Origin of the sequence: Corynebacterium pseudokroppenstedtii (assembly GCF_019754945.1) — a bacterium.
GTDB classification, from domain to species: Bacteria; Actinomycetota; Actinomycetes; order Mycobacteriales; family Mycobacteriaceae; genus Corynebacterium; species Corynebacterium pseudokroppenstedtii.
This window is the reverse complement of record NZ_JAEUWU010000001.1, coordinates 115,344-346,029: the sequence shown is the minus strand read 5'-3', so window position 1 is coordinate 346,029 and position 230,686 is coordinate 115,344. Positions and strand designations below refer to the sequence as shown.

The window sequence follows — 230,686 nt, the reverse complement described above, 5'->3', positions numbered from 1 at the left end:
CGGCGGCCTCGATAGTGCCATCTGGAGTGAAGTCGCGCCCCACCGTGACATCAACGCTGTGATGGCCATCGGCTCCGGCTCCGGTAATCCACCGCGTACCCGCTACCACGCGTGGATCAACAAGGACCTTCACATCGTGCTCCGCCATTCCCACTGGACCGACGTAGCCCATGGGAAGGAAATCATGCTCGTCGAAATCTTCCTTCTCAGCCAGGACAACTTCCTTGGGCTCCAGCGAAGCCTCGAGGCGTTTCATATCCACCTCGCGGTCGCCGGGGATCGCAATAATGGCGTACGAGAAATCTTCTTCCCCCGGTTCCCGCGTCTTCACCACGACGCATTTCAGAGTGTCTTGAGCAGTAATTTCACGACCGAACCGCTGGGACACAGTCTCATTCGAATTGGCCCAGTCCACCAGCGCGGCAATCGTCGTACAGTTCGGCGATTCCAATGTGATCGCCGGCTCAATCGAATCGATCGCGTTTTCGTCGACAGTCGGCGCAGGAGTAACGACAGCCTCGACATTGGCCGCATAATCGGAGTTCGTCGACGTCACAAACGTGTCTTCGCCGACGGGCGAGACAGCGAGGAATTCCTCGGACGCGGACCCACCCATGGCGCCGGATGTCGCAGCGCAGATGGCGTAATCGAGCCCTAAGCGGTTAAACATGCGCTGATAGGCGGCCCGGTGCTTCTGGTACGACTCCTCCAGCCCCTCGTCTTTCATATCAAAGGAGTAGGAATCGCACATGACGAATTCCCGTCCGCGCAGAATTCCTGCGCGAGGACGTTCTTCATCCCTGTACTTGGTTTGAATTTGATACAGGGTGACGGGGAAATCTTTATACGAGGAGTACTCGCCTTTCACCGTCTCGGTAAAAATTTCCTCATGAGTAGGGCCTAAGAGATAATCGCCTTTTTTACGGTCTTTTAACCGGAAAAGGGCGTCGCCGTACTCTGTCCATCGGCCTGTCACTTCATAGGCATCGCGAGGAAGTAAGGCAGGTAATTCAATTTCTTGAGCACCTATGCCGTCCATCTCTTCCCGCACAATCCGCTCAATGTTTCGCAGAACCTTGAGCCCGAGCGGCAGCCACGAATACACACCGGGTGCGATGCGTCGGATAAAACCGGCCCGAACAAGGAGCTTGTGGCTAGGAACTTCTGCATCTGCAGGGTCTTCACGCAAGGTTCGCACAAAGAGAGAGGACATACGGGTAATCATGGCTCGATACATTACCCCACAGTTTCAGTAAGGTCGCGCTCCGGTGGATGGCAATCGCTGTGGTGGCGATGCGCGTTCACATATCAAAGCGGTGTTATCAACAAACTCACCGTCAAAGCCTTCATTAGAGCCTCCGTCGGACCTGACTCACCATAGCCGTAACTACACCTATATCGGGGTAAATTCCAACACGTAATAAAAACTATCCATCCTTTTTTATTGTCATTTTGAGCCTGGATACACCCTCTTAATCGATCAACTACAACGATTAACAAACCAGCTGACCTGACTAAATACACGCATTTTCGACATTAAAGTGTCCGCTGTGCCTGCACACCCGTGCCGAACATCAGTAAATAACGGAAGGAGACTCGATGTCTGAACGAAAGCCCATTCGCGTGGCGATTGCTGGAGTCGGAAACTGCGCCTCATCACTCGTTCAAGGGGTGGAGTATTACAAAGACGCTGATCCGGAAGAAACAGTTCCCGGACTCATGCACGTGAAATTCGGCGACTATCACGTCGGCGATATTGAATTTGTCGCCGCATTTGACGTCGATGCAAAGAAAGTTGGCACCGATCTTTCCGACGCCATTAATGCGTCAGAAAACTGCACGATCAAGATTTGCGACGTTCCCTCGAGTGGAGTCACTGTTCAGCGTGGCCCTACGTATGACGGTTTAGGTCATTACTACAAAGAGACAATTGATGAGTCGACCGAAGAACCTGTTGATGTCACTCAGATGCTCCGCGATACCGAGGCGGATGTCCTTGTGTCATATCTGCCCGTAGGGTCCGATCAAGCCGACAAGCATTATGCACAGTGTGCGATCGACGCCGGTGTGGCGTTCGTTAATGCACTCCCCGTGTTCATTGCATCCGACCCGGAATGGGCCAAGAAATTCGAAGATGCCGGCGTGCCGATTGTGGGCGACGACATTAAGTCACAAGTCGGGGCAACAATTAGCCACCGCGTGATGGCGAAGCTCTTTGAAGATCGCGGAGTTCGGCTGGACCGCACGATGCAGTTAAATGTCGGCGGAAATATGGACTTCAAAAATATGTTGGAGCGCCGTCGGCTTGAATCAAAGAAGATCTCAAAAACTCGGGCGGTGACGTCGAATCTTGAGCACGATATGGGTGAAGGCAATGTCCATATCGGGCCTTCGGATTATGTTAGTTGGCTTGACGACCGAAAATGGGCGTATGTGCGGTTGGAGGGAACGACTTTCGGCGATGTCCCGCTCAACCTTGAATACAAATTAGAAGTGTGGGACTCTCCTAACTCGGCCGGAATAATTATCGATGCTCTGCGCGCGGCAAAAATTGCGAAAGATCGAGGGGTATCTGGTCCTGTGTATTCGGCCGCCTCTTACCTCATGAAGTCGCCGCCGAAACAGCTGCGCGATGAGGTTGCTCGGCAGCAGCTCGAAGAATTTATCAGTGGCGAATAATTCCTACTACTAGAGAATAATTCCTGCCGACGCCCCTCAGCGTGGTACCGGGATGATCGCCCGATAGGCTTTCCCCATGCTGATAATCCTTCCGCCGTCAGAGTCACAATCTCACCCAGCCGATACTGGGGATCGTGGCTCCTCCCCCGGTGATAGCCCAACTTTGGATTGGGACACGTTGCACTTTTCCTCCCTCAATCCGACGCGCCAGGAAATCGCTCATGAGCTCATCACCTTGTGCAGCGTCGAGACGGAAGCGGGGCGGGCGCACGCTCGGGAAGTATTAGGGTTGTCTGAGCGCCTTGATTCCGAGCGTGCATCAAACGCTCAGCTTTTAACCAGCTCAGCTGCCCCCGCTTTAACGATCTACACGGGTGTTCTGTACGACGCACTTGCCCCGGCGGGACGACAGGACCCCATCACGAAAGCCGGTCATGTCTGCCCTGCTGTGGGGCCTTTGTCCTCCTCAGCTACTCGTCGTCTAGCTGTAGGTTCGGCACTATTCGGAGTTATTTCTGCCGACGACTCCATCCCTCATCACCGGCTATCCGGCACCGTGACCTTAGGCGATTCCACAATGCGGGCGCGGTGGAAGCCAACTTTGACTCAGGCTCTGGTTGAATGGCGCGACAGCACGGACGCGCAATCCAATGCGATATTCGATTTTCGCTCCGGGACGTACCGGACTTTGGGTCCAGTGCCCGGCTCGACAGAACTTCGCGTCGAAACGATTGACTCGTCCGGAAAGCGGAAAGTGGTCTCTCACTTCAACAAGTTTTATAAAGGCCTGGTCGCTCGACACTTGGCCGAAGCTTCTGAATGTAGGCAGGAAGACGCTGCCGAGCTTTTATCCAGCGTGATCGACAAGGAGTTGGGGTTCGCAACGGAAATTCGGGCGGGTGCGGTGAAAGGGACGAAAGGGGACCTCGTCACCATGCTCGTTCCGCAGTAGAGCTCACGCGACGTGAGAGCCGAGTTCGCGTGAGGGGCTTATTCCGCGTGGGGACGCGGTACCGCGACGTCGCCGATGACGATCACCGCCGGCGGATTAACGTTTTCCAGCACCTGCCCTAACGAGGCCAACGTCGTCGCAATCGATTGTTCGTTGGACGTCGTTCCTTCTTGGGTGACAAAAGCTGGGGTCTCAGGATCACGACCTGCATCCATCAGCGCTTGGGCGATGGCGCCACCATTTTTCACGCCCATGATGATGCAAATTGTGCCCCTCATGTGGCCTAATGCGTCCCAGTTCACGAGTGACTTGGGGTGCCCGGGTGGCACGTGGCCCGACACTACGGTGAAATCATGAGTCACACCGCGTTGAGTCACGGACACGCCCGCGGTTTCGGGAACTGCAATGGGGCTTGTAATCCCGGGTACAACTGTGACCGATACATGCTGGTCTTCGCAGTACTCTTGCTCTTCGAGTCCCCGGCCGAAAATGAACGGGTCCCCACCCTTCAGCCGAACGACAAATTGACCGGCTTCCGCATGCTCAACGAGCGTCGAGTTAATTTTTTCCTGGGCTACCGACTTGCGGTATGGCAGCTTTGCCACATCAATAACGTCGCAATCAGCGGGAATAATTGACGACAGATCAGGCGCTAAGTGGTCGATCAAAATAACGTCCGCGGCCCCCACATATTGATATCCACGGTACGAGATCAAGCCTGGATCGCCTGGGCCACCACCAACTAAGGCAACTGTTCCACGAAGCTGTCCTCGGATATCGCTGATAGTCTCCGACGGCAGCGGTCGGACGGTCACTGGTGGCAAATCGGTCATAGCCTTCAGCTTAGTCTCGGTCTCGTTGGGGGCTGACGCTGGTGGATGGGTTGGCTGTGTTCGCAGGTTGTCGCCATTACCGATGAAGTGACGGCTGATCGTGAAACTCGCGGCACGCGTCGACAAAACTGACGATAGCGCTGGGCATAGCGGCAGGATGAGTATGCAAATACGACGCGTGAATATTATTGCGCACCCACCCCTCGTAGACATCACGGCCGTCCCATCCCGTCCATGTCCACGCGGACTGATGTTCTGATGGATCACTCGAACCACCCGTAGCAGCGTCGTCAATGACGAGGGATGTGTGGTGGAATTCGTGACCAATGAGATGGTCCCCTTGATGCCATAACGCTGAGGACTGTGTCGCGGAAGCCTCGCGGTAGCCAAGAGTCACCCGCTTATTCATGTGCGCCGATGCCGGGAATACCCCACACATGGGATAGCCCTCCAGACTTTCAAGGAGCCACAACAGCCCAGCGCACTCGGCATGAATAGGGCGATGGCAATCCGCTGATTCACGGATGAGGCCAGCCAAGCGTCGCCTGGAGGACAACTCCTTGACATGCTCCTCCGGGAACCCGCCCGGGATGATAATTCCGTCGGACCGCCGGATAGCATCGCACGCGGTGTCTTCATCCCCCAGCGGATCCACATCGATGACATCAGCGCCCGCTGCGTCGAGCAGTTCCCGATGCTCTGCGTACGAGAAGCTAAATGCTGGCCCACCGACCATGGCAATCAATGGTCGCTGGGATCGACGAAGACTAGCACCAGTGTGACACTGCCCGATCTCCTCAGCGGGACTCCACACCGGGCCCGGCGTGGGCGGCGTGGCCAGGTCGCGCACAGCGTCCAGGTCAACGGAGTCTTCCACCATGTCCGCCATATGGCTGACGGCTTCCTGCGCTTCGACACTCCACTCAGATGTCGTGATCAGACCCAAATGCCGGCTGGGCACCTCGACATCGACGGCGCGCGGAACTGCACCAATAACCGGAACGCCCTGCTCTTCGACCGCTTTTGTTGCAACAGCCGTGTGTCTGGTAGAGCCCACTCGGTTCAAGATCACACCAGCAATGGTCACGTCGGGGTCCAGGGTCGAAAAACCTTTTACGACGGCTCCGACCGACTGGCTCATTCCACGGACATCGATAACGAGGACAACGGGAAGGCCAACGAGGCGGGCTACTTCAGCCGTGGAGCCGCTGGCCACTGCACCACTGACAGCTGCGCCACTTTTCTCGTTGCCGACGTGCGAGGACAAGGCCGGAATTCGACCGTCGAAAAGACCCATCACGCCTTCCACCACGGCGATGTCCGCACCCAAAGAGCCGTGACGATACAGCGGGGCTATACGGTCGGTTCCGCACATGACTGAATCGAGGTTACGTCCCGGACGGCCCGTGGCTACACCGTGATAACCAGGGTCAATGTAGTCGGGCCCCACTTTAAACGGCGCAACAATGTGTCGCCGGCTCAATGCCGCCATCAGACCGGTAGCAAGCGTCGTCTTTCCCGTCCCAGAGGCTGAACCAGCAATGACAAGTCCCGGCGCGCCCGTACGTTGGGTGTCTACCACTCGATACCTTTCTGGCCTTTTCGTCCTTGATCCATGGGGTGCTTGATTTTCTCCATCTTGGTCACAAGGTCGGCAACGTCAATGATCTCTTGTGGCGCGCGCCGGCCGGTAATGACGACGTGTTGGGTGCCGGGGCGGTTCCGGAGCGTCTCGGCTACTTCCTCAACAGGGACCCATCCCCAAGCCATGGGGTAGGTAAATTCGTCGAGAACATAGAAATCGTGAGTTTCCTCTTGGAGCCGTCGGGCCACCTCGTGCCATCCATCAAGGGCGTTGCGCGCGTGATCGTCTTCGGTTCCCTTGGTCCGGGACCATGACCATCCTTCGCCCATTTTGTGCCATTCGACGGGTCCGCCGACGCCGGTCTCGTCGTGAAGCTCCCCCAGTTTCCGGAAGACGGCTTCCTCGCCGACTCGCCATTTTGCGGATTTGACGAACTGGAAGACGCCGATGCTCATCCCTTGGTTCCATGCGCGCAGGGCCATGCCGAAAGCAGCTGTGGATTTTCCTTTGCCGTCGCCAGTGTTGACTGCGGTGACTGGGAGCATTCGTCGCTGTCGTGTTGTTAATCCGTCGTTGGGAATGTTCGCGGGATCAACTTTTCCTTTGGGCATTGTCGTCTCTCTCCTCAGTGACTGTCTGTGCCTGCGCGCGTGCGTCTATGCAATTATCGCTGTGCTTATTCAGAGCTAAGCGGAGTCGTGACTCTGGCTCAATGTTCTACCTCAACGTCCGACCTCGACGTTTTAGCTCAACGTCTTGATGACTCCACCTAGATTATCGGCCGACAGCTCATCTAACCGAACACACGGGGCATGAAGGTAAGCCGCTAACCGCGATGCCAAACCTAAACGCACCCGACCTTGGCGTTCACAATCGATGACAACGCTCCCCGCGAGCCCACGACGGGCGATACGACGAGCTGCTGCCTCAGCGGCGGCCAAACCGCCTTTGCCATTAGCACGTCCATCCGACAGACACATGAGGATAGCTCTGCGGCCAGGCTCCCGATAATGCTCGCGAGTAATCACCTCATAGGCTTTATCGAGCCCAGCGGCCAACGGTGTACGCCCACCTGTTTTGACGTCGGCTAGACGACGGGCAGCGATCGTGATCGACCGCGTCGGCGGAAGAACGACTGTTGCTTCCGACCCGTGGATAGTGATTACGGCCACCTTATCGCGGCGCTGGTAAGCGTCGGTCAGCATCGACATAATCGCCCCCGTCACAGCTGAGAGGCGGTCGCGTGCTGCCATCGACCCCGAGGCATCGACGAGGAACACGACGAGGTTTGCTTCCGATCCACGACGGACGCTTCCGCGCACGTCATTCGATTTCAGAGGAACCCGGTGCGTGTAATTGTCGATCCGTGCCCCACGGTCGGCCGCGGCGAGGACCGTGCCCACGACGTTGAAACCGTGGCCGTCTCGTACGGCTCGAATAGTTGAACCGTGCGCTGATATAGCATGTGATCGCCTCCCCAGCGCGTTGGATTCGACCTGGCCTAACTTCTGAAGCTGAACAAGCCTAGCGGCGAAAGGGCGCGCCCTGGGCGGCGCGGCCTCCTTCCTGCGGTGCCGGACCGCGGTTGTCATCGTTGTCTACATCGGACTTGTTCTGCTGCGGTGTGGGCTGCCCAGCGCTCGGGTCCGGTGTCTCATCAGAGTCGACATCATCGCTGGTGTCGTCGGCACCGTTGGTATCGAGGTCACCAACAGTGTCCTCGGTGTTGTCCGGCGCGGAGTCGTCATCCGGTTCGTCGGGAACCTCGTCACGTGCGCGGTCCAACGCTTCGTCAAGCTCATCGTCGCTGATATCGGGCGAATCGAAGGGGTCCCGACGGCGGTGCGGGAGCGCCAATTCGGCCGCGACTTTGATGTCCGAATCCTTGATCGTTGTCCGGCCTTCCCAGGCGGCGTGGGCAGCAGCGCCGCGGGCAATGACAAGGTCTGCGCGCATGCCATCAACATCAAAAGATGCACAGATGGATGCGATTCGCCCCAAGATTACGTCGGTGAGTTCTACTTCTGTCACACGTTCTTTAGCAGCAACAATGCGCGTCGCGATGTCCCTCTCGGCATCGGCCCACTGCTCGAGGAATTCCTCGGGGTTCTCATCGAAGGCCAACCGCCGGCGCATTACTTCCGTCCGCGACTTCGTGTCACGCGGCGCGGAAACGTCGACAGCCAGACCAAACCGGTCCAAGAGTTGCGGACGTAACTCTCCTTCTTCCGGGTTCATCGTGCCGACGAGGACAAAGTCGGTGTCCTCCGTGTGAGAGACCGCGTCGCGCTCGATGCTGATGTGCCCGGTTGCTGCAGCGTCGAGGATGATGTCGACTAAGTGGTCCGCCAGCAGGTTAATTTCATCGACGTACAGTACTCCCCCGTTTGCCTCGCTGAGCAAGCCGGGCTGGTATTCAGCATGGCCGGTGGTGAGGACGCGCTCGACATCAATTGAGCCCACCACACGGTCTTCCGTGGCACCCAACGGGAGGTTAACAACCTTCGCCTTCGGGTCCGGAAGCATCCGCGAGAAAGCACGGACTGTCGTCGTCTTCGCCGTGCCCTTTTCGCCTCGAACGACAACACCGCCGATGCGAGGAGAAATAGCGGTCAAAATCAGCGCTAATTTCAGCTGATCTTGCCCAACCACGGCACTGAAAGGGAAAAGCGAAACGCTGTGTGACGAAGGCAACATACTTCCTACTCTAGAGGCTTCCTACCGTGAACGGTTTACCGCCACCGATAATAAACACCAGCATGCGACAAGTGAAAGACACGAGAAAACGGCACGGAACCGAATCTTCACCGATTCCAGGCCGTGCTCAATAGCCGTCTAGGATTCCAGCTGCAATGCCTTCTGCGAACGATCCCACTGCTCATGGAACAGATCAGTGTGACGCGACATCAACTTGCCGTACGACGGCACCATTTCCTTGATCTTCGGCGCCCACTCGATCATCTTGCTGCCGAAGCACCGTTCCAGCAGTTCGATCATTGCCGACGGAGCGATCGAGGCTCCCGGCGATGCACCCATCAGACCGGCGATGGAACCGTCGTTGCTCGAGATCACCGCGGTTCCGAACTCCAAGGACCCAAACTTCGGCGCACCGATCGGCTTGATGACCTGAACACGCTGACCCGCGGTAACCAACTCCCAGTCCTCTGCCCGAGCCGACGGCATGTACTCACGGAGCGATTCCACACGAGCAGTCTGGTTCTTCAACACCTCTTCCACGAGGTAACGGGTGAGGCCGAATTCCTGAAGGCCGACGCCGACCAGCGACGCGATATTCCCTGGGCGCAGCGACTTCGGCAGGTCCAAGAAGCTGCCCTTCTTGAGGAACTTCGGCGTCCAACCAGCGTAGGGGCCGAACAAAAGACCACGTTTCCCGTCGATAATGCGGGTATCCAAGTGCGGTACCGACATCGGCGGAGCACCCACGGATGCCTTGCCATACACTTTCGCAGCGTGCTGCTTGATCAAGTCCTCGTTGGTGCAGCGCAACCATTCACCGGAGACAGGGAAACCGCCATAACCCTTAATTTCCGGAATGCCTGCTTTCTGCAATAGCGGCAGGGCCATACCGCCCGCACCAACAAAGACAAAATTTGTCGTGATAACGGAGGTATCCCCGGTGTGAAGGTTCTTCGAAGTCACCTTCCAGTGACTACCCTCTCGTGAGATGTTTTGGACTTCATTGCCATACCGGATTTCGACGCCATTCTGGGTGACGTAGTCAATATATTGGCGCGTCAAAGCACCGAAGTTAATATCCGTGCCCTCATTGGTCCACGAAATCGCCACTGGTTCCGTGTAGTCACGGCCGCGCGCCATCAGAGGCAGTTTCTCAGCGAACTTTTCGTTGTCATCTGTGAAATGCATCCCCGGGAACAAGGGGTGCTTGCTGAGAACATCAAAACGCTTACGGAGGAAACGGACCTGCTCACCGCTGTGTCCAAACGACATGTGGGGGCACTTGTTAATGAACTCACGCGGATTGCCTAGCTTATTTTCCTCAATGAGGTAGCTCCAGAATTGGCGAGAGATCTGGAACTTCTCGTTCACACTCACCGCTTTTGTAATGTCAATGTCGCCATTGACTTCCTGCGTGTAGTTCAACTCACACAGCGCCGAGTGGCCAGTGCCCGCATTATTCCATGGTGACGACGACTCCCCCGCCGGAATATCAAGACGCTCCAGGATCACCTGATCCCAATCCGGTTGAAGCTCTTTGAGCAAAGTACTTAGCGTAGAGCTGATAATTCCGGCACCGATGAGCACGACATCGGTGTCGGTTCCTTTTCCTACGCGATCAGTGGATTCTGACACGATTTTCATCATCCTTCGAAGCGCCGCGAACCAACGCGACGCCGGTAAGAGAAGCGAGTTGTTATTCGTTCTGGTCTGTCATATTGCGCAAAACGGCCCGCGGCCAATTGCTATGGTGACCCGTCAGGTCAAGAACCATGAATCGTGGGCTGATCCCAACGCGGAACCATCCCACCGTTTGAGAGTACCCGGCGCGGAGGGCAGACACGCCACAACTGTCGTGGAAAGTCCAACATAATGACCATTTACATATCATCAGCACCCTTAAACGGGGGAAGCATACAGCTACCGTTAATGAGGCCGCGTGGGAACAGAACTCACCGCTGCGGTGTTAGGCGAAATGTAGACTCGCGTGCGCATGATAAAGCGACGGCATCATTCGCATGTCATCGATATAGAAAGGACGTTCAATGGCTGCAACCTCGACGGCTGAACGCAATAATCCGGTCATTCCTCAACCCGTTCACAATGGGCCCGAAGCGCCGACCCGACACTATGACCTCATGATTATCGGGACGGGATCAGGAAATATGATCCCGGGGCCTGAATTCGGTGATAAGCGGATCGCCATCGTCGAAAAGGGAACGTTTGGGGGGACGTGCCTGAATGTCGGCTGTATTCCCACCAAGATGTATGTGTATGCGGCCGATATTGCGGAGGCTGCGCGGGAAGCGGAACGGTACGGCGTGCATGCCCACGTTGACGGGGTAGATTGGCCCGCCATCGTGCGTCGAGTTTTTGAGCGTCGTATCGACCCTATTGCCCGCGGTGGCGAAGAATATCGCCGTGGTGATGAAAACCCGACAGTGGATGTCTACGACCAGTTCGCCCGCTTTATCGGACCACGGACTCTAGCAACCGGGCAGGGTGATCAGCCCGTCACGATCACAGCGGATCGCATTATCGTGGCGGCAGGTTCGCGGCCATTCATTCCGTCCGTGGTTACGGATTCAGATGTGCCCTATCACACGAATGAAGATATCCTCCGGATTCCTGATCTCCCCTCATCGATGATCATTCTTGGTGGTGGAGTTATCGCCGCCGAGTTTGCTCACGTCTTCAGCGCGCTCGGGGTGGACGTGACCGTCATTAACCGGTCACGTCATTTGCTCAAGCGGTTCGAGGCAGACATTTCGGAGCGTTTCACTGAGATCGCGTCCGAGCGCTGGACAACATATCTTGGCCGCACCGTCACCAAGGCGGAAAGAAAAACAGAAAACACCGAGGGAGTCACCCTAACTCTCGACGACGGAACCACTGTCAGCGCCGAGGCGCTTCTCGTCGCCATGGGGCGAACCCCCAACGGCGACCTCCTCAACGTCACTGAGGCCGGCATGGACCTTGATAATGGCGGGCGAATCGTCGTCAATGAGTACGGCGAAACGACCGCTCCCGGTGTGTGGGCGCTGGGCGATGTGTCGTCGCCGTACCAACTGAAACACGTGGCCAATCACGAGGCGAAGGTCGTCAAACACAATGTTTTGCTTGATATGGGGCTCTTGGAGAGCCCTGAAGACACGCGAGCCGGCATGGGAGAGATAGCCACAAGCGGCCCCGATGCTGGTAAACAGGCCTTCCACCACGCGTTTGTTCCTGCAGGAGTGTTTACCCACCCGCAGATCGCGACCGTCGGTATGACGGAGGAGGAAGCGCGGAACTGGGCGGACAAAAACAACACGACCGTGGCCGTGAAGATGCAGAACTATGGCGATGTGGCCTATGGCTGGGCGATGGAAGATACCACTGGGTTTGTGAAACTCATTGCTGATACGACGAGTAATCAGCTGCTGGGTGCCCACATCATCGGGCCTCAAGCCACGACGTTGATCCACCAATTCATCACCATGATGGAGCAGAAACTGACCGTCCCCAAGGTGGCCGAGGGACAGTACTGGATCCACCCGGCACTGTCGGAGGTCAATGAAAATGCCCTCCTCGGCCTCGGGTTGTAGACCCACACGCGTAGTCCCACATGCATAGTCCCGCAGTGGGGCGAGTGGCCCTACTCGCCCATCGTCGTATATAAACAGGTGGTCAATTAGCGAAAGAAGAAGTGTAGAGGTAACTGCTCAATCTATGGCTGGAAATAGGTTTGCTCTCAAGGGGTCGACGTCCGACGCCCAGGAAGGCCTACTCTCATCGCAATATCGTGCTCTCACGATTGGGTTGATAACGCTCATTACCATTGCTGCGTTTGACCAGACGGCAGTCATGTCCGTCATGCCCACCATCACCGCAAGTCTGGGAGCACCAGGGGGCACTGCATATACACTGACGTTCACTGCGGCGACGGCAGCTTCCATTTTCGCCATGGTCGCTGGTGGAATGCTCGCCGACTCCCGGGGAGCAATGAGAACACTGCGGGGGTCTGGCCTGGTATTTGTGGCTGGACTGGTACTCGCTGTTGTCACCCCGACGATGCCGATCTTCCTCGTTGCGCGCGTGCTTCAGGGGCTCGGCGGGGGTGCCATTGTGGTGGCGATCTATGCGATTATCGCCGTCATCTACCCCTCTCACCTGCAGACGAAAATGTTCGCAGCCTTGGCCGGTGCGTGGGTGATCCCCACACTCATTGGACCTGGGGTTGCGGGGATTATTACCGAGAGTCTCAGCTGGCATTGGCTTTTCGGCATCTCAGCTGTGGCATCGATCATTGTGTTCCCTCTCCTCCCCCGCGCGACGACGCCATTAACGCGTGAGACCGATCATCGCAACGCAACGAAGATGCTCATCGCGGCGCTCGTTATCGCGATAGCGTCCTATCCGCTCTCAATTTCCGGTGATTTCGCGGCGTGGGGTGTTCTGATCTTCCTCCTCGCCACAGGCGTGACCGCCGTCGCGATTCGCCCGCTAGTACCCGTCGGCACGTTCCGCGCCGCGGGTGATGTTCCGTCGATGGTTCTTCTGAGATTCCTTTTCGACGCTTTCTTCGGGCTCGAGGCGCTCATCCCTCTGCTTTTGGCACGTCGTGATGGATTACCACCGACGCTGACTGGGCTCGCGCTGACGGGAACGGGTATTACCTGGTTTATCGGATCGCAAGTGCAGTCGAGCGCCAAACCGCGGTCACTCCCCGTGACGTTGTGGATTTCCGCCGCGGTCATGGGGGTCGGCGCTGCCGGTGTCGGTATTAGCAGCGCATCCGGGGCGCATTGGGCGTGGATAACAGCGTTTTGGACGTTGACCGGGTTTGGTGTGGGATACAGCTATCCGCGCATCAACTCGGCAGCGTTGAGTTTGTCGCCACCCGATAGAGCCGGCTTCATGGGGTCTGCGCTGCAGGTATCAGGCATGACCGGGATGACGATGGCTGTCGCCGCGGCAACTCTTGTTCACACCCTCGTCCCTCTGTCGACAGGCGGATCCTTCGGCGTCGTGTACGTGGTCGCCGTTCTATCACCTGTATTCATCGCGCTCATCGGACGCAGGTGTGGACATATTGACGACGCAGCACGAAATAGCGTCAGTAACCCCGGCTAGCTTGTCGCGATTCCCAATCGTTCGGCCCAATCTGCGCCCAGTGCTGCGTCCACTGCGTCAGCCAACCGGTCGACCTGTTCAGCGCGAGCGTCATGAAAACTGACGTGTCCGGGGACGAATCCGGATAAGCCGCATGTCTGGGCAACATCGCGGAGGAATTGACGTCGGAAAGAATCGACCTCGAGCTGCCCGTGCCGGTGTGTGCCCCACACGGCTTTCTCATGTGCCCCCTCGTAGCGTGCTGCACCGCCGGCATGGTTACCTGAAACTACGTGTTCGCCTGAGCCCACCTGATCACCAGAACTCTCGCCATCCGGGAGCGGCCCGATCCACCCTGGGCAGTTTTGACGGACAACTCGACCGTGGTGGATCTCAAACGCTGTACCGTGATTGGCCAGTGTTTTTTCGGGGAAAAACTCGATATCGATGTCCAAGAAGTCCAAGCCGGCGACGGGTTCGGAGTGGCCGGACTCGACGGGATCCGTAATGGCGTGGCAGAGCATCTGGAATCCGCCACAAATTCCCAAAATCGGCCGGCCGGCGCGGTAGCGTTCCTGAAGTTGCGGGCCAGCTGTTTTCGTCAACCACTCTAAGTCGTGGATCGTGGACTTCGACCCCGGAATGACCACTAAATCCGCCGATGCGATAGCCGCGGGAGAGGTGGTCCATTCCACATCAACGCCAGGCTCGCACGATAGAGCCTCAATATCGGTGCTGTTAGAGACCCGCGGTAGGCGAACAGCGGCTACCCGTATGGTGTCAGTCCCGATAGGCGGATTCCCCGGGCCCACTCGCCCACTGGCACCCGAAAGCGAATCTTCAGCATCTATCCATAGACCGTCAACGAATGGGATGACACCGAGGGTCGGAACACCGGTTCGACGCGTGACTTCGCCCAATCCAGGCTGGAGGATGCCGACGTCACCGCGGAACTTGTTGACAATGAAACCTTGAAATCGGTCGCGGTCACTGGGGTCGAGAATGAAGTACGTGCCAAAAAAGTGCGCGAGCACACCGCCACGGTCGATATCGCCGACAAGGACGACGGGTAAATCCGCAGCTTCCGCCAACCCCATGTTCGCGATGTCGGTGTGCCGGAGGTTAATTTCTGCTGGAGAACCCGCCCCTTCACAGATGACCACATCGTATTCGCGGCGAAGCGACTCCAAGGCTTGAACGCTGACCTCACGCAAGTGCGTGCGGTGTTCAATGTAATCTCGCGCGCCGACGGTACCGGTCGCTACTCCGCGGAGGACTAATTGGCTTCGACGGTCTGCCTCCGGTTTCAGCAGAACTGGGTTCATGTCGACGCTGGGGGTAGCCCCGGCAGCGAAAGCCTGCAATGCCTGAGCCCGGCCGATTTCCCCAGCGACGAGACGTCGGCCAGCCTCGTGGTGAGAAGCTGAATGCGCCGCCCCTTCCCCACTGTCCGAGTTGCCCGCACCTGCTGAATAATCAGTCGCCAACACGACGGCCGAATTATTCGACATGTTCTGCGCTTTAAAAGGCGCGACCCGGTAACCACGACGCGCCAATGACCGGCACATACCGGCAACGACGACCGATTTGCCAGCGTCTGACGTGCATCCGGTCACCAACAGTGCCGGAGCTAAAGAAGGCGAAGACTCAGCCTTGTCGTACCCGGCCTTTTCATAGTCAGCATTCATGGGTATCTAACTCGAACCACGCACGTTCGATTCTCACGCTTCGTCAATGGAGAAATCTGGCTGCGTTAAAATCTCAACGCCGTCCTCGGTCACGACGAGGGTGTGCTCAAACTGTGCAGTCCAGTTTCCTGGTTGCGTCAGCTGGACGGTCCAATCGTCATCCCACACGCGGTAATCGAGGTTCTCCGTTTGCGTAATCATGGGTTCGATGGTGAAGGTCATGCCCGGTTCCATGATGTCATCCGGCCATGAAGCGTCGTAATGCAAAATGACAAGTCCATTGTGGAATGTAGTTCCAATGCCGTGACCCGTGAAATCACGCACTACCCCGTACCCGAAACGGCGAGCATAGGACTCAATCACACGGCCAATCATGTTCACAGGCCGGCCCGGCTTACACGCTTTGATGGCCCGGTACATGCTTTCTTCTGTGACTTTGACCAGCTTTTTATGTTCCTCGGAAACATTTCCAGCCAGGAACGTTGCATTGGTGTCACCATGGACCCCATTTTTGAACGCCGTGACATCAATATTCACAATGTCACCGTCCTGCACGACGGTGGTGTCCGGAATCCCATGGCACACGATCTCATTGAGGCTGATGCAACTAGCTTTGGGGTAGCCGCGGTAATGCAAGCAGGACGGGTAAGCATCGTGCTCAATGAAGTAATCGTGAACGATCCGATCCAACTCGTCCGTCGTCACTCCCGGTTGAACTGCTTCCCCCGCCTTCTGTAGGGCATTTGCTGCGATGACGCTCACTTCGCGCATCCGCTCAATGTTTTCGGGAGTCTGAACGAGGGGTTCCCCAATCCCCTCTTGAGGCTCTTTGCCACTGTTAACGTATTCAGGACGCGGGATATGGGCCGGGACATGGCGGATAGGAGTGGCATGTCCGGGCTTGAGTGGCGCACGGTCACCGCCGTGACGCTGTGACTCCGATGTGTGAGATTTCTTTGCTGAACCGTTAATCATGACCACATGGTAGCGCGATCCATTAACGATGCCGACTGGGTGTGTACGTCGTCGACAGTTTAAGTGCGAGCCGGCCAGCCTGTTATTCGTCGCCACCCAAGTTCTGGAAAAAGGACTGGGTGATGGCAACCGAGTGCTCTGACCCGCCACCCATCGGGATAAGGGTGGCGAAGGCGAGGTCTCCCCGATAACCAGCGAACCACGCGTGTGACCCATCAGAGACTTCAGCTTCACCGGTCTTACCGAAAACATCGCCCTCACCTGCGATAGCACGAGCCGTACCCGACGTCACAACAGCTCGCATCATCCCGCGCAGTTTGTCGATGGTGGGGGGATCAATCGTCGGCACATTGGTGTTCTTGACGGTCGTCTTGTGGGATTCGATCAAGGTAGGAGTCGGAGTTTTCCCCGCTGCAGCGGTGGCAGCAACAAGAGCCATACCGAACGGGCTAGCCAAGTCTTTACCCTGACCGAAACCGCCTTCCACACGATCAACCAGCTCATCAGCCTGCGGTACCTGACCTGTCAGCGTGTCCAACCCGTCAATCTTGTAATCCTGCCCGATGCCGAACTGCTGGGCAGTAGATTTCAGCTCCCCCGGCTTCAGCTTGCTAGACACGTCCGCAAAGGTGGTGTTGCACGATTGCGCAAACGCCTTGGTCAAGGGAACATTGCCCAAACTGAAATCGTTGTAATTGTGCACAACACGGCTACCAATTTCCATGGTGCCCGGGCACGGCACGGTGGAATCGGGCGTCACCAATCCGTGCTGCATCCCCGCCGTTGCCGTCACCATCTTGAACGTCGATCCGGGAGGGAACAAACCAGTCAGCGCCAGATCACCTTTTTTATCGGCATTACCCGTCTGAGCAACGGCCAGGACCTCACCCGTCGACGGGCGAATAACGACCATCATCGCTTCGGTATCCGCACGGGTGTCCACTGCTTTTTGGGCAGCGTCCTGCACCTTCTTACTCAAACTGATCTTGACCGACTGAGCAGGAGTTGGTTGCTGCTCTTCCAAGCTCTTAATGACAGCCCCGTTGGGATTCACAGAGGCCACCTGCCACCCATTTTTCCCATCGAGTTCGTCATTCACTATCGACGACACCCTGCTCAGAATGTCAGGCGCGAAGTTCGGGTCGGGACGGACCAGAGCCGGTTCCTCGTTAAGCGTGACTCCATCGACCCCTTTGAGTGCATCAACGACGTCGTGCGCACGTGACGGCACCATCGCGACGGAGTAATCGCCGTTGACGTTTTTCACGGACTGGTGGACAGCGGAGGGATCAATCGTCGGAACCCCTGCGTCCCCCGCGTGGCCGTCGTTGAGGATAGACGCGACATGATTGATAGTCGCCGAATCATGCTTATTAAGAAGCACGCGGAATTGGGTTCCCGGTTCGAGCAGGACCTGGCCATCCGACCCAATAACGGGTGCACGATCCGCCTGAAGCGCCCGAAGCTCTAAATGCTGGTCAGAGCCCAGATCGGGATGAATGACCGCTGGCTTCCACCGCACTTTCCACGCCTGATTCGTCTTAGCGAACGTGGCCTTAGCGTCGTATGACAGCGAACGATCCTTCGGCAAGGTCCAGTCGTAGTGATACGTAGCTACAGACACATCGCCGGATGAGGAAAAATCTTTCAGGCTGACTTTAAGGTCCTGCGCCTGCAGTCCCTTCCAGGAGTCAGTGATACTTGCCTCTGCTGCTGACTTATTGTCTGTTGCATCGGCCGCTTTATCGGCGTGGTCAATCGGCTCATCGTCATCGCCGTCTTTATCTTGCGACGAGGTCATCGCACTGAGCTGCTTGGCGAAGTCAGTTGCCGCTTCGCGTGCTCCAGCTGGTTTTGGTGTACACGCGCTCAACGTCGCCAAAACGGTGACCGAAGCCACTGCCAGGATCTTCTTTCCGCCATGACCATACCGACGAAGCCTCACGCGCTGCATGGTACGAAACCTAGCAGCGTTCAGCGTTCTCTAGGCTCCGACCCGCCGACGTTCCTCCGCCGGGTCTTAGCCGAAGAGTCTGATGGGGTTCACAACGTCCGCCACAATGACCAACGCACCAAAACCGAATAAGAGGACAAAGACGGCAACGGTCAGCGGCATTAACTTGGTGTAATCGGCGGGACCAAGTGGCGATAAGCCACGGAGCCGTCGCACCATGTCACGGAGCTTCTCCCAGATCGTGACGGCCACGTGCCCACCATCGAGCGGCGGCAAGGGAACGAGGTTAAACAAGGCAAGGAAAAAGTTCAGGCTAGCCAGGAGGAGGAAGAAGGACGACCACTCATCGTGTTTAACCAAGTCGCCACCGGCCACCGAAGCTCCGACAACGCTCATCGGCGAGCTCTCACTGCGCTCACCACCGCCGATCGACCGGATAACTCCCGGAACAGATGTCGGCAGCTTGGCCAAGCCAACAACCGATTGGCCGATCATGTAACCGGAATAGTGCAAGGAGCCTGGGATAGCTGAAAGTGCGTTGTAGTGCGAATACATGTTGGTGGGGCGCTCCCAGGTCATCCCGATAGCGCCAACAGTCACCGTCTTGCCCTGGGTGGTCTCCCGCTGGACACGCTGGATCGTGACATCAACCGTTCGTGTTTCACCGTTTCGCTCGACAACGACGGGGACTGTGGGGTCGTGGTTGTCACCCGCATGATCACGTCCGATCTTTTGGACGACATCGCCCATCGTCGTGAAGTCCGGGGTGTCGTGACCGTCGACCTTGACGATCGTATCGCCCTGGCGGATTCCGGCCTTCCCGGCGGGCCCGGGACCGCTACAGTCAGGCGTCGACGTATCCTGGGACGAACTATTGGCGGATGCTGATTGCGGAACACACTGCGTAGAACCAACTTTTGCTGACAAATCGACGTTCGGATTGGGAAGCCCCCACGCGACGGCCACGAAATACATCACGATGACGCCGATCAACAGGTTCATCATGATGCCCCCCAGCAACACGATGAGACGCTGCCACACCGGCCGTTTGACCATGGAGAATGGCTCGTCTTCTGGGGCGACCTCATCGATCGCTGTCATACCGGCGATATCGCAAAATCCACCAAAGGGAACAGCTTTAAGGCCATATTCCGTCATGAGGGGACGCCCAGCCGCTGCCGACGTTTTCTTCTCTCTCCGTCGGAAAGAAAAGAGCGTCGGGCCAAAACCAATAAAGTAACGACGGACGCGCATCCCGCAGGCGCGTGCAGAAACCATGTGGCCACATTCATGCAGCGCGATGGTCAGAACGATCCCCAAGGCAAATAAAACAAGCCCCACGATGAAACTCATGAGGGCCAACCCTACCGTGTTCCTCGAGAGAACGCTGCTACGCGCAGACCACACTCGCTTTTCACAGAATCACCACCAACAGGGTGTATTGGGCATGGTCGACGCGCTACCTCACTATGGCTGAGAATTCATTTGGGGTAATGTAAACGACAGCAGTGTGACTGAAACGTCGACAATAAATACCCCACTGGTCCCGCGGAATGGCGCCGGACAGATACATCAGACGTGGATCGTCACTGTTCCGGCAGAGATAGAGGAGAGGTTCTCGTGTCTGAGACGAATGAGAAAGTGTACGACGGCGTATCAACCAAGGACGAGCCATCCGCATACTGGGGTTGGCATGATTTAGGCCGGCGTCCGGTCATTATCTCCGGCATCGTTGGTGGCCTTTTCCTCTTGTTCATGCTTATCGGTAACCACAAGGGGCACGTCGAAGATATTTTCCTCATCGCATGCGCTGCCCTGTGCTTCATCGGAGCATTGTTGATCGCTCTGCGTCCTAAGCTGAACCAGGTTCGGACTGTCACCGCTCGCAATAAGCCGGCGGATTACGTTGAGCGCGACTGGGCTGCTGACCAGCTCAACCTTCGCGGAGCATACTCTGATCTGTCTGACTCGCAGTTGCGTTCCTTCAACATTGATCCGGCGACGGTGAAGGTGAAGGGTCAGCGCGCTGTCCAGGGGAACTAACTGATACGAGATTAGTTGCTGGGTCTTTTGTCCCCTGGCCGCTGTCCCCCGGCCTCTGGCCCAGCTTTACGCAGTCTTTTCTTCCGCAGCCAGCTGACCGCAGGCTGCGGCAATTTCCTGTCCGCGGGTATCACGAACGGTGCACTCGACACCTTGTGCTTTCACCCGGCGGACAAATTCTTCTTGCTGCTGCTTCGTCGACGCATCCCAAATAGACCCCGGCGTAGGGTTCAACGGAATCACATTCACATGGACCTTAGAGTGAAGCGCCTTTTTCAGCTTCTTACCTAAAAGGTCCGCACGCCACCCTTGGTCATTGACGTCACGGATGAGCGCGTACTCGATAGAAACACGACGCCCAGACCGATCCGCATAATACGCAGCAGCATCCAAGACCTCCTCCACGGACCACCTATTGTTCACAGGGACGAGGCTATCTCGGAGCTCATCATCAGGCGTGTGCAGCGATACCGCTAGCGTGACCGAAAGGCCTTCGTCGGCAAACCGTCGTATTGCAGGCGCAAGCCCTACCGACGACACCGTCACGTTGCGCTGAGACAAACCGAATCCCCGTGGCGCCGGATCAGTAATCTGCCGAACAGCGCTGACGACGCGCTTATAGTTCGCCAGCGGCTCGCCCATTCCCATAAAGACGACATTGGACAGGCGACCTTTGCCACCAGCAACGTCACCCCTGCTCATAGCAGCTGCGGCGGCACGAACTTGGTCCACGATCTCCCCCGTCGACAAGTTGCGATGCAGCCCACCTTGGCCGGTTGCGCAGAACGGGCAGGCCATGCCGCATCCTGCTTGGGAAGAAATACACAAGGTGGCTCGGCCCGGGTAGCGCATCAAAACTGACTCGAGCAAGGTGCCATCGTGCAGTTTCCACAATGTCTTCCTGGTCATGCCTTGATCGCACGAAATATTGCGGACCTCGGTCATGAGCTCGGGGAAAAGAGCTTTCTGAACCGGCTCACGCGCGGCAGCCGGCAAGTCCGTCATGGTCTCAGGGGATGCCTCAAATCGGCCGTAATAGTGACGGGCCAATTGGTTCGCGCGAAATGCCGGCAGCCCCAAGTCCTTCACGGCCTGCTTCTGCTCATCCACCGTCAGATCCGCAAAATGTGTTGGCGGTTTTCCGCGACGCGGAGCGGCGAACTTCAGCTGGGCTTTGTTATCAGCTCGATTGAGGGATTCGACGGGCTTAAGACCCAAGTCGTTGTGTGTTTCTGTATGTGTTTCCGTCATTACTTATATTCTGCCTACGATGCGAGAGGATAATCCAATCACAGTCCAACGGTGACCGCGACGGAATGTCTGCGAGCCGACGTGCTGGTGGATGTTGAGGTATTGTTACGGAGCAATGAGTACATCACCAAAATCTAAGGACAACAAATCGACTCGGGCCGATAATGCGGTGGGTCGCCCACGCATGGACGGAAAAAGCGACACCGAGGCACGCACACCGAGCGTCGTTAGACCAACCCCTGAAGGTGAGCGGAAGAAGGCCGAGCGCCAACAGAATGAAGAAGCTGCACAGAACCAGGATGCGCAGCACGCTGAGCGGGCCACGGGTAGCTCCTCCCCTGCTAGTTCCTCCGATGATGAGCCGCGTACCGAGCGTCGTCGTGTGAATCGGGAGGGAACCGACACCAATGCTGGTCCGATGAAGAATAAGACTGACGTTCAGGGCTCCGTTGCCGGAAGCACGTGGGTGGCGCTGAGTGTCGGAATTGCTCTGTTAGTGCTTCTTCTTATTTTCATTATCCAGAACATGGAATCTGTCACGTTGACAGTCTTTTTCTGGACAGTCTCGTTCCCCGCGGGCGTTGGGTTCCTCCTCGCCGCGATTATTGGAGCTGTCATTATGCTCTCTGTTGGATCGGTTCGGATGTTTCAGTTACGGCGACAGATCCACCAACAGAGAAAATAAGACAACACGACCGGGACTGGTCACATTTGGAGAACAGTCGCGATGATCCATGTCATCGCCGCTGCCGGGAGCAGACTATCCAACCGGTCCATGAGCCCACCATGCTCGGGAAGAAGCGTGCCCATATCTTTAATTCCCAGATCTCGTTTGAATTGGGACTCAACGAGATCCCCGAGCGTGGCGGCACAGGCAAGAAATAGGCCGACCACGATGCCTTCCCAGGGGGCTCGGTGAAGCAACAGCCAGGTGGTTATGACCCCAACAATGGCCGCAAATACGAGGGAGCCTACGAATCCTTCCCACGATTTCTTAGGGCTGACGGCCGGTGCAAGCGGGTGCTTACCGAAGAACACACCGGCTGTAAAACCACCCACATCGTTGGCAACAACGCACAAGATGAACGTCGCAATGACGGCCCATCCCCGAAGACTTCCCTCGTTAAACAAGGTGAGATGTGCAGCGGCCGTTCCGCACAGCGAAATCCACGTGAGAACAAAGACCGCCACTGACATGTCGCGAAGGTAATTCGTCGGTGCGTGGTGGGTTCCACGGTGAAATAGCCGGGTGATCATGATCGCGCCAACAGACACGATATAGCCCATCAGCATGCCCCTAGCCCCCCACGGCAACGACAACCACAGTATCAGCTGCCCACCAGCCAGCATGGTCAGGACCGGGACGTCGTACTCATGCTCCTTGAGGCGACGGGACACCTCAAGGGTTGCTAGCGGAATGATGACAGCTAACAGCGGGTACCACGCGTGCGGAATAATGAGGCATCCGATGATTAAGGACCCAAGTAGAACACCAACAATGATGGCGACGGGGACGTTACGCCCCGCCTTGTTGCGTGGGCGCGGCAGAGAACTGCCGTCGGAACCGCGCTCACTTACCTTCATCAGCTATCCCTGAGCTTTCTGTTGTAAGCCACCCTAGACTTCCATTAATTCTTTTTCTTTAGCCTCGATGAGCTTGTCCACCTGGGACACGTACTCGTGGGTGGTCTTGTCCAGTTCCTTCTCCGCGGCCTGGACCTCATCTTCACCGGCTTCGCCGTCTTTTTGGATGCGCTTGAGCTCGTCCATTCCCTTCCGGCGAATGTTACGGATCGCGATGCGCGCGTCCTCCCCCTTGCTCTTAGCGAGCCGGACCATCTCTTTACGACGCTCCTCGGTCAGCTGCGGCACGGTGACGCGCAGAACTTGACCGTCGTTGGTCGGGTTGACGCCCAAGTCCGAATTGCGGATAGCGTTTTCGATGGCGTTCATGATGCTGGGCTCGTATGGCTTGATCAGCAGCATTCGTGGTTCTGGGACGCTGATTGTGGCCATCTGCGTAATCGGCGTCATCACTCCGTAATACTCGGCTTGAACTCCGTTAAACATCGACGGGTTCGCGCGGCCGGTGCGAATCGTCGTGAGGTCTTCACGAGCGTATTCCACCGACTGGGTCATACGTTCTTCGCTCTCTAGCAGCGTGTCATCAATCATGGTGTGTACCTCGCAGTGTGTTGTAATAAGCGCGACGCATGGGCACGCGGGCCTCATGCCCTCGCCTCATTGGCCATGTCGTCTAGCAAACGATGGCTGTATTAATCATTATCAGACGAACGGACCAGCGTGCCGATGTTTTCGCCATTGACCGCCCTCGCGATATTTCCTTCAACGAGCAGATTGAAGACGAGGATCGGCATGTTGTTGTCCATGCATAGGCTGAAGGCCGTGGCGTCGGCCACCTTCAGTTTCTTGTCAAGGCATTCACGCGGAGTGACTTCCGTGTACATGGTGGCGTCAGGGTTTTTACGGGGGTCGTCGTCGTACACTCCGTCGACGGCCTTCGCCATCAACAGGACTTCACAACCGATCTCCAGCGCTCTCTGGGCCGCGGTGGTATCCGTTGAGAAGTAAGGCATTCCCATGCCCGCACCGAAAATGACGACGCGACCTTTCTCGAGGTGCCGGGTCGCACGGAGTGGAAGATAGGGTTCCGCGACTTGCGCCATGTTGATCGCTGTCTGAACGCGGGTCTCGACGCCCTGCTTTTCGAGGAAGTCCTGGAGGGCGAGGCAATTCATCACGGTGCCGAGCATGCCCATGTAGTCGGAACGCGATCGATCCATTCCCCGCTGGGACAGCTGCGCTCCGCGGAAGAAGTTGCCACCCCCGATGACCACACAAATTTCAACTCCGTTGCGGGCGACTTCGGCGATCTGACGAGCAACATTGTCGACGACGTCGGGGTCAACTCCGACTTTGCCGCCGCCGAACATTTCACCGCCCAGCTTCAGCATGACCCTCTTATATGGTGATCGATGAGGACCGTGAGCAGGTGAATTGGGGGCGTCATTCTGCGCCATTCTGGATGTCTCCTCATGAAGTTGAGTGTGCGACCCTACCTGAACCGACCAACGTGAACGCTGCCGTAGACAGCGAAGGGGCCAGTGGGTAACCTGTTCGGTTTTCCTCGTGACATCCTACCTGGCTCTCTGGACAAGAACACAACTTGACACCTGGAGGTAGTGGGAGGAGATGAGGATCCCGCCGCTCGCCCACTATTTGGGCATCATTTCTGCCGGCAGAAAGCAAAAACCTCGATCCCTCTCCCCCTTGCAAGGAAAAGAAACCGAGGTAGTTTCGCTCACTAGGTGAGGCTCAGCAGATTACTGCTGGCCAACTTCGTAGCGGCGGAAGCCGGTCAAGGTGACGCCAGCCTCATCCATCAACTGCTTAACAGTCTTCTTGTGATCAGCGACGGAAGGCTGCTCCAGAAGTACAACGTCCTTGAAGAAGCCGTTGAGACGGCCTTCGACGATCTTCGGAAGGGCTTTTTCGGGCTTGCCTTCCTCACGAGAGGTTGCCTCTGCAATGGAACGCTCTTTCTCGACGATGTCGGACGGGACGTCCTCGCGCTTCAGGTACTTTGCCTTCAACGCGGCAACCTGCATGGCAGCGTTGTGAGCTGCTTCTTTCGCTGCGTCGCCTTCACCTTCGTAGGCGACCATCACGCCGACTGCCGGCGGGAGGTCTGCGGAACGGTGGTGCAGGTAAACAGCAACGTTGTCGCCGTCGATGGTGGTAGCGCGACGAAGAGCCAGCTTCTCACCGATCTTGGCTGAGAAAGCCTGCAAGGCTTCTTCTGCCGGGGTGCCGTCGACGTTGACAGCAGCCAGGTCCTCGGGCGAGTTAGCCTTGGCCTCATCCGCGGCCTTCGCAACCTTGTCCGCGAATTCTTTGAACTCGGCGTTCTTAGCAACGAAGTCGGTCTCGGAGTTGACCTCGATCATGGTGTTGCCGGACACGGCGATGAGCCCTTCGGCAGCGGTGCGCTCTGCACGCTTACCGACGTCTTTCGCACCCTTGATGCGGAGGAATTCTACGGCCTTGTCGAAGTCGCCGTCAGCCTCCTCTAAAGCTTTCTTACAGGACATCATGCCGGCACCGGTGATCTCACGGAGCTTCTTGACATCAGCTGCAGTGTAATTCGCCATCAGCGATTCTCCTTCAGTATGTGAAAACGGGTCTTACTTTGACTCAGCTTCAGAGGATTCGGCTGCGGACTCATCACTGGAGGTCGCCGTCGTCTCAGATGCCGTGGAAGCAGCGTCGGATGCCGCTTCTGCGCTCTCACCTTCGGAAGAAACAGTCGCATCGTTGTCGCCGGCAGCAGCCTTAGCCTCAGCCTGGGCGCGCTCGGCGCGAGCCTTTTTGCCGTCCTCAACAGCGGAGGCGATGACGCCAGTCAGCAGCGCAGCCGAACGGATAGCGTCGTCGTTACCCGGAATCGGGTAGTCAACGACGTCGGGATCGCAGTTCGTGTCCAGAATGGCCACGACCGGGATGTTCAGCTTTTGAGCCTCGGAGACGGCGATGTGTTCCTTGTTGGTGTCGACGATCCAGATCGCAGACGGAACCTTGTTCATGTCGGAGATACCGCCAAGAACGCGCTCGAGCTTCTGACGCTCGCGGGTCAGCATCAAGACTTCCTTCTTGGTGCGACCTTCGTAGCCGTTCTCCGCTGCGTCCATGGCCTGAAGTTCCTTCAGACGACCCAGGCGCTTGTGGACGGTTTGGAAGTTGGTGAGCATGCCGCCCAACCAGCGGTGGTTGACGTACGGCATACCAACGCGCTCGGCCTCGGTTGCAACTGCTTCCTGGGCCTGCTTCTTGGTACCGACGAAGAGGATGTTGCCGCCATGAGCAACAGTCTCTTTAACGAACTCGTAGGCAGAATCGATGTAGGTCAGTGTCTGCTGAAGATCAATGATGTAGATGCCGTTGCGTTCCGTGATGATGTAGCGCTTCATCTTCGGATTCCAACGACGGGTCTGGTGGCCAAAGTGGACACCGGCGTCAAGGAGCTGACGCATGGTTACAACAGCCATATATTTATTGGGAAGCACATTGGGGGCGCTTAGGTGCTCGTTGTGCCAGGTGGTTTGTACCGATTCCCGGCGCGGAACACAGCGGTCCGGCTTCCCTCCTCGCTTTCTGCTCGGACGTAGTGGTTATTTCTTACATGTCAGCTTGACCAGCTGACGTGGTTGTGTGGGTTTCCTCCACACCCTGGTGCCATCGGGTTCGAATACTCGCGAATCACAACAACGCCAGAAAGCAGGAAAACTGCTTCCCTACCGGCGATACTGCGATTCCCGAGACCACATTCTCTCCCTCACCCCTCATTTTTAACGCGGAACAAGTCCTTGGCTTTCGCCGACGTAGCTGCTGCCACGTAGACAAAAATAAGGCTTTAACGGCTTTAACGCGTTAAAGAAGTGGGCGTGATGGTCACGCGAAGTCAATGGTCATACGGCGAAACCACGTCGAGGCGTCAACGGTGTCATGCGGCTGTGAGACTCTAAGCTCACCGCCACGGTGTCCGTTATTAGCTCTACGCGGCCCACGTAGGCACATTGCAACGGCTAATTGTACTGCTTAGAACGCTTTTCCCCAAGTCCTAAAAACCGACGCACTCTGGCGCGACTCGAATGAGAATCGAACGGGAACAGTTAAGTCGTCGCTCCTCGATTCTGGGTTATCCACAGGCCTCCAGTTATCCACAGAATGAGTGGTGACCGGCGGTCGATCACACCCCGATTTGTGTGAATAAGTGGACTCTTATGTCATGGCTTTGTCAACACCATTTGTTTCCAAGATTCGTACACGCAGTTCGCTGACCGTGTCGTTCACGGTGGTAACCATTCTGTGGGTCACGGCGTTCAGTCTTTGTCCTGCTCATAGCCCTGTTTTGATGGCATCAGCAAGCACGCGCCACACGACTGTAGCTCATGCGGAGGGTACTACCGACGAGACATCGCTCGACCGCGCCCCACTCACAGCGCACCACCATATCCACCGACATCGACTACCCGTGGCATCAAAGGTGATTCTTCCCTTCAAAGCTCCACCAGAGCCCTGGTTGTCGGGCCATCGCGGTGTTGATCTTGAAGCCGCTCCTGGCACACCTATTCGAGCGTCTATGTCGGGGACCATTGCATTCGCTGGGCAGGTTGGTGGCCGGCCGGTGGTATCGATCCAGCACGCAGACGGTATCCGGACCACGTATGACCCCGTAATTTCTCGACGCTCCCGTGGCGACATTGTCCGCAGGGGTGACATTATTGGTGTTCTTGCCAACGAGAATGAAGCGACTCACGGCCCAGGGCTTGGTTGGGGAGCAAAAATCGGCGAGAGTTACGTCGACCCTCTAACTCTCCTTGGCCGATCAGAAGTGAGGTTGAAGCCTCAATGAGCGAGGCCAACACCAGAATCAGTCTCGACGCGACCTGTGCGGTGCAAACGACGTTCCGACAGGCAATGTACGGCCACGCGACGGCCGGCCTGACAACGTCCGGTCACGCCCGCGGGTGGGCTTGGTTAAACACCGCTTTCAAGCGCTCTGAATCAACATGGGTGTAAATCTGCGTCGTTGCTAGCGAGGCATGTCCCAGCATTTCTTGGACAACCCGGAGATCCGCTCCACCCTCAAGAACGTCCGTTGCCGCGCTGTGCCTGAGAGTGTGTGGAGAAACATCCCCGCCCGATACGGTCGAGGTCGCTTGATGAACAACCGTTCTGACTTGCCGCGGGTCGATGCGACCGCCCCGTTTCCCTAGGAAAACAGCCTGATCGGCGTCGTTATGATGCCCGTGCGCAGCGATCGTGGGGCGTCCAGTATCCATCCACCGCTTCAGTGCTCGCGCAGCAGACGCACCGAAGGGAACAACACGTTGTTTATTGCCTTTCCCCAGAATGGTAACCGTCTGTCTCGCGAAATCTAGGTCGCCAATGTTGAGCCGACACAGTTCGGATACTCGCACCCCAGTGCCGTACATGAACTCGACCATGGCGAGGTCGCGAAGAGCAATGGGGTCCTCTTCTTCCGCACCGACTTCCAAGTTGTGAAGTATCTCTGCGGTTTGATCAGCAGCTAAGACACGCGGAAGCGTTTTATCCGGACGTGGCGACGACAAACGGGATGCTGGATCGCTCCGAACAATTCCTCGGTGCTCAAGCCATCGGCCAAAATTCCTCACTGCAGAGGCGCGACGCGAAAGGCTCGACCGCGCATGCCCGGCGCGCAAAGCATCCGCCTGCCAGCGTCGAATGTGGTGCAAGGTGAGTTGATCGACCGTCGTAAGCCCGTCGACAAGCGAGTGAAGATCGTTGCGATAAGCCTTGACCGTGTTCTCACTGCGACCCTTGGTAAACGTGAGGAAGTCCAGATAGTCCTCGATAATGCCGTCCCACTGCGCCGATACGGCGGGTTTTCTGTTCGACGCGGCATCATTCCGGTCTTCACTGGAACCAGTATCGGTTGAATTCGGTGTTCCGGCCATGTGCATCGAGTATAGGTGCCGAGACGCGACTCCACCCGGGACATGTGATCACACCGAGTAGGCGATTACACCGAGGTTGCGGCCGTATCGCGTTTCCAGAGATTTCCGGTCCGGCTAATTAGTCCCTTGTCTCTGAGTTCACACAAGATCGTCATGGTCTGAACCAAGGGCAGACCGGACGACGCGGCGATGGCGGCTGCGTCAGATCTCTTACCACTTACTGCGTCAAAAACGCGTAATGACGGTCGATCAAGCCGCTGGACGTCCGTCGCGGGATAATCCATTTCCAGCTGGGCATCGCTATCCACTGTTCCCAAGGGGCTCAGCGATTCGATAAGGTCTGCCCCGCTTTCAATCAACTCGGCACGGCCTTCACGGATGAGTCGGTGACAGCCGTGAGATGATCGCGACGTCACTGCTCCGGGTACTGCGAAAACCTGCTTGCTCATCGTTTCGGCCCAGCTCACGGTATTGAGCGCACCAGAGCGATAACCTGCCTCGATAACCACAACCCCTTGCCCCAAGGCCGCTGATAGGCGGTTCCTGGTCAGGAATCGATGCCGAGCCGGACGCGTGCCCGGGGGATACTCCGTGATCACCGCTCCTTCGCGAGCGATGTCGTTGAACTCAGTTCTATGGGCTGCGGGATAGGTGACGTCAATGCCGTGAGCCACGATGGCAACAGTGGAATGACCGACACGGAGGGCTGCACGGTGCGCGCTAATGTCGATACCGAAGGCGCCTCCCGAGACCACTGTCCACCCGTGAGTGGCGCATTCAGCGCCGATATCTGCAGCGACCGCATTCCCGTACCGTGTGGCAGCACGTGTGCCGACAACGGTGATCGCTTTCTCCGTCAAGGCCCGAGCATTCCCACCTTTCACCCATAACCCATGTGGCGGGATCGCATCATCGTGATGAGATTTCGCCCCATCTGCAATGCGGGAAACATGAAAAGATTCGGCAAGTATTGGACCCGGCCACGCGTCGTCATCGGGTGTAACGAAACGCGCTCCGACAGAGGCTGCCGAATGAAGGTCTGCCAGCGGTTGGAACCATTCATATCGCGACTCGGTGGCACTTAACACCTTGGGCGGAAGACTCGGATCACGATGAATGATCCGTACAGCGGCGGAAACCGGATCCGATTCGCCGCTTTCCCAAATCAGAGCCAAAAGATGCGCATTCGGCCCCTCTACCACGCGATTGAGATAAGCCCACGCTTGATGCCGCGCCGTGAAATCTGGCGTGCCCTTAAAAATGGCCGAATGAACCAAAGAAGGCGCTCCGTTACTCGGTCCTCTCCCCTCAATCGCTCGTCCGCTCCCATAGTCATCTGCCTGACCTGCGTAACAGGTACCGTTATCGCCCAATGTTGTCAACCCCCTCATGTAGAGACTGTGCTTCATCAAAATGGTCGAGGGTCACGTGAGAAAGCCCGACCACCGTGTCTATCCCCGATGAACCCTCGTCACCGGTGCCAGACGCCCCTGCCTCAAGATCCGCAATGGTGAACGCCACCCGACACAGCCGGTCAACCCCTCGCTGAGTCACCGCATCCGTACGGAGTAAATAGTCGACATAGCTGGCCACCATCGGGACGGTGCTTAACCACTCGCGGATCCATTTTCCTGGGACGCGAGAGTTCGTGATCGGCCCTAAACCGGCGGACTCCCATCGTCGCCGAGCATGCATGTGGGCCTGACATACTCGCCGTCGTATCGATTCTGACGATTCACCACGACATATCGACGACACCATGAATCCCTTCGGTGCCGTCGTCACAGCAAGATCAATTCTGTCCAAGAGTGGGCCCGATAATCCGGACAAATATGTCGAGCGAACGCGACCTGTACACCGACATTCCTGAGGCGTTGCTGCACCACAGGGACATGGATTCGCGGCCATAATCAGCTGAAAACTCGATGGATACACGACGGAAAAACGATTGCGCGAAATCCGCACATAGCCCTGCTCAAGTGGCGTGCGCAAAGCGTCGAGGACGCGAGCTTTCATCTCCCCTACCTCGTCGAGAAACAACACACCGTGATGCGCCCGACTGATCGCGCCTGGCCGCGGACGCCCCGAACCCCCACCAATAAGGCCAGCGACCGAGATCGAATAATGCGGATCCACAAACGGAGGCCGAGTGACCACGTCGGTCATCATTTCTGACGACAACGAATGAATCGCCGTCACTTCAAGGCATTCTTGTTCACTTAAAGGCGGAAGGATTGTGGGCACACGCGCGGCCAACATTGATTTCCCCGACCCAGGTGGGCCGATGAGAAGCATGTGGTGGCCACCGGCGGCCGCGATTTCGATACCGCGCCGGGCTAGTTCTTGGCCGAAGACTTCCGACATGTCCAGCGTCTCGTCGTCTCGATCGGTCGCAGATGATACGCGGTGATGCTCACAGCGAATACACGCGTGCTGCACAGCTTCTGAAATCAAGGCCGATTGATCACTCGTCATCGGTTGTCCCGTGCATACCCACGCCCATGCCGCGCGCAATGAGGTCACGGCCCACACCGAAATACCCACAACCAAGGAGGCTTCCTTTGCGTTCGCGCCGGGAACAACGGCGGCCGTCATTCCCTGGTCACGCGCTGCGATAACAGCAGGAAGGACGCCGGCAACAGAACGGACATCACCGTTCAGTCCCAGTTCTCCGATAAAAACCGTCGAATCAAGCCGGGCTTTTATATCTCGGTCACGTGTCTTCGAGCCACCCAATCCATTCGCAGACCTGTTGGCATTCGAGGCTAAAACCGCGATCACCAGAGCAAGGTCATAGCCGGATCCGTTTTTCGGTAGCGACGCAGGCGAGAGACTGACCACGATCTTCGTTTTTGGCCACTCGAGACCGGAGTTTCTCGCCGCTGATCGGATGCGGTCGCGCGCCTCCGATACCGCTGTATCCCCCAAACCGACGACGTTCATTCCGGGTAAGCCCGGACCAGAATCCGCTTCAATAGAGATAGGAATTCCGGATACTCCTTGAAGGGCCACAGAGTAGGTCCGGCCGACGGTCATCATGCCACCTCTTCAAAGTGCTCGAGCGAACAACGCCACGGCATACCGTCGCTAGGGGAATGAACCGCAATGTCGATCAAATCGATACGAATGAACTGCGGATGGATGTCGGGACGGGCGGTAAGCCACTGGCTCATTCCCCGCCGAAGAGTCTGCTGCTTCTTCCGCGTTATGGCCTCAACTCCTCCACCGAAAAACTGGGTTCGACGCGTTTTGACCTCGACGACGGCGCATACCGTCGGTGAGTTGCCCACGCTGCTGTTCATCGTGGCGACGATGTCCAACTCGCCACCGCGAAAGCGCCAGTTCCTGTCGACGATGGCGAAACCTTGTCGGACAAGCCATTCCGCTGCGCAATCTTCGCCCCACCGGCCTAAAAGCTGAGTGGAACAACTCCCCACAAACGCCGGCACGTAATCGTCGTCAAGACAAAGTTGTGTCTGTGTACTATCGTCAGTCCCCACCGCGACCCCCTACTACTGATGTCAGTCATATCCGTGTGGGCGATAGCTTCTCATAAAAAATCCCCAACGACGTCGGCATTCGGCGTGAACACCATGCGTCGCTGGGGATAACTTCCGGCCTGGGGATAACTAGGTGACAAGCACACTATGTAGAGCACACAACATGCTACTGCCCCTATGTGTGCTCTGAGCACGTGGGCACAAGAGCACTAAAAAACTCCAAAAAGGGCTCGGACGAAAGCACTCTGAAGGCACCCTCTCAATTCTCGCTAGCGCGAATCGACCTAATCCGGAAGCTGAATATCAGGCTTATCTAGCTCCTCGATATTGACATCTTTAAAGGTGATAACTCGCACGTACTTAACAAAACGAGCAGGCCGGTACATGTCCCACACCCAGGCATCCGACATCCGAACTTCGAAATAGACTTCACCGTTCGAATTATTAGGTATGAGCTCCACCGCATTAGCTAAATAAAACCGACGTTCCGTTTCTACGACATACGAAAACTGGCTTACCACGTCGCGGTATTCGCGATACATGGATAATTCAACGTCGGCCTCGAAATTTTCAAGATCCTCAGCACTCACTGAAACTCAATCCTCCACAGCAGATCCGGATATACGACATAATGTACGTCAATTCATTAAAGGTCAGACGATCAGATCGAATGATGAGCACGGTACGCACCTACCGCCTCGGCCACGTTCCGATAAGTGTAACGATGCTCGGGCGTCCCGCCGTGGAGGCGCACCGCATCAATATGTTGAGCAGTCCCATAGCCCTTGTGCTTGTCAAGCCCGTACCCGGGATATCGTTCTGCGAGATCGCACATGTAGCGGTCACGGGTAACTTTCGCCAACACGCTTGCGGCCGCAATGCATCGGGCGGCCGAATCCCCTCCAATGATGGGAAGGTGCGGTTGCGTCAGCCCATCGACTCGCATGGCGTCGGTAAGAACATAGTGAGGGTGGTGGTCTAATGCCCCCACGGCGCGCCGCATCCCAGCGATATTCATGGCTTGGATCCCATATTTATCGATATCTGCAGCTGGGATAAGAATGACTGACCATGATTCAGCACAATCCTTAATAATCGGGAACAGTCTTTCTCTCATCGTGGGAGAAAGCTTCTTGGAATCAGTCAGCCTATCCAGGGGATGAATGGGCTTGGCCGGTAATATGCACGCAGCTATGGCCATCGGGCCGCAGCATGCTCCCCTACCCGCTTCGTCCACACCGGCGACGGGGCCTAGACCCGCTTTGACCAGTGCATGCTCATATGTCCGGGCTTGTGGCATACGGCGAATTCGCGTGGAGTGAATGGTTAACCGTGCACCAGCATGTCTAGTGCCAGAATTATCCCCCGCGTCTACACATGCTTTCACCTGGTTAAAGCTACGCGAATGCCCATCAACCAACCGAGCACGCCCCGACGTTGTCAGCACAACCGATCCCCTACGACTGAATCTGAGGATGCTTCACAGTACCTATCCGATTGAACGGCAAAATGCGAGCATCAACGCGACCAATCACATTATCCACCGGAACAGTTCCTTGGTATTGATCCCCCATATGGAACCGCGAATCTCTCGAATTGGTGCGGTTATCACCCATGACCCAGAGATGATCCTCGGGAACTTTCACGGGCCCGAAGTATTCGCCCCCACAAGCAATCGATCCACCTTTAGTATCGACGCTCCGGGAAGGCGGGTTCATGATATACGAATTATCAATGTCCTTCCCGTTAACTTTGACACCTTTATCGCCAGGTAAGCATTCCACTGTCTGGCCACCGGTTGCTATCACACGCTTAACAAGATCATTTTCGTCTGGTGCCACGAGTCCGATATACGACCCTAAGTTTTGAAAACCGCGGACAACCCGATTACTCGATCGACTCGTTGTGTACGCATTATCCCAAGACTCTGGACCTTTAAAAACAACCACATCGCCGGGCTTCGGGTCTTTAAAGTCAAACACCATTTTATTGACGAAAATTCGGTCATTATTGCAGTCCGTACATCCATGAAGCGTGGGCTCCATAGACTCAGAAGGAATGACATAAACCCGCCCCACCACTGCTTGAAAAGCGATGGTCGCTATCAGCGCAATGGCAATAATAATGGGGACATCGATATACCACGGACGCTCAGAACGAGGTGACTGTTTCTTCGAGCGCTCGCTTTTCGACGGAGCAGCGGGACGTGTGGCACGACGTTCTGCCGGACGGTGTGAAGGCCTATTGCCGCCGCTGCCACCGCGAGAATTCTGCCGTTCACGCAGCGCTCTGCTGTCATGTCTGACCGAGGTCCGTGACGGCTGACGCCGAACCCGTCGCCCATCAGGTGACGGGCGATCGATGTTCTTCCCCCTCGAGGCACGTAAACGCTCAGGGCTCGTACGGGGGCGCCAGCCCGATGGGTTAGTTTCGGTCACAGGCCGTCATAGTACCAGCAGAATTCAGCAAAACATGATGTCTCCACCGCGATGGCAGATCGCAGTGGGATAACACCTCCGCCGGGCACACCGCCTACGACGTCGCGAACAAGACCGCCGGAACACACGGAACGGCGACATCCCGGCCCAACGCGTTCTTCGCGTAGGCAATCACACGCGGATTCGTCGTATATGAGAGGTGATCGCCGTAGTCCTTATTGCATCCGTCTTGCGTCACAATGTTGCTGACATCAACGTCTTTGCCCGATTCGGCAGCCGTCGTGAACTGCGCATGACTCGTCGGCGTGACCACTAAATCGGCATGAGACGAAATGGACACATACTTGACTCCAGGAACCTCGATGTCGCTCATTTCGTGGGTCATGAAATCTGAACCAGTCAACAGGTCATTCGATGCCGGTCCACCTAACCTACCGACGACGGTGCTGATCGGTAATTGAGCGGCGTCAAGCTCTTGATACAGGTGGTTAACGCCGACCAACGTCGTGCCTTTAAGAACACCGCCGAGAGTGATGACCTTGCCGACGCCTTTTCCTTCTTTGCGCTTGGTGTAGGCAGCTGCCATCGATCCGCCTTCGGAGTAACCGATGATGTCGACATCGCTACCCCCGAGGTTTTCGCGAATTGCATCGATCTTGGCGGTGACTTCATCCACGCTATCCGCCATCGGGTTAAGGCCATTCAGGCCAGGGATTAACCCGGGTGCCGTCGCGGTTTCGGCCGTCATCGGCCGCGGGTCTCCGTAATTGAAGCCATAGACACAGAAACCTGCAGCTGCCAGTTCCGGAGCCATCCGTGCATACGTCGAATAGAAATTCGAGTTCAAACCGTGAAGCAAAACAATAGGATTCTCGCCGGGGCGCGGAGTACATTCCACATTTGCGCCCTGCGGGGCAAGAGCCGGATTGGCCATCCCCAGCAATGTCGCCTGAACAAAACTGTCCTCTTTTGGTCCATGGCCGACGGTTTCAGCCCACGGGACGTCCTTCGCCGCGGGGAGATCAACCTGCGTCGTGATGGGCTTGGCTGAAGCCTGTGGTTCGGTGCCGACCGCACCTGTCATTCCGGCGATAGCGGTAGCGGAAGCAAGGACACACGCGGCCACTTTCTTCGTCGACGAGTGAAGCGATGAGAGCATTCTGAGCCTTTCACACAATCTTGCACTCGACTCGACGTGACCAACGTTCATTCACTGCGACTGAGTGCAACCTGTATTCGATCCAGTAAAAAGAAGGTTTCAACAGATCTCGATGACAACACTGCAGTGTTGCTCGCAGTCATACGAGAGGGGAAACTGAAGAACCAACATTGAAACTACCTACGGAACCGTAGAAAAAGGGCTACGCCACGAAAATTACCCCCGTTTAAGGTGGGAAAACCCTCGCTATGTCGATGTTTTCTACGTAGACGGCGTGATTGGCGCCCACATATTCGTGAGAGGCCTTGTGTCGCGTATGCGGATTAATGGGTCAGTTCTCGGGGTTTTACGACAAAATGTGTCCGCGTGCGGGAAAACTGTGGGGGTATATCGGGGTCTCTTGTGAAAACTGCCGGGAAATATGGACGAAAAATGGCCGAAAATGGACCATATACCCCCACACTTTTATTTTGGGCGCATATTCCCCCGCAGTTTTGGGCTCTAGGTGTAGTTTCCCCACAGTTTTCCGTCTACCGGCTCCTCCATCCGCGCGTCGGTGCTTCGCACCCCAGGAACTGGGTTCTTCCTGGGTCTATACGACAAAAGTTGGCATAGAAAAAGACCAATGCGATGTGCCTGAGCACTCACATTGGTCTTCCTTGTCGAACCACCGAAGTGGTTAATGACGGATAGTCGATTAACGACGCTCCTTGATCTTGGCTGCCTTACCGCGCAGGTTACGCAGGTAGTACAGCTTGGCGCGGCGAACGTCACCGCGGGTCAGAACCTCGATGTGGTCGATGTTCGGTGTGTGAACCGGGAAGGTACGCTCCACACCGATGCCGAACGACACCTTGCGGACGGTGAAGGTCTCACGGACACCGGAGCCCTGGCGGCGGATAACAACGCCACGGAACACCTGGATACGGGACTTCTGTCCCTCGATGACCTTCACGTGGACGTCAACGGTATCGCCGGAGCGGAACTCCGGAATATCGTCGCGCAGTGATGCAGCATCAACCTTGTCAAGAATGTTCATAAATACGATCCTTCATGGTCGGAGCAGAGGAACCTAGCGGCACTTCCCTGGAGGGCGCTCGGCCGGTTCGTACCCAGTACATTTTCACTGTCGAGTCACGCAGAATGCTCCGGGGATAGCGTTGCAGCATCCCAGCGTCAACGTCGATTGTTACAACGATGGCTTTCGCTTGCACTCGGCGAAACAGACAACCTCGAAATTATTGCACTACAGCTGTCATTTTTCCAACTCAGCCGACGTAATCGGTGTGTCCGCGGAAAGTCATGCCACCGGATCGCAACCTCGACTCCCGGTTAGTCACCCGTTACTTCCCAAACCCGGCGCGACGAAGAGCGTCGGCCATAGAACCACCCTGCTCACGTCGATTACCCGATCCCCGACGACCTCCCTGGTGAGTTTTGCGGCCACCTTGATTGGGCTTGCGTGAGCCCTGGCCACGCTGATGAGAGGCATGATCGCGGCCATCTCGACGATTCTCGCGATGATCTCCTTGCCGACGTTGACCCTTGTCCCCCGGCTCGTCGTTCAACCGCAGGGACAACCCAATACGCTGCCGATCGGTATCCACGTCCATGACTTTGACGCGAACGACCTGGCCGGACTTCACAACATCGTGCGGATCCGACACAAAGCGGTCACTCATTGCCGACACATGGACAAGTCCGTCCTGGTGGACCCCGATATCCACGAAGGCACCGAAGGCAGCGACGTTCGTGACCGTGCCCTCAAGCACCATGCCGGGAGTTAAATCAGAAACTTTTTCTATGCCCTCTTTGAATGTTGCGGTCCGGAACTCCGGGCGAGGATCACGGCCCGGTTTATCGAGCTCAGCGAGGATATCGGTCACCGTCGGAATGCCCACAGCCCCCTGGGCAAACTGAGCCGGATCGAGCCCACTAAGTACACGGGAATTACCCATCAGGTGGTCCACGTCCAGGCCAGTCGCGTCCGCAATAGTCGACACAACACCGTACGACTCCGGGTGTACTGCCGACGCGTCAAGCGGCTGCGAACCTCCACGGATACGCAAGAAACCTGCACACTGCTCGAATGCCTTCGGTCCCAGGCGTGGGACCTCCGTCAAGGTTTTGCGCGAATCGAAAGCACCGTTGTCTTCGCGATACGCCACAATGTTCTCGGCGATGGTCGGCGTCACGCCGGCCACACGGGTCAGCAGCGGAGCTGACGCGGTGTTCAAATCAACCCCCACGGCGTTAACTGCATCTTCCACCACAGCGTTCAGAGCATCGGTCAAGGACGATTGGTTGACGTCATGCTGGTACTGCCCAACACCAATCGACTTCGGGTCAACCTTGACTAACTCGGCCAACGGATCCTGCAAACGGCGGGCAATCGACACCGCCCCACGCAAGGAAACATCCAGATCAGGGCACTCTTTACTCGCCAGTTCCGACGCCGAATAGACGGAGGCTCCCGACTCCGACACCACCACGGGGGTCGGCGCATCGCCGCCCAGCTCCTTCACCTTGGCCGCCACCTCGCGGGAGAGTTTCTCTGTCTCGCGGCTGGCTGTTCCGTTGCCGATAGCCATCAGGGCAACATGGTGGCGGACGCACATCGTCGCTAATTCGTCGATAGCTGCCGACCACCTGTTCTGTGGCTGATGGGGGTACACAATGGTCGTATCCAACACTTTCCCCGTATCATCAACCACCGCAACTTTCACGCCATTGCGGTATCCGGGGTCCAGGCCGATCGTTACCTTTTGACCAGCCGGAGCAGCAAGCAAAACGTCGTGGAGATTCTTCGCAAAAACCTCTACCGCCGTCGCTTCGGCCTTCTCCTTCGCCCTCATGCGGGCATCCAAGCTCGCAGAGACGCTCAATTTCGTCCGCCAGCCCCACTGAATCGCCTTCTCAATCCAGTCCGCGGCGGGACCATCATGGTTAATAGAATTCCCCAAGTCCGCATCGTCGGCAATGAGGCCAACATAGGGATCGTCGTCGCCGGGATCGATCGAGAGGGAAATGATCCCCTCACGCTCACCACGCAACAAAGCCAGCACCCGGTGCGAGGGCACATCCGAGAGCTGCTCCGCGAAGTCGAAATAATCCCGATACGTTGCCCCCTCCTGCTCCTTGCCCTCCACAACGTGAGCTTCGAGGGCGCCAGAATCCCACACCCGATCGCGAATATGGCCGACGAGATCCGCGTTCGTCGCTAAGCGGTCGACGAAAATAGCGCGGGCGCCCTCCAACGCCGCCTTTGCTTCCTCAAACCCCTCGGTTGTGTAGGACTGCGCGGCCACTTCCGGGTCTAGCGTGGCGTCGGCAAGTAGTGAATCAAGCAGCGGCTCAAGTCCAGCTTCCCGCGCCTTATCTGCCTTCGTCTTGCGACGCTTTTTATAGGGCAGATACAGATCCTCTAAACGGGCCTTCGTGTCACACTGCTGGATGAGCTCCCGCAACTCGTCGGTTAGCTTGCCCTGGCTATCAATTGCTTCGAGAATCGTCTGCTTGCGATCCTCGAGCTCCCGCAGATAGGTCACGCGCTCCGACAGGGTGCGGAGCTGGGCGTCATCGAGACCGCCCGTCATTTCCTTGCGATAGCGGGCAATGAACGGAACCGTATTACCTTGGTCCAGCAAGTCGACCGTCGTGCGGACTTGTTGTTCAGTAACACCTAATTCATGTGCGAGGGTCTGAATAATCACCCGACCGATGGTAGCCGTTACGCTCCAGCCACTCATCGTCAGCATGGCTCAGAAGCCCCGCAGCCCGGCAGCGCTCAATCAAATCTGGCCGACGTTGGGCCGTGATGTCCAAGGCACGCTCGCGATTCCACTGATCGACCTTCGCGTGATCGCCCGACAGCAAAATATCGGGGACGTCCCGGCCGCGCCACGACCGTGGCTTCGTGTACCGCGGCCCCTCCAACAACCCCTCAGAGAACGAATCTTCCTCATGGCTGCGACGGTTCCCAAGGACACCCGGGATCAGCCGAACAATCGCTTCGGCCATGACCAGCACAGCAACCTCACCGCCGACCAAAATATAATCGCCGATCGACACTTCCTGAACACGATAATGACCGCGGGCGTCGTCGAAAACTCGCTGGTCAATGCCCTCATAACGACCGCAGGCGAAAACGAGGTGATCTTCCTGAGCTAGCTCGTGGGCTAACTCCTGGGTAAACGGAGTACCTGTCGGGGTTGGTACGACGAGTACCGGCGTCGACGAGGTGCGGCCAGACTGACCAGACTGATCAGAATGACCAGTTTCAACGACCCGACCCGACGAACCACTGGCGTCATCAGATGAATCGAGCAGGTCATCATGCCTCGGTTGGCGACGGTGAGGCTCAGCCGTGACAAGGTCCGCGGACTCGGTGACGGGGCCAGTGCCCTGGGCGACGTCGTCAAGCGCGCTCCCCCACACGTCGGGCTTCATCACCATGCCGGGGCCGCCCCCATAGGGTGAATCGTCGACGGACTTGTGGACCCCCGACGCCCACTGCCGCAGATCGTGAACACCGACGCTGATAATCCCCTGCTCGATTGCTTTGCCGAGCAAGGCGTGCCGCAGCGGTTCCATGTAGGCGGGAAAGATGGTAATGACATCAAGCCGCAGGTGGTGAGGCACGCTCCGTTCCTTATCCATGCTGTCCTCCTACGGTAGGTCCAACAATCCCTCGGGCGGGGTCACAACGATGGCCTCATTGTCGATATCGACGATGGGCACAATGGCCTGGACAAATGGAATGAGAACCGTTCGCGGCGCACCATCGGACGCTGTATCAGCGGACCCTGCATCGTCGGACTCTGCTTCGTCGGAGGCTATCTCCACTTCCAGCAAGCGCTGGGCAGGTCCTCGGAGCACATTCTTGACAATTCCGATGTCCTCGGGCTCTGGTTGAGCCCCCTCGTAGGCCCGCGCGTGCGCTTCCTCCGCACTCACTGGACCCACGGTGAGGACGTGAAGTCCTTCCAACTCGAAGTCATAGAACTCTTCACCAGAGTGGTCGATAACAGGCTCCGCAACGAAACGAACTCCCCGCAAAGACTCGGCGGCATTCCGATCCGGAATTTCCTCAGCCTTCATGATGATTCTGCCTTGGTGCCCCCGGACCGACGCCACGGTCAAAGTAAAAGGCTCCTGAGATCCGCGATTCCGACGCTGGTGCCCACCTACGGGCATGGCCTTGACGACGCTTCCCACCGCGAAGCGTCCCTCGGGGTCATCCGTGGTTGGCTCGACGACGAATTCTCCCCGGACCCCATGCGGCTTGACGACGCGACCGATCTGTACGTAATTGGGATCGTCCGCGGAATTATCATGCTTGGTCACGACGTCATTATCACAAAATCATGGCCGCGGAGCGAATACGTTAACGAATCTCTATCCGAGTATCGCGGTCGAGGCTGCACAGAATCGTGCGAAGTGCCTCGGCGTGGCGTCCTTTGCGTCCGATCACCATGGCGCGATCGTCGGGGTGGACGTAGACGATGAGCACGTGCTGCCGCCCCCGGTAAGTCGTCCGTACGGTCACGTCGTCAGGGTGAGGAACAATACCCCGGACAAGGTGGAGAACAATTTTTTCTTCCGACGACGTCACCTCTGATGTGGTGCGGCGGAGATCGGAGGGAGATGCATTCGTCATAGCTGCCACTATAGTTCCTACGACCTCGAGGAACCCGAGCAAAACAAAAACCGGTGCGCAGAGTCACTCTGCACACCGGATAAGCACAAGCTGGACGTTATGAGGCTCAAGCCCCACAGAACGTGAAACTACTCAGCTGATCCTTCCTCAACCTTGTCTTCAGCAGCTTCCTCAGCTTCGGCTTCTTTAGCCGCTGCTTCTTCAGCAGCCTTCTTTGCAGCCTTGCGCTTTTCAGTGATGGCCTCCAGGGTCGGGCCATTGTTCGCCTCAGCAAGAGCCTCATTGAAGAGGTCCAGCTTGGACTTCTTCTCCGGCTGAGCCTTCAACGTGCCCTCGGCACCGGGGAGACCCTTGAACTTCTGCCAGTCACCCGTCACCTTCAGCAGAGCGAGGACGGGTTCGGTCGGCTGAGCGCCAACGCCCAACCAGTACTGGACGCGGTCCGAATCGATGCGGATCACTGACGGATCTGCCTTGGGCTCGTAGATGCCCAGGTTTTCGATAGCGCGACCCGAACGGCGGGTGCGGGAATCGGCAACGATGACACGGTAGTGCGGGGTACGGATCTTACCGAGCCGCTGCAACTTAATTTTGACAGCCATATTCTTCTTTCTGTGGTCACCGGGCAGTGCAGACACTCCCTACCAGGAGGGAGCCGGTTCAGCCCTTGGATTTAACCTGCGCGTGACCACCGGTCAGCCGTGGCCGAGGACGGTGTTACGCAGGAACGCTACGCGCTGTCCCATCGGCACTACTCGCGGGCGAGTACACCGAAACAGACAACTTTCCGAATGCTAGCAGATCACACCGGAATTACCGAAACACCGCGCAGCACTACTTCTTCCGTCGGCCCTGAGAGCCTTGACCGAAGTCGAGGTTATTCAGGTCGATATTTTCCATTCCCTTAGGCAGGTTCTGCTGCCCCATCCCGGGCATGCCGGGCATTCCACCACCCATGCCCATCTGCTGCTGAAGCTGCTGCAACTGATCCATGTTCGGCATTCCACCACCACGCTGTGCCGCGGCACGATTCTTATTCTTGTTCTTGCCCTTCTTCCCCTTCTTGCCTCTACGGCCTTTCTTCTGCTTCTTTGTTGCGCTACCCCCGCCCATGCCGAAACGGCTGGTCATCTTGCTCATCATCTTCTTTGCCTCAAAGAAGCGCTCAACCAGCTGGTTAACATCCTGAACGGTCACACCCGAACCGGCAGCAATACGGCGGCGTCGCGACGCATTCAGTATCTTCGGATCATTGCGCTCAGCGGGAGTCATCCCGCGAATAATGGCCTGGATGCGGTCGAGCTGCTTTTCGTCGACCATGTCGGCCATTTTGGACATCTCGGAGCCACCCGGAAGCATCTTCAAAATGGCACCCATCGGCCCCATGCGACGCACCATCAGCATCTGCTCAAGGAAGTCATCCAGGGTGAGTTCCCCGGAAAACATTTTCGACGCCGACCGCTCAGCTTCTTGCTGATTGATCTTCTGCTCAGCCTGCTCGATAAGCGTCAGGACATCGCCCATGCCCAGGATCCGGTTGGCCATCCGATCCGGGTGGAAGACGTCGAAGTCGTCAAGCTTTTCACCAGTGGAAACGTAGAGAATCGGCTTCCCTGTCACCTCACGGATGGAAAGGGCTGCACCGCCTCGAGCGTCGCCATCGAGCTTGGTGAGGACGACGCCGGTGAAGTCAACGCCTTCCCGGAACGCGTCGGCAGTATGAACCGCGTCCTGACCGATCATCGAGTCGATCACGAACAGGACTTCGTCGGGGTTAGTAGCGTCACGAATATCTCGCGCCTGCTGCATAAGGACTTCATCAATACCGAGCCGACCGGCGGTATCGATGATGACAACGTCGTGTTTCGTGCGCTGCGCTTCTTCAATACCAGCGGTCGCGACGCTAACAGGGTCGCCGTGTGATTGACCCATTTCATGTTCGACGGTGTCCGTCCGAGTCCCCGGATCCGGTGCGAAAGTTGGCACATCCGCACGTTGGCCGACGATTTCTAGCTGCTGAACAGCCCCCGGGCGCTGGAGGTCACAGGCCACCAACATGGGCGTGTGCCCCTGCTTCTTCAAGTGGTGAGCTAATTTCCCGGCCAGCGTGGTTTTACCAGCACCCTGCAGGCCGGCGAGCATGATCACCGTCGGAGGATTTTTCGCTAACTGCAGGCGCCGGGTCTCACCGCCCAAAATGCCGATGAGCTCTTCATTAACGATCTTGACAACCTGTTGAGCAGGGTTAAGCGCCTCTGAGACCTCGGCACCCGTAGCGCGTGCCTTGATGTTCTTAATGAAGGCGCGAACAACGGGAAGCGACACATCTGCTTCCAGTAAAGCTAAGCGGATCTCGCGCGCCGTGGCGTTAATATCTGATTCAGTCAGCCGGCCTTTACCGCGCAAACCTTTGAGCGCTCCGGTCAATCGGTCAGACAGTGACTCAAACACAGATTCTCCCCTGTTGGGTTGTCGGCATGAACTCCCCTAGCATACAAGCTCACGGCTTGCAGTACGGAGCCCACTCGTATCGGATGGGTACTACCTACGCACTCGGCCCTATGAACTAGGCCCTATTTCTTGTTGTGAGCAAGCGTGGAAAATGCCTGTTTAATGCAATCCACAAAAATAGGCATTGCCCCATAATCCGGGTGAATTCCATCAGATTGCAGATCGCCCGTGTGCTTGGCTGCCACATCGGACCAGTCCGCGACAGTCACGTTCGGATATTTCGCCGCTATCTTTTGGTACTCATCCGTCACCTGCGGTTCCCAGCCAGCACCATACGTGTTGACCAGAACCACGGTCCGCCCACGCTGAATCTCGTCGATTTCCTGCTCGACAGCCTGAGGATCGCGAACACCCCAGTTGGTCCCCAGCGCAATAACGACGGCGCGTCGGATCTTCCCCTGGCGCTCCATGTCCTGCATGATCGGAATAGCTTGCTCCCACGCACGCTCCGACTGCGCAACAATATCCACACCCGGATAGTCCTTGACAATCTCAGGGGCCGTCGTGACCAGCATCGAATCACCGAACATCGTCGTGTCCTTGCCCTCCGGCGGGGTGTAGTCCACCGTGTCCGAGCGGTCTGTCCCCTGTCCGCCCGTCGCACCAACGCCATCTCCCGCAGAGGAACCGTCGCCAGTGTTGACGAGGTGTTCGTTTTCGGTGATTTTCTGTTCGACGAGTGTTTTGTCCGGCGCAGTCGAGGCCACAGATACTGTGCACGCCGCGAGTGCAACGGGAACAATCAGGGTTGCCACAGCGGCCGGTGTTAAGCGAACACGCCGTGATGTATGGGGGTTCCGACGTGCCGACATCCGACGATCGTCGTTGTGCGTATCCGGACGTTTAACGAAGAGCCCGCAAAATGCTGCCCACGCACCACGGAATCCTAAACGCCTGATGGGAGTTTCCAAGTACCGGAGAGAAATCTCACACACGATGAACGTGACGACGACGGCACCCAACCGCACTGCCCACGATGCCGCGCTGTTATCGGGCGTCGGGATGACAATTTGCGCGAGGATGATCAGCGGCCAGTGCCAGAGATAGACCGCGTAGGAGCGATCGCCGAGCCACGACGCGGGGCCGGATGACATCAGCTGGACTAAGCCACCGCGTTTGACCAGGAAGCTGGCGATCATGATCGCGGTCAGGACGTTGGCAACGGCGATGCCACCGTGGAACGCCTCGGCTGAGCCGTCGCCAATGATGATCATGAGGACGATCAATCCAGCGCAGGAGAGCCAGCCGAGGATCGGCCCCACCGCGGACCAGAACCGGGTTGTGATGAAACCGCCGTCGGCACGCGATGCCTCAAAAGCTAAAGCGGCACCGATCATGAGTCCGAAGAGGTGAGTGTCCGTTCCGTAATACACGCGCGTCGACGAATCCGGGCTGAAGAGAACTGCCATGCCGACGGCGGACGCGGCCGCGACGATAAGCAGGGAGAACGACACCCGACGTCGAGCGAACTGGTGTCGAGCTATCCAGACGAAGACCCAGGGCCACAACAGGTAGAACTGCTCTTCCACCGCCAGTGACCAGAAGTTCATGAATAGCTGTGGAACGTTGCGGGTGAAGTAGGACGACCCGGCGGCGATCTCAACCCAGTTGTACGAGAAGGTCAAAACCCCGACTATCTGTGGAGCAATGCGTACCAACAGGTCCTGGGCTTGTTCGGCCCAGCGCGTGCACAGCCAGGTCAGCGGGACGACGATGATGATGAGGCTGACCAGCGCCGGGATGAGCCTGCGTGCACGTCGGATCCAGAAATTCGCCAAATTCGAGTGACCCGTTTTGTTGCGTTCGCGGATCAGCAGCGTCGTGATCAAGAACCCTGATACGACGAAGAAGACGTCGACGCCCATGAAACCGCCTGGCAGCAGATCGGGGTCGAGGTGGAAGAGGAGGACCGAGAGAATCGCGATAGCGCGGAGACCATCCAGCCCCAAGATCCGCCCACCGGGAAGTGTGGGCGAAACCCGGGTGGGCTGAGCTTTCGTGCGACGGCGGGTGCCCTGGCGTGAGCGGGAGGCGCGCGTGGGCTGCGGTGCCTGTGAGGGCCGCTGAGCATGTGACGCTGGCCGCGCACGATGACCGGCAGAGGTGGACGCCCTGTCTACTCGGTTGTGGTGAGTTTCCCGGGTGGCACTGGCACCGCGATCCGACGATGGCTCACGGGTGAGGAAATCTGCTTCGGGACGACGCCCGCGAGCCTCTGCTAAAGCCTCAGCCCGTATGGAATAAAAGTTGTCGCTGGGTAGGCGGCGCCCGTTACGGTCTAAGCGCCCCCGTGTGTAACGCTGGGGGTACTCGGCCCCCCGGTTCTGACGGGGATATGGCTGACGGGACTGTGTCCTGCTGGACCGTGCGTTGTGGGAAGGTCGTGCTTGTTGCTCACGATAGTGACGATTGTGGGTCGCCGAAGCGTTCTCCGAGTCCTGGTTGGGACGGCGATCATAACGGCCATCGGCGGGCGACCATGTGACACGGGCCTCGCGCCCAGGCTGTCGGCTATCACGACGGTGGTGTGCCACAAAAACCACCTTTCTGGAAAATCTCCACACAAAGCATAGCGGAAATAAAACTTTACTGGAGAAATGCTGAAAAAGCGTGACACCTATCGCGTGTCCATCACTAAAACTAATTATTTTAGATAAATAAGGTACCTGACTAGCACCAGCAATGACACTGAAATCGGAACAATTCCGTGACCGGCCAGAAAGACAGCCGCGGCTGCACGGTTCTTACTGATAACGGTGCTCCACCGGGCAACCACCCCCGCCCTCGGGTCCCGACGTATTAATCACCGAGGGCGTGCCTGATCCGCATCACCGCAGCATCCTTCTCCTTACGAGTCAGCCCCGGCTTCACACCAAACTGATCCACAACCGTATCGGCAAACGTCGAGACCGTTGCCCAACGAAGCTCCGGGAGAGCACCAATTACGGCAGCCAAAACCCCTAGACGATCCCGGGCGCGAACCTCGAGAATGTCGCCATTCCACATCAGTTCAGCATCGTCTTTGGTGAAAGGAAGACGCGTTTCTCGAGACTTCTGTTGCGCATAAAGCGACTGAAGAACGGAGTTATCGGGCTTGCCCTCATGCACCGGGTGCAGGGCAAACATCGCGACGGTCTGAGTCAACCCCTTGTCGGTGGGTTCATCGCACATGATGCGGGCCTGCAAGATGTGCCATTTGCGGTCCAGCATCAGGTTGATCACCCGCTGGAGCGCTGAGGGGTCGTCGTCGTCAAGGATTAAGCGCCAAAAGTGCTTGTCATCCTGCATTTCTACCGGCGCGGACGTCTCCTTGAGATCGATGACGTCGGCCGCAAAATCAGGGTGTTGCACGGGTGCAATGCGCATCTGCGACCGAGCCACGCGTGCGAGGCGTCGGACAGAAGCGGCAGCTCGCGGGGTCCACACATTCGGACCAGTCCCCTGCGCATCGCACGCGGTCAGCACCTCGAGAAGATCCAGAACCAATGGGATGCTATCGACGCAATCGACCAGCTCACGCGCGGTGTCCGGATCATTGGGATCCCGGTTCAGAGCGAGCCGCATGAGATCCGTGTGGTGGGCAACCAACACTTCCAGCACGCGAGCATCAGCGGGATTCAAGCCCATACGTCGGGCAGCATCTTTGACCATCCGAGCGCCGACGACGCTGTGGTCCTCGGGCTGATCCTCGTCCCCTGTCTGCTTGCCCAAGTCATGATAAAGCGCAGCGAGCAGGAGCAGATCGGGGCGAGGCACATGGATCGTGTTCTCCGCCGCTTGCTTCACCACCGCGAGCGCATGCTTATCCAAAGTCAACACGTGGGTCCGTTCCCGCGGCATGACTCCACGAATACGGCGCCAACCTGGCACAATGGGCTCCCAGAGATCGTGCCGATCCATGGCTTCGACGACGTCGTTCGTCCGATCACCACCGGCCAAGACCGCGCAAAAATCAGAGAGTGCCGACGACGGCCAGGGCTCGGGCAGCCGGGGGCAGGACTCCAGGCGCGTCCATACCGCTTCACCGACGGGAAGGCCTGTTCTCACGGCGGTCGCTGCGACGCGTAGAGGGAGGCCGGGATCATCCATCTTCGCCGAGCGAGCTAAAGCGATCTGCCCATTGTGATCCACTACGCCCTCGTCGAGAGGACGGCGAATGGGACGGCGAAGAGCCGTCCGTGACGGTAGCGCCGCGCGCGCCGTCGAAAAGCCAATAGTCAATGCGGCGTCGATATTTCGTGCCGCGGAGGCAACCTCTTCGGACAAGGCATATCGGTCACCGCGCCCCATGGCGACGGCGATATCCGCAGCGAACTCGGGGTCCAGGATGTCGCGGGCACGACGGACGGAATCATGCAACAGCGTGCGCACGTCTAATAACAGCTGGTAGTCCGTATCGGACACAGTGGCATTGGCCACCTGCGCAAGGGCGAGCGCGCGCAACAGCTGCGCGTCACGAAGCCCACCACGGCCGTGCTTGAGATCAGGCCGGGTCATCGCGACAACCGACCCGGAGCGGTGCCACCGCGATGCTGCGGAGGCAACCAAAGAGTCAAAGCGTTGAGGGATGGAGGACCGCCAATCAGCCATGATTTTCGCCCTGGCGGAGCTGGCTAGGTCTTCGTCCCCGGTGACGAAGCGAAGGTCCACCAACGATAGCGCGGCGGTCATGTCCGCCGATGCCGTCGAGATCATTCCCGACACTGTCCGCACGGAATGGTCGAGTGGAATGTTGCGATCCCACAGCGGGTACCACACCGATTCCGCGACCGAGGCCACCACATCCGGTTTGATGCCGTCCGCGTGCAGCAGCGTCACATCGAGATCGGAGTAATGAGTCATTTCGCGACGGGCAAAAGACCCCGTTCCACACAGCACGAAACCATCCGGCAAGTCGCACTGACTGAGCAACTCTTCATAGGAGGCTGTGACTGCCTCGCGTACCGACGCCGGCGACGACGGAAGGCCGTCTGACTTATTCGCGGCTGAGTTATTCCCACCCAGCTGCCCCGAAGGCGCACTTGGTTCGTGCCGCACCCCGGCCAATCGCTGTCCTCTACTTGTTACGCCCACTTGTTATACAGCGTCCTCACCGCGTTCCGCCGTCCGGACTCGCGCAACATCGTCGACCGGTGTTACCCAAATCTTCCCGTCGCCGATCTTTCCGGTACGAGATGCGGAAATAATTGCTTCAATGACGTCGGAATACAAATCATCCGACACAACAACTTCGATCTTTATTTTTGAGACGAAGTCGACGGCATACTCAGCCCCGCGATAAACCTCGGTATGCCCTTTTTGCTGCCCAAATCCTTGGACTTCGGTAACCGTCATGCCGCGCACGCCGATATTTTCCAAGGACTCCTTAATATCGGTGAGCGTAAAGGGCTTCACAATAGCGGTGACAAGCTTCACGATCATCTCCTCCTTATTCTTGCTCGGTCCGTCTGTAGCTCTGGGTTAAATCTGTTTCTTGTGCCCATACACCGTACGCCATTCGCCGGATAAACAGCGCCTTACCGAATATCCATTCCGACGAAGTCATAAGCGGTCTCGCTGTGCATGGCGAAGTCAATTCCGCCTCGTTCAGCGGAATCGTCGATACGCCAGCCCATCACAGCGGAGAGAATCGTTCCGATGATTGTGGTGATGATCGCCGTGAACACCATCGCGACAACTGCGATGACCACCTGAATGATGAATAACCTGAAGCCATCTGCACCGCCACCGGTCAAGAGCCCGGCGTGGTCTTTCGCTAGCAGACCGACGCCGATCGTTCCCCAAATACCCGACAGGAGGTGAACACCAACGACGTCTAGGGAGTCGTCGAACTTCAGCTTGTACTTGAGGCCAACTCCGTAGGCCGACACCACTCCGGCGACAGCACCGAGAATGATCGACGTCACCGGGGTTAAGTTTCCGCAGGCCGGGGTGATAGCAACCAGACCAGCAACGACGCCGGAAGCCGCACCCAAGGAGGTGGCGTGCCCGTCTCGTATGCGCTCGACCGCAAGCCAGGCCATCATTGCAGCGCAGGCTGCGACCGTCGTATTAATCCAAGCCAGAGCAGCATTGCCGTCGGCGGCGAAGGCGGATCCGGCGTTAAAGCCGAACCAGCCGAACCACAGGAACGTCGTGCCGATCATGGTGAGGGGAAGGTTGTGGGGGCGCTGAGGGGCTTTCAAGAAGTCACGCGATTTGCCCACGATAAGGGCCAAGACGAGGCCTGCAACACCGGCGTTGATGTGGACCACTGTTCCGCCCGCGAAGTCGATGGGGGCGATTTTCGCGACTTTCTCGCCGTCGTCCATCGTCGTCCCGAATAACCAGGCAGCAATGCTGTGTTCAGAATCGGACAGCAAGCCGCCACCCCACACCATATGGGTCAAGGGGAAGAACGCGAAAGTGACCCACAGCACGGAAAACACGAGCCAGGTGGAGAATTTCACACGGTTGGCAAGCGAACCAGAGATAAGCGCTACCGTGATCACCGCGAATGTCAGCTGGAACGCGACGTCGATAATTTCGGGGTACCCATTGCTACCCGTGGGGAATGTTCCGTCGTCGGATGGGAGAATTCCTCGCAGCCCGAAGTTGGTGAACGGGTTGGCGAAGATGCCGCCGATGTCGCCGCTGGAATACGACATCGAGTATCCCCACAGCACATAAATAACTCCGATTGCCCCGAGAGCACCGAATGACATCATCATCATATTGAGGGTGGACTTTTGACGTGACATTCCGCCATAGAAAAAGGCGACGGCTGGCGTCATTAACAACACTAGGGACGCGCTAATGAGCATCCACGCGGAATTGCCAGCCGTCACACCACTCTCCGTTGCCGAAGCGGCAAGAACTACTTGGTCGACGAGCACACGAGACTCCTCTCGCAGGACTCCACGCGGGGGCTAGCAGCGCACATGGGACGATTCGCGTGCGTCGGCGCCTCAAGCGGGAAGCCTGATTGTGGGCAGATAAGTATTCGCGACATTCACGCTCGGCACGTCGACAGTGATTCTTTGAGTTTTCACTCCACGGGCATGGAGGTGATGCCTACAGGAAAAGCATGGCTATCTCGTGTTTCCGACGTCGCAGTATGACGTTTCATTCGTGTGAAATAAAACCAATATTGTTTCGCTTTTGTTACGAGGGAAACGTTCGCTGGCGTATGCGAAAACCCCAGGTGATGAACACCCAGGGTTATCTGTAGTGCGACAGCTTGTTAGGGCTATAGCTTATAGCCAGCTTAGAGCCTGGCCGTAATCTGCTGCGCCATATTGTCTACACCTTGGTAGGTCATGTGCATGGACATTGCAGCGTTGTTGCCGTTGGTCTCAATCAGACCTGAAACCCAGTTTTCCCGACCGGGGGCACACGTACTGTGCCCCACAGTCGATTCGGCCATGTCGAGATAGGTGCCGCCGTTACGCTCTGCAGCCGACGATTGCTGGCGCTTAATGATGTTGAACGCGTTCTGGAAACCGAAGCCCGGAGTGTTGAACGGACGAGCATCGCCAGCCTGAATCCAGCACATCATATTCGGATCGTCAGGCGCAGTGAGCTGGGGGTAGGACAAGAAGATCAGCTTGGCGTTCGGAGCAGCTTCACGGATGCGATGAGCAGCCTTGTCCAGCTCGGCACCAGCTTCAGCCTCGTGAGCAGGATCCTCGGGAGTGAAGCTCCACGCGTACCCGGTCTTGTAGAAGTCATTGATACCGATCAGAATCGGAACAGCCTGGGTATTCGGGTTCAATGCTCCGCTGTCGATCGCCTTGGTCACCAAGGTATCCAGGCGATTGGGGTTCAAGTTAGTTTGAGTCGGTGCAGCGGCCAACGTCGCGCCTGAACATGCGTAGTTCTCAACTTTTCGGCCCGAAATAGACTGCAGAACAGAGCCGACATCATGCTGGTCGATGGGGCAGCCGGAAGCAGCTGAACCCGTGACAGGAGCAAACCGGGGAGCGACAGGAATGGCTGCTTGAATGTGGTCATTGAGGAGAGCCAGCTGGTTTGGGGTGGCCATGTACGAGTCACCCAACAGCACAATATTGGAATCTCCCTCAGCTTCGGCTGGGTGAGCAGCTACGGCTGCACCGGCACCAACAGCAAGAACACCGACGAGAGCAGAGAGCTTTTTAGCTAAGGACATTTCACTTCTCTTCTTTTTACGGGCGGGGGGAGTTTCCATGTGCCAACGCAGTTCGCTACACGGCAGTGGAACTGGTCTAACACACAGAAAGGTGCCCTGGTTCAGGTGCCGCACTAGTCCGCACGGCCCACTACACAACGGCCTACAAAGTGTTTCGTTGGAACACGATATATTATTTCATCTGAAAAGCATAGGTTGCAGTGTGAGCTTTTCATGTTGACAAATTCGGGTGCTGACGCGACAGGTTGACGCACAATTGTCACCGGCCACGGCCATATTTCTACCCGAGCAGTGCGTCGACAAAACCCTCAACCTCGAAGGGGGCTAAATCGTCGACGCCCTCCCCAAGGCCGACCATCTTCACGGGAACACCGAGTTCTTCCTGCACCTGGAAGACAATTCCGCCTTTGGCCGTGCCATCCAGCTTCGTCAGGACTACGCCAGTGATGTCCACTGTTTCCGCAAAGATGCGGGCTTGGACCAGCCCATTCTGGCCGACGGTCGCGTCGAGAACCAGAAGGACTTCATCCACAACAGCCTTCTTTTCGACGACGCGCTTTACTTTGCCCAGCTGATCCATCAAGTTGTTCTTCGTGTGGAGCCGGCCTGCGGTATCCAAAACAACAACATCCGCGTGATCGGCAACGCCGGCAGCCACCGCGTCGAATGCCACCGATGCTGGATCGGCGCCCTCAGGGCCACGCACAGTGCGGGCATTGACGCGACTCCCCCACGCTTCAAGCTGATCGGCCGCCGCTGCACGGAAGGTATCCGCAGCGCCCAACAGCACGCTGTGTCCCATGGCGGTCAACACTCGTGCCAGCTTTCCCGCCGTCGTCGTCTTACCCGTGCCGTTCACACCGACAACAAGGACCACAGCAGGCTTGCCCTCATAGGGCATCGCTCGGATCGATCGGTCCATCTCCGGGTGGCACGACTCGATCAAAGCCTGGCGGAGCAAAGCTCGGGCTTCCTCCTCTGATGAAACACCCTGGGAAGCGATTTTCTCCCGCAGGGAGTCAACCACTTTCATCGTGGCCGCAGTGCCCAAGTCCGCCATGACGAGCGTATCTTCGACGTCTTCCCACGCATCCTCGTCGAGATCGCCGCCGCCGAGAATTCCTAGAACGCCTTTACCGATGGCATTCTGGGAACGCGACAGCCGCCCACGCAGCCGGTGGATACGACCATCGACAGGCTCGGGAGTTTCTGCGGGCTCTTCCGGCTCCGCCTCAGCTACAGCCGCGGTGCTTTCGTCAGTCTGATCACTGGATGACGGGCGCTCCTCAGCCGCGCTACTCTTGCGCGCGAGTTCAGCGGCGGCTTCCACACCGACGGCAACCGACTGCGCTGCAGCCGCCGCCTCTTCAGCTTCAGTTTTCTCTTGCTCTGTAAGGTCACTCTCCGAGAGCTCACCGCTATCCGACGCCGGGTCCCGTTGTGCCGTCGAGCCCTCAGCTTCGGCGTCGTCGGTTTGCGCGGACGATGCCGCAACGACTGGTTCCGCGGGAGATTCTGTCTCCACGGGCTTCGAGGACGATTCAGTCTCTACCGGCTGTGCTGACGGCTCTTTCTTGTCGGCGTCATCGGCCTTATCAGCCTTGCCAGCCGAATCGTCGACTGCTTCGTCGGCAGGAGGAACAACCGGCTCATCCTGTTCGCGATCAACGGTATCCGGAGATTCCGTCACGCCGGCAACGTGATCATCGGGACTCTTCGGTGCCTCGTCGGCACGACTATCGTCGGCAGGCTCAGTCGGTTGAGGGACGGGTTTTTCTGCGTGAGCACTAGTTTCTGGCTCAGCAGCCTGTTTGCTCGTCGAGGAGCTACTCCCCGCCGGTGCCGGTTCCGGTTCTTTTTTAGCCTGTTTCGTTTGCCCAAATTCACCGGCGACGATGTCGGCCTGTGACGGCTTGTGCCCCGTCGCAGGGCCGGCGGCGAAATTGAAACCGCCTTTTGCCTGGTAATTGCCCGAATCGGGGCGCTTCTTCTCCTCAGTGTCACTGGCCTTACTTTCGAATGACACTGTGTTCTTTTTACGCCTATGAAGCCCAAAAATAATGAGGAGCGCAAGGAGCACCAGGACAACAACAACGCCGACAATGGTCCACAACACAACAGGAGACATAGTGGCCATTATGTCAGCAACCGTCGCACTATGAAGAAGGAGCCACAGGATGTCGTACTATTTGCTGCCTATTTACTTCCTTTTGTGGCCGACAACACCCAGAACCATGGCATCGGCAGAGACAATGTCCCCGGCGACGAGATCCGGCAGCATCTCAGCGACACGAGCCCATCCCGCTATGGCTTGTGGGGACAAAGCACCCATTTTGCCTGCACCGTGGGCTTCCAAACGCGCGGCCAAGGCAAAAACGAGAGACACAATCGGTGCCAACGCCCACCGGTTGTCGACGGATTCCGTGTCCACTCCCTCCAGACGATCGAACCGAACACGCGCCGCAGCGTACAACTGGCGATTGCTGTGTCGAATCCTCTTCAACAGTTTCGCCGCCGTGACCATCAGGTCTTCTTCACCCAGGAGCTGAGTTAATTCCTCACGGTGGGAGAAAGTCTCCAACACAGCCAACAAGCGGGAGTTATCCTCGCTAATCGGCCCCGGCATGATCCCGGCACTATCCAAGAACTGCTGCAGAATAACTTTCTGCTGAGCCTCGGGCATGCGAGCAATATGAACGGTCGTGGGGTCCAAGCACGCATTGTCCAAACTCTGGTCACGCCCTGTGGTAAACGCCTCCACAGCCCGGTCCCCGACTAGGGAACGGAGTTTCTCCAACGCATTGTTCCGCCCTTGAGCAGGACTGACGTCAGGATCCGGAGCCAGGTCGCTCGCCGCATCCTTGCCGTCGCCATTGTCGCCGGCGTCACCATCGTCGCCATCGGCTGACTCAGATGATTCGGACGATTGTTCGGCGGCTTCCTCCGCAGCTACCATCGCCGCATCCCAACGCTCAACCTCAGCTAAGGCCCCCAAAGCGCCAATCCACGGAGCCGCCGATCCCTGAGAGGTCAACGACTCTGAATCAATCGCGGTGGGATCGAACGCCGACCGCACAAGCCCGCTCGAGATCAACACACTCGGGCGTTTCGATGCGTCGACAAGCGATTGAGCCAAGCCGACCAACGCAACACTCGGCTTAGACAGGAAGGCGTCACGGACCACTTCAGCACCGCGAGGCAATGAGGTAAATGCCCGCGAATCCGACATCCATCCGGCTTGGAGGTCCCACAGCAAACTGAAGGTTTCGGCACCGCCTTCGATTTCTTTCGATTCGCCGGCCAAGAAGGCGCTCAGAGAATCGAGCCCGTGGCCCGTCGCATATCCTGGCTGATCCACCATGACAGCTTGAGGGCCTGGACGTGCCGGGGCGCGCAAGTTTTCACTGACATCCGCGCAATACACCTGAACAACCAAGGGCCCGACATTACGAAGCTCCTCGGGCAACGTCGCTTCACCTTCGACGACACGAACGCTCAAGGCGCGGCGCCACGGAGCCGTCGTCGGCCACATCCACAAACCCAGCGGACGGCCATCAGGCGAGCCCTTCACCACCGCGACCGACGTCTCATCCCCCGGAGCCTTATCCGCGGACACCACCACGGTGTCGTCTTTTAGCTCGATTTGCCATTCCGGCGTGGGGGCCAACGTCACAAGGCGAACCGATGTGCTCTTCCGCGTCTCTTCATCGACCCAGCTCAGCTCGATGCTTCCGCCAGACTGCGATGCCAGCGCGGGGGCAAAGTCCTTCAACGGGATGCGCCAGGTCATGCCGTCCCAGGTGATCATTTTCTTCGTGCGCACCGGGGAGCCGTGGTGATTCCTCGCGGTAATGACCGGTTTGTGAAGCTCACTGCCCGTACGGACACGCAAGAACATGTCACCGTTCAACTCGGAACCCGCGCACACCAGCGGCGTTGACCGCCAGCGAGCTTCCTCACCCTTAAGAGGAACTTGGAAGCGCAGCCGAGGAGGCGTCACCACAATGGGAAGCAGATCGCCGTCATCGGTGCTCACCGTCGCCGAGCCACGCGCCGAATCCGCGCCGACCTCAACCGGATTCGGTTCAATCGACGCCGGTTTCTCCGTCGCCAATTCGACTGACATTGGTGAGAGCCCACCGGCAACCGGGATACGGAAACCGTGGTTGTCCTCAAGCGACGTCACCAGGCCTTGGACGATCGCGTACCGGTGGCGGAAGGACTCATTCCGCGGACCACGCAAGCGGACGATATATTCACCCGTCCAGGGCGATTCATACAAATCGGGGTCGAACACGTAGACGGCTCCACCATCGGCGGGCACCTCGACAGGTTCCGCAGGGGTGACTTCAACACCGGCCTGACCAGGGCCAGCGTAGGACGAAATCGATAAATACCAGACCTCATCGGCACCGGACAGCGTCGCCGGGAATTCCGCCAACAGGCTTTCAGAATGAACAGGTAGCCCAGAGACCGACCGAACGTGTGAGCACAACTCACCCTCGGTGAAAATCACCCTCTGCCGAGGATCAACACTGCGCAATGCCGTGCCGGCAGGCTCCCCCGGGCGACGCACCTGGAAGGACGCAGCATCATTAACATCGACAGTCCGGGCAATCCAGCCATTCCAGCCCCGAAGCTCCACGCCATCGTCGGCAGGCAAGGGGGTTTCACGGACAGGGTCAACGATTTCCGCGTCATCGGGCGACACCACAATGAGGTCCGTATGGTGCAGTGATACCTTGCTCGTCACGTTGTGGCCACGCATTGTGAACGCCAGGAACGGTTCCGAGAGCACAGGGATCGTCCACGAGACCCGACGAACAATTTCCTTGACGACGATTTCCCGGGCGGCTTTGCGCACGGGGACGTCGAGGATCTCCGAGAATCCTTCCGTGTCATTGTCATAGCCCGTGCGGTACTCGACGACCTCACCGTCAATAGAAACGCGCCACCGCAGCTCAACGACGGTTTCGTCCAAGGGCATTTGCGGCAAACGCAGTACCACGCGCTCTCTGTTGACGTCGTAGACCAGACGGGGCGACGTCTCCCACGACGCGGTCCCCACCGTCGATAAGCGATCTACTGTGCCTGCGGGGCGTTCGCGTAATTCGTCGACAAGATCTTCAAGAATCAGTAGCGGGACGCGATAGGAGCCGTCTTTGCCCACTCCCCATTCGGCCCACTGGTCGACCTCGTACGGGTGCTGGGCAGCCCACCGATAGAACTCGATGATGTCGTCAAACAGGCGAGTGGCGCGCTCAGGTGCCACCGTGCAGAGGGGACCCAGCTGCCGTGTCGGTGATGTCTCGACAAAGTGCTCAGTCAGTGACGCGCCGGTGACGTTGTCGGGGTCCTCGTCGATGAGCGCGATGAGGCTCGGGATCCACCCCGCGGGAATTGTTGCGTGTACTAAAAGCCGGCCCAACTCGCCATCGGAGCCCGACGCAGCAATGTCCATCGGATCGAGACCAGCACGAGAAAGAATCTCGGCCACATGACCGTCAAAACACCCGTAAAACTGCTCGGCCAGATCGCGGGGTACGCCCAGGCCAGCCCAATACTCAGAATCAAAATTGCTTAAATCGGCAATACGGCCAGCGCGGCCCACCAATGTCGTCGCCACAATGGCCGGGCAGGCCTCGAGAACCGCGGAAAGTTCTGCCCCGGCAGAAATTTGTCGAGTGACAAAACGACCCCAGAAACGGTCCAGGCGCTCTAACTCGTCGCCACTGAGGTTGACCTCGACGGCGAAATCAAGGTCTGACAGCTGCCGAGACAGTTCAAGCTCCGTCGTCGATGCCCAACCCAACAAGGGGTCAGCGGAATCTGCAATAAAACTCGTGGGGGCGTCAACGCCTGACAACTGAGTAATCCTTTCCAAAACGCAATTGTGGCTACACGATTATTCGACGTACACCGATCATCTGAGCTCACGACACTTCCGATGAACCGGTGGCCGATCCGGCGGCTGAGCCAGCGGCCGATCCGGCAGGTGAACCGGTCACAGCAGGGTCGCTCACTGGCTGGGAGTGAGGGCTCATTCGTTGAGAGATTACACGTGTCATCCCGTCGCCGCGCATTGTCACGCCATACAGCACATTGGCAATGTCCATCGTCGGTTTCTGGTGTGTAATCACGATCAACTGTGAGTCTTCCCGGAGCTCTTCAAAGAGCGCGATCAACCGTCGGAGGTTGACATCATCCAGGGCTGCTTCTACCTCATCCATGACGTAGAACGGGGATGGCCGAGCGCGGAAGATCGCTACCAATAAGGCTAGTGCTGTTAGGGACTTTTCACCCCCAGAAAGCAGCGATAGCCTCGTCACCCTCTTGCCTGGCGGACGTGCGTGGACCTCAATACCGGTTGTCAGCATGTCATCGGGATCGGTCAGAGATAACCGGCCTTCGCCGCCGGGGAACAGTGTTTCAAACACCCGGGGGAATTCGGCTTGGACGTCCTCCCAGGCATCGGTAAAGAGCTGCAAAATTGTGGCGTCAACATCTTTAATCACACCGCGGAGGTCCTCGCGGGCCTGCTCAACATCCATGAGCTGGGTGGAAAGAAATGAATAGCGCTCTTCCAGAGCCTTATATTCCTCGAGAGCCAAAGGATTGACTTTGCCGAGTTGTTTCAACGCACGCTCCGCAGACGCCAAGCGCTTCTTTTCCGACGCAGGATCGAAGTCGGTCAGATCCTGGCTTGCCACAACATCCTCGGGATTGAGGCCAATCTGCTCGACGATGTGCTTCTCAGCCTGTTCCACACGTACCAGCGCTGCTTCACGTTTAACATCCGCATCGTGCGTCGTTTTGAGCGCATGTTCGCGCTGCGTCGTGATGGCACTCAACGCGTCCCGCGCACGGCCCCGCTGCGCGGTTGCTTCGGACATGCGCGCGTGGAGTGTGTCGCGCTCCTCGGCCGCCTTGTGGACTGCGGTCTCTACTCGTTCGGCCAGGCTTTCGCACCACTGCGCGATGTGAGCTGCTCGTTGCCGCGCTCGACGACGGGCCCGCTGTGCTTCTTCGTGCCGACGTCGGTGGGCCCGCTCGTGCTCGGCTTGGCGGCGGAGCCTCTCCGCCTGGCCTTTAATCGCAGAGGCGCGTTCCTCGGCGCTACGCAGCGCCAACCGAGCCTCGGTTTCCATCGCCCGCACTTGGGTCAGTTCCTCGTGGGCCTGGTCCCGGGCGATTGCTGACGACTCCTCGGAGGAATCATCCGCGTCACTGATCTCCGCGTCGATACGGGAGCGTCGGTCAGCCAAGTCGGCCAGTTCGGCGTGGATATTGTCAATGCGCCCTTCGGCGTGGGCGCGGTTTTCCTGGACCTCGTGGAGTTCCTTCTTCAGACGTTCGACGGCAGCTTCCGCGGTGCTCACGCGCTCTTTGAGGTTCGAGGCCACGGCGGTGAACTCAGTGTGCGCAGCACGGGCGGCACCCAAGGCGTCTCGTCGTTCCTGCACTGTTGTCTCTGCGCCGGCAATCGTGCCCGCGAGTTCCCGCGCCTTGGCCGTGTAGTCCGCCAATTCTTCTTGCGCCTGGTCAACGGAGGACTTGATGTCAAGGGTCGTGGCTTCACCCGAACCACCGCTCATCCAACCAGGGCCGATGACGATACCGCTCTGCGTCACAGCGCGCAGCCTGGCGTCATCGCGAACCAGCGCAACCCCGGCTGCCACCGACGGGACCGCAACGACGTCGACAAGAAGACCAGTCACTGCATGGGTGAATTCACTATCCACCGACACTTTGTCTAAGAACCACTCGCAACCGGCGGGAAGATCCGCATCCAGCCGCCACGTAGGTTCCTGCGATTGGCCCATGATCCACGCCCGGCCCGCATCAGCAGCGACGAGCGATTCGAGGGCTTCACCCACACTTTCCCACGTATCCCCAGGCGCGGTAATGGCCTCAGCAGCCTCCCCCAGCGTCGAGGATAAGGCCGCTTCCCATCCCCGTTCGACGCTGACTGAGTCAACGAATGATCCCCACTCCACCGACGAATTCGTGCGGAGCCAGGAAACCCCGTTGGTGGGGCGAACCGTTGCTTCTAAGGTGTCGATGCGCGATTGAAGTGCAGAAATGGACCGTTCGTAGTTTCGATCGGTATCGCGGAGTTCGCGGAGGCGATCGTCTGCGCTTGCAACATCGCGCTCGGCCTCACTAACCCGATCCAGTATTGCCCCTGCCTGGGAATCGTGGTCCTGGAGGGCAGCGTGGGCTGAATCAACATCGCTCTTTGCCTGGGCTAGGGCCGGAACCACCGCATCAACGGCCCTCGTTGCGCGCTGGAGATCGTCATTCGCAGCCTCCAACCGCTGGCGTGCGGAATCTTCCGAGGCATCTAAACGGGCGACACCTTCCCGGCGATCCGCAATGGCCCGCAGAGCAGCGAGGTGCTCTTTCTCAACCTGCTGGGCTTTCTCTTCCTTTTCATCAACCTGCTCGCGGATGGTCTCTAACCGTTCGGCTGCTTCTTCCACCGCGGCAGTGGTCTCTTCTTCGCGCTCTGCGGCCTCGCGGGCCCGCGCTTCCAGATCCTCTGGGTCCGGGCCGCGGTAGTCCTCAGATTGATCATCCGCCGAGGCCCGGTCAGCAGCAATACGCCCGGTCGCCGTGACACGCTCCGACAAGGATGACAGCCGGAACCACAGCTGCTGGGCCTCTTCACTCCGCGGTCCTAGCTCGGCAACGCGATGTTCCAGTTCATCGACGTGTTCGCGCAATTCCTCGAGCTTCTCGACGAGGGCTTCCTCTTTCTCCCGCGCCTCATTGGCCCGGCGCGTCAGCTCGTCGGCGTCGTCCCGCGCGGTGGCCAGCGAGTGCGCGGCGAGGTTGAGTCGAGCTTCGCGTAGGTCCGACTGCACTGTCGCGGCTTTTTGGGCTGCTTCCGCCTGCCTAGCCAGCGGTTTAAGTTGTCGTTCCAGTTCTGTGGTGAGGTCGCGCAGCCGGTCCACATTGGCCTGCATGGACACGAGCTTGCGCTGGGCTTTGTCCTTTCGCCGGCGGTGCTTGAGGACTCCGGCTGCTTCTTCGATATATGCTCGCCGGTCCTCTGGTTTGGATTCCAAGATGGTGGAGAGCCGCCCCTGCCCCACGATGACGTGCATCTCTCGGCCGATCCCCGAGTCAGAGAGCAGCTCCTGAATATCCATCAAACGGGCTCTGGCACCGTTTATTTCGTACTCGCCGCCCCCGTCGCGGAACACCCGTCGGGTGATGGAGACTTCTGAATAGTCGATCGGCAAAGCACCGTCGGAATTATCGATCGTGAGAGTGACTTCAGCACGACCAAGGGGTTTGCGTGCGCCCGTCCCAGCGAAGATGACGTCGTCCATGCTTCCGCCGCGCAAAGACTTGGCGCCTTGCTCCCCCATGACCCATGCGAGGGCGTCGACAACGTTGGATTTTCCTGACCCATTGGGCCCGACGACCGCGCAGATTCCGGGTTCGAGTTTTAAGGTCGTCGACGAAGCAAAGGACTTGAATCCTTTAAGGGTCAGCGACTTCAGGTACATGCCAGTAAATCTATTCCGTTGATCAAATTAGCGGTTACCGAGTAATGGTTACCGGGTTTCGAACGTTTGGTACCCGCCCCGTGGTTCTTCCCACGACTCCACCACATTATCGACGGAACCAGGACGATTGGTCGACGTCGGCTCCTCACGCAACCGCGCTAGGAGCTCGGTGACCGGGGCCCGCTCGCCTTCGGCGCACACGAGCACTCGACCGTCGGAGTAGTTCGTCGCAGAACCCACTAATCCGAGTTCGAGTGCTTGGCTTCGTGTCCACCAGCGGAATCCGACGCCTTGAACATATCCGTGAACCCACGCGGTGAGGCGAACGAGGTCATGTGACTGACCGGATTCTGCTGGAGTCATAAGCTTTTGGTTCCTTTCCTACGAGCTTCTACTGCGCAGTATCCTACTCGCCTACACGATAATTGGGCCGAGCCTGCATTCTCAGTCAGCACGGACAGAACCGTTAGCTGCACGCTTAATAACCTGCGGTGTGGGCGTTCCCGGACGCCGTCCATAGACTTCCTGACCGTCGCCACGGATCGTTAGCGGGTCGGTGCCATCCCAGCATTCGATTTTGTCGTGTCCAGGCAAATTCGGCAGATCGTCTCTGTGGAAGACAGGCGACAATCCACGGTTACGTTGTTGCCGATAATTCTTAAGCAGCGCGATAGCAGCCCCGCCCAGCGGCAGAATGGCGGTGAGGTTGATAGCAACCATAATCCCTGCGAAGAGATCCGCTAGTGCCCAGACGATGCCGACTTTGCCCAGGGATCCGCCCAAAACACAGAGGCACACCAGGAACCGGTATGCGGTCATCACTTTTTTATTTCTGGTGAAGAACTCGATGTTGGATTCACCGTAGTAGTAATTTCCGATGACCGACGAAAACGCGAGGAAGAAGATAATCACCGTCACCAGGTGGACTCCCCAGTGGCCGACTGCGGCCGCAACAGAGTTCTGGGTTAACGATGTTGACTCAACGCCCTCTCCAAAGGAGGGGTTATTGAGCAAAATGATAAACGCCGTGATCGAGCACACGATGATGGTGTCAAAATACACGCCAAGCGTTTGAATAAGCCCCTGTTTGACCGGGTGGCTCACGGAAGCAGTCGCTGCCGCGTTAGGGATGGAGCCTTCACCGGCTTCATTTGAGAACAGGCCACGCCGAATACCGTACATAAACGCTTGTCCGAAAGTCGCCCCCGCGACCTCTCTAATACCTAATGCCGAGGTCACGATCTCAGCAAACATGTGAGGAACCTGCTCGATATTCACCAACACAACAACGAGACCGGTCACGATGTACAGCACGGCCATGATAGGAACCAACCAGTTGGTCACCGACGCGATACGCTGCACACCACCAAACACGATAAGTGCCGTCAGAATGGCCAGCGCAACCCCCAACAACGCCTTCCACCACATCGCATCAGAACCAGTCGACTCGGTAATGGCGTCGACAATGGAGTTTGACTGAACCGCGTTATAGACAAACCCGTACGTCACCGTAATGGCGACCACGAAAACTGCAGCCAACCACTTAAGATTCAGGCCTTTGGTGATGTAGTAGGCCGGACCACCCCGGTAAGAATCGGTGTCCTTAACCTTGTAAAGCTGCGCCAGTGTTGACTCAACGAATGAAGTTGCCCCACCGACGATCGCGACCAACCACATCCAGAAAACGGCGCCTGGCCCACCGATGGTGATTGCCACTGCGACACCAGCAATATTGCCTGTCCCCACACGCGATGCCGCCGAAATTGTAAACGCTTTGAACGCGGAGATTCCTTTTTTGTCTTTTGAAATATCACTGGGTTTTTCTGTCAGCGACCGAAACATTTCCGGAACCATACGGATCTGAACAACGACCGTACGGAAACAGAACCACACACCTGCCGCTAACAGCACCCACGTGATGACGGTCCATAACCCGTCACTCGAGCCAGTCACCGCGTTCTCAATAGCTGCCATAGTGAACTACCCTACGACCATCGACAGGAGATCCAGAATTTCTGATGGCCCACCTGGTGCTATCCGCCAACATTTAACATGTTTGAAATAAATGACCAGAAAATCGGTGCCGAATGTACGTTACAACCGGCCCGCGTCACACGGCGTCGACGTCACAATGCGTCATGAGCTTCGCGGGCAGCATGATGCTCCGCTTCTTTCTTGGTGTGCCCCTCCCCGTGGCCCCACACTGTGCCCTGCAAGGACACTGTCGAGGTGAAATGCGGATCGTGGGCCGGCCCGGAAATCGTCGTGTTGTATTCCGGTTCGCCTAAACCACGGCCAGCAATCTTCTCCAGCAGCTCCGTCTTCCAGTCCATATGCAGTCCGACGGTGGGCGCAGTTTCAATCCTGGACTTAAACAGACGAAGAATAACGTCTTTCGCAGTCTGGAAACCGTGCTCCAGATAAATCGCACCGAGCATGGCCTCTGTCGTATCAGCCAGAATGGAATTCTTGTCTTTCCCATTGGTCAGCTGCTCACCGCGGCCCAGCAGCACGTGATTGCCCAGGCCGATCTCTCGTGCCACATCCGCCAATGCGTACATATTGACGACGCCGGCCCGCATCTTTGAAATCTCCGACTCGGTGCGGTCGGGATAATCCCGATACAGGCGCTCCGCAACAGAGAGCCCCAAAACCGCGTCGCCCAGGAACTCGAGGCGCTCGTTATTCGGCAGCATCCCGTTTTCGTTAGCGAACGAACGGTGGGTCAGCGCCAGGCGTAAAGCGTCGGCAGGAAGAGAGACTCCGAACCCATCGAGTAGGGGCTGATGATCAACATCACCAAAAGCAGCGGCCCAGGCTTCTTCGCCCGTCAGCCGCTCGTGCTTCGAATTCTTTTGTTTAGACATCACGTAGATCTTTCAGCTTGTCCTGCAATCCTGCCCACCGCGGATCGACCGTCTCAGTCTCCCCAGACACCCCGTCGGGCTCGGGAGTTTGGGAGTCGCACTCCTCACCGAACTCTTCGCACGTGGGAGAGAAAGGCAAGGACACTCCAGCTTCGTCGATCACGGCCTGGGTGAGGTCCAACCGATTGTCCTTCACCATCGGGGTCGGATCATCGTCGTCATCATCGTCGGAGTCCTCCGAGGTGATGAAGCCTTCTGTCAGTGCCCATACCCCATTGATATGGAAGGAGAGGTGCGGAGTTAATGGTTTGAGGCACCGCACGCACTCGGCTTCACCGGAGCCCGAAATCTCAGCATCAACCACAAGCCCCTCGCCAACATTGGTGACCGTCGCGTGCACATCAAGAGGGGTGCCGACGCCAAACGCGATCATTTCTGGGCCGATGCGTACTGGTGAAGGACCTTCGGTGTCGATGGTCTCTACAGCGCCCGATTGCTGCGATACCGTTGAGACATCCAGGGACAGCGGGTTATGTGCCGTCGGTGTCACTGATTCTTTGCGGTCAGAATGTGAAATTCCCATAACACCGCCCATGGTAATGCACCGCGGACACTACGTCCTCCTATACCAACTCAACTACCACCGCGGCAGGGCAAAACTGCACGACAAAGCGGTTTTCGCTGAAACTTAGAGTCGGCCTCACACTCAGCCACAAAATGGATGTTTTTAGTTCCGACGCGAGTCTCGGCCGCGGTAATCGTCGCGAGGTTCACGAGAAGCGGACCGGGAACGCCCGCCGGAAATCCCTGCCCCGCCACGCAAAGCAGCGCGATCCTTCCCTACCGTACGCAGCACTGAGGTCAAGGACTCCTCAAACTCGGCCAACTTCTGGTCGACGTACCGGTCGCAATCGCTACGGAGCTTATCGGAATCGGCATGTGCGGAATCGCGAACGCGCGTCGCTTCCTCATTAGCCATCCGTACGACTTCTGATTCGCTAACCAGGCGGGCCTGCTCTTTCAGGCCTTCGTTCACGCTGCGGTCGTAGGATTCATTACCCGACGCAACCAGGCGCTCTGCTTCAGCAGCCGCGCGGCCTGTGACGTCGTCGTATTCACGCTGGGCGTCTTGGACAATGGAGTCTGCCTCGTCCTCGGCGTGGGCGACCATGCCATGGGCGCGATCTTCCGCGTCATTCATCATCGCGTCGCACTTTTCTTGTGCTTCGGCTACTAAACGCTGGGCTTCAGCCTCGGCATCAGCCACCATGGAGTGCGAGCGTTCAGTGGCTTCATTAATGATGCCGTCGCGCTTATCCAGAACATCCTGCGCATCGTCCATCTCAGTCGGTATGGCGTTGCGGATTTCGTCTAAAAGATCCAGGACTTCCCGGCGGGGAACCATACAGTTACTAGTCATGGGTACGCCGTAGGCCTGATCGACCATTTGGAGTAGTTCGTCGATGCCTTCGAAAGTTCTGTACATAACCACTAGCTTGGCAGAATTTTCGTAGTTTTGCAGGAAGCCACGCCAACTAGCCGACGAGACCCTTTAACATTCCTGCTCATCGCGAGGGCTTAGACCCGAATTATTCTGAAAACTTCTTTTGCATCGCCTCGATAACGTGATCAGGCATGAGTCCCGACACGTCGCCGCCGTAGCGGGCCACCTCTTTACATAGGGTCGACGAAATGTGCCCGAACTTCGGCGTCGTCAACAAGAAAAGGGTATCGATTCCAGAAAGCGACCTGTTCATCTGTGCCATCGGCAGCTCATAGGCGTAATCGAGTGAGCTGCGCAAACCCTTCACAAGGGCGCTGATCTGGTGTTCCGTGGTGTAATCCACCAGCAGTTTGTTCCACGAATCAACATCGACGTTGGGCAGGTGCTCCACTGCTTTCCGGATCAGATCACAGCGCTCCTCGACGGAGAAAAGACCATGTTTATTCGGATTAAACGTCACCAGCACCGTGACCTGGTCAAACTGAGCAGCTGCCCGCTCGATAATGTCCACGTGTCCGTTGGTGATGGGATCAAATGACCCTGGGCAGACAACATGCATCCTTGTGTTCCTCTCTCTGGCGCTCCGCGTCCGTGCGCATCATTCTGTGCACATAATATCGAGCGCAATGCGGGCTAACGCTGGTTCTACTCAGAAGCTGGATCTACTCAGAACGAGTAAAAGAGGCCATATCCATGCGCGCAGCCCCATACGTCCGCTTTTTTAACTTCTGCCCGGTCGGCTCATATCCCTCTGGCCACTGTGTCTCAGGGCTGGCAGATGAACGCTCCACCACCACAGCAGCCCCGTCCCTCAGATGGGGAGCCAACGCTACCAACATGTCGTGGACTGCTTCGTCGATGAGCGCATAAGGAGGATCGATCAGCACGATGTCGAAATAATTCTCCGGCGCGCCTGATAAGTAACTGGATACTTTGAGCTGGACGACGTCGGCATCCACATCGCCGACGCGACGAATGTTGTCCTTGATGGTCTCGATGGCAGCCGAATCCGTATCGACGAAAACGACGCTATCTGCCCCGCGCGATGCTGCTTCCAACCCCAACGCGCCGGACCCGGCGAAGAGGTCAAGAACCCGGGCACCATCAAAACCGAAGCGGACGCTGAGCGAAGAGAACACTCCCTCTTTGGCCCGATCAGATGTGGGACGTGTGCCTTCGGCGGGGGCTTTAATGGTCCGCCCGCGTGCGTATCCTGAAATAATTCGCATCTCAATTCCCCTCTTTATGCCTGGACTGCGCTGCCGTATGCGCCAACGTATTACTGCGTGTGCTAATGCGTTGTGCCGCCATCCAAGAATTTCTGACTAATCCGTTATGGCTACAATCCTGTCGCCACCGTCGACGTTGGAAAAATCGTCACGATCCAGTGAACCTACCGTACCTGCGACGGGCGATACCACGGGAGCTTCTAGCTTCACAGCTTCAACAACTGCGAGTGTTTCCCCAGGCGCCACCCGCTGGCCCGGGGTGACGTGGTAGTGAACAACTCCCGCGAAAGGCGCACAAATGTCCATGCGGTTCACTTTACCGTCCATGTTGGCCTGCGCTTTGTCCACCTCAACCGGGAAACACTCACCCTTTGCCCAAGAACTCCCGCTCAGTACTGCTATAGCCTTCACTGAGCCGTCGGGCAAGGCCCGGATCCGTCTGCACGATATGCTCAGCCTCTGTTTTCGCCGCCTCGATCAGTGGTTCGTCATGGACGACGTCGAGGAGGCGAATATGCGTGGATCTGCCGGACTGATCAGCCCCGACGAGGTCTCCCTCACTGCGAGTGGCTAGGTCTAATTCCGCAAGGGCGAAGCCGTCGGTGGTGGCTGCTACGCCCTGGAGGCGTCGGTACGAGTCACTATCTTCCGGCTGAGCCGTGTGGAAGAGACACCACGATGCATGACTCCCGCGGCCGATGCGCCCGCGGAGCTGGTGAAGCTGCGAAATGCCAAAATTCTCGGCTTCGCGAATCAACATGAGCGTTGCGTTGGGAACATCGACGCCCACCTCGATCACGGTCGTGGAAATCAACACGTCACAGTCGCCGCGAGAAAACTTCCCCATGATGCGTTCTTTGTCGGGATTGGGTAGTTGCCCGTGCAGCATCCCAACCCTCAACCCGTGGAGGGGACCAGCCGTCAATTGCTCGTACATGTCATTCACGCCGCCCTCGCCCTGGATCCGGGGACACACGATGTAGGCCTGCCGGCCAGACACTACTTCCTCCCGAATCCGCTGGTAAGCGCGGTCAAGCCACCCCTTTTTCCACTCCGGAACGACGGAACTCTGGATAGGTTTCCTGCCGCCGGGGAGCTCCGTGATCGTCGAGACGTCGAGATCCCCAAAAGTAGTCATCGCGACGGTACGCGGAATCGGTGTGGCGGTCATCACTAGCTGATGCGGGGTGAGCGGCCCGTCCTCCGTATCACGCCCCCGACCACGCAGGCGATCCCGCTGCTCAACACCGAAACGATGTTGCTCATCCACGACAACCAACCCGAGATTGAAGAATTCCACATTGTCGCTGAGCAACGCATGGGTGCCGACAACGATGTCCGTCTCCCCAGTCATGAGCGAGAGGAGGGTCTCTTGGCGGGAGGACGCCGACATCGACCCGGTGACCAGCCGAATCGTGGCGGCGACACCAGCGTTAGCCATCATCGTCATCAGCGAGTGCGCGTGCTGCGCGGCCAACACCTCAGTGGGGGCTAAGAGCGCCGCCTGACACCCCGCATCCACCGCCTGAAGCATGGCGATCAGAGCAACGATGGTTTTGCCCGACCCCACGTCGCCTTGAAGCAGCCGACACATTGGCCTGGTGGCGGCAAGATCGTCGCCAATCTCTTCCGCGACCGCGCGTTGTTGATCAGTCAGGGCGAAGGGCAAGCCGGCTAATAATTCGGCGCGGTATCCGTCCTCGCGGGGAACGCACTGCGGGGCGCGACGGTCCGCTGCAGCGTGGCGTCGTAAAGCGAGGATCAGCTGCAACCCCAAGGCTTCGTTAAAAGCGAGGCGCTTGCGGGCCATGGCTTGATCTGCCCACGAGGAAGGCATGTGCATCGCGCGGATGGCGTGATCCAGCGACGGCAGGGGTTTGCCCAGAACAGTGGGCACGCGCGGCAGGGGGTCCGGGATGGGATCGCTATGGGTGAGGACGGTAGTAATCGCGTCCAACGCAGTCCAGGAATCCACACGAACCGGGCGCTTCGAACCCCGTTTTGAGCGCTTAGTTGGACGCTTGGCTGATTGTTTCGTTGATTGCTTTCCCGTCTTTGAGCTGCCCGTATCACCATCAGTAGCCGACGAGGGCCGCGATGATTGACTCTTCAGCGGGTAGATAGGTAAAAGCGGGAGCTCGGTCACCAGCGCCGCGGTGTCACGGTCAATAATGTTTCGGGATGAACCACGTTGAGAACCGTGTGTGGAACGGTGTTTGTCCTGCTCATCGGGGGGCTGAGCGTCTAACGTCCACTCTTTCGCAAAATCAATCACCTTGTAGGCGGGATGAGCCAGTTGCAGCGCCCCTCGATACTCCGAAACGGTTCCCACAAAAATAGCCCGGGTTCCGACGACGAGATCCCGCGCCGGAGCGAACGCGTTAAAAAACGTGGCATTGATAGTTTGGGTGCCGTCGGTAATGACCACCGTGTACAGGCGCTTTCGGGTGTGCGTCGTTATCTTATTCCCCCGGAGGATTTCCCCCACGAAAGTCACGGTGGTGCCCACGTCAACAGATCCCATGTCCGACGTCGACCCGGGTTCGACATACCGACGCGGGAACCATTCCACGAGCTCGGCAACCGTCGATACTCCGACAGCAGCTAAGTGCGAGCGGGTCGAGTCGGGAAGGGAATCGGGCAGGGGAACGACGAGCGGCTCCCACCCCATCATTGGGCGCACGTGCTCCTCCTTCTGACTGCCGACGCTGGTCCGGCATGCTCCGTGTATGTGACCATTATTCGACACCGATCATGACGGCGGCACCGCACTTCGGGATAGTGAAGAACGAATACTCCGCGGTGTCCGATTGCGACAGGGACCGCATCACGTGCGAGCACTGATCGTCGCCAGAAATGACGGTGACGAGTTCGCCACCTTTCTCGAGTAACTCCGATACGGTTTTCCAAGCGCGGACGACCTCGGGCGGCGGTGGGAGTTCGGCACTAGTGGACTCTTCGTCACTACGGTGGCCCATGTCGTTAAGGTCGCCCAAGTCGTCATAGGTCAAGGTCATCGTTGTTGTCCCCCGGGCCGCGTCAACCATGGCCGCCGCATCCGCGTCGAGAGATTGTGACGGATCGTGAACCGCCATGGCAGCCAAACCCGCGCACAATGATGATGCCGGAACAACGAAAACATTCGGCATGCGCCCATCCACGTCGTTGGGATCAACGATGCCGTTCGTCAGTAGCACTACTTCATCAACATCTTCTTTCTCAATGGCCTCACACACAACCTCGTATTGGTGCTGGCCAGCAGCGTTTTCATCTGCTTCTATGACAACGGTATCCGCCCCGGCGCGACCAAAGAAAACGGCAGCATCCTCACTCGGCACCACGGCTAAGACGGACCGTAGCCGCGGCCGAGCAGTCTGCAAGGCGGACGGACGATCCGCAGAAACCTGGTGCAGAGTCTCAACCGTGAGTTCGGACACGTCACCGCGCTCATATGCCCCCGAAATAACGTCGCCAGCCCGATTAGTGTGAATGTGGATGCGCGCGGAATGGTCCGTCAGCGCGCCCACAATCAGGCTATCGCCCAGGGGAACTAAGAACGTCCGCAGATCCTCGAGGTCCGTGTTCTCGATAAAAAACATGACTTCAAGCTGCGCAGCCGACGGATTCGGCGTTGTATTTTCGCCACCGGAACTTCCGCCGCCGGTTTCACCGTTTCCCGTGCCCGGCGCGGGAGTTCGCGAGGCGTTCACCCCGTCACTGGCCGACGAATCCGGACGCGATTGCCCGCTCCCCCACAACAAATCATCATCGCTGGCCCACGCTGTTTTTCCGTCACTGCGCGCGGAGTCGACGTCGTGAAAATCGACGTCGTTACTGTCGCCATCCCGCATCTCACCGGGCCGCGACGAGAGAACCCGCTCTAGCTCCTCTAACAACACGACAAGACCGCGCCCGCCGGCATCGACAACACCAGCACGTCGTAAAACAGGAAGCTGAGACGGGGTGCGCTCAAGAGCCCGGCTGGCAGCGAGCCTGGCAGCATGTGCCACCGCACGCGCGCTGTCGGTCGAGCGAGCTACCGACGTCGCTGCAGCAGCCGCGGAGCGCAACACAGTGATAACCGTTCCCTCCACCGGATTCACAATGGCAGCCTGCACAAAACGCAAACTATTCGATAACGCGTCACACACCGAGGCGCCGTCCAAAGGGCCATCTTGCGCAGACTCGGCTAGCCCTCGAAGTAGCTGAGAGAGAACGACACCTGAGTTTCCGCGCGACCCTTTCGTCGCTCCAATAGCTAGGGCTATGGCTGCTTCTGAGGTCGTTAATTCCGTGTCGTCGTCGCGGTGCGGACGGGAACCAATCCCAGCACTGTTTCCAGCGCGCGACCTGCTCTTTTTCACCTCCCGTTCGCGAAGAGCATGATCCAATGCCGACACGGCCGATGCCATAGTAAACGCCATATTTGATCCGGTGTCGGAGTCCGGAACCGGGAAAACATTCAGGCGGTTAATCTCTTCCTTCTGCCGGGCCAGCGTCTGCGCACAGGCACGCGCCCACCTCTGAAGCGCGGCAGAATCAATTGCGTCCGGCAGCGAATTCGTCATGGGAGTGCCCATTCGACGGGCTCCGCACCTTGGCTGACCAATAGCTCATTGGCCCGGCTAAACGGGCGTGAACCGAAGAATCCCCGGCTCGCCGATAGTGGCGATGGATGCGGGGAACAGACGGTCGGGGTGTTCCCCAACCATTTCGCGGTACTCTGTGCGTCTCGTCCCCACAATATGGCGACCAGCGGGCGATCCCTCTCAGCCAGCGCTTTAATGGCGCACTCGGTTACTTCTTCCCACCCTTTGCCACGGTGCGATCCCGAATGGCCGGGCCGCACAGTGAGAACCCGGTTAAATAACGCCACACCATGTTCCGACCACGCGGTTAAGTCCCCAGTGGAGGGGGCCGGGCATCCGATATCCTCCTGCAGCTCTCGGAAAATGTTCGCCAAACTGCGGGGAATTGGTGTGACATCGGGGTGAACCGAAAAGCTCAACCCCATTGGATGGCCAGGCGTCGGATATGGATCTTGCCCCACAATCAAGACCTTGACCTGGTCGAATGGGTAGGTGAATGCCCGCAACACATCGGTCCCTGCTGGTAAGTATCCACGACCAGCTGCGTTTTCCTCTCGCAAAAAATCGCCGAGCTCGTGGATCCGGTCGGTGACGGGATCCAGTGGCTCTTTCCAGCTGTCGTGGATCGGTAACGGTGTCTGCAGGGTCATGGTTCACACTTTAGCGACGCCGGCCCGGCAGGCTCCACACTCTTCGGCATTACTCTCTACCGGACGACTCCCCGGCAAACGACTCCCCACCGAAAGGATCCCACCCTAATGTAAACGTCGGTGGCTGCCCATCGATAGTTAACGGCTCGGCACCCTGTTTGTGGACGCGGCCGAGGAAGCGGAAGCCCGAGGGAATATCCGCCCCGGTGGTGGCGAGGAGGGCGTGGTCCTCACCGCCCTGGCATATCCATTCCATGGGGTCGCGGCCCAGCAAGCGAGCTGCTTCACGCACAGCCGGATCCGGCGCGATCGCGTCCTTATCAAGGTCGATTGTGACGTGGCTGGCCCGAGCGATCGTCGAAAGATCAACAACGAGACCATCCGAGTTATCCGTCATCGCTGTAGCCCCCGTTGACCGCGCCACCGTGCCGCGCGCCCGAGCCAGAGAGGGGACACGGAAAGCGTCGACCAATGTCTGAAGGTGCTCTGAATCGGGAATGGCGTCGGGCGAACCGAAATGCTCGAGCAACGCCCAACCCGCTGCCGAGTACCCCAGCCGTCCACTAGCTATCAGCGTTTGCCCTGGATGGGCGCCTGATAATGACAAGGCCGGGGCTGGTCCTGCCAGCTCACCGATCGCAGTGATGCTAAGCGTCAACCGCTCACTGGTTACTACATCTCCCCCAACCAGTTCCGCGGGCCACCGGCCAGCTTCGTCGGCAATGCCCCTGGCAATCCCGGTGAGGACGTCACTATCCAGATTCGGCGGCGCAGCAACTCCTAAAAGCAGAGCGACCGGGCGCGCACCCATTGCTTCTATATCCGCGAAATTTTGTACTACGGCACGGCGGCCCACATCATAGGGCGTCGACCAATCACTCCGGAAATGCTGCCCCTCCACCAAAAGATCCGTGCTACACACCGTTTTCGACGCAAACGATGACGGAGAGAGGACGGCGGCGTCATCACCGTTCATGTCGGAAGGAGCGGCTGAGCGGATGGCGTCGATCACGCCCCGCTCACCAAGGCTACGTATAGGTTGTCCCATTACTCTCTCATCTCGGCGCGACTAACGACATGATGATAATTGATTCCGTAACAATCGGCCGTTGACGCACCGAGACACACCGAGCGCGCTCTGGAGCAGCTACGGAACCGCCACTGGCAACCGAGCAGCAAGCGACCACCAGTACACTGAGAAATTATGTCTGATGACCAGCCGACTACAGACGAAATCCAACGACTCACCGGCCCGGGGACGATCATTTCCCTCGTCTTGGCCATCGGGTTAGTCGTCGGTGTCATCATTGCTGCCCGAATCGCGTACGACCACGCTGAGCACCAGCCCGTCACTCTCAACACCATCGACGCGCCGGGTGCGTCGTCGGAGGAATGCAGCAGTCTTATCGACAACCTCCCCGACCACCTCGGTTCTTATGATCGGGTATCGCTGGCAGACCCCGCCCCTGATGGTGCTGCTGTCTGGATCGATGGCGACAATCGCATAACGCTGCGCTGTGGGGTTCAGCCACCAGATTCCTACACAGCATTATCGACGACGGAGGAACACGGCAAGGAAGAATCCGGCGGCAAGTCGGAGGGTATCCGCTGGTTAGGCATTGCCGACGCCCGCGGCGGCGATAAACCCGTCACGGATTCCGTGACCTGGTACACGCTGGGGCGTGCGCAAGAAGTTGCCGTCACTGGGCCCGAGGATGTGGCAGATGATTTGAGCGATCTTTCTGGGGCGCTTCACCACAACCCGGTGTCGGATGCGTCGGCGACGGCGCATCCAGCTCAGACGCCGTTGTCTACGCTCCCCGTCACAGATGAGGCGGCTCGTGGCAAGCAATGTCGTAGCGTCCTCGATGCTCTCCCCGATCACTTCGGCGCGTTACAACGTACGACAAAGGACGCGCTGGGTAACGATCTTCCCGACGGAATGGCAGCGTGGACGGCACCCCGACGCGACCCCGTCGTCGTGAGGTGCGGAGTAGAGCAGCCCGAGAGTTACCATCCTGGGGCTCAGCTCCAACAGATTAATGATGTTCCGTGGTTCAACGACGGAACGCCCGGTAACCAGCCAACGGCGGAAGCTCCCTCGTCGGGGAGCTCAGCGCAGAACGCGCCCGAAAACGCTTCCACGTCGGCGACGGATAACACCTGGTACGCCCTGGGATACAGCGATATCGTTGCTCTTTCGATGCCGGCGTCGTCGGGAAACAGCGTCATTACGACGCTGTCCAACGCGATTAGCAAAAATATGGAAAAGTCCGGGGACTAAACCAGGAGGCTAAGCCAAAAATCGTTAAGCCCCGGGGTGGGCCACCATGGCGCGTTGGATCAGGAGATCCAAGAGGTCGGGGTAGTCAATACCCATCGCACCGAACATTTGTGGATACATCGAGATCGGCGTGAACCCAGGCATGGTGTTGATCTCGTTCAACACCGGGCCACGGTCCGTCACGAAGAAATCAACGCGTGCCAGGCCTTCACAATCCAAGGCGTGGAAGGTTTCCACAGCGAGTTCGCGGATGTGGCGGATGGTGTCGTCGTCAAAGTGCGGTGGAATCTGGGCTGTAATGACGTTATCCAGGTACTTTGTGTCGAAACCGTAGAACCCTTCGTCACCCGACTCAGTGTCCTCGAGCTGCGCGGGCAAGGAGGCCTCGACGGTGCCATCTGGCCGCTGGAGAACGCCACACTCCACTTCCGTACCCACAATCATGGACTCCACAATGACCTTGGAATCATGCTGACGCGCCAGATCGAGAGCGTCGTCAAGTTCATCCCACTGGTCAACCTTGGAAATACCGATGGAGGATCCACCTCGCGCAGGCTTCACGAACACCGGCAGGCCCAGAAGATTCTTTTCCTCCTCGGTCAGGGATCGCGTCTCACGGAGGACGACGTCACGGCCGATGGGGAGCCCTTCTGCCGCAGCCAGTTTCTTGGTGAATTCTTTGTCCATCGATGCCGCCGACGCCAAGACACCTGCACCGACGTACGGAACGGACGCCATGTCAAAGAGCCCTTGGACGGTTCCGTCTTCACCGAAACGTCCGTGAAGAACAGGGAAAATGACGTCGACGTCCGCAAAGACCTGGCCAACGTCGGGACCGTCCGCATAGACAAAACGGCCGGCGTGCTGCGGATCGAGTGACAACGACAAGCTGGTGCCGGCCTTCACTTCTGGCAGCTGCCGCTCACGAATGGAAAGTTCTTTCGGATCCGAGGACCCCACTACCCAGCGCCCATCTCTCGTGATACCAATCGGAACCACCTGGTAACGGTCGGGGTCGAGGTGAGAAATCACGGCGCCCGCAGACACACACGAAATGGAATGCTCAGAACTACGCCCACCATAGACGACGGCGACGCGGATGCGACTGTGCTCGTTATGGCTGCTGCTCTCGTCGCGCTCCCCGCCAGTACCCGGACCTGATTGAGTAGAGGAAACCAGGGGCGATGCCGACTGCGATGTAGTGTCCGCCGACGAGTCAGATGAAGGTTCAGATGTAGTCACGGGGACTAAGTGTAGCGGCACTACGCGATGTCACGGTACTACTCCGCTTTGGTATCGCGCTCCATCAGGTTCATGATGCTCTCTTTCACGGTGGCACCGTCGAAGCAGACCGACACCACCGCATCCGCGATGGGAACGTCGACACTATGGGCCCGGGCCAGCGACTGAATTGCCCGGCACGCGTTGACGCCCTCCGCGACTTGCCCATGACAGGCTTCTTGCGCTTCCTCGAGGCTCATTCCCTGACTGAGGTGCTCCCCGAAGGTTCTGTTACGAGACAACGGCGAATTACAGGTTGCTACTAAGTCGCCTAGTCCGGCCAGCCCGGAAAATGTTGCGGGATTAGCGCCGAGAGCCGTCCCAAGCCGTACCGTTTCAGCAAGTCCGCGCGTGATAATCGTCGCTGCGGTGTTGAAACCCAGGTTTTGGCCAGCGGCCATCCCCGCAGCTAAAGCAATTACATTCTTTGCTACTCCCCCGATTTCACAGCCAATGACATCCGTATTGGTGTACGGCCGGAAATAGCCCGTGGTACACGCTTCCTGAACCCGTTTGGCGCTGTCATGATCGGTGCAGGCCACCACCGTTGCCGCGGGCTGCTCGTCCGCTACCTCTTTAGCCAGATTAGGGCCGGACAGCACTGCGATCTTGTCCGACGGCCGCCCGGATGCCTCCGCAATGACCTCACTCATCCTGCGGGCCGTGTCACGTTCAAGCCCCTTCGGCAGCGACACAATCAGCGCATCGTCGGGAAGGAAATCCCTCCAACGGGTCAGGCTGTCTCGAACCGCATGGGACGGAACCCCCAGCACAACAATGTCCGCATCCGCCAAGGCCACGCGGGGGTCACTCGTCGCAGTCACGGCATCGGGGATAACGACGCCCGGGAGGTATCGCTGGTTGCGCCGCGCCGATTGGATCTCATCGGCCACCTCGTCGCGCCGGGCCCACAGTCTGACCGTGTTTCCGGCGTCGGCAAACACTTTCGCCATCGTGGTTCCCCACGACCCTGCCCCCATCACCGCTACTGCAACCATCGCGGACCATCCTTCCCTTCGTCATGCGCACTATCGTGTGGGTGCCGTGCCCTTCCCCACCGTATGCGTCGGCTCGTCTTTTGGATCCAGCCTAACCGCCCCTATTCGGGCTCGCGCGGATTAACCTCTCACCATTGTTTGCGTTCCTCGCTTATCGTTGACATAGATTCACTCCACAGAATCCCCGGGAGGATACACATCACTATGTCGAAGAAACGTTCATCCCACTCACACGATGCCACTCTTGCCGACGCTCCTCTGCCCGGATCCCAGGGAAGTGGCACAAACACGAAGCACCGGTCCGACGCGGAAGGACGCGTGCAGGGTATCGCCCGCCACCCCGCACAGGAGCTGGGCAAAATTACGCTGGCCGCCGGTGCCGTCGTGTGGCGACGTCGGCAGGGAGCGGATTCTTCTACACCGGCCGCGGATGAGTCATCACATGATTCGTCGGCAAGTACTGTGACCGTGGATGACATCGAGGTCCTCCTGATTCACCGGCCGCGGTACGACGATTGGTCGCTGGCGAAGGGGAAACTGGATCCCGGCGAGACACTCCCCATGACGGCTATTCGGGAGATCAAGGAGGAGACGGGTTACGACGTCACGCTGGGGAAGCTTCTGGGCCGGGTGACGTATCCGGTGAAGAGTAGGACGAAGGTGGTGTATTACTGGACGGCCGAGTGCGTTGACGGGGCCTTCGAGGACAATGACGAGGTTGACCAGCTGGTGTGGCTGCCGTTGGAGGAAGCGAAGAAGCGCACAACGTACAAGGTGGACTCGGAGATCCTCGAGAAGGCGGCTCACGAAATTGTCCTCTCCCCCACATCCCGGATCATTCTTATCCGCCATGCTCATGCTCATCCGCGCGAGGGGTGGGGCGGTAACGATAATCTCCGGCCCCTCGACCGGAAAGGCCGTCGTCAGGCCGACATGTTGCCCCGCGAGTTGGCGGGGTTTGGAATCACCCGGTTGTATTCGGCAGATCCGATCCGCTGTCAGACCACGGCCGAGCCACTGTCGCAGAGTTTGGGGCTGCACATTACTATCGACGAGCTGTTCGGCGACAACGGCTGGGACGCGCACACGGCCGACGCGAAACGACGGATTTCGGACATCATTACGCATGGCGGAGTGTCCGCGATCGTCAGCCAGGGCAAAGCGATCCCGGAGATCATTGCCTGGTTGTCGTCGGAAGGAGACGTGTCTATCGACGACATACCGTGTAAGAAATCCAGCGCATGGGTGCTGACCTTTGTCGACGGGAAGCTATCCGGCGCGGACTATTTCGCTAGCCCTCTGCCGATTAAATAGCGGCGATGGACGCTACGAGCGCTTAAATCGTCGTCGGCATGAACGGCGACCGCGACTTTTCGTATTGCGTGATGGCGTCTTCATTGCGCAGCGTCAGCGCAATGTCGTCGAGGCCCTCCATCAAGCGCCACCGCGTGTGGTCATCGATATCAAAACCGAACACCGCCTCGCCGACCGTGACTGTGCGTTCTTCGAGGTCGACGGTCATGGTACGGCCCGGTTGTTCATCCAGAAGCTTCCAGATCAACTCGATATCTTCTTCAGTCATTTGCGCGGCAACAAGCCCGTTCTTGCCGGCGTTGCCGCGGAAAATATCCGCGAACCGTGCAGATATAACGACGCGGAACCCATAATCCATCAGGGCCCAGGCCGCGTGTTCGCGGGAGGATCCGGTACCGAAATCTGGCCCAGCAACAAGAATCGACCCGTTCTTGTACGTGTCCTGGTTGAGGACGAAATCGGGGTCTTCCCGCCATCGCGCGAATAGCCCGTCCTCGAATCCGGTTCGCGTGACCCGTTTCAGATACACGGCGGGAATTATCTGATCTGTATCGACGTTGGAGCGCCCGAGTGGAACTCCCACCCCAGTGTGGCTAATGAACTGCTCCATAACCGACCCTTTCTGTGTGGCGTTGTTCGTGATGTGTGCGGTTTTTCTTATGCGCGCGGTTTTCCTATGCGCGTGTGCGGCGTTCTTTCCGCCACACCGCTCTATGCACTCGTTGCGGTGCTCTGTGGTGATGCCGCCTCACTGGCTGCGCTACCCGCCGGACTGAGATCTGCAGGCGACGCAAAACGACCTTGAACAGCAGTAGCGGCGGCCACGTACGGGCTCACGAGGTGCGTCCGTCCGCCCCGTCCTTGACGACCTTCAAAGTTACGGTTCGACGTCGATGCACACCGCTGACCTGGCGAAAGCTGATCAGGGTTCATTCCCAAACACATCGAGCACCCGGGCAGACGCCACTCGGCACCAGCCTCAGTGAAAATAGCGTCCAGTCTCTCTTCTTCGGCTTGCTGCTTCACACGCGCAGATCCTGGCACCACCAGCATGCGCACCCCGTCGGCAACTTTCCGTCCCTTCACGACGGACGCTGCCGCGCGCATGTCTTCAATGCGGCCGTTCGTACACGATCCAACGAAAACAACGTCGATGGGAACGTCGCGCATCGAAACCCCAGGGGTGAGGTCCATGTACTTCAGGGTTTTTTCACAAGCCGACGCTTCTTCTGCGTCGGTAAAGTCTTCGGGACCTGGAACGGGTTCCCCGAGTGCAATGCCCTGCCCGGGGTTTGTTCCCCACGTAACGAACGGCGTGATGTCGCTGGCATCGAGGTTAACGACGGTGTCGAATTCCGCGTCGTCGTCGGTCCGCAATGATTTCCAATATTCGACGGCACCATCCCAATCCTCCGGTGCGTGCGGGCGACCCTTGATGTAGCTGAACGTCGTCTCGTCGGGAGCGATCATTCCGGCCCTTGCACCCGCTTCAATCGACATGTTGCACACCGTCATCCGGGCTTCCATCGACAGCTGGCGGATCGCTTCGCCGCGGTATTCAATGATGTGTCCTTGACCACCGCCGGTTCCGATCTTCGCAATGACAGCCAGGATGATGTCTTTGCCCGTCGTCCCTTCGGGGAGGGTTCCGTCGACATTAACCGCCATTGTTTTGAATGGCTTGAGAGGCAAGGTCTGCGTGGCCATCACATGTTCTACTTCGGAGGTTCCGATTCCGAATGCGATAGCTCCGAAGGCTCCGTGGGTTGCGGTGTGGGAGTCCCCGCACACCACTGTCATCCCTGGTTGCGTCAGCCCCAATTGTGGCCCGACGACGTGCACAATGCCTTGTTCGCGGTTCCCCATTGGGAAGAGTTTGACGCCGAATTCTTCGGCGTTTTTCCGTAGCGTGGAGACCTGTGTGCGCGACGTGATGTCTTTAATCTCTGCGACGTCGCCGGTCTTGACCCCAATGGTGGGGACATTGTGATCCTCGGTGGCGATGGTGAGGTCAGGCCGGCGAACCGGTCGGCCCGCCATGCGGAGGCCGTCGAACGCCTGGGGCGAGGTCACTTCGTGGACCAGGTGCAGGTCAATGTAGATGAGGTCAGGGTCCCCATTGTTCCCGCGTGAGACAATATGGTTTTCCCATACTTTCTCCGCCATCGTGCGCGGGCGATCTTTGTGGTCGTCCTCAGCAGAGTCCGAGAGCGTCGTCGATGGGGTGCGAGTGGTAGAGGCTCCGGTGGTTGCGGAGGTTATGTCTGCGGTGGAGTTCGTCATTCTCCAATCCTTCCGTCGAGTCGGCTGCCGTTCCGACGTCCGAGCGTCTCACTATGCAGAATGATAGTATCAAAATATGGGAAAATTAAGCGACTTTGACAACGAACTCGACGACAATCACGCGACCTTCAACCCCGATAGTGGGATCAAAGTTCTTGATCGATCCTTACTTATCCTGCGCACAGCCACCGCCCGCCCCATGAATCTGAGCGAAATATGCTCCTCAACCGGGCTACCGCGCGCAACGGCACACCGATTACTTACCGCGCTACATGTTCACCGGTTGCTCGAACGCGATAAAGATGGCCGCTGGAGCGCAGGCCCAGGACTGTCTGAACTATCCCCCGCTAGCTCGGACCGAATTATCCAGGCCGGAATGACGGTCATGCGCAGCCTGATGGAAAAAACCAACGAATCCGTCCAGATTTACCGCCTCACGGGTAATGTCCGCACATGCATCGCGTCCATCGAACCAGCGAGCGGGCTGCAAAATACGGTCCCCGTCGGCGCACGCATGTCGCTGCTTCGCGGCTCAGCCGCGCGAGTGTTAATGGCCTGGGCGCAGGAGGAAATGATTCAATCCATTATTCCCGACGCCGCCTTTACTGAAGATGATCTTGCGGAGACACGCGCGACGGGCGTCGCAGAATCAATCGGTGAACGTGACCCGAGTTTAGCCAGCGTGTCGACGCCGATCCGCGCGAATCAGGGCGTCGTTGCGGCCTTGTCTATTTCAGGTCCTGTGGAACGCTTACGACCGTCGCCTCAACAACTGTATGGAAACCTTATCCGCGAGGCAGCTGAAAGGATTAACCAGTCATTGCAGTGAAATTTCTCAGGCTTATCAGGCCTGTCAGGCTTGGCCGCGAAGAGTCATCACAATAAGGACGATATTCAGCCCGATAATGAGCACTGAAATAATAACGCCTATCCATTTCAGCGCTTTGTCTCGGTACTCTCCCATGACTTTCCCGCCCGTCACGATTTGCAACGGGATGAGAGCAAACGGAATACCAAAACTCAAGACGACTTGTGAAATAACAAGTGCATAGGTGGCATCAATATTCAGTGCAATGATGAGGAGCGCCGGAATGAGCGTAATTGCGCGCCGTATCCACAGCTTCACTTGGAAATGAAGCATTCCCTTCATCACTTCGGAGCCCGCATATGCACCGACCGACGTCGAGGCGAGCCCGGAAAACAACAGTCCGATGGCAAAGATCACGCCTATTGCGGGTCCTAATGCGCTGCTCAGAGCTGCATGGGCACCTTCGATGGTGTCGGTCCCGTGTCGGCCACTTAAGGCGGATGCTGCCAGCAAGAGGAGCCCGATATTCACGAGCCCCGCGATTCCGAGCGCGATAATAATGTCGATGCGGGTCGCTTTTAATAAACGACGAATGACGTGGGGATCTTCATGGCCGGCACCATGCCGATGAATAACTAATGACGAATGTAAGTAAATAACGTGAGGCATCACCGTTGCTCCCAACATGGAGGCAGCGAGGATAACGCTATTGCTTCCTTCAAACCGGGGAACTAATCCGCCCGCAATCCCCCGGAGATTGGGTGGAGCAAGAAACAAACCTGCAAGGAAACCAAAGGTAATAATGACTAGCATCACTATGATGACCCGCTCGAATACCTTTTGAGCGGTCCCCTGCGTTAACAGCAGAGCCATCGAGACTGCCCCGACAATGATCCCGCCTGTCAGCGGGGATACCCCGAACAATAGATGCAGGGCGACGGCACCACCGATGATCTCTGCGAGGTCAGTAGCTGCGGCCACAATCTCCGCTTGTAGCCAGTATGCGATTCTCCACGGTCGGGAAAGTCGCTGGCCTAGCAGTTGGGGAAGACTCTTCCCCGTGACGATTCCGAGCTTGGCCGCCTGATACTGGATGATCATGGCCATCAGGTTCGCGGCCGCGAGCACCCACACCAACAGATACCCGTAGGTCGCCCCAGAGGAGATGTTCGCCGCAACGTTGCCGGGGTCCACGTAGGCGATAGCTGCAATGAAGGCTGGGCCCAGCAGACCGATAAGCCGCTTCGATGACGGAGATGCCGATGGCTGTGACATGGGGTCGGACGAACCTGAGGCTGGTGTGCCAGATGGTCGACGTCCGCTGTGATCACCGAGTGAATTCGTCGGCACAGCCTGCTCTGAATCTGACGTAACCTACTCCTTCCGTGAGAGTTTCAGCTTATCGGTTCGGCATTGCGTCGTCGTAATGTCACACTCTCCCGCGTGGCCTCACGTGCGTGATCTCACGCGGCACATGCCAATGTGTGGGGAACAACAGAGATGGTGATCTCGTCGTACTTAGACAAGCGCATAACCTCCCCATCCAGTTGGACGTGGGAGTCTTTTTCCAAGATGAAATGCCACCGTTTTTCTCGGTCGGTGTTGTGAAGGCCCAATGTGCTTGCGCGAAACAGGTAGCCGACAAGCATGGCGAGTGTCAGACTTTTGTGCTTAACGACGTCGAATTTCCCGTTGGTTAGCGAAGTGTGGTCACTAATTTTGATTACTTTGCTCATCCTGGGGACGTTGGCAAACACCAAGTTATCGAATTTTTCTTGGTGACCTTCGTGAATAATTTTCACAGGCTTCACCGAGAAGAGGTTCCTCATGACAATCCAGCCTTGATTCCACTTGGTCAGATGCGCCGCAGTGAGTTTTTCTCCGATATGAGGGGTTAGGCCGAACCCGATATATGAATGCGCATAACGCTCAAGATTATCTCTTCCAGTACTCACCAATTTAAGGACATCGATGTCCGTGTAATCACGGGTAATAATGCGGTGCGCCAGCGTCTTACCGTTACTCAATGCGTGATAATGATCATTTGCATTACCGCTCGGCAAGATAGCAGTGCGAATGTGATCATGCGGATGACGCATAACGCCATTGACTACTTCGTTATATGTCCCGTCCCCGCTGGAACAGACGATGACATGAATGTTCTCAGATTCTTTGGTGATCTGGTCGGCTATTTTCTCGGCATGACCCTGATATTGCGTAGGGACGACAGTGACCTCAAAAAGTCCCTCCAGCTGATCAGCCAAGCGTCGTGCGCGTGTTTCGCTGTCACCTGTCGAGTGGGGATTAAAGAGGATTGTTACTGGTGTCATATCTTTTCTGTCGTCGTCGTTTGGAGATTATTTCGGTCATTCATCCTGCCGGCATGAGGCTTCACCAATAGTAGATCCTCCCAAAGAGTGGGCGAGAACAACAACCCATAGGTAGGCTTAACAGAACTGTTGCCCCATGATCGAATAGGACTTTTCATGAGACAGAGTATGGCTGTCGCCATGGCATTTGTTGGCCTCCTGGTTGGTGCCGGGTTCGCCACTGGTAAAGAAATGCTCCAGTACTTCATCGCCTTCGGGTCAATCGGCCTCGTGGGCGTGGTGATCACTGGAACACTCATGGCTATTTTCGGGTGGGTTGTTCTGCAGGTCGGAAGCTATTTCCTTGCCGACGAACACGGGCATGTTTTTAAAAACATCGCCCACCCACGAGTATCACGAATTTTGGACCTCTGTGTCTCCGCAACCATGGTGACCATGGGCATGATGATGCTGGCTGGAGCAGGCTCCAGCGTGAAGCAAACCTTCGGTTTACCCGCATGGCTGGGTTCTGCTGGGTTAGCGATCATCGTGTATTTCGTCTGTTTCCTTGATGCCGAAAAGGTATCCAACATCATCGGTATTGTGACCCCGCTGATGATCGTTGCCGTCATCATTCTTTTCATATGGTCACTCGTTCACGTTCCTGAGGACTTCTCCTTTAGCGCAGCGAGCGAACTAGGTAAAAAAGAAGCCGCACCTGTATCACCGTGGTGGTGGTCAGCCATCAACTGTGCCGGCATGACCTTGATGTGTGCGATCGGAATGTCACTGGTCATCGGCGGTACCCACACCAAGCTTCGCGACGTTGGTATCGGTGGCCTTATTGGTGGCTCGATTATCGGAATCATGATGCTGATGGAGACGGTCACACTCTTCATCAACGTTAAAGATGCCGGCGGGAAAGATATTCCGATGGCGTCGGTTACCCATGCTATTAACCCTGCCGCCGGTATTATTCTTCAGATCATTATTCTGATCATGATTTTTAATACCGCGTTAGGCGATTTTTACGCGTTTTCACGGCGTATCGACGTTGCCCTCCCCACGCATCCGAAGATAAACCTCGCCGTTATTCTGACTGTGTGCTGGGCAATTAGTTTGTTCGGTTTCGGCCCGTTGATTCAGGTTGTTTTCCCCATTCTGGGATACTTGGGAACATTCGTTGGAATCGTGTTTATCGCATGGCGTATTCGCTGGAGCCGACTGATCCGCGGTGAAAAGGAACGTCGTAACCGAATTCGCCAGCTCACCCACCTGTACATCCATCCCAATATCGCTGTGGATAGCACGATGGAACTGAATCACGAGCTCGAGGGTTCCGACGCTAATAGCGAGAAGCTCTTCGCGACGGTTGCCCAAGAGGAGCGTCGGAAATTAGATCCCGATGCAACACTGCACAAAGAGGATCGCTAAAGCCACAGCTCTTCGACCATCGCGATGGCATCTTTGTCATGGCGGTGGCGTAGTCGAGCAACAATCCTGCGGCGGGGCGCATCAGGCGAAAGCCCGAGGTACTCCGCAACCAAACTTTCACACGCTTGATCAATCGTGTTTCCGGTCTCACCGCCGAGGTCATCGATCCGTTGAGCAATCTCGTCGTGGGAAATACCCATGTAATTGGCCAGATTGACCATGGTGATGGAGCGACTCTCTGGGCCCAGCCCTACCCCACCAGCATGAAGTGGATTGGGCGTGTCTCCCAGTTCTTCGCGTTCGGCAGAGACTTCATCCTCAAGGAGGAACGATGCGCGCGGTGCCGCCGGTTCAATGCGGAAATACGTGCCGTTCCCGAAGTCCATCCAAATACGTTCTCCCTCTGTGATTCCTTGCGCCAGGAGAAGCCGTCGGATCGATCCCGTTGTGGTGCCCGTTGCGTTCCAGGTGACGGATTGATCGCCGTCGTCGCTGGGGATATGCCGAGGTTGGCCCAAGCGCAACTTGAGTAGCAAAGCGATACCGGCGGGTACTCCGCTTCCGCTACCTCGCATGTGGTCATGGTTCACCGTGACGAGGTATTGCCACCGGCCTTTGCGCCAATAGAGCCCCCGAGAATCCTCGGGCTGTCGGTGGGGTTCTATATCGTCATTTCGTCGGCTAACAATTCCATCATCCAGACGGAATTCACCAGAACTGGCATACGAACGAATCGACGACGCTGATACACCGAACTTTGTTGTTCCTTCAGAGATGAGATCATCAAGATCAGCCGACTCATCACCAACACGGGAATCAATAAAATCACGGATGGAAATAAACTCCTCCAGCCCCCACTCCCGTAAAGCGATCTTGGTTTTACTAATCCGGATAATTGAGTCTTCAGAATAAGCAGCATTTGCCAAACTACGAGCCTGGCCAATGCCCCACATATGCGCGATCTCATCAAGGGAAAGAGGATGGCCGGCAATATCGAGGGCAGCTTGAATGCGGTTTACCGCGGTTGTCGGATTCGCCACCACGTGGTCGCCAATAACAGCGGCACCACACCCCTCGAGCCACTTGGTCAGGTCGTCCTCCGGAACATGGCTGATGCGCTGAATTTCTTTAAAAGAGACGACACCGTATTTGTCAGTCATATCGTCGAGTAACTCTGTCGTCTTCTTTTGGCATTCGCCGAAGCTAGGAAAACATACCCATCCTTGTTCGACAGAAAGACGATCGTCCAAAACATCGAGTATTTTCCACAAGGGCGCTTCCCAACCGTGCAAAGTTCGTTCAAGTTCCGGGTATTTCTGGGACAGGGCCTTCACTGTGCCGACGGGATACGCGTGATACCGCATTGCGGCGAGGAGGTTGGCGACGGGACCTCGCGATATGGATTCACTGATCGTCGAATCCAGTCCCGCCAAAATTTGACGAATACGCTCCCGGGTCACGCCGACCGCGTGGCCAATGCTCTCTAGTGTTTCCTCGTGGCCGTCCCCGTAGCGTCGGTACAATATTTCCTGCTCCCGATCAGAAAACTGCACGAATATGGTTTCCAACAGCCGGGCCGCGCGTTCCGCAGGTGGGATGCCGATGGCCCACGAATCAGAAGTCGTAACGGACGAGGCCAGAGCGTTGTCAATCGCTTCGTTGATGTACGCAGGCGCATCACCATAGCGGTCAACTACGCCGCGAAGGGATCCTTCCATGGCAGAGAGATAAGAGAGAATATCCAGCGCAGTGCATGATTCATCAGGCGTTTGGTCATCCTGTCCCTGCCTGACGAATGTTTCATGGTCGGGGGAAAACAGTAAAGGCGAGGCGTCACTGGAATCATCATCGGCATAAAAAGTTTCGCCCAGACGACTAGATGCATGACCGAGCTGGTCGACGTGAGTTTCGTCGGAAAGGTTATCGTTTTCGCTCATAGGGACCTTTCTCGCGCGTGGATGCATGTCAGTGCGCACTCACTGCCGGTCGATGCATGCCCACTACCTGCCAATACCATCAGAAACACCGGTTTCCTTACAGCCTAATCCCCCGACGTCTCTCGGGCAGGATAAGAATGGGCGATTATTTCGGAAAATCGCGCTCGACAAACGTCGGCAAGAAATAGATCAACGCCCTCTTCACACGTCCTTCGACACCGCAGCTCGAACCTCGGTGAAGCGTAATGGGTCGAAAAGGTCAACGGGATGATCCGTACGACCGTCGGTAGCAAGGTCCGCAAGAACCTCGCCGATGGCGGGAACAAATTTAAAACTGTGCCCCGAAAACCCGCACGCGATAATTATGTTCGGATCATTCCACTGGGGGTGCCGGCCAATCACAAAAGGTTCGTCAGGCGTGGTGGTGTACGTGCAGGCCCGACTATTCCGATGCTCCCCGCGGCCCAGAGCCGGCACAAAAGTCAGCAGACGCACCCGCATCTCATTGATCTCAGCATCGGTGATCTCCCGATCCAAGTGGTCCGGGTCAACCGTCCGGCCATTACGGAAAAACGCCACCTTCGCCCCTGCTTCTTCCCCATCCGCGGCCGGGAAACCGTAAATCTGAAGCTCGTCGGCGCGCTCGTGGATATACACCGGGCCCCGTTCATACTCTACGGACTCCTCCCCTGGGCTAAACCAGTGCATGACCTGGCGCTCCGCGCGCTGCGGGATGCCTGTTTCTTCAAACAGTCCAGGGGCCCACGCACCTGGGCAGATCACCGCTGTGCGGGCAGTAAAGACTTCCGGATCTCCGTACGTTTGCGCGCCCGGTTCCTCTTCCTTGCCGACGGCTTCAACGACGGTCACAGCCCAACCACCGCCCCTTGGTTCAATGCCCAAAACCTTGTGGCGATGGCGTAGCACCGCACCGCGTTCTTCCGCTCGGGCCAGCTGCAAGGCGACTGTTAACTCCGGGCGGACAAAACCGGCACGCTTTTCAAACACCGCCACCTCATCGTCCTTCACCGCAAAGTGGGGAAAACGAGCGCGAATGTCGTCGGCAAGAAGTAATTCGTGGTCAAGCCCATGCTCCACCGCAGAGATTCGTGATCTCTCAACCGTGGTGCAACCGGGAGACCCGCGTACAAACCTCCTGTGTAATGGACAAGCTGCTCCCACCCTCGCTGCTGGCTATCTTCTTCCAGCTCATCCCACAGCTCAAAGGCCCGCCGTAACAGTGGCACATAATCCGGATGCTCAAAATAGCTCATCCGAATGATCCTCGATCCACCATGGTAGGAACCATTGTCGTGACCGCGATGGAATTGCTCGAAGCCTAAGACCTTCTGCCCTCGTTCACTCAGCCGATCCGCGGCAGCAGACTCCATGGACCCCGAACCCACAACAATGACATCTGCGTCAAAACCGTCATCTTTATCAAACCCGTAATTGCTCATCATGCTCTTTATTCTCAGACACGAGCCATTTCCAATGGAATCGAAATCTTAAATTTCGTCAATAGTTTTAGCAAAAAGACAAGACAGAAACTCAAAGATCACTAACCTGAAATAAATCAGTAACTAAGGCTACTTAGATTTCAATTACCGGTTGGTTCGCTTCCGCGCCGGTGCCCCGCATACCGCGCCCTCCCGCGGAGCAAGAAAGGAGCGGAAAACACATGAATGCTCCACCAATAACGACAGATTCCTCAGATTTCGTCGTAACGACAACCGGCCCCCATGACCTGAGCTCCGTAGAAGAAACCGCGCCAGAAGGAGAAAACACAATCGTCGACCTAGCAGGTGCGGAGGAACATTCCCGTACGAACATTCGTCGCTCTGTCACCTCGAGCTTCATCGGTAACTTTATCGAGTGGTTCGACTACGCCATGTACGGCTACCTCGCCGTCGTCATCGCCTCGGTTTTCTTCCCCGAATCGGACTCCAATGTAGGGCTAGTTCTCACTTTTGGCCTCTTCGCCATCAGCTTCCTCATCCGGCCCATCGGTGCGATTTTCTGGGGACACATCGGTGATCGCCTCGGGCGCAAAACAACGTTGTCGCGGTCCATCCTGCTGATGTCCGGCGCCACCATGTGCATCGCTTTCCTTCCCGGTTACGACCACATCGGTATTCTTGCCCCACTTCTTCTCCTGGCGCTTCGCCTCGTTCAGGGGTTCTCCGCCGCCGGAGAGTATGCCGGTGCAGGAACAATGCTTACCGAGATCGCACCATCCGGTCGTCGCGGGCTCTACGCCGCCATCGTTCCGGCGTCCACTGCTTCGGGATTGCTCCTCAGTTCCTTACTCGCCGCGCTACTTAATGGAACTCTCTCCGACGGCAACCTCCACTCGTAGGGCTGGCGGATCCCTTTCCTCCTCGCCGCTCCTCTCGGGATCATCGGGCTGTGGATCCGTCGTCACATGGATGAGACCAATGAATTCCAGTGCGCACAGGAATCGGAGGAAGTTGCCGTCGGCACTGATGAAGCCCAAAAATCTCCCCTGGCCATGGTGTGGAAAGAACCCAAGGCTCTCGGTATCGCTCTTGCAGCATCCTTGCTGAATGCCATTGGGTTTTATGTCATCCTGTCGTACTTACCGACGTACCTCAGCGAGGAATTGGGGCAGAATCACACGGATTCCTTCATTGCCACGTCCATCACCCTGTTTGCCTACATCTTCAGCGTTCTCTTCACCGGCTGGCTATCCGACCGAGTAGGCCGCAAGAGGATTATGCTCACCGCGTCCATTGCCTTTGTCCTCACCATTGTTCCGGCATTCATGCTCCTCGACGGGGCGGGATTGTTCCTCGTCATTGTGATCCAGTTGTGCATGGGAATGGCCCTCGCTCTCAACGACGGTGTTCTGCCGTCGTTCCTTTCCGAGCAATTCAGCACCAAGGTTCGGCTGAGCGGTTTCGCCCTGACCTTCAACGCCGCCAATGCGGTTTTCGGTGGAAGCGCAGCGATGGTTGCCACGCTGCTAATCGGCTGGACCGGATCAGATCTCGCGCCCGGCTTTTACCTCATGGCGGCCGCCGTCGTCACATTCTTTGCGGTACTCGCAGCACGCGAAACTAGTAAACACGAATTAAAGAGAGGATAGGTTTCCATGCCATCTTTGCCCACCGGGGTCGTCCCCACTATTGATTCCACGGATTTTCTTAACGAGCGTCTGCGCACTTTTTACAACGGTGAGAAGCAGCCTTTGACCTTCAGTGAGGAGGAAATGCAGCGTCGCCTTGATGCTTTGCGTGGCGTCATGGTCGAGCAAGATCTTGATGCCGTGGTGCTGACCTCCCAACACAACATCAAGTATTATTCGGATTTCCTTTACACCCATTTCGGACGTTTCTACGCCGTCGTGGTGACCGCCGACGACTGCTGCACCATCAGTGCCGGTATCGATGCAGGTATGCCCTGGCGACGTTCGACGGGCGATAACTTGATTTACACCGATTGGGGCCGCAACAACTATCCCCACGCGATCAATACCGCTATTCGCGATTGGGTAACATCACGACGAGTTGGCTTGGAGTTCGACGGCCTTTCCGTTCATCTTTATAGCGCCATTACGACGACCATTGGGCCTGAAGTTGAATTCGTCGACATTGCTCCGTCGACAATGAGATTGCGCATGATCAAGTCCGAGGAAGAAATCACCGTTATTACCGACGGTGCCAACGTGGCGGATATTGGGGGCTTCGCCATCCGCGAGGCTCTCGAGGCCGGGCCTAAGACGGAATACGAGCTGGCGCTCATTGGCACCGAGGCCATGGTGAAAGAGATCGCTCATCGCTATCCCGGCAGCGAGATCCGCGACACGTGGGTGTGGTTCCAATCCGGCATTAATACCGACGGTGCCCACAACTGGCCGACGACCCGAATGGTTCAGCCGGGCGACATTTTGAGTTTGAACTGTTTCCCGATGATCAGCGGGTACTACACAGCCCTAGAAAGAACGCTATTTTATGGGGACATTGACGACGCTACCCGGCGCTATTGGGACGTCAATATGGAGGTGTACTACCGGGGTCTGGAGCTGATCCGACCAGGTGCGGTGTGTGGGGATATCGCCAAGGAGTTGAACCTTATTTACGCCAAGCACGGGATGCTGGGGCTGCGAACCTTCGGCTACGGGCATTCGTTCGGCGTGTTATCGCACTACTACGGACGGGAAGCCGGGCTGGAGCTCCGCGAAGATATCGATACTGTCCTAGAGCCGAACATGGTGGTGTCCATGGAACCCATGATTACCGTTCCTGATGGTAAGCCGGGTGCCGGCGGATACCGTGAGCACGACATTCTCGTGATTACCGACGACGGTGCCCGTGATATCACCGGTTTCCCGGCCGGTCCTGAAAAGAACGTGATTGCTGCTAAGTAATTATTCCGCGGGTGATTGTGGTGGGTGTAGGGTCGGCTAGCCGTTGTCGCCGATAACCAAGTCCACCATTTCGTAATTATCGAGTAAAGCTTCTTCTTCGTACGTGAGATCATCGACGCGTGCAGGTTTAATCGCCGATAGCCCAGGTCAATTGTTCATACCGGCGAAGTAAACGGTCTTCGTCATATTCGATAGCCGAGGCGCCACGGAGCCTACGAAGAATGTCAACAGAACAAGGCATTTGTTTTTCCACTTTGTCTCGTTCTGCTCGCAGTTCTTCAACGGTCTGAGGCTTAAAAAGTGGTGAGGGCATTGCGATCGCCTCCCCCCCTTTTAACTAGTCTCCCCCCTGGTGAGTTTTTGTGGTGTCGAGCCTAGTCGATCAACAGGGCATACACGGTAAAATGCCCAGTAGCCTAGAGCACTACCAGGGAATCCGGTCACGAACTTCAGCTCGAATTACACACCCGACCATTGCAGGATGCAGAAAATATATTCTTCGTGGCGCTCGCAGGTTACAACGCTTTGTATTCTATGCGAGAGTTGAAAAATCCTTTTAAGTCACATCTTTCACAAAGAACGATACAACTGACTGAACTATAAAAGTTGCTATTAGTGCGATGTTCAGTATGGATATTGCCGGGTCGTAATTATGCCCACCAGAATGCGCGATGGATATGAAACAGAGTACCCATATGCAGATCAGAAGCATTGAAGATAGTGAAAAGACCAATAACTTAATGCGGTGATTTAAGCCGGAACCCAAAAACATGGAGCAAGCTACAAGCCACGCCAAAGAAGATAAGATTCTGGCTCAGTGATCAGAGTCCCGGACGTCAGCTATCGATATAACCATCGAGATCACTACCAGCAGTACTACCACTAGAAATCTCCAGCTTAGAAGAATCTTCATGGGGTTCCCTTTAGCATTCATAACACTTCCTGATAGCCGGGAATATGAAATTCGGTGTCCCTGCTGCGTCAATTGAACTGTTCACAACACTTCTTTGGTGCCCCAGCAGCCCCGACTCCGTCACATCTTCTCAAGGAGCCACACCATCACAACCTACTGAGCCCCGGTAGCATCGGGGCATCGTGGAGTGGCTGGTGCCTGGTACCGTCACCACCCTAAAAATGACTAACTGCTAGAGAGAAGAAGCCGAGTATATGATCGTGACCACCACAAATACCATCGAGGGGAAGCAGATCGGTCAGTACCTGCGCATCGTGGCAGGTGAGACCGTCGCGGGCATTAACGCGTTCAAGGACATCAGCGCAGGGTTCCGCAACCTCGTCGGCGGTCGCTCCAACAGCTACGAGGGCGAGATCCGCAAGGCACGCGAAGACGCACTCGCAGAGATGGTCGACCGCGCGGTCGAACTCGGCGCAGAGGGCGTCGTCGGAGTGGACATCGACTACGAGGCCGTCGGCCAGAACATGATCATGGTCACTGCGTCCGGCACCGCCGTGACATTTCAGTAGACGGCCCAGCTAAACAATCTGGATAGCGCACGGCGTGCCACGGAACTAGGTGTAGGCCTGCAAGAGCGCACGGTGGAGTTTTCGCAGGATCAGGGAACGCTCCTGCAGCCCCGATAATTTTGACATACAGAAAACTTTTGACAGACCCCACCAACCACACTAACTTCTCTCTCGGACGCACTGTGGTCCTCCACTTCCGAGGCTCGTGCGTACACCGCACGAGCTTTCGTGTATCCAAGGATCCCGCACATCGGTTATTCCGACGAGTTCGGCCACAGCGGGCCTACTAATCTCGCCAGAACCAACACCTCAAAGCCCGCCCATTCTCCGGGCAATTCCGACGCCTCAAAGAAACCGGGTTGAATGCGCACAATCATCAATCACCTGCTAAACCCCTGGACAGACTCGATGCCAAGATCGTCTTCTACAGCCAAGAAGAACCCCGAGGCACGAATGAACTGCTCCCCGTTAGTTGGGCTGCGAAATCAGACACCGACTAGTGGGGAGCAATTCACGCTCAAGGGCTAAGTAAGTTTTTAAAAACTTTCGGGTTGAAGAAACCTTCGGGGGCCTCCTAGAGCTCGCCGATGTTCATAAGCTGAGTAGACTCTCGATCCTTACGAGTTCGTCGTAGAGGCGTCGTTCGGGGTCGGGTAGTATCCTCATGACGGCAAGGTCTCGGAGATCTTGTTGTTTCAGCGGGGCACCTTCCCGCATGATGCCGGCATATTTAAAGCTGTTGTATATCGCTTTGCGCCGCTTGTGGAGCTCCTCAGTGGTTCTCCGGTTGATTGTGATGCTCATGGCTGTCTCCGTTTAGCTGTAGTGTGCCATATACAGTATCGGGGAATAGATACATTTTCTTGGCGGAGCATCGTTTTGTTCGATCATCAGGAAACGCCTCGGGATTATGGTACAGGCGGGGGCGTCCCGCCTCTGTGCGAGTCCGCACCGCCTTTTGCTACTTATCCCGTATAACCCCCGAAACGTCCGACTTCACATATGCAAACTCCCCCTGACCTGCGGTAACAGGTGAGGGGGAGTTGTACCCTGTACGGGATTTGAACCCGTGCCGCCGCCGTGAGAGGGCGGTGTCCTAGGCCGCTAGACGAACAGGGCGTAAGAAGCCAAAAAGCTTCCTGCTGGCCTACCAGGACTCGAACCTAGAATGGCGGTACCAGAAACCGCTGTGTTGCCAATTACACCATAGGCCAATAAGCACAAAGCACCGCCAGGCCCGGCTGCGCTGTGCAACGGGGAATAATATAACCATAGGGCCTCATGTGGGGCAAATCCTCAGGTCAACGCTATTCCCAACGCAACACAGCACCCGCTCAGAGCCAACAAGTGCCAGCAGCTGCAATACTCACTACAGCAGAAATCACTGTTGGGCTGACCATGGAGTGACGGCCCGCGCATCCTTCAGGCGCTTCATCGTCGTCTCCTTCCCCAGCAGCTCCAGGGACTCGAACAACGGCGGCGATACCGCAGCGCCCGACGTCGCCACCCGAATCGCACCAAACGCCTTCCGAGGCTTCAGACCAAGCCTGTCGATCAACGCACCATGCAGGGCAGCTTCGATGCGCTCCGTTGCAAAGGAGGATTCATCGATGGCATCCAACTCCTCCATTGCCACATCAAGAGCCTGCACAGCGTCCTCTTTGAGGTTCTTCCTGCCAGACTTCTCGTCGATCTCGAAGTCCTCATCCGACACCACAAGGAACTTCAGGAGATCCCACGCATCTCCCAACGTCTTGATGCGCGTTTGGACGAGTTCCGCAGCGACAGCGAATTTATCGTCCGGATAATCCGCGGGGAAACCCTTGTACTCTTCCAAGTACGCCCGCAAACGCTGAGCAAAATCATCTTTGTCGAGCATACGGATATGCTCAGCGTTGATAGCGATCAGCTTTTTCTCATCAAACCGCGCGGGATTGCCCAACACATCGGCAACGTCAAAGTTCTTGACTAATTCATCCCGGCCGAAAATATCCTGATCGGCGGACAAAGACCATCCCAAGAGAGACAGATAGTTCACCATTCCTTCAGGAATGATGCCCGCATCCCGATGGTTAAAGAGATTCGACTCCGGGTCCCGCTTCGACAGCTTCTTATTGCCCTGCCCCATCACGAACGGCAAGTGGGCAAACTGCGGAGTCTGCTTCGCAATCCCCAACTTCTTCAGAGCCTCGTACAAAGCCAACTGGCGAGGCGTCGATGCCAAAATATCCTCACCGCGCAGCACGTGAGTGACACCCATCATGGCGTCGTCAACCGGGTTGACCAGCGGATACAGAGGAGATCCATCAGACCGGGCAACAACATAGTCCGGCTGAGTTTCAGGCTGGAATGTCACATGGCCACGGACCAGGTCATCCCATTCCCACACCTGCTCCGGCATGCGGAAACGCCATACCGGTTTGCGGCCCTCTTTTTCATATTCCGCAATTTGTTCATCAGTTAAATTGCGATCGTAATTGTCATAACCCAATTGAGGATCACGGCCCGCCGCCTTGTGGCGCGCTCTCACTTCATCCGCCGTCGAATAAGCGGGATAAACAAAGCCGGCCTCAATGAGTTTATTTAAAACATCGGCATAAATATCTAACCGCTGAGACTGTCGGTAAGGACCATTCGGCCCGCCGACCTCACCGATTCCTTCATCCCAGTCAATGCCCAACCATCGAAGTGAATCAATAATCGCAGCATAGGATTCCTCAGAATCGCGTTTAGCATCGGTATCTTCAATACGAAAGATCATCTTTCCGCCGGTATGCCGGGCATACGCCCAGTTAAACAAAGCAGTACGCACCATTCCCACATGGGGAGTACCCGTCGGCGATGGACTAAATCGGACAACAACGTCACTCATGCCCATCAAGCGTAGTGGACACGGGATTTCTCACCACCCCCGCCCTTGTCGCACACGATCAATGCAGCGGCGCCGACCGAGCACCGCGCGATCACGACCGACCTTCATTATCGACGACGAATCCGCCGGAAAAGCTTGCCACCTCGGGCGAACGAACGTACTGTTTCAGCGTGGCTTCAGCATCCGACAATAGCTCCGCACCCCGACCCCGAAACGCCCCTGACTTCCTCCTTTCACGTGTTGACGGCTCATTGCGCACGCAAGGTTCGGATGCCACTTTCACCACTCTTAGCGACGCTCAAAGCGCCTTAGACAACGGAAAGGCCTCCTATATCGTCGGTGCGCTGCCCTTCGATCCGTCACGCCCGGTTGCGCTCACGAGCCCCCGATCGGTGTGGCGATACACTGGTCCGCTGGAGCCGCCCGCCTTCTACAGGGGCAAAGGCGCCCACGCGCACATCGTCGCTGAGAACCCCAGCCTCGACGAGCACGCGGAGATTATCAATGCCGTCACGCGAACGATCTCGCGGACCAGCGTCGATAAGGTCGTTATTGCCCGCAATGTTGATCTGTTCTTCGATGACCCCATTGACCCCCGGCTGCTGGCCACGCGGTTGATCGACCACGCTCCGAACCTGGACGGTTTTCTTGCGGACCTCTCCCCGGCCGGGTCCGAATACGCGGGCCATTGGCTTGTTGGTTCCTCGCCCGAAATGCTGATCCGGCGCCAGGGCCCTGTTGTGTCGGCGTATCCCCTGGCTGGCTCGCTACCGCGGAGCAACGACCCTCAGGAAGACGGACAGCGTGGCCAGCAGTTGCTTCACAGCACGAAGAACCTGGATGAGCACCACTATGTTGTCGATCATTACCGACGTGTGTTCAGCCAGCTCTGCCACACAGTTGATATTCCGAGTTCGCCGGAGCTCATGCAGACCGCCGAAATGTGGCACTTAGCGACGCCGATCCGCGCGACTATTAACGACGACGGGCCCAGCGCTCTCCAGCTTGCCGAGGCCCTCTACCCCACTCCCGCCCTTGCTGGCGTTCCCACCGACGCCGCCATGGAAATTATCCGCACCGCCGAAGGAGACCGCCGATTTTACGGTGGGGCTGTCGGATGGTGTCACGCCAACGGCGACGGAGAGTTCATGGTCAGCATTCGGTGCGCTGAGCTGGAGAAAGACCTCCAGCACGCGCGAGCCTGGGCCGGTGGCGGAATCGTCGAACAATCCAACTCCGCTGAGGAAGTTGAGGAAACATGCGGGAAAATGAAAACAATGCTTCTCGCAATGGGAGCCTCGGAAATCCGCCACAATTAGGGTCGCAGCCGGAAAACCTGCGACCGGAAAGATTGAGGCCCCGGGAAGGCAATGACTTTCTAAGCTACCTAAGCCTTCGCAACCGGATTCTTCAGCGAACCCAAACCAGGTATCTCAATCTCAATCTCGTCACCAGGAACCATTTGTGCCGTCCCCGCAGGAGAACCAGTAGAAATCACATCGCCGGGGAGAAGAGTGAACGCCTGGGAGACCCACTCAATAATCTCCGGAACCGACTTAATCATCTGATTCGAATTGGAATCCTGCTTCACCGTGGTGGTTCCGTCGTGAGTCAGGTGAGCACGGATAGGCAGCCCCTCCAAATCGAGAGCATCGAGATTGGTTTCAATCCACGGGCCCATCGGACAGAACGTATCAAGTCCCTTAGCTCGCGCCCACTGACCATCCGAAAACTGCAGGTCACGGGACGAAACATCGTTCACGATGGTGTAGCCGAGCACAGCGTCGCGCCAATTTTCCGCGGCAACGTTCTTCACGGGACGACCAATGACGATGGCGAGTTCACCCTCGAATTCAACGTTCGTCGCGAAGTCCGGGATCCTAATCGGCGACCCCGGCCCGGTAATCGCTGTCGGAGGCTTCAAGAAAATCGTGGGCGGCAGATGCTCGGCACCCTTTTTGAAGACTTCAGCCACGTGGTCGGCGTAGTTACGGCCTACCGCAACGACCTTCGGCGCCAAGATCGGGGCCAAAAGCCGGACGTCTGCGAGGGGCCATTCCTTCCCCGTTAATGTCGGTTCCCCGAACGGGTGGCCATCAATTTGGCGGCAGACGATGTCGTCTCCCTCACCCTCCACGGAACAAAATGTCATACCTTCAACAGTGGCGATTCGAGCTATTCGCATGCGAACCAGCCTACATAACCCCTCACAGCTGATAAGGAAAACATCCTAAAACAGCGAAGATGCTGCCGGCGCAGTGTAGGTGCACGGCAGACGTCCTGCTGCATCACCACCGCGTCGTTCCCTTCTTCCGAATGACGCTCTCCAGCTCCGAACCGAAGTGATCGGCCGACGTCTGCGCCAAATACAGTTCCGCGCACGCCAAAGCGTCTACCAGCGCATTGTGGTTGTGATAGCTCGGCAACCCACGCGAATAGCGCGCGTTCATCAACCGGACCTCGCCACGGCCCGGCCGGCGCCCAAATGACACCGCAGAGCGTCGCTCCAAATCCATCGTGTCGACGACGCGAAGAGGGCTCCACGGCACACCGACCGCACGCTCACAGGCCGTAGAAATAAAGTCGTGCTCAATGAGCGCTAAATGGGCCAACAAAGCACGCCCGGCGGCCGCGTTGACAACGTCCGTCAGAATGTCCAGCAAAGAGCGGCCATTCTCCAACTGGGAATCGGTGATCCCGTGGATCGTCGCCGACTGCCCCACTGAAACGTCGCCCTCGTGATAGCGCACGAGCCAGTGGTCCGCCGTCGCCAAAGGAATAGCACGCCCGTTAATGGCGACCATCCCCACTGACAGCAGACGATCACGGTCAGCATCCAGACCAGTGGTTTCTACATCCACAGCTAACAGCGGTAATTCTGTCAGCGGTGTGTACAGCTCAGGCGCAGGCGTCGTATAGAAATGGTGGAGCGCCTCCGCTAACGCGCATCGGGAGCGATCCCGCGGGTCGTCGCTCTCGCGTAACTGTTCGCACACCTCGCGGGAACGGTCGGCATAGTCCTCCCACGACACGCGTGGTCGTCGTCGAAAAAACCTCATAGACCTGTGCTCGATTCAGCCGACTTGAGCTCGGAGCGGACCAACCGGAACGCATCGCGGAGGGATTCCCGCTCCAAGTGGGCCAAGGAATCGGGATCAATACGAGCGTTCGTTTCCTTCCCATCCCGCCACTGCGAAGCCTGGCTAGCCAACAAAATGAGCTGGAAAATATCGAACGCATCAACGAGGTCCTCAACCCGACGGTGGCTAATGACCCCAGCCCGCGCCGCAGCCCGCAACCGATCACGCGTGCCGACCTCATCCACCCACGCCTGAATCGCGTACAACCGCGCGAGCTGAACAACAGCCGTCAGCCCTCCCCTCTTGATATCAAGAGTGTTGGCGTAATTGCCGGAGCGATCCAGGACGAATCCGCGGAAGAAACCTAGCGGAGGTTCGCGATGGCGCGCGATCTTCACCAGTGCGTTAAGGAAACGTCGATCCCGGCGCGCGGTCATGAGGGCGGCGGACCGGACATCGTCGCAGAGTTCACTATCTCCGACTACCGGGCGCATGTCGAAGAAGGTTTGTGCCTTCATTAATGCCTTCGGACCGAGGTCATCAGTCCATGTACTGAACTCTTTTTCCCAGGCACTCGCGGTCAGGCGCCACTTGCTATTGGACGCCATCATGTCGCCCGGGCACACGGGTAACCCGGCTTGGGCCACCAGGCTGCTGAACTTTTCACCCAACTGTTTGAAGTAAAACCCGTGCTTATCGGGGTCGTACTCATCAGACAAAATGATGGCGTGATCCTGGTCGCTAGAGAGCACCATTTCGGAGCGGCCCAGCGATCCCATCACAACAAGGCAGAACGGTACCGGAGCGGGCCCGATTTCCTCCTGCACTAATTCGATGACACGCTTCATCATTTCGTCGGTGCCCAGGGTCAAGAGCCTCGTGGCCTCATGTGGGGTGGCGCCGCGGTCGATGAAACGCACCGCGACGTCGATCACCGCGTCAAAGCACTCAGAGAGCTGGTCCGTTCGTGCCTCGCGGAATTGCGCGGCGGCAAAAATCGGATCGCCCTGGAGCTGCCGCATGACGGCGCCCGTCGTCAAGACTCCAACGACATCGTCATCGTCGATCACGGGAAGGTGGTTCACACGGGCTTCCGTTAACTGCAGCATGCCCTCGAACAGCGGCATGCTCGAATAAGTCACCATGGGTTTGGGCGACATGATGCGCTCCACGGGACCCGACGGATCCGCCCCCTTTGCTAGCACCTCCGACCGCAGCGTTGCATCAGTCACAATTCCGACGATCCGGCTCGGGCGTTGCCCCTCGTTGGCTGGCTTCACGACGATGGCGCTGGATAAATTCCGCTCGCTCATTTTGGTGGCGGTGTCGCGGATCGTAGTGGCGGGCGAGACGATGACCGGTTTCACGGCAACCTCGCCGACGGTTCCGCGGAGCGCATCGATATCGGCAACTCCCCCTGTGCCCGACGTCTCCCGCAATTCGTTGGCTGAACTGCGACGCCTCGTCGTCACTGTCCCGAAGAATGTGGTGACTTCGGGGTAGTTCTCGAGGCTTTCAATAACCTCGACGGGAATTTCGATCAGCAGGCTATCTTCGTGCGCCCAGTAGGAATAGTGCTGCGTCGGTTTATCCGATACCCGGCGCGGATAAATTTCGCCGGGGCCGAAGCGGTCAACCAGTTGATCCCGTTCACCGAAGCAGTTGATGGCCCCGGATCGGACGATGCGGATGCCGGTCATGGCGTCGCCAGCTGACGTGCCACCCGAGTGGCTGTGTGACGTATCAGACGTGGCATCGGCTTTTTCGCCCGCTTTGACGTAGAGCATGGTTGCGTTCCGTGCGACCCGTGCGCGGTGGTCGTCGGTAATGCTGTCAAAGGGCGGGGTGTGCGCTAAGAAATCGGTGATCTCTGAGATTTCAACCGTCATGCCCCTACCGTATCGAATTTGCTCGACGTTTTTTACATGTGTTCCACGGGTATTTCGCTTCCAGTACTTTCGCTTACTCTATTTCCACTTCCAGACTAAGCGGTCTATGTTAGGGGACTATGTCTCGCTCCCGACCTTTATCTTCTGGTTCCCTAGCCTCAGAAGAAACTCCCTCCATTGCTGCGCGGATGGACCGGCTCCCCGTCCTTCGGTCACACAAATTGATCACCATTGTGATCGGATTGGGAGTCTTCTTCGATCAATATGAGAACTTCCTGGCCCCTATCATGTCGACGGTGCTGAAAAAGCACTTCGACCTGGGCGGGACTCAGCTGTCGCTTGTTCTGGCGTCGGCATTCTTGGGCCAATTTGTGGGCGCGCTCTGGATGGGCCGGTTGGCGGACCGCATCGGGCGGCAGCACACCTTCATCATTAACTTGTTGGTCTACTCGCTTGCCTCGATTGTGTGTGGCCTGGCGCCGCATGCCTCTGTTCTGATCCTCGCGCGGTTCGTCGCGGGAATCGGCATCGGCGGGGAATACGCGCTGGCAGACTCGTACCTTGCCGATATCCTCCCGTCCAAGGTGCGCGGCCGCTACATTGTGTGGGCCTACACGGTGAGCTTCTTCGGGGTGCCTTTATCAGGGTTCCTCGCCCGGTGGCTCGTTCCCCTAGAGCCTTTGGGGTTCGACGGTTGGCGCTGGATGTTCATCATCGGCGGTGTGGGTGGATTAATTGTGTGGGCTATCCGCAGCTTCCTCCCCGAATCGCCGGTGTGGCTTGAGGCTCATGGCCGCACAGATGAAGCCGAAAAGATCGCGCGTCGTTTTGAGGATGAAGCACGAAAAGAGGGCCACACCCTCGCGGAACCGGACACCCGCGTGCGCCCTGTCCACCAGAAGAATGTGCAGTTCTCGGAAGTGTTCGCCCCCGCGGTGAGGAAGCGGACGCTCGTTGTCTCCATCATGAGTGTTCTGCAGGTGTTCGGGTACTACGGTTTTGGCACGATCGCGACCCTCGCTCTGGCGGCGAAAGGGTTCGATATTGTGGATTCCATTGCGTACACCGCGGTGACCTACATCGGTTATCCGGTCGGTTCGTTACTGATGGTACCGCTGGTTGACCGGTTTGAGCGCAAACACCTCATTGTTGCCACCGCCATCATGATGGGTGTCTTCGGTCTCGTCTTCGGCTTCTCCCCCACGCCCGCCATTGTCATGATCGCCGGCGGATTGTTTACAGCGTCAAGCAACATGTTCTCCGGTGTGTACCACACCTATCTGGCGGAAAACTTCCCGACGCGCATTAGGGGCACGGCTGCTGGTTTCGCCTACTCGCTATCGAAGATTTCGGCGGGCGTCATGCCCTTCATCTTGCTGCCCATTCTGCATAGTGCCGGCCCCGGAACAGTGTTCACTGTCGTCGCCGTCGCCATGGTGATCATGATGATCGACATCGGAGTTTTCGGAGTGCGCACAACGGGGCGCAACGCTGATAATGAAGATCATCTGTGATCGAGGACGTCTAGTTCCCCAGCTTGATTATCCCTAGTTCCGTCGCGTCTGTACCCCTAGCATCGCGGCCAATTCCGGTGTCCACCCATCGACATGCACCGAGGTAGACCCACAGTCGAACGTGTCTGGGGTGCAATACATTCGCACCTTTTCATTGTCATTGCCGAGGTTGTTATTGCCGACGTCACTCCCGCCGGCATCACTCTCTTCGGCGGCGGCGGAGGCACCATTGATGGCGTCGGGACGCGTGCCGAGGAATGTGTAACCGCACGACAGCGATACCGCTTGAGATGCAGCGTTCGTCGGCCAGCTTTCGGATACCGCGATGCCAAAACCGCAATACGTAAATGCCACGGTGAGTGCGGCTCGTCGGGCCTGAGTTCCATATCCGTGCCCTTGAAAAGGTCGCATGATATATGACCCGGTCTCGACGTAGCTATCACCGGCCTTGAGGCCAAGGTCACGAAGGAGTCCGCGCAGCTCCTCCCCGTCTGAGGAAGCAGAGCCAGGGATTCGACGCCGCCGGAGATCAATAACACCAATAAACTCGCCGCGATGCCGGATAACCAAAGCCAAGGTCCACTCGGACGAGGAGGGGTCTCCCATCCCAAGGCTTGCCATTGTGCTCAGGTGAAACGCAGCATTGGAATACTTCGGCGCACCGATCCATGGAAAAACCTCGGGACCAGTGGGATCAGCAAACACATCATCCACTCGCGACACCGCGCGAACGGCGTCGGAAATGGCCTGCTCATCCATAGGCCGGAGCTCCAGCGTGCCCGCCCTTATGCGGAGGCCGGACGGTGGCCAAATCTCAGGTGGTAACACGGCAGTCCCCTACCCCACAGCTAACTGTCGAGACTGTTTGCAATCCGAGTTCCAACTTCCTCGGTGCGAATGCTGCCATCTCTCGAGGCAACATCATTGCGCACCGCGGCCTCAATGGCGTCGGCTTCGTCGGTCTTACCCAAGTGACGGAATAGCAGCGCTCCCGACAAAATCGCAGCGGTTGGATCCGCGATGCCCTTCCCGGCAATATCAGGAGCAGAGCCGTGAACAGGCTCGAACATGGACGGATTCGTGCCGGTCGCGTCGATATTGCCCGATGCAGCCAAACCGATACCACCGGTGACCGCTCCCGCCAGGTCCGTGATGATGTCGCCAAAAAGGTTATCCGTCACAATCACGTCGAAGCGCGAGGGGTCAGTGACCATATAAATTGTCGCCGCGTCGATGTGGCAATAATTCACCTCAACGTCGGGGTATTCCTGGGCAACCTGGTCAACGGTGCGCTGCCACAGTCCACCGGCGTACACAAGGACATTGGTTTTGTGCACCAGCGTTAACTTCTTGCGCCGCTCCTGCGCACGGTCAAAAGCGTAGCGGACAACACGCTCAACTCCGTACCGTGTGTTCACACTTGTTTCGTTGGCAACTTCGTGAGGCGTATCCGCCCGGATCGAACCACCGTTCCCGGCGTACAACCCCTCGGTTCCCTCGCGGACGACAATAAAGTCGACCTTCCCCGGATCGGACAGTGGCGAAGTGACCCCCGGATACAGCACCGACGGGCGCAGATTGACATGGTGATCGAGGGCGAATCGCATCTTCAGCAGGAGCCCGCGCTCCAACACTCCTGATGGGACAGTTCGCGGATCGCCGACAGCCCCAAGCAGAATCGCATCGTGCTCACGCAAGGAGGCAAGATCGTCGTCAGTGAGAAGCTCCCCATTGCGGAGGTACCGGCGGGCGCCGAGGTCGTATTCCGTGGTCTCAATAGACTCGCCGCTCCCCGCCAACGCAGCTCGCATCACTTTGAGCGCTTCCGCTGTTACTTCTGTGCCGATCCCGTCGCCAGGGATAACCGCTAGTTTCATATCCTGAGATACCTTTCTCACATCACGGGTTTCTTGTGAGTCTAACTGATCGCCGACGCTCCAGCCATACGTTTAAGCAGCGCGCGCGATTCGTCGTCATTTAGTGTTGCTGCCTGGAGCCGGGCTAGGGCGTCGGCACCATTAAAGTTCACACCAATAAGGACAATTTCCGACGACGGAACCTCCGACGCCTGCGACCATAACGCTGCAGGTGAGATCGTTAAATTCGGGCCGGCCTGGGACCACATCTGAATGAGCTCCGGGCGGTCCGCGATCCAACAATGCCCTTTTGACCGAACCAGACCACGCATGGATTTCACCGCTGCGATGAGACGGCGCTGGTCAAATGGCCGTTGGGATCGAAACACCACTGAGGAAATCCCGTACTCTTCGGTTTCCGGAGTATGCGGATTCGCGAGTTCATCAAGGTACCCGGGAGCTGCAGCGGACTCATCGACGTCATAAAGGTGCGCATCGAGCACAGCTTCCATCGAAATCTCGCCATTGACCACACGACGTATGCGTGCGCGCGGATTCATGGCGTGAACAGCATCTTCAGTTGCTTTAGCGAGTTCATCACAAACCAGGTCGCATTTCGTCACGAAGATCATGTCGGCAAACTCGACTTGGTCGACGAGAAGCTCCGCAACCGTGCGGTCGTCGTCGGGAGTGGCCTCTAAACCCCGGTCAGAGAGTCGCCCACGTTTGTACATCTGAGGCAGGAACGTCGTTGCATCGACCAGGGTCACCATTGTGTCGATCGGAGCGATGCCACCAAGATGGACGCCGTCGGAAAACTCCCACTCGAAGGTTGCGGCGACGGGCATCGGCTCTGAGATGCCCGTTGATTCGATAACGATGTGGTCGAACTTTTGGCTCGCCGCGAGCGACGTGACTGATTCAATGAGGTCTTCCCGCAGCGTGCAGCAGATGCAGCCATTGGAGAGCTCGACCATGCGGTCACTTCCGCGCTCAAGGTGCCCCTCACCGGCGATGAGCGCAGCGTCAATATTCACTTCCGAAAAGTCGTTGACGATCACCGCGATTTTGCGGCCCGCGCGGTTAGCCAACAGGTGGTTGAGGAGCGTCGTTTTCCCCGAACCGAGGAACCCTGACAGAACCGTCACCGGCGTCGGCCGAAAATCAGCCATGTCGGCGTTTCGGACGTTTTCTTTCACCGCATCGTCCATATGGCGCTCTTCAAACACTGTGCATCCCCTTAACGTCTCTCCGCGTTAGTCGCAGCACAAAGCTGGACATAACGCACCACTTGAGATGGAGGACGGCAGTCAGCCAAAGTTAGTCAACCAGTGCCCGGCGCAGTTGGCTGACTACACATCCTCCAAAGCGTTAATGATACACAATGTCAATAGTGGCGGTTTCCACCCACCCAGGCGGATGGGCCTACCTAGTCGAAGTCGAGTGCAATGGCGTACTGCGCATCCAACGATGCCTTCATCGACTCCATCACATCGTCAGGAACCGACTTATCCACCCTAAGAACCAGCGTGGCACCAGTTCCGGCCTTATCCTGCGACAATGCCGCGGCCTCGACGTTAATTCCACGCTCACCCAACTGGGATCCGACGGCACCCAAGGCACCCGGGCGGTCCTTGTAGTGCAGGAACACGTTCCGACCTTCCGCGCGAAGATCCAACCCTCGGTCGTTGATGCGGACAATCTTTTCCACACCATCCAAGCCGGTCAGGGCACCCACGACCGACACGGTGTCGCCCGTATTAGTAACAAGCCGAACCTCAACAACAGAGCGGTGCAGCACCGACTCGGCAGCCGTCGTCACGGAAAGTTGAACACCACGGTCCTCAGCAATGGCCGGGGCATTAACAAATGTCACCTTCTCATCCACCGTGCCCGCGAACACGCCACGCAGAGCCGCAAGACCCAGGGCATCGACATTTTCGGAAGACAGCTCGCCACGCGCGATCACTTCCACCGACGTCGTCGCACCATGCTGGATTGCCGACGCCAACACAGCCAGCTTGCGCGTGAGGTTCAGCCACAGGGAGACCTCTTCGCCGATGGCACCACCAGAGACGTTCACCGCATCGGGAACAAACTCTCCCGCGAGGGCAAGCAAAACGGACTTCGCTACATCGATCCCGGCGCGATCCTGCGCCTCCACGGTCGACGCGCCTAAGTGAGGTGTCACCACAACTTCGGGCCGGTCAAACAGAGGAGAATCCGTGCAAGGCTCCGTGGCGTACACATCCACACCCGCGCCACGAATGTGGCCGGAATCGATCGCGCGAGCCAGCGCTTCTTCGTCGATAAGACCACCGCGAGCAGCATTAACGATAATCTGCCCCTTCTTCGACTTCTCAAGGAGAGCGTCATTGAACATGTCCGCTGTCTCCTTGGTCTTGGGGAGGTGGATGGTGACGAAATCAGCCACCGCCATCAGTTCCTCGAGGTCAATGAGCTCAACCCCCAACTGTGCGGCGCGCGCGGGGTTAGCGTAGGGGTCATAAGCAACAATGCGCTCCACATCAAAGGCCGCAAGCCGTTGAGCAAAGAGCTGCCCGATATGGCCAAAGCCGACGATGCCCACAGTCTTGCCATATACCTCGACACCCTTGAAGGACGACCGTTTCCACTCGCCTTGCCGCAGCGATTGATCGGCCTGGGGGATCTGCCGAGCAGCCGCGAGCAGCAAGGTGATCGCATGTTCGCAGGCTGAGTGAATATTCGACGTGGGCGCGTTGACCACCATCACACCACGCTGTGTCGCGCCTTCAATGTCAACATTGTCCAGTCCGACGCCCGCGCGGCCGATGATTTTCAATTCTTTGGCGGCGTCGAGAACTTCTTCATCCACCGTGGTGGCGGAACGTACTAGGAGCGCATCTGCTTCTGAGACGGCGGCCAGGAGCTCGGCACGGTTCGGCCCGTCTACCCACCGGACCTCAACGCCATCTCCCAGCGCCTCGATTGTTGATTGAGCAAGCTTGTCAGCGATAAGAACCACAGGTAAGCAGTTGTGATTCACGATTTGGTCCTCCTAGTAAAATAGCGCACGGTCAGGTGCACTCCGTCGTGTGGGTTGGGGGTTTGAGCACATATATGGCCCGGATGATCAGGCGCAGATATACAAAAAGCATAGCCCTCCTACCAGCACATTATGGCGAAATAAGAGGACTATGCTGAATAATATCCCTTTTTGGGGATAATTTAAGCGGTTTCGTCCAACGGGTTAGCGATCCAGCTCATCATGGAGCGCATATCTTTACCGGCCTTCTCCAACGGGTGGTTCGCGTATTCCTCGCGCAGACCCTTCAAACCAGGCTGACCAGCGTCGACATCCTTGAACATGGCGTCGACGAAGGTGCCGTCCTGAATCTCAGAGAGAACCTTCTTCATCGACTCCTTGACGTGGTCATCAATGATCTTCGGTCCCGAAACGTAGCCACCGAACTCAGCGGTTTCCGAGATCGAGTAGTTCATGTTCGACAGGCCACCCTCGAAGATGAGGTCCACGATCAGCTTCATCTCGTGGCAGACCTCGAAGAACGCCATCTCCGGTGCGTACCCAGCTTCGACGAGAACCTCGAAGCCCGTCATCATCAGCTTTTCCAAGCCACCACAGAGAACTGCCTGCTCACCGAAGAGGTCAGTTTCGGTCTCTTCACGGAAGGTGGTCTCGATAACCCCTGCACGTCCAGCGCCGATAGCGGCTGCATAGGACAGTGCCAGCGCCGTGCCCTCGCCGGTCGGGTCATTTTCCACGGCAATCAACGAGGGAACACCCTTGCCCTCCGTAAACTGGCGACGAACCAGGTGGCCGGGGCCCTTCGGTGCAACCATGCCCACCGTGACTCCCTTAGGAGCGACGATCTTCTTGAAGTGAATGTTCAAGCCGTGGGCGAAGAAAATAGCGTCCCCATCTTTCAGGTGAGGTTCAATCTCCTTTTCGAAGATCGCGATCTGCGACGTGTCGGGGGCCAAGATCATGATCAGATCTGCCCACTCAGCGGCCTCAGCGTTAGAGAGCACTTCGAAGCCAGCTTCTTTGGCCTTTTCCGCGGACTTGGAGCCCTCGCGCAGGCCGATACGAACATCGACGCCAGAGTCGCGCAAGCACTTAGCGTGTGCGTGGCCCTGTGAACCGTAGCCAATCACCGCTACTTTGCGGCCTTGGATGATGCTCAGGTCTGCGTCATCGTCGTAATAAGTTTTGATTGCCACTGTAACTCCTTTCAAGAGTTCCATTTGTCGAGAAGATCATATCATAGGGTGAGATTATCGTTTGGGCATCATGGGATTCGCACCACGACTTAAAGCAACCACCCCCGAATACACTTGTTCGCGGATACCAAAGGGCCGAAGGACATCCAACAAAGCAACCAATTTCCCCGGCTGCCCCGTCGCCTCAATGACCACCGATTCAGGTGCCACATCGACCACACGAGCACGGAACAGGTTGGCAGCGTCGACAACCTGCGCCCGGTTCTCATTATTCGCCGCAACCTTGACCATAAGCAGGGCACGAGACACCATTTGATCGTCCTTCTGCCGAATGACCTTCAGCACCGGGATCAATTTATTGAGCTGCTTCGTGATCTGTTCGATGGACACTTCATCTGTTTCCACGACGATGGTGATCCGATTGACCCCCTCCAGATCAGTCGTTCCTGTCGTCATCGAAATGATGTTGAATGATCGCCGAGCGAACATCCCGGACAGCCGAGCAACAATGCCTGGCTGATCTTCCACTAAGAGACTCAACGTATGTTGCATGCCCCTACTCCTCTCCCCCGCCGCGCTGGTCGTCGGTGGCTGCTGTGGTTCCTTCCGCTGCCACCCGAGCCTGATCCTCTTCAATAACGTCGCTCACATCAGTGACCGAATCTTCATCAATCATCTGATCGGAGTCGAACAATGGCCGCAGGTTGAGGGCGTACTGGATCTCATCATTCGAGTGTCCCGACGCAACCATCGGCCACACTTGCGCATCCTCACCAACGATGAAGTCAATCACCACAGGCCGGTCGTTAATCTCGCGCGCTTTCTTGATCGTCGGCACGATCTCGTCTTCCCGAGTAACACGGAAGCTCGCACAGCCCATCGACTCTGCCAAGGACACAAAATCCGGTAGATACTCGCCCTTCGGGTGAAGGCCCGTGTGCGAATAGTGGCTCTGGTAGAACAAATTCTGCCACTGACGAACCATGCCCAGATTGCCGTTATTAATCACCGCAACTTTGATCGGAAGATCATTGACCGCACAGGTCACCAACTCCTGGTTGGTCATCTGGAAGCAACCATCGCCATCGATAGCCCAGACTTCTTTCCCCGGCGAACCGGCCTGAGCACCCATCGCAGCAGGAACGGCATAACCCATCGTCCCCAAGCCACCCGAGTTCAACCATGTCCGCGGCTGTTCATAATCGACGAACTGCGCCGCCCACATCTGGTGCTGCCCCACCCCAGCGCAGTAAATCGCGTCGGGACCAACTTCATCGGAAATGGCCTTAATAACCGCTTGGGGAGCTAACTTGCCATCGTCGGGATTCTCCCACCCCAAGGCATAGGTCTTCTGCAAAGAATGGAGATAATCAACCCAACGGCTACACTCAGGCTGCTTCAGGTTCTTCTTCTCGTACATATCAGTCAGAGACTGAAGAACTTCTCGCGCATCCCCGACGATGGGGACCTCAACCTCGCGGATCTTTCCGATCTCCGCAGGGTCAATATCCGCGTGGATAAACTTCGCCTCAGGAGCGAAAGACTCAACATCGCCAGTGACACGATCGTCGAAACGCGTTCCGATCGCTATAACAACGTCAGCTTTCTGCAATGAAGCGACGGCCGAGACGCTGCCGTGCATCCCCGGCATCCCCATATGAAGAGGATGAGAATCGGGGAACGACCCCAGCGCCATCAACGTCGTCACCACGGGAATACCCGTCTTCTCGACGAACTCCGCAAGCTCCGCGCTGGCGTTAGCCTTGATCACCCCACCACCGACGTAGAGCACCGGGCGACGGGATTGTGCAATGAGATCCACCGCCTGCTTGATTTTCCGCGAGTGCGGCGACGTCGTCGGCCTATAACCAGGAAGCTCAAGCTCAACAGGCCACTCAAACTCAGCGACCTGATTCTGAATATCCTTCGGCACGTCGACAAGCACCGGACCAGGCCGACCGGTGGATGCCAAGTGGAATGCTTCCGCAATCAGACGCGGGATGTCCTCAACTTTGGTCACCATGAAGTTGTGCTTCGTGACGGGAAGGGTCACCCCGCAAATATCAGCTTCCTGGAACGCGTCGGTTCCCAATAAGTGCAGCCCCACCTGCCCAGTAATCGCGACGACCGGAACGGAGTCAATGTTGGCATCGGCCAGCGGCGTCACAAGGTTCGTCGCGCCGGGTCCTGATGTCGCGATGCACACGCCAACTTCGCCGGTGGCTTGGGCATAACCGGTTGCGGCGTGGCCAGCGCCCTGCTCGTGGCGCACCAGAATGTGATTGAGGATGGTCGATTCGTAAAGGGCCTCGTAGAGGGGAAGAACAGCGCCACCCGGAAGACCGAAAACAGTCCGAGTGCCCAATACCTCGAGGGTACGGACAATAAGCTCTGCGCCGGTGAACTTTTCTTTTCGGATTTTCTGAGTGGGTTTGTTGGGTGCTCCCGACTGCGTTGCCACAGTTGAAGCCGCAACCGTCGCCGGAGTGGGCGGTTGAGAGGGGGCGTTCACGGTTTTGTGCTCTCCTCACTGTGTTATCAGGGGTATCAGCCTCAGCGGAACTTTTATTACCGACGGATGAGCGTGTTGTTGCCATCGTCACGAGTTCCGATAAAGCATCGGATATGAAAAAAGCCCTTCTCGCGTGGTGCGAAAGGGCGGTGACGAGTAACCAGGAAAGCTAACGCCCTCTCGGTACTACAAGAATGATGGTGGTCATCGTTGCGCTCGTCATATTTAGAACTATAAAGGCACAGACACGTCAGACCAACTAGGGCCACGAGAAATCACCGGAATTGCCCGATAATGGCGCACTATCACCCCCAAATGGTAAGGAACGTGCCAGAAAACGGGAGGACGGCGAGCCACGGGAGCAAAACCGCCACTCCTCTACCATCCCCGTGCTGATAGTTCACTGAGAATATTCACGGAGATCTGTGAGAAGATCATCCACATCGTGGCCAACCGCACAATCTGGTGACTAAGTTTAGGTCTATGCCGTTCAAGTTCTATTTGACTTCCATGTGGGAGTGGGTGGCCAACACCGGCCTATCCCTTGCCATCTTGATCTGTATCGCCATACTCATACCGCGCATCGGCCGACTTGTGGTCCGATGGGCGACGATCAAGATGAACGAGCACGAAGAACGGCGCGGAGAAATTGCCGACACCGAAGGCTACAAAGGTCGGCTAGCCATTCTCGGCGCACTGGTCTACATCGCAGAGGCCATCGCCTTCTTCTTCGTCGCCATCCGGATCCTTAAAGACTTCGGATTCTCAACGACCGGCGCGGCCGTTCCCGCAACCGTTGTTTCTGCCGCCGTTGCGTTTGGTGCGCAGAAAATCATCGCTGACTTCCTCGCCGGATTCTTCATCATTACCGAGCGGCAGTATGGCGTCGGTGACTGGGTCATCCTTCAAAACAAGAACGCCCCGGTGGAAGGAACAGTGACGGCTATTACCCTGCGCTCAACCACAGTACGGACACTCAACGGGCAAGAGGCAGTTGTGCCGAACTCCGTACCACTTGTTGCTGTCAATGCTTCCTCCGGATGGGCGAAGGCTCAGATAGACATCCCCGTTCCCCTCACCGCAGGTGATAGCACTGAAGACCTGAACGCACTCTTCGATGGCTGCGTGAACCGCACTTTGGCTAAGCCTGAGATCGCACGACTCGTCAGCGACGACGCCGATGCCGTGAGTATCCTGCCCGCGCTGGATCTGATTCCACCGACATCGACGGGTGTTCCGTGGAGTATCAAGTACCGCGTCCTCATTCGTGTTGAACCGGGACAGCAATGGACTGTGGAGCGTGCCCTTCGTTCAGCCGTCATGGATGAAATGTGGGCATCGTATTCCCGGTCAACCATTGAGAGCTTGCCGGGACTCACTCGGTCTTCCGGGCACTCGCATCATGCGCACGGTAATGGGGGTGACAACGGGCACCACGATGGACACAGTGGTGACGGTGCACATGCATCGACAACTTCCGACAAAGATGAGGCGACCAGCGGCGACAACACCCAGGCGTTGGATACAACACGCCGGTGGGCTACGACGCTGCAACGGGAAGAAGACGAGTTTGAAGGACGGCCAACGACGGAGGATGCGCAAGGGGCTGCTTCGTCAGAGACCGCCAATGGTGGCATCGGGAATGTCGGCCCTACTGCCAGTGGGAATGGCAGCGGCACGGCCAACGACTCGGAGACCGTCGTCTTCCCCTCGGCATCAGGCTCCACATCAGGCTCCACGGCGGAAACTCGGGTGTTTTCACCCGAGGACGACACCGCAGCTGCCGAACGTGCTGCCCAGGCGTCCGATCATGGGGTTAACCCGAGCGACCGGGGTACCAGCAGCGCCGATGTTTCAGACGCAACAACGTCGAAAAAGGCAGAAGACACCCGCACGTCGCTAGAAAAAGAAGCGGAAGATGCGCAGCAAAATGGGCTGTTCAGAAGGATTTCGTACGAGCGACGGATCCAACGGCTCTTCTCGATCGGCGGACGGTGCCGCGCATCAACCAGTGCCATTGTGCTGGTTCTCATCATCTTGGTGATTCTCCAAGGGCTCACCTATGACGGCGGCGACCGCGGCTCTGGAATACTGGCCCCCTCGTCGTTCCAATCGCGTTCGGACACGAAGGAATCGGACGACAAGTCGGAGAGCTCGGCTCCCACGACGCCGGAGTCGAACACCCATTCTGAGAATCCGACCACGGAGCGGGATAGCAATAGCGAGAACGGCAGCAATACTCCAACGACAACGCCGAATCGCACACAGCCCACGACGACTGCGCCGAATACGGATAACAACCGGAACCAGCAGAATTCCACGAATGGAAACCAAAATTCCGGCAATAACGGGAATGCGGGATCTAATTCCAATGGGGACAACTCCGATAACGGAGGGGCCAACCAACAGGACACTGACAGCAGCAACCAGGGCTCAGGGTCCGGCAACTCCAACAGTGGGAATGACAACTCCGGCCAGATGAATCTGAGCCACGGTCAAGGTGACAACAACACAGCATCTACAATGGCCCCATGAGTTCGACTCCGTCCGGCGAGCACACCCCAGGCTCTCACCCACGCCCACACCACGCACGACCAGGTCACGGTGCGGGCCGGCAGGCATCTCGCCCTGCGGCATCCTCACCCCGCACGCAGAAGGAAAAGATCAGGACAACGACGACCATCCGTCCCGACAGAATGAACCTCATTGGGGCGATCGTCATGTTCCTGATCTTCCTCATTTTCGTGGGCTATAAACCCGCCTACCTCTTCTGGGTGCTGACCTTCCCTATTCTTTTCGCCGTGTGGGTTCTCCGTGCTCGTACTGAGATTTCACCGACGGGTATTACCGCACGGTATCTTTTCCGCTCCAGCCGAACACTATCCTGGGATGACTTCTCCGGTATTCAGTTCAGCCGTGGCGGACGCGCTTATGCCGTGCCGAATGGGCCGAATCAGGAGACGAATGATCACGCTGCGGAGCGCGGACGTACCAGCCGCCCCAGGCAAAAGCGCGATACCATCGCATTACCTGGAGTGACGTTTAATAACCTTCCGAAGCTTGCCAAGGCCTCCGGCGGACTCATCCCTGACCCTGTTACGCCGGGGCGAAACCGCGACGATGACGAGTTGACCACCGTCAATCGCGACGGGTACGCCGTCGTTAAGACCCGCGAGGAGGCGACGAGGGAGCACAACGCGAAACTCATCGCCGCCGAGATGGAACGACGACGCGCAGCCCAGCACTCCACATCCGACGAAACCTCGGAGACAAGCCACCGCGACCAGTCAGACACACCGGAAAAACCTGACCAGGATTAGCAGCGGCGCCCGACCATTCCAGACATCACACTGTTGAGGAGCCAACCCCCATGATCCCCCTACGATCGTCGGTCACTACCCAAGGCCGCAACGCCGCTGGAGCTCGCGCGCTCTGGCGAGCTGCCGGCTTAAAAGATGGTGACTTTAACAAGCCCATCATCGCCATCGCGAACTCCTACACGCAGTTCGTTCCCGGTCATGTGCACCTCAAGGACGTCGGGGACATCGTCGCCGGTGCCATCCGTGAAGCAGGCGGTGTTCCTCGAGAGTTCAACACCATTGCCGTCGATGATGGAATCGCCATGGGCCACGGCGGGATGCTTTACTCACTCCCCTCACGCGAAATCATCTCCGATTCCGTGGAATATATGGTCAATGCGCACGCCGCAGACGCAATTGTCTGCATTTCCAACTGTGACAAGATCACGCCGGGAATGCTCAATGCGGCCATGCGGCTCAACATTCCCGCCATCTTCGTGTCCGGCGGCCCCATGGAGGCGGGAAAAGCTGTTGTCGTCGATGGGGTTGCGCATACTCCGACCGACCTCATTACAGCGATTTCGGCGTCGGCAAACGATAGTGTCGACGACCGGGGGCTCTCTATCGTCGAGAATTCGGCGTGCCCGACTTGTGGCTCGTGTTCGGGAATGTTTACAGCGAACTCCATGAACAGCTTGACGGAGGCGCTCGGGCTGTCACTCCCTGGTAACGGCTCTACACTGGCTACCCATGCAGCCCGGCGCGCGCTCTTTGAGAACGCTGGTCGGACGATCGTCGACATGTGCCAGCGTTATTACAACCACGATGACGATAGTGTTCTCCCGCGTAACGTCGCGAATAAGCATGCTTTTGATAACGCCATGACCCTTGATATGGCCATGGGTGGATCGACGAACACGGTTCTGCACATTCTTGCCGCGGCGCAAGAGGGCGACATCGATTTTGACCTTGCTGATATCGACCGTCTGTCCAGGGAAGTTCCTTGTCTGTCCAAGGTCGCGCCGAACTCGAACTACCACATGGAAGACGTCCATCGCGCGGGCGGGATCCCTGCGATTCTCGGCGAGCTTAACCGCGCGGGGCTCCTCCACGATGATGTGCACGCGGTGCATGCGCAGTCTCTGTCGGACTGGTTAGCGACCTGGGATATTCGTACCGATAACCCGACACAGATTGCGTTGGATTTATTCCATGCTGCCCCTGGCGGCGTGCGAACGACCGTCCCCTTCTCGACGGATAACAAGTGGGACGAACTTGATACGGACTCCGAAAACGGCTGCATCCGCGACGTGGACCACGCTTACACCGCTGATGGCGGGCTGGTTATTTTGCGCGGGAACCTCGCTGAGGACGGCGCCGTCATTAAGGCCGCCGGAATTGATGAGTCGCTGTGGCACTTCTCTGGGCCTGCTCACGTGTTGGAATCCCAAGAGGATGCCGTCAACGCCATTTTGAACAAGCAGATCAAGCCGGGCGAGGTCGTCGTCATTCGGTACGAAGGTCCCGCCGGTGGCCCGGGGATGCAAGAAATGCTCCACCCGACGGCATTCTTGAAGGGCGCTGGCCTGGGAACCCAGTGCGCACTGATCACGGATGGGCGGTTCTCTGGTGGTTCATCGGGAATTTCCGTTGGGCACATTTCTCCCGAGGCAGCACATGGTGGGCTGATTGGTCTTATTCACGACGGTGACACCGTTACTATCGACGTCCACAAACGCCAGCTCACCCTTGACGTGCCCGAGGATGTGTTGGCGGAGCGTCGGGAGAAGATGAATGCCTCTGAGCGCCCGTGGCGTCCGCTGAACCGTCAACGTCGGGTGAGCAAGGCGCTCCAGGCATATGCATCTATGGCTACCAGCGCTGATACTGGTGCGGTTCGGAAAGTCAACGACCGTCGGTAGTTACAGGTTTCGGGTTCGCCCTTGTGCAGAACCTGCACGGCCCCTCCGAGCTCAACCGCCATGGTTGAACGCGTGAGGAGCCGACTTATTTGGGTTAGTTGAATGGGTTTGACTGGGCGACGACGACCCACACCGCTGCCCCCGCGAGCAAACCGATAATCGTACTGAACCAGCCGCTCCCCAGCGGGCGTCGAGCCCAACCGCGAGTGGCATCCACTCCCCACCTTCCGGGACCGCTAAACGCTACGCCTATGGATAGCGCGGTGAGCAACAACCACACCTGTACGTGCGGAGCCAAGTTGAATGGTGAGAACGCGCCCGGCTGAAGGTCAATCGAGTACATCGCCATAAAGCTTGATACCGCAACCGCCATGCACGCACCCAGCGGGGCGAGTACGCCCAACACGAGGAACGCTCCGGCGGCAGTTTCGATGATCGGCACAGCCCAGGCGAGAAGCTCATTGCCCTTCATGAAGTAGAAGTCGTTGTGCAGTCCATCGACGCCAGAGCTGCCTCCTAGCTCGAAGAGAGTTCGGATACCGTAGAAGAGCAGCATCGCGCCCAGAGCCAGGCGAATGAGGAAGAGGCCGAAATCGGTGGTTCCTCGGCGCGGGTCCTCATCCTCGTAGATCTCGTCATCGACGTCGACGTCACCAGTGTTATCAATGGGGCGGTCGTCCTCCCCCAGTGGGACAGCGCCATCCCTGTATTCACCAGCGGCACCTTCACTCGCCATCACGCCGGCAGCCGCCCTGTCATTCTGGCGATCGTCGGCATAACGGCCCATATCGACGTGGTCGCGATCATAGGCACCTGACGTGGGCATATCGACGCGTGTCTCGTTGATCTGTTCATCAGGTCGATCGACGTATGTGTCGTGTGTTTCGTACCGCGGCGCGGATTGCGAAGACGCGCTCCTGTCTGCCGGGGTACGACTTGCTGAGGCAGGTTCTTCCTCATCCATGGTGGCCATATCTAAATCTGACACCGGAGCGTTAGCGAAAACGGCATCCTCGTCCGACGTTGACCGAGCACCAGGAATGTCCTCAGGCTGATCGAACAGCGGGTCGTGGTTTTTCGGTTCCTGAGGCTGCTCACGGGGTGTAATCACCTGTGGTGCAGCTCGCCCCGTCAAGGAATAAATGTCACGACGGCCCTGTGGACGCTGCTCAACCACCGTGAGTTCGTCAGCTGCAAAATCCTCATCAGATGGCGTTTCAGATTCTGCTTCACTACTAGAGACGTCGTGAGGTGCGTCGTGGGCCGTGTCGCGCTCAGATTCAGCGGCCCCGAGATCACCTGCGTGATCACCCCTAGGTTCGTCATTGCCCGCACGATCCTCCGACGCCGCAGAGCTAGCCGCAGGCTTAACAGACGGAGCTGCAGGCTTAACGGGGCGTGATCCGGCAACCGTCGGGATGCCGTCTAAATCATCCATTGCCTGAAGATCGTCTAAATTGCGCGAGTCACTTGCGTCGGAGGACCCGCGTGACTTGTCATCCCAGGGATCCAGACCGCGGTGATCTATCGCCCCATATGACAATGACGGTGCGGACTTCTCCTGCACCTCGTGGGACTCCCCTTCTGCCGACGCAGTTTCACGTACGGCGTCGGCGCTGGATCCCTTCGATGTGGACGTATCCGATGCGGGCACATCGATCTCGTCACGGGATTCGCGATCAGAGATGGGGGTATCAGCTGTAAGGTCACTAGATTTATTGCGGGACTTTCTTCCGAACATAACCCCACTTTAAAGGTGAACAGTGACACAACGCAGATAATTCACGTGGTGTGTCGATTAGTATCCACGCGACCAGTGCAAATAGTGTTTAGAGGAGTCCCGATTCTCAGCTAATCCGACGTCGACGCTGGCACACTTCCCGACCGGCCACCGGAGCTATCGGTCGATTTCCCGTCGGAGGTATCCCCATTCGTTCCAGTCTCCGAGGAGGATGATTCGCCTTGTGCGGACGTTCCCTCATTACCCGACGTGTTCCCGTCTGAAGAAGCGTCGTGTGAGTCATCATCTGACTCCTCATCGAGCTCTTTCCTGACAGCTTCCCGCAGCTCCGCGTTTTCAATGTTTGACGCCCTGACTAGGTGACGTAATTGCCGCCGCTGCTTTGAGGTGAAGCGCTTCTTCGGATTGTCACGGCGCTCGACTAATTCGCTAATTCGATCACGACGTTCGGCCTCGTCCTCAATGCGGGAATGCCCGCGGAACCAGGCAATCAACAGCACAATAATAAGGAAAACGCCCAGGTAACCTAAGGCCGGATATACCGTCGCAATTAGGGACTTGAACCCCAGGAAGCTCAAAACAAAGCCCGCCAATGTGACGCCGATGAAGATAATGCGGAATTTCTCGGGACGCTTGGAGGATAGCCGTCGCCCCAATGAATAAAACATTCCGATGGCGGTATTAAAGATCATGCCGTAAATAACCACAGCCATGACCCAACCAAGGCCACCGTTGATGTTATTCACCAGGGAAAGCATGGGTAATGCGTCATCTTTAACCGTCGCCGTGGAGCACAATAAAGCAACCGCTGAAATGGTGAGCAAAATACCGAAGGTAAGGCCACCGAAGAAGCCTCCCCAGCCCGCCTCACGCGGGTACAGGTGCGAACCACCGATAACAATCGCCATGGATACCGAAAGAATTAATGACAGGCCCACATAGTTCAGACTCGACAATGCGAAGTTCGGGAAGCTATTAGGAATTGATGAGGCTACCTCACTGAGATGACCCCATGAATCGCTGCGATCAACGAAGGAATAGATCGATGCAGCCACAACGAAAACGATGATAAAAGGTGTAATTCCACCAATGACGGCTGAAACTTTATCAACGTCTAACATGCCGGCCGCTAAAACGAGCACCAGCATGATGACCGAACCAGCCCACACTGGCCACCCCAGCTGCTGTTTAAGGTTCTCCCCCGCACCCGCGAACATCACGAAACCAATACAAAATAGGGTGGCAATAATGGCGAGATCGAGAAATTTCGATACCCAGGTGGGCAATGAGCCGGACAATACTTCATTGTGCTCATCAGCCATGTAATAGCTGCCCAGTTGGAGCACTGTGTACCCCGTTGCCGCCATAATGACCGCGGCAAGAATCGCACCCAGAATTCCCCACGTTCCATAGGACACGAAATACTGCTGGATCTCCTGGCCCGACGCGAAACCCGCACCAACAATTAATCCAACAAAGGACAACGCAATACTTATTGTGCGTTTAACCACTGATCTAACTTTCTATCTATTCCGAATCTAACGATCGATTGCTATTCCCGATGTCACTACTTCACCGGGGTACTCGACACCGTGGAACCTGAGCCAGTATCTCCCCCAGCACTAGTACCTTCCCCAGCGCTGTCCTTCGCATCCGGCTCATCGATCTCTTCAGGTTCGGGAGCCTCATCAGTCTTGGTATAACTCGTCACGTCGTCGCGAATAAGCTTCCGAAGTTCGTCATCGTCCAGGTTCGAATCCCCGATCAGGTGCCGGAGCCGGCGAGCCTGCTTCGACGTAAACCGCACATTCGGATCGAGCTTGCGCTCGGCAAGTTCACGCGCTTCTTGGCGACGGCCGCCTTCGTCATGCATCGCAGTCCGCCCACGGAACCACGCAATGAACAGCAACGCGATGAGCACGAACCCGACGTACCCCATGATCGGGTACACGCTGGACAGCAACGTTTTGAATCCGAAGAAGCTGACGGCAAAGCCAATCACGGTGACGACCGTAAACACGATCCGGAATTTCTCCGGGTGACGTGCTGTCAGACGACGCCCCAAGGAATAGAACAGGCCCAGGCAGGTGTTAAAGATCATCCCGTAAATGATCAAGGACATGATCACGCCTAAGGCTGGGTGAATGTGGTCAACCAGCGTCAGCATGGGCAGGTCGGACCCCTGAACGGTCTTGATCTTCAGGAAGAGCGACAGGGTGCTGATGATGAGCAACACACCGAAAATGATGCCTCCCACGAGCCCACCGAGGCCGGCTTCGCGCGGGTAGAGGTGAGAGCCACCAATAACGATGGCCATGGCCACGTTAACCATGAGGACCAAGCCAGCGTAGTTCAGGGCACTGATCCACCAATTCGGAAGATTGGTATCAACGTTCTGGGTGAGCGGTTCGAGGCTCGACAGGCTTCCGTCGGTGTGGGTGTATGCCCATATCGCTGCCCCGACGAGGGCAACCACGATGAACGGCGTGATGGCTCCGATCACTGTGCTGACGCGATCGGCATCAAGCATCCCCGCAGCCAACACGAGAACCAGGAGAATCGCGGACCCCACCCACGATGGAATTCCAAACTGCTGGTTGAGGTTGGATCCACCCCCGGCCAGCATGACGAAGCCCACGGAAAACAGTGTGAACACAATGCCGATATCCAGGATCCACGAAACCGTTTTCGTGCCAATGGTCCGTAAGACTCCGGCGTGTTCATCAGCTTGGAAGTAGCTTCCCAGCTGCAACACGATCATTCCGGCAGCGGACATCAAGACCGCTACGATAACGGCCCCCCAAATCCCCATTTTTCCGAAGGCCACGAAATACTGGAGCACTTCCTGACCAGATGAAAAGCCGGCGCCGACGATAAGGCCGACAACCGACATAGCAACAGCAATTGTTCTTTTGAACATCGAATCCTCAAGAAAGGGTTGATTAGCTTTCTATTGAGGAATCATACCGGCCGAGGCACCGCAACTAATAGTTAGTGCAACACCTTAACTGCATTTCTCCACGATAAGCTGCTGAACACGAGCCGGATCAGCCTTGCCCCGCGTAGCCTTCATCACGGCACCGACGATAGCGCCCGCCGCTTTCGTCTTGCCGCCCTTGATCTTCTCGACAATGTCCGGATTTGCCGCCAGAGCCTCGTCGACAGCCTTCTCCAAGGCACCGTCGTCGCGGACCACTTCAAGCCCACGATTCTTGACAACATTGTCGACGACGTCCTCGCTCTCGGGATCGTCGACGTTCTCCTTACCTTCGCCGGCAAGGACGCCATCGATGGCAGAACGGGCCAGCTTATTCGTCAGCTTCCCATCGGCGACGAGCTTCGCCACGCGAGCAACCTGACGAGGGCTAATGGTCAGCGCATCCAGCTCGACTTCCTGCTCATTCGCCTTCTGCGCAAGATAGGACACCCACCACGAGCGAGCCTCAGTTGGCGTAGCGCCGGCTTCGACAGTGTCAGCCACGAGATCCAAGGCGCCCGCGTTCACGAGGTCGCGGAGCTCCTCGTCGGAAAGCTTCCATTCCTTCTGAATCCGGGCACGACGTACCCACGGAAGCTCCGGCAACGTCGCACGGATTTCCTCCACCCATTCAGACGGAGCAACAACGGGCGGCAAATCAGGATCGTTGAAGTAGCGGTAATCCGCCATCGTTTCCTTCGGACGGCCCTTCGAGGTCGTGCCATCGGTCTCCTGATAGTGCCGTGTCTCCTGGACAATCTCGACGCCGTGCTTCAGGCACTGAGCCTGACGCTGCATCTCGAACCGCACAGCCTGTTCCACTGAACGCAGCGAATTGATGTTCTTCGTCTCCGTGCGGGTGCCGAATTCTTCCGTACCGATCGGCCGCAGAGACAGGTTCGAGTCAACACGCATCGAACCCTGGTCCATGCGGGCATCCGAAACTTTGAGGGCTTTCATCAGATCACGCACGGCTGTGACATACGCACGAGCAACTTCCGGCGCGCGCTCGCCTGCCCCCACGATGGGCTTGGTCACGATCTCGATCAGCGGCACACCAGCGCGGTTAGCGTCGACAAGAGACTTTGTAGCACCAGCGATGCGGCCACCTTGCCCACCGATGTGGGTCAATTTACAGGTGTCTTCCTCCATGTGGGCGCGCTCAATCTCCACGCGGAACGTCGAGCCATCGTCGAGCTGAACATCCAAATAACCGTCATACGCGATAGGCTCGTCGTACTGGCTGATCTGGTAATTCTTCGGCTGATCCGGGTAGAAATAATTCTTTCGCGCAAACCGCGACCGCTCGGCGATAGAGCAATTGAGGGCCAAACCAATTTTGATTGCCCATTCGACGCCCTTCTTGTTCACCACGGGCAGAGCACCCGGCAAACCTAAGCAGCACGGGTCGGCATGGGAATTAGGGGCATCACCGAACTCAACCGAGGACGACGAAAACATCTTCGATTTCGTCGCAAGCTCAACGTGAATTTCCATCCCCATAACGGGATCAAACTGCGCGACGACGTCGTCATAGTCCATAATATCGTCGGAATAATCCTGAATCGACTGAGCGGGAGAAGTCATAACCAACAGTGTAGCGCCAGAGTGTTCAACAACTTATAAAGGGACAATCGAGCGGGAACGCCTAGACGTCGTTGCGGTCGAGGATGTCGCGCAACACATCGTCGTCAATATTCGACTCGCCGATGAGGTGCCGGAGTTGGCGCTTCTGTTTAGAGGTGAACCGCTTGGTGGGATCCAACTTCCGCTCAGCCAACTCATGTAGCTTCCGACGTCGGTCCCCCTCTTCCTGAATCTGGATTCGCGATTTCCGCCACGAATAAACCAACACAATCATGAGGACGACACCGACATATCCCAAGATTGGGTAAACATTCGACACCAGCGTTTTGAACCCGAAGAAGCTGATCACGAAGGCAACCAAGGCTGTCACAACGAGCGTCGGGCGGAAGCGTTCCTCATGGTTTGCAGTCAACCGACGAGCCAGAGCGTAGAAAACGCCCAATGCTGTATTGAAGATCATGCCGTAAATGACAATCGACATGACCCAACCGAACGGGCCATTGAAATTCGATGCGAGGGCAAGCATCGGAAGATCCGCATCTTTGACCTCATCGATCTTCACATACAGCGAAAATGCGATGACGATCAGCAGGAATCCGAAGATCAGGCCTCCGAGGCCGCCACCAATTCCGGCCTGACGCGGATAAAAATAGGAACCGCCGATCACGATGGCCATGGACACACCACAAATAAGGTTGAAGCCCACGTAGTTGAGCGCGGAAATCCACCAGTTCGGCAGATTCGTATTGATGGTCGATGCGGAAGCGTCTAAGTGGTTGAAGTCGGGATGAATTCCGATCAACGTCACTAGCCCGACGATCGTAATGCAAACAATGATGAACGGAGTAATCGCCCCGATAATGGCCGAGACTTTAGAGACATCTAGCATCCCCGATAATAGGACGAGGACCAGCAGGATCGTCGCACCTACCCACGTCGGAAAGCCAAATTGCTGCTTCAGGTTTGAGCCCGCGCCCGCGAACATCACGAACCCTAGCGAAAACAGGGTGACCAAGATGCCGATGTCCAAAAAAATGGCCAGGAGCTTCGTCGCGGAGCTGTCAATGACTCGTTTGTGCTCTTGAGCTCGGTAATAGCTCCCTAGGACAAAGACTGACGTGCCGGCAATACTCATCAAAACCGCGGCGAGGACAACGCCCCACAAGCCCCAGCGCCCAAAAGCGACGAAAAACTGCAGCCCCTCCTGCCCCGAGGCTGTTCCCGCGCCAACGATCAGCCCCACAAAAGCTAAAGCGATCGAAAGCGTATTTCTGAACATGAGGGGTTCTCCTTGGAACAAAATCACCAGAGAGCCGGGACGGCTCGACTACCACCGGCAAAGGTTACTCGACTGCACGGACAAAAACCGCCATTTAACATGATCGCTTGCATTTGTAACACACAATTAATGAAAAACAATGATGGCTGTCACAGCGGCTCCATAGGGTAAAAGAATGAATCCGCTCCCCCGCCGACAAACGTCAAAAAGCCAACGAAAATCGTCGACGACACTGGTCGCGACGCAGCCACAACAATTATCTCGCCGCAGACGACTATGGGCGTCGATGATGAGCACGCTCGTCCTGCTTATTGCCAGCGGATACGCCCCAGCATCCACGCGAACAGCGAACGCTGCGCCGCCGGCACCGAACCGGGATATTTCCGTCGCTCCCGAATCAAATACCGACTACCGCCCGGACATGACGGCGGTACAGACGGACTCATACTCCGTATCCACCGCAAATCCCGTCTCGACGGCTGCCGCCCGCGATGTGTTGGCCACTGGTGGAACCGCTGCTGATGCGTTGGTTACGGCGCAACTCGTGTTAGGGCTGGTGGAGCCTCAATCGTCGGGTATCGGCGGTGGTGGCTACATCCTGTACCACGACGCGACGAGCGACTCTGTCACCGCCATCGATGGCCGTGAAACCGCGCCCGACGACGCGCCTGACACCTACCTGTCGCAGATATCTTCCACCGACACTCACACACCCGAGCCCGACGCGCGACGTTCCGGCAGGTCAATCGGTGTACCGGGAATCATGGCCGCCTTAGGGACCCTCCACACCCAACACGGGAAAACGCAATGGGGTGACCTTGTTCAACCTGCCATCACGCTGTCTGAGAACGGGTTCGACATCAGCCCTCGGCTCGCGACAACGATTGAGGACAATGCCGCAGACCTCGCCCGCGATCCAGAAGCCGCGGCCTATTACCTCAACCCGGATGGAACCGGAAAGAAAACCGGGACGCGCCTCACCAACCCGGCCTATGCCACGACACTCACATCCCTCAAAGTCAATGGCCCACAAGCGCTATATACAGGGAAAATAGCCGACGACATCGTCGCCCGAGCACGCAGCGAGCAGGGCGGAACAACACCATCCTCCTTAACGACGGCCGATCTCGCGAAATACAACCCCACTGTTAAACAAGCACTGTGTGGCCCCTATCGCACCCATATTGTCTGTGGTGCACCGCCATCCACCTCGGGCGGCGTCACGGTAGCAGCTACGCTGGGGATTCTTTCTCACGCGGATCTCTCCGCGATGAAACCGCTCAAGGTCGACAATAATGGTGGCGTGCCCTCCCCCGAGGCGGTCCATATCATTTCTGAAGCAGAGCGCCTCGCCTACGCGGACCGCGACGCCTACCTTGCCGACACCGCTTTTGAGAACCGCCCCGACGGCGATTACACCAAACTGCTCAACCCGGAATATTTAGCGCAGCGGTATTCGCAGATCAGCCCGGAGAAATCCATGGGAACAGCGAAACCCGGCACATTCGACATGGATCACGCCCGCGGTGAGGATCAACCCGAACACGGAACCAGCCACATTTCCGTCGTCGATTCGTATGGGAACGCGGCCAGTATGACGACGAGTGTGGAATCGGCATTCGGCTCATTCCACATGGTCGATGGGTTCATGTTGAATAACCAGCTCAACGATTTCGAGGCCACACCCCGTGACGACGACGGTCAGCTCAAGGCGAACCGGGTGGAAGGCGGGAAACGGCCGAGGTCATCGATGTCTCCCACGATCGTGTACACCATGACGAAGACCGGCGAGCGGGGAGATCTCTATGCCGTCGTCGGATCGCCAGGTGGAGCGGTCATTCCGCAATTTGTCATCAAAACACTGATCGGCATCCTCGACTGGGGCTTAGATCCACAGCAAGCCGTGGCTCTGCCCAACTTCGGCGCCCGAAATAAACCGGAAACCGGCATTGGTGGTGAGCACCCAGACATCGGCCATGACGGAAAAGCCACGCCAGAGGCTCAGGAACTGGTCGACGGTCTCACACGTCGAGGGCACACCGTCAACCTCGACGAACAATCGAGTGGACTATCCGCCATTATCCGAACTCGTGATGGGCACCTCCTCGGCGGGGCGGATCCGCGGCGGGAAGGTGCCGTCATGGGCGGGTAATGCCCGCGTGGTCGGGTGATTACCGGACGATAATTATCCGAATAGAGCAGCCGCGGCCTCGTACCGCTCGATCGGAACAACCTTCAGCGTGCCAACCGCGTCCTGGAGGCTGACCAACCCAATATTCTCTCCCTGGAGGGAAGCGACGGTTCCGTACTTACCTTCGTGAGCTGCACGGCAAGCGTGAACACCGTAGCGCGTGGCGAGAACGCGGTCATAAGCCGTCGGTGTACCACCGCGCTGAATATGGCCCAACACAGTTGTACGGACATCGTGGCCCAGACGCTCATGGATAGCGTCGGCAACTTGCTGGCCAACGCCGGTGAAAACTTCGTGACCGAACTGGTCAATCCCGCCAGCCTTCAGTTCCATGGTGCCTTCTTTCGGACGGGCACCCTCGGCAACGACGACGATTCCGTACTTCTCCCCCATCTGGAAACGACGCTCCATGGCTTTACAAATCGCGTCGATATCGAACGGAACCTCGGGGATCACGGTGTAGTGAGCACCGCCGGCCATACCTGCGTGAAGCGCAATCCAGCCCACGTGACGGCCCATGACCTCCACAACCATCACACGATTGTGCGACTCTGCGGTGGTGTGCAAACGGTCAATCGCATCAGTGGCGACGGAAACCGCGGTGTCGAAACCGAAGGTGTAGTCCGTCGCGTTAACGTCGTTGTCAATGGTCTTGGGGACGCCGACCACCGGGATTCCGTTTTCATGGAGCCAGAGAGCACCTTTCAGCGTTCCCTCGCCGCCGATGGGGATCAACGCGTCGACCCCCGCGTTCTCTAGGTTTTCCTTAATCTGTTCAATTCCTTCGCGAAATTTGTCCGGGTGTAAACGGCCCGTGCCCAAGATAGTTCCGCCCCGGAGGAGAACCCGGTCAATCTCCTCATCGTCGTAGAGCTGAATTCGGCGATCCTCGAGGAGCCCCACCCAGCCATCTTCATAGCCGACCACGGTGGAGCCATATTCAGAACTCGCGGTGCGGACAATTCCACGAATCACCGCGTTCAGTCCCGGGCAATCACCACCGGAGGTAAGAGTCGCAATACGCATAGTGACTACCCTAGCCGGATCGCCGGCGTGTTGCCTATCCGGGACCACCTACTACTTTCCGCGCGTTGCAGCTGTTGTTCCTTGGAATTGCGTAACAACGACTAAACCGACCAACAACACCGTTGCCGGGAAAATCATCGTCCAGCCTAAAGACGACACTGGGTCGGTATGCTGCATGAACACGTCAAGCGTCGCTGCGACAGTAGCGGAACCGATCACCGAACCAACTTGGCGCGTGGTGTTGTACACACCAGACCCCGCACCCGTTTTCTCCATCGGGAGATCGCGCATGGTGGTCGTCGAATTCGGCGCCCACACGAACGCGTTGCCCAACCCCTGCAGAGCGATGGGCACAAACATCCACCACACCGACGTATCCGGCTTCATCACCAAGAAGTAGCAGAGCATGGACAACGTCATAAAGGTAAATCCGGTCAGCGATAGCCGACGCGGCGGCACTGTATCCGACAAACGGCCGACGAATGGGGAGAGCAAACCTGAAATCAGAGCCATCGGCACCATCATCAGGCCGGCTTTCAGGGCCGACATGTGGTGGAACTGCTGGAAGTAAATCATGATCGGAACCATCGGACCAGCGACAGCGAAGCCCATCGTCGTGATCGAAATATTGCCCACCGAGAAATTCTTGTCCTTAAAGAGCGACAGCGGGACCAGCACTTCGACGCCACGCTGGTCGCCCCACTTTTCGATCATGATGAAAATACCGAAGACGACGACGGACGCTGCAATCATGATCCAGATCCACGGTGCCCAGTTTGCGTTGCCACCCTCCTGGAGCGCGAAGACCAGCAAGAACACTGCGATGACAGAGGTCACGATGCCACCCCAGTCGTAGCCGTGGTTTCGCGTCGGCAATTGTGGCACCCACTTGTGCACCATGATGACTGAGACCACGCCGATCGGAACGTTAACGAAGAAAATCCATTCCCAGCCGATCCATGTGGTGAGTAACCCGCCGAGGACCGGGCCGGCCAAACCTGCCATTCCGGCGGTGGCACCCCACAGGCCCATGGCTGCGCCACGTCGCTCACGCGCGAAGATTCGGTTAATCACGCTCATGGTTTGAGGGGTCAGCAGAGCAGCACCTAGCCCCTGAACAGCGCGCGCGGCAATGAGCCAATGAATATCCGGTGCTAAACCACAGCCCAGGGACGAGAGAGTGAAGACGACCATGCCGGCGACATAGACGTTCTTCGGCCCGATCTGATCTCCCAATCGGCCTGTGACCAATAGCGGGACTGCGTAGGTCAGCAAGTACACCGACGTTACCCACAGCACTTGGCTGTAGTCGGCGTTTAACGCACTCTGAAAATCAGGGGTTGCCACTGCCACAATGGTCTGATCCAGAAGGATCATAAAAAAGCCAATGCAGAGCGCTACTAATGCACGCCACGCGTCTTTTTCTGGGATCATTCCTTGGGGTTGTCCCGCCTGAGACGAGTTGGCTGAGGGATTATTCGCTGCTGTGTTGGTCGTCGTCTCTTGGTGCGACGATCCGCTGAGGTTACCAGTCAAAAAGCTTCCTTACCTCTTATTTATTCACCACTATTGATCTACTCATCGTTACAAAAGAAAAGAGTGAACGCTGACGGAATTCGGGGTTTTCTCCCGTAAATGCTCGAAAAGCGAACTATTTAAGGCGAAAGTCGTGCTCGTAGTACAGACTTCACCTTGTCCATCCAGACAGGTTACGCGCACACAAAGATCATCGCGAAACCTTAATTCGGGCCCGCGATCAGACGGCAGGCAAGGAACCCAGGCGACATACGCCGAGCCAACCCTCGAGCTCTACCTCGCACAGCCCGCCTATTTACTGAGGCTACCGAGGCATCACCCAGAACGCGCCCTCGCCCGACTTATTAGCGCGCATCGTCGGCTGAGAAACATCGCCATGCTGGACGACACTCGACGTCATCGACAAAGAACTCCGGAAGGGGGCCATTAAATCCAAACTTTCAATCTCGAATTCTGGCACCCACACCAGCTCAATGGATTCATTATTCTTGTGCACCTCAAGCGGATGAGAAGCAAAAGCCGACACTGTCGTATATGTCCACTCGCGCACACTAGGGTCCATTAGCCCCACCCAACGCTTCCCCGTCAAAGAGGTGTACCAGGGTAAACGCGGCCAATCTTCAGCCGGTGCTCTCCGCACCGCATAATCCACTGGGACCCGCGTCGTCACTTGTTTTTGAACGACCGTGACATCCTGGGGATTGAGGCCGGCTTCTTCAATGGCTTCACGTAACGCGGCTTCTTCGACTGTTTCATCCGCATCACGCGCTCCGCCCGGTACACCCCAGGTGAGGGGCATTGATGTCCATTCGGCACGATATTGCATGAGGACCATGGGAAGACCATCAGGCCCCGGCGCTCGAAGCAACAATCCCGCTGCTCCTTCGACTCCCCAGAACCGCGCACCATTTGCTTGAATTGCCCAACCGTCTCCACTGTGGTCCATAGGCCCTAACCTACTCTTGTGATTCTCCCGAGCGAGCAGCCTCATATGCGGCACCGACGCGATACAGTCGATCATCCTGGTGCGCTGGGGCCATAATCTGCAGGCCAACGGGGAGATGCGTATCAGAGGCCAACCCCGACGGAACCGACATACCGCACAAGCCGGCAAGGTTCAGCGGCAGCGTGCACAGGTCGAACCGGTACATCGAAATGGGGTCATCGACCTTGGTACCCAATTTGAACGCCGTCGTCGGCGTCGTCGGAGAGACCAGCACATCGACTTTCTCGTACGCCTTGGCAAAATCGCGGGCAATCAACGCACGAACACGCTGAGCCTGCAGGTAGTAGGCGTCGTAGTACCCAACCGAGAGTGCATACGTTCCCAGGATGATGCGTCGCTTGACCTCGGAACCGAAGCCCTCTTCGCGGGACAGTTCCATCACGTCATTGGCCGAATGGTGGCCATCATCACCGACGCGCAGACCGTAGCGCATCCCGTCGAACCGGGCGAGGTTAGAGCTCACTTCACACGGGAGAATGAGGTAGTACGCGCTCAATGCGTCGTCGAAGTGAGGACAATCCACATCCACGACCTCCGCACCCAGACGAGAGAGCGTGCTCACGGCCTCGTTATACGACTCGAGGACGCCGTCCTGGTAACCGTCGCCTGCCAATTGTTTGACGACGCCGACCTTGAGGCCGGACAGATCCCCCTTCGCCCCTTCGCGGGCGGCCTGAACCACAGGCGCAACGGGACGGTTGACTGACGTGGAATCGTGCGGGTCGTATCCCGCGATGACCTCGTGCAACAGTGCGGTATCCAGCACTGTGCGGCCAGTCGGACCACCCTGATCAAGCGACGACGCGCAGGCAACGAGGCCGTAACGCGATACTGTGCCATAGGTCGGCTTCACCCCGACCGTGTTGGTCAGTGCCGCAGGCTGGCGGATAGATCCGCCCGTGTCCGTACCGATGGCCAGAGGCGCCATTCCCGACGCCAACGCTGCGGCCGAGCCACCGCCGGAGCCACCCGGTGTCCGGTCAAGGTCCCACGGATTATGCGTCGGCCCATAAGCCGAGTTTTCCGTCGACGACCCCATGGCGAACTCGTCCATATTGGTCTTTCCGACGATAGGAATACCAGCCTCGCGCAGACGCTTCGTCACCGTCGCGTCATACGGGCTCATGTACCCTTCAAGGATTTTTGACGCACACGTCGTCGGCGCGTCCGTCGTCGTAAAGACATCTTTCAAGGCTAAAGGAACACCGGCGAGGGGGGATGAGGGCTTCTCGCCACGGGCGATACTGTCATCGACCTTCTTGGCCGCCGCGAGAGCTTCGTCGGCAGAAACATGCAGGAAAGCGTGGATATCGCCGTCGATCTGTGAAATACGGTCCAGATGCGCCTGGGTCGCTTCCACCGATGACACGTCGCCGGAGTGGATTTTTTCAGCCAGATCCGCCGCGGTGTACGTCGTGAGATCGTCAGCATTGAAATTCGCAACGCGATATGTGGTCTCCATGGTTTACTCCCCCAGAATCCGCGGTACTTCGAAACGGTCACGCTGGCTAGCTGGGGCCTGGTCCAAGGCCTGCTCAGCCGTCAACGTCGGATGAACTTCATCCTCACGCATAACACCGGCAAGATCAGAGGGATGGCTCATCGGCTCAACGCCCTCGGTATCAACATTCGATACTTTCTGGACGTGCTCAATAATGCCGTCGATCTGATCAGCGAATTCATTCAGCTCGTCGTCGGTGAGAGAGAGCCGAGACAAGCGCGCAAGGTGCGCGACCTCGTCGCGGGAAATAGAAGACACAGTGGTTCCTTCACCTGGTGTGACAATGATGACTCCCCTAGTTTAGCCGGTTACGGGATTCATGTGGCCTTAGGGGGACGGCCGCCGACGCTCGGCACGGGCACCGTGGTGCGACAACCCGAAATGCACCAATCTGTCTATTTCTGTCACCGGTTCCCACGCGTGTCACAGGGAACGCCTACACTGTCTAGTTGATCACAGTGCACTGATCGCACCGCACCGTCGAATAAAGGGTTTTCTATGTCGTTCCTCCTCCGCGTCTTCCTGCCTGACGCTCCCGGCAGCTTAGGCCGTCTTGCCGCATCGATCGGCGAGGTCGGCGGAGATATCCGCAGCGTCGATATCGTCAGCCACAATTTCTCCGACGGTGCCGTTGTGGACGATATTGTCATCGATCTTCCGCCCACATCCCTCCCCGACACCCTTATTACCGCAGCTCAGCAGGTCGACGGCGTCGAAGTCGATTCCATCCGCCCGTTCTCCGGCTCGGTGAACCGTTCCGGACAGGTCGCCATGTTGGCATCGATCGCCCAAGCACCGTCCCGGAGCAAGGCTCTCCAGCTTCTTGTCGACGGACTTCCGACGACGATGTCGGCGGGCTGGGCCATTGTGCTGAGCGGGCGGACCGACGTGCATCGCGTTGCCGCCTCTATGGCCGCCCCCGAGGATGATGGGCGTATTCTTCAGTCCACCCCGGTGACGACGGCCCGGTGCCTCGACCGCGAGGACGACGATTGGCTGCCCGAAAGCTGGACAGTCATGGATTCAGCGCTGGCGGCCGCGCCGATTAGCGACAAGGACGACGTTCTCGTCATCGGCCGCCCTGGCGGGCCGGATTTCCTGGCCGGAGAGGTTGAACACCTCGGCAAGCTCGGCACCATCCTGAGCGCAATGATGGACTAGTGCGGGAACCGTGAGCCTACGGCAAACGCCCTATGACTTGAGGAAGTACGTGTAGGCCACCGAATCCGTGACCTCCTTGAACTGGTATCCCAGCTCCTGCATGTGATGGTCGAAATCATCGTCCGACCCGTCGCCCGCCGGGTTCTCCGTGTCATCGAATCCACATAGCACGCGGCCGTAATCCATCCCGTGGCTCCGGTAATGGAAAAGGCTGATATTCCAGTGCGTGCCCAGGACCTTCAAGAAGTGGAGCAAGGCACCGGGGTGCTCGGGGAACTGGATCGAGAACACTCGCTCGTTGAAATGCCTGGGTGCTCGCCCGCCGATCATGTAGCGGACATGCTCCTTCGCGGCATCGTCGCTGGATAAATCGACGACATCATAGGAGCGCTCCTGCAAGTCCGCGATAATGTCATCGCGCTCTTGATCACCCTCGTGGAGCTGCACACCTACAAAGATGCGCGCACGATCGTTGTCATCCACGCGATAATTAAACTCCGTCACGGACCGGCCGCCGAGAACCTGGCAGAACTCAAGGAACGCACCTTTACGTTCCGGAATAGTCACGCCCAAGAGCGCTTCGCCGTGTTCACCTAGCTCAGCGCGTTCAGAAATATACCGGAGGCCGTGGAAATTCAGGTTTGCACCAGACAGAACGTGGGCCAGCGTCTCGCCATGCACTCCATGGGTCGTCACGTATTTCTTCAACCCAGCAAGAGCAACAGCCCCCGATGGCTCAGCCACCGCGCGGGTGTCGTCGAAAATATCTTTGACAGCAGCGCTGATTTCGTCGGAATTGACCGTGATGACTTCGTCGAGATTATCCCGACAAACCCGGAACGTCTCGTCACCAATGCGGGCGACTGCCACGCCCTCCGCATACAAAGACACGCGATCCAATGTGACAGGCTCGCCGGCCTTCATAGCTGCGGTCAAGCAGGCCGAGCCCTCGGGCTCGACACCGATCACGCTGATGCGCGGGTTCAGCTGCTTCAACACGACGGCCACACCAGCGGCGAGACCACCGCCGCCGACGGGTACAAAAACACGATCAACTGTCGACGCTTGTTGGAAGATCTCTAACCCAATGGTCCCCTGACCAGCGATGACATGAGGGTCGTCAAAGGGGGGAACGAAAACTCGGCCCTCGGATTGGGCGATTTCAGAGGCGCGTTCCTTGGCCTCGTCGAAGTTGTCGCCGAAGAGGAGGACCTCGCCGCCGAAGTTCCGGACCGCATCGACCTTGATCTGCGGGGTCATCGTCGGCATCACGATGAGTGCCGACACATCCATGATGCTGCCGGACAAGGCGACACCCTGCGCATGGTTACCCGCCGAGGCCGTGACCACACCACGACGCTTCTCGTCGTCGGTGAGGGCAGCCATGCGAGCGTAGGCACCGCGGACCTTAAAACTGTGGACCGGCTGGGTGTCCTCGCGCTTGACATAGACGTCATTGCCCAGCCGTTGCGACATTCGCGGCATAGGCTCCAGTAGCGTCCTCTCCGCGGCGTCATACACGGGGGCTCGGACAACTAAGCTCAGATAATCAGAATTAGAGGGGTGAGGCTTCTGGGCGGGGGACATCGTGTTACTCCTGAGTGTCGTCTATCTCATGTCATCTATGTCGTCGTTAGCATCATGACCGAAAGGTCGGCTAAAAGGAAAGCCGCTGCTTAAGCAGGGTCACTCACACGGCCTGTTTCTAAAAGCTCTTTAAAACCGTCCTCGTCGAGAATACGCAACCCGAGGTCCCGCGCTTTCGTCTCCTTCGATCCAGCATTAGCCCCGACCACGACATAATCCGTCTTCTTGGACACGGACCCCGCTGCCCGGCCTCCCCTGGAGATAATCGCTTCCTTCGCCGAGTCGCGCGTGAAATCCTCCAAAGTACCTGTAACGACGACAGTCATATCCTCCAAGGTCTGGGGTTGCGCCTGCTGCTGGTCTTCCTCCATGCGGACACCGGCCGCAGCCCAGGCGTCGACAATTCTTATATGCCAATCGACGGCAAACCATGACCGCAACGACGCCGCGATGATGCTGCCTACTCCATCGATCCGGGCGAGTTCTTCCTCGGACGCGTTACGAATGGCGTCGAGAGACCCATACTTGGTGGCCAGCGCGCGGGCAGCTGTGGGGCCCACGTGACGAATGGAGAGCGCCACAATGACCCGCCACAGGTCGGTGGACTTCGCTTCCTCGAGGTTTTTTAGCAACGCTTTACCCGTCGCATTGACCTTCCCGGCCTTGGTGGTAAACACCGAGGTCATCAGAAGATGCGATTCATCGAGATCAAAGAGCTCAGATTCATTCGTCAACGCTCCCGACCTGATCAGATCCTGGATACCCGACACGCCCAGTGCATCGATGTCGAAGGCGGACCGGCCGGCCAAATACGTCATCCGGGCGAGCAACTGACCGGGGCACCCTTGTGTATTGGGGCATCTCCAATCGGCGTCATCCGCCTTGGCCTGCACCAACGGTGTGCCGCACTCAGGGCAGACAGTGGAGAACACGAATGGTTTTTCGGACCCGTCACGCGCATCCGCTACCGGGCCCAGGACTTCGGGAATGACCTCGCCAGCCTTGCGGATGGTGACCCTATCGCCGATCAGCACACCTTTGTCGTGGACTTCCGATGGGTTGTGCAACGTCGCCCGAGCAACCGTTGAGCCAGCCACCAGGACAGGATCCAGCACGGCGTACGTCGTCGCGCGACCAGTCCGACCGATGCCGATACGAATATCGCGCAGCGTCGTCACGACCTCTTCGGGCGGATATTTGTAGGCAATAGCCCACCGGGGAGCGCGCGAGGTCTCGCCCAAATCCTCCTGCTCAGCTAGGTCATCAACTTTGACGACTAATCCGTCCATTTCGTGGGTCGCATCGTGACGGTGTTCGCCCCAGTACTCCATTTGCGCAATGACCTCATCGGCCGAAGTCACACGCTTGGTGTACGGCGATACTCGGAAACCCCACGCGGCCAAGGCTGTGTACGCATCATGTTGAGTCGCAGGTTCCCAGCCTTCGCGCGCTCCGATCCCGTGGCAGATCATCGACAGGTTCCGCTTAGCGGTTTCCGCGGGGTTCTTTTGGCGCAAGGATCCCGCCGCGGCATTGCGTGGGTTGGCAAAAGGCTTCCGGCCTTGCTCCACGCGGTCCGCGTTAATGACGGCGAACTCTTCGACGCCAATGAACACTTCGCCGCGCACTTCCAGCAACGCTGGTACGGGATACTCGTCCGTCGGAGAAATTGTTTGCGGGATATCGGAGATCGTCCGGGCATTCGGAGTGATGTCCTCGCCGGTGACGCCGTCGCCTCGAGTGGCGGCAGAGACGAGTTCGCCATCACGATAGACCAGATCGATGGATAAACCGTCGATCTTTAGCTCCGTCAAGTACGTCGGCGCGGGGGTTCTATGCAGCCATTCCAGCAACTCTGACTTCGAAAAAACATTGTCCAGGCTGTACAAGCGCTCGATGTGGCGGACCGGGGCAAAGGTCACTTCGCCAGCGCTGGTCTGGGTAGGGGGCGGGACGGGCGCGCCCACCTCTTCCGTCGGTGAACCATTCTTGGCTAACTCCGGATGGTCGGCTTCCAGGTCTTGGAGGGTCTTGAAAAGGTGATCGAATTCAGCATCCGAGATCACGGGCTCACTGTTGTAGTAGAGGTCACGGTGGTGCCGAACATCAACAGCAAGTTGGTTCCAATACGCTTGAAGATCGGTGCTCACGTCAGTGGAATTCCCGGAATTATTCACACGCCCAGCATAGAGTGATTTCACCGCCGGCCCACATCACGGCTGCCACTGCCGATGCACGCCGTGGACAACGTCGCAGGTGCTACCACAGGCGCTACCACGGCCAATGCCGGCCTGGACCGAACACCTATCCCCGTGTCCGACCCGTCGTCTAATCTATGCCTATGCCGCTTCCATCGTCCGCGCCGAGTCACTTTGATCCCGCCTCTATGCTCAGCTTCGATCTGGAGACCACGGGCACCAATCCTCTACAGGCGAGAATTGTGACGTCGGCACTCGTGTCCATCCATGGTGGATCGGCCAATTCCACCGAATTGCTCGCCGACCCTGGCATTGAGATTCCCGAGTCGGCGTCAAAGATTCATGGGATTTCGACGGAGTATGCCAGGGAGCATGGCGAACCTCATGACGATGTCTTACACAAGACGATTCGTGGGATTTACGACGGATGGGAGCGCGGGCAGACGCTCATCGTTTTTAATGCCGCCTATGACCTCACGATTTTGCGGCACCTGGAGCCGTCATTTGTTTGTAGTGGATTAGTGTTCGACCCCCTGGTGATGGACCGGGCGTTGGAGCCCCGACGGACGGGCCCGCGTAAGTTGGGGACATTGGTGAAGCGTTACGGGATTCAGTTGGATAATGCCCACAATGCCAGTTCAGATGCCCTCGCGGCGGCTCGGGTGGCGTGGAAAATGGCACGGATGTGGCCTGATTTGGTCAAGAAAACGGCCGATGAGCTGATGGAATTTCAGGCGGTTTCTTATTTCGACTACCAAATACAGTTGCGTGACTATTTCGCGTCGCAAGGTCGGGAGATAACAGATTTCTCCACTGCGTGGCCCATGCGGGATGGTTCACATACGTGACCCGCGTGCAACAGTAGGGCTGCTACACAATGATGGGGGTTTTTCTTCCCCGCTACTTTCACTCACCATAATTAAAGGTTAGGATAGCCTCATGCCAAGGATTTCAGCGAAGTCAGTGATTGAACACCGGCGTCAAACGTCCGAGAAAATCCTCGATGCCGTCGAAGAAATCCTCGAAGAATCCCAAACCGACCAGAACGCAGCCCCGCTCACTGTCGGGACTGTCGCCAAGCGCCTCGGTATGGGCAGGTCAAGCCTCTACCGGTATCACAACAATGTCGACGACATGATCGAGGCCGTCGTCGTTCGGGATTTCCCCCGGCGCGCCCAGGTCATTACCGACCAGATGGACGATGCACCTGGGCCGCTCGACGCTATCGAGGCATACGCCCGCGCCAGTTTCCGCGAGGCCCGCGAGTCTCGGCACTCGTGGCGATCCGCTCTTTCCCGGGTCCACCTTGACGACGACGCACGAGCACGAATTGGACGTCTGCACGCCAAATTGACCCAGGCTCTAGCGCGTGAGGTCGATAAACTGCCCGACATTCCGGCGGAATTGAAGCCGGAACTAATCTCGAGTATCCAGTCACTCATTAATGCTGGGGTCACCGCGATGGGTGGTCCCATGAATGGTCACGGTGGGGCCAAAGGACCGCATGGTCGCGAAGTCACCTCGGGTTCCGGTGGTGAGGATAATGCCGAGTCCGGGCACGATTCTGTCCCCGTGATGCAGCACCACACCGCGGTGGAAACCGAGAACACTCGCGCTGTTGAGCCGCTGGATAACACCGAAGTGGAAGATTGGTACGTCACCGCTATTCAGGCTGTGATTAATGCCGCGCAGAGTTCTGTGCAGCGGCCAACTCAATCCAAGTAAACGCGGGGACGGCCGGGCTGCCAGGGCTGATCTTGCCCGGACTATAGGTCTCCGCTATCGCGGCGGAGCATATCCCTCACATCGTCAGCTAATCGCAACGATTCCGCAGTGGACTGCTCCCACCCACGTCGGCCATGCCCTTCGACAATGCTCACCCGCTCCCCCATGAGGGTCGGGTTAATCCCCATCGCCTTCCACACGCGGGCAATGCGCACCGCGCGATCACGGGCGGGATCCTCACTCGCGTATGCGGTTGTCACGGCAGATTGATCGCGGTCACCAGCGTCAGCACCAACACCGACGGCTGTAACCCCGGGAGCGGTCCCCGGATCGCCATCAGCGACGCCTTTATTGCCCGCCACGCCGATCACCATCGGCCGACCATCAGCGTCGATAAGCTCACCTATTCGGTCGAGCATATGGTGCGTCGACGACCCATTCGCCGCAGCGCGTTCCAGTTCACCCAACCCGATCAGCGGCAGCGCCCACGCTGGTATCTGGAGGTCGTCCGGTAGTGATGCCCCACAAGACATCACAACACCAGCAATAACACCCTGAGAGGCGTCGTCGGTAATACCCCCTCCTAGCTCGTCGAACACGTCCCCAATGGTCCTGTCCCACTCAGTACTCAGAACATCGTTGTGGACGGGAGGAATAATGTCCCAATCAGTGGTCCCAGCGATACGTCCCCGGACGAGAGTGTCCACATAGGGTTCCTCAATATGCAGGACAATGCGCTTGCCAAAACGGCGGTGAATCTCCGAGAGGTACTCGGCGACACCACCACTCCACTCGTCATGGAAACCGCGAACCGCCGACCTATCCGACACAATACGGTGACCATCCGATAATTCCGTCGCGACTGCCAGCGACCACGGGCCCATAACCTGGACCTTCATCTCCTGGCTAGAAAGCGCAGATCCCCCTTCCCACGCTTCCTCATACACATCGATATCGCGATGGATCTCATCATTGCGGCGGCGTGATGCCACCGTCGGGCCCGACATTTGCCACGATCGTGGCCCCTGAACATAGGAAGAGGACAGCAACGACAATGTCGATCCCGACAATGACGAGCCCACACCGCGGTTAATCAACTGCGGGACGAACGGCAGCGCAGCCTCCCCCGCAATGATGCGAGCCGCCTCACGAGGATCACGAGTCTCCAGGGCTCCCCACCCCGACGCCCACGTCGCGCCACCCGAATTCTGGTTCATGGCCAGCATATTAGCTGTTCGTGGACGCGCCCGCGGTGGTCGGCTGCAGCTTAGAGACCGACACTGTGTCGCAAATCGTCCCCGAGCCCAACACGATGTCGCCATCAGGATCGGGGCGGTAAACCACCGCAGCTTGGCCGCGCGCAACACCGGTCAGAGGGGAATGGAGATCAATCGTTGCGACGCCGTCGTCAATAGTTACCGTGGCGTCGACAACACCGCCATGGGCGCGGACCTGGACTTGGCACTCCTGCGTCGATCCTTCATGCTCATCGAGACGAATAAGGCGATCAGCATACAACCGACCGACACGAAGATCGTCGCGGGTGCCGACGGTGACAGTTCCCGTGTCAGCATCAATATCGGTGACATACCTGGGCTTACCATCTGGCGCCGGACCAGGTAGACCGAGCCCCTTCCGCTGCCCGATAGTGAAACCGTAAATGCCATCGTGATGGCTGATCACATTGCCATCCTGGTCCTTCAAGTCACCCGACCGGACACCGATGTGGTTGCCCAAGAAGGCCTTCGTATTCCCATCCGGGATGAAGCAAATGTCATGGCTATCGGGCTTCGAGGCCGTCACGAGTCCCGCCGCCTCCGCCTCTTTGCGGATATCCGGCTTGCGGGTGTCTCCCAGCGGGAATAAACAATGGGCCAGCTGCTCATCGTTCAACACACCGAGGACATATGACTGGTCCTTCTTATCGTCGATGGCCCGGCGGAGTTCGCCGTCCTTCAACCGCGCATAATGGCCCGTCGCCACGGCATCAAACCCCAGCGCGATACCACGATCAAGCAGCGCCTGGAATTTAATCTTCTCATTACACCGCAGGCAAGGGTTGGGGGTTTCCCCCATCTCATACGAATTAATAAAAGGATCGACGACATCTTCGCGGAATCGATCGGAAAAGTCCCAGACGTAGAAAGGGATTCCTAACGCATCGGCAACACGACGAGCATCGCCGGAGTCTTCCAGCGAACAGCACCCGCGCGAACCGACGCGCAACGTCGTCGGCGTCGAGGCTAGTGCTAAATGAACGCCGATGACCTCATGCCCCTCGGCGACCAATCGCGCAGCGGCAACGGAGGAATCAACACCGCCGCTCATTGCTGCCATTACACGCATGACAATCCCATCTGTTGAATACGAAACTAAGCCACACACTTTAGGTAGTTGTGCTCACCAGGACAACCCTGCTTACGCCATCCCGGCAGCACGCGCCTGTTCGACGATCTTCGGGAGGACCGCTTCCAGAGCGGCAACATCCTTCTCGGACGTCGTCCGACCCAAGGTAAACCGTAGCGTTCCGCGGGCGGCGACGGGTTCCACACCAATCGCCATGACTACATGGCTCACCCGATTCACGCCAGCCGCACATGCCGACCCCGTCGACGCATCGAACCCCGCTTGGTCCAACAACATAATGAGGCTATCGCCTTCCGCGCCCGGAAAACTCACATGAACATGCCCCGGCAGCGCTGGCTCTGCCGTATGGATTAACGAATCCGGAATTTCTCGGCTGATAAACGACAATAAGCGGTCCCGAAGCCCGGAAAGCCGGGCGCGTTCAGCCTCCATGTCGTGGCAGGCCTCGGTCAAGGCCACCGCGGTTCCCACCGCACCGACAACATTCAGCGTTCCTGGGCGAACGGACCTCTCCTGCCCGCCACCACGCAGAATCTTGTGGAGATTCGTCGCACGACCACACAACAACAGGCCCGTTGAGCGGGGGCCACCGAATTTGTGTGCCGACGCCGCAATCGTCGTTGCACCCGACGAATGGAAGTTCATGGGAACGTGGCCGACGGCCTGCACGGCATCAGCATGCCACGGGACGTTGTGCTCTGCGGCGAGAGATGCAATCTCGTCGACCGGTTGCAGCGCGCCGGTTTCATTGTTCGCCCACTGGAGGGCCATGATCGTGGCTGGTCCGTCGGCAAGAACGTCGGCAAGAAAATCGGTGCGGTAATGGCCGCTGGAATCAACGGGCACCTCGATAACATCTGCTTCGGGCCCCGGGGATGAAGGATCTGTGCCCAGCGCTTTGGCCGGTTCTAAAACGGCGGGATGCTCCACTGATCCGACGATGACACGGTGGGGCGACGACTTTTCTTGAGCACGTTCGGCATAAAGTCCCTGCACAGCGAGGTTATCGGCCTCTGTTCCGGATGCCGTGAAAATGACCTCGATCGGCTCGGCACCGAGCAAACGCGCGATAGTCTCGCGGGCTTCTTCCACAGCTTTGCGTGCATCACGCCCTGACGCGTACTGGCCCCCGGGGTTCAACAGATCCCACGAGTCCATGATGGCGTCTTTGGCAACCTGTCGGAGAGGACTCGTTGCGGCATGATCCATAAAAAAACGAGCTGTAGTCACCCTTCGAAGGGTAATACAGCTCGTTCAAGCCTTCACCTAGTGATTCATCTAGTGGCTTTTAATGGCCTCGGTAGCCTGGGGAGCTACGTCGAACAGGTCGCCGACGATACCGAAGTCCGCGATCTCAAAAATGGCAGCTTCCTCATCCTTGTTGACCGCAACAATGGTCTTGGATGTTTGCATACCTGCTTTGTGCTGGATAGCACCTGAAATTCCGAGCGCAACATACAGGTCTGGCGACACTGTCTTACCCGTTTGTCCCACCTGGAACTTGCCTGGGTAGTAATCAGAGTCGACGGCGGCACGGGAGGCACCCACCGCAGCACCGAGAGCATCGGCAAGGGGCTCGATAACGTCGGCGAATCCGTCGGCGGATCCGACGCCACGGCCACCAGAAACCACGATCTTCGCTTCGGTGAGTTCGGGGCGGTCGCCAGCCTCTGCCGGGGAGAAGGACGTGACCTTCACGGCAACCGGGCCGGGCTCAGGCATCTCGACGGGCTCAATATTTCCTGCGGCCGCCTGAGGCTCGGGATCGACCGAACCGGGACGGAGAAGGAAGATCGGGGAAGATCCTCCGACGGAGAGCTCGACGGTGTAATCGCCACCGAAGATAGAGCTGGCTGCGGTGTGGTCAGCATTAATCTCTGTCACATCACAGAGAACACCGGATGCAACGCGGGCACCGACGCGGCCACCGATTTCTTTGCCCGTTGCGGAGGAGGAAATGATGACGGGCACTTCGAGACCTGCTGCCAGGGCGGACAGTGCGTCGACAGAAGGCGTGACCAAGTAGTTAGCAGCATAATCGTTTTCTGCTGCGTAAATCGTTTCCGCACCTGCAGCGGCTAAGTCATCCTTCAACGATTCTGCTGTGCCCTCAGCACCGACAACAACCGCGCCCACGGAACCGAATACGCGACCAGCGGTAATCAGTTCATTGGTGTTGTTGGACAAGGCTCCATCAGCATGTTCAACGAGAACTAGTACATCAGTCATGGGAAAGTCCTTTCGTTACCGGCCATTACTGACCGAATATTCCTGTTAGTAAACAAACAACGATGGTGAGTTATGGTCTCGATACCACGTTTAGATGAGCTTTTCGTTGGCCAAGAATTCCACGAACTTCGTTCCACCATCGCCTTCGTCGGTAATGATTTCACCAGCGGACTTTTCCGGCTTGGGTGCGTATCCGGTCACGGACGTCGCAGCATTCTCCAATCCGACGTTGGCAGCGTCGACTCCAATATCCTCAAGGTCGACCTGCTGAATCTTCTTCTTCTTTGCTGCCATGATTCCCTTGAACGCAGCGAAGCGGGGCTCGTTGGCCTTCTCAGTTACGGAGATAATGGCCGGTGTAGGAGCTTCCAGGCTGTACACGCCCTCTTCACGAGCGCTTTCGCCGGTGACCGTGCCATTTTCGACGGAGAATGAGCGCAGACCGGTCACCGCGGGGATCTGGCGGTATTCCGAGATCAATCCGGGCACGGTTCCCATATTGCCGTCGGTGGACTCGTTGCCGCAGATAATGAGTTCGATGTCATCAACCAGGTTCAGGGCCTGCGACAGTGTCCATGCAGTTCCCAGGACATCGGAGCCAGCGAGGGCATCATCGCACACGTGGATAGCTTCGTCGCAGCCGAGCGACAGTGCCTTCCGCAGTGCTTCTTTGGCACTTTCGGGGCCGACGGTCAGGGCGGTGACTGTGTAATCCCCTCCTGCTTCCTTGAGCTGAAGGGCTGCTTCCACGGCGTTTTCATTGATCTCGTCGAGAACCTGATCGGTGCTCTCGCGGTCAACGGTGTAATCGTCCTCGGTGAGCTGCCGCTCGGAGTAGGTGTCCGGTACTTGCTTAACTAACACGACAATGTTCGACATTCATTCACCTTTCTCATGGTGTCGGGGCGAAAAACCGGAGGCTGCAGCCGTCGCCGGCGTACCTCACATCAATATCTCGCTCGTTTTGAAGACCACTTTAACGCACTTTTGTGGCCTAGAACACAAAAGTGTGTCCAAACTCTCTAGACCCGTGACCAATGCCCCCGTTTGTGTGGGCCATCCGGCCCAAGCCATCCCCGCGGACCGATCTGCTTCCCACGGTCTCACCGGGTTACTGGCGTTGTCGTCAATGGACCTTATTAATGGAACTCTCGCGGACCACAAATGAACGCGACCGAGGAATTCTTCCCCTGCCTATCCCCCACCTGCGTGATCACGATCGTGTAGCTACCGCCTGACACCTCGTCCGACGGTGAATCCGCGGTCGCCTCTCCTTGAGGCAGTCGGCCAGCAGAGGCTTCTTTGCTGTGGTTGTTGCGCTGATTACGCGCCTGCTTCCCCGAGTGCTTCCGAGCGGCAGACATGATTTTTGCCCGAACATGATCGGGATTCGCTGCCACACCACGCACGAGAATTTCGATCTGTTCTGGAGCACGCTTCGCCATCGTCGACGTCAGTTTGGACAGTGGCACAGCATCCAGCACTTCACACGCTAAAATACCTGCTGGCGGTGTATCGCCAGTTACGAAGGCAATATGAGGGTCGATCTGCCGCATCCCCCACCGGTACGCAGCTTGACGCACCAATCCTGCCCGAACAATCGCTCCATCCGGATCGACGATGTACCGGTCAGCCAGGCTCTTCTTTCGGCTTCCGGTGTCGTCGTCTACATCCGACGAAGGCACCGAAGAGCCTGCCGATTGCGGGATTTCTGGATCCGTATCAGTAAACATGTCGACGGATCCATCCGCATGGATCAGGGTTGCCCGGCGCGTGATGCGTCGCTGCTGAACCGCGCTGTCATCATCATCATCCGTGTTGTCGTCGCCCGTCACCGCCGCACGAATTCCCGACGTGGACGCCGCGATTTCAGGCGTCCACAAACATGCTTCTTTCACCGCACCGGCGACGGAGATAATTTCTACTTCCCCATCCCAACTGGAGTAATCGATCCCAGGGGCGCACTTCACGACGAGCTCCGGCGAACGATCGGCGTGAGGTACCGCCTGCTCCCCAGCCCGCAGACCACGCCATATATCGATCAGCCCGGGGAGCGGCGGGATTAAATCCTGAGGCTGAGAGATTCGTCGGCCTTGAGCACGACGGGCAGGATCGGCAATGACAACCGCCGGAAACGACACTGGGCACAAAGCATCAGCGCGGACAATCAGCGGGCGAGTAAACCGCGCCGAGGCTCCACCACTTACTCCCGAGCCTGCTTCCTCTCGCGCAGCCTTCTCAAGCACGGACATATTGTGCTGGGCCATCGCTACCCTGCCGGGATCGATATCAGACCCGATAGCGGTCAAGCCCTCACCAGCCAGGGCAGCAAGTTCACTACCAATGGAGCATGTCACATCGTGCACCAGTCCGCCTGCCTGCAACGACGACGCCAACGCTAACCGCCTCGCCCTGTACTGAGCAATGAACAGGGCGGTTGCTTGCTGAACCGACTCCGCGTCGGCGAGCCATTCGTCAACAACATCCTCGGATACTTTGGCGTCCACCGGTCGAGCGCCCCGTGCCGACCGTCGAGCAACCATTAATTCAGCCAACGCGCGACCATATTGCCCATATTTCGAACGCAACCGAGCCCCGTCGGCAAACTCGGTGGCCTTCGAAAACTCGAGTGGTTCCGCCTCGGCGCACGCGTCCGGATGACTCGTTATCCACGCAACGTCGTCTCGGGATAACACCGTTAGGCCCACCCGCGGGCGTAGTACGTGTCAAAGGAGCGTTCCACAGTGAAATATTCATCCATGAAGGGACGGTCCCGAACCGCGCCGGTCACAGGTTCAACAGTCAGATCCGACGCGTACCCCAGCACTTCATCAACAGTTCGGAATGTGTCCAGCATGCGCAACTGCACCCACGTCGGCGGGAGGAGACGAATTTTGCGGTACCGCCAGCCATCAAGCAAGGTTGACGGCCTAAACCACCCGCTCGACGCGGCCTCCATCGCATCATCGTGAGTATTCTGGCCTTCCGGCTGCGCGGCCACAAAGAAATGAGTGTCATAACGTGCCGTGTCCCCGGGAGGACTCACCCAGTTTGCCCAAGGTCGCAGCAGGTCAGCGCGGAGATATAGACCTGTGTCGTCCAAAAAATTAGAGAACGCCAACTCGTGGCTTTCAAGGCGCGAGCGAAACGGAATGTAGGGGTCGGTATCGCCGACAACATTGCCGTCGTGAAGCCCGGCCAAAAGAGTTCCCGATTCCTCAAAGGTTTCTCGCACAGCCGCACAAACCAGCGCGCGGGCATCGTCTCGAGGAACTTTCAAATGACGTGCCCACCAGGATGTATCGTGACCGACCCACCGAAGCTCCGGTGAATCCACACCGTCGCCGTCGACGTCACCGGGAAGATCACGCTGGTCAACGCCGCCTCCAGGGAAAACGGTCATTTCCGGGTAGTGGACCATAGTGGAGGCGCGTTCTTGAACGTAAACCTCCATCCCCCACACCGTGTCCCGCAGCAACAGAACGGTAGAGGCACGTCTCTCACCTGTCGGTGTCAGAAACATGACCCTCCCTTTCTGCCAAGCAGATAACTGTTACACCACACTGCTATCTCACAGTTTCGTCCGTGAGCATCTTCTGCGAGCATCGTTCTCAGTGAGCATCGTAGATCAGCTCAAACACTACCGGAATTATCGACGATGACGCCGCGAAGATTTCACTCGGTGAGCGAAGAAACGGCCGTCGACGGTATCCAACGTAATCGGCTGATGGAACGTCTTCGTCAAATTCTCTCCAGTGAGGACCTCGTCGATAGGTCCGGCGACAACCTGTTTGCCCTCGTCAAGGAGCATTGCGTGGGTGAAGCCCTGAGGGATTTCTTCCACGTGGTGAGTAACCATAACGATCACGGGAGCATCAGGGTTATTCGCCAGTGTGGACAGGCGCTCGACAAGATCCTCACGCCCGCCCAGGTCAAGCCCAGCGCCTGGCTCGTCGAGAAGAAGTAGTTCCGGATCAGTCATTAACGAGCGCGCGATTAAAACCCGTTTACGCTCCCCTTCCGACAGGGTCGACCACGTTCGGTCGGCTAAATGCATGGCACCGAGATCCTCAAGGATGAGCGTTGCTTGTTCCTTATCGACGTCGTCGTACTGCTCACGCCATCGACCGAGAATGTTGTATCCGGCGGAAATCACTAAGTCGAGAACACGCTCGCGGCCCGGAATACGCTGGGCCAATGCGGAGGACGACATACCGATCATCGTGCGCACATCCCGTACATCGGTCTTGCCCAAAACCTCACCCATGATCACGCTGCGGCCCGTCGTCGGATAGGTTTCCGCACCCGCGACCTTCATCAGCGTCGTCTTACCAGCACCATTCGGGCCGATAATGACCCAACGCTGCCCGGGTTTCACCACCCAGTTCATAGGCTGCAACAGCGTCGAACCATTCCGAACGACGCTCACGTCGTCAAGGGAAATAAGAGCGTCGGGGTCAATCGGAAGTGCATCAAGCTCCTCACGAGAGCGAACCGTCGCGTGAGGCTGGGAATCATCGGAACCGTGCGTGTGGGAAGAAGTGTCGTGTCGAGTCACATCACCATCTTAGGGCTAACCCACGACACGTTCCGTCACTTTGCACAAAGCGTCGTCACTTTCGACGGACTGCCGCCGAAAGTGATCAGCCCAAAAAGGGGTTCTGTGCTGCGCGATATCTGGGTTGTCCTCTACTCTGTTGGAGAGAAAGAGTGCGGAGCACGACAAAAAGGAGATACCTGTGACCGGACGGCTCGGAACCGTTGGACGACTCGGCATTGACGACGTCCGCCCCCGCGTATCCAGTGGCGAAGTACCCGCCAAGGCGGTGGTCGGAGAGGTCATCCCCCTCAGCGCTGTCGTGTGGCGCGAGGGGCACGACGCGGTCTCTGCCACAGCCATCGTGAAGGGGCCTACTTCCGCGCCGGGGCCCTCCGCCGTTCAGCGCATCCCCATGGTGCCGGCACACGGTGACCCTGACCTGGTCAACGCCATATTCGTGCCCGATTGCCCAGGGACATGGACTTTCCGTATCGACGCATGGTCTGACCCCTACCGCACGTGGCGCCATGCCATCGAGGCCAAGGTTGAAGCTGGTCAAGGCGCCGAGGAGGTCGCGAATGACCTGGAAATTGGGGCGCGGATTATGGAGGACACCGCCAACAACGTTGCCTCCGTCACCGATCGCCCCCACCTGTTGTCCGTGGCCGCGTCGTTGAGGTCCGACCGCGATATTCGTGCGCGCATTGCCCCGGCACTATCGGCAGAGACAACAAGCATTTTCCGACGGACACCTCTCCGCGAACTCTTGACGCGGGGACGTACCTACGAGGTGTACGTGGAGCGTCGGCGCGCGCTCGTCGGATCCTGGTATGAGTTCTTCCCGCGCTCCACGGGCGGGGTGGAAAATGGCGAACCGGTGCACGGGACGTTTGCGACCGCCGCACAGGCGCTCGACCGGATCGCGCGAATGAACTTTGACGTTGTGTATCTCCCGCCGATCCACCCCATCGGCCATATCAACCGCAAGGGGAAAAACAACACCCTGGACTCCACACTGGATGACGTCGGCTCCCCCTGGGCCATCGGGTCATCTGAGGGTGGCCATGACGCTGTCCACCCCGACCTCGGCACGCTCGACGATTTTGACGCGTTTGTTGCCCGGGCCCGTGAACTCAATCTCGAGGTAGCGCTCGATTTCGCGTTGCAATGTGCCCCCGACCACCCGTGGGCTGCACCGCACCCCGAATGGTTTACCGTTCTTCCCGACGGCACTATTGCCTATGCGGAAAATCCGCCGAAGAAGTATCAAGACATCTACCCCTTGAATTTCGATAATGATCCCGAAGGATTATTCGCTGAGATTCACCGTGTCTTGGTGTTCTGGATCAAGCGCGGAGTTCATATCTTCCGTGTGGATAACCCCCACACCAAGCCCACCGCGTTTTGGACGCGCCTGATTTCCACGATCCACCAGACGTACCCCGACATCGTGTTCCTCGCCGAAGCGTTTACACGTCGGCCAATCCTCTATGGCCTGGCAAAAGCTGGTTTCTCACAGTCGTACACCTATTTCACGTGGCAGACGTCGAAAAAAGAACTAGAAGCATTTGCTGAGGAAATTCGCGATGCGGCCGATGCCTGCCGGCCCAATCTCTTCGTGAATACACCCGACATTCTCCATGCAAGCCTTCAGCACGGCGGAAAGGCGATGTTCGCGATCCGTGCAGCTCTCGCCACCACCCTGAGCCCATCGTGGGGCATGTACTCCGGCTTCGAGATTTACGAACACGTCGCGGTCAAAGAGGGCAGCGAAGAATACCTTGATAGCGAAAAGTACCAGCTCAGGCCGCGTGATTTTGAGGGCGCTCGCCTCCGCGGGGAATCACTAGAACCGTTCGTGACAGTGCTCAACACCATCCGCCGGGAGCAACCTGCTCTTCAACAGCTCCGGACACTCAGGCTCGTGCCGTCAGATAACGACAACATCATGGCGTACACCAAGGTTGATCCGCTCACTGGGAATGCCCTGGCCATCGTCGTCAATCTAGATTCTGAGAACGTTCAAGAGACGACAATCCACCTTGACCTGGAGTCGCTGGGGCTGCCCTCGACTATTGAGGTTCACGACCTTATTACTGACCAACAATGGACGTGGGGTGAGGACAATTATGTACGCCTCGATCCGACCTTCAACGTGTGCCACATCGTCAAATTGCCCGAGATCCCCACTGACTATCGCGACCGCAGCGGCTTTGCTCCTCACCACGAGTATCGCTACACCTGCTAAGACCTGCTAAAGCGACGGTACGTGTACACGCCGCCCACCCTCTGAGGAGAGACCATGCCAACTATCGACCCGAATGACCGCGCACGAATACTTGCAGGTACCCATTACAACCCGCACTCCGTCCTCGGGGCACACCCCCACGACGACGGAACAACGACCATCACGGCGTTTCGGCCCGGCGCGGAGTCAGTCACCGTGGAGACCCCATCCGAGGCTGTCGACGCGGTTAACGACGGCGATGGTTTCTTTACCGCATCCATCCACAGTGGAGTGACCGATCACCGTCTACACGTCACCTATCCCGATGACGAAACCATAACGATTGCCAACGGGTACACGTGGTTACCCACGCTTGGGGAAATGGATCTCCACCTCATCGGCGAGGGACGACACGAGCGTTTATGGGAAGTGCTGGGCGCTCATGTCCGCCATTACGAGACTGAGATGGGAACCGTCGATGGTACGTCGTTTGCTGTGTGGGCGCCGAATGCTCAGGGCGTGACAGTGACGGGTTCGTTCTGCGCGTGGAATAAAAACCAGTTCCCCATGCGCTCGCTGGGGTCGTCGGGAATTTGGGAAGTTTTCGTTCCCAATGTCTCCGCCGGCGCGTATTACAAATTCTGCGTGACCACGCCTGATGGGAATCGGATCGATAAAGCCGATCCCATGGCGCGGCGGGCTGAGGTGCCACCGGCTACAGCGTCGATCGTGGCCGATAGTGATTATTCGTGGTCCGATGACGAGTGGATGGCTGAGAAAACGCGGAAGAACCTCCAGGACTCACCTATCTCTATTTACGAAGTGCACCTGGAGTCCTGGCATAAGGGCCTTTCCTATACGGAGCTCGCGGATGAATTGGTGTCCTATGTTTCGGATATGGGGTACACGCATGTGGAATTCATGCCGGTCACCGAATACCCGTTCTCGGGGTCGTGGGGGTACCAAGTCACCTCGTATTACGCTCCCACCTCGCGCTTCGGCACTCCCGACGAGTTCCGCGCCCTTGTCGATGCCTTCCACGAAGCTGGAATCGGTGTCATCATGGACTGGGTCCCCGGGCACTTCCCCAAGGATGAGTGGGCACTCGCCCGCTTCGATGGCCGCGCCTGCTACGAGCACCCCGATTGGCGACGAGGGGAACAAAAAGACTGGGGCACCTATGTCTTCGACTTCGGACGAGCGGAAGTGCGCAACTTCCTCGTGGCCAACGCATTGTACTGGGTGGATCAGTTCCACATCGACGGACTGCGTGTCGACGCCGTCGCCTCGATTTTGTACCTGGATTACAGCCGTAAAGACGGCGAATGGCTCCCCAACCAGTACGGTGGCCGCGAGAACCTCGATGCCGTTCAATTCCTGCAGGAGATGAACGCTACCGTCGCCAGGGCCTATCCCGGGACGATGACCGTGGCGGAGGAATCCACCTCGTGGCCAGGGGTGACGGCCCCCACGTACGACGGTGGCCTGGGATTTACGTTCAAGTGGAACATGGGGTGGATGCACGACACCCTGGAATACATCTCCAACGATCCCATTTATCGCCCCTGGCACCATGGAGATATCACGTTTTCGCTGGTGTACGCGTGGTCTGAAAAGTTCATTCTCCCCATTAGCCATGATGAAGTGGTTTACGGGAAGGGGACGCTATGGTCGCGGATGCCGGGCGATACGTGGAATAAGGCAGCAGGGCTGCGCACCTATCTGGCATTCATGTGGGCGCACCCCGGCAAGCAACTCTTGTTCCAAGGGCAAGACTTTGGGCAAACCACCGAGTGGAATCACGACGAGTCTCTGCCGTGGGGGCAACAAGAAGGCTGGGAAGGCGAATACCACGCAGCCGTATCGCGCCTGGTCAAGGACCTTAATGGCCTCTACTCTGCTACCCCTGCGCTCTATACACAAGACAACGAACCCAGCGGTTTCTCGTGGATCAACGCCAGCGACGCTCAACGTGGCGTGCTGAGTTTTATGCGGTACGGGTCGAACGGGCAACGCGTCGCGTGCGTATTCAATTTCTCGGGAACCACATATCCGCAGTACCAATTGGGCCTCACCAACGCTGGTCGGTGGACGGAGATTCTCAACACCGACTCATCCGATTATGAAGGCGCTGGCGGCGGAAACCTGGGGCAGATCACGGCGAATAGTGGTGAATACGACGGCTACCCTGCCTCAGCGACTATCTTTGTGCCCGCCATGAGTGCCCTGTTCTTCCGCTTCGACGGGTAGCGCGGGGATGATGTAGCCCGGCTGGCGGGCGGGCAACCTGGCCGGGGTTTTTAGAACAAGGCGCTCGCCATTTCCCGCCTGGCTGTGGCTACGCGCGGGTCGGCGGGGTCACACAGCGTGAACAGTTCGATCAACCGGTCTTTAACCTGGGTCTTTTGATCTCCTGCCGATACCCGCAGGAGGTCTAGAAGCACGCGAAACGCGTCCTCTTCCTTGGACGAGATCATGTACTGATCGGCCTGGGCGAACGTTTTCTCCGGTTCTGGCGTCGGGTCGTCGGATGCGTGCGCCTCCGACACTCGTTTGAGGAGGGACACATTCGCACGCGCAGCCTTGGCCTCAGTGTTGTGTGGCTCGGCGTCGATAATCTTGTCGTAGGCGGCAAGCGCAGCATCGAAGTCCCCGTTATTGAGGGCCTCTTCAGCGGCGTCGAACCGTGGGTCTGATGGGGGTTGTTCGTCCTCAGTGGTCGCCGCTCTTTCAGCGTCGGGAATACCAGGCAATTGGTCGCCGATTACCTGCAGGATTTGGTCGATCCACCCCTGTAATTGTTCTTTCGGCTGTTGTCCTTCGCGAGCATCAAGCGGGCGGCCATTCGCCAATGCTATGACTGTCGGGATAGCGCGAACGCCAAAGGCCTGGGCAATCTGGGGAACTGTATCTGCACTGACATTGGCAAAGATCCACTTGTAATTCGCCTGACGCGCCATGGAATCAAGATTCTGGACAATGTCTTGAGAATCTGGCGACCGCGTCGAACTAATAGCGACAATGACCGGGACCTGCAAAGACCGCTTGAGGACGTCATTTTCAAAGTTGGCCTCGGTAACATCGACGGTTATCTGCGCTGTGCCGCTCGTCGAGCCGCCCCCAGGAACGCCGGCACCGCCAGGTGCATTATTTCCGGCAGACGACCCCGGTGTACTGCCGGTCCCGCGCGCTTGCCTCTGGCGTTGCTTTTCTGCCTCCGCCCGAGCTTCGGCCCGTGCCTTAACCTCTCCTAAATCAACTGCACCAGCTATAAACCGCTCAGGGCCTTTTCCCGGAGATGTCATTACTGTCTTGTACCCCTCTCAGTAAGAATGTCTAATTTATCTGTTCGTCGTCACTATATTCTTGGCGATGCTGTCGGGCGGTGCTAGGTGGCACCGTGTTCCACCCGTCCGCCGTTCACTTCTCGGATGACGACGCCAGACGACGGTTCACCGCGTCCACCTTCTCTGTGAGCTGATGGTCGTAGCCCGGGCGAATATCGGCTTTCACCACGAGGGACGTCCGTGGACTCACCGAGCTGACAGCTTCCGTTGCCCGCTTCACGACATCGAAAACCTCGTCCCACTCGCCTTCGATCAAGGTGAACATGGCGTTTGTCTCGTTCGGTAGACCCGACTCCCGAACAACTCGGATTGCCTCAGCAACCGCATCCGCGACACCACCATCGTCGTCAGTAGAAGTAGTCGGAGCAACAGAAAACGCAACAATCATGGCCCCGATGCTAGTCCAGCCTGACGGACAATGTCGTACAAAATCACACCCCTGAATACGCCTGCGAAGAAGCAATATTGGCCGCGGGGGGCTTAGCATAGAAGCATGAGTAACAACGAGTACAGCACCGAAGTACCGCACGAACTAGTCAACTGCCTGGATCACGTAGGTATCGCCACAGCTGACTTGGATGCCACGCTGGAGTGGTACCGCACGAACATGGGGTGGATCTGCCACCACGTCGAAACAAATGAAGAGCAGGGTGTTCAGGAGGCCATGGTTGGCCCGAAGACCCTCACGGAGCTGCAGGGAATGATTCAGGTTCTGGCCCCGCTAAACGAAAAGTCGACGATCGCTAAGTTCCTCGACAAGAAGGGCCCGGGTTTGCAACAGATGTGTCTGCGCACGACCGATATCGACGCCCTCTGTGACCACCTGCGTAAGCAAGGTACCCGGCTTCTTTATGACGAGCCGAAGAACGGAACCGCCGGTGCTCGCATTAACTTCGTCCATCCGAAAGACGCAGGCGGAGTCCTTCTCGAACTGACTCAGCCAGGAAAGTAAGTTTTCCTGTCGCTCTGGGGTCCACGTTGGTGGGCCCCATTTTTATTGCGGCCCGACGGTGACGGCGCGCCCTTTATTGGGGCCTCGTTTTCACTGGACGAGCGGGCGGTCGGACCCTGGCACGCTAAAAAAGACGAAGCTCCTGCGATGGGGTACCGCGCAACTCGTCATAGTCGACGGTCACGCACGTAAACCCACGATCCTCCGCAAGCGTCCGCGCCTGCGGTTTGATCTCCTGGGCTGCGAAAAGCCCCTGCACTGGGGCTAAAATTTCATCCCTGTTCAGCAATTCGACGTACCGCGTGAGCTGCTCAACGCCATCAATACCACCGCGCCGCTTTACCTCAACGGCCACGGTCTTCCCGCTAGCGTCCCTGGTCAAGATATCGACGGGCCCAATAGGTGTCGGATATTCGCGCCGAACGAGCGTGAAGCCCTCCCCCAGCGCTTCCGGGTGTTGCGCTAACAGCTCCTGAAGATGCGCTTCCACACCATCCTTCGTGAGACCTGGATCCTCCCCCAGGTCATACGTGGTGTCAGAAATCTTGTCATGCACCGTAATGCGGAGCTGTTCCCCTTTTTTATTCTCAACGACCCAAAGCTCTTCCTCATGTCCGGCTCGAGCCGAGCCGTCGGTCCCCTGTTCTTCAGAATTGCCGACGGAGCTACCGTCGGTAAAGTCGCCGTCGGAATCGTCGATAGTAATCGGGTGGACCGTGAGCGTACACGGCGGAGTCATCCAATTGAGCGGTTTATAGGCCCGGTCATCGGCGTGGACTGACACTGATCCGTCAGCTTTGACCATGAGTAGACGAGTTGCTTTAGGCAAGTGGGCGGTTAAACGACCAACATAATCGACGGAACACGTAGCGATGACAAGGCGCATGAGCGAGAGAGTACCAAATCGCGTTCTCTCAGAACCTATTACGTCACAGCCTCGGACAAGGCGCTGCGGCCTTTCGCCACGTACTGCGTTAACACACCTTCGCTCAATAGCCAACGTCGTTAACTGTGGCGATGGAATCTGTGTCCCCGCTCTTTAACTCGCCGCGGGTGTTTACTGAGCCGCTGAATCCTGGTGCTCGGGGCGGATTCCAACCACGCCACCAATGCCATATCCATGGCGTGTCCCCCGGCTACATCCACTCGTACACCCCCCGCTTGAAGTTCGACTATCCGTGGATCAGCTAGTAGCCGTAAAACCCCCGTTTTGACGTCTCGTCGGCCAACAATTTCTATGTTGTGCCTTTCACACGATAAGTCTGCCCCCGGTTTAAGAGACCGTAGCAAGTAAAGCTTTGCGGCGTCTTCCCCCAAAATGATGACCCCGTGATGCCAGCGATATCGTCGGCCGTCACGGTAAACGGCGGTACAGACTGGTATGCCCCGGGGCCGGATCCACGAAAATCGCCATATGGCGACTCCCATTCCCCATACGAGGATGGCCATACACGCCATTGTCACGGTGAAGAGAACCATGGGCCACCTCTCCCATTACGTCCGGCGACGGCTCGTCATGCACGTCGTTCCTTGAGCTGAGTATAAACGACGAAACCCCGTGTTCCTAAGAAATGGCCTTAGAAACTACGGGGGCGTAGGTGAGAGCTATACAGTCGACCTACTTTTCTTTCGCACGCTGGACGGCTCGGAGCTCGGATTGAGCTTGAGCACGGTCATGTGAATCCGTGTCGGAGCCTTTGTAGCTCTGCTCTGCGCTGGAAACATCCACTTCTGACGACCACGTGGCGTGGTCCGCCAGAATAGATACCTTGTGCTTGCCGACGGACAGGAACCCGCCCTGTACTGCAGCGACTTTCTTTTCGCCGTCGGTGGTACGGATTATGACCACACCGTTTTCTACAAGCTGCCCAAGGATGGGTTCGTGTCCGGGAAGTATGCCGATTTCACCTTCTGTGGTCTGTGCGGTGACAGACGTCGCAGCACCGGACCATAGCGCTCGCTCAACGGAGACTAACTCAGTGGCAATTTCAGCCATGGTGTCCCTACCTTACTTCTCTTGCAGCTTCTTGTATTCGGCTTCGACGTCGTCGAGACCACCGAGGCCGTTGAAGCAGCGCTCGGGGTATGCGTCATATTCGCCATCGCAAATACGGCGGAAGGCGTCGATGGTGTCCTTCAGCGGAACGTAGGAGCCTGGCAGGCCGGTGAACTTTTCAGCAACGAAGAAGTTCTGGCCGAGGAAGCGCTCGATACGACGTGCACGCTGGACGGTGATCTTGTCTTCTTCAGACAACTCGTCCATACCAAGAATGGCGATAATATCCTGCAGTTCCTTGTTCTTCTGAAGGATATTGATGACTCGCTGTGCAACTTGGTAGTGCTCCTCGCCGACGATTCCAGGCTCGAGGATACGAGACGTAGAGGTCAGCGGGTTCACAGCGGGGTAAATACCCTTCGATGCGATGGAACGGTCGAGCTCTGTGGTCGCATCCAAGTGGGCGAACACGGTCGCAGGAGCCGGGTCGGTGTAGTCGTCGGCGGGGACGTAGACAGCCTGCAGAGAGGTAATCGAACGGCCCTTGGTCGACGTAATGCGCTCCTGGAGCTCACCCATCTCGTCAGCCAATGTTGGCTGGTAACCCACAGCAGAAGGCATGCGGCCCAGCAGCGTGGAAACCTCGGAACCTGCCTGGCTGAAACGGAAGATGTTGTCGATGAAGAGCAGCACGTCCTGGTGCTGAACATCACGGAAGTACTCCGCCATCGTCAGCCCGGAGAGAGCCACACGCATACGAACTCCCGGCGGCTCGTCCATCTGGCCGAACACGAGGGCCGTATCTTGGAGCACGCCCATCTCTTCCATTTCGAGGAAGAGGTCGGTGCCCTCACGGGTACGCTCACCGACGCCGGCGAATACTGACGTACCGGAGAACTCGCGGGCAATACGGGTGATCATTTCCTGGATGAGCACGGTCTTGCCCACACCAGCACCACCGAACAGGCCAATCTTTCCACCCTTCACATACGGGGTGAGAAGGTCGATGACCTTAATACCGGTCTCGAGGATTTCGGTCTTACCTTCGAGTTGGTCGAAAGCCGGTGGCTTACGGTGGATGGACCATTGCTCGCCGTCACGGCCGAGCCCTGGCTCGTCAAGGCAGTCACCGAGGGCGTTGAACACGTGTCCCTTGACGGTGTCCCCGACGGGAACGGAAATCGGTTTGCCGGTGTCTTTCACTTCCGCACCGCGGATCAAACCATCGGTCGGTGCCATCGATACGGCACGGACGATGTTGTCACCGAGGTGCTGGGCAACCTCGAGGGTAATTGTCTTAGCGACGGCCTCTAAATCAACGTCGACGGTCAGCGCGTTGAATAGCGCCGGTAGTTCTCCGCGAGGGAATTCCACGTCGACAACCGGGCCGATGACGCGTGCGACACGGCCGCTGAGGCCCGTCTGCTGCTCACTAAGAGCTGTAGTCATTGGTTAGTCACTTTCTCCGCTGTCGTCGAGCGCTCCCGCGCCACCGACGATCTCTGTAATTTCCTGGGTAATTTGTGCCTGACGAGCTTGGTTAGCTGTACGAGACAACGTGGTGGCAAGCTCAGTTGCGTTATCCGTCGCCGAACTCATAGCTGTACGGCGTGCTGCGGATTCTGACGCAGCTGACTCCAGCAGCAAGGCATACAAAGCACGAGACACGTAGTGCGGGAGGAGCTCTGACAACAACGTGGTCGCGTCGGGCTCGAATTCATAGTTGGCACTAATTTCGGAATCGTCTGGGTCAGACAGCATGTCTTCGCCAGTCTCTACTTCCTCATAGTCGATGACCGCTTCCATCGGAAGCATCTGCCGTGCGACGGCCTTCTGAGACAACATCGACTCGAACTTCGTGTAGACGACGTGGAGCTGGTCGAAGCCTTGCACGCTCTCGCCCTCAGGCGCGGTGAGCCCGGGGCGCCACTCTGCTTTGCCCGATGAGCTAGCAACGAATGCATCGATAAGGTGCCGACGCATCTGGTGCGTGCCTTCGTACTCGGGGTCCTGGGAGTATCCGGTCCATGCGCCTTCGAGGTCCTCACCGCGGAAGCGGTAGTAGGTCAGACCCTTGTTGCCGAAGACGTAGAGGACAACCTCATAGCCCTGCTTTTCCAACAAAGCGCGTAGTTCAGCAACTTTCTTGAAAACGTTGTGGTTGTACCCGCCACACATTCCTCGGTCGCTGGAGACTACCAAGATAGCGGCACGGTTTCCGCCTTCGCGTTCGCGGAGCATGGGGTGGTCCAGTGAACTTGCCGATGACAAGCGATGGACGACCTTGGTGATTTCCTCCGCGTACGGTTGCGAGGCAGCTACCCTGGCCTGCGCTTTCGTGATCTTCGAAGTGGCGATCAGCTCCTGGGCCTTCGTGATCTTCTTGGTCGAGTTGACGGACTTAATCCGGTCTCGTAGTTCACGTAACGTAGCCATTTACACTCATCGCCTCCCTTCGTTCTTATCCATTGCGCGCACCGCCCTTACTTACCCGAGGACTTACGCGACACAGTGATTTGTTCTTTACCCAATTCGGATTGCTCCATTGGGTCTACATCGGGCTCGTTGATAACAGGTTTGCCGTCGGAGGCCTGGAAGTTCTGCTTGAACTCATCCACAGCGGAGGAAAGCTCTGCCTTGGATTCGTCATTAAGTGGGGACCCACCCTCAACCTGCTCGAAGACACCAGCATGCTTCGAATGGAGGTGCTCAAGGAGTTCAGATTCGAACCGACGAATATCTTCGACGGGAACGGAGTCAAAGTCGCCGTTACCAGCAAGGTAGATCGACACCATCTGGTCTTCCACAGCTTGCGGGTGGTTCTCCGGCTGCTTCAGCAGCTCAACAAGGCGAGATCCGCGCTCCAGCTGTGCCTTGGAGGAATCGTCGAGGTCCGACGCGAAAGCAGCGAATGCTTCCAAGTCGCGGTATGCGGCGAGGTCAATACGCAGCGAACCCGATACCTTCTTCATACCCTTCGTCTGGGCGGCACCACCGACACGGGAGACCGACACACCGACGTTAATAGCGGGGCGAACACCCTGGTTGAAGAGATCTGACTCCAAGAAGACCTGACCGTCGGTAATAGAAATTACGTTGGTCGGAATGAAGGCGGACACGTCGTTCGCTTTAGTCTCGATGATCGGCAGGGCCGTCATAGAGCCGCCACCCAAGTCGTCGGAGAGCTTAGCTGCACGCTCCAACAAGCGGGAGTGGAGGTAGAAAACGTCACCTGGGTACGCTTCACGTCCCGGCGGACGGCGAAGCAGCAAGGAGATGGCACGGTAGGCTTCAGCCTGCTTGGTGAGGTCATCGTAGATGACCAGCACGTGCTTGCCCTTGTACATCCAGTGCTGTCCCAGTGCGGCACCAGCGAAGGGTGCGAGCCACTTAAAACCAGCTGAATCTGATGCGGGAGCAGCGACAATGGTGGTGTAATCCAGGGCGCCGTTGTCCTCTAGGGTCTTACGGACACCAGCGATTGTGGAGCCCTTCTGACCGATGGCGACATAAATGCAGCGAACCTGCTTTTCCGGGTCCCCGGATTCCCAGTTGGCTTTCTGGTTAATGATGGTATCGAGGCAAACAGCCGTCTTACCTGTTTTACGGTCACCAATGATGAGCTGTCGCTGGCCTCGCCCGATCGGGGTCATCGCGTCGATAGCTTTAATACCGGTCTGGAGTGGTTCCTCGACTGGTTGACGCATCAACACTGAGGGCGCCTGCAGTTCCAGGACGCGATCTTCTTCTGCCTCGATGGATCCTAGGCCGTCGATTGGCTGGCCCAGGGGATTAATAACGCGGCCGAGGAATTTGTCCCCAACCGGAATGGATAGGACCTCTCCGGTCCTTTTTACTTCGTCGCCTTCCCGCAAGGTCTCGTAGCTTCCCAAGACCACGACACCGACTTTATCGGTGTCAAGGTTTTGAGCGACGCCGATGACGCCACCTGGGAACTCGAGCAACTCATTAGCCATGACTGATGGCATACCCGAAACCTGGGCGATACCGTCAGCCGCACTAATGACCACGCCGACCTCCTCACGGGAGGCCTCCGCGGAGTAGCTCGAGGTGTAGTTCGCAATCGCGCTACGGATCTCGTCGGAGGAGATCGTCAGCTCCGCCATGTTCTTCCTGCTCTCGGTAGTCTCTTCCAGCATTACTTGTTTATTACGTCGTATTTCTGGTCGCGGTCACGACCGGCATTCCGTCCGCCGTGGGCGTCAGGCAAAAGCTCGCCGTAATTTCTCGAGTTTGCCCGATGTGCTGCCATCGATACGCTCATCTCCGACCCGGATGACCATTCCACCGAGGATGCTGGGATCGACCTCTCCGTGGATGGACATCTTGTGACCATAAATTCGACCGAGCTTGTCAGCCAGGGTGGATCGTTGGGTATCGCCCAATTCGCCGGCAGTCACAACATGAGCAACTTCGTACCCACGCAGCTGCGCTGCCTCCCGCGATAGCGTTTCACATGCTTCGACAGGACGTTGTTTAGCACGAGAAATCGCCTGCAAGGCAAGAGTTTCTGTAATTGAAGTAACTTTGCCGTACAAGACTGAGGCCAACAATTGGCGACGTCGGTCCGCACTAGCTTGTCGGTCTGCCAAAAGCATCTCCAGCTGCGGGGCGTCTTCAAGAACCCTCGCCAACTGGAACAACTCAGATTCGACGGTCGTGAGCTTGTCGTCTGCCTCGGCAGCGCGGAACAGAGCCCGCCGGCCAAGTTGAACAAGCCCATTACGGAAATCGCGCGTATTCGACCAGTCTTTATCTACTGCAGAACGCAACACGCTGCGCGAAGCCTGATTGAGCTTCTCACCGAAAACGCGATCGGCAAGATCTGCACGTTTCTCGGAGGACGCTGCGGGATCAATAAGCGCCACACGCAAGTCACGGTTGGAGTCCAAAACCTCAACGACGTCGAAGAGCTCGGGTCCGATCTGGGCGCCGTCGACGGCGGCGTTGGACTGAGCAACGGTGTTGTCGAGGGTAGCCGCCAACTCGGTCATCGATTCTCGGCTCGCTGCGTGCATACTGATCACTTCCCTGCCGGAATGTCATCCAAGGAAGACAGGAAAGAATCCACTGTCTCGGCGCGCTTGGCATCGTCGGATAGATGAGAGCCGAGGAGCTTCTCCGCCAGATCGACCGAATTCTGACCCATGTCCTTACGCAGGTCAGCGACGACGGCATCACGCTGAGCAGCAAGTTGCTTTTCGCCTTGAGCGATAATGCGGTTGCTTTCCTCCGTTGCTTCGGTCTTCATATCCGCAACGATCTTTTGCCCGTCAGCACGAGCTTCGTCGCGAATACGAGCGGCCTCTGCACGAGCCTCAGCGAGCTGGTCATTGTATTTTTGCAACGCAGCCTTCGCCTCGGATTGCGCGGCCTCCGCACGTTGAATACCGCCTTCAATGCGATCTTCACGCTCAGAAAGAACCTCTTGGAATTTCGGAAGAACAAACTTCCAGAAAAGCCATAGGATCAGTACGAAGCAGACGATGGACCAGACGAGGTCGTATGGCAAAGGGAGAAGCGGCAAGTTGCCCTTTTCGAGAGGCAGCGTGTCCTCAGCCAAAATAAGTGAGTTCGTCATAGTCTCCAGCTTTCGCTATTTCGAATATCAGGATGTAGTGAAAACAACCTGATTAGAACAGGAAGCCGGCGACCAAGCCGATAAGGGCAAGGGCCTCAGTGAAGGCGATGCCCAGGAACATTGTGGTACGCAACTGGCCAGCCATTTCCGGCTGACGTGCCATGCCTTCCACCGTCTTTCCGGCGACAATACCGATACCGATACCAGGGCCGATAGCAGCGAGGCCGTAGCCGATAGCGCCGAAGCCGTCATAGCGGGTGGAGTCTGCAGCGAGAAGGATCTCGTTCATGGGGTGTTCCGTTCCCTTTCAAAATGCCGTTGGTTTTCCAACGACGTATTCGTGAAAAACTTCGAGTGGGGTGTTCAGTTAGTGTTCGTCCGCATGCAGGGAAAGCTCAATGTACACCGCAGTCAGCAGGGCGAAAATGTACGCCTGCAGGAAAATCACCAAAATCTCAAACAGCGAGAAGGCAAAAGCTGCCGCGATGGTAAAGCCGGACGCAACAAGCCAGCCGTTCATCTGCCAGAAGAAGAAGTTGGTTGCCGAGTACAAGAGCACCAGCACGATGTGACCTGACAGCATATTGGCCATAAGACGAATGGTCAGCGTGACAGGCCTCAAAATGAAGGTCGAGAAGAACTCAATCGGTACGACCAAGAAATAGAGAAGGAAAGGCAACCCCGGAATTACCAGAGAGCTCTTCATGTACTTCCCGAACCCATACCGCTTGGCACCTGCGTAGATCATGCAGATGTAGGCAACCACGGCCAAGAGCAGTGGCATACCAATACGAGCATTGGGGGAAACGTTCAAGAACGGGATCACCGAAGGTGCGTTCATGAACAGAACAAGGAAGAAGATCGTGGAAATAATCGGAAGGAAGCGACGTCCTTCTTTTCGACCAAGAATCTCCTCACTGATGTGGATACGGACGAAATCCAACAAGTACTCAGCGACGTTCTGCACGCCACGCGGAACTAACTTCGGCTTCCGCATAGCGAAGAAGAAGAACAGCCCCATGAGCACCATCACGAGGAGTCGGACGAACATGATGCGGTCGATGGCGAACCAACCGTCGGCAAAATTACCGAACCAAAGGTTGATGTGATCACCATTCGACGCACCGTCGGGACAGCGTGGCTCACCGTCACTGCCGGTCCCGCAAACGAACCCCGGGAAAAAGTCGTGGTCCAGATCTGGGGCGTGGAAATGCCCCTTCATGGACAAGGTTGTAACGCTCAGCGTTCTCTCCCGTGTTCGGGCCGCTTTCTGCCAAACAGAAAACGGTGCGATGGAGGTCTATGTGCATAGCCCACCGCGGATTCCGTCGCACATCATCGCGGGGGCCCGGGGGTTATTCGGGGGTGGCTACGCATAGCGACTTTTCCTTATAACCCGCAGTTGACGATAGCAGCTTAATTCAGGTTTTTCCCAAGCGATCTCTCAATCCGACCCCCCTAAAACTACACCTGATTCACCCCCATGCAGGCTATTGCTGGTGGTCCCGTTCTTCTGCCCATTCTCGGTCAGCGATATAGGTCACACGCGCGGTTAAAACACCCCATGTTTCTGAGACCAATCCGACGATTAACGCGGCGATCACCGTGACCGCCAACGCCAGGTGGTCATAGAAATACATGTTCTTCAGAACGACTAAGACGAGTAAGACAACGACGACTTTGAGCAGCCACGTCCCCATCACCACAGCCATCGTCGTTTGGGGATTAGTCCGAGATGTGATGAGCACACTCACGATAGTGAGCAAAACAAAGGCACCACCGATGACAGAACCGATGAGCGCTCCCCAGACACCTCGCATACCTGATTGTCCGCCCCAGGCCAACAACGAAACCACAGCTAAACAGGCAATTGCGATACCCCCAAGCCGTGCAGCTTTGAGCAACGGCCACCGCGGATCCGACACATGCCGGTTTCTCTTCGCAATCACGTCGTCGATAGACGAACCACCGTCGGTAGACGAGTTAGCCGACGAGTTCGCCGTTTCAAAATAGTCCTGTCCATCGGGTTGTTCCGGTGTTTTTCCGCCGGACTTCCCCGATGCGAAAGTGGAATATGGAGACGTCGGCTTCGACGAGGCGCTGTTCGGTTCGCCAGAGGAGTGGGAATCAGTCACGCTGGCTGATTGTAGCGGTCCGGGTGCCGACGATCACGCGAGCGCGGTACAGACGTAATCCCGACGGCGATGATGATCGCTAGCCCCACCGCAATGAGGGTAATGTCCGTCGGCAAAATTGTTGCTGCCACCGCACTGAAGGCGACGACGCTCACCCACGTGTAGAGCACAAGGACCACCCGTCGGTGAGTGTGCCCGAGCTGGAGCAGCCTGTGGTGCAGATGCTTTTTATCTGGGGCGAACGGGCTTTTCCCGTGACCGACACGGCGGATAACAGCCATGATGAGGTCGAGCATCGGGATGAACACACTCGCCGCCACCACGATGATCGGGCTCAGCAGCGCGAAAATATCGGCGGCACCATAGAGCGACATCGTGATGCGGCCAGACGCTGAGGTCGATGCCGCCGCGAGGAGAAGGCCGATCAGCATGGACCCCGTGTCGCCCATGAAAATCCGGCTCGGCTCAAAGTTGTGGGGCAAGAAACCCGCGCAGGCTCCAATCAACACGGCGGAAATAATGGCCGGCGGATAAGCGCTCACCGCTCCCCCTTGGTCGTGGAGAATGGTGAGCGAAAACGCGAAGAGCGAAATTCCCGCGATCCCTCCGACGCCGGCCGCCAACCCGTCGAGACCGTCGACAAAGTTAATCGCGTTGATCAGGGTGACGGTGAAGACGACAGTCAGGACTGTGGACTGGACTTGATCCAGAATGACCGTGGTGCCCCCATGCCAGGGAACGTAGAGGAGGTACCAACTCAACCCCAGTAGACTCATGACCGTCGCACCAGCGACCTGCCCAACCAGTTTCACCAGAGCCGGAATGTCATACAAGTCGTCGATAATGCCGACAACAACGATGATGAGGGCAGCCCATAACACGGCTCTCAAGTCCGGAGTCATGGGAGGAAATCCGCGGTTCAACGCCGGTAATTGGTTGGCCACCAGTAAGGCTGCAATGACGCCGGTGAACATCGCGACCCCACCCAACCGCGGGCGGGGTTGTTTATGGACGTCACGGGCACGCGGGATAGCTATTCTCCCGGTCCGCACCATGACGGATCGTATGCATCCTGTTGTCAGGAACGTCACGATGCAGCCCGTGCAGAGAACAAGGATGAGTTCCCGAATGGGCACACCGGTTCCCCCCACCGCTGATTGTGCACAAACGATCATGATGTTTCTCTACCCCGCATTCCCTGGACTAACCGCGCACGTGAGGCCGTTTTCCCCTCGAACTATCTCTGACGCAGAGTAGCAGGGCTCGTTCCGATGACCTCGGAGATACGTTCTGCAGAAATCGCCCCTTCACGCAAAAGATGAGGGGTGGGCGAGGTCAGATCAATGATGGTTGACGGCTCCCCGATCGTCGCCTCTCCATCGTCCAAATAGACGGATACTTCGCTTCCCAGCATCTGTTTCGCGGCAATGGCCGACGTCGCCGGCGGCTGCCCCGAAATATTCGCGGAGCTCACTGCCATGGGGCCTGTGGCTCTCAACAGCTCAATCGCGACCGGCTGTAGCGGCATCCGAAGCATCACTGATCCGTTAGTATCCCCAAGGTCCCAGGGCAACGACGGAGCCTGCGTCACTACAAATGACAGTCCGCCAGGCCAAAACGCTTGGACTAATTCGCGCATCCGCGGAGTGACCGTCTGCACCAGGCCGTCGACGGTGTCCCATGACCCAACCAACACGGGAACAGGCATGTCAGGGCCACGATGCTTCGCCCGCAACAGCGCGGCAACAGCGTCGTTATCGAATGCATCACATCCGATGCCGTAGACGGTGTCGGTGGGGATAACGACCAGCCGTCCGCCCTTTACTGCGCTCTGGGCAGCCTCGAGGCCACGACGTCGTTCGTCTTGGTCAGTGCAATCGTAAATTGTGCTCATGAGTGTTATTACGCTTTCCTCGTGTGTGCGGCCCGAATGCCCGTCACAAACCTATCGCGTCCAGCTAAATCCTTATGTATTTCTACATCGGTGAAACCGTGATTATTCAAGCATTGTGAGGTCACAGGCCCGTTGAGCTCGTCATGTTCCACAGCCACGACGGTGCCGGGGCTAGACAAATCCTCAACCACGGCCATCATCGGCACGATCACGCTCATTCCGTCCGCACCAGCGAAAACGGCGTCATGAGGATCGGCCGCGACTTCGGGCGAAATCGCCGTGTTCTCGGGCACATAGGGTGGATTCGAAACGACCATATCCACCTTCAGTTCGTGCGTCGGTTCAGGATAGTCACCGTCACGTTTGTCCCGATCACGCGTGTCCCTGCCACACAAGTCCCGAATGCTTTTCACGATAGTGGGATCTGTGACATCCCCTGCGCACAGGCTCACCGAGAGCTGATCGGCGTCGTCCTCTGACAGGCCGACGTCCAGCGCTTCGGCCCGCCAATTCTGCATGAAGGTCTCGACGTTGCGACGGGCGTAATCCAGCGCGACGTCGCTCGTGTCAACGCCAACAATGCGGATTCGTGGGAGCTTGCCGACGCTTCCCACTTGCGGATTGACGGCCGCCTGCTCTCGAAAGTCGCGATGAAGAGACAACAACGCGTTACCCGCCGCGTGCGCAACACCCAGAGCTAAAGTTCCAGGCCCAGTGCACAAGTCAACGATCGTGTAATCCGCCGGCACAGGCTTCGAAGACCCGGATTTCTCGGACCGGTTATCCAACGCTCTCCGGAGTTGCTTTCCCGCCCATTCCACAATCAATTCGGTTTCCGGACGGGGAATAAAAGCCCCCGGACCGATCAGCAGATCGATCCCTGCGAACCGCACCGTCCCCATAATGTGCTGCAAGGGTTCCCGCTGCTCACGTCGGCTAATACACGCTTCGAAAAACTCAGCCGTGTCGGGATCGACGTCGTCTTGGCGTCGGAAGAATAACGAGGACCGTGTGACCGGTTCCGCACCCGGCGCGCCCTTAACGGTGAGCGCATGTGCCATCAGAAGCTCAGCATCGACTCGTGGAGAATCCACCCCCGCAGCGCGCAGTCGTCCGCCGGCATTGTTGATCATCTGGCGAACAGATGTACGGGGATACGTCATTCTGCCTCGAGCCGTTCGGCGCGCTCTGCGGACTGCAGCGCAGAGAAGAGATCATCCAGGTCGCCGTCGAGAACCTGGTCGAGGTTGTGCGCCTTGTAATTAATTCTGTGGTCAGAGATGCGATTTTCGGGGAAATTGTAGGTACGGATGCGCTCCGAACGATCCATGGTCCGCACCTGAGCGGCACGATCAGCCGACGCCGCAGCCTCTGCTTCTTCTTCCTTCATCTGCTGCAACCGCGCGGCCAGGACCTGCATCGCGCGCGCCTTGTTTTGGATCTGGCTACGTTCTTTCTGGCACGTCACGATCAACCCCGTCGGCAAGTGTGTGATGCGGACAGCGGAGTCGGTCGTGTTAACGCCTTGGCCACCTTTACCGGATGAGCGATACACATCAACGCGGATGTCCTTGTCATCAATCTCGACATCCTCAATCTCATCAGGTTCCGGGTAGACGAGGACACCGGCAGCGGAAGTCTGAATACGCCCCTGGGACTCGGTAACGGGAACTCGCTGAACACGGTGGACGCCACCCTCAAACTTGAAGACGCTCCACGCACCGTCCCGAGACGGCTTCTTGGAACGAATAGACATGGTGATGTCTTTAATTCCCCCGAGGTCCGTCGGAGCGTCGTCCAAAACGTCGATCGCGAAGCCGTGTTTGTCCGCGTAGCGCTGGTACATCCGCACTAATTCGCCGGCGAAGAGGGCAGCTTCTTCCCCGCCCGCACCGGACTTCACTTCCATCACAATGTCATCGCCATCATGAGGATCACGCGGAGCCAAAAGGTCAGCTAGCTTATCCGATAGCTCCTCTTTTTCCGCCCGAAGACGCTCGGCTTCTGCCGCGAATTCCTGGTCTTCGTGGGCCATTTCCTCGGCGGCTTCGAGATCATCAGTAACAGCATTTAACCGGTCATTCGTCTGAATGATGGGCTGGAGTTCAGAGAACCGCTTCCCCACCTTCCGCGCGCGAGCAGCGTCGTTATGTAAATCAGGATCAGCTAATTGAGCTTCGAGCCCTTGATATTCCGAAACAATGTCGTCGACCGCCGAAACATGCGTCGCCATGACCCCAGAGTGCTCCTTTAACTGCTCACTACAAATACCGGTAACTACACGAATATAGCGCGACGGCGGCGGCTCAACCGAACCACCGCCCGCACCGTGACCAGGAGAGCTTTACCTCCTGGCGCCACTACTTCACATCACTGCCTGGCTTCACGGCTTAGCGTCGCGCATAGGGGACGAATTACTCGTCATCGTCGTCGGGAACACTCATGGGTGCCGACGACGCGATCTGCATGAGGAAATCGCCATTGTTCTTAGTCTTGCGCAGCTGCTTGATCAGCAAGTCAATAGCCTGCTGCGGGTCCAGTGCCGACAAGATCCGACGTAGCTTGTGCATGACGCGTGCCTCGTCGGGAGCCAGGAGCAGCTCGTCCTTACGGGTACCCGACGGATTCACGTCGACGGCTGGGAAGACGCGGCGCTCCGAAATCTTCCTGTCAAGCTTCAGCTCTGCGTTACCCGTGCCCTTGAATTCCTCGAAGATGACGGTGTCACCCGCGGAACCCGTCTCAACCATCGCCGTCGCGATAATGGTCAGCGAACCACCGTTTTCGATGTTCCGTGCCGCACCCAAGAATCGCTTCGGTGGGTAGAGGGCGTTGGAATCCACACCACCGGACAGGATCCTGCCCGACGCCGGAGAGGAGTTGTTGTAGGCGCGGCCCAGTCGCGTAATGGAATCCAGCAGCACAACAACGTCCTGACCAGCCTCAACAAGGCGCTTAGCCCGCTCAATCGCCAGCTCAGCGACCGTGGTGTGCTCGCTCGGCGGGCGGTCAAACGTCGAGGCGATCACTTCACCATTGACCGAACGCTGCATGTCGGTGACTTCCTCAGGGCGCTCGTCGACAAGAACAACCATAAGGTAGCACTCTTGATTGTTGGTCGTGATGGCGTTAGCGACGTCCTGAAGAATCGTCGTTTTACCGGCCTTCGGCGGGGACACGATCAGCGCACGCTGCCCCTTACCGATCGGCATGATGAGGTCAATCACACGCGTCGTGAGCTTCTTCTGGTCCGTTTCCAAACGCAGCCGCTGGTTCGGGTACAGCGGTGTGAGCTTGGCAAACTCGGGGCGGGCCTTGGCCTCCTCCGGCGTCATGCCGTTGACCGTGTCAACGCGAGCCAAGGGGGCGAACTTCTGCCGGTTGCGGCCGCGACCATGCTGCGGGCGGCTTGATCCGTCCTCACGGACCTTAATCTGCCCGGTCACAGCGTCGCCGCGACGCATTCCCTGGGACCGAACCATGTTCATAGACACATAAACGTCGTTCGGGCCGGACTGGTACCCCGACGTGCGAATGAACGCAGTGTTGTTGTCGACAACATCGAGGATGCCCGCGATCGGCTGGAAAGTTTCACCCTCGCGCAGCTGGTTCGGGTTCTGGTTGTCGCGGTTATCCCGGTTGCGACGGTTGCGCCGATTGCCGCGGTTATTACGGTCGTTGCGGTTATTGCGGCCACCGCGATCGTTCCGGTTGTCACGATCATTGCGGTTGTTGCGACCACCCCGGTGGTCCTGGTTATTGCGGCCACCGCGACCATTGTGGTCGTTGTTGTCACCGGAGTTGTCGTCATTGTGGCCATAACGATCATCACGGTCGTCATTGGACCGTCGATGATCATTGTTATTCCGGTCATCATCCCGGCGGGAGTTATTATCATCCGAATCGTCGGAAGAATCACGGGACGAATTATTTCGGTCATCACCGTCATTGGAATGACCGTTGTGGCGGGCACGGTGGCGACGCGCACGGCGTGCCTGGGAACGCGATTTGTAGCCGTGGTGGCGGGAATCGTCAGAATCGTCGTTGTCGCGACCGTTGTCATTATCCGAATGGGAGTCGGAGTGGGAGTCCGAGCCACCAGAGTGCTCGTCTCCACGACGGTCGTCGTTACCATTCTGGCGGTTATCGGAGCCGGAACCACGTCCGTCGTTGTTTGCCGACGATCCAGTGTTAAATGAATCGGAGTTCGGCGATTCAGAGTTATCCGAATGGTGGGACTCGGCCTTCGGTTCCCCCGCTTTCCGTGTGGATCGACGGGGCCGAGAATACGGCTGACCAGCGTCGGCGGCCTGGATGGCTGCGATAATATCCCCCTTGCGCAGCCCTGAGAGTCCTCGAATCCCCTTTTCGGCAGCTAGCGCCTTTAATTCCGGGATGCGCATAGCGGCCAAGTTGTTCGTGTCCGTATCAGTCACGGATGTCCTTTCGTTGCCAGCCCCTCCGGGGACAATTGTCAGTATTTGTCAGTGGATACGTGTCTCATCACGCGCTGGAGGGTTAGCCCTGTGGTGTTGTCCTATCGCGACGCTGCTTCATCGCTCTACCGTCGGTGGCCTCACGATGGTGTTTCTCCGATGGTGCAGCATGTCAACGGAATGTGCGTCATTTCGTTTCCGCTTGTGTCAATGTGCCGAAAGACACGTGACCTGCCCGAACTGCTATCGCGGTTTTTACCATTAGCCATCGCGGGCGATGCAGATTCGCGACACTACGCGCGATTACGAAATGAAGGATTCTTTGTAGCGTCCGGTCATCGGTGTTGTATTCAGGGCGGATGAGAAATCCCCTGGATCCACCACTCTTGCTAGGCCGGAAGCCGATGTTACACATCGTTCGGCTCGATGCCCTAGCGGAGAATACACAACTTGATGAGCAGTCCGAAAACTACAACCAAAGGAATCGCTCATAACCGTACCACTTTCCAGCACAAGTCGCTGCAACGGCACGCGGATGGGCTTCACCTGCATCTACCGTCTGTCTGACTTAAAGTAAACGACATGAAGTCGACGATGATGGACGTGCCTCTTTCTGTCACCCAAATTTTCACCTACGGTGCCACTGTTTTCGGAGACACAGAGGTAACGAGTTGGGGCGAATCCGGGCCAGAGACCATCACGTTTTCCGCACTCGCCGGCCGAGCTGCCGCGTGTGCTCATGCTCTGCGGTCGCTCTGCGGTATCGACGCCGACCAACGCATCGGAACCATGATGGACAATTGCGCGGAGCATCTCGAAGTGTTTTTTGCGTCGTCGTGCATGGGAGCCGTATTTAGCCCCCTGAACTCGCACCTTTCCGACGACCAAATCATCCACATCATCAACTATGCGGACCAGAAGGTCATCGTCGTTTCGCCCCGCAATGCACCCCGCTTGGCCAGACTCATCACCGAGTGTCCGGGAGTGAACCACATCATCATCGCGTCCGGGTCGTCGGCACAGCGCGCTGAAGCCGTCGCTGCCTTCGATGCCATCCCTGACCCCCATTTTTCGGTCACCGATTATGAGGCTTTTATCGACGGTCAAGCCACCGAGTTTCCATGGCCCGATCTCCCCGAAGACACCGCAGCTGCCCTCTGCTTTTCGACGGGCACCGAGGGGGCGCCCAAGGGTGTGGCCTATTCCCACCGGTCTATGTTCTTGCACTCGCAATCATTGCTGGGCGTGGATTCCTTCGCCATTACTAATGGCGTGTCCTTCCTTTGTTGTGTCCCCATTTATCACGTTCTGAGCTGGGGCGTTCCTCTCGCGGCCTGGATGGCTGGCGCTCCGCTCATCTTCCCTGGTGAGGATCTTTCGGCACCTCGCCTTGCGCAGGTGATCGCAACCTCTATGCCTCGTACGGCACACGGGGTTCCGACATTGTGGGTATCGCTCTTTTCCTACTATTTCCACAACCCGCCGAAGCGTATGAGCCTTCGGGAGATTTTCGCTGGTGGGGCCCCTGTCCCGCCGGTGCTCATTAAAGTATGGGAAGAAAAGTTTGGTGTCGATGTCATTCATTGTTGGGGAATGACAGAAACGTCACCCGTGGGGACAGTATCACGCCCCCCGGCAGGCTTGAGTGGGGAAACGAGAGATCTCTACCGCGAGTCCCAGGGGCGCTTCCCCGTCGCCATGAATTTCCGAATTGCCGACGACGCCGGCCACGTGCTGGAAGGACACGACCGCAACCAGGGCGAAATCCAGGTACGCGGCAACTGGGTAACCGGCTCCTATTTCCATTCACCGACGGGCGAAGGCGATGGCCCCGCGTCCCGTTTCCGAGGCGAACCCATTGACTACGCCGATGATCGTTTTACCGACGACGGGTGGTTCCGCACAGGAGACGTCGGCTCTATTAACCGCGATGGGTTCTTAACGGTCAATGATCGCATCCGCGATGTTATCCGCTCAGGTGGGGAATGGATTTACTCGGCCGAGTTGGAGAACTATGTTGTTGACGCTCCCCCGGTTCTTGAATGTGCCGTTATCGGATATCCCGATGAGACATGGGGTGAGCGGCCGCTGGCGGTGACTGTCCTTGCCGACGGGGTTGAGCGGTCGGCGGCGACAGCAGAGCGTCTTCGCACACGATTACGTGGGGTCATTCCCGGGTGGATGATCCCCGAGTACTGGGCATTCGTTGACACTATCGATAAGACGAGCGTCGATAAATATGACAAGAAGGACCTGCGGCAGCACCTTGCCGACGGGAAACTGGATGTCATTTCCCTGCAAGGGCCCCGTCGTAGTGGCGATAGCTACGGCGACAATAGTTCCTCTAGCTCAGCATCGCAGGCCTAGCGTTTGCGCGGGTAAGCTCGCCACGCGCTCCCGCCACGCACTATCCCAGTTCTTTGCGATTGACCTGGATAGGGCCGGCGATGGGGAGCGTGAGAACGCGAAGCCCCTCGGAGGATGCGGTGTCAATGATTTCGGCGGGCAGGTCCTCGGTGGAGAGAACCATGATGGTGGGGCCAGCGCCCGATAAGTATGCCGCATAACCCCGGTTACGCAGGCGGTTTACCCATTCCGCAGAGACCGGCAAGGCGTCTGCGCGGTAAGGCTGGTGAAGGCGATCCCTCGTGCCCTCCCACAACAGCTCGGGGTTGGTACGCAGCGCAACCGTCATGACTGCCGTTCGTGACACATTGAATCGTGCGTCAACATGGCTCACATCACTGGGCAGCACTCGGCGCACCGCATTCGTCGACGCCGTGAAATCCGGGATAAAGGCCGTTGCGCGAATGTCGGGGTGAACATCCACACCGATCGCGTGGTACTGGGGCGCAGTTTCACCATCGACAGGCGTATCCGTCCAGGACACCACTGCCCCACCCAGCACAGATGCGGCCGCATTATCAGGGTGGCCCTCAAAAGAACTGACAACCTGAACAACCTGATCAGTCGTGAGGGCGTTATCTGCCAAGGCATTAGCAGCACACACTCCAGCCGCTGCCGCCGCCGCGGACGAGCCGAGACCGCGCGATTGCGGAATCGAGTTCTCACAGGACACCGCCAGGCCGGGGACGTCAGCATGGGCAACACGAAGCCCTTCACAGATCGCCCGCACCACTAAGTGGGTTCCGTCGAGGGGAACCTCGCCAGCGCCTTCACCCTGCACATCAACGGTTAAACCGGACGCAGTGACCTCGACGGTCACCAGGTCATAGAGCCCCACAGCCAAGCCGAGGGTGTCGAATCCGGGCCCTAAATTGGCCGACGACGCTGGCACGCGGACCGTGACCGAGCGCCCCACCGGGATATCGTGTGGCACTTAGTCGTCCCCCTCCATGCGCAGCACGCGCTCGACGGACAGCACCGTATCGATGGATGAGACGTCGGCCACGGTTTTCTCGAGGTCGTCCTCCCGCGCCATGTGGGTGACAACAACCAGCCGAGCGCCGTTTTCGCTGCCCTCCTGGCGGACCGTCTTCAGCGATATGCCGCGGTTAGCGAAGCACTTGGCGACGTCGGCAAGGACACCAACCTGGTCCTTCACGTGCATGACGACGTGGTACCGGGTGTCGATGGAACCGAATGGCGCGATTGGCAACGACGCGTACACAGACTCTCCCGGAGCACGACCACCCAAAACGATGTTTCGCGACGCACCGATCACGTCGCCCAACACAGCCGACGCGGTCGGGTTTCCGCCGGCACCATTGCCGTAGAACATCAGACGCCCAGCGGCTTCCGCCTCGACGAACACAGCGTTGAATGACTGCGACACGCTCGCCAACGGGTGGTTACGCGGCACCAGCGCCGGATACACCCTGGCAGAGACGGATTCCTTACCCTCGCTATCAACAAGTCGCTCGCAGAGGGCCAGCAGTTTAATAGTGCATCCCACCGCCTTTGCCGACGCGATATCCGCCGCGGTGATCTCGCGAATGCCCTCGCGGTAGACGTCGTCGGCGGACACGCGCGTGTGGAAAGCAATGGATGCAAGAATGGCCGCCTTGGAAGCTGCATCATATCCGTCGACGTCGGCAGTGGGGTCTGCCTCGGCATATCCCAAACGGGTCGCTTCAGCCAGCATCTCGTCATAGGACGCGCCCGACTCATCCATGGCGTCCAGGATGAAGTTCGTCGTCCCGTTGACAATGCCCATGACCCGGTTGACGCGGTCACCAGCAAGAGAGCGTCGCAGAGGCCCCACCACGGGGATCGCCGCCGCCACTGCTGCTTCGAAGAACAAATCTGCGCCCGACGCATCGGCTGCTTCGGCTAATTCGTCCGCGTGAGCCGCCACCAGGGCTTTGTTCGCGGTGACGACAGACTTCCCGGCCCGCAACGCCGCCAACACGAGCTTCCGTGGCAGGTCAATGCCGCCGATGACTTCCACGACGAGGTCGATATCGTCGCGAAGAACCAAGCTCATGGCATCGTCGGTGAGGAGGTCGGGATCAACGCCTTCACGCGGGCGGGATAGATCGGACACTGCCACACCGCGGATTTCAATTGGCCCACCAGCTCGTTCGGTAAATTCGTCGGCATATTCGTTCATGAGCCGATAGGCAGCCTGCCCGACGGTGCCAAAGCCGAGGAGGGCAACTCCGACGGTTTCCCCGGCCCCTTTTCCGGTGTTGTAGCTAGTTTGCTGGGTCATATTCCTATCCCTTGTGCTTCCCTTGTGTTGGTTCCCTTGTGTGGTGTTCGGTTTACAACGTTGTTGGCTCAACGTCGTTGTCCTGTATGCGTCGGCAGACAAAGCTGTATGAAGGATACTATATCTAGTATTTATGCTGGTCTACTCAGGTTTTAGGTGACCGACAGATTCGATAGACGGATTCGACCTATCGTCAGCAGTGGTCAGCATCCGTCAGCAATCTTCGTCGAGCGCAAGAAGATCATCAATTGTTTCCCGACGGACCATCACGCGTTCGTGCCCGTCGCGCACTGCGACAACGGCCGGCCGGCAGAACATGTTGTACCGCGACGACATGGAGAAGCAGTACGCGCCAGTGCCTGCGAGGGCGATACGGTCTCCGACCTCGATATCGTCGGGATAAATTCCATCTTCGACGAGGATATCTCCGGATTCACAGTGTGATCCCACCAGGCGCGTGGGAATCGGGTTTCCGTGCATCAGGCGATTAATCACTCGACCATCGTAATGGGCGTTGTACAACGCGGGGCGGATGTTATCCGACATCCCGCCATCAACGGCGAGATAGCGCCGAGTGGAGCGCTCATCCGTGGGCACATCTTTAATTGTTCCCACCGTGTAGACCGTCACCGTCGACGGGCCAGCAATGGCGCGGCCCGGTTCAACCATCAATGTCGGGGGGTCAAAGTGCAGGTCATGGGCCGCTTTATGGACGCGGGCTTTAAGATCGTCGGCCACCGACCGGACATCCAGGGGCGAATCCGAGGCGCTGTAGGCAATGCCGTAGCCGCCACCCAGATCCAGGATGTCCAAGGAATCCTTGACATCTTTTTTCTCGACGCCACCGTCGCTGCCGTACCGACCGAGTTGGTGATGCAAGTCAGCCATCAAGCCAAGCAAACGTTCAGCCGCGAGGGAGAAGCCGTCGGCGTCAAAAACCTGTGACCCGACGTGACAGTGCAGCCCAGCGACGGCCAGCGAGTCGTAGTCCATCGCTGCAAGAACCGCATCCTTCGCTGCACCGGAAGCCAACGACAGACCGAATTTCTGGTCTTCGTGTGACGTCGCAATGAATTCGTGAGTATCCGCGTGAACACCCGGTGTCACACGAATCAACACTTCTTGGCGGACACCAGCATCCCGCGTAATCTTCCCTAGCCGATCCACTTCCTGACGGGAGTCGATCACAATGTGGCCCACGCCTGCCTGAACAGCCTTGGTCAACGTGCTGTCCAACTTGTTATTGCCATGCACGGTGATGCGCTCGGGTGGAAAACTCGCGCGCAATGCCACGTCCAGCTCACCATCGGAGGCGACGTCAAGGCACAATCCCTCGCTCGCCACCCATCGGGCAATGCCAACGGTAAGGAATGCTTTGGACGCGTAATGGACATGCCCGGGGCCGTCGAAAGCATCGGCCATGGCCCGGCATCGAGCGCGAAAATCGTCCTCATCCACGACCATGAGTGGGGTTCCATACTTATTGGCCAAGTCGACCAAGCGAACACCGGCAATCGACACCTGGCCATCGTCGTCGCGATGTGCGTTCATGGGCCACACATGCGGAGGCAGGGCATTGAATTGATCGGTTGAAAACTCGGGCAGGCTCGCGTCGGCGTATAGATGCGCGAAGCCTGGTCCTTTACTCAGTAGATCCACGGGGGCTCCTACATGCGTTCGGGTGCGCTGACACCGAGAAGGTTCAATGCGTTAGCGATCGTTTGGCGCGTTGCCTGCGCTAATGCCAGCCGTGCGTAGACAATCGGCGCTGCGTCGTCGCCCGTCGGCTCTGATTTCTTGGGAAGGATTTGGCAGGAGTCATAGAACCGGTGGAATGTCCCCGCCAGCTCCTCCATGTAGCGCGCAATACGGTGCGGTTCACGGAGCTCCGCCGCGGTTCCCACCACAGAGGGGAATTCGCCCAAAGTACGGATGAGCGCACCCTCGTAGTCATTGGTCAGGAGAGAGTAATCGGGGTCCTTGACCGCGATCCCCGCTGCCTGCGCCTTCCTCCCCAACGAGCACAGCCGCGCGTGCGCATACTGCACATAAAACACGGGGTTGTCGTTGGTTTGGCGGGCCCACAGATCCATATCGATATCCAGCGTTTGGTCCACTGAGCTGCGTATAAGGGCATAGCGGGCAGCGTCGACACCAATAAGTTCGACAAGGTCATCGAGGGTAATGACCGTCCCGGCGCGCTTCGACATCTTGACAGCTTTACCATCGCGCACCAGGTTCACCATCTGGCCGATCAGGACCTCAACCTGGGTTGGGTCATAGCCCAGTGCCTGCGCGGCCGCCTTGAGGCGAGCGATGTAACCGTGGTGGTCGGCTCCCAACATATAGATGCATAGGTTGTGACCACGTTCGATTTTGTCCCTGATGTAGGCAATATCTCCCGCGATATATGCTGCGTCACCGTCGGACTTGATCACGACGCGGTCTTTGTCGTCGCCAAATGAGGTGCTGCGCAGCCACCATGCCCCGTCGGCCTCGTAGAGATTGCCATTGTCTTTCAGTTTTTGTATCGCTTGATCTACCGCGCCGGATTCGAAGAGCGAGTTCTCGTGGAAGAACACATCGAAGTCAGTGCCGAATTCGTGGAGGGTGCGTTTGATATGCGCAAACATGAGGTCCACGCCTTCCTTGCGGAAGACTTCCTGGCGTTCCTCGGGGGACATCTGCGTTGCTTCCGGATGCTTCTCGACGACGGACGACGCGATGTCCTGAATGTATTCCCCTCCGTAGCCATCCTCCGGAGTGGGCTGGCCGAGGGCGGCCGCAACGAGCGAGCGTGCGAAGCGGTCGATCTGCCGCCCGTGGTCGTTGAAGTAATACTCCCTGGTAATCGACGCGCCACGGAATGCAAAAATACGTCCAAGGGCATCGCCGACTGCGGCCCAGCGTGTGCCGCCCAAGTGGATGGGCCCGGTAGGGTTCGCTGATACGAATTCGAGGTTGATGACCTCGTCGCTAAGTTCTGAGCTGCTTCCGAACCGTTCCCCTTCGGCGAGAATGCGTCCCACGATTTCTCCCTGAGCGGCGGCAGCGAGGCGAATGTTAAGGAACCCTGGGCCGGCGACGTCGACAGTGCCGATGGCGGAGTTGGTGGCTAAGTCTTCTGCTAACCAACCTGCTAGCTCCCGCGGTGATGTTCCCACTTTCTTGGCAATCTGCAAGGCCAAGTTCGTTGCATAGTCGCCATGTTCTGGGTTGCGGGGTCGTTCTACTGTCACCGTCGGCGGTAGTACCGAGGCATCTTTCCCGTGGTGTGACAAGACAGATTCAGCACGCGTGGCAATGAGAGTCGACAATTCTTCGGGAGTCATAGGCCCACAGTGTACGGCACCGCGCCGGGGTTCCCTATCACTGCCAAGTGCTAGTTCAGCTCGCTGTCGGTTTCGGTTGATTGAACCGTTCGTCAGCGCGGAGTGCTGGTGCCAGCTTGTCGATATTCACCCCGAAAGTGGGTAACTCGGAGTTTTTTATTTCCGAAACGTTGGTATTGCGTTAATGCACATACCTTTCTAGGGAATTTCCATGCACTGCGAGAATACTTAATAAAGTCTCGCGACAATCATTTTCATTTCATTATCGGCTCATTTACCTGCGTCGATACGCGCTGACCACCTCTGAGGAATGAAGTTTTAGTCCTAAACTGATGATGACGACTTTAACCCTGAGGAGGGCTTGTGCGTATCGCACTATTTTCCACGTGTATCGGGGATGCCCTATTTCCTGACGCTTCCAAGGCGACGGCAGTGATCTTGTCCCGGCTTGGCCACGAAGTAGTATTCCCCGAAGGCCAGACGTGCTGCGGACAGATGCACGTCAACACTGGCTATCAAAGAGAAATCATCCCCCAGATCCGCGACTATGTTGACGCATTCTCGGATCCATCCATTGATTACGTCATCGCACCATCGGGCTCATGCACGGGCGCGGTCCGCCACCAGCACCAAATGGTCGCGGAACGCTATGGCGATAAAGCACTCGTCGACGGTGTGAAGAAGACGGCACCGAAGACCTTGGATCTCTCGGAATTCCTTGTTGATGTCGAGGGGAAAACAAATATTGGTGCTTATTTCCCCCACCGCGTGACGTACCACTCAACCTGCCACTCGCTGCGCATGGTGAAGGTGGGCGACCGCCCCTATCAGCTGCTCAAACAGGTCAAGAGCCTGGATCTTGTCCGCCTGCCCGGCGCGGAGGAATGCTGCGGATTCGGCGGAACGTTCTCGGTGAAGAACGCGGATACGTCGGCCGCCATGGTCGGCGACAAAGCTCGCAATGTTGTCTCGACTGGTGCGGAATTCGTCACCGCCGGCGACCCGAGCTGCCTCATGAATATCGGCGGTAGCTTGTCCCGCCAGCGCTCCGGTGTCCGCGCCCTGCACATTGCGGAAATCCTCGCATCGACTGAAGAACACCCCTGGACGCCGGAAGGCGCGTTCTATTCCAAGGAGGCAATGCTGTGACCATCAGTCTTGGTATGCCGACGATGCCACCCACTGCCCCTGACGGCGTCGGCAATCTTCGTGGTACGGAAAGATTCCCTCAAGCTGCTCGCCATGATTTGAAGAATTCGGTCCAGCGCCACAACTTGCGGATGGCGACGCATACGATTCGCGATAAACGTGCCCGTGTTGTTGGTGAAATCGACGATTGGCAGCAACTTCGCCACGCCGGGTCGGCCATCAAACGTGACGTGATGGCTCGGATGCCTGAGCTTCTGGAGCAGTTTGAGGAAGCTGTCACCGCGCGTGGTGGCCATGTGCACTGGGCCCGTGACGCTAAAGAGGCCAACGAGATCATCACCGGTCTTGTTAAGGAGACGGGTGAGAAGAAGGTCGTCAAGATTAAGTCGATGGCGACGATGGAGATCGGCCTCAACGATGCCCTCAAGGAAGCTGGAATTGAGGCGCGTGAAACGGACCTGGCCGAGCTGATTGTCCAGCTTGGTCATGATCGTCCATCGCACATCGTGGTCCCCGCGATTCACCGTAACCGCGCTGAGATCCGGGACATCTTTATTAAGGAGATGCCCAACACGGATGAGAGCTTGACGGATAATCCTGCGGACTTGGCCGAGGCATCGCGGCTCTTCCTCCGCAAGCAGTTTATGGACGCGAAGGTCGCCATTTCTGGCGCTAACTTCGGTATCGCAGAGACGGGCACGCTGTCCATCGTCGAGTCTGAGGGCAATGGCCGCATGTGCCTGACCTTGCCGGAGACCTTGATCTCCGTGATGGGGATTGAAAAGCTCTTGCCGACGTTCAAGGACCTCGAGGTGTTCTTGCAGCTGCTTCCTCGGTCCTCCACCGGCGAGCGCATGAACCCCTACACCAGCCTGTGGTCAGAAACGACTGAAAACGACGGGCCAAAGAACTTCCACATTGTGCTCATTGACAATGGACGCACACACGCGCTGGCGAATGCCATCGGCCGTGAAGCGTTGAAGTGCATCCGCTGCTCCGCGTGCTTGAACGTGTGCCCGGTGTACGAACGAGCTGGTGGCCACGCATACGGGTCAACCTACCCAGGTCCGATTGGTGCCATTTTGACGCCACAACTGGCAGGTATGGAATCCGCCGAGGATCCCAACGCCTCACTCCCCTATGCCTCTTCATTGTGTGGTGCCTGCTTCGAGGTCTGCCCCGTCGAGATCGACATCCCGTCCGCGTTGCTGGAGCTTCGCCACCAGAAGATTGAGCACCACCGGCCGAAGTTCGAAGGCATGATCATGAGCAGCATGGGGCTGGTCTTCGGGAACAAACAGATTTGGAACTTCTCCGCCCGAGCCGCTGTGTTGGGACGCGCTCTTGGGTGGCCGAAGGGGAAGATCACGAGCCTGCCCGGCTTCCTCTCTGGGTGGTCGAATGTGCGTGATACCGCAATTCCGCCGAAGAAATCGTTCCGCGCGTGGTTCGCTTCCGAGGAAGGCAAGAGGACTCTGGCCGCTGCCCGGAAGGAAGGTATTCCGGATAACAGTTTCCGCCATGCCGATCACAACACTGGCGACGCCGCCGAAGTGAAGGTCAGTGAACCTGGCGAGCGGAAGAACTCGTCGAAGCCTCTCGAGCATGTGCTGGACGACGCTACTTCTAACTCACAGGCACACGACGACAGCAGCGCTAAGAATTCGTCGAAGGAGGGGAAGTAGTCATGGGATTCCGGTCTACGTCCGCTAAAGAAGAAATCCTCGGGCGAATCCGCAACGCAAACAAACTGGCCGGTGTGCCGTCGGAGCCCTATCCCATTCCACGGGACTACAGGACCAACCGGACCCGGTCCACCGACGAACTGGTCGATCTCCTCGAAGACCGATTGGTGGATTACAAGGCCGACGTTCACATCGTTAAAGAGGCTGACCTGCCCTCCACGGTGGCTGATCTCTGCCGCGAACATAGGTTCTCCACAGTCGGAGTAGCCGAGGGCATCGACGAATCTATTTATTCCTCAGTCTCAGCGGATGTTGAGAAGGATGATCGCTCCACTGATCCTCATAAGTTGGGGCGCTTCGATGCGATTATCACGGAGTCTCACGTCAGTTCCGCGCAGACGGGCACGATCTACCTGGATGGGTCGGCGACGAATGGCCGACGTGCGTTGACGTTGGTCCCCGACTGCCACTTGTGCATCGTACGTGAGGAGTCGATTGTCTATGGTGTTCCTGAGGCTATTGATCGCCTCAACCCGGAGATGCCGATCACTCTTGTCTCAGGGCCCTCGGCGACCTCTGATATCGAGTTGAGTCGTGTTGAAGGGGTCCACGGACCACGAACTCTGATCGTGTTGATTGTCCGGAAGTGACTGGTAGATGGGGCATTCTCGCGTGATTGCCGACACGAGTTACCCCGCGTGTTCGTACTTTCACGACGGAGTGCTAAGGTAGTTTCGTCGTGCGGTGAACACCCCGTTATCCGTTGAATTAGTGTCAAGGGATCGTGGTGTTTTGCCGGTGATGCCTCCGTAGCTCAGGGGATAGAGCGTTGGTTTCCGGTACCAAAGGTCGCAGGTTCGAATCCTGTCGGGGGCACAGTAAAACCCCGCTTTGATCAGTACAAATACTTGGTCAAAGCGGGGTTTAGCCTTTATCTAACTAGGTTGTTGTTTAACTAGCTTGCTTAATCGTCTCTACCTCAATATCCACGTCATCTTCTTTTATTCCTGCAAGATAAGCGATCGCTTCCCGCATTTCATCCGCGGCATCATCGAGGTTTTCCACCTGGGACACGGCACCCACTTCGGGGCACACGAGGGCCCAGACATCACTACTCGTTCCTGGTTCAGCTGTGACAGTAAAAGTAGACATTATTAACCCACCATCTTTCTTTTCCTCGGTCAAAGCCGGTATATCGCTTTCTATTGTATTGCTTTGAACCCGATGAGAATGAAAATTATTCGGAGTGAATGCCTCGAAGGACGGCGGCGGGCGGGTTAAATCAGTAGCTCCCCTAGGACAAAGCCTGAAACAACCGCCGTTGCAATAGCCACTGTGCCCGGTATGAGGAATGGGTGGTTAAACACGTATTTTCCAATTCGCGTAGTTCCCGTATCGTCCATTTCTACGGCCGCGAGAAGCGTCGGATATGTCGGCAAAATAAACAAAGAACTTACTGCTGCAAACGATGCCACCGCTATGACGGGACTTACCCCCACCGCCAATGCCGCTGGCATGAGAGCCTTCGTCGTAGCCGCTTGGGAGTACAACAAGGCCGCAGCAAGGAACAACACCACGGCGAGCATCCACGGATAGTCCTTCAACACGTTCCCGGCTAGATCTTTAATCTGGTCCAGGTGCGCGTCGATAATGGTTGTTCCCAGCCATGCAACACCCATGACGCATATGCACGCGGACATGCCCGACTTAAACACCTGAGTCGTCAAAATCTCAGCAGCCGGTAGCTTGCACACGAGCGTGATGATCGTGGCTGTAGCCAGCATCAACGAAATGATGGCTTCATTCCTAGGCAATGTCGGATGTGAAATTAAGCCCACTTGGTCGGAAATCAAGGTCGCGTAGACCATGACCGCAATAATTGCGATAAGGAAAATCCACACCGAAAGTTTGGAATTCTTTGTGGGGACATAAGCTTTCTGCCCCTGTGTCCGCTTCACCAGACCTTTAGCTAGCCGATCTTGATAAATCGGGTCATCGCTTAACTCTTTCCCAAGGTGATTGGTAATGAACGCTGCAGGGAAAATAGCCAAGAAAGTGGACGGAATAACCACAGCGAGGAGCGTCAGATAGCTCACCCCATGCGGCTCCATTAAGGACGCCATCAAAACGACGGCGGCTGAAATCGGCGACGCGGTAATCGCTATCTGAGATGCGACAACGGAAATGGATAACGGCCTGGACGGGCGGACACCGCCCTCTTTCGCTACTTCGGCAATGACCGGAAGCGTTGAAAAAGCGGTATGCCCTGTACCGGCCAATAACGTCATTAAATACGTGACAATCGGGGCAAGGAATGTGACTCGCTTGGGATTCTTCCGCAAGAAACGTTCAGCAACGTGAACCAGGTAGTCCATTCCTCCGGCCAATTGCATCGCAGCAATGGCCGAAATGACGGACATAATAATGCTGATGACGTCGAACGGGATCTGTTCATGGGACACCGGAACTCCGGTCAGTCCGAGGACAAGTACCCCCAGACCGCCAGCGAAGCCGATTGCTATTGAACCTAACCGGGCCCCCAGGACAATAGCCGCCAAGACGATCAATATCTGCAGTGCAAACAAAAATCGAGGCTTTCTACTCACGCGTAAACAGGTGAATCAACGGGCGCGACCGCGTCATCATCGCCAACGTTTACAACGGGCCGTAGCCCGGAACGCTTGTGATCCGTCCACACACTAGTACCCCTGGGTTCACATCCCCAACACCCCAGGAAGAAGCCACAATTACACTGACATTCACTCTCGGCAGAGGCTCAGACGCGTGCCGACGCGTCTCAGGACGTGCCAACGCATGCCAGAAACGCGAAATTCGTCGTCGATAATCTCTTTACCGACGACGAATAGACGCTCAATCTTGCGGCTACGTGTGAGTTCTAACGCGCACTCACCTGGCCAAATCGACTTGCGATCGGTGCCAGAACGAGCGGTCGTGCCGCCATCACAGCCGCTACCGCAACAGCAAGGCCACCGATGAACCAGAGGAAACCACCCCAGTTCGCAGAGTCATTACCAGCGAACATGTGATTCAGGTTTTCGCGGAAGCCCGTCGTGAAGACGAGGAAGACGTGAACGAAAACGAAGAACACGAAGTAGATCATCGTCGGGTAGTGAATATGACGAGCGACCGGGGCCGGGTACAGCTTGTTCAGGGTTTTTGCCTTTTTCGGCCACCATTCACTCATGCGCACGCCCGAGATCGCAGCTAGCGGGGCGGCGACGAAGATCACCAGGAAGTACATGATTTGCTGCAAACTGTTGAAGTTCTCCCAACCGTGTTCCGCCGGCCAATCGAACGCCGCGTACTGAAGAGCCGCGGACAAGGCGTTCGGGAAGACTTCCCAGCTGGTGGGCACGAGACGCGTCCAGTGACCCGTGGAGAACAAGAGCACAACGAAAACCAGGCCGTTGACCAGCCACAACACATCAAGTGAGGTGTGCAGCCACAAGAAAATGCTGATTTTCTTACCGCCACGTTTCGATTGCCACACAGCAGGAGGCTTTTGCTGATGACGCACTTGTAGACCAGTCCGGATAATCAGCAGCATGAAGAAGAAGTTGAGGTAATGCTGCCATCGAGCCCACAACGGGAAGCCAGGATCCGGCGCGGGCGAAGGATCGTATTCGCCGGGATACTTGTCCACCCATCGAGAGACGGCATCCAGACTCATTAGCCAGCGGGCGCCAACAACCACGATGATTCCGAGGACAATAAGTCCGGCGGCAACGAGACCAGCGATTTTGCCCCACTGCATCAGACTCTTCTCACCGATCATGATCGGTTCGCGCTGCTTCTTCGAGTCCTTCTTCCCGGACTTCTTGGCCGCGTCTTTGCCGGTCTTGCCTTTTCCGGCCTTGCCGGTGCCCGATTTCTTATTGCCCGGCGCCTTCGGACCACCGGGTTTATTCGCAGCTGGGGCTTTTGCACCTGGCTTGCCCGGTGCACCTGCACCGGGTTTACCCGGCTTACCTGGCGCACCAGGTTTCTTTGCTCCGGGTTTACTGGGGGCACCGGGAGCGGCTGCTCCAGCCGCCGAGGGGGCCTTCGGGACACCTGGAGCTGATGGGGCTTTAGGCGCACCAGGGGCCTTGGGAGCTCCACCTGCTTTGGCGGATGCAGGGGCCTTCGGAGCGCCCGGTGCACCCGGAGCTTTAGGTGCTCCACCCGCCTTAGCGGACGTCGGTGCTTTCGGCGCACCGGGGGCAGATGGTGCAGATGGCGCTTTAGGCGCACCAGGGGCCTTGGGAGCTCCGCCTGTCTTAGCAGCCGACGGAGCCTTCACTGCCTTAGGAGCCGAGGGAGCTCCCCCTTCCTCCACATCGCCGGACGCCGACGGAGCCTTCGGAGCACCCGGGGCTTTTGGCGCACCGGGGGCTACCGGAGCGCCAGGAGCTTGCGACTTAGCGCTGAACTTCGGTTTGTCGCCCGACCCGGCGTCGTCACCCTGAGTAGTGGTGCTATCGACCTCGCGCGGCTCCACCGCGTCCTGCGTCGTGTCGTCGTTGTCGGACGCGGCTGGGGCACGTTTTTTCGAGGCCTCCGATGGGGATGGGCTCCCCGGTGGGGGTGGAGGAACTGGCGACATCGTAGATCTCTCCTCATCAATTCAAGCTCGTCATTAAGTCGCGGCAATCCTGGTCCCGGTGTCCGAGTGCGACGGTTGTACCCCATCGCCGGGTTGTCCACGCTGAGATAATCACCGATAAACGGTCAGAATCTTTCGTCGACAGTCCAAGCGAGTGGACTCCTAGAACCGTCACGACTGATCGTCGCGATGAAAGAATATCAACAGCTTACTGTGAACAGTGTCACTAAAGGGTGAAAAGCCACAGATCTGAAACTCACAGCTCCCCCCGCCCACCCGAGAAAGTGGTTTTCCCCGAAAGAACCACTTGTAGTGTGGCTATAATCTCGGTGAACGCACAGCGCATCAAATTACCTGTCTCTATACTTGATAGATAGCACTGCTTGGTGTTCGGATACGAACGAATTGATTCGGTCGCCTACCGGAATAAGCGTCGTCAATTGATTGAGATGAAAGGACACAACAATGGCAGATACCGTTATCGAGACCTACAACGAAGATGGTGAATGGAAGAACCGCCCTCAGGGTAACGAGCGAGCGACCAGCACCCACGAAACCAAAGAGGAAGCTGTTGAATACGGCCGTAACCTCGCTAAAGAGCGCAAGGGCGACCACATCATCAAGAATCTGGACGGCACTATTTCTGAGCGTCATTCTTACTCGGAATAGTTCGGAGCAATAAAGAAGGATCCCACGAAGAGCACATGGCTTAATATCCCACGCCACTTACTGTGAGCGAGCAGGGAAAACATCATAGCCAGCGCTCTTCTCACGGGTTCGGTTGATCACACCACACTTTCCAGCAACACCGCTCTCCCACTGCGTGAGCATCGAGTGAATCTGATGTATCCCAATACAACTGTTATCTCTCCTACTGACCCACTTCCAAGCAGTCTTCGCACCGCACGAGACCGAGCGCGCAGCGTTGAAATATTCACGGGGGCAGGGATGAGCGCCGATAGCGGTTTAGATACTTTCCGCGATGCCGAGACTGGTCTATGGAGCCACGTGGATCCCCAGGCTATGGCCAGTATTGATTCGTGGCGGGAGGATCCCGATCCCATGTGGGCCTGGTATCAGTGGCGGGAACACTGTGCGCGTGAGGCGCAACCACATGCCGGGCACAAAGCATTGGCCCGGTGGGGTGCGCGCGATGGTGTCTCGATGCACACCACGACCCAAAATATCGATGACCTGCACGAACGCGCGGGGGCAACAAATGTGGCGCACCTCCACGGCCGCCTGAACGAATATCGGTGCAGTGTGTGCGGAAAGCCCGCGCCTGGTGAACAACCCCCGGCCCACCCCATTGAGCGGCTCGCTCCCCCTCGCTGCGCGGAATGCGGAGGAACAGTCCGCCCAAGCGTCGTGTGGTTCGGTGAAGCCCTGCCATCCAACGATTGGTCAGAGGGCAGAAGCAGCCATGAACGACGCCGACCTGGTGGTCATCATCGGAACGTCCGGCGTCGTTTATCCGGCAGCATCATTGCCGACGCTTGCCGCGCGCCGTGGCACCCCCATCGTGGAGGTCAGCCCGGCCGAGACTGACCTCACCCAGTTAGCTACGTGGTCGATCCGGGCGAACGCCGCCGAGGGTTTGCCCTGGCTCGTCGACCAATAGCCTTCTTCTACTCGTCAAATTCCCCGCAGGGATCGTGGACATTCCCCACAAGATCTTTGACTGAGTCAATCACGCGACTCGGCCGGTAGGGGAAGTCCTCAATCATGTCGTCATCGGTAATACCGGACCGGACGAGGATTGTTTTCATACCGGCTTCCATTCCGGCCTTGATGTCAGTATCCATGCGATCGCCCACCATAATGGTGTTCTCGGAGTGGACACCGATACGGCGAAGGGCCGACCTCATCATCATCGGATTCGGCTTACCGACGTAATAGGGTTCCTTCAACGATGCCGTTTGAATCAGAGACGCAACAGCACCGGTCGCGGGCAGCACCCCTTCCGGCGATGGGCCCGTGATATCGGGATTAGTGCAAATAAACTTTGCACCTCGGCGGATGAGCCGAATCGCTGTCGTAATGGCCTCGAAGGAATAGGTGCGGGTTTCCCCGAGCACAACGTATTCGGGATCCGAGTCAGTCAGAATCCACCCTATTTCGTGAAGCGCAGTGGTTAATCCGGATTCACCGACGACGTACGCTGTCGAGACTTCTTTCTGGCTAGCGAGAAAAGCGGCCGTGGCTTTGGCCGATGTCCAGATACGCTCGGCGGGAATGTCAATCCCCGTTCGCTCTAAACGAGCCGAGAGATCGCGCGGGGTATAGATCGAATTGTTGGTGAGCACCATATATTCGACGTCATTTTCGCGGAGCTCATTGAGGAACTCATCCGCGCCGGGAATGATCTCGCCTTCTTTGACCAACACACCATCCATATCTGTGAGGAAAGAGATGGGGTCGTCGCGCTGGGGCGGAGTATTGAGAACATCGGTGACGGGCACGCGTGGCTTTTCGCCTTGATCGACGCTACTGGAGGTCACGCTTTCTGCTTCTCGCGCATTTTCCGTATTTTTCTTGTCGTCTGACATGTTGTCTATTCTCGTCCTTTCAAGTATTGATCCACAATGTAGAACGTGGTGAGGTTGCGCCAGCAGCACTCAGTTTCCAGTAATCACTCAGTTCCGGTCATTTCAATCGTTTTCGCTGCTTGGACAGATTTATACCGTTCAGGGACACACGTCATGACGATGATCTGGTGTTTCTTTCCTGATTCCGTCAGAAGTTCATTCATTTTCCTGGCCCGCTCGGTATCCGCATAGCCCAGGGCGTCATCGAGGAAGACAGGCACGCTTTGATTGCCAACCAGCTCAGCGACTGCCAGGCGCTGGATGATTTGCAGTTGCTCGGCTGCACCACCGGAGAGCTCGGCGAGATTAACTGCTCGACCATTAAGGACGCGCTTCGAGATCGTCGACTCGCTAGCGGCTTTTGTACCCCTGTTTTTCCTGCCTGTTGATCCGCCGTGAGCGGCATCGTCCTCTGACGTAAATGACACATCCGGGCCGAAAACGTGACCAGCCTTCTCAGTAAGTAGGTTGATATATGGCTCGAGGTACTCTTTCTTCGCATCCTCGTAGTGCTTTTCCACCAGCTCATACAAGCGGCGAATAGCGTTGGCTCGCATCGTGACAGCCTTGAGAGTGTTTTCTTTTTGCTTGAGGATCGTCTTTTTCTCCTGAAGATCTGCATCAGGCGACCCGAATCCTTCAATCAGTCCTCGAAGATGGCTCTGTTGTTCCTTCGAGCTGTCGATTGCCTGTACAAGAGCTCGTTTTCGACGTTTGGCGTCCTCGAGTTTTTTAGTGTTCTGCTCGGGGTCAAGGGCCTTGAGATTTCGGACAGCTTTGTCGTATGCGTCACGTCGGTAATCCCACTGCTCTTCCGCTTCGTGGAAGTTATTAGCCAGAACCTCGTCGGAAAGAGCCGCCTGCGCTTCGGCTAACTTTTCTAAAGCTCTGTCGCGTTCTTTGTTCGCCGAATCGCGATTGGCTTTCTCACGCGATAGCTGGGCGGACACATCTTCTTGACGAAGTTTCTCCAGTTCGCGGTGTGCCACATTATACGCGTGCTCTGAACGGTCCCTATCCGCCTTAGCTCGACGAATGTCCTCACTCGACGGCGCACCGTCAACTTTTAACACCTCATGAGCTCGCCCTGTGGATGTAAGGTCACCATCTGAATCATGGCCAGAAGCACTCTGTTCCTCCCGATCGAGGAGTTCTTGATACTGCTCTTCACAGTCGTCGACAGAATGACTCAGCTCTTGTAGCTTCGCCTCTATGGCTTCACGTGGTTGGTTTCCCCATGCTATTTCTTGATCACGCTGTGCGGCATCACGTTCATTGCGAGCCTGGGCATAGGCATGATGACGTTGTTCGGCGTCATCAAAGGATTCCAACCCATGTTTTTTTAACAAGCCTTTGAAGATCTCGTGAGCGGAATCGACGCTTTTCCTTCGGTCACTCATTTCAGCAGAGGGGCGGATTTCCAGTGTGTATTCCCCTAGTTCAATGCGCTGGGGCCTATCCATGGGGTATTCCCCTACAGCGTCGTCCCCGTCAGGACCCTCGATATGGATAGTCCCTACCGCAAGGCCTAAGGCCTCTTCTTGGTTACGCCACGCCTCTTGACTCTTTTTCAAATCATCAAACGCGTCATCGTCGATAGTGGATGAGGCGTCATTGAGTTTGCTCTCAGCTTCTCGTCGACGCTGGTTAGCAGCATCTCCTGAGAGTAGCTTGGCCCGAACCTGTTCGACTCCCTTCGTGGCCTCTGCCCAATCTCTGTGAATTTTGAGCTTGTCCAACTCTAAATCCGCACACGTTTTAACCCGCTGCGCATCGTCATACGTATCTTGAGCAGCTTTGAGCCGCCCCTCATAGGATTCAGCTTGTTTTGCTACTTGGTTATATCTTTCTTCTGCCTTCGCTGCCTGCTGCTTGCGTTCGGCAAAGTCGTCGCGAAGCTGCGTCCGACTTTGCTTTAACTCTCGCTGATGTTGGAGCGCAGTTTCAGCGTCTTTCCGATCTTGTTCCGCCTGCTTCAGTTTCGCTTGAGCCTCATCGATTTTCTTTTTTTCGTTTTGCGCACTATCCAGTAGCACACCCACGTCGATAAGTGTTTTTTTATTGTCGTCGAGTTTGTGGGTGATTCTCTCCAACTCTACTCGCAAATTCGCTAATTTTTCTGCAGCTTGCTCGGCATCTTCTTCATCTTTCTTTGCCTTTTCATACCCACTGATAGCGTCCTTATGCACACCTGCTCGCGGTTTGCCGGCTGCTGTGAAGTATTTTTCAAACTCACTCTTAATGCCTCCTCGCAAACCAACCGCGTCGCTATCGTCAGTCCCATCAGATTCGGAGAGACTGTTTTCGAGTGCAGCATAGTTTCCGACATCGAGGAAATCCCATGTCCCACTGGCCTGACTGACCGTCAACGCGTCAAAAGGCAATGATTGGTCGCTCGAGGAAAACACCTCCTCAACCCATTTCTCTGCGTCTTTTCCGGTTTTGCTTGTTCGCTGTGGACTAAGAATCGTAAGTTCTGCTTGAGAGTTTTTCAGCCATCTCTTGTACATCGAGAAGTGCTGTCCGTCGACGGTCATCTCCACGGTAACTTCGGGAGCAACATCCTTGTCCACGGGTTTGGCAGCTTTAACTTCCGCTTTTGAGCTTGAATACGTGGCAGACTTCCACATCGTCAGTGCTTTAACAACACTAGATTTCCCCACCTCATTCGGTCCAGAAATCACTGTTACACCAGTGTCCGGGAATTCTAAAGTAACGTGGTCGATAGTACGGAAGTTACTAATATCAATTTTGTGAATTTTCATGACGATTACTCGCTTTCCTGATACTTCTGATTAAGTTGGTAAAGAATTCTTAGCGCTTCCCTATCGGTATCGTCTTCAGGATCAAGATCGTCGAGAACTTTCCGAAAATACCCGTGTAAATTAAAGGCATCTGCATCGAGGGAATCCGGCACAATGCTGAGTTTGGTTTTACCCTCATGGTCATAAAAGGCCGCGAACTTAGAAGCTAAGCGTTGTCTGTACTGCTCTATCCGGCTATCTTGTTCAAGGCTGATTCTTCCGGAGAGCGTGCTTCGTACGACGGTCGTTGAGGCGTCACGCATGTCATTGAGATCAGAAAACCATTGTTCTATATCTGCGTCAGTGTTCACTTCGCGCACATCGGAATGGAAGGACCACTCGGCCACATGGACAGGATCAACGGTCAACGTCGTTGTTCCATCGGCGACATCAATATCAACAACTAAGCAGTATCCGGAGTCTCGTTCACGATCGTCCAAATCAGTTGGCTCAGGGGATCCGGAGAACCACATACCTCCAAGGTCATCGAGTTCTTCTACGGAGTGGGTATCTCCCATGGCGATGTAGTCGACCTTATGAGTACTTAATGCTTGATCAACGTTGTCCAGGTCGACCGCGTGATCTGCGTGAGCCGTAGACTCATACCAATCCCGTCGGGGCTGACCGTGTCCTATCAGGACCCGGACCCCGGAAGACGGTTCAAGACTGCGTAAGGCAGCCGAGACCGTATCTTCAGTTGGTTTATTGCTGGTCAGCGGTGCTCCTACAACTTCAATACCGCCAAGGTGGTGGATGGAATTGTCGGAAATAATGATTCCACCCGCCTCTTGTATGCGGTTAGCAAATGACGAGTTCCACACGCTCCCAATCTGGTAGGGATCATGGTTACCAGGTAAAAACGCGATGGGGATCGGAGCGAAGCGTTCAATCGCCTCAATAAAGCGGCTCTGTATGCGCTCCTCTACCTGCGGCGAATCAAAGACGTCTCCAGCGACAACGACAGCATCACACTGCCGGTCATGGGCTATATCTGCCATTCGCTTAATGACCGTAAACCGAGCTTGCGTGTAGAGCGCTTGGGAATCAAGGCCACCGTCGTCGTTATTCGTGCTTTTGTCTGTTTTCAGGAACCACCGTTCCATTCCGAGCTGCCAGTCTGAGGTGTGGAGAATGCGAGCATGACCGCGCGCTGAGGAATGCCCGTGGTTAATCGTGCGTGTTACTTTCTCGGGGTGAGAGTGTGAGGGAGCCATAATTATCCTTCGTCATCCGGTGTCGTATCTGCGTGTTCTTGTTGTTCGTCGGGGTGAGCCATTTCTGGCGGTGCGCTCATGAGGTGATGATAAGCATCTTCGAGGTCACTGCGTGCGCTGAGCTGCCCCACCGCCCCATAGGAAACCCAACTGAGAACTTTCATGAGGGCTTGTTGGTCATGGTCTTCCAGGGCCGATGTTTTCTTCATGTCCGGCGGAGCCGGGTAGTTGGTGGGCACGCCCCAAAACGTCTCGGGGTCGGTCTGCTGGCCATCGACGCCATAAGCAGACAAATTGCCTCCACCTGCATCCCATCCACGTCGCGCTGTTGCGTTGTTCTGTCCGAATGCATCAGAGCTGGGGAGATCCGGAGTCGATGACGACGTCCCGTGTCCAGTCTCTGGGTATCCCTGGGCCTGATGAACTCGTCGCGAGATGTCCGCTACGGTGGTGTTGGCCACGCGGAGAATACTGAAAGGGTCGCTGGTAAACCGCTCTTGCAGATATAGGCCAACGGCATAGATATGTTTGCACCACGGGTCCGGGTCAGGGCAGCTGCATGACCACCGTGCATCATCGAACGGGAACAGCATGCTTTCGAGGCGACGGTCTTCCTGTGCATGCACAAAACTGTCGTGTGCCTGGTCATCGTCGGCCAGGTACTTAATAGCGTGGTCGACGGCATCGGGGTCATGCGGAACATACGCATGAATGGTGAACGGCTCCGGCTGAGACCCCATCACCTGCGCGACTATCTGCCAATCCTCGACGTCCACTCGCAGGACGGAGTCCTGCCGGAAGTAATCGCGGCCCCGCTTCTTCCTCCCGGCCTCGGTATTGTCATCGAGTTGACGCATGATTACTGAGGCTGGCCACGGGTGCGCACTGCGGTCGTCGCGGCGACGAGGACGACGAGAACTAGAGCGTCGCTTTCCCCCTGAGTGTCGGTTCACTGACGTCGCAGATCCCCCGTGCTGAGATTGACGCGCACGTCGATTAGGGGTCGCGGTCTCTTCCTTATCTGCGTCAGCGGTTTCCCGGTTTCGACCGAAGTTTAGGTAAATAACGTTATCGTCGACGGTGAGACGGCGACGCTTATCGCCCGATCGCGAGTGATTATTTGGTGTGTCACTCATGATGTCTCCCGGCATTGCTGGTCGTTGGCAGGCTATGCCGCGCCCGAGCGTTGGTGTATTCGGACCGAATAGGCTTTGTGGATTCCTTCATGGCGACCAACTGGAGAAGCTCATCGTCTGACAGCTCGGAAATCCAGGCCTCACCAGTGCCGACAACGGCGCTGGCCAGCTGGAGTTTCCCTTCGATAATATCGTTGATTTTTTCTTCGATCGTTCCTTTACTAATTAGCTTATACACACTGACGTCGTGTTCTTGGCCAATGCGATACGCACGGTCAGTAGCTTGATTTTCGACGGCTGGGTTCCACCACCGATCCATGTGAATAACAACACTAGCTCCGGTGAGATTCAGGCCGGTTCCTCCTGCTCGGAGAGACAGAATCATGATCGGCGGGCCCGCCGGGGAATTAAAAGTGTTCACCATGCGGTCCCGTTCTTTTCTCTCTACCGAGCCATTAAGAAAAGGCACGTCAATTCCATATCGGTTGTTGAAATATGTCTTGAGCATATTCCCGAACACGACGAATTGCGTGAAGATCAGCACCTTTCGCCCCTGCTGGAGCGCTTCATCCACGAGTGGTTCGGCGGTGGCGACTTTTCCGGAGCGATGGTGGGATCCGTCCAAGAATGGCGAATCGTCCCCCAGGTACTGCGCGGGGTGGTTGCATATCTGCTTTAACCCTGTGAGCAGCTTAAATATGAGGCCACGACGATCCATTCCTCCCTGTTTGGACTCGAGTTCCTTAGCCACTGTGGCCGTGACGGCTTTATACAAGCTCGCCTGTTGCGGAAGCATCTCTGCTACCAATACGGCTTCGTTCTTTTCGGGAAGATCATCAACAACAGCGGGATCGGTCTTCACTCTCCGGAGAATGAATGGTTGCGTGAGCGCTTTTAAGTCCGCTGTGAGGTTGTCGTCATGGTATCGCTCAATGGGGATCGAGTATCGGTCACGAAACTCGTTACGTTTCCCAAAGAGGCCTGGATTACAAAAATCCATCACTGCCCACAGCTCATCCAACCGGTTTTCGACGGGTGTGCCGGTCAGCGCAAGCCGGTGAGATGCCTGCAGGGTCCGAACTGCTTTCGCATTCTTCGTTCCGGGATTCTTCACTTGCTGGGCTTCATCTATAGCGATGCGGTGAAAGTACGTCCTCCCTAAAACTTCTTGATCACGCGTCGCAATGGAGTAGGTGGTGACAATGAGGTCGGTTTCGGCGATCTTGTCCGTCAGTGCTTCACCTTCGAGCCGCTCTGGACCGTGGTGTAAGTAGGTGCTCAGGCCCGGCGCGAATTTTTTTGCCTCCGCAATCCAGTTCCCAATCACTGATGTCGGAGCAATAACAAGGACCGGCCCTGAGGGCACCGCATTTTCTTTTTCATAGGCTAAGAGCGTCAGTGTCTGCAGTGTTTTTCCGAGGCCCATATCATCAGCCAGCACGCAGCCAAGATGTTGCGACGTCATCCACGCGAGCCAGTCAAAACCTCGACGCTGATATTCTCGCAGCTCAACAGTGATGCCCGACGGCGTATCCATGCGCTGAGGCGCAATGGCTTTATTCACCCCGATAAGCGCACTAATCCACGTCGCTGCCTCCACCATCACGCTGGCGTCGTCCGCGTTAGGATCGTCGGGATCCTCGTCACCGTCGCCAGGTGACGCGGCTATTCCGTCGGCAATAATTGATCCTGTTTCACCATCGTCACGAAGATCGCGACGAATCTCGTCGGTAGCATGACGTAGCTGGCCTACTGTTACCTGACTCTCGTCGGTACCGCTGTTGTCCTTGCCAGAAGTCCTGTTTACCAGGGATGATAAGTGCTTCGATGCCGCTTTGAGCACGCGCGTATCTGCCTGCACCCATTTCCCTCGGATGTTGACGAGGTCCGTGCTGGATTGCAGGAGGTCATCTACCTCCGCGGGCGATAGTTGGGTGCCACCCATAGATGCGGACCATGAGAAGTCCAAGAGCTGGTCGAAACCCAGTTTCGCGTCACCCGGACCGTTCACCACCGCGGGCTGCGCTGACAGCGACACTCGGACTTTTTCTTTTGTCCATGGCGCCGGAACGAGGACACGGAACCCTATGTGCCGAAGCGCATCTGCACCCCGGTCAATGAATTCCACAATGTCGTTCGTGGATAAAAGGTAGTCGCGCGTATCAGGATCAATGCCATATGTGGCGAGTTGCGGCCACACATGGGATGCCCGCTCTAGTTGCTCGTCCACACGCTTGCGAAGAGCAGGGTCATTGATCGGCTGCGGGATCGGTGCGGGCGCGTCGGTACCCGAGCGGTAAGCCAAACGGATTCTCCACTGAATTTCAGGCTCAGGTCCAGTAGCAGTGGCACCGAAGTCATGAACGTCGTCAGTTGTATCGATGAGCCGGGAAGCGCCTTCATCGCGGACTATGTCCGCTTCGGCCAGTCCGCGGGCGGCACGCGGATCCGCGGGATTAAAACGCGGTTCTTCCGTTTCCACATCGTCGGGTTCATGGACAATAAAGATGAGGTCATAGCTTTCCGACGACATTTTGCTACGCCACGTATTGATATCGACGACCATCGACCCGGTCGCCCGATCCAACGGTGATCCGTCAATAAGTGAGCGGACCAAAGGCTGAACAATCTCCTCTTGATCGGGCATAGAGACCAACGTCCGCCGTGCTAAGGCGTCGATAAGTGGGACGGAAATTCGTTCAGCGAGATCACGGCCGCCGGAGAGCGTTAGCACCTCTGGTGTTGCCTCAACCATCTGGGCCAGCCAGACACGCTCCGCCATGCCGACGGCGGGCTGCCACATCGGAATCCATTCTTGGTCAACCCACTGCATTCGAAAGAGGACACGCCCCGACATGCGGAGCTTTTCCAATCCGCGCAAGAGGGTGAGCACGAATTCCGTTTCCGGCGCGATACCCACGTCTTCCGGAAGCTCATCATTGTCCTGCAACCGGGCCAGCGCTATCAGGAAATCAACCGCCTGATCCGGAGTGAACTCCACTGTCGGGATTGTCAACTCGCGGAGCCGCCCTTTTGGCGTTGATAGCACAGCGTTCGCACGCCGCGGCGCCACCGTCCGCCGCCCACGATTGGTTAACGCATCCAGAATGACCTGCGGAAATTGGTCACGTGGCAGGTCAGAATAATTAGCCACCACCTTGTGACCATCGGTCTCCTCCACCCACACATGCATGCCGGAATGCACCGGCCACAAAACATGGAGAAGATACGCAGTCATGGTTTCATTGATACCAGGCCCACGAGACAAGCCGTCGAAACATCTACACAACACCGTCGAACATATTTTCGATAGAATCGGCGAAACCACGTGACAACGACGTGAAAACCACGAAAAAAACTAAGGATCAGTGTGGGCAAAACTGCCCGCCGGATTTGATACGCCTACTTATCCGTGACACCCTGAAAACGCTCTTTTATCAATCCCCAATTTTTCTATTCGTATTTGTTTGTATTCTTTGTCCCTATTCGTAGCAGTTCATGATTGATGGAACTGCTGTCCCAGCACGCTAACCACCGAGGAGTCTTTGTGAGTCAACAAACGTGGTTCATTATCGCCATGGTGATCTATCTGCTCGCCATGCTTGCGATAGGTCTGTATTCGTTCCGCCAAACCGATGAATACGACGATTACATGCTCGGCGGGCGCGGCCTGCACCCGTTCGTCGCCGCACTCTCTGCCGGGGCGTCGGACATGTCCGGCTGGCTCCTCATGGGGCTGCCTGGCGCCATGTATGTGTCGGGCTTCGGCCAGCTGTGGATGCCCATTGGCCTCCTCATCGGCTGTTGGGCCAACTGGAAGTGGACAGCACCACGACTGCGTTCCTACACAGAGATCGCCGATAACTCCATTACCATTCCGTCGTTCTTGGAAAAGCGGCTCAACGACAAGAGCCATGCGCTCCGCATCGCCGCTGGCCTCATCATTCTGGTTTTCTTCACCTTCTACGTCGCGTCGGGAATGGTGTCAGGCGGCAAGTACTTCCAGTCGACCTTCGGCGGCAACTACCTCGTCGGCATGCTGGTCATTGCGTGCGTGACCGTTGCGTACACCTTCATCGGTGGTTTCTTGGCTGTGTCCTACACGGATACGGTCCAGGGCCTGATCATGTTCATCGCGCTGATCCTGGTCCCCACCTTCGCTTTGCTGCACATGCACGACGCCGGCTCAATCTGGACCTACCAGACCCAGCACAACTACGGCTTCCACGAAGCACTGAGCTCCAACCCCCACTGGTTCTCCCTGTTCAACGGCGTGTCCTTCGTCACCGCCATCTCAGGATTGGCATGGGGCTTGGGTTACTTCGGACAGCCACACATCATTGTTCGCTTCATGGCTCTGCGTAAGCCGTCTGAGGCACGATCCGGACGTCGCTACGGCGTTGTGTGGATGTCCCTCTGCATCATCGGCGCAACCATGGTGGCCGTCATTGGGCCTTCCTTCTTCGGCCAGGACCCCTCAATCCACATCGACGACACCGTCAACTACGAGACGATCTTCCTGGATATGGGACAGATCCTGTTCCACCCGCTGATCGCTGGTCTTATTTTGACGGCGGTTCTCGCGGCTATCATGTCGACGATCGCTTCCCAGCTGCTCGTTGTCTCCTCTGCGCTGGTTGAGGACATTTACAACGGGCTGATCAACAAGAACGCGAGCCACAAGACGTTGATCAACCTTTCCCGCGCTGCAGTGATCATGGTGGCCGTCGTCGCCGCCCTGCTGGCCTTGGATCCGAACAGCCAGATCCTCAACCTGGTGTCCTTCGCCTGGGCCGGCTTCGGTTCTGCGTTCGGCCCGATGGTGGTGGCCGCACTGTACTGGCGTCGTCTGAACTACCAGGGTGCTCTGGCCGGAATGGTCACTGGTGCGGTCGTGGCCTTCGTCTGGGGCCAGTGGATCGTTGACACCCCGTTCGGCAACGGACTCTACGAGATGATCCCAGGCGTCATTTGCAGCACAATCGCTATGATCGCCGTGACCTTGGCGACGCCCGAACCTGACAAGAGCATCACCGACGGCTTCGACGAGGCCTCCCGCCTCGCCCGTGTCGCGGAAGCCAACCCCGAGCTGAACATCGCCACAGCTCAGGAAAAGATCGAGGAAGGCAACATCAAGGCCTAGTTTTCCTTGGAACCTCACTACGTGGAGTGCGTCTAAACAGACGTGCTCCACGTTTTTTCATCTCCGCGTACTTATTGCCGACGCGGGCTCAGCGTCGTCACTCTCGTCCTGGTCAGTGGGCTCTTCCTTGCAACGATCGTCGCCATTAAGCATCGCCCCGAAACCAACGAGCGTCGGTCCTTGGACGCGCTTCTGTCGTCGGCACGAATTATTGACTACCGGACCACAATTCTGGGGTATCAGCGCGATAAGTTCGGGGATGGGTGGGCGCGATCCCCTACCCCACAAGGCACGTGGTGCACGACCCGGCAACATGTTCTTCGCGAACAACTTGATGACATAAAAACGGCTGACACCTGTGACGTTGTCGGCGGGCATGGACTCGACCCCTACACAGGGAAGAGCCTCACCATCGGGTCTATCGACATCGACCACATCGTGCCACTCGCTGCCGCGTGGGACCTGGGTGCGGCACGGTGGTCGCGCGAGGAACGGATGAGCTTTGCCAATGACAGGAAACGGAATCTGGTGGTGACCGATTCACATGTGAACAGGACAAAGAGCGACAAAACGCCGGAAGAATGGATGCCGCCGAGCACACGACAAGCCTGCTGGTACGCCACTACCTACGCCAAGGTGATTGTCGCGTACGATCTCGCGCTGACTCAACGGGACGCGAGCGCGCTTCGGGAGGCCTGTTGAGAAAACCAAACAGCACACCGGGGCCAGCGCATCGCCACGCCACCACGCTCAACGTCGAATCTGACTTCGTGTCATGTCATCGACCCCTCGACCGGCCACTACTCGCTGGCAGGTACCCTATTAACTGACGACGTATTCATTGACGACCCCTGACCCCAAAGAAAAGGACACATCGTGCCTGAACATTTCATGGTGCTTATCCACGTCATTGCGGCGATCATCCTGATCGGCCCTGTCATGGTAGCCACCTCACAATTCCCCAAAGCTGCACAAGCAGCGCATAACGGTGATGAGTTAGCGCGAGGCCGAGCCCAATCGCTGCACTCGATCACCAAAGCCTACGGATTGTGGTCCTTGCTCGTTCCCCTTATCGGATTTGGTGCCCTCTTTACCGTCGATGGTGCCCTCAAGAACTACTTCATCCACACCGGCATATTGCTGACGGTGATTGGGTGGGGAATCCTCTTCTTCGTGATCGTCCCTAAGCAAAGGACCCTGATCGCTGATCTGAATCTTCTCGACGAAGCCGACGACATCGAACCTGACGAGGTTCCGCCCGCACAATGGGATAAGACGCCGGGAATGCTCAACATGTTCTCCGGGATTTTCAACGCCCTGTGGGTTATCACCGCTATCTTGATGTTCTTCCGGCCTTAAGTCGTTGGCGCCATAGGACGTATAACTGCGAGAGGCCGACAGCGCAATGCTGCCGGCCTCCGGTTTTGTTTTATTACTGGTTCAGGGCGGGTTCAGTCCCGCCCAACTGCCGGTTTAGTACCGGTCGTCGCGACCACGACCACGGAAACCACGATCGTTAAAACCACGACCACCTCGGCCGTTCCAATCACGGCCACCACGGTTCCGATCATTGCGACCCCCATCACGACGATCATTGCGACCACCGTCGCGGCGTCGGTCTCCGCGATCCCATGAATCGCGACCACCGCGACCGCGATCATCACGGCCCCGATCGTCACGGCCACGCCCACGGAATCCACGGTCATTGAAACCGCGACCACCATCACGACCACGTGAACGACGGTCACCATGACCACGATCATTGAACCGGCCGCCACGTCGATCACCCGACTGGCGATCCCGCTTGTGTGCACCCGGCCGACCTGCCGGCGCACCCGGATCCGGCTCAATCTTAATGAGCTGGCCGGACACACGCGTGTCCTCCAATGCCTCAAAAACTTCCATCGGCAGATCCGCGGGGAGCTCAACCAAGGAGTGCTCCGAGAAGATCGAAATCTTACCGAAATCACGGGAGTTGAGTCCGCCTTCGTTCGCGATGGCACCCACAATCGCACCCGGCCGAACCTGCTGGCGCTTACCCACGGCGATCTTGTACACAGCCATTTCTTTACCCGTGCGATCAGTGAACCGCGGGGGCTCCTTACCGCTGAAGCGCTCGTTCAAGCTACGGGTATCGGGTTCGCGGTCATTCCGGCGGCCGCGTCGATCATTGCGACGATCGTTGCGTCGGATGGTGTCTTCCTTTAGCAGGAATTCATCACCCGATTGCGATTGCGTTGCGAGTGCAGCAGCAATATCTGCCAGCGGTGTTTCGTGCTCCTCGGCGTAGGAGTTGATCAGGCCACGGAACAAATCAACCTGCGGGTCCGCCAAGGACTCCGTGATCGACTGCGCAAACTTCGCCTTGCGAGTCTCATTGACCTCATCAACCGTCGGCAATTGCATTTCCTCAATCGAGGACTTGGTGGCACGCTCGATGGACCTCAGCAAGCGCCGCTCACGCGGGGTCACAAACAAGATCGCTTCACCGGAACGCCCCGCACGGCCTGTACGCCCAATACGGTGCACATATGACTCCGTATCGTGCGGGATGTCATAGTTGACGACGTGGGAAATGCGCTCCACATCCAAGCCGCGAGCGGCCACATCCGTCGCAACCAGAATGTCCAGGCGACCATCGCGCAGCTGATCGACGGTCCGTTCACGCTGATTCTGCGCCATGTCACCGTTAATCGCGGCGGCAGAGAACCCGCGGGCACGAAGCTTCTCCGCGAGCTCCTCGGTGTTCTGCTTTGTCCGCGCGAACATGATCATCGCGTCGAACTCGGTGACCTCGAGGATACGAGTCAAGGCGTCCAGCTTGTAGTGGTGGTTGACCAGCAAATACTGCTGGTGGATGTTGTCCGCCGTGCGCTGTTGCGACTTAATCGTGACTTCACGCGGATCCTCCAGGTACTGCTTTGACAACCGACGGATCGACGCCGGCATCGTCGCAGAGAACAACGCAGTCTGCTTATGCTCCGGAGTGTCAGCGAGAATACGCTCAACGTCCTCCTGGAAACCCATGTTGAGCATCTCATCCGCCTCATCCAAGACGAGGTACCTGAGCTCAGAAAGATCCAGGCTGCCGCGTTCCAAATGATCAATCACGCGACCGGGCGTGCCCACCACGATGTGGGCTCCACGCCGCAAGCCCGACAGCTGGATGCCGTACGACTGACCACCATAAATCGGGAGGACATGCACGCCACCCAAATGGTCAGCGAATTCCTGGAATGCATCTGCCACCTGCAGCGCGAGCTCACGCGTCGGCGACAGCACCAATGCTTGAGGCTTCTTCTGCGACCGGTCCAAACGCGACAAGATCGGAAGCGCGAACGCAGCAGTCTTACCGGTACCGGTCTGAGCTAGGCCGACAACGTCCCGCCCCTGGGCGAGAATCGGAATCGTGGCCGCCTGAATAGGCGATGGGGTCTCAAACCCGACCTTTTTCACAGCACGGACGACGTCATCACTCAAATCAAGGTCGTCGAAGGACGGGCCATCGTCCTCGTCATCATCGGAATCGGATGCCTCTTTGTCAGCGTTTTCTTTTTCCGACGATTCCTTACCGGACGCGTCCTCGTTGGTCTTTCCGTCGGCGTTCTCAGATTCGCCATCCTTGGCGCTCTCCTGCTCGGCGCTTTCCGGCGTGGAGTTGTCCTGTTCGACGCCTTCCTGCTCAGGTGCATCCTCCGTGCGGTCTTCCTCACCGCTGTCATCACTGGGAGCGGTGTGCGCCTCATCTGCTTTATCTGCCAAGTCTGACCTCGTCGTCGGCTCAGACTTATTCTTCGAATCATCCACCGAATCAGCGGAGATCACGTCGTTCAACGTCAACGCATCATCCTCAGCGCCGCGTTGCTCATCCACATTCTCATTCACACTCATGTCAGTGCCCTGCGTCGGGCCTTCACTCTCATTTCCCATTGCGGAGCTTGCGCTCTCGCCTCCCTTAACGGAGTCTGTCTCAAAGTCGGTCGGGGTGCTGGGCTCGTCAGCCATATATTTTTACCCATCTATTTTCTGCCCGACATATCCGTTTCAACGCTCACATCCAACGCGCGTAACTTCATCGGAGACCATCACTGGTGAACTCTCAACCGGGCTGGACACTCAACCGCACTTCTTCGCCAACAGCTTTCACACTCGACTTCGCCAGAAGGCTCTGTCACGCAATTCGCCCGAGGGTCGCCCGAGAGCGCAAAAGATCGCAACAGTAGTAAGGGGAAGAAGGTCAGCGTCGACAAGAAGTAGAACGGTGAACACAGCTCAGAGGTTCACGAGTGAGGACGTAACGGTATTCGTCGGTACTCAACAACGTTTCACATCACGATAGCCACTCATTGGTCACCGGCTGTCTCAACAGCGACGATGGAAAAGCAGCTATCACACTCCCACGGGCGGACCTTGTGAAGCCATCCCGTCGGAACCCAAACGCAGGTGAGGCAGGTGCCTATTCGCAAGAATCGTGGGCTCCAGCCGGTGCGCTCAGTCCCCAACAGGTTACGCGTCCGGCCAGAAAAAAGCGATTCGACCTGGTGGCACGCGTGGTGTGTCGGCATAGTAGCCGGGCGTGGTGGCTCGGGCGACTAGGGCCCTTAAACCACCATCATCGGGTAGATCAGCAGCAAGAGCGGGGCAATCACGCCCATGGAAATCGCCAAGCTCAACAACAAACGGAACGTCCTATTCTGCTTGTCTTCCTGCACCTGGGCGACGACCAAGGTGCCGGCGACGTGCACAGGGTTGACCACCATCAACGCCGCCGGGGCTGCAATCGCGGCAATCACCCACGTCATATGCTCGTTCCCCGGGAACGACGACATCGCAATCGGCAACGCAAGCCCCAACACGCCCAACGTCGAGGATTCAATATTGCACAACAAGGTGGTCAAGTACACGATCGCGGCCAAAAGCAGGGCCGAGCTGCCGATAGACAACATGCCATGCTGGATCGAATCCATCGTGCCAATGTGCTTCATGACACCCAGATACGTCAGCAAACCAGTCAACAGGATGATGGCATTCCACGGCACCGTCTTCAGCAGCGCCTTCTCCGGCGGGTTAAAGACCAGCTGCAAAATGACGACCATCGCCATCGCGGTCAATCCAACATCCCAGCCGAAGGCAATCACGCAGACCACGAACATGATCAAGGCGAGGCCCGAGCACATTGCATAAACCGGCCGCTCCACAGCATCATCGGTTGCGCCTTCGACGACCTGCTCAGGCTTCATATTCGCGCGAGCACGGCCCCACTTCGTTGCAGTGAAAATAACTTGGAGCACAGCCACGGCAACCACCGCGGTCACCATCGCGACGGCCCACACGCCCCACTTGGAGTAGGATACATTGTGATCCGCAGCGATCGAACTAATCAGAGCGCCGACGGGGTTCAACGGCGACGGACCAGCCATATTCGCCCCAATAATCACAGCAAGCTCGTTAATGAAGAACATGTGGCGCGTTCGCGACGACACATAGGCCACCATCGGCACCAATAGCGCAATCGGTGCGGTAGCGAAAGCGCCCGCCGTCGATAATGCAGCGCCCAAAATAAACACTGCCCAGGGCAAAACGTAAACCCGGTCCCCCACGACGTCGAAAATTTTGACTATCAACCACGTCAAGGCGCCCGACTCTTTCATGTGGGCAAAGAGCAGTGAGACGCCGGCAATCAGAACAACAAGTTTGCCGTCGAAAAACTCGAAAACTTGCTTGGCGTCAACCCCCGCGATCACGGCGAGAGGAAGTGTGGCGGCAAGGGCCAAGATACCGATATTCAGCTTCTTACTGATGGCCAGTAAGAACACAAGAACCAGGAGTATCAACGAAAGTAGCTGGTCAAAGGGCATGAGCGATACCTTCCATCCGTGCGCTCCAAGTCAGGGGTGAGCGGTTATCACAGACGTGCCACTGAAACCAGTAACTGTAAGCGCGGACTTCGGGGCATCCTCCGTGAACTTCCCACGGCTCTCTTGTAACGGTACGCTCGAGTGGGTGCGATCCATTAAATCCGACCCCATCACAGCAACAGATACCACCATGTCAACCGGCCAATGGGCCCCCATTCGAGGGCGCAATTACCGACGCACGTCGCTGAAAGTACTTGCCGCAGGCGGCTGTGCCATCGCTCTGTGTGGCGTCGTCACCGGATGTTCCTCGAACTCGGACGACGACAACTCCACCAGCGTTGTCACGTCGACGTCGACCAGGACTGCTGCCCCGTCGGCACAAAAGAGCCCGGCTCCATCGGAGGACAATGGCGAGGGCCCCTCAATTCCGCCTAGCTCCGCTGCAGACCCCGCCGACGCTAAGCAGAGTGGTGCTGCGAACGACAACGCGCTGCTTAATGCTGTCGTCGGATCTGACAAGAAGAACACCGACGTCAAAGACGTCCGTGGAGCGGGCACAACCAAAGAGCTGGGCGAACCAGCCTTGGCTAGCGGTATGCCGTTCTATCCCCCGGGCGTGCAATTCACCCGCAATGGCAAGACGATGACCGTCTGTAGTCGTGGAAATGACGCGGCGATTAAAAAGGGCATCGAGCAAGTCGCAGCGCTGGATGGCACAAGTTGCGAGTTTGCTAGTGCCGCTGCAGGCGAAGCTTTTAACAAGGTGACCGGGTCCAAGAAGCTGAGCCAGGTGACACCGCTATCGATTACCGCAACATCCCCGGTAAGCAATGAGAAGCTCACTTTGAAGTGCGAAAGCCAGGCGGATGTTACCGTCTGCGAAAGTAAGAGTGGCGCATCAGTCTTGATGTGGTAGCAGTGGTGCGGTATCCGTACCGCGCGTGCCGTAGCGCTGTAGCCAGCGCTTACGCTTCGTTCACCCACGGATCACGCGCACTGCCTCCCCATGGATCGTTGGCTGAGTTGATGAGCTCAGCCTCCCAATTCTCCGCTTGGTCAACAGCGACGCTGAGCACATTGAAAACCGTGTCATAGTCTTTGAATACGCCCAGATCCATGACTTCCACGGCGACGTCATCGTCAGAGAGATCGTCGTCGTTCTCGGATGCATCGAGGTCGGTGTCGTCTAGGTCGTCGGTATCATCAGGTTCATCCGCGTCATCGACATCATCGGATTCGTCGGAGTCGTCGGTATCATCCGTGTCATCTGCGTCGTCGGGGTCAATATATGTCACAAACGCCACGCTGACGGACGGGGACGAGGAATCCACCGTCGTCACCACTTCCAGGGACGACGACTCCCCCACATCCGCAGATAGCAGAGTCGGATCCTCGTCATCTTGTTCAAAGTCCAAATCCGCAATACGCGCATCTGAGCCGTCGAGAAGATCTCGGATAATCGTCACGGCTTGGTCCGTCGCAACATGGAAATTGACCGTATCGACGGCATCCTCGACGGTGAATATTGCCGTGACCAGCATGGCATCGTCATCGGATGCATCGTCGCCCGGCGCGGCATTAGCGACGGCCACGTACACATTGGCTGCCGGAATGTCTGAATTGATCTCTTCGCAACGAAGATCCACGTCCGGCGAGATGGGGACATACAGGGCCTCGCCCGATATACGGGATTCGATCCCTTCTCGGTCGAGAGCCGCCGCGATCAATTCTAGGAAATTCATGTCCCTCCACTACCTTTCCAACGCCGGCCGAACCGCGATAGGCGTTGCCACGAGTGTACGCCGAGCCCGAGCCTTTCTACAGGCCATAAGGATAGGGTGAGCTAAAAGTTAGATGGCTGCGGACGGCGGGTGGTCGCGTGGCGGGTTCCGGCGGGTGGCGGATGATTCCGCACAGGGTCCAGCATCTATAACTCAAGAAGGTTCCGCCGAGATTCTTTGTCCCGACGCGGGCAGTTCGTGCACATATCCGCCATCGGCGAGCGGTACATCATGCAGCACGATGACCTCACGACGACGACACGATCCTCCCCCATCGCGTCGGTGATCCACTGGGAACGGAATGGGGGTACCCGGGCGCCCCACGTCGCCGCTTCGTCGCGAAACGCGTCCTCACACGTTGTGGCACACTCTTCCCCTTCCTCCGGAGCGAAATCGTCGTTGCCCGCTTCCGTGGCGGCACTTCCTAAAGCGTCGACGGCAATGGCCCGAAGCGGGGCCGGAGAGACCGACGTCACCTCAGAAAGGGATTCGATAACGGGCCGGATGGTGTCGGCAAAAATCGCGCCGAATTGATCAGAGGTTGTCGTCGCCCCGGGATGGAAGCTCCACCACATGCCTTCTCTGTGCTTGAGGATCCCGTCGTCGATGTTCGGGCTAGGGCACACCGATTCCTGCACCGTGAGCCACAGCGAAGGGGCGACGAGGGTGTTGCAGAAACTGTAGAGCCACAGGTGCGCCGCGTCTTTTTCGGACTCTAGCTGGAATTGGCGCTGGGCAGCGGCAACATTGCGGGTCATGACGCTGGGGTCCACGAGGTCGGAAAGGGTCCACCTCGCTCCGGCACTCTCCTGCTCGGGAGTCTGGTCAAAGCCTTGCTCAGATGTCGGACCGGTGGGGTGACGATTTTCATTACTCGACAGGGCGCCCTCATCCGGTCTACTATGAACACCGTTGGGTGATACGCCACCTATTTCAGGTGCGAATCGCGGCTGGCGGGATATGAGCCGAGCGAAAGCCCGGTCTAGTGAATTAGTGCCCATTCCACACACCGCCTCCCACTGTGAGAACACTCCTAAACACGCTGGATACCACTACCAACTGTTTCTGCGAGGCATCTTCCACAGTACCAATACACATTTGCTCCCACAGCAGTATTCATTTTCCATCCAGATGTCCGGCGCCATGGACCGCACCTGAGTGGTACACAGACGTCCGTTAGGGCCTCTGATACAGGAAAATCTAAAATTTATATATTTAGATGTAACGCTCACATATGAATTTCACTAAATATTAAGTGGGTGCACCACAGTATCCCTCGGACGCTGGCGAGAACCCAACACGATGTAACACGCGTCGTTTGCTCACAGACCACAACGCGAGCCAGACCACAACCAACTCGCGCCCCGAGCAAACGACACTAAGGAGAAGAATTACATGACTACGACACCACGCCGTAAGACAATCGGCATCCGATCCACCCGCCAGAGGGCAGCCGTCGAAGATACCCTCGCTGACCTTCCTCGGTTCGCCTCTGCCGGCGACATTCACCGTCGCATCGTCGATAAAGGCGAGAGCGTCGGGCTCACAACTGTGTATAGGACCCTTCAGGCACTTGCCGACGCCGGAGAAGTCGACGTTCTCAATAGCCTCGGCGGCGAGGCGCTGTACCGCAAGTGCAACTCCTCGACGCACCATCACCACTTGGTATGCACCAACTGCGGAGCCGCAGTAGAAATCGACGGAGGTCCCGTCGAAGAGTGGTCGCAACAGGCTGCCGACGAGCACGGCTACGTTCTCACCGGCCACACCGCCGAGGTGTTTGGCCTGTGCCCGCGCTGCCACGGTAAGAAGTCGTAAAACACGATGACTTGTTGTGCATGAGTGCACCCAGTGACAGCGGATATTAGCCGGCCGGAGATGAGTTCTCTGGCCGGCTTTATCATTGTGTGCTGCGTTGGTGCGGCGCTGGTGGAGCGCTTGGGGGTTTACGACAAAGGTGTGTCCGTGTGCCGGAAAACTGAGGGGGTATGTCAGGGTCGGTTGTGAAAACTGCGGGGGAATATGGGCGAAAAATGGCCGAAAATTGCCCATATACCCCCGCACTTTTATTTGAGGGCGCATATACCCGCGCATTTTTCAGGCTCCAGGTGTAGCATTCCCGGCAGCTTTCCATGTACCGGCTCCTTGTTCCGTGCGTCGGTGCTTCGCACCCCAGGATTCTGTCCACACCGCCTTCCGTCGTATAACCCAGCGTCTGCGTGGAGAAACCCCCGGAGGACCAACCAGAGTGGCCGCCGGTTTAGCCCGAGAAAATACGTCCCAACACGAAGGTCACACTGGCAGCACCAGCACCAATCGCAAGCTGGAACAATGCGCGCTTGACCACAGAGGTCCCAGAGAGCAAACCGACAGTTCCTCCCGTGCACAAAAGCGCAATTCCCACCAGCGTGCAGGCCACCACCACTGCGGCGAGTCCCGTCATCCCCAACAAGAACGGCAAGACCGGGATGATCGCACCGGACGCAAAGAACGAGAAACTTGATATCGCCGCCCCCAAGGCAGTCCCCACAACGTCATGCGACTCCGCATACACCGGATTAGCCATACGCCGTGCAGTATCACGCGCTCCCGGCTGCTCCTGCGCGGACATCGCGCGGGTGACCTCATCGAAAACTTCGACAGCTTTACGTTGGGCCTTCTCCGCGTCGTATCCCCTTGCCCGATAAACCAAAGCCAACTCATTAGCGTTCATGTCCAGCTTGGGGACGATATGCTTTGCCTCCGGGTTAGGCTCTGACGCCGCGAGCAGTTTCCGCTGGGAGGACACCGATACGTACTCTCCCGCCCCCATAGACAAGGCGCCGGCTAACAAACCGGACAGGCCGGTCACCAGGACCGTGTGATGCGATATCCCGGAGCCGATCACACCAAGCACCAATGCTAAGTTCGATACCAGGCCGTCATTGGCACCGAATACCGCTGCGCGGAAACTCCCCGACATGTTTTCTCGCCCGCGAGCTGCCAGACCGCGAACGACCTCGGCGTGGATCGCTTCGTCGGCAATCATTTGCTCGGTAGCGTCGGTGTCTTTCAAATACGGGGAGCGGGTCTCTGCAGACTGCATAAGTGCCAAGACCCACACGGAGCCCATGTTCTTCGCCATCCAGCCGAGGAAACGCGTCCCCCAGCTGGGCGAACGCGGCATCCCCACGCGGTCACCGAGGCGCTCCAGCCAGTACTCCTCGTGACGGTGCTCGGCTTCGGCGATCTCTAAAAGAATGGTGCGCTCTTCCCCCGTTTTCTTCCGGGCGAGTTCGCGGTACACAGCCGCCTCAGCGCGTTCATTCGCTAAGTAGCGTTGCCACCGGTTGATTTGCCTGCGGGTAGGGGTAGGAACATCAGTGGTCTTCTTCGAATTCATCGATCACTCCTCGGTACACACCATCAACCCACAACCATGCAGCCAGCCCCTGGCCGCTACGTCACTCCGTCGCCACTACTTGACTCCACCGAAACGACGGTCACGGTGAGCGTATTCATTTATAGCGGCCCAAATATGGTTTTTCGTAAAATCGGGGAAAAGAACATCTTGAAAAACATACTCCGCATAGGCGGATTGCCACAAGAGGAAATTCGATGTTCTTTTTTCTCCCGAGGGACGAAGAAATAAATCTACATCCGGCATTTCCGGATCATATAAGAATGATGAAATATTTTTTTCAGTGATATCCGAAGGAGAAATTTCACCACTCTGAACTTTTTCGGCCACTAATTTCATGGCGTCCGCAATTTCTGCGCGACCACCATAATTAATGCACATGTTGAGCGTCATTCGGGTGTTATTCACGGTCTGAGCCTCAGCCTTCTCCAGCTCCCGAATGACTACCCGCCACAACCGGGGACGACGGCCGATCCAGCGAATACGAACGCCCTTCGCATCCAGTTCATCGCGGTGATCGTGCAACACCCGACGGCTAAACCCCATGATGAAGCGAACCTCTTCAGGGCTGCGTCGCCAATTCTCAGTCGAAAACGCGTAGGCCGACAAAGTGTTCACCCCGGCCTCGAGACAACCATCGACGGCGTCCATCAGCACGGCCTCACCGCGCTTGTGCCCCTCTGTGCGGGGAAGACCACGCTCGCGAGCCCAACGGCCATTCCCATCCATCACCAGAGCAATATGGCGAGGAATCAAGTCAGCGGGAAGATCAGGCGGAGCAGAAGGAAGTTGAACAGATGACGAAGAATTCACATGGATTATTCTGCCAGACCGATGTTGGTGCTCACGACAACCTATCAACCTGGTCCGACGACCAACCGGGCGCGGGCGCGCAATCACGCGGGTTCGGCTGCCTAGCCTTCCATGAGTTCCACGGTCCGCAGCTTCATGCCGAGATGCCACTGCACATGCTCGACGACCAAGTCGTGGCACCCGTCAGCTATACGACGAAACTCTGGGGAATCACCCGACGACATCCACGCATTGCGAACAGCCGCATCGCGATCATGAGCAAGCCACCACGCCAACCGCAGGGACTCCTCGGGAACTGTCAAGGCTCCGGGCGGGCGGCACGCACCGCACACTGCCCCACCGATCGACGCTGAAAACGCATGGTGAGGGCCAGGTTGGCCACACCCGGCGCAGGAAAACAGTTGCGGTTCCCACCCCTCAGCGGCCAGGGCACGCAGGACAAACTTGTCGACGCGTAACGTCGGCAAGCCCTCGGCCCTCACTCTCGAGTCCTCCCCCTGTGCAGCTGAGTCCACCGGCCAGGAATGCGCAATATCGCGAATGGCCGCTGCGGCATCATCACACAGCGTCGCCTCCTCGCCCACCGTCAGTTTCTCGGCAACATCGAGCACCGCGCATGCAGCCGTGTACTTAGCGTAAGAATCAACGATCAACTGGTTGTACGAGCGGACCGTTTCCGCCGACGTCAGCGTCGCCAGTGATCCCCGGCCAACATAGAGCTGCACATCGACGACGACGAAGGGCGCGAGGCGACCACCAAACCGACTTTTATTCTTCCGTACGCCTTTCGCGACAGCCCTGACGACGCCATGCTCACGGGTAAGCAAAACCACAATGCGGTCGGCTTCACTGAAATCGTAATGGCGAACTACTAAGGCGCGGTCGCGATAATTCTGACGCATAAAAGAATTAAAAGCCCAATCTTCCTAAGGACTTAGGATCGGACTGCCAATTATCGAGCACTTTGATCCTCAGATCAACAAACACGTTCTGCCCCATGAGTTCGATGAGCGACTTACGCGACTGAGAAATAATCCGACCCATCCGTCGATTATTTTTGCCCAATAAGATTTTCTTTTGACCGGGGCGCTCAACATAAATAATGGCATGAACATCAAGAACGTTCGGGCGATCAGGATTAGGTAAAACCTCGTCCACTTCCACAGCCACCGAGTGCGGCAACTCGTCCCGCAGCCCTGATAGCGCGGCCTCACGGATTAATTCCGAGATGCGTGTGTCACGGTCTTCATCCGTCACATGCTCATCCGGATAAAACTTTGGCCCCTCGGGAAGATAGCTCGTCAATACTTCAAGAAGGGTAGAAAGCTGAAAATTATCCTTCGCCGAGCACGGGACAACATCGGCACCATCCAGAAGATCATGAAGTGCGAGCAGTTGAGCGCCGATTTCGTCCTTTGATGCAATATCAGTTTTCGTAACAATACCGATCAAGGGCATTTTGGGGGCGGCTTTACGGACGTTCTCCACAATCCACCGGTCCCCCGGGCCCAACTTTTCATTCGCGGGAACGCACACCCCGATGACATCGACGTCGGCATATGTATCCTTAACCACTTCGTTCAAACGTTCGCCCAATAGCGTTCTCGGGCGGTGCAGCCCAGGGGTATCGACGACAATGATCTGCGCATTATCCTCGTGAATCACGCCGCGGATGGGATGGCGAGTGGTCTCTGGTTGATCTGCAGTAATTGCAATTTTCTCGCCCACCAAGGCATTGGTTAACGTCGATTTCCCTGTATTCGGGCGTCCGACGAAGCTAACGAAACCTGATCGAAAACCATCGGGTTGATCGCCCAGGGAACTGCCTTGAGGTGCGTCCATCGCGTTTATTCTCCTTCTCGGTTGTGGAGCAATGATATTTGGCGGGATGATCTTTAGCGCACTGGTCGTTCGCGCAAAGACCGTGGTGAATTGGTGTTGTGATCAGCATACGAGCCGGCGTGACAAAATGTGCCCGCCATGCTCATACATCATCATTCAGAATCGTGATCGCCCGTGCCACTGTGGACGATCCCATTATTCGAAGAATCATCACCATTCACAGATTCACTGGACGTGGCCGAACGGCTCACAACGACGCTGGTAATCCGGATGCGGCCTCGGCGATCGTGTCCGCCCTCAGCGCGGAAAGTCAGCCCCGCCGTCGTAACCTGGGCACCCGGTAGCGGAACACGGCCTAACTCAAACGCCAACAAACCTGCGACGGTCTCGACGTCCTCGAGTTGTTCCTCGGAGAATTCGATGTCAATTCCCCGCTTCTCGTCGTAAAGCTCGACCAATTCGTCCAGAGAGAAGCGTGCAACTAGTCGGAATGAACCGTCCTCGAGCTCCTCGACGGGGGCAACTTCGTCCTCGTCATATTCGTCGCTGATCTCTCCCACGATTTCTTCCAAAATATCTTCAATGGAAATCAAACCAGCAATGGCGCCGAATTCGTCGACAAGAAGAGCGATATGGTCGTGGGATGTTTGCATGTCGCCCAAGAGCTCATCTAGGGGCAGAGAATCGGGGACAAATTCTGCCGGGCGCATGACTTCTTTGACCGGCGTCGAATTTTTACTGGGATCGTCATAAGACAAAGCCACGAGATCTTTCAGATAAACAACGCCCTCAATATCATCAACATTTTCGCCGACAACGGGAATGCGGGAGTGGCCTGAGCGGACACACAAACGGGTTGCCTGGCGCGCGCTCTTTTCCGACTCAATCCACAACATATCTGTTCGCGGAACCATCACTTGCCGGGCACGCGTATTGGCTAAGTCGAAAATAGCCTGAATCATTCGTCGTTCTTCGACCTGAACAACACCGCGTTCCGAGGCTATGTCCACCATTTCACGGAGTTCAACCTCGTTAGTAAAGGGCCCTTGTTCGAATTTCTTTCCGGGCGTAAAAACATTTCCCAACCAAATGAGCAATGATGCCAGCGGGCTAAATAACTTAACAATCGGCCGTAAGAAAAACGCCGCTCGCAACCTAACCCTGTAGGGGTTTTGGCGGCCGACAGTCCGTCCGACCACACCCAAGAACACATACGAAAGAACCGTAATCAGAATAATCGCAACAACAACGGCAGCCTCATGAATTAACCGAATAGCGAGGACCGTAATAATGACCGATGCCCCCGCCTCGCACGCGGTTCGCACAAGAATAAGGGGGTTAATAAAACGAGCCCGATTATCCAATATCGCCAATAACGTACGGGTACTCCGTGTCTCATCCATATCTTCAACACGGGCACGTGAAATCGAGATCAATGCGGTCTCTACTGCTGTAAGAATCGCGGCAATAGCCAAAAGAACCACGACAATAACGCAGTCGATGAGGCCTTCAGTCAGAAAATTCACGGGTATGTAACGTCTTTCTATGACTTATCGCGATCAGTCGGCTCCGCGATCATCCCACCAACTGTCGACTTAATCATGTCCTGATCCAGCGCCTCACGATCTGCCGCGGTGGGAAACGCACCGGGGCCCGTAGGCTTCGGCCCATAGGAAACACCGCGTTCTTCCAGGTCGGTGTACCAGTCAGCGAGAATGTCGTTCTGGAGGGCGAACATCCGCCGCTCCTCCTCAGGGGCCACATGGTCATAGCCCAACAGATGCAAAATGCCGTGCACAGTCAGTAGAGACAACTCGTGGCCCAGACCGTGGCCGGCCCGATGAGCCTGACGCTCAGCGAAAGCGGGGCACAACACAATGTCACCTAACATTGCCGGACCAGGGGCATCCGAGTCTGGTCTGCCAGAGCCGGGAGTGAGCTCATCCATAGGGAAACTCATGACGTCCGTCGGGCCTTCCAAATCCAGCCACCGGACGTGGAGGTCCTCTATCGTCGGCTCATCGACAATAGAAATGGTCATATCTGCGGCCGGGTGAATATCCATCCGCATGAGAGCAAATTGCGCAACGTCGATAAGCGCTTCTTCGTTGACTCCGTCGTACCCGGATTCATTAAAGACTTCGATACTCACTCTGAGTCCTTCCACACATACCGCTGATGCTGAGGCCGCTCACCCTGCGTGCGCCCAACATCCCGGTGGCCACCATGCCGTTTACCTCGTCGCGACGTCCCCGCATGCGGGCTATCACCGTCGTCACCTTCAAAGGCTGCGTATGCGTCGACAATGGCGGACACAAGATGATGCCGAACAACATCCTCAGATTGCATACGGATAACGCTGATGTCTTTCACCCCATCCAGCACATTGACGGCGCGCGCCAATCCCGACTCTTGGTGGGGCAGATCGACCTGGGTGAGGTCGCCTGTCACAACCATTGTTGTACCAAAACCGAGACGCGTCAGAAACATCTTCATCTGCGCGGGCGTGGTGTTTTGGGCTTCATCCAAAATGACGAAAGCGTCGTTGAGAGTCCGCCCACGCATATAGGCCAACGGCGCGACCTCGATAATCCCCGACTCCATCAGTTTAGGAATGGTTTCCGGCTCAACCATATCGCGGAGGGCATCGTGCAGCGGACGCAGATACGGATCGATCTTTTCGTGCAACGTCCCAGGTAAAAACCCTAAATTCTCGCCAGCCTCGACAGCCGGCCGCGTCAGAATAATCCGATGAACCTCACGATGTTGCAGCGCCTGCACAGCCTTGGCCATGGCCAAATAGGTTTTACCCGACCCCGCAGGACCTATCCCGAAAACAATCGTGTTGCTATCGATCGCATCAACATAATCCCGCTGACCAGGCGTCTTGGGGTGAACACCCCGACCGCGCCGCGTCACAATCGCAGCACTTTCCGACGGCAACGTCGCCGCCTCACCCCGAACCAATGTCACAGTTCTGGATACGGCATCAGCGGAAATGGGGTGCCCCCGACGCGCCATCGACTGCAGCTCGAGGAAAATCCGACGTACCGCTTGACAATCCGCCGGCCTGCCGGACACCGTGACCCGGGCGCCACGAACATGGACATCGGCGTCCACTGACCGCTCCACGATGCGGAGATTCTGATCCGCCGGGCCAAGGACCTGCGGCGCGTAATCGTCGTCAAGATCAAAGCTTAACGACGATATAGCCGACGACACGACGCTCTCGTGATCGTCACCGGCTTGCGCCCGCGGATTGCCGGGCCGTGGGGATTGACGTCGGGATGCCGAATTCGACGTACTCAGTGGAAACCTCCCTGGTTAGTGTGCTCACTCAGTGTAGCGTGCAGTGTGGTTCTCGTCGCCCCGACGCTCATATGCACGCCTATCACGCCTCGGACCACCGCCCGGCCAGCACATTCACAGCACCCAGAGCGACACTCGCTGCCGTGGCGGTTCGCAATACTTCGGGGCCAAGAACAACGGAGGTAGCACCCGCACGAACGAAAGCGTCATGTTCATCGGGAGCAATGCCACCTTCGGGCCCCACAATGAGCATGATCTGCGACGCCTGACGTAATTTGTCGGACAGCGCGGTCACGGGCACCGATTCCGATTCCTCCAGCACAAGAGCGAGACCGCCCGATTGCGTGACCTGTTCAATGGCATTGACGACGTCATCCGTCGTCGACAAAGCGGCGACCCGTGGAAAACGCGCGCGCCGGGACTGTTTCGACGACGCGACAGCGGTATCGACCCACTTGGTGCCCGCCTTCTTCTCTTTACCCTTCCACCGGGCAATCGAGCGGGATGCCGACCACGGAACGATCGCGTCGGCACCCGCTTGGCACGCTAGATCAACCGCGAGTTCGGACCGATCAGACTTGGGAAGGGCTTGGACGACGGTCATGGGCGGGGTGGGCATCGGCGTGCGGCCGGCCCCGCGAACTGTGGCCCTCAGCTGGGTCTTTGACGGGGTGGACTCCACTGTGCATCGGAGCCAATCGCCCTCACCATTAACTAAGAGCAGCGAATCCCCCGCCACCAGGCGTTTCACGGTAACGGCATGGCGGCCTTCCGAGCCCGTGAGAAGAACGACGTCACCGACGTCGTACTGAGTCAGCGGCTTTTGCTGGTGAGCATTAGCGCCATCGCCAAGCCCTTCATCGCGTTGCCCGCCGAGGTGGCCAGTGCCGTCATCACGCGGACCAACAACGTCGGCTAATGAGGGAAATGCTCCATCGGGGTATCCAGCAAAGCCATACACAAAGACGGGATCACTCATGTGAACACTTAACGCCCTACAAACCGGCTACGCAGCCGGGAGAAGAAACCCCCACCTGATTCCCTGTCATTCACGATGGCATCGTCCTTGCGGTGGTTCTTCACCTGCTTCAACAGCTTCTCTGTCTTGGAATCCAGCTTGGTCGGCACGGCGACACTAACGTGAGCCACCACATTGCCCTTGCGGTCGGACCTAATCCGTGGCATACCACGGCCCTCGACGGTGATGGTTTCATCCGGTTGCGTTCCCGGAGCAATGTCGAGGGGGAATTCCTCCCCGACCGGGTCCTTCACGGAAATCGAGGTGCCGAGCGCTGCGTCGACCATGGGGACCGACACACTCAAGTGAAGGTCATCGCCCTCGCGGACAAAAATGCTATCCGGCGCCACACGAACCTCAACATAGAGATCGCCGGCTGGTCCACCGCCGGGGCCCACTTCGCCCTGGCCAGAGAGGCGAACACGCATGCCGTCGTCAATACCTGCCGGAATATCGACGGTAATGGGGCGGCGCTTCTTCACGCGGCCATCGCCATCACACTTCGGGCACGGATCTTTAATGATCTCACCAGTACCGCCACATCGGCTGCACTCCCGGACAGTTTGCACATTCCCTAAGAAGCTGCGCTGTGTTTCGACGACTTCACCACGGCCTTGGCACGTCGGGCACGTCACTGGCGACTGGCCAGACTGGGAGCCTTTGCCCTGGCAGGCGTCGCACAAGATGGCCGTATCGACGGTGACCTCTTTGCGAACACCGGTGTAGCACTCGGCGAGATCGAGCTTCATGCGTACGAGGGCGTCATTACCGGGGCGCACGCGCGGTTTCGGACCACGCATTCCTGCGCCCGCACCACCGAAGAATTGCTCGAAAATATCTCCCAGGCCGCCACCGCCGAAGCCGCCCGAGAATCCGCCTGCGCCACCATAATTGGGCTGTGCCTCGGGGTCACCGCCGGCATCAACGATGCTGCGCTTTTGCGGATCGGTCAGCACCTCTTGGGCGATTTTGAGTTCGTTGAATTTGTCAGCGGCTTCAGCGGAATCATTGACATCGGGGTGATACTTCCGCGCCTTGCGTCGGAAAGCTTTCTTAATGTCCGCGTCAGAAGCATTTCTGTCGACGCCTAATATTCCGTAATAATCTCGAGCCACAGCTCACGTACTCCTTGTTTACCTACGTCAGTGTTCAGGGGTTAGCTTTATTCACAATTTAATAATGGTTAAAAGCGGGGAATCTCGCGATAATAATACGTTCTTCCACTCGTGCTCAGTTTTAGCACTCTTGCACTGTGAGTGCTAGTTTTCCGACGGTCTCTGCCACGAGGTTCGAGGTCCGCCCCGACCACTCCCCGCTGATCACTCCCCGCGGAGAACGTCACCAACGTACTTAGCGACGACGGCAACGTGCGACATCGTACCTGGATAATCCATAAATGTTGGCCCGACGACACCTAAGCCACCCAGTCGCTCAGCCGCCCCGCCATATCCAGCAGACACAATGGACGCGCCCCGGAGCTCTTCGGTTTCGTTCTCCTCGCCGATGGAAACGTGCACTGATTCCAGATCCCGAGCAGCAGCCAGCAGTTTCAACACCACCACTTGTTCCTCAAGAGCCTCCAGCACGGGCCGCAACGCGTTGGACCCCTCCTGAGTACGGGTCAAATTCGACGCCCCGGCAAGAATCAGCCGGTCAGAGGGACGCTCAACAAGGGTCTCGACGATCACGGTGGCACACGCAACAATGACGGACCGCAGCTCACGCGGCGCATGAGCCACCAACGATTCCATCCCGTCCGGAGCTTCCGCCAGTGTCTTGCCACTCAACGCGCGGTTCACCGCGTCGCGCACGCGCGGGACATCCTCAGTCGGAATTTCCGACGTAACCTCCACATTCCGCTGTTCCACACGTCCAGTGTCCGTAATTAACACCAGGAGAAGGCGGTGCGGCGTCAGCTGAACGATTTCGCAGTGCTTGACATGGCTGACGGTCAGCGTCGGCACCTGAACCACAGCAACTTGCCTGGTCAACTGGGCGAGCAACTGGACGCTGCGTCGTAAAACATCCTCCAAATCAACACCATCTTGAAGGAACGACAAAATGGCGCGATGCTCCGCCCTGGACAAAGGCTTAATGTCATGGATCGTGTCGACGAACGCCCGGTAGCCCTTCTCTGTGGGAATGCGCCCGGAACTAGCGTGCTGCTGCGTGATGTAGCCTTCCGCTTCCAACACGCCCATGTCATTGCGTATCGTCGCTGATGAAACGCCCAATTTATGCCGCTCAACCAACGACTTCGAGCCCACCGGTTCCCGCGACGTAATGTAATCGGTCACGATGGCCCGCAACACCTCAGCACGGCGTTCTTGAGTTCCAGCCATCAGTACCTCCTTATCGTGTCGTCGACCAACCGTGGCCCTCGTGACAGGCCGCTAGCTCTGAGAGCCCGCTAGCTATCTTCACTCACCAGGATATCGGTGATGATCCCATCCGCTAATAAACGCCCACGATTCGTGACCGCCACCCGACCGCTAGAAGGACGCCAAAACAACCCGTCATCAATAAACCGCTGCACGCATGATGTTGTTGATTCAGGCAGCTGGGATTCCTCGATCCCCTCGGCCAACCGCAAAGCCAACATTACGCGCTCCTCATGACGTTCAGAGGGGGACAAGTCCTCCACGCCCTTCAAGGCAAGCGCGTCCTCACTCTGGCTGATCATCGCCGAGTACCGGGCGGGGTGTTTGACATTAACAAACCTCTGGTTGCCGATGTGGCCGTGCGCGCCCGGGCCGGCACCCCACCAGTCGCCGTCGCGCCAATAGACCAAGTTGTGGCGGCACTCGCCGCCCGGACGCGACCAGTTGGAGACTTCGTACCAGGAGAAACCCTGCCCGCTCAGAGCGTCGTCGATAATGTCGTACCGACGAGCCAAGGTGTCCTCATCGGTTTCGGTCAGCTCACCACGACGCACTTTGCGGAACATCGCTGTCCCCCGCTCGATAATCAGCGAATAGGCCGAGACATGATCAACATCAGCGCTAAGAACCGCATCGACCGAGCGCTTGACATCATCGTCCACTTCCCCGGGCGTGCCATAAATAAGGTCAAGATTCACGTGCTCGAACCCCGCCCGGCGCGCTTCCTGAGCAGCAGCAACCGGCCTACCGGGGGTGTGACGCCTGTCCAACACCCGAAGTACTTTCTCCGACGCCGACTGCATCCCCAAGCTCACCCGGGTGAACCCGGCCTCGCGCAGTCCTGAGAAGAACTCTGGCGAGGTGGATTCCGGGTTGGCCTCCGTCGTCACTTCTGCTCCCGGGCTTAAGCCCATCGACGAGCGCACGGCGTTGAGCGCCCGCGTTAACCCCTCTGCCCCCACCAGGGATGGTGTTCCCCCGCCGACGAACACCGTGTCGGCTGGTGGCAGGTGGTAGCGCTCCGCGGCTCGGGAGAGTTCACGCTCGACGGCGTCGAGGTACTGGAGGACGGGCGAGGGTGCGTCGTCACGGACACCCAATTCCCGCGGCGTGTAGGTGTTGAAATCGCAGTAGCCGCAGCGTGTCACGCAAAAAGGGACGTGGATATAAACCCCGAAAGAATCCTTCTTCTCAGGAGGCAAAATGGCCACCTTGGCGGCGCGACGCCACACTCGCCACGATACGGTCCACCCGCGCACGCTCCTCTAAGAACGGTGGCGGGCAGGTTCCCCGCATCATCCGGGTAAAGGGCGGATATGGCCAGGCCACGGTGTTCTTCCACGCGTCAATGGCACTGACCACATGGTCGTAGGCTCGCGCGAAAACGATTGACAAATTGGTTGACGACGCATCATCCACGGCTAGGTTCGTCTGATACTCCACCCAACTTGCGACGTCGGCGCACAGTCCCGACGCGGTCTCTGTGCGGCTCGTCAACGCGGTGCTCACCGCGTCCGCGTCCACCACCGTTGGGATGGGAAAGCAGTGGGCCAGCGATTCCGCGGTGACTTTGAGCGGCTCATTCGGCAGACCCGTCATCGGGCGTCCAGAGCGTTCACGTGCTCCCGGACCCGCCGAGAGCACCCCGCTTTTTAGTCCCGACGTCAGAGCGCGGCGGATTCCGTCAAGTTCGGGTACGACGCTGCGAATGTCCTCGCGGGCCTCGCGGATAATGACGTCACATTCTTCCAGGCAATCGTCGGCAAGATCTGCATCCCAATCGGCCAGGGCTTCACCGATGTTATCGATATATGTGGCGACCTCGTCGCCAATATCGGAGACCTCCTGAGTGAGCTCGCGAAGCCTTTCCGTGGCGCTACACCGAGCGGGAGACTCTTCAAGCACAGGCGAACTCCTCACAGAATCGACCGAACCAGGCGATAAGAGCAGGAGAAATCATGTCGGAAATGGGTGCTTACGGACGACTGATCACTCTGCACAACCGGTATCAAATAGGGACGGGGATAACCATAAAGCAGCGGGGAGCCCATTGCACTGCGGCGCGCCGAGCGGTGGTTACTTCTGATACAGGTTCGCAATATCCCGCGCGAAATGCTGCATCACCACATGCCGCTTGACCTTCAAGGTCGCGGTTAGTTCGCCATCTTCCTCGGTGAAATCGCGGTCGAGAACATGGAACTTCTTGACGGCCTCCGCGTGCGACACCGTGCTGTTGGCGTCGTTAATGGCGTCCTGGATCTCCGCGCGCAACACCGGGTTGGCGTGCAACTCGCGGTTGCTCACATTGTCATTAACACCGTGGTCGCGCTTCCACTTCTCCAGGGCGACCTCGTCGAGCGTGACAAGGCATCCGATGAACGGCTGGCCATCGCCGACGAGCATCACTTGGCTGATCAACGGGTGCGTGCGCATGCGGTCTTCCAACGGGCCAGGCGACACATTCTTGCCACCCGCGGTCACCAGCAATTCCTTCTTTCGGCCAGTGATCTTGAGGTGTCCGGAATCGAGGATCCCGCCCAGATCGCCGGTGTGGAAGTAGCCGTCGTCATCGAAGCATTCTTTGGTTGCTTCCTCGTTATTCCAATAGCCATCGAAAATGATGGGGCCCTTCAGACACACTTCTCCGTCGTCGGAAATGCGGGCTGAGCAGCCGCCGGACGGGCGCCCCACGGTTCCGATGATGTTGTCGTCGTAGTTGACACAGAATGCGGCGGTGGATTCCGTCAGACCGTAGCCTTCGTAGACGGTGGTTCCAATGCCGCGGAAGAAGTGGAGGAGCTCGGGGTTCATGGCTGAACCGCCGGAGATTCCATATTGCACTGCCCCACCCATAGCGGCACGCACCTTGCGATAAATGAGGCGGTCGTAGAGAGCTCGACGCCATTTCAGGACCCGCGACGGGCCTTCCTCGTCTAAGGCCTTGGAGTACTGAATAGCTGTCGCCTCTGCGCGCGAGAACAATAGCGATCCTAATGGGCCTTTGCTCTTCGCTTGGGCTTGCACACCATTACGGACTTTTTCGAAAACTCGTGGGACACCTAGGATCATATTCGGCTGCGCACGCTGGAATTCGATGCTGATCGTGGAGAAGTCGGACCAGTGAGATTGTTGTGCCCCACCGATAGCCATTGCCAAAGAAATGGCCCGCGCGAAAACGTGTGCTAGCGGGAGGAAAGTGATGTAGCGCATGCCGGGCCGGGCGATGGTCCGGGCGATGTTGTGGGTCAGTAGAGAGCGCGCTTCGCCCAGCCAGTTTGCGTGGGTGAGCCGACATCCCTTCGGCCGGCCCGTGGTACCGGAGGTGTACACCAAACTTGCTAAGTCAGAGGATTTCGTGGAATGGATGCGCTCCCACACAGCGTCATCGGACACATCACGGCCTTCAAAAGCGAGCGTATCCAAGGCTGAGGAATTAAATTCCAGAATGCGTCGAAGTTTGGTTGGGGACCCTTTCAAGCGCGGTTTTCCATCGCTATCCAATTCCAGGAACCGCATAAGTTCGGTGTGCTCACGAGTTTCCGTAATCGCGAATACGGTTCCTGAATCCTCAATAATCCACTGAATCTGGCTTGCCGACGACGAACCATAAATCGGAACAGTCACCGCCCCCGCAGCCCAGATGGCGAAGTCCATGACTGTCCACTCGTATCGCGTTTCCGACAGCAATGCGACACGATCGCCGTGCTCGACGCCGTTGGCAATAAGCCCCTTCGCCACAGCCATGACCTCGGCAATGAACTCTTCTGACGTCACACTGACCCACTCGAAATTCTTGGGACGAGTGAATAACGCCAGCTTGGGACGTCGTTTATTGTTATCCAGAACTGCGGTCAAACAGGTTTCATTCTCGCCCACTGAGTAGAGAGCCTTGGTAGAGCTTTCTTGCATTGTTCATTAACCTCCGAGTACCTGACTGTGTGACCTACGCTACTTTTGTGATTGGTGAATAATCTACGCTATTCCGCCCACTCAATGTGGGGGATCAAATAATTAATGCTATCCCCCACCACATTCGGGCCACCACCACCCCCACAAGCAGCACTCATTTTCCCGACGGCCGCCATTAACCCCCGCCAGGTCCCCACGCGAGCCTGTTCAGACATCATCTTTCTGCAAGAATGGCCCCGTGACCTACTCAGAAAAGCTCCGCTCCCTCAGCGCACACTGTGGCGTTGCAACGTCCTATACCGACTATCGCGGCTCTCACGTGGACGTCGCCGACGAAACACTCGAAAATACACTGCACACCCTTGGCCTTAGTTTTTCCCACGACGACGCCGGCATCGATGCAGCTAGCGAATACTTTTACACCAAAGAAGCCACCCGCTCCCTTCCCCCCACTGTTATCGGAGTCGAAGGCGAAGATGTCACCTTCCCCGTTCACGTTATCGACGGCGAGCCTGTGGACGTCTGGGTAGTCACCGAAGACGGTCAGCGGCATGACTGCCACCAGATTGAGGATCTCACCCCCGCGAGGCACGTCGATTATCCCGTCGACCATGCTGGAGAACCACTGACGGGAAATGAGTCCGAGTCGGACCCCCATGCTCCCGGCGCGGCGAGCTACGGTCAGGCGTCATTTACTCTCTCGAAAGACCTGCCGCTGGGATGGCACACCATTTATGCGTCCTCGCCCACACGCGGCGAGGCAGAAACGACGCTTATTATTACGCCCTCCCGCCTCTCTGCTGCCGACGACCTCGTCGCTCAACCACAAGCGGGGTTGATGGCGCAACTGTATTCAGTTCGCGATTCCGGGGCCTGGGGAATTGGGGATTTCTACACCCTGGGCACGCTCGCCCGCCACGCTGCAGAGCAGGGGAGCTCGTTTATCCTGACCAACCCACTTCACGCTGCGGAGCCCGTCCCGCCGGTGGAGGACTCCCCGTACCTTCCCACAACGCGTCGCTATATCAACCCGATTTATATCCGTCCCGGCGCGATCCCCGAGGCCGCCCACCTCCCCGACGACGCCGCCGAGGCTCTGCAGGAACGGGGACGACGTCATTATCCAGAGAACACCTCATCGGCCTATATCAACCGGAACCCTATTTACGCCGATAAGTTGCTGAGTTTGAAAGACATTTACGACGTCGAACGGTCGGCAACGCGGCAACACGCGTTCGATACTTTTGTTGAGCATGAGGGTGAGGGCCTCACCCACTTTGCGCAATGGTGCGCTGACCAGGCAGAACCGTGGTGGCGCGAGAAGCTCGGTCATGACGGGGACGACGATTCGTTCCCTCCCCGTGATTATTGGGTCGACTTTTACCGGTGGCTCCAGTGGATTGTTGATGAGCAGCTGGAAGCAGCCGACGTGACCGCACGTGATAGCGGAATGACCCTCGGGCTGATGGCTGATCTTGCGGTAGGAGTCCACCCGGGTGGATCAGACGCGGAAGCATTGGCCCCGTACCTGGCTCCGGACTGCTCAGTGGGGGCACCGCCCGATGGGTATAACCAAATGGGTCAGGACTGGTCCCAACCCCCGTGGCACCCGTGGAAGCTGGCAGAAGCAGGGTATCGCCCGTGGCGTGACTTGCTGCGCACTGTCCTTCGCCACGCCGGGGGTATCCGGGTTGACCACATCTTGGGGCTATTCCGCCTGTGGTGGATACATCGCCCCGCACCGGGCGAAGTAGCTGATCCCCGCGCCGGGACGTACGTGAACTACGACCACGCGGCGATGGTGGGCATTCTCGCGCTGGAGGCGGAACGCGCAGGTGCCGTCGTCGTCGGTGAAGATCTCGGCACATTTGAGCCGTGGGTTCAAGATTATTTGCAATCGCGCGGCATTATGGGGACGTCGATTCTCTGGTTTGAAAATGACAACGATGCGCCGCGTCACTCCGGGAATTATCGACGCTTGTGCTTGGCGTCGGTGACGACCCATGATTTGCCCCCGACCGCCGGATACTTAGATGGCGAGCACGTGACGCTGCGGCGGAAGCTGGGAATTTTGACGTCGGATCCGGAAGAAGAGGATGCGAACGACCTGGAGTGGCAGAACCGCGTTCTTGACACGGTGCGCGAACATGGTGATTTCGACGGGACTCCTGCCGACGTGTCCTACGACGGGCTGGCGCGCGATGAACGGCCAGATTCGGCGGCCATTATCGCTGGGCTGCACAAATTCCTGGCGGAGTCGCCCGCTGCGCTGACCTGCACGAGTTTGGTGGACATTGTTCACGATCGGCGAGTGCAAAACCAGCCCGGAACCACGGCGGACATCTACCCCAACTGGAGGATTCCGTTGTGCGATGGTGATGGAAAAGCAGTGGTGCTGGAGGACCTATTTAGGTCCGATGAGTGGGCGCAATCCTATTTCCACTCACGACGGTGACGTGTACCCGTAGCGGTGACGTGTACTAGAAATGCGCCACGAGGTAGGCGACCACGATAACCGCTATGAGGAGAAAGAGGAAGTTTCTCACCTGGGAATTCTTCACGAGTCCTCCTTCCCATCATCGCCGTCCGCTGTCAGGTTGCGATCGTTAATTGCATTCTCGATCGGTATACCGACCTTATCAACAAGGTGAAGAACGGCCCACGCCACACCCATCGACACAAGGACGACAATCGGTATGACGATGGGAGCTTGGCCCCACACGGATAAAGAGATTATCCATTGCTCTGCCGAATTCCATGCGTCCGCAATGGATTGGGATAACGACGAAGAGGGCGGGGAAGAGAGTGCGGTGGCGTGTATAGCGGTGCCATGTAGGTCCGCCGATGCTGCACCGGATAAAACTAAAACATCAGGGTGGATCACCATGGCACGATCCCCGCTCCTCCTCGATACGGTTTCTTGGTCATATTCTTAGTCACAGGCCCCTCGGCCAGACGGCTCCCATTATGCACGCCTTTGACGCGGGTTAAGGGCCCAAGCCTCCTGTCATAAACGTGATTGAATGGTTTTATGACTTCGGAGCCGCCTACCGAACCGTCGACAGATATGACGGCGCTCGACGACCGCGCGGAAAATAGCAATGCAGAGGGCACTCACTCGCACGCCACCAGTGACGATGCTCGGGCTCGTCTCTACGCCTCCACGGCTGAACTCTACGATCGTGTGGCGGCTCGCTTGTCTTCCCGGCTCATCCGCGCGTACTCAACGTCGTTTACCTTATCGACGCGTCTACTTGGCCCACGAGTCCGGCAGGATATCCACAATCTCTATGGGATTGTCCGCGTGGCCGATGAGGTTGTCGACGGCGCAGCAGGTGGCCATGGCCTGCCCCCTGAGGCCATTCAGGACGTCCTCAACGACTATGAACAACGTGTTCATAAAGGCTGCGCCACCGGGTTTTCGACCGATCCGATTATCCACGCCTTCGCCGGCACAGCGCGGTCATGTGACATCAAAAGCAGCCATCTAGCTGCATTTTTCGAATCGATGCGGGCAGATATTCCCTCGTCTTCTTCCCCATCTACCCCGGCGTCGCCCTCCACCAACCAGCACGTGCCCCAGTCCACAACGGTGTACGACGCCGAGACCCGCGACACCTACATTTATGGTTCAGCGGAAGTCATTGGCCTCATGTGCCTGTCGATTTTCTTGCGCGACGAAACTCCATCACCGACCGACCGTCACACGATGGAAGAAGGTGCTCGTCATCTTGGGGCAGCGTTTCAAAAAATCAATTTTCTTCGGGATTATGCGGCGGACAAAGATGGCCTGAACCGCGATTACGTCGCGCACGGGCAGCCCCTCAATGACGAGACCAAAGATTCTTTCCTGGCTGAGATCTACCGCGATTTATCTATCGCTCACCAGGCAATTCCGCTCTTACCTGTTAATTCACGACTCGGCGTACGCGCTGCATATGCACTCTTTTTAAAGCTTGCTCATTCCCTTGAGCACACACCGGCTCAGAAGGTGACGTCCTCCAGGATCCGCGTGGGAAATGCCACGAAGCTTCTTACGACAGCACAGTCCGTCGTGGCCGGGGAAACTCGCCGCTTCCGCACACGCCATCGTCGCGGTGCCAATTCTTGACGTTCTCATCATCTTCTCAACGCAGCCTGCGTCGCCGTGGCCAGAGTCGGCAATAATGACTGGACCTCCCAGAGGGATGAGGTTTACATGGGTGGGTTTGAGCCGAACTGCCCAGGTCATTCCCCTGAATATGTTCCATGTCACCGATAACGACTATCCTTGCTGCCATGCCTGGCCACCAATTTTCCACCCTCTCGATAGAGGAACTGCGTGCCCGCGGAACAAGGAAGTGGACTCATTTCCCTCCCGACGTGCTGCCCGTCTGGATCGCGGAATCCGACTTTGATACCTGCCCGGCCGTGATCGACGCTGTTAACGCGGGTGTTCGTCGGCAATATTTCGGTTATCCACCCGAACTCCCCGAGCTCGGGGAAGCTCTCGGTTCGTGGTGCCACGATGCATACGGGTGGGACGTTGACCCGACTGCCATCGTGGGCGTGCCCGATGTAGTTCGAGGTCTTCGGCTGGCCATCACGCACTTCACGAATCCGGGTAGCCCCATCGTCATCCCTACCCCTGCGTATATGCCGTTTTTCGCCCTGCTGGAGGTATGCGACCGGCCTGGAGTGTTCGTCCCCATGATCCAGGACACCGCGACCGGCCGCTGGGTATTCGACCTCGACGGGCTGGAGCGGGCATTCGCGAACGGTGCTGGCAGCATGATCCTGTGCAATCCGCACAACCCCTTGGGCACCGCTTTTACTGCCGACGAACTTCGCGCGGTGACCGACCTTGCAGCCGGCTATGACGTGCGCGTTTTCTCCGACGAAATCCACGGGCCTCTGGTTTACGATCGCCCGCATATCCCGACGGCGAGCGTGTCCGAGACCGCTGCCCGCGTGACGATCACCGTTACCGCTACCTCAAAGGGGTGGAACACGGCCGGCTTGAAATGCGCGCAACTGATTTTCACGAATCCCGCCGACAAATACGTGTGGGATACGCGGATTAACTTCCTGGACAAGGAGGGTGTGTCGACGCTCGGCCAGCTGGCAGCGATCGGGGCGTACACGAATGGCCGGGAATGGCTCCGGGACGAAATTGATTATCTCCGCGACAACAAAAACCTTCTTGTCGACGCTCTCAACCGGATTCCGAATGTGCGTACCACTAACCCAGAAGCAACGTTCTTGCTGTGGGTAGACATGGCCGATGTGGTCATTCCTGCTGTGCCGGATCAGGCGCAGGAGGGAGAGGACGACGACACCGCCGACGAAGGAATAACGTTCAGCGAAAATATCCGGCGTGGCGGCCTCAATCCCGAGCAATGGCTGGTCAAACACGCGAAGTTAGCACCTAATGACGGTGCTGCTTTCGCTGCACCCCCCGCCGAGTCCGCGCAGGGGAACAAGGCACGGGGGAACGACAACGAAACCCAACCGCTCCCCCACGGATTCGGATGTATTCGGATCAATTTCGCAACCTCGCGCGACATCTGTGAAATGATTGCCAATACGTTGACCCAGCTCTTCGGCTCCGCCGAGAATCCGAATGGCACACCACGTCACACCACACCGAACGGTGTCCCAGAGGCTCACTAACCACCAACGAATCACCCATGGTCGGACTTTTCACAGCACATACGTCGACAACCCCGGCGTCGAAGCGTCGGAAATTGCAATACCTCACCACACTCACGGCAACAACCACGATGGCGGCAGTCTCACTGTTCCTCGGCGGGTGCAGCGCGGGCCACACAGCGGTCCAAAGTGGACGCGTCGCCTCCGACGACTCCGCCGTCATCGCGCTGACGGCAGCCCCCGCCACCCTTGACTTCACAAAATCCGGCGGCGCGGCGATACCCCAAGCCTTGATCGGGAATGTGTACGAAGGGCTGGTCCGAATATCGTCCCAAGGAGATATCGAACCCCAGTTGGCGACGTCGTGGGACCTCTCCCCGGACCGCACCACCTACACCTTTCACCTGCGGAAAGGGGTGCATTTTTCCAACGGCGACGAGTTCACCGCCGATACCGCGAAGTTCAGCATCGACCGGGTGAAGTCGGACGCGTGGACCAACGGTCTCAAATCGGGGATGAAGCCGGTGACGCGCACGCAGGCCGTCGATAAATACACGTTGGCGGTGACGCTCTCCGCGCCCAGTAATGGCTGGTTGTGGTCGATGGGCACGCTCATTGGGGCACAGATGACGCCCCGTGGCGTCGATCATCTGGCCACTAAACCCGTCGGGACCGGGCCTTTTACCGTCGACGAGTACAAAGTCGGTCGATTCCTCACCTTGACGGCGAACACGTCATATTGGGGCCAGCAACCGGCCACCCGCCATGTGGCGTTGCGTTACATGACGGATTCCACCGCGACAGCAAATGCGCTCCGATCGGGTGACGTCGACGCGATTGTCGGGATGGATGCCCCGGAGATGGTCTCGTCCTTCCGCGAGAACAACCGGTACGCCGTCGACGTTGGCACGACCACCGGCAAAGTTCTGCTGACCATGAACAATAAGCGTGCGCCGTTTAACGATGTCCGCGTCAGACGGGCGGTGATGTACGCGATCAACCGGCAAGCGGTGATCGATACCGCGTGGGGTGGATTTGGTGAGGACACCGGTGGCGTGCCTGCCCCGCCGACGGATCCGTGGTCGTACCACTCCACCGAGTACCCCTACGATCCTGACCGTGCTCGGCAGTTGCTTGCCGAAGCCGGTGTCCATGATGCCGATATCACCTTCACCGTGCCGGCCCGCGCGTATGCCACTAATGCTGCAGAGCTCATTATTTCTGAGCTGGAGGACGTCGGAATTCACGCTCATATCGAATCGCAGGAATTCCCCGCCGTGTGGTTGTCTCAAACTCTTACCCAACATGACTACGACATGTCCATCATTGAGCACGCTGAGGCCAGGGACATTCCCACGTTGTTCGGAAACCCTGACTACTACCTCGGTTACGACGACGAGCAAACACGCACACTCTTGTCCGCTGCGGATTCCGCTCCCCCTGATGAGTACGCTCCCCTCATGCGCAAAGCTGTTGATCGGATCATGAATCAAGCAGGTGCTAACACGATATTTATCTATCCCAACATCGTTGTGCGGGATAAAGATCTCACCGGTATCCCCACGACTATTGCTGGGCAGGGGCTCGAACTCGCAGGCATAAGCCGCGACCATCACTCGACCGCACGGAGCGAATCATGACAGCTCATGTACGCATCGTAGGCAGGATCGCTCTGCGCTATATCGTGTCCCTGTGGGCAGCGTCGGTCATCATTTTCATGATCATGCGGCTCATTCCGGGTGATCCCGCGGAGGTTTCCCTGGGCGAGACCGCGACGCCACAAGCTATTGAGTCGATGAAGCACACGCTGGGGACCGATCGACCGCTCATCACACAGTATTTTTCATGGGTTACCGGGATGTTGCATGGGCACTTCGGGGTCTCCTACTCCAGTGGGACGGACATCGGGCCAATACTGATGGACCGGACGGCGGTCAGCCTTATTCTGGTTCTGACCAGCATGGTTCTTGCCATTGTGCTCGCCGTCCCCCTGGGGACCTGGGCGGCTATGCGTAACCACAAACCGGACGGCACTGCCCTGTCGGTGCTGGCGCACGTGGGTATCGCCATTCCCAGTTTCTTGGCCGGCATCCTGTTGATCTCGCTTTTTGCCGTCCACTGGAGCATCCTTCCCGCAAATGGATGGGTTCCCCCGAACCAGTCCTTCACCGGTTTTCTCCGACGGCTCATCCTTCCGTGTTGCGCGTTGGCGTTCATTCAGGCAGCGATCCTGACGCGCTATGTTCGATCGGCCGTCTTGGAGGTTCTGCACCAGGAATACATCCGTACCGCCAGGTCAACGGGCTTATCGACGCTCCACGCCCTCGTCGCCCATGGTGCGAGGAATGCAGCCGTGCCCATCGTGGCAGTCATTGGCGTGAACATGGCCACACTTGTCGTCGGAGCTGTGCTCATTGAGCAGGTGTTCGTCATCCCCGGA

At 57.4% G+C, this 230,686-nt stretch carries 184 protein-coding genes, 3 tRNA genes and 1 pseudogene (2 of these 188 only partly in view); 44 read left to right on the top strand and 144 right to left on the bottom strand.

Going from position 1 to position 230,686, the window contains the following annotated elements:
- On the bottom strand, positions 1–1,225 hold the 5' portion of the coding sequence (locus tag JMN36_RS01445) for a proline--tRNA ligase (protein WP_204087093.1). The gene continues 548 nt to the left of window position 1, outside the view; 1,225 of the gene's 1,773 nt are visible here — the first part of the coding sequence; its start codon is at positions 1,223–1,225; its stop codon lies beyond the left edge, outside the window.
- Positions 1,226–1,599: 374 nt separating this feature from the next.
- On the opposite strand from JMN36_RS01445, the gene JMN36_RS01440 reads away from it, so the two are divergent.
- Both JMN36_RS01440 and yaaA read left to right on the top strand, forming a co-directional pair.
- Entirely contained in the window at positions 1,600–2,679 is a 1,080-nt protein-coding gene (locus JMN36_RS01440) for an inositol-3-phosphate synthase (RefSeq protein WP_204087094.1), read from the top strand.
- 76 nt (positions 2,680–2,755) lie between these two features.
- Positions 2,756–3,631 (top strand): peroxide stress protein YaaA, encoded by an 876-nt coding sequence (yaaA, locus tag JMN36_RS01435; protein ID WP_204087095.1) that lies wholly within the window; start codon positions 2,756–2,758, stop codon positions 3,629–3,631.
- 38 nt (positions 3,632–3,669) lie between these two features.
- Here yaaA and cobA read toward each other — a convergent pair whose 3' ends face one another.
- From cobA to mqo, 6 genes are all read right to left on the bottom strand, one after another.
- Positions 3,670–4,464, bottom strand: a complete 795-nt coding sequence (cobA, locus tag JMN36_RS01430; protein WP_221923710.1) for a uroporphyrinogen-III C-methyltransferase — start codon at positions 4,462–4,464, stop codon at positions 3,670–3,672.
- Positions 4,465–4,540: 76 nt separating this feature from the next.
- A complete protein-coding gene (locus JMN36_RS01425; RefSeq protein ID WP_221923709.1) occupies positions 4,541–6,046 on the bottom strand; it encodes a cobyrinic acid a,c-diamide synthase CobB in 1,506 nt (501 codons plus the stop codon).
- Entirely contained in the window at positions 6,040–6,660 is a 621-nt protein-coding gene (gene cobO, locus JMN36_RS01420) for a cob(I)yrinic acid a,c-diamide adenosyltransferase (protein WP_204087098.1), read from the bottom strand. The genes JMN36_RS01425 and cobO overlap by 7 nt, the downstream gene beginning before the upstream one ends.
- Before the next feature lie 132 nt (positions 6,661–6,792).
- Positions 6,793–7,641: a vWA domain-containing protein gene (locus JMN36_RS01415; protein ID WP_236881800.1), complete on the bottom strand. Its 849-nt coding sequence runs from the start codon at positions 7,639–7,641 to the stop codon at positions 6,793–6,795.
- Positions 7,574–8,746: a magnesium chelatase ATPase subunit I gene (locus JMN36_RS01410; RefSeq protein WP_204087099.1), complete on the bottom strand. Its 1,173-nt coding sequence runs from the start codon at positions 8,744–8,746 to the stop codon at positions 7,574–7,576. Before JMN36_RS01410 ends, JMN36_RS01415 begins: the two co-directional genes overlap by 68 nt.
- A 138-nt stretch (positions 8,747–8,884) precedes the next feature.
- A complete protein-coding gene (mqo, locus tag JMN36_RS01405; RefSeq protein WP_236881801.1) occupies positions 8,885–10,381 on the bottom strand; it encodes a malate dehydrogenase (quinone) in 1,497 nt (498 codons plus the stop codon).
- A gap of 410 nt (positions 10,382–10,791) precedes the next feature.
- Between mqo and mtr the strand changes: the two genes are divergently transcribed.
- Positions 10,792–12,333: a mycothione reductase gene (gene mtr / locus JMN36_RS01400; protein ID WP_269091348.1), complete on the top strand. Its 1,542-nt coding sequence runs from the start codon at positions 10,792–10,794 to the stop codon at positions 12,331–12,333.
- Positions 12,334–12,457: 124 nt separating this feature from the next.
- Positions 12,458–13,861 (top strand): MFS transporter, encoded by a 1,404-nt coding sequence (locus JMN36_RS01395; protein ID WP_221923708.1) that lies wholly within the window; start codon positions 12,458–12,460, stop codon positions 13,859–13,861.
- Here the strand turns inward: JMN36_RS01395 and JMN36_RS01390 are convergent.
- From JMN36_RS01390 to JMN36_RS01375, 4 genes are all read right to left on the bottom strand, one after another.
- Positions 13,858–15,528 carry a cobyric acid synthase gene (locus JMN36_RS01390; protein WP_236881802.1) on the bottom strand — a complete coding sequence of 557 codons (1,671 nt, stop codon included), beginning with the start codon at positions 15,526–15,528 and terminating at the stop codon, positions 13,858–13,860. The two genes, JMN36_RS01395 and JMN36_RS01390, sit on opposite strands and share 4 nt — an antisense overlap.
- A gap of 33 nt (positions 15,529–15,561) precedes the next feature.
- Complete coding sequence (map, locus tag JMN36_RS01385) at positions 15,562–16,503, bottom strand: type I methionyl aminopeptidase (RefSeq protein ID WP_012731791.1); 942 nt, start codon at positions 16,501–16,503, stop codon at positions 15,562–15,564.
- An 82-nt stretch (positions 16,504–16,585) separates the two neighbouring features.
- On the bottom strand, positions 16,586–18,457 hold the full coding sequence (locus JMN36_RS01380) for a penicillin-binding transpeptidase domain-containing protein (RefSeq protein ID WP_221923707.1): 1,872 nt from the start codon (positions 18,455–18,457) through the stop codon (positions 16,586–16,588).
- 66 nt (positions 18,458–18,523) lie between these two features.
- Complete coding sequence (locus JMN36_RS01375) at positions 18,524–19,810, bottom strand: M50 family metallopeptidase (protein WP_221923706.1); 1,287 nt, start codon at positions 19,808–19,810, stop codon at positions 18,524–18,526.
- A gap of 267 nt (positions 19,811–20,077) precedes the next feature.
- Here JMN36_RS01375 and JMN36_RS01370 point away from each other — a divergent pair, with 267 nt between their 5' ends.
- Positions 20,078–20,500, top strand: a complete 423-nt coding sequence (locus tag JMN36_RS01370) for a DUF2631 domain-containing protein (protein WP_204087104.1) — start codon at positions 20,078–20,080, stop codon at positions 20,498–20,500.
- Positions 20,501–20,566: 66 nt separating this feature from the next.
- On the opposite strand, the gene rlmN is transcribed toward JMN36_RS01370, so the two are convergent.
- Positions 20,567–21,751, bottom strand: coding sequence for a dual-specificity RNA methyltransferase RlmN (gene rlmN, locus JMN36_RS01365; protein WP_236881803.1), 1,185 nt, complete (start codon positions 21,749–21,751; stop codon positions 20,567–20,569).
- A 115-nt stretch (positions 21,752–21,866) separates the two neighbouring features.
- On the opposite strand from rlmN, the gene JMN36_RS01360 reads away from it, so the two are divergent.
- Positions 21,867–22,436: a LapA family protein gene (locus JMN36_RS01360; protein ID WP_236881804.1), complete on the top strand. Its 570-nt coding sequence runs from the start codon at positions 21,867–21,869 to the stop codon at positions 22,434–22,436.
- A 20-nt stretch (positions 22,437–22,456) separates the two neighbouring features.
- On the opposite strand, the gene JMN36_RS01355 is transcribed toward JMN36_RS01360, so the two are convergent.
- The 5 genes from JMN36_RS01355 to rpsB form a co-directional block, all read right to left on the bottom strand.
- Entirely contained in the window at positions 22,457–23,335 is an 879-nt protein-coding gene (locus JMN36_RS01355; RefSeq protein WP_204087105.1) for a phosphatidate cytidylyltransferase, read from the bottom strand.
- Between the two features lie 33 nt (positions 23,336–23,368).
- Positions 23,369–23,926, bottom strand: coding sequence for a ribosome recycling factor (frr, locus tag JMN36_RS01350; RefSeq protein WP_012731798.1), 558 nt, complete (start codon positions 23,924–23,926; stop codon positions 23,369–23,371).
- A gap of 101 nt (positions 23,927–24,027) precedes the next feature.
- Positions 24,028–24,792 (bottom strand): UMP kinase, encoded by a 765-nt coding sequence (gene pyrH / locus JMN36_RS01345; RefSeq protein WP_012731799.1) that lies wholly within the window; start codon positions 24,790–24,792, stop codon positions 24,028–24,030.
- A gap of 303 nt (positions 24,793–25,095) precedes the next feature.
- Entirely contained in the window at positions 25,096–25,923 is an 828-nt protein-coding gene (gene tsf / locus JMN36_RS01340; protein WP_204087106.1) for a translation elongation factor Ts, read from the bottom strand.
- A gap of 33 nt (positions 25,924–25,956) precedes the next feature.
- Entirely contained in the window at positions 25,957–26,817 is an 861-nt protein-coding gene (gene rpsB, locus JMN36_RS01335; RefSeq protein WP_204087107.1) for a 30S ribosomal protein S2, read from the bottom strand.
- Positions 26,818–27,683: 866 nt separating this feature from the next.
- On the opposite strand from rpsB, the gene JMN36_RS01330 reads away from it, so the two are divergent.
- Complete coding sequence (locus JMN36_RS01330) at positions 27,684–28,184, top strand: M23 family metallopeptidase (RefSeq protein WP_204087108.1); 501 nt, start codon at positions 27,684–27,686, stop codon at positions 28,182–28,184.
- Between the two features lie 103 nt (positions 28,185–28,287).
- Here JMN36_RS01330 and JMN36_RS01325 read toward each other — a convergent pair whose 3' ends face one another.
- The 35 genes from JMN36_RS01325 to JMN36_RS01155 form a co-directional block, all read right to left on the bottom strand.
- Positions 28,288–29,271 (bottom strand): tyrosine recombinase XerC, encoded by a 984-nt coding sequence (locus JMN36_RS01325; RefSeq protein WP_204087109.1) that lies wholly within the window; start codon positions 29,269–29,271, stop codon positions 28,288–28,290.
- A 65-nt stretch (positions 29,272–29,336) separates the two neighbouring features.
- Positions 29,337–30,662 (bottom strand): DNA-processing protein DprA, encoded by a 1,326-nt coding sequence (gene dprA, locus JMN36_RS01320; protein ID WP_221923705.1) that lies wholly within the window; start codon positions 30,660–30,662, stop codon positions 29,337–29,339.
- On the bottom strand, positions 30,634–32,310 hold the full coding sequence (locus tag JMN36_RS01315) for a YifB family Mg chelatase-like AAA ATPase (RefSeq protein ID WP_204087111.1): 1,677 nt from the start codon (positions 32,308–32,310) through the stop codon (positions 30,634–30,636). Before JMN36_RS01315 ends, dprA begins: the two co-directional genes overlap by 29 nt.
- Positions 32,307–32,771, bottom strand: a complete 465-nt coding sequence (locus tag JMN36_RS01310; RefSeq protein WP_204087112.1) for a YraN family protein — start codon at positions 32,769–32,771, stop codon at positions 32,307–32,309. The genes JMN36_RS01315 and JMN36_RS01310 overlap by 4 nt, the downstream gene beginning before the upstream one ends.
- A gap of 284 nt (positions 32,772–33,055) precedes the next feature.
- The gene (locus JMN36_RS01305; RefSeq protein ID WP_012731807.1) at positions 33,056–33,361 is read right to left on the bottom strand and encodes a DUF2469 domain-containing protein; all 306 of its coding nucleotides are present in this window, start codon (positions 33,359–33,361) and stop codon (positions 33,056–33,058) included.
- A 71-nt stretch (positions 33,362–33,432) separates the two neighbouring features.
- Complete coding sequence (locus tag JMN36_RS01300) at positions 33,433–34,071, bottom strand: ribonuclease HII (protein WP_204088727.1); 639 nt, start codon at positions 34,069–34,071, stop codon at positions 33,433–33,435.
- Positions 34,072–34,228: 157 nt separating this feature from the next.
- Entirely contained in the window at positions 34,229–35,209 is a 981-nt protein-coding gene (lepB, locus tag JMN36_RS01295; RefSeq protein ID WP_204087113.1) for a signal peptidase I, read from the bottom strand.
- Positions 35,210–35,303: 94 nt separating this feature from the next.
- Complete coding sequence (locus JMN36_RS01290; protein WP_204087114.1) at positions 35,304–36,368, bottom strand: esterase/lipase family protein; 1,065 nt, start codon at positions 36,366–36,368, stop codon at positions 35,304–35,306.
- A 697-nt stretch (positions 36,369–37,065) separates the two neighbouring features.
- The gene (gene rplS / locus JMN36_RS01285; protein ID WP_012731811.1) at positions 37,066–37,407 is read right to left on the bottom strand and encodes a 50S ribosomal protein L19; all 342 of its coding nucleotides are present in this window, start codon (positions 37,405–37,407) and stop codon (positions 37,066–37,068) included.
- A gap of 304 nt (positions 37,408–37,711) precedes the next feature.
- Positions 37,712–40,117: a Tex family protein gene (locus JMN36_RS01280; protein WP_221923704.1), complete on the bottom strand. Its 2,406-nt coding sequence runs from the start codon at positions 40,115–40,117 to the stop codon at positions 37,712–37,714.
- A complete protein-coding gene (gene trmD / locus JMN36_RS01275; RefSeq protein WP_236881839.1) occupies positions 40,056–40,997 on the bottom strand; it encodes a tRNA (guanosine(37)-N1)-methyltransferase TrmD in 942 nt (313 codons plus the stop codon). Before trmD ends, JMN36_RS01280 begins: the two co-directional genes overlap by 62 nt.
- A gap of 39 nt (positions 40,998–41,036) precedes the next feature.
- Complete coding sequence (locus JMN36_RS01270; RefSeq protein WP_221923702.1) at positions 41,037–41,714, bottom strand: ribosome maturation factor RimM; 678 nt, start codon at positions 41,712–41,714, stop codon at positions 41,037–41,039.
- Between the two features lie 40 nt (positions 41,715–41,754).
- Entirely contained in the window at positions 41,755–42,027 is a 273-nt protein-coding gene (locus JMN36_RS01265; protein ID WP_221923701.1) for a KH domain-containing protein, read from the bottom strand.
- Positions 42,028–42,155: 128 nt separating this feature from the next.
- Positions 42,156–42,629: a 30S ribosomal protein S16 gene (rpsP, locus tag JMN36_RS01260; RefSeq protein WP_221923700.1), complete on the bottom strand. Its 474-nt coding sequence runs from the start codon at positions 42,627–42,629 to the stop codon at positions 42,156–42,158.
- Between the two features lie 232 nt (positions 42,630–42,861).
- Positions 42,862–44,478, bottom strand: a complete 1,617-nt coding sequence (ffh, locus tag JMN36_RS01255) for a signal recognition particle protein (protein ID WP_221923699.1) — start codon at positions 44,476–44,478, stop codon at positions 42,862–42,864.
- Positions 44,479–44,600: 122 nt separating this feature from the next.
- Entirely contained in the window at positions 44,601–47,072 is a 2,472-nt protein-coding gene (locus tag JMN36_RS01250) for an acyltransferase family protein (protein ID WP_221923698.1), read from the bottom strand.
- Between the two features lie 265 nt (positions 47,073–47,337).
- A complete protein-coding gene (locus JMN36_RS01245; protein WP_236881840.1) occupies positions 47,338–49,575 on the bottom strand; it encodes a [protein-PII] uridylyltransferase in 2,238 nt (745 codons plus the stop codon).
- A 39-nt stretch (positions 49,576–49,614) separates the two neighbouring features.
- Positions 49,615–49,953 carry a P-II family nitrogen regulator gene (locus JMN36_RS01240; protein WP_221923813.1) on the bottom strand — a complete coding sequence of 113 codons (339 nt, stop codon included), beginning with the start codon at positions 49,951–49,953 and terminating at the stop codon, positions 49,615–49,617.
- Positions 49,954–50,054: 101 nt separating this feature from the next.
- Complete coding sequence (locus JMN36_RS01235) at positions 50,055–51,341, bottom strand: ammonium transporter (RefSeq protein ID WP_221923812.1); 1,287 nt, start codon at positions 51,339–51,341, stop codon at positions 50,055–50,057.
- A gap of 443 nt (positions 51,342–51,784) precedes the next feature.
- The gene (locus JMN36_RS01230) at positions 51,785–52,687 is read right to left on the bottom strand and encodes a GDSL-type esterase/lipase family protein (RefSeq protein WP_221923696.1); all 903 of its coding nucleotides are present in this window, start codon (positions 52,685–52,687) and stop codon (positions 51,785–51,787) included.
- Between the two features lie 280 nt (positions 52,688–52,967).
- Positions 52,968–54,815: a signal recognition particle-docking protein FtsY gene (gene ftsY / locus JMN36_RS01225; protein WP_221923695.1), complete on the bottom strand. Its 1,848-nt coding sequence runs from the start codon at positions 54,813–54,815 to the stop codon at positions 52,968–52,970.
- 72 nt (positions 54,816–54,887) lie between these two features.
- On the bottom strand, positions 54,888–58,553 hold the full coding sequence (locus tag JMN36_RS01220; RefSeq protein ID WP_221923694.1) for a hypothetical protein: 3,666 nt from the start codon (positions 58,551–58,553) through the stop codon (positions 54,888–54,890).
- A gap of 67 nt (positions 58,554–58,620) precedes the next feature.
- A complete protein-coding gene (gene smc, locus JMN36_RS01215) occupies positions 58,621–62,205 on the bottom strand; it encodes a chromosome segregation protein SMC (RefSeq protein ID WP_221923693.1) in 3,585 nt (1,194 codons plus the stop codon).
- A gap of 48 nt (positions 62,206–62,253) precedes the next feature.
- The gene (locus JMN36_RS01210; protein WP_204087127.1) at positions 62,254–62,568 is read right to left on the bottom strand and encodes an acylphosphatase; all 315 of its coding nucleotides are present in this window, start codon (positions 62,566–62,568) and stop codon (positions 62,254–62,256) included.
- Positions 62,569–62,649: 81 nt separating this feature from the next.
- Positions 62,650–64,179 carry an alanine/glycine:cation symporter family protein gene (locus JMN36_RS01205; protein ID WP_204087128.1) on the bottom strand — a complete coding sequence of 510 codons (1,530 nt, stop codon included), beginning with the start codon at positions 64,177–64,179 and terminating at the stop codon, positions 62,650–62,652.
- 152 nt (positions 64,180–64,331) lie between these two features.
- On the bottom strand, positions 64,332–65,072 hold the full coding sequence (gene rnc, locus JMN36_RS01200; RefSeq protein WP_204087129.1) for a ribonuclease III: 741 nt from the start codon (positions 65,070–65,072) through the stop codon (positions 64,332–64,334).
- Positions 65,065–65,655, bottom strand: coding sequence for a YceD family protein (locus JMN36_RS01195; protein WP_204087130.1), 591 nt, complete (start codon positions 65,653–65,655; stop codon positions 65,065–65,067). Before JMN36_RS01195 ends, rnc begins: the two co-directional genes overlap by 8 nt.
- A gap of 144 nt (positions 65,656–65,799) precedes the next feature.
- The gene (locus JMN36_RS01190; protein WP_046202470.1) at positions 65,800–66,558 is read right to left on the bottom strand and encodes a FliH/SctL family protein; all 759 of its coding nucleotides are present in this window, start codon (positions 66,556–66,558) and stop codon (positions 65,800–65,802) included.
- A gap of 103 nt (positions 66,559–66,661) precedes the next feature.
- Entirely contained in the window at positions 66,662–67,135 is a 474-nt protein-coding gene (gene coaD, locus JMN36_RS01185) for a pantetheine-phosphate adenylyltransferase (protein WP_204087131.1), read from the bottom strand.
- Positions 67,136–67,238: 103 nt separating this feature from the next.
- A complete protein-coding gene (locus tag JMN36_RS01180) occupies positions 67,239–67,805 on the bottom strand; it encodes an RsmD family RNA methyltransferase (protein ID WP_012731832.1) in 567 nt (188 codons plus the stop codon).
- A gap of 96 nt (positions 67,806–67,901) precedes the next feature.
- A complete protein-coding gene (locus JMN36_RS01175) occupies positions 67,902–68,111 on the bottom strand; it encodes an acyl-CoA carboxylase biotin carboxyl carrier protein subunit (protein ID WP_204088730.1) in 210 nt (69 codons plus the stop codon).
- A gap of 58 nt (positions 68,112–68,169) precedes the next feature.
- Positions 68,170–70,479: an ATP-dependent DNA helicase RecG gene (locus JMN36_RS01170; RefSeq protein ID WP_204087132.1), complete on the bottom strand. Its 2,310-nt coding sequence runs from the start codon at positions 70,477–70,479 to the stop codon at positions 68,170–68,172.
- 64 nt (positions 70,480–70,543) lie between these two features.
- Entirely contained in the window at positions 70,544–72,385 is a 1,842-nt protein-coding gene (locus JMN36_RS01165) for a DAK2 domain-containing protein (RefSeq protein WP_221923692.1), read from the bottom strand.
- Entirely contained in the window at positions 72,370–73,044 is a 675-nt protein-coding gene (locus JMN36_RS01160) for a uracil-DNA glycosylase (protein ID WP_204087134.1), read from the bottom strand. Before JMN36_RS01160 ends, JMN36_RS01165 begins: the two co-directional genes overlap by 16 nt.
- A gap of 49 nt (positions 73,045–73,093) precedes the next feature.
- Positions 73,094–74,092 (bottom strand): thiamine-phosphate kinase, encoded by a 999-nt coding sequence (locus JMN36_RS01155; protein WP_204087135.1) that lies wholly within the window; start codon positions 74,090–74,092, stop codon positions 73,094–73,096.
- 156 nt (positions 74,093–74,248) lie between these two features.
- Between JMN36_RS01155 and JMN36_RS01150 the strand changes: the two genes are divergently transcribed.
- Complete coding sequence (locus tag JMN36_RS01150; protein ID WP_204087136.1) at positions 74,249–75,328, top strand: DUF3515 domain-containing protein; 1,080 nt, start codon at positions 74,249–74,251, stop codon at positions 75,326–75,328.
- A gap of 24 nt (positions 75,329–75,352) precedes the next feature.
- Here JMN36_RS01150 and JMN36_RS01145 read toward each other — a convergent pair whose 3' ends face one another.
- Together JMN36_RS01145 and JMN36_RS01140 are read right to left on the bottom strand one after the other, a co-directional pair.
- Positions 75,353–76,429: a D-alanine--D-alanine ligase family protein gene (locus tag JMN36_RS01145; protein ID WP_204088731.1), complete on the bottom strand. Its 1,077-nt coding sequence runs from the start codon at positions 76,427–76,429 to the stop codon at positions 75,353–75,355.
- A gap of 179 nt (positions 76,430–76,608) precedes the next feature.
- Positions 76,609–77,607, bottom strand: a complete 999-nt coding sequence (locus JMN36_RS01140) for an NAD(P)H-dependent glycerol-3-phosphate dehydrogenase (protein ID WP_204087137.1) — start codon at positions 77,605–77,607, stop codon at positions 76,609–76,611.
- Positions 77,608–77,811: 204 nt separating this feature from the next.
- On the opposite strand from JMN36_RS01140, the gene JMN36_RS01135 reads away from it, so the two are divergent.
- Positions 77,812–78,921 (top strand): NUDIX hydrolase, encoded by a 1,110-nt coding sequence (locus JMN36_RS01135; RefSeq protein ID WP_204087138.1) that lies wholly within the window; start codon positions 77,812–77,814, stop codon positions 78,919–78,921.
- Between the two features lie 22 nt (positions 78,922–78,943).
- On the opposite strand, the gene leuD is transcribed toward JMN36_RS01135, so the two are convergent.
- Together leuD and leuC are read right to left on the bottom strand one after the other, a co-directional pair.
- Positions 78,944–79,531, bottom strand: coding sequence for a 3-isopropylmalate dehydratase small subunit (gene leuD / locus JMN36_RS01130; RefSeq protein WP_204087139.1), 588 nt, complete (start codon positions 79,529–79,531; stop codon positions 78,944–78,946).
- Positions 79,532–79,632: 101 nt separating this feature from the next.
- Entirely contained in the window at positions 79,633–81,087 is a 1,455-nt protein-coding gene (leuC, locus tag JMN36_RS01125; RefSeq protein ID WP_204088732.1) for a 3-isopropylmalate dehydratase large subunit, read from the bottom strand.
- A gap of 193 nt (positions 81,088–81,280) precedes the next feature.
- Between leuC and JMN36_RS01120 the strand changes: the two genes are divergently transcribed.
- A complete protein-coding gene (locus JMN36_RS01120) occupies positions 81,281–82,033 on the top strand; it encodes an IclR family transcriptional regulator (RefSeq protein ID WP_204087140.1) in 753 nt (250 codons plus the stop codon).
- Between the two features lie 24 nt (positions 82,034–82,057).
- Here JMN36_RS01120 and JMN36_RS01115 read toward each other — a convergent pair whose 3' ends face one another.
- Together JMN36_RS01115 and JMN36_RS01110 are read right to left on the bottom strand one after the other, a co-directional pair.
- Positions 82,058–83,287 (bottom strand): Nramp family divalent metal transporter, encoded by a 1,230-nt coding sequence (locus tag JMN36_RS01115; RefSeq protein ID WP_204088733.1) that lies wholly within the window; start codon positions 83,285–83,287, stop codon positions 82,058–82,060.
- 188 nt (positions 83,288–83,475) lie between these two features.
- The gene (locus JMN36_RS01110; protein WP_204087141.1) at positions 83,476–84,342 is read right to left on the bottom strand and encodes a diacylglycerol/lipid kinase family protein; all 867 of its coding nucleotides are present in this window, start codon (positions 84,340–84,342) and stop codon (positions 83,476–83,478) included.
- A gap of 156 nt (positions 84,343–84,498) precedes the next feature.
- On the opposite strand from JMN36_RS01110, the gene JMN36_RS01105 reads away from it, so the two are divergent.
- Positions 84,499–85,755: a YkvI family membrane protein gene (locus JMN36_RS01105; RefSeq protein ID WP_221923691.1), complete on the top strand. Its 1,257-nt coding sequence runs from the start codon at positions 84,499–84,501 to the stop codon at positions 85,753–85,755.
- On the opposite strand, the gene JMN36_RS01100 is transcribed toward JMN36_RS01105, so the two are convergent.
- The 3 genes from JMN36_RS01100 to JMN36_RS10960 all read right to left on the bottom strand — a co-directional run bounded on the left by JMN36_RS01100 (position 85,752) and on the right by JMN36_RS10960 (position 89,155).
- Positions 85,752–87,692 carry a sigma factor-like helix-turn-helix DNA-binding protein gene (locus JMN36_RS01100; RefSeq protein WP_221923690.1) on the bottom strand — a complete coding sequence of 647 codons (1,941 nt, stop codon included), beginning with the start codon at positions 87,690–87,692 and terminating at the stop codon, positions 85,752–85,754. The genes JMN36_RS01105 and JMN36_RS01100 overlap by 4 nt on opposite strands.
- 201 nt (positions 87,693–87,893) lie before the next feature.
- Positions 87,894–88,790: an FAD-dependent oxidoreductase gene (locus JMN36_RS01095; protein WP_328145440.1), complete on the bottom strand. Its 897-nt coding sequence runs from the start codon at positions 88,788–88,790 to the stop codon at positions 87,894–87,896.
- Positions 88,718–89,155 carry an FAD-dependent oxidoreductase gene (locus JMN36_RS10960; RefSeq protein WP_306421618.1) on the bottom strand — a complete coding sequence of 146 codons (438 nt, stop codon included), beginning with the start codon at positions 89,153–89,155 and terminating at the stop codon, positions 88,718–88,720. The genes JMN36_RS01095 and JMN36_RS10960 overlap by 73 nt, the downstream gene beginning before the upstream one ends.
- 218 nt (positions 89,156–89,373) lie before the next feature.
- Between JMN36_RS10960 and JMN36_RS10635 the strand changes: the two genes are divergently transcribed.
- The 3 genes from JMN36_RS10635 to JMN36_RS01085 are packed head-to-tail and all read left to right on the top strand — an operon-like array spanning position 89,374 to position 92,082.
- Complete coding sequence (locus JMN36_RS10635) at positions 89,374–90,051, top strand: MFS transporter (protein WP_236881808.1); 678 nt, start codon at positions 89,374–89,376, stop codon at positions 90,049–90,051.
- A gap of 9 nt (positions 90,052–90,060) precedes the next feature.
- Positions 90,061–90,801 carry an MFS transporter gene (locus JMN36_RS10630; RefSeq protein ID WP_479684156.1) on the top strand — a complete coding sequence of 247 codons (741 nt, stop codon included), beginning with the start codon at positions 90,061–90,063 and terminating at the stop codon, positions 90,799–90,801.
- 6 nt (positions 90,802–90,807) lie between these two features.
- On the top strand, positions 90,808–92,082 hold the full coding sequence (locus JMN36_RS01085; protein WP_221923689.1) for an aminopeptidase P family protein: 1,275 nt from the start codon (positions 90,808–90,810) through the stop codon (positions 92,080–92,082).
- Positions 92,083–92,209: 127 nt separating this feature from the next.
- Here JMN36_RS01085 and JMN36_RS01080 read toward each other — a convergent pair whose 3' ends face one another.
- Complete coding sequence (locus JMN36_RS01080; RefSeq protein WP_204087143.1) at positions 92,210–92,395, bottom strand: hypothetical protein; 186 nt, start codon at positions 92,393–92,395, stop codon at positions 92,210–92,212.
- 854 nt (positions 92,396–93,249) lie between these two features.
- Here JMN36_RS01080 and JMN36_RS01075 point away from each other — a divergent pair.
- On the top strand, positions 93,250–93,564 hold the full coding sequence (locus tag JMN36_RS01075) for a YbjQ family protein (RefSeq protein ID WP_204087144.1): 315 nt from the start codon (positions 93,250–93,252) through the stop codon (positions 93,562–93,564).
- A gap of 591 nt (positions 93,565–94,155) precedes the next feature.
- Here the strand turns inward: JMN36_RS01075 and JMN36_RS01070 are convergent.
- From JMN36_RS01070 to gltX, 4 genes are all read right to left on the bottom strand, one after another.
- On the bottom strand, positions 94,156–94,368 hold the full coding sequence (locus JMN36_RS01070) for a hypothetical protein (RefSeq protein WP_221923688.1): 213 nt from the start codon (positions 94,366–94,368) through the stop codon (positions 94,156–94,158).
- Between the two features lie 242 nt (positions 94,369–94,610).
- Positions 94,611–94,683: transfer RNA gene (locus JMN36_RS01065), tRNA-Glu, on the bottom strand.
- A 23-nt stretch (positions 94,684–94,706) separates the two neighbouring features.
- Positions 94,707–94,778 (bottom strand) — tRNA-Gln (locus JMN36_RS01060).
- 167 nt (positions 94,779–94,945) lie between these two features.
- Positions 94,946–96,436: a glutamate--tRNA ligase gene (gene gltX / locus JMN36_RS01055; RefSeq protein WP_204087146.1), complete on the bottom strand. Its 1,491-nt coding sequence runs from the start codon at positions 96,434–96,436 to the stop codon at positions 94,946–94,948.
- 170 nt (positions 96,437–96,606) lie between these two features.
- Here gltX and JMN36_RS01050 point away from each other — a divergent pair, with 170 nt between their 5' ends.
- On the top strand, positions 96,607–97,755 hold the full coding sequence (locus tag JMN36_RS01050) for an isochorismate synthase (RefSeq protein ID WP_221923687.1): 1,149 nt from the start codon (positions 96,607–96,609) through the stop codon (positions 97,753–97,755).
- Positions 97,756–97,823: 68 nt separating this feature from the next.
- Here JMN36_RS01050 and JMN36_RS01045 read toward each other — a convergent pair whose 3' ends face one another.
- The 3 genes from JMN36_RS01045 to JMN36_RS01035 form a co-directional block, all read right to left on the bottom strand.
- Positions 97,824–98,621 (bottom strand): fumarylacetoacetate hydrolase family protein, encoded by a 798-nt coding sequence (locus tag JMN36_RS01045; RefSeq protein ID WP_204581525.1) that lies wholly within the window; start codon positions 98,619–98,621, stop codon positions 97,824–97,826.
- A gap of 103 nt (positions 98,622–98,724) precedes the next feature.
- Complete coding sequence (locus JMN36_RS01040) at positions 98,725–99,495, bottom strand: exonuclease domain-containing protein (protein ID WP_221923686.1); 771 nt, start codon at positions 99,493–99,495, stop codon at positions 98,725–98,727.
- Positions 99,492–101,405, bottom strand: a complete 1,914-nt coding sequence (locus JMN36_RS01035) for a DUF294 nucleotidyltransferase-like domain-containing protein (protein WP_204087150.1) — start codon at positions 101,403–101,405, stop codon at positions 99,492–99,494. Before JMN36_RS01035 ends, JMN36_RS01040 begins: the two co-directional genes overlap by 4 nt.
- Before the next feature lie 119 nt (positions 101,406–101,524).
- Here JMN36_RS01035 and JMN36_RS01030 point away from each other — a divergent pair, with 119 nt between their 5' ends.
- The gene (locus tag JMN36_RS01030; protein ID WP_221923685.1) at positions 101,525–102,919 is read left to right on the top strand and encodes an MFS transporter; all 1,395 of its coding nucleotides are present in this window, start codon (positions 101,525–101,527) and stop codon (positions 102,917–102,919) included.
- 33 nt (positions 102,920–102,952) lie between these two features.
- Here JMN36_RS01030 and JMN36_RS01025 read toward each other — a convergent pair whose 3' ends face one another.
- From JMN36_RS01025 to JMN36_RS00995, 7 genes are all read right to left on the bottom strand, one after another.
- Entirely contained in the window at positions 102,953–103,747 is a 795-nt protein-coding gene (locus JMN36_RS01025; RefSeq protein ID WP_204087152.1) for a GNAT family N-acetyltransferase, read from the bottom strand.
- A gap of 20 nt (positions 103,748–103,767) precedes the next feature.
- A complete protein-coding gene (locus JMN36_RS01020) occupies positions 103,768–104,796 on the bottom strand; it encodes a 3-isopropylmalate dehydrogenase (protein ID WP_204087153.1) in 1,029 nt (342 codons plus the stop codon).
- 41 nt (positions 104,797–104,837) lie between these two features.
- Entirely contained in the window at positions 104,838–105,947 is a 1,110-nt protein-coding gene (locus JMN36_RS01015) for a GTP-binding protein (RefSeq protein WP_204088735.1), read from the bottom strand.
- A gap of 257 nt (positions 105,948–106,204) precedes the next feature.
- Positions 106,205–107,803, bottom strand: coding sequence for a phosphoglycerate dehydrogenase (serA, locus tag JMN36_RS01010; protein WP_221923684.1), 1,599 nt, complete (start codon positions 107,801–107,803; stop codon positions 106,205–106,207).
- Between the two features lie 182 nt (positions 107,804–107,985).
- Positions 107,986–108,999: a ketol-acid reductoisomerase gene (ilvC, locus tag JMN36_RS01005; RefSeq protein WP_221923683.1), complete on the bottom strand. Its 1,014-nt coding sequence runs from the start codon at positions 108,997–108,999 to the stop codon at positions 107,986–107,988.
- A gap of 54 nt (positions 109,000–109,053) precedes the next feature.
- Positions 109,054–109,551: an acetolactate synthase small subunit gene (gene ilvN, locus JMN36_RS01000; RefSeq protein WP_204087156.1), complete on the bottom strand. Its 498-nt coding sequence runs from the start codon at positions 109,549–109,551 to the stop codon at positions 109,054–109,056.
- A 4-nt stretch (positions 109,552–109,555) separates the two neighbouring features.
- The gene (locus tag JMN36_RS00995; protein ID WP_204087157.1) at positions 109,556–111,511 is read right to left on the bottom strand and encodes an acetolactate synthase large subunit; all 1,956 of its coding nucleotides are present in this window, start codon (positions 111,509–111,511) and stop codon (positions 109,556–109,558) included.
- Positions 111,512–111,994: 483 nt separating this feature from the next.
- Between JMN36_RS00995 and JMN36_RS00990 the strand changes: the two genes are divergently transcribed.
- From JMN36_RS00990 to ilvD, 3 genes are read left to right on the top strand one after another with little or no spacing between them, the layout of a single operon-like run.
- The gene (locus tag JMN36_RS00990; protein ID WP_221923682.1) at positions 111,995–114,046 is read left to right on the top strand and encodes a mechanosensitive ion channel family protein; all 2,052 of its coding nucleotides are present in this window, start codon (positions 111,995–111,997) and stop codon (positions 114,044–114,046) included.
- The gene (locus JMN36_RS00985) at positions 114,043–114,831 is read left to right on the top strand and encodes a PH domain-containing protein (protein WP_221923681.1); all 789 of its coding nucleotides are present in this window, start codon (positions 114,043–114,045) and stop codon (positions 114,829–114,831) included. The genes JMN36_RS00990 and JMN36_RS00985 overlap by 4 nt, the downstream gene beginning before the upstream one ends.
- A 50-nt stretch (positions 114,832–114,881) precedes the next feature.
- Positions 114,882–116,732, top strand: a complete 1,851-nt coding sequence (ilvD, locus tag JMN36_RS00980) for a dihydroxy-acid dehydratase (RefSeq protein ID WP_204087160.1) — start codon at positions 114,882–114,884, stop codon at positions 116,730–116,732.
- A 94-nt stretch (positions 116,733–116,826) separates the two neighbouring features.
- Here the strand turns inward: ilvD and JMN36_RS00975 are convergent, their stop codons facing one another.
- From JMN36_RS00975 to JMN36_RS00955, 5 genes are all read right to left on the bottom strand, one after another.
- Positions 116,827–118,473 (bottom strand): DoxX family membrane protein, encoded by a 1,647-nt coding sequence (locus JMN36_RS00975; protein WP_221923680.1) that lies wholly within the window; start codon positions 118,471–118,473, stop codon positions 116,827–116,829.
- A gap of 110 nt (positions 118,474–118,583) precedes the next feature.
- Complete coding sequence (locus JMN36_RS00970) at positions 118,584–119,984, bottom strand: YkvI family membrane protein (RefSeq protein ID WP_221923679.1); 1,401 nt, start codon at positions 119,982–119,984, stop codon at positions 118,584–118,586.
- 56 nt (positions 119,985–120,040) lie between these two features.
- On the bottom strand, positions 120,041–121,393 hold the full coding sequence (locus JMN36_RS00965; RefSeq protein WP_221923678.1) for a YkvI family membrane protein: 1,353 nt from the start codon (positions 121,391–121,393) through the stop codon (positions 120,041–120,043).
- An 84-nt stretch (positions 121,394–121,477) separates the two neighbouring features.
- Positions 121,478–123,037, bottom strand: a complete 1,560-nt coding sequence (gene gatB, locus JMN36_RS00960; protein WP_204087164.1) for an Asp-tRNA(Asn)/Glu-tRNA(Gln) amidotransferase subunit GatB — start codon at positions 123,035–123,037, stop codon at positions 121,478–121,480.
- Between the two features lie 61 nt (positions 123,038–123,098).
- Positions 123,099–124,316 (bottom strand): YkvI family membrane protein, encoded by a 1,218-nt coding sequence (locus tag JMN36_RS00955; RefSeq protein WP_221923677.1) that lies wholly within the window; start codon positions 124,314–124,316, stop codon positions 123,099–123,101.
- Between the two features lie 175 nt (positions 124,317–124,491).
- On the opposite strand from JMN36_RS00955, the gene JMN36_RS00950 reads away from it, so the two are divergent.
- Positions 124,492–126,468: a gamma-glutamyltransferase family protein gene (locus JMN36_RS00950; RefSeq protein ID WP_204087166.1), complete on the top strand. Its 1,977-nt coding sequence runs from the start codon at positions 124,492–124,494 to the stop codon at positions 126,466–126,468.
- 33 nt (positions 126,469–126,501) lie between these two features.
- Here JMN36_RS00950 and JMN36_RS00945 read toward each other — a convergent pair whose 3' ends face one another.
- From JMN36_RS00945 to gatC, 5 genes are all read right to left on the bottom strand, one after another.
- Positions 126,502–127,533: a 6-phosphofructokinase gene (locus JMN36_RS00945; RefSeq protein ID WP_204087167.1), complete on the bottom strand. Its 1,032-nt coding sequence runs from the start codon at positions 127,531–127,533 to the stop codon at positions 126,502–126,504.
- A gap of 51 nt (positions 127,534–127,584) precedes the next feature.
- Entirely contained in the window at positions 127,585–128,967 is a 1,383-nt protein-coding gene (locus JMN36_RS00940; RefSeq protein ID WP_204088736.1) for an MDR family MFS transporter, read from the bottom strand.
- 406 nt (positions 128,968–129,373) lie between these two features.
- Positions 129,374–130,015: an NUDIX hydrolase gene (locus tag JMN36_RS00935; protein ID WP_204087168.1), complete on the bottom strand. Its 642-nt coding sequence runs from the start codon at positions 130,013–130,015 to the stop codon at positions 129,374–129,376.
- 10 nt (positions 130,016–130,025) lie between these two features.
- Positions 130,026–131,537, bottom strand: coding sequence for an Asp-tRNA(Asn)/Glu-tRNA(Gln) amidotransferase subunit GatA (gene gatA / locus JMN36_RS00930; protein ID WP_221923676.1), 1,512 nt, complete (start codon positions 131,535–131,537; stop codon positions 130,026–130,028).
- Positions 131,538–131,540: 3 nt separating this feature from the next.
- Entirely contained in the window at positions 131,541–131,834 is a 294-nt protein-coding gene (gene gatC / locus JMN36_RS00925) for an Asp-tRNA(Asn)/Glu-tRNA(Gln) amidotransferase subunit GatC (protein WP_046202506.1), read from the bottom strand.
- Positions 131,835–132,074: 240 nt separating this feature from the next.
- On the opposite strand from gatC, the gene JMN36_RS00920 reads away from it, so the two are divergent.
- Entirely contained in the window at positions 132,075–132,737 is a 663-nt protein-coding gene (locus JMN36_RS00920) for an ACT domain-containing protein (protein WP_204087170.1), read from the top strand.
- 30 nt (positions 132,738–132,767) lie between these two features.
- Here JMN36_RS00920 and ilvA read toward each other — a convergent pair whose 3' ends face one another.
- Together ilvA and ligA are read right to left on the bottom strand one after the other, a co-directional pair.
- Entirely contained in the window at positions 132,768–134,324 is a 1,557-nt protein-coding gene (ilvA, locus tag JMN36_RS00915; protein WP_221923675.1) for a threonine ammonia-lyase, biosynthetic, read from the bottom strand.
- A gap of 89 nt (positions 134,325–134,413) precedes the next feature.
- Positions 134,414–136,501 carry an NAD-dependent DNA ligase LigA gene (gene ligA, locus JMN36_RS00910; protein ID WP_221923674.1) on the bottom strand — a complete coding sequence of 696 codons (2,088 nt, stop codon included), beginning with the start codon at positions 136,499–136,501 and terminating at the stop codon, positions 134,414–134,416.
- A 158-nt stretch (positions 136,502–136,659) separates the two neighbouring features.
- Between ligA and JMN36_RS00905 the strand changes: the two genes are divergently transcribed.
- Positions 136,660–137,370, top strand: coding sequence for a 3'-5' exonuclease (locus JMN36_RS00905; protein ID WP_204087173.1), 711 nt, complete (start codon positions 136,660–136,662; stop codon positions 137,368–137,370).
- Between the two features lie 91 nt (positions 137,371–137,461).
- Entirely contained in the window at positions 137,462–138,247 is a 786-nt protein-coding gene (locus tag JMN36_RS00900; protein ID WP_204087174.1) for a TetR/AcrR family transcriptional regulator, read from the top strand.
- A gap of 41 nt (positions 138,248–138,288) precedes the next feature.
- On the opposite strand, the gene JMN36_RS00895 is transcribed toward JMN36_RS00900, so the two are convergent.
- From JMN36_RS00895 to JMN36_RS00860, 8 genes are all read right to left on the bottom strand, one after another.
- On the bottom strand, positions 138,289–139,464 hold the full coding sequence (locus JMN36_RS00895) for a hypothetical protein (RefSeq protein WP_221923673.1): 1,176 nt from the start codon (positions 139,462–139,464) through the stop codon (positions 138,289–138,291).
- Positions 139,465–139,474: 10 nt separating this feature from the next.
- Positions 139,475–140,593 carry a tRNA 2-thiouridine(34) synthase MnmA gene (mnmA, locus tag JMN36_RS00890; protein WP_221923672.1) on the bottom strand — a complete coding sequence of 373 codons (1,119 nt, stop codon included), beginning with the start codon at positions 140,591–140,593 and terminating at the stop codon, positions 139,475–139,477.
- Between the two features lie 72 nt (positions 140,594–140,665).
- Positions 140,666–141,823: a cysteine desulfurase family protein gene (locus JMN36_RS00885; protein ID WP_221923811.1), complete on the bottom strand. Its 1,158-nt coding sequence runs from the start codon at positions 141,821–141,823 to the stop codon at positions 140,666–140,668.
- Positions 141,824–141,892: 69 nt separating this feature from the next.
- Positions 141,893–142,843 carry an electron transfer flavoprotein subunit alpha/FixB family protein gene (locus tag JMN36_RS00880; protein ID WP_221923671.1) on the bottom strand — a complete coding sequence of 317 codons (951 nt, stop codon included), beginning with the start codon at positions 142,841–142,843 and terminating at the stop codon, positions 141,893–141,895.
- A 90-nt stretch (positions 142,844–142,933) separates the two neighbouring features.
- Positions 142,934–143,722 carry an electron transfer flavoprotein subunit beta/FixA family protein gene (locus JMN36_RS00875; RefSeq protein WP_221923670.1) on the bottom strand — a complete coding sequence of 263 codons (789 nt, stop codon included), beginning with the start codon at positions 143,720–143,722 and terminating at the stop codon, positions 142,934–142,936.
- Positions 143,723–143,982: 260 nt separating this feature from the next.
- Entirely contained in the window at positions 143,983–145,539 is a 1,557-nt protein-coding gene (locus JMN36_RS00870; RefSeq protein ID WP_221923669.1) for a TRM11 family methyltransferase, read from the bottom strand.
- Between the two features lie 2 nt (positions 145,540–145,541).
- Entirely contained in the window at positions 145,542–146,366 is an 825-nt protein-coding gene (locus JMN36_RS00865; protein WP_204087180.1) for an NUDIX hydrolase, read from the bottom strand.
- 126 nt (positions 146,367–146,492) lie between these two features.
- The gene (locus JMN36_RS00860) at positions 146,493–147,305 is read right to left on the bottom strand and encodes an ABC transporter ATP-binding protein (protein ID WP_046202743.1); all 813 of its coding nucleotides are present in this window, start codon (positions 147,303–147,305) and stop codon (positions 146,493–146,495) included.
- 277 nt (positions 147,306–147,582) lie between these two features.
- Here JMN36_RS00860 and JMN36_RS00855 point away from each other — a divergent pair, with 277 nt between their 5' ends.
- Together JMN36_RS00855 and glgB are read left to right on the top strand one after the other, a co-directional pair.
- Positions 147,583–149,631: an alpha-1,4-glucan--maltose-1-phosphate maltosyltransferase gene (locus JMN36_RS00855; RefSeq protein WP_221923668.1), complete on the top strand. Its 2,049-nt coding sequence runs from the start codon at positions 147,583–147,585 to the stop codon at positions 149,629–149,631.
- A gap of 54 nt (positions 149,632–149,685) precedes the next feature.
- Positions 149,686–151,860: a 1,4-alpha-glucan branching protein GlgB gene (gene glgB / locus JMN36_RS00850; RefSeq protein WP_221923667.1), complete on the top strand. Its 2,175-nt coding sequence runs from the start codon at positions 149,686–149,688 to the stop codon at positions 151,858–151,860.
- Between the two features lie 50 nt (positions 151,861–151,910).
- On the opposite strand, the gene JMN36_RS00845 is transcribed toward glgB, so the two are convergent.
- Positions 151,911–152,915, bottom strand: coding sequence for a tetratricopeptide repeat protein (locus JMN36_RS00845; RefSeq protein ID WP_221923666.1), 1,005 nt, complete (start codon positions 152,913–152,915; stop codon positions 151,911–151,913).
- Positions 152,916–153,030: 115 nt separating this feature from the next.
- Positions 153,031–153,345 carry a thiamine-binding protein gene (locus JMN36_RS00840; RefSeq protein ID WP_221923665.1) on the bottom strand — a complete coding sequence of 105 codons (315 nt, stop codon included), beginning with the start codon at positions 153,343–153,345 and terminating at the stop codon, positions 153,031–153,033.
- 105 nt (positions 153,346–153,450) lie between these two features.
- Here JMN36_RS00840 and mce point away from each other — a divergent pair, with 105 nt between their 5' ends.
- The gene (gene mce, locus JMN36_RS00835) at positions 153,451–153,909 is read left to right on the top strand and encodes a methylmalonyl-CoA epimerase (RefSeq protein ID WP_204087185.1); all 459 of its coding nucleotides are present in this window, start codon (positions 153,451–153,453) and stop codon (positions 153,907–153,909) included.
- A gap of 124 nt (positions 153,910–154,033) precedes the next feature.
- Here mce and nucS read toward each other — a convergent pair whose 3' ends face one another.
- From nucS to rho, 16 genes are all read right to left on the bottom strand, one after another.
- A complete protein-coding gene (gene nucS / locus JMN36_RS00830) occupies positions 154,034–154,795 on the bottom strand; it encodes an endonuclease NucS (protein ID WP_221923664.1) in 762 nt (253 codons plus the stop codon).
- Positions 154,796–154,914: 119 nt separating this feature from the next.
- Positions 154,915–155,358 carry a DUF2550 family protein gene (locus JMN36_RS11055; protein WP_221923663.1) on the bottom strand — a complete coding sequence of 148 codons (444 nt, stop codon included), beginning with the start codon at positions 155,356–155,358 and terminating at the stop codon, positions 154,915–154,917.
- Between the two features lie 169 nt (positions 155,359–155,527).
- Positions 155,528–155,905: a F0F1 ATP synthase subunit epsilon gene (locus JMN36_RS00820; RefSeq protein ID WP_012731905.1), complete on the bottom strand. Its 378-nt coding sequence runs from the start codon at positions 155,903–155,905 to the stop codon at positions 155,528–155,530.
- A gap of 12 nt (positions 155,906–155,917) precedes the next feature.
- Positions 155,918–157,354 carry a F0F1 ATP synthase subunit beta gene (gene atpD, locus JMN36_RS00815; protein WP_012731906.1) on the bottom strand — a complete coding sequence of 479 codons (1,437 nt, stop codon included), beginning with the start codon at positions 157,352–157,354 and terminating at the stop codon, positions 155,918–155,920.
- Between the two features lie 3 nt (positions 157,355–157,357).
- The gene (locus JMN36_RS00810; RefSeq protein WP_221923662.1) at positions 157,358–158,341 is read right to left on the bottom strand and encodes a F0F1 ATP synthase subunit gamma; all 984 of its coding nucleotides are present in this window, start codon (positions 158,339–158,341) and stop codon (positions 157,358–157,360) included.
- Positions 158,342–158,388: 47 nt separating this feature from the next.
- A complete protein-coding gene (gene atpA, locus JMN36_RS00805; RefSeq protein WP_221923810.1) occupies positions 158,389–160,032 on the bottom strand; it encodes a F0F1 ATP synthase subunit alpha in 1,644 nt (547 codons plus the stop codon).
- A 96-nt stretch (positions 160,033–160,128) separates the two neighbouring features.
- Positions 160,129–160,944 (bottom strand): F0F1 ATP synthase subunit delta, encoded by an 816-nt coding sequence (locus tag JMN36_RS00800; protein ID WP_221923661.1) that lies wholly within the window; start codon positions 160,942–160,944, stop codon positions 160,129–160,131.
- 5 nt (positions 160,945–160,949) lie between these two features.
- Complete coding sequence (locus tag JMN36_RS00795; RefSeq protein WP_046202528.1) at positions 160,950–161,507, bottom strand: F0F1 ATP synthase subunit B; 558 nt, start codon at positions 161,505–161,507, stop codon at positions 160,950–160,952.
- 52 nt (positions 161,508–161,559) lie between these two features.
- Positions 161,560–161,796 carry an ATP synthase F0 subunit C gene (locus JMN36_RS00790; RefSeq protein WP_221923660.1) on the bottom strand — a complete coding sequence of 79 codons (237 nt, stop codon included), beginning with the start codon at positions 161,794–161,796 and terminating at the stop codon, positions 161,560–161,562.
- Positions 161,797–161,874: 78 nt separating this feature from the next.
- Positions 161,875–162,729, bottom strand: coding sequence for a F0F1 ATP synthase subunit A (gene atpB, locus JMN36_RS00785; protein WP_012731912.1), 855 nt, complete (start codon positions 162,727–162,729; stop codon positions 161,875–161,877).
- Between the two features lie 268 nt (positions 162,730–162,997).
- Entirely contained in the window at positions 162,998–163,642 is a 645-nt protein-coding gene (locus JMN36_RS00780; RefSeq protein WP_241865083.1) for a Cg1360 family ATP-synthase-associated protein, read from the bottom strand.
- Entirely contained in the window at positions 163,639–164,817 is a 1,179-nt protein-coding gene (locus tag JMN36_RS00775) for a glycosyltransferase family 4 protein (protein WP_221923659.1), read from the bottom strand. The genes JMN36_RS00780 and JMN36_RS00775 overlap by 4 nt, the downstream gene beginning before the upstream one ends.
- Positions 164,818–164,879: 62 nt before the next feature.
- The gene (locus tag JMN36_RS00770; RefSeq protein WP_012731915.1) at positions 164,880–165,536 is read right to left on the bottom strand and encodes an L-threonylcarbamoyladenylate synthase; all 657 of its coding nucleotides are present in this window, start codon (positions 165,534–165,536) and stop codon (positions 164,880–164,882) included.
- Positions 165,537–165,544: 8 nt separating this feature from the next.
- Positions 165,545–166,699 (bottom strand): N5-glutamine methyltransferase family protein, encoded by a 1,155-nt coding sequence (locus JMN36_RS00765; protein WP_221923658.1) that lies wholly within the window; start codon positions 166,697–166,699, stop codon positions 165,545–165,547.
- The gene (prfA, locus tag JMN36_RS00760; RefSeq protein WP_046202532.1) at positions 166,696–167,769 is read right to left on the bottom strand and encodes a peptide chain release factor 1; all 1,074 of its coding nucleotides are present in this window, start codon (positions 167,767–167,769) and stop codon (positions 166,696–166,698) included. The genes JMN36_RS00765 and prfA overlap by 4 nt, the downstream gene beginning before the upstream one ends.
- A gap of 181 nt (positions 167,770–167,950) precedes the next feature.
- Positions 167,951–169,972, bottom strand: a complete 2,022-nt coding sequence (gene rho, locus JMN36_RS00755) for a transcription termination factor Rho (RefSeq protein WP_221923657.1) — start codon at positions 169,970–169,972, stop codon at positions 167,951–167,953.
- Between the two features lie 582 nt (positions 169,973–170,554).
- Between rho and JMN36_RS00750 the strand changes: the two genes are divergently transcribed.
- A complete protein-coding gene (locus tag JMN36_RS00750; RefSeq protein WP_221923656.1) occupies positions 170,555–172,339 on the top strand; it encodes a long-chain fatty-acid--CoA ligase in 1,785 nt (594 codons plus the stop codon).
- A 40-nt stretch (positions 172,340–172,379) separates the two neighbouring features.
- Here JMN36_RS00750 and thrB read toward each other — a convergent pair whose 3' ends face one another.
- The 4 genes from thrB to argS all read right to left on the bottom strand — a co-directional run bounded on the left by thrB (position 172,380) and on the right by argS (position 177,979).
- Positions 172,380–173,312, bottom strand: coding sequence for a homoserine kinase (gene thrB, locus JMN36_RS00745; RefSeq protein WP_221923655.1), 933 nt, complete (start codon positions 173,310–173,312; stop codon positions 172,380–172,382).
- Positions 173,313–174,647, bottom strand: a complete 1,335-nt coding sequence (locus tag JMN36_RS00740) for a homoserine dehydrogenase (RefSeq protein WP_221923654.1) — start codon at positions 174,645–174,647, stop codon at positions 173,313–173,315.
- 213 nt (positions 174,648–174,860) lie between these two features.
- Positions 174,861–176,198, bottom strand: a complete 1,338-nt coding sequence (gene lysA, locus JMN36_RS00735; RefSeq protein ID WP_236881841.1) for a diaminopimelate decarboxylase — start codon at positions 176,196–176,198, stop codon at positions 174,861–174,863.
- Positions 176,199–176,314: 116 nt separating this feature from the next.
- The gene (gene argS, locus JMN36_RS00730; protein ID WP_221923653.1) at positions 176,315–177,979 is read right to left on the bottom strand and encodes an arginine--tRNA ligase; all 1,665 of its coding nucleotides are present in this window, start codon (positions 177,977–177,979) and stop codon (positions 176,315–176,317) included.
- 363 nt (positions 177,980–178,342) lie between these two features.
- Between argS and JMN36_RS00725 the strand changes: the two genes are divergently transcribed.
- The 4 genes from JMN36_RS00725 to JMN36_RS00710 all read left to right on the top strand — a co-directional run bounded on the left by JMN36_RS00725 (position 178,343) and on the right by JMN36_RS00710 (position 181,689).
- A complete protein-coding gene (locus tag JMN36_RS00725) occupies positions 178,343–179,128 on the top strand; it encodes a (Fe-S)-binding protein (RefSeq protein ID WP_221923652.1) in 786 nt (261 codons plus the stop codon).
- On the top strand, positions 179,125–180,813 hold the full coding sequence (locus tag JMN36_RS00720) for a LutB/LldF family L-lactate oxidation iron-sulfur protein (RefSeq protein ID WP_221923651.1): 1,689 nt from the start codon (positions 179,125–179,127) through the stop codon (positions 180,811–180,813). The genes JMN36_RS00725 and JMN36_RS00720 overlap by 4 nt, the downstream gene beginning before the upstream one ends.
- A 2-nt stretch (positions 180,814–180,815) precedes the next feature.
- On the top strand, positions 180,816–181,463 hold the full coding sequence (locus tag JMN36_RS00715; RefSeq protein ID WP_221923650.1) for a LutC/YkgG family protein: 648 nt from the start codon (positions 180,816–180,818) through the stop codon (positions 181,461–181,463).
- A gap of 153 nt (positions 181,464–181,616) precedes the next feature.
- Positions 181,617–181,689 (top strand) — tRNA-Arg (locus tag JMN36_RS00710).
- A 75-nt stretch (positions 181,690–181,764) separates the two neighbouring features.
- Here JMN36_RS00710 and JMN36_RS00705 read toward each other — a convergent pair.
- The 3 genes from JMN36_RS00705 to JMN36_RS10850 form a co-directional block, all read right to left on the bottom strand.
- On the bottom strand, positions 181,765–181,965 hold the full coding sequence (locus JMN36_RS00705; protein WP_204088833.1) for a hypothetical protein: 201 nt from the start codon (positions 181,963–181,965) through the stop codon (positions 181,765–181,767).
- Positions 181,966–182,090: 125 nt separating this feature from the next.
- Positions 182,091–183,398, bottom strand: a complete 1,308-nt coding sequence (locus JMN36_RS00700; RefSeq protein ID WP_204087201.1) for an anaerobic C4-dicarboxylate transporter — start codon at positions 183,396–183,398, stop codon at positions 182,091–182,093.
- Between the two features lie 311 nt (positions 183,399–183,709).
- The gene (locus tag JMN36_RS10850; protein ID WP_221923649.1) at positions 183,710–185,419 is read right to left on the bottom strand and encodes a cytochrome b/b6 domain-containing protein; all 1,710 of its coding nucleotides are present in this window, start codon (positions 185,417–185,419) and stop codon (positions 183,710–183,712) included.
- A gap of 465 nt (positions 185,420–185,884) precedes the next feature.
- Here JMN36_RS10850 and JMN36_RS00690 point away from each other — a divergent pair, with 465 nt between their 5' ends.
- Both JMN36_RS00690 and JMN36_RS00685 read left to right on the top strand, forming a co-directional pair.
- Complete coding sequence (locus tag JMN36_RS00690; RefSeq protein ID WP_204087203.1) at positions 185,885–186,088, top strand: DUF2188 domain-containing protein; 204 nt, start codon at positions 185,885–185,887, stop codon at positions 186,086–186,088.
- Between the two features lie 279 nt (positions 186,089–186,367).
- A pseudogene (locus JMN36_RS00685) lies at positions 186,368–187,040 on the top strand (NAD-dependent deacylase).
- Between the two features lie 7 nt (positions 187,041–187,047).
- Here JMN36_RS00685 and JMN36_RS00680 read toward each other — a convergent pair.
- The 5 genes from JMN36_RS00680 to JMN36_RS00660 form a co-directional block, all read right to left on the bottom strand.
- On the bottom strand, positions 187,048–187,815 hold the full coding sequence (locus JMN36_RS00680) for an HAD-IIA family hydrolase (RefSeq protein WP_204088743.1): 768 nt from the start codon (positions 187,813–187,815) through the stop codon (positions 187,048–187,050).
- A 236-nt stretch (positions 187,816–188,051) separates the two neighbouring features.
- Complete coding sequence (locus JMN36_RS00675; protein WP_204087204.1) at positions 188,052–190,772, bottom strand: AAA family ATPase; 2,721 nt, start codon at positions 190,770–190,772, stop codon at positions 188,052–188,054.
- Positions 190,773–190,777: 5 nt separating this feature from the next.
- Entirely contained in the window at positions 190,778–192,025 is a 1,248-nt protein-coding gene (locus JMN36_RS00670; protein ID WP_221923648.1) for a metallophosphoesterase family protein, read from the bottom strand.
- A gap of 2 nt (positions 192,026–192,027) precedes the next feature.
- Positions 192,028–193,161 carry a hypothetical protein gene (locus JMN36_RS00665; RefSeq protein ID WP_204087206.1) on the bottom strand — a complete coding sequence of 378 codons (1,134 nt, stop codon included), beginning with the start codon at positions 193,159–193,161 and terminating at the stop codon, positions 192,028–192,030.
- On the bottom strand, positions 193,154–196,399 hold the full coding sequence (locus JMN36_RS00660) for a DEAD/DEAH box helicase (RefSeq protein WP_204087207.1): 3,246 nt from the start codon (positions 196,397–196,399) through the stop codon (positions 193,154–193,156). The genes JMN36_RS00665 and JMN36_RS00660 overlap by 8 nt, the downstream gene beginning before the upstream one ends.
- Positions 196,400–196,708: 309 nt before the next feature.
- Here JMN36_RS00660 and putP point away from each other — a divergent pair, with 309 nt between their 5' ends.
- The 3 genes from putP to JMN36_RS00645 all read left to right on the top strand — a co-directional run bounded on the left by putP (position 196,709) and on the right by JMN36_RS00645 (position 199,663).
- Entirely contained in the window at positions 196,709–198,304 is a 1,596-nt protein-coding gene (gene putP / locus JMN36_RS00655) for a sodium/proline symporter PutP (protein ID WP_275414838.1), read from the top strand.
- A 42-nt stretch (positions 198,305–198,346) separates the two neighbouring features.
- Positions 198,347–199,006, top strand: a complete 660-nt coding sequence (locus JMN36_RS00650; RefSeq protein WP_204087208.1) for a GmrSD restriction endonuclease domain-containing protein — start codon at positions 198,347–198,349, stop codon at positions 199,004–199,006.
- A gap of 174 nt (positions 199,007–199,180) precedes the next feature.
- Complete coding sequence (locus JMN36_RS00645; RefSeq protein ID WP_012731940.1) at positions 199,181–199,663, top strand: hypothetical protein; 483 nt, start codon at positions 199,181–199,183, stop codon at positions 199,661–199,663.
- A gap of 114 nt (positions 199,664–199,777) precedes the next feature.
- Here JMN36_RS00645 and JMN36_RS00640 read toward each other — a convergent pair whose 3' ends face one another.
- Positions 199,778–202,195 carry a DEAD/DEAH box helicase gene (locus JMN36_RS00640; RefSeq protein WP_414017591.1) on the bottom strand — a complete coding sequence of 806 codons (2,418 nt, stop codon included), beginning with the start codon at positions 202,193–202,195 and terminating at the stop codon, positions 199,778–199,780.
- Positions 202,196–202,905: 710 nt separating this feature from the next.
- Positions 202,906–204,162: an SLC13 family permease gene (locus JMN36_RS00635; protein ID WP_221923646.1), complete on the bottom strand. Its 1,257-nt coding sequence runs from the start codon at positions 204,160–204,162 to the stop codon at positions 202,906–202,908.
- A 145-nt stretch (positions 204,163–204,307) separates the two neighbouring features.
- Between JMN36_RS00635 and JMN36_RS00630 the strand changes: the two genes are divergently transcribed.
- Positions 204,308–205,078, top strand: a complete 771-nt coding sequence (locus tag JMN36_RS00630) for a hypothetical protein (protein ID WP_204087211.1) — start codon at positions 204,308–204,310, stop codon at positions 205,076–205,078.
- 49 nt (positions 205,079–205,127) lie between these two features.
- Here JMN36_RS00630 and JMN36_RS00625 read toward each other — a convergent pair whose 3' ends face one another.
- Entirely contained in the window at positions 205,128–205,904 is a 777-nt protein-coding gene (locus JMN36_RS00625) for a hypothetical protein (RefSeq protein WP_221923645.1), read from the bottom strand.
- A gap of 185 nt (positions 205,905–206,089) precedes the next feature.
- Positions 206,090–206,944, bottom strand: coding sequence for a (2Fe-2S)-binding protein (locus tag JMN36_RS00620; RefSeq protein ID WP_221923644.1), 855 nt, complete (start codon positions 206,942–206,944; stop codon positions 206,090–206,092).
- Between the two features lie 394 nt (positions 206,945–207,338).
- Here JMN36_RS00620 and JMN36_RS00615 point away from each other — a divergent pair, with 394 nt between their 5' ends.
- Positions 207,339–207,761, top strand: coding sequence for a Fur family transcriptional regulator (locus JMN36_RS00615; protein WP_012731946.1), 423 nt, complete (start codon positions 207,339–207,341; stop codon positions 207,759–207,761).
- 442 nt (positions 207,762–208,203) lie between these two features.
- On the opposite strand, the gene JMN36_RS00610 is transcribed toward JMN36_RS00615, so the two are convergent.
- The 13 genes from JMN36_RS00610 to JMN36_RS00550 all read right to left on the bottom strand — a co-directional run bounded on the left by JMN36_RS00610 (position 208,204) and on the right by JMN36_RS00550 (position 222,615).
- Positions 208,204–209,325: a VIT1/CCC1 transporter family protein gene (locus tag JMN36_RS00610; RefSeq protein WP_221923643.1), complete on the bottom strand. Its 1,122-nt coding sequence runs from the start codon at positions 209,323–209,325 to the stop codon at positions 208,204–208,206.
- A 75-nt stretch (positions 209,326–209,400) separates the two neighbouring features.
- Positions 209,401–210,156, bottom strand: coding sequence for an isoprenyl transferase (locus JMN36_RS00605; protein ID WP_204087214.1), 756 nt, complete (start codon positions 210,154–210,156; stop codon positions 209,401–209,403).
- 101 nt (positions 210,157–210,257) lie between these two features.
- On the bottom strand, positions 210,258–211,058 hold the full coding sequence (gene recO, locus JMN36_RS00600) for a DNA repair protein RecO (RefSeq protein WP_221923642.1): 801 nt from the start codon (positions 211,056–211,058) through the stop codon (positions 210,258–210,260).
- Positions 211,059–211,065: 7 nt separating this feature from the next.
- A complete protein-coding gene (gene era, locus JMN36_RS00595) occupies positions 211,066–211,998 on the bottom strand; it encodes a GTPase Era (RefSeq protein ID WP_204087216.1) in 933 nt (310 codons plus the stop codon).
- A 152-nt stretch (positions 211,999–212,150) separates the two neighbouring features.
- The gene (locus tag JMN36_RS00590) at positions 212,151–213,524 is read right to left on the bottom strand and encodes a hemolysin family protein (RefSeq protein ID WP_221923641.1); all 1,374 of its coding nucleotides are present in this window, start codon (positions 213,522–213,524) and stop codon (positions 212,151–212,153) included.
- Positions 213,525–213,541: 17 nt separating this feature from the next.
- Positions 213,542–214,150 (bottom strand): rRNA maturation RNase YbeY, encoded by a 609-nt coding sequence (ybeY, locus tag JMN36_RS00585; protein ID WP_221923640.1) that lies wholly within the window; start codon positions 214,148–214,150, stop codon positions 213,542–213,544.
- A complete protein-coding gene (locus JMN36_RS00580) occupies positions 214,147–215,220 on the bottom strand; it encodes a PhoH family protein (protein ID WP_221923639.1) in 1,074 nt (357 codons plus the stop codon). Before JMN36_RS00580 ends, ybeY begins: the two co-directional genes overlap by 4 nt.
- A 169-nt stretch (positions 215,221–215,389) precedes the next feature.
- On the bottom strand, positions 215,390–216,286 hold the full coding sequence (locus JMN36_RS00575; RefSeq protein ID WP_221923638.1) for a 16S rRNA (uracil(1498)-N(3))-methyltransferase: 897 nt from the start codon (positions 216,284–216,286) through the stop codon (positions 215,390–215,392).
- Between the two features lie 8 nt (positions 216,287–216,294).
- Positions 216,295–217,440: a molecular chaperone DnaJ gene (dnaJ, locus tag JMN36_RS00570; protein ID WP_221923637.1), complete on the bottom strand. Its 1,146-nt coding sequence runs from the start codon at positions 217,438–217,440 to the stop codon at positions 216,295–216,297.
- Positions 217,441–217,644: 204 nt separating this feature from the next.
- Positions 217,645–218,670 (bottom strand): heat-inducible transcriptional repressor HrcA, encoded by a 1,026-nt coding sequence (hrcA, locus tag JMN36_RS00565; protein ID WP_221923808.1) that lies wholly within the window; start codon positions 218,668–218,670, stop codon positions 217,645–217,647.
- 65 nt (positions 218,671–218,735) lie between these two features.
- The gene (gene hemW / locus JMN36_RS00560; RefSeq protein WP_221923807.1) at positions 218,736–219,908 is read right to left on the bottom strand and encodes a radical SAM family heme chaperone HemW; all 1,173 of its coding nucleotides are present in this window, start codon (positions 219,906–219,908) and stop codon (positions 218,736–218,738) included.
- Positions 219,898–220,611, bottom strand: coding sequence for a hypothetical protein (locus JMN36_RS00555; RefSeq protein WP_204087222.1), 714 nt, complete (start codon positions 220,609–220,611; stop codon positions 219,898–219,900). Before JMN36_RS00555 ends, hemW begins: the two co-directional genes overlap by 11 nt.
- 171 nt (positions 220,612–220,782) lie before the next feature.
- The gene (locus tag JMN36_RS00550; protein ID WP_221923636.1) at positions 220,783–222,615 is read right to left on the bottom strand and encodes an AMP-dependent synthetase/ligase; all 1,833 of its coding nucleotides are present in this window, start codon (positions 222,613–222,615) and stop codon (positions 220,783–220,785) included.
- Between the two features lie 238 nt (positions 222,616–222,853).
- Here JMN36_RS00550 and malQ point away from each other — a divergent pair, with 238 nt between their 5' ends.
- Positions 222,854–225,070, top strand: coding sequence for a 4-alpha-glucanotransferase (gene malQ, locus JMN36_RS00545; RefSeq protein ID WP_221923635.1), 2,217 nt, complete (start codon positions 222,854–222,856; stop codon positions 225,068–225,070).
- 102 nt (positions 225,071–225,172) lie between these two features.
- Here the strand turns inward: malQ and JMN36_RS00540 are convergent, their stop codons facing one another.
- Positions 225,173–225,502: a hypothetical protein gene (locus tag JMN36_RS00540; protein WP_221923634.1), complete on the bottom strand. Its 330-nt coding sequence runs from the start codon at positions 225,500–225,502 to the stop codon at positions 225,173–225,175.
- A 144-nt stretch (positions 225,503–225,646) separates the two neighbouring features.
- Between JMN36_RS00540 and JMN36_RS00535 the strand changes: the two genes are divergently transcribed.
- From JMN36_RS00535 to JMN36_RS00520, 4 genes are all read left to right on the top strand, one after another.
- On the top strand, positions 225,647–226,726 hold the full coding sequence (locus JMN36_RS00535) for a phytoene/squalene synthase family protein (protein ID WP_236881822.1): 1,080 nt from the start codon (positions 225,647–225,649) through the stop codon (positions 226,724–226,726).
- 167 nt (positions 226,727–226,893) lie between these two features.
- Entirely contained in the window at positions 226,894–228,267 is a 1,374-nt protein-coding gene (locus JMN36_RS00530) for a MalY/PatB family protein (protein ID WP_204087226.1), read from the top strand.
- A gap of 110 nt (positions 228,268–228,377) precedes the next feature.
- Positions 228,378–229,886, top strand: coding sequence for an ABC transporter substrate-binding protein (locus JMN36_RS00525; RefSeq protein ID WP_221923806.1), 1,509 nt, complete (start codon positions 228,378–228,380; stop codon positions 229,884–229,886).
- A protein-coding gene (locus JMN36_RS00520; RefSeq protein WP_204087227.1) for an ABC transporter permease crosses the window boundary here: on the top strand, positions 229,883–230,686 show its 5' portion. Its footprint extends 159 nt past the window's final position; the window shows 804 of its 963 coding nt (coding positions 1–804); it begins with the start codon at positions 229,883–229,885; its stop codon lies beyond the right edge, outside the window. The genes JMN36_RS00525 and JMN36_RS00520 overlap by 4 nt, the downstream gene beginning before the upstream one ends.

Excerpts from the sequence above, each read along its gene's own strand:
- JMN36_RS01440 (WP_204087094.1), top strand. The coding sequence starts at position 1,600 with ATGTCTGAACGAAAGCCCATTCGCGTGGCGATTGCTGGAGTCGGAAAC.
- yaaA (WP_204087095.1), top strand. The coding sequence starts at position 2,756 with ATGCTGATAATCCTTCCGCCGTCAGAGTCACAATCTCACCCAGCCGAT.
- cobA (WP_221923710.1), bottom strand. The coding sequence starts at position 4,464 with ATGACCGATTTGCCACCAGTGACCGTCCGACCGCTGCCGTCGGAGACT.
- cobO (WP_204087098.1), bottom strand. The coding sequence starts at position 6,660 with ATGCCCAAAGGAAAAGTTGATCCCGCGAACATTCCCAACGACGGATTA.
- JMN36_RS01415 (WP_236881800.1), bottom strand. The coding sequence starts at position 7,641 with ATGACAACCGCGGTCCGGCACCGCAGGAAGGAGGCCGCGCCGCCCAGG.
- JMN36_RS01410 (WP_204087099.1), bottom strand. The coding sequence starts at position 8,746 with ATGTTGCCTTCGTCACACAGCGTTTCGCTTTTCCCTTTCAGTGCCGTG.
- mtr (WP_269091348.1), top strand. The coding sequence starts at position 10,792 with ATGGCTGCAACCTCGACGGCTGAACGCAATAATCCGGTCATTCCTCAA.
- JMN36_RS01395 (WP_221923708.1), top strand. The coding sequence starts at position 12,458 with ATGGCTGGAAATAGGTTTGCTCTCAAGGGGTCGACGTCCGACGCCCAG.
- JMN36_RS01390 (WP_236881802.1), bottom strand. The coding sequence starts at position 15,528 with ATGAATGCTGACTATGAAAAGGCCGGGTACGACAAGGCTGAGTCTTCG.
- map (WP_012731791.1), bottom strand. The coding sequence starts at position 16,503 with ATGATTAACGGTTCAGCAAAGAAATCTCACACATCGGAGTCACAGCGT.
- JMN36_RS01380 (WP_221923707.1), bottom strand. The coding sequence starts at position 18,457 with ATGCAGCGCGTGAGGCTTCGTCGGTATGGTCATGGCGGAAAGAAGATC.
- JMN36_RS01375 (WP_221923706.1), bottom strand. The coding sequence starts at position 19,810 with ATGAGTTTCATCGTGGGGCTTGTTTTATTTGCCTTGGGGATCGTTCTG.
- rlmN (WP_236881803.1), bottom strand. The coding sequence starts at position 21,751 with ATGACGGAAACACATACAGAAACACACAACGACTTGGGTCTTAAGCCC.
- JMN36_RS01360 (WP_236881804.1), top strand. The coding sequence starts at position 21,867 with ATGAGTACATCACCAAAATCTAAGGACAACAAATCGACTCGGGCCGAT.
- JMN36_RS01355 (WP_204087105.1), bottom strand. The coding sequence starts at position 23,335 with ATGAAGGTAAGTGAGCGCGGTTCCGACGGCAGTTCTCTGCCGCGCCCA.
- frr (WP_012731798.1), bottom strand. The coding sequence starts at position 23,926 with ATGATTGATGACACGCTGCTAGAGAGCGAAGAACGTATGACCCAGTCG.
- pyrH (WP_012731799.1), bottom strand. The coding sequence starts at position 24,792 with ATGGCGCAGAATGACGCCCCCAATTCACCTGCTCACGGTCCTCATCGA.
- tsf (WP_204087106.1), bottom strand. The coding sequence starts at position 25,923 with ATGGCGAATTACACTGCAGCTGATGTCAAGAAGCTCCGTGAGATCACC.
- rpsB (WP_204087107.1), bottom strand. The coding sequence starts at position 26,817 with ATGGCTGTTGTAACCATGCGTCAGCTCCTTGACGCCGGTGTCCACTTT.
- JMN36_RS01330 (WP_204087108.1), top strand. The coding sequence starts at position 27,684 with ATGGCATCAGCAAGCACGCGCCACACGACTGTAGCTCATGCGGAGGGT.
- JMN36_RS01325 (WP_204087109.1), bottom strand. The coding sequence starts at position 29,271 with ATGGCCGGAACACCGAATTCAACCGATACTGGTTCCAGTGAAGACCGG.
- dprA (WP_221923705.1), bottom strand. The coding sequence starts at position 30,662 with ATGAGGGGGTTGACAACATTGGGCGATAACGGTACCTGTTACGCAGGT.
- JMN36_RS01315 (WP_204087111.1), bottom strand. The coding sequence starts at position 32,310 with ATGATGACCGTCGGCCGGACCTACTCTGTGGCCCTTCAAGGAGTATCC.
- JMN36_RS01300 (WP_204088727.1), bottom strand. The coding sequence starts at position 34,071 with ATGCCACAAGCCCGGACATATGAGCATGCACTGGTCAAAGCGGGTCTA.
- JMN36_RS01290 (WP_204087114.1), bottom strand. The coding sequence starts at position 36,368 with ATGCTCTCATCGCTTCACTCGTCGACGAAGAAAGTGGCCGCGTGTGTC.
- rplS (WP_012731811.1), bottom strand. The coding sequence starts at position 37,407 with ATGAACATTCTTGACAAGGTTGATGCTGCATCACTGCGCGACGATATT.
- JMN36_RS01280 (WP_221923704.1), bottom strand. The coding sequence starts at position 40,117 with ATGAGTGGCTGGAGCGTAACGGCTACCATCGGTCGGGTGATTATTCAG.
- JMN36_RS01265 (WP_221923701.1), bottom strand. The coding sequence starts at position 42,027 with ATGACGAATGCATCTCCCTCCGATCTCCGCCGCACCACATCAGAGGTG.
- rpsP (WP_221923700.1), bottom strand. The coding sequence starts at position 42,629 with ATGGCTGTCAAAATTAAGTTGCAGCGGCTCGGTAAGATCCGTACCCCG.
- JMN36_RS01235 (WP_221923812.1), bottom strand. The coding sequence starts at position 51,341 with ATGCTCATTAGCGCGTCCCTAGTGTTGTTAATGACGCCAGCCGTCGCC.
- JMN36_RS01230 (WP_221923696.1), bottom strand. The coding sequence starts at position 52,687 with ATGTCCTTAGCTAAAAAGCTCTCTGCTCTCGTCGGTGTTCTTGCTGTT.
- ftsY (WP_221923695.1), bottom strand. The coding sequence starts at position 54,815 with ATGTCTCCTGTTGTGTTGTGGACCATTGTCGGCGTTGTTGTTGTCCTG.
- smc (WP_221923693.1), bottom strand. The coding sequence starts at position 62,205 with ATGTACCTGAAGTCGCTGACCCTTAAAGGATTCAAGTCCTTTGCTTCG.
- JMN36_RS01210 (WP_204087127.1), bottom strand. The coding sequence starts at position 62,568 with ATGACTCCAGCAGAATCCGGTCAGTCACATGACCTCGTTCGCCTCACC.
- JMN36_RS01205 (WP_204087128.1), bottom strand. The coding sequence starts at position 64,179 with ATGGCAGCTATTGAGAACGCGGTGACTGGCTCGAGTGACGGGTTATGG.
- rnc (WP_204087129.1), bottom strand. The coding sequence starts at position 65,072 with ATGTCTAAACAAAAGAATTCGAAGCACGAGCGGCTGACGGGCGAAGAA.
- JMN36_RS01195 (WP_204087130.1), bottom strand. The coding sequence starts at position 65,655 with ATGGGAATTTCACATTCTGACCGCAAAGAATCAGTGACACCGACGGCA.
- JMN36_RS01190 (WP_046202470.1), bottom strand. The coding sequence starts at position 66,558 with ATGTACAGAACTTTCGAAGGCATCGACGAACTACTCCAAATGGTCGAT.
- coaD (WP_204087131.1), bottom strand. The coding sequence starts at position 67,135 with ATGCATGTTGTCTGCCCAGGGTCATTTGATCCCATCACCAACGGACAC.
- JMN36_RS01180 (WP_012731832.1), bottom strand. The coding sequence starts at position 67,805 with ATGCGAATTATTTCAGGATACGCACGCGGGCGGACCATTAAAGCCCCC.
- JMN36_RS01175 (WP_204088730.1), bottom strand. The coding sequence starts at position 68,111 with ATGGACATTTGTGCGCCTTTCGCGGGAGTTGTTCACTACCACGTCACC.
- JMN36_RS01170 (WP_204087132.1), bottom strand. The coding sequence starts at position 70,479 with ATGATGGGGTGGGAGCCGCTCGTCGTTCCCCTGCCCGATTCCCTTCCC.
- JMN36_RS01165 (WP_221923692.1), bottom strand. The coding sequence starts at position 72,385 with ATGGGCACTCCCATGACGAATTCGCTGCCGGACGCAATTGATTCTGCC.
- JMN36_RS01160 (WP_204087134.1), bottom strand. The coding sequence starts at position 73,044 with ATGACCCTGCAGACACCGTTACCGATCCACGACAGCTGGAAAGAGCCA.
- JMN36_RS01155 (WP_204087135.1), bottom strand. The coding sequence starts at position 74,092 with ATGGGACAACCTATACGTAGCCTTGGTGAGCGGGGCGTGATCGACGCC.
- JMN36_RS01150 (WP_204087136.1), top strand. The coding sequence starts at position 74,249 with ATGTCTGATGACCAGCCGACTACAGACGAAATCCAACGACTCACCGGC.
- JMN36_RS01140 (WP_204087137.1), bottom strand. The coding sequence starts at position 77,607 with ATGGTTGCAGTAGCGGTGATGGGGGCAGGGTCGTGGGGAACCACGATG.
- JMN36_RS01135 (WP_204087138.1), top strand. The coding sequence starts at position 77,812 with ATGTCGAAGAAACGTTCATCCCACTCACACGATGCCACTCTTGCCGAC.
- leuD (WP_204087139.1), bottom strand. The coding sequence starts at position 79,531 with ATGGAGCAGTTCATTAGCCACACTGGGGTGGGAGTTCCACTCGGGCGC.
- leuC (WP_204088732.1), bottom strand. The coding sequence starts at position 81,087 with ATGGCGGAGAAAGTATGGGAAAACCATATTGTCTCACGCGGGAACAAT.
- JMN36_RS01120 (WP_204087140.1), top strand. The coding sequence starts at position 81,281 with ATGGGAAAATTAAGCGACTTTGACAACGAACTCGACGACAATCACGCG.
- JMN36_RS01115 (WP_204088733.1), bottom strand. The coding sequence starts at position 83,287 with ATGTCACAGCCATCGGCATCTCCGTCATCGAAGCGGCTTATCGGTCTG.
- JMN36_RS01110 (WP_204087141.1), bottom strand. The coding sequence starts at position 84,342 with ATGACACCAGTAACAATCCTCTTTAATCCCCACTCGACAGGTGACAGC.
- JMN36_RS01105 (WP_221923691.1), top strand. The coding sequence starts at position 84,499 with ATGAGACAGAGTATGGCTGTCGCCATGGCATTTGTTGGCCTCCTGGTT.
- JMN36_RS01100 (WP_221923690.1), bottom strand. The coding sequence starts at position 87,692 with ATGAGCGAAAACGATAACCTTTCCGACGAAACTCACGTCGACCAGCTC.
- JMN36_RS10960 (WP_306421618.1), bottom strand. The coding sequence starts at position 89,155 with ATGATGAGCAATTACGGGTTTGATAAAGATGACGGTTTTGACGCAGAT.
- JMN36_RS10635 (WP_236881808.1), top strand. The coding sequence starts at position 89,374 with ATGAATGCTCCACCAATAACGACAGATTCCTCAGATTTCGTCGTAACG.
- JMN36_RS01085 (WP_221923689.1), top strand. The coding sequence starts at position 90,808 with ATGCCATCTTTGCCCACCGGGGTCGTCCCCACTATTGATTCCACGGAT.
- JMN36_RS01080 (WP_204087143.1), bottom strand. The coding sequence starts at position 92,395 with ATGCCCTCACCACTTTTTAAGCCTCAGACCGTTGAAGAACTGCGAGCA.
- JMN36_RS01075 (WP_204087144.1), top strand. The coding sequence starts at position 93,250 with ATGATCGTGACCACCACAAATACCATCGAGGGGAAGCAGATCGGTCAG.
- JMN36_RS01070 (WP_221923688.1), bottom strand. The coding sequence starts at position 94,368 with ATGAGCATCACAATCAACCGGAGAACCACTGAGGAGCTCCACAAGCGG.
- gltX (WP_204087146.1), bottom strand. The coding sequence starts at position 96,436 with ATGAGTGACGTTGTTGTCCGATTTAGTCCATCGCCGACGGGTACTCCC.
- JMN36_RS01045 (WP_204581525.1), bottom strand. The coding sequence starts at position 98,621 with ATGCGAATAGCTCGAATCGCCACTGTTGAAGGTATGACATTTTGTTCC.
- JMN36_RS01040 (WP_221923686.1), bottom strand. The coding sequence starts at position 99,495 with ATGAGGTTTTTTCGACGACGACCACGCGTGTCGTGGGAGGACTATGCC.
- JMN36_RS01035 (WP_204087150.1), bottom strand. The coding sequence starts at position 101,405 with ATGACGGTTGAAATCTCAGAGATCACCGATTTCTTAGCGCACACCCCG.
- JMN36_RS01030 (WP_221923685.1), top strand. The coding sequence starts at position 101,525 with ATGTCTCGCTCCCGACCTTTATCTTCTGGTTCCCTAGCCTCAGAAGAA.
- JMN36_RS01020 (WP_204087153.1), bottom strand. The coding sequence starts at position 104,796 with ATGAAACTAGCGGTTATCCCTGGCGACGGGATCGGCACAGAAGTAACA.
- JMN36_RS01015 (WP_204088735.1), bottom strand. The coding sequence starts at position 105,947 with ATGGCTGATTTTCGGCCGACGCCGGTGACGGTTCTGTCAGGGTTCCTC.
- ilvN (WP_204087156.1), bottom strand. The coding sequence starts at position 109,551 with ATGCAACATACGTTGAGTCTCTTAGTGGAAGATCAGCCAGGCATTGTT.
- JMN36_RS00990 (WP_221923682.1), top strand. The coding sequence starts at position 111,995 with ATGCCGTTCAAGTTCTATTTGACTTCCATGTGGGAGTGGGTGGCCAAC.
- JMN36_RS00985 (WP_221923681.1), top strand. The coding sequence starts at position 114,043 with ATGAGTTCGACTCCGTCCGGCGAGCACACCCCAGGCTCTCACCCACGC.
- ilvD (WP_204087160.1), top strand. The coding sequence starts at position 114,882 with ATGATCCCCCTACGATCGTCGGTCACTACCCAAGGCCGCAACGCCGCT.
- JMN36_RS00975 (WP_221923680.1), bottom strand. The coding sequence starts at position 118,473 with ATGTTCGGAAGAAAGTCCCGCAATAAATCTAGTGACCTTACAGCTGAT.
- JMN36_RS00965 (WP_221923678.1), bottom strand. The coding sequence starts at position 121,393 with ATGTTCAAAAGAACAATTGCTGTTGCTATGTCGGTTGTCGGCCTTATC.
- gatB (WP_204087164.1), bottom strand. The coding sequence starts at position 123,037 with ATGACTTCTCCCGCTCAGTCGATTCAGGATTATTCCGACGATATTATG.
- JMN36_RS00955 (WP_221923677.1), bottom strand. The coding sequence starts at position 124,316 with ATGTTCAGAAATACGCTTTCGATCGCTTTAGCTTTTGTGGGGCTGATC.
- JMN36_RS00950 (WP_204087166.1), top strand. The coding sequence starts at position 124,492 with ATGAATCCGCTCCCCCGCCGACAAACGTCAAAAAGCCAACGAAAATCG.
- JMN36_RS00945 (WP_204087167.1), bottom strand. The coding sequence starts at position 127,533 with ATGCGTATTGCGACTCTTACCTCCGGTGGTGATTGCCCGGGACTGAAC.
- JMN36_RS00940 (WP_204088736.1), bottom strand. The coding sequence starts at position 128,967 with ATGATCCCAGAAAAAGACGCGTGGCGTGCATTAGTAGCGCTCTGCATT.
- JMN36_RS00935 (WP_204087168.1), bottom strand. The coding sequence starts at position 130,015 with ATGGACCACAGTGGAGACGGTTGGGCAATTCAAGCAAATGGTGCGCGG.
- gatA (WP_221923676.1), bottom strand. The coding sequence starts at position 131,537 with ATGGAGACCACATATCGCGTTGCGAATTTCAATGCTGACGATCTCACG.
- JMN36_RS00920 (WP_204087170.1), top strand. The coding sequence starts at position 132,075 with ATGTCGTTCCTCCTCCGCGTCTTCCTGCCTGACGCTCCCGGCAGCTTA.
- ilvA (WP_221923675.1), bottom strand. The coding sequence starts at position 134,324 with ATGTCCCCCGCCCAGAAGCCTCACCCCTCTAATTCTGATTATCTGAGC.
- JMN36_RS00905 (WP_204087173.1), top strand. The coding sequence starts at position 136,660 with ATGCCTATGCCGCTTCCATCGTCCGCGCCGAGTCACTTTGATCCCGCC.
- JMN36_RS00900 (WP_204087174.1), top strand. The coding sequence starts at position 137,462 with ATGCCAAGGATTTCAGCGAAGTCAGTGATTGAACACCGGCGTCAAACG.
- JMN36_RS00895 (WP_221923673.1), bottom strand. The coding sequence starts at position 139,464 with ATGAACCAGAATTCGGGTGGCGCGACGTGGGCGTCGGGGTGGGGAGCC.
- mnmA (WP_221923672.1), bottom strand. The coding sequence starts at position 140,593 with ATGCGTGTAATGGCAGCAATGAGCGGCGGTGTTGATTCCTCCGTTGCC.
- JMN36_RS00885 (WP_221923811.1), bottom strand. The coding sequence starts at position 141,823 with ATGGATCATGCCGCAACGAGTCCTCTCCGACAGGTTGCCAAAGACGCC.
- JMN36_RS00880 (WP_221923671.1), bottom strand. The coding sequence starts at position 142,843 with ATGACTGATGTACTAGTTCTCGTTGAACATGCTGATGGAGCCTTGTCC.
- JMN36_RS00875 (WP_221923670.1), bottom strand. The coding sequence starts at position 143,722 with ATGTCGAACATTGTCGTGTTAGTTAAGCAAGTACCGGACACCTACTCC.
- JMN36_RS00865 (WP_204087180.1), bottom strand. The coding sequence starts at position 146,366 with ATGTTTCTGACACCGACAGGTGAGAGACGTGCCTCTACCGTTCTGTTG.
- glgB (WP_221923667.1), top strand. The coding sequence starts at position 149,686 with ATGCCAACTATCGACCCGAATGACCGCGCACGAATACTTGCAGGTACC.
- JMN36_RS00845 (WP_221923666.1), bottom strand. The coding sequence starts at position 152,915 with ATGACATCTCCGGGAAAAGGCCCTGAGCGGTTTATAGCTGGTGCAGTT.
- JMN36_RS00840 (WP_221923665.1), bottom strand. The coding sequence starts at position 153,345 with ATGATTGTTGCGTTTTCTGTTGCTCCGACTACTTCTACTGACGACGAT.
- mce (WP_204087185.1), top strand. The coding sequence starts at position 153,451 with ATGAGTAACAACGAGTACAGCACCGAAGTACCGCACGAACTAGTCAAC.
- nucS (WP_221923664.1), bottom strand. The coding sequence starts at position 154,795 with ATGCGCCTTGTCATCGCTACGTGTTCCGTCGATTATGTTGGTCGTTTA.
- JMN36_RS11055 (WP_221923663.1), bottom strand. The coding sequence starts at position 155,358 with ATGGCCATCCTCGTATGGGGAATGGGAGTCGCCATATGGCGATTTTCG.
- JMN36_RS00820 (WP_012731905.1), bottom strand. The coding sequence starts at position 155,905 with ATGGCTGAAATTGCCACTGAGTTAGTCTCCGTTGAGCGAGCGCTATGG.
- atpD (WP_012731906.1), bottom strand. The coding sequence starts at position 157,354 with ATGACTACAGCTCTTAGTGAGCAGCAGACGGGCCTCAGCGGCCGTGTC.
- JMN36_RS00810 (WP_221923662.1), bottom strand. The coding sequence starts at position 158,341 with ATGGCTACGTTACGTGAACTACGAGACCGGATTAAGTCCGTCAACTCG.
- atpA (WP_221923810.1), bottom strand. The coding sequence starts at position 160,032 with ATGGCGGAGCTGACGATCTCCTCCGACGAGATCCGTAGCGCGATTGCG.
- JMN36_RS00800 (WP_221923661.1), bottom strand. The coding sequence starts at position 160,944 with ATGCACGCAGCGAGCCGAGAATCGATGACCGAGTTGGCGGCTACCCTC.
- JMN36_RS00795 (WP_046202528.1), bottom strand. The coding sequence starts at position 161,507 with ATGACGAACTCACTTATTTTGGCTGAGGACACGCTGCCTCTCGAAAAG.
- JMN36_RS00790 (WP_221923660.1), bottom strand. The coding sequence starts at position 161,796 with ATGAACGAGATCCTTCTCGCTGCAGACTCCACCCGCTATGACGGCTTC.
- atpB (WP_012731912.1), bottom strand. The coding sequence starts at position 162,729 with ATGAAGGGGCATTTCCACGCCCCAGATCTGGACCACGACTTTTTCCCG.
- JMN36_RS00775 (WP_221923659.1), bottom strand. The coding sequence starts at position 164,817 with ATGATCGTTTGTGCACAATCAGCGGTGGGGGGAACCGGTGTGCCCATT.
- JMN36_RS00770 (WP_012731915.1), bottom strand. The coding sequence starts at position 165,536 with ATGAGCACAATTTACGATTGCACTGACCAAGACGAACGACGTCGTGGC.
- JMN36_RS00765 (WP_221923658.1), bottom strand. The coding sequence starts at position 166,699 with ATGACGTATCCCCGTACATCTGTTCGCCAGATGATCAACAATGCCGGC.
- prfA (WP_046202532.1), bottom strand. The coding sequence starts at position 167,769 with ATGGCGACGCATGTTTCGGCGGTCGACGACATTGTTTCGGAATATCAA.
- JMN36_RS00750 (WP_221923656.1), top strand. The coding sequence starts at position 170,555 with ATGAAGTCGACGATGATGGACGTGCCTCTTTCTGTCACCCAAATTTTC.
- JMN36_RS00740 (WP_221923654.1), bottom strand. The coding sequence starts at position 174,647 with ATGACCCAGCAAACTAGCTACAACACCGGAAAAGGGGCCGGGGAAACC.
- lysA (WP_236881841.1), bottom strand. The coding sequence starts at position 176,198 with ATGAACGCACATCGCGACGACGATGGCCAGGTGTCGATTGCCGGTGTT.
- argS (WP_221923653.1), bottom strand. The coding sequence starts at position 177,979 with ATGACTCCCGAAGAATTGTCGACTCTCATTGCCACGCGTGCTGAATCT.
- JMN36_RS00715 (WP_221923650.1), top strand. The coding sequence starts at position 180,816 with ATGGGATTCCGGTCTACGTCCGCTAAAGAAGAAATCCTCGGGCGAATC.
- JMN36_RS00705 (WP_204088833.1), bottom strand. The coding sequence starts at position 181,965 with ATGTCTACTTTTACTGTCACAGCTGAACCAGGAACGAGTAGTGATGTC.
- JMN36_RS10850 (WP_221923649.1), bottom strand. The coding sequence starts at position 185,419 with ATGTCGCCAGTTCCTCCACCCCCACCGGGGAGCCCATCCCCATCGGAG.
- JMN36_RS00690 (WP_204087203.1), top strand. The coding sequence starts at position 185,885 with ATGGCAGATACCGTTATCGAGACCTACAACGAAGATGGTGAATGGAAG.
- JMN36_RS00680 (WP_204088743.1), bottom strand. The coding sequence starts at position 187,815 with ATGGATGGTGTGTTGGTCAAAGAAGGCGAGATCATTCCCGGCGCGGAT.
- JMN36_RS00675 (WP_204087204.1), bottom strand. The coding sequence starts at position 190,772 with ATGAAAATTCACAAAATTGATATTAGTAACTTCCGTACTATCGACCAC.
- JMN36_RS00670 (WP_221923648.1), bottom strand. The coding sequence starts at position 192,025 with ATGGCTCCCTCACACTCTCACCCCGAGAAAGTAACACGCACGATTAAC.
- JMN36_RS00665 (WP_204087206.1), bottom strand. The coding sequence starts at position 193,161 with ATGAGTGACACACCAAATAATCACTCGCGATCGGGCGATAAGCGTCGC.
- JMN36_RS00660 (WP_204087207.1), bottom strand. The coding sequence starts at position 196,399 with ATGACTGCGTATCTTCTCCATGTTTTGTGGCCGGTGCATTCCGGCATG.
- JMN36_RS00640 (WP_414017591.1), bottom strand. The coding sequence starts at position 202,195 with ATGAGTGTGAATGAGAATGTGGATGAGCAACGCGGCGCTGAGGATGAT.
- JMN36_RS00635 (WP_221923646.1), bottom strand. The coding sequence starts at position 204,162 with ATGCCCTTTGACCAGCTACTTTCGTTGATACTCCTGGTTCTTGTGTTC.
- JMN36_RS00625 (WP_221923645.1), bottom strand. The coding sequence starts at position 205,904 with ATGAATTTCCTAGAATTGATCGCGGCGGCTCTCGACCGAGAAGGGATC.
- JMN36_RS00620 (WP_221923644.1), bottom strand. The coding sequence starts at position 206,944 with ATGGGCACTAATTCACTAGACCGGGCTTTCGCTCGGCTCATATCCCGC.
- JMN36_RS00615 (WP_012731946.1), top strand. The coding sequence starts at position 207,339 with ATGACTACGACACCACGCCGTAAGACAATCGGCATCCGATCCACCCGC.
- JMN36_RS00610 (WP_221923643.1), bottom strand. The coding sequence starts at position 209,325 with ATGAATTCGAAGAAGACCACTGATGTTCCTACCCCTACCCGCAGGCAA.
- recO (WP_221923642.1), bottom strand. The coding sequence starts at position 211,058 with ATGCGTCAGAATTATCGCGACCGCGCCTTAGTAGTTCGCCATTACGAT.
- era (WP_204087216.1), bottom strand. The coding sequence starts at position 211,998 with ATGGACGCACCTCAAGGCAGTTCCCTGGGCGATCAACCCGATGGTTTT.
- JMN36_RS00575 (WP_221923638.1), bottom strand. The coding sequence starts at position 216,286 with ATGAGTGATCCCGTCTTTGTGTATGGCTTTGCTGGATACCCCGATGGA.
- JMN36_RS00550 (WP_221923636.1), bottom strand. The coding sequence starts at position 222,615 with ATGCAAGAAAGCTCTACCAAGGCTCTCTACTCAGTGGGCGAGAATGAA.
- JMN36_RS00540 (WP_221923634.1), bottom strand. The coding sequence starts at position 225,502 with ATGGTGATCCACCCTGATGTTTTAGTTTTATCCGGTGCAGCATCGGCG.
- JMN36_RS00535 (WP_236881822.1), top strand. The coding sequence starts at position 225,647 with ATGACTTCGGAGCCGCCTACCGAACCGTCGACAGATATGACGGCGCTC.
- JMN36_RS00530 (WP_204087226.1), top strand. The coding sequence starts at position 226,894 with ATGCCTGGCCACCAATTTTCCACCCTCTCGATAGAGGAACTGCGTGCC.
- JMN36_RS00525 (WP_221923806.1), top strand. The coding sequence starts at position 228,378 with ATGGCGGCAGTCTCACTGTTCCTCGGCGGGTGCAGCGCGGGCCACACA.